Origin of the sequence: Raineyella fluvialis (genome assembly GCF_009646095.1) — a bacterium.
Lineage (GTDB): Bacteria > Actinomycetota > Actinomycetes > Propionibacteriales > Propionibacteriaceae > Raineyella > Raineyella fluvialis.
On record NZ_CP045725.1, the window covers coordinates 1,592,036 to 1,822,721 of the forward strand.

Annotated in this window: 183 protein-coding genes, 2 tRNA genes, 13 pseudogenes and 3 riboswitches (2 of these 201 cut by a window edge); of the genes and pseudogenes, 100 read left to right on the forward strand and 98 right to left on the reverse strand. The window is 70.4% G+C overall.

The features are described from left to right. The 4 genes and pseudogenes from Rai3103_RS07310 to Rai3103_RS19020 form a co-directional block, all read right to left on the reverse strand. Positions 1-830 carry the 5' portion of a transglutaminase family protein gene (locus tag Rai3103_RS07310; protein WP_153572040.1) on the reverse strand. 28 nt of this gene lie to the left of the window's left edge, so only the first 830 of its 858 coding nucleotides appear in the window; the start codon lies at positions 828-830; its stop codon lies beyond the left edge, outside the window. Positions 831-862: 32 nt separating this feature from the next. Continuing rightward, positions 863-1,822, reverse strand: a complete 960-nt coding sequence (locus Rai3103_RS07315; protein WP_153572041.1) for an alpha-E domain-containing protein — start codon at positions 1,820-1,822, stop codon at positions 863-865. Beyond that, positions 1,816-2,142, reverse strand: coding sequence for a hypothetical protein (locus tag Rai3103_RS17695; RefSeq protein ID WP_228489248.1), 327 nt, complete (start codon positions 2,140-2,142; stop codon positions 1,816-1,818). Before Rai3103_RS17695 ends, Rai3103_RS07315 begins: the two co-directional genes overlap by 7 nt. Further along, positions 2,124-3,466 (reverse strand): annotated as a pseudogene (locus tag Rai3103_RS19020) (circularly permuted type 2 ATP-grasp protein). The gene Rai3103_RS17695 and the pseudogene Rai3103_RS19020 overlap by 19 nt, the downstream one beginning before the upstream one ends. Before the next feature lie 235 nt (positions 3,467-3,701). Between Rai3103_RS19020 and lysS the strand changes: the two are divergent. The 3 genes and pseudogenes from lysS to Rai3103_RS07335 all read left to right on the forward strand — a co-directional run bounded on the left by lysS (position 3,702) and on the right by Rai3103_RS07335 (position 7,353). Beyond that, positions 3,702-5,166: pseudogene (gene lysS / locus Rai3103_RS07325) on the forward strand (lysine--tRNA ligase). A gap of 156 nt (positions 5,167-5,322) precedes the next feature. Further along, entirely contained in the window at positions 5,323-6,426 is a 1,104-nt protein-coding gene (locus tag Rai3103_RS07330) for a glutamate--cysteine ligase (protein ID WP_153572042.1), read from the forward strand. Continuing rightward, a pseudogene (locus tag Rai3103_RS07335) lies at positions 6,404-7,353 on the forward strand (ROK family protein). The gene Rai3103_RS07330 and the pseudogene Rai3103_RS07335 overlap by 23 nt, the downstream one beginning before the upstream one ends. Here the strand turns inward: Rai3103_RS07335 and Rai3103_RS07340 are convergent. Then, a complete protein-coding gene (locus tag Rai3103_RS07340) occupies positions 7,328-7,648 on the reverse strand; it encodes a cell division protein CrgA (protein WP_228489249.1) in 321 nt (106 codons plus the stop codon). The pseudogene Rai3103_RS07335 and the gene Rai3103_RS07340 sit on opposite strands and share 26 nt — an antisense overlap. 160 nt (positions 7,649-7,808) lie before the next feature. Here Rai3103_RS07340 and Rai3103_RS07345 point away from each other — a divergent pair, with 160 nt between their 5' ends. Next, positions 7,809-8,669: a DUF881 domain-containing protein gene (locus tag Rai3103_RS07345; RefSeq protein ID WP_228489250.1), complete on the forward strand. Its 861-nt coding sequence runs from the start codon at positions 7,809-7,811 to the stop codon at positions 8,667-8,669. A gap of 1 nt (position 8,670) precedes the next feature. Here the strand turns inward: Rai3103_RS07345 and Rai3103_RS07350 are convergent, their stop codons facing one another. From Rai3103_RS07350 to Rai3103_RS07380, 8 genes and pseudogenes are all read right to left on the reverse strand, one after another. Further along, positions 8,671-9,330 (reverse strand): aminodeoxychorismate/anthranilate synthase component II, encoded by a 660-nt coding sequence (locus Rai3103_RS07350; protein WP_153572044.1) that lies wholly within the window; start codon positions 9,328-9,330, stop codon positions 8,671-8,673. After that, complete coding sequence (gene pknB, locus Rai3103_RS07355) at positions 9,327-11,135, reverse strand: Stk1 family PASTA domain-containing Ser/Thr kinase (protein WP_239022405.1); 1,809 nt, start codon at positions 11,133-11,135, stop codon at positions 9,327-9,329. Before pknB ends, Rai3103_RS07350 begins: the two co-directional genes overlap by 4 nt. 85 nt (positions 11,136-11,220) lie before the next feature. Further along, the gene (locus Rai3103_RS18220; RefSeq protein WP_338420096.1) at positions 11,221-12,045 is read right to left on the reverse strand and encodes a penicillin-binding transpeptidase domain-containing protein; all 825 of its coding nucleotides are present in this window, start codon (positions 12,043-12,045) and stop codon (positions 11,221-11,223) included. Then, on the reverse strand, positions 12,042-12,659 hold the full coding sequence (locus Rai3103_RS18225; RefSeq protein WP_239022406.1) for a penicillin-binding transpeptidase domain-containing protein: 618 nt from the start codon (positions 12,657-12,659) through the stop codon (positions 12,042-12,044). The genes Rai3103_RS18220 and Rai3103_RS18225 overlap by 4 nt, the downstream gene beginning before the upstream one ends. Further along, positions 12,656-14,044 (reverse strand): FtsW/RodA/SpoVE family cell cycle protein, encoded by a 1,389-nt coding sequence (locus tag Rai3103_RS07365; protein WP_153572045.1) that lies wholly within the window; start codon positions 14,042-14,044, stop codon positions 12,656-12,658. The genes Rai3103_RS18225 and Rai3103_RS07365 overlap by 4 nt, the downstream gene beginning before the upstream one ends. Positions 14,045-15,071: 1,027 nt before the next feature. Then, positions 15,072-15,644 (reverse strand): annotated as a pseudogene (locus Rai3103_RS07370) (PP2C family protein-serine/threonine phosphatase); the annotation flags it as partial. 2 nt (positions 15,645-15,646) lie between these two features. Beyond that, the gene (locus tag Rai3103_RS07375; protein ID WP_153572046.1) at positions 15,647-16,168 is read right to left on the reverse strand and encodes an FHA domain-containing protein FhaB/FipA; all 522 of its coding nucleotides are present in this window, start codon (positions 16,166-16,168) and stop codon (positions 15,647-15,649) included. Then, positions 16,168-16,905, reverse strand: coding sequence for an FhaA domain-containing protein (locus Rai3103_RS07380; protein ID WP_153572047.1), 738 nt, complete (start codon positions 16,903-16,905; stop codon positions 16,168-16,170). The genes Rai3103_RS07375 and Rai3103_RS07380 overlap by 1 nt, the downstream gene beginning before the upstream one ends. A 588-nt stretch (positions 16,906-17,493) precedes the next feature. Here Rai3103_RS07380 and Rai3103_RS07385 point away from each other — a divergent pair. The 10 genes from Rai3103_RS07385 to Rai3103_RS07430 all read left to right on the forward strand — a co-directional run bounded on the left by Rai3103_RS07385 (position 17,494) and on the right by Rai3103_RS07430 (position 27,884). Continuing rightward, positions 17,494-17,576: transfer RNA gene (locus Rai3103_RS07385), tRNA-Leu, on the forward strand. 152 nt (positions 17,577-17,728) lie between these two features. Continuing rightward, positions 17,729-18,250 carry a DUF2127 domain-containing protein gene (locus Rai3103_RS07390; RefSeq protein ID WP_153572048.1) on the forward strand — a complete coding sequence of 174 codons (522 nt, stop codon included), beginning with the start codon at positions 17,729-17,731 and terminating at the stop codon, positions 18,248-18,250. A 183-nt stretch (positions 18,251-18,433) separates the two neighbouring features. Then, positions 18,434-19,018 (forward strand): NADPH-dependent FMN reductase, encoded by a 585-nt coding sequence (locus Rai3103_RS07395; protein WP_153572049.1) that lies wholly within the window; start codon positions 18,434-18,436, stop codon positions 19,016-19,018. 139 nt (positions 19,019-19,157) lie between these two features. Further along, positions 19,158-21,179, forward strand: a complete 2,022-nt coding sequence (locus Rai3103_RS07400) for a hypothetical protein (protein ID WP_153572050.1) — start codon at positions 19,158-19,160, stop codon at positions 21,177-21,179. Positions 21,180-21,288: 109 nt separating this feature from the next. Beyond that, positions 21,289-21,600: a putative quinol monooxygenase gene (locus Rai3103_RS07405; protein ID WP_153572051.1), complete on the forward strand. Its 312-nt coding sequence runs from the start codon at positions 21,289-21,291 to the stop codon at positions 21,598-21,600. 195 nt (positions 21,601-21,795) lie between these two features. After that, positions 21,796-23,562: a dihydroxyacetone kinase family protein gene (locus tag Rai3103_RS07410; protein ID WP_153572052.1), complete on the forward strand. Its 1,767-nt coding sequence runs from the start codon at positions 21,796-21,798 to the stop codon at positions 23,560-23,562. Next, entirely contained in the window at positions 23,562-24,341 is a 780-nt protein-coding gene (locus Rai3103_RS07415; RefSeq protein ID WP_153572053.1) for a triose-phosphate isomerase family protein, read from the forward strand. The genes Rai3103_RS07410 and Rai3103_RS07415 overlap by 1 nt, the downstream gene beginning before the upstream one ends. Positions 24,342-24,418: 77 nt before the next feature. Continuing rightward, the gene (locus Rai3103_RS07420; RefSeq protein ID WP_153572054.1) at positions 24,419-25,402 is read left to right on the forward strand and encodes a sugar phosphate isomerase/epimerase family protein; all 984 of its coding nucleotides are present in this window, start codon (positions 24,419-24,421) and stop codon (positions 25,400-25,402) included. A gap of 86 nt (positions 25,403-25,488) precedes the next feature. After that, positions 25,489-26,475: a 3-hydroxyacyl-CoA dehydrogenase family protein gene (locus Rai3103_RS07425; RefSeq protein ID WP_153572055.1), complete on the forward strand. Its 987-nt coding sequence runs from the start codon at positions 25,489-25,491 to the stop codon at positions 26,473-26,475. Positions 26,476-26,528: 53 nt separating this feature from the next. Next, positions 26,529-27,884, forward strand: a complete 1,356-nt coding sequence (locus tag Rai3103_RS07430) for an MFS transporter (protein ID WP_228489251.1) — start codon at positions 26,529-26,531, stop codon at positions 27,882-27,884. Between the two features lie 105 nt (positions 27,885-27,989). On the opposite strand, the gene Rai3103_RS07435 is transcribed toward Rai3103_RS07430, so the two are convergent. The 12 genes and pseudogenes from Rai3103_RS07435 to idi all read right to left on the reverse strand — a co-directional run. Next, a complete protein-coding gene (locus tag Rai3103_RS07435) occupies positions 27,990-28,733 on the reverse strand; it encodes a GntR family transcriptional regulator (protein WP_153572056.1) in 744 nt (247 codons plus the stop codon). 233 nt (positions 28,734-28,966) lie between these two features. Further along, positions 28,967-29,584 (reverse strand): trypsin-like serine protease, encoded by a 618-nt coding sequence (locus Rai3103_RS07440; RefSeq protein WP_228489252.1) that lies wholly within the window; start codon positions 29,582-29,584, stop codon positions 28,967-28,969. 134 nt (positions 29,585-29,718) lie between these two features. Further along, positions 29,719-31,242, reverse strand: a complete 1,524-nt coding sequence (locus tag Rai3103_RS07445) for an FAD-dependent oxidoreductase (RefSeq protein ID WP_153572057.1) — start codon at positions 31,240-31,242, stop codon at positions 29,719-29,721. Then, complete coding sequence (locus tag Rai3103_RS07450) at positions 31,239-31,550, reverse strand: lycopene cyclase domain-containing protein (RefSeq protein WP_153572058.1); 312 nt, start codon at positions 31,548-31,550, stop codon at positions 31,239-31,241. The genes Rai3103_RS07445 and Rai3103_RS07450 overlap by 4 nt, the downstream gene beginning before the upstream one ends. Beyond that, on the reverse strand, positions 31,543-31,899 hold the full coding sequence (locus Rai3103_RS07455; protein WP_153572059.1) for a lycopene cyclase domain-containing protein: 357 nt from the start codon (positions 31,897-31,899) through the stop codon (positions 31,543-31,545). Before Rai3103_RS07455 ends, Rai3103_RS07450 begins: the two co-directional genes overlap by 8 nt. Continuing rightward, positions 31,892-32,863, reverse strand: coding sequence for a DUF5914 domain-containing protein (locus tag Rai3103_RS07460; protein ID WP_228489253.1), 972 nt, complete (start codon positions 32,861-32,863; stop codon positions 31,892-31,894). Before Rai3103_RS07460 ends, Rai3103_RS07455 begins: the two co-directional genes overlap by 8 nt. An 8-nt stretch (positions 32,864-32,871) precedes the next feature. Next, the gene (locus Rai3103_RS07465; protein WP_153572061.1) at positions 32,872-33,807 is read right to left on the reverse strand and encodes a phytoene/squalene synthase family protein; all 936 of its coding nucleotides are present in this window, start codon (positions 33,805-33,807) and stop codon (positions 32,872-32,874) included. Next, complete coding sequence (locus tag Rai3103_RS17700; RefSeq protein WP_228489254.1) at positions 33,804-34,238, reverse strand: FAD-dependent oxidoreductase; 435 nt, start codon at positions 34,236-34,238, stop codon at positions 33,804-33,806. The genes Rai3103_RS07465 and Rai3103_RS17700 overlap by 4 nt, the downstream gene beginning before the upstream one ends. Before the next feature lie 230 nt (positions 34,239-34,468). Next, positions 34,469-34,609, reverse strand: a pseudogene (locus tag Rai3103_RS18465) (FAD-dependent oxidoreductase); the annotation flags it as partial. 116 nt (positions 34,610-34,725) lie between these two features. Beyond that, positions 34,726-35,327 (reverse strand): annotated as a pseudogene (locus Rai3103_RS18730) (FAD-dependent oxidoreductase); the annotation flags it as partial. Continuing rightward, positions 35,305-36,297: a polyprenyl synthetase family protein gene (locus Rai3103_RS07475; protein ID WP_422396040.1), complete on the reverse strand. Its 993-nt coding sequence runs from the start codon at positions 36,295-36,297 to the stop codon at positions 35,305-35,307. The gene Rai3103_RS07475 and the pseudogene Rai3103_RS18730, both read right to left, overlap by 23 nt. Positions 36,298-36,417: 120 nt before the next feature. Further along, positions 36,418-36,977, reverse strand: a pseudogene (gene idi, locus Rai3103_RS19025) (isopentenyl-diphosphate Delta-isomerase); the annotation flags it as partial. Positions 36,978-37,109: 132 nt separating this feature from the next. Here idi and Rai3103_RS07480 point away from each other — a divergent pair. Beyond that, positions 37,110-37,967 (forward strand): MerR family transcriptional regulator, encoded by an 858-nt coding sequence (locus Rai3103_RS07480; protein ID WP_194793323.1) that lies wholly within the window; start codon positions 37,110-37,112, stop codon positions 37,965-37,967. Between the two features lie 9 nt (positions 37,968-37,976). Here Rai3103_RS07480 and Rai3103_RS07485 read toward each other — a convergent pair whose 3' ends face one another. Continuing rightward, positions 37,977-38,471, reverse strand: a complete 495-nt coding sequence (locus Rai3103_RS07485; protein WP_153572063.1) for a MarR family winged helix-turn-helix transcriptional regulator — start codon at positions 38,469-38,471, stop codon at positions 37,977-37,979. 141 nt (positions 38,472-38,612) lie between these two features. On the opposite strand from Rai3103_RS07485, the gene rpmG reads away from it, so the two are divergent. After that, a complete protein-coding gene (rpmG, locus tag Rai3103_RS07490) occupies positions 38,613-38,780 on the forward strand; it encodes a 50S ribosomal protein L33 (protein ID WP_153572064.1) in 168 nt (55 codons plus the stop codon). 30 nt (positions 38,781-38,810) lie between these two features. Here rpmG and Rai3103_RS07495 read toward each other — a convergent pair. After that, positions 38,811-39,597, reverse strand: a pseudogene (locus tag Rai3103_RS07495) (HAD-IIA family hydrolase). Between the two features lie 171 nt (positions 39,598-39,768). Here Rai3103_RS07495 and Rai3103_RS07500 point away from each other — a divergent pair. Then, a pseudogene (locus tag Rai3103_RS07500) lies at positions 39,769-41,522 on the forward strand (pyruvate dehydrogenase). 4 nt (positions 41,523-41,526) lie between these two features. On the opposite strand, the gene Rai3103_RS07505 reads toward Rai3103_RS07500, so the two are convergent. The 7 genes and pseudogenes from Rai3103_RS07505 to Rai3103_RS07535 all read right to left on the reverse strand — a co-directional run bounded on the left by Rai3103_RS07505 (position 41,527) and on the right by Rai3103_RS07535 (position 51,049). Further along, the gene (locus tag Rai3103_RS07505) at positions 41,527-42,219 is read right to left on the reverse strand and encodes a hypothetical protein (RefSeq protein WP_153572065.1); all 693 of its coding nucleotides are present in this window, start codon (positions 42,217-42,219) and stop codon (positions 41,527-41,529) included. A 14-nt stretch (positions 42,220-42,233) separates the two neighbouring features. After that, positions 42,234-44,177: a M15 family metallopeptidase gene (locus Rai3103_RS07510; protein ID WP_153572066.1), complete on the reverse strand. Its 1,944-nt coding sequence runs from the start codon at positions 44,175-44,177 to the stop codon at positions 42,234-42,236. Between the two features lie 114 nt (positions 44,178-44,291). Then, on the reverse strand, positions 44,292-45,029 hold the full coding sequence (locus Rai3103_RS07515) for a cobalt-precorrin-6A reductase (protein WP_153572067.1): 738 nt from the start codon (positions 45,027-45,029) through the stop codon (positions 44,292-44,294). 28 nt (positions 45,030-45,057) lie between these two features. After that, positions 45,058-45,819, reverse strand: a pseudogene (cobA, locus tag Rai3103_RS07520) (uroporphyrinogen-III C-methyltransferase); the annotation flags it as partial. 208 nt (positions 45,820-46,027) lie between these two features. Beyond that, positions 46,028-48,358, reverse strand: coding sequence for a bifunctional hydrogenobyrinic acid a,c-diamide synthase/histidinol phosphate aminotransferase CobBC (locus tag Rai3103_RS07525; RefSeq protein WP_422396024.1), 2,331 nt, complete (start codon positions 48,356-48,358; stop codon positions 46,028-46,030). Beyond that, positions 48,352-48,963, reverse strand: a complete 612-nt coding sequence (cobO, locus tag Rai3103_RS07530; protein WP_153572068.1) for a cob(I)yrinic acid a,c-diamide adenosyltransferase — start codon at positions 48,961-48,963, stop codon at positions 48,352-48,354. Before cobO ends, Rai3103_RS07525 begins: the two co-directional genes overlap by 7 nt. A gap of 1 nt (position 48,964) precedes the next feature. Continuing rightward, complete coding sequence (locus tag Rai3103_RS07535) at positions 48,965-51,049, reverse strand: putative cobaltochelatase (RefSeq protein ID WP_153572069.1); 2,085 nt, start codon at positions 51,047-51,049, stop codon at positions 48,965-48,967. A gap of 55 nt (positions 51,050-51,104) precedes the next feature. Further along, positions 51,105-51,218, reverse strand: a riboswitch (cobalamin riboswitch). Between the two features lie 224 nt (positions 51,219-51,442). Between Rai3103_RS07535 and Rai3103_RS07540 the strand changes: the two genes are divergently transcribed. The 7 genes from Rai3103_RS07540 to meaB all read left to right on the forward strand — a co-directional run bounded on the left by Rai3103_RS07540 (position 51,443) and on the right by meaB (position 60,714). Further along, entirely contained in the window at positions 51,443-52,843 is a 1,401-nt protein-coding gene (locus Rai3103_RS07540; protein ID WP_228489257.1) for an HNH endonuclease, read from the forward strand. Positions 52,844-52,852: 9 nt separating this feature from the next. Continuing rightward, positions 52,853-54,064 (forward strand): precorrin-6y C5,15-methyltransferase (decarboxylating) subunit CbiE, encoded by a 1,212-nt coding sequence (cbiE, locus tag Rai3103_RS07545; RefSeq protein WP_153572070.1) that lies wholly within the window; start codon positions 52,853-52,855, stop codon positions 54,062-54,064. Further along, positions 54,061-54,801, forward strand: a complete 741-nt coding sequence (cobM, locus tag Rai3103_RS07550; protein ID WP_153572071.1) for a precorrin-4 C(11)-methyltransferase — start codon at positions 54,061-54,063, stop codon at positions 54,799-54,801. Before cbiE ends, cobM begins: the two co-directional genes overlap by 4 nt. 34 nt (positions 54,802-54,835) lie before the next feature. Then, positions 54,836-55,061: riboswitch (cobalamin riboswitch) on the forward strand. A gap of 95 nt (positions 55,062-55,156) precedes the next feature. Beyond that, positions 55,157-55,594, forward strand: coding sequence for a hypothetical protein (locus Rai3103_RS07555; protein WP_153572072.1), 438 nt, complete (start codon positions 55,157-55,159; stop codon positions 55,592-55,594). Then, on the forward strand, positions 55,591-57,501 hold the full coding sequence (gene mutA / locus Rai3103_RS07560; protein ID WP_153572073.1) for a methylmalonyl-CoA mutase small subunit: 1,911 nt from the start codon (positions 55,591-55,593) through the stop codon (positions 57,499-57,501). The genes Rai3103_RS07555 and mutA overlap by 4 nt, the downstream gene beginning before the upstream one ends. Beyond that, the gene (scpA, locus tag Rai3103_RS07565; protein ID WP_153572074.1) at positions 57,498-59,714 is read left to right on the forward strand and encodes a methylmalonyl-CoA mutase; all 2,217 of its coding nucleotides are present in this window, start codon (positions 57,498-57,500) and stop codon (positions 59,712-59,714) included. Before mutA ends, scpA begins: the two co-directional genes overlap by 4 nt. After that, a complete protein-coding gene (meaB, locus tag Rai3103_RS07570) occupies positions 59,698-60,714 on the forward strand; it encodes a methylmalonyl Co-A mutase-associated GTPase MeaB (RefSeq protein ID WP_153572075.1) in 1,017 nt (338 codons plus the stop codon). Before scpA ends, meaB begins: the two co-directional genes overlap by 17 nt. A gap of 12 nt (positions 60,715-60,726) precedes the next feature. Here meaB and Rai3103_RS07575 read toward each other — a convergent pair whose 3' ends face one another. The 12 genes from Rai3103_RS07575 to Rai3103_RS07630 all read right to left on the reverse strand — a co-directional run bounded on the left by Rai3103_RS07575 (position 60,727) and on the right by Rai3103_RS07630 (position 70,810). Then, complete coding sequence (locus Rai3103_RS07575; RefSeq protein WP_153572076.1) at positions 60,727-61,530, reverse strand: energy-coupling factor ABC transporter ATP-binding protein; 804 nt, start codon at positions 61,528-61,530, stop codon at positions 60,727-60,729. Further along, the gene (gene cbiQ / locus Rai3103_RS07580) at positions 61,527-62,306 is read right to left on the reverse strand and encodes a cobalt ECF transporter T component CbiQ (protein ID WP_153572077.1); all 780 of its coding nucleotides are present in this window, start codon (positions 62,304-62,306) and stop codon (positions 61,527-61,529) included. The genes Rai3103_RS07575 and cbiQ overlap by 4 nt, the downstream gene beginning before the upstream one ends. A gap of 6 nt (positions 62,307-62,312) precedes the next feature. Beyond that, positions 62,313-62,678, reverse strand: a complete 366-nt coding sequence (locus Rai3103_RS07585) for an energy-coupling factor ABC transporter substrate-binding protein (protein WP_153572078.1) — start codon at positions 62,676-62,678, stop codon at positions 62,313-62,315. Further along, positions 62,671-63,366 carry an energy-coupling factor ABC transporter permease gene (locus Rai3103_RS07590; protein ID WP_153573661.1) on the reverse strand — a complete coding sequence of 232 codons (696 nt, stop codon included), beginning with the start codon at positions 63,364-63,366 and terminating at the stop codon, positions 62,671-62,673. The genes Rai3103_RS07585 and Rai3103_RS07590 overlap by 8 nt, the downstream gene beginning before the upstream one ends. 30 nt (positions 63,367-63,396) lie before the next feature. Continuing rightward, positions 63,397-63,496: riboswitch (cobalamin riboswitch) on the reverse strand. A gap of 26 nt (positions 63,497-63,522) precedes the next feature. Next, positions 63,523-64,449 carry a YbaK/EbsC family protein gene (locus tag Rai3103_RS07595; RefSeq protein ID WP_153572079.1) on the reverse strand — a complete coding sequence of 309 codons (927 nt, stop codon included), beginning with the start codon at positions 64,447-64,449 and terminating at the stop codon, positions 63,523-63,525. 3 nt (positions 64,450-64,452) lie between these two features. Continuing rightward, a complete protein-coding gene (locus Rai3103_RS07600) occupies positions 64,453-65,289 on the reverse strand; it encodes an alpha/beta fold hydrolase (protein ID WP_153572080.1) in 837 nt (278 codons plus the stop codon). A 30-nt stretch (positions 65,290-65,319) separates the two neighbouring features. Next, positions 65,320-66,534: an NAD(P)/FAD-dependent oxidoreductase gene (locus Rai3103_RS07605; RefSeq protein WP_153572081.1), complete on the reverse strand. Its 1,215-nt coding sequence runs from the start codon at positions 66,532-66,534 to the stop codon at positions 65,320-65,322. Further along, entirely contained in the window at positions 66,534-66,902 is a 369-nt protein-coding gene (locus tag Rai3103_RS07610; protein WP_153572082.1) for a non-heme iron oxygenase ferredoxin subunit, read from the reverse strand. Before Rai3103_RS07610 ends, Rai3103_RS07605 begins: the two co-directional genes overlap by 1 nt. Before the next feature lie 40 nt (positions 66,903-66,942). Beyond that, positions 66,943-67,674, reverse strand: a complete 732-nt coding sequence (locus tag Rai3103_RS07615) for an antibiotic biosynthesis monooxygenase (protein ID WP_153572083.1) — start codon at positions 67,672-67,674, stop codon at positions 66,943-66,945. A gap of 2 nt (positions 67,675-67,676) precedes the next feature. After that, positions 67,677-68,729 (reverse strand): VOC family protein, encoded by a 1,053-nt coding sequence (locus Rai3103_RS07620; RefSeq protein ID WP_153572084.1) that lies wholly within the window; start codon positions 68,727-68,729, stop codon positions 67,677-67,679. 28 nt (positions 68,730-68,757) lie between these two features. Beyond that, entirely contained in the window at positions 68,758-69,405 is a 648-nt protein-coding gene (locus Rai3103_RS07625) for an aromatic-ring-hydroxylating dioxygenase subunit beta (protein WP_153572085.1), read from the reverse strand. A gap of 49 nt (positions 69,406-69,454) precedes the next feature. Beyond that, the gene (locus Rai3103_RS07630; RefSeq protein ID WP_153572086.1) at positions 69,455-70,810 is read right to left on the reverse strand and encodes an aromatic ring-hydroxylating oxygenase subunit alpha; all 1,356 of its coding nucleotides are present in this window, start codon (positions 70,808-70,810) and stop codon (positions 69,455-69,457) included. Between the two features lie 218 nt (positions 70,811-71,028). Here Rai3103_RS07630 and Rai3103_RS07635 point away from each other — a divergent pair, with 218 nt between their 5' ends. From Rai3103_RS07635 to Rai3103_RS07645, 3 genes are all read left to right on the forward strand, one after another. Then, on the forward strand, positions 71,029-71,733 hold the full coding sequence (locus Rai3103_RS07635) for a TetR/AcrR family transcriptional regulator (protein ID WP_194793324.1): 705 nt from the start codon (positions 71,029-71,031) through the stop codon (positions 71,731-71,733). Between the two features lie 112 nt (positions 71,734-71,845). Further along, the gene (locus tag Rai3103_RS07640) at positions 71,846-72,799 is read left to right on the forward strand and encodes a 3-carboxyethylcatechol 2,3-dioxygenase (RefSeq protein ID WP_153572088.1); all 954 of its coding nucleotides are present in this window, start codon (positions 71,846-71,848) and stop codon (positions 72,797-72,799) included. Between the two features lies 1 nt (position 72,800). Then, positions 72,801-73,610: an SDR family NAD(P)-dependent oxidoreductase gene (locus tag Rai3103_RS07645; RefSeq protein WP_153572089.1), complete on the forward strand. Its 810-nt coding sequence runs from the start codon at positions 72,801-72,803 to the stop codon at positions 73,608-73,610. On the opposite strand, the gene Rai3103_RS07650 is transcribed toward Rai3103_RS07645, so the two are convergent. The 6 genes from Rai3103_RS07650 to Rai3103_RS07675 all read right to left on the reverse strand — a co-directional run bounded on the left by Rai3103_RS07650 (position 73,607) and on the right by Rai3103_RS07675 (position 79,213). After that, entirely contained in the window at positions 73,607-73,930 is a 324-nt protein-coding gene (locus tag Rai3103_RS07650; protein WP_153572090.1) for an alpha/beta fold hydrolase, read from the reverse strand. The two genes, Rai3103_RS07645 and Rai3103_RS07650, sit on opposite strands and share 4 nt — an antisense overlap. Continuing rightward, positions 73,927-74,382 (reverse strand): alpha/beta fold hydrolase, encoded by a 456-nt coding sequence (locus Rai3103_RS07655; RefSeq protein WP_153572091.1) that lies wholly within the window; start codon positions 74,380-74,382, stop codon positions 73,927-73,929. Before Rai3103_RS07655 ends, Rai3103_RS07650 begins: the two co-directional genes overlap by 4 nt. A gap of 243 nt (positions 74,383-74,625) precedes the next feature. Continuing rightward, the gene (cobJ, locus tag Rai3103_RS07660; RefSeq protein ID WP_153572092.1) at positions 74,626-76,194 is read right to left on the reverse strand and encodes a precorrin-3B C(17)-methyltransferase; all 1,569 of its coding nucleotides are present in this window, start codon (positions 76,192-76,194) and stop codon (positions 74,626-74,628) included. Further along, complete coding sequence (locus Rai3103_RS07665) at positions 76,191-77,375, reverse strand: cobalamin biosynthesis protein CobG (RefSeq protein ID WP_194793325.1); 1,185 nt, start codon at positions 77,373-77,375, stop codon at positions 76,191-76,193. The genes cobJ and Rai3103_RS07665 overlap by 4 nt, the downstream gene beginning before the upstream one ends. A 66-nt stretch (positions 77,376-77,441) precedes the next feature. Then, entirely contained in the window at positions 77,442-78,107 is a 666-nt protein-coding gene (locus tag Rai3103_RS07670) for a precorrin-8X methylmutase (RefSeq protein ID WP_228489258.1), read from the reverse strand. Further along, the gene (locus Rai3103_RS07675) at positions 78,104-79,213 is read right to left on the reverse strand and encodes a hypothetical protein (RefSeq protein WP_153572094.1); all 1,110 of its coding nucleotides are present in this window, start codon (positions 79,211-79,213) and stop codon (positions 78,104-78,106) included. Before Rai3103_RS07675 ends, Rai3103_RS07670 begins: the two co-directional genes overlap by 4 nt. Positions 79,214-79,376: 163 nt before the next feature. Between Rai3103_RS07675 and Rai3103_RS18235 the strand changes: the two genes are divergently transcribed. Together Rai3103_RS18235 and cobN are read left to right on the forward strand one after the other, a co-directional pair. Beyond that, positions 79,377-80,855, forward strand: coding sequence for a cobaltochelatase subunit CobN (locus Rai3103_RS18235; RefSeq protein ID WP_239022409.1), 1,479 nt, complete (start codon positions 79,377-79,379; stop codon positions 80,853-80,855). Next, positions 80,852-83,059 (forward strand): cobaltochelatase subunit CobN, encoded by a 2,208-nt coding sequence (gene cobN, locus Rai3103_RS18240; protein ID WP_239022441.1) that lies wholly within the window; start codon positions 80,852-80,854, stop codon positions 83,057-83,059. Before Rai3103_RS18235 ends, cobN begins: the two co-directional genes overlap by 4 nt. A gap of 272 nt (positions 83,060-83,331) precedes the next feature. On the opposite strand, the gene Rai3103_RS18480 is transcribed toward cobN, so the two are convergent. Together Rai3103_RS18480 and Rai3103_RS07685 are read right to left on the reverse strand one after the other, a co-directional pair. Next, positions 83,332-83,598 carry a threonine/serine exporter family protein gene (locus tag Rai3103_RS18480; RefSeq protein WP_277873009.1) on the reverse strand — a complete coding sequence of 89 codons (267 nt, stop codon included), beginning with the start codon at positions 83,596-83,598 and terminating at the stop codon, positions 83,332-83,334. Next, complete coding sequence (locus Rai3103_RS07685) at positions 83,580-84,683, reverse strand: threonine/serine exporter family protein (protein WP_277873010.1); 1,104 nt, start codon at positions 84,681-84,683, stop codon at positions 83,580-83,582. Before Rai3103_RS07685 ends, Rai3103_RS18480 begins: the two co-directional genes overlap by 19 nt. A gap of 202 nt (positions 84,684-84,885) precedes the next feature. Between Rai3103_RS07685 and Rai3103_RS07690 the strand changes: the two genes are divergently transcribed. Further along, the gene (locus Rai3103_RS07690; protein ID WP_153572095.1) at positions 84,886-85,695 is read left to right on the forward strand and encodes an OST-HTH/LOTUS domain-containing protein; all 810 of its coding nucleotides are present in this window, start codon (positions 84,886-84,888) and stop codon (positions 85,693-85,695) included. A 63-nt stretch (positions 85,696-85,758) separates the two neighbouring features. Here the strand turns inward: Rai3103_RS07690 and cobF are convergent, their stop codons facing one another. The 4 genes from cobF to hemG all read right to left on the reverse strand — a co-directional run bounded on the left by cobF (position 85,759) and on the right by hemG (position 90,288). Next, positions 85,759-86,529 carry a precorrin-6A synthase (deacetylating) gene (gene cobF / locus Rai3103_RS07695; protein WP_153572096.1) on the reverse strand — a complete coding sequence of 257 codons (771 nt, stop codon included), beginning with the start codon at positions 86,527-86,529 and terminating at the stop codon, positions 85,759-85,761. 40 nt (positions 86,530-86,569) lie between these two features. Continuing rightward, positions 86,570-87,205, reverse strand: coding sequence for an alpha/beta hydrolase (locus tag Rai3103_RS07700; protein ID WP_153572097.1), 636 nt, complete (start codon positions 87,203-87,205; stop codon positions 86,570-86,572). Positions 87,206-87,289: 84 nt separating this feature from the next. Next, on the reverse strand, positions 87,290-88,771 hold the full coding sequence (locus tag Rai3103_RS07705; protein ID WP_153572098.1) for a cobyric acid synthase: 1,482 nt from the start codon (positions 88,769-88,771) through the stop codon (positions 87,290-87,292). Then, positions 88,771-90,288, reverse strand: coding sequence for a protoporphyrinogen oxidase (hemG, locus tag Rai3103_RS07710; RefSeq protein WP_153572099.1), 1,518 nt, complete (start codon positions 90,286-90,288; stop codon positions 88,771-88,773). Before hemG ends, Rai3103_RS07705 begins: the two co-directional genes overlap by 1 nt. Positions 90,289-90,582: 294 nt before the next feature. On the opposite strand from hemG, the gene Rai3103_RS07715 reads away from it, so the two are divergent. The 3 genes from Rai3103_RS07715 to Rai3103_RS07725 all read left to right on the forward strand — a co-directional run bounded on the left by Rai3103_RS07715 (position 90,583) and on the right by Rai3103_RS07725 (position 94,227). Beyond that, positions 90,583-91,767, forward strand: a complete 1,185-nt coding sequence (locus Rai3103_RS07715; protein WP_153572100.1) for a thiamine pyrophosphate-dependent dehydrogenase E1 component subunit alpha — start codon at positions 90,583-90,585, stop codon at positions 91,765-91,767. 71 nt (positions 91,768-91,838) lie between these two features. Next, positions 91,839-92,798, forward strand: a complete 960-nt coding sequence (locus Rai3103_RS07720; RefSeq protein WP_228489316.1) for an alpha-ketoacid dehydrogenase subunit beta — start codon at positions 91,839-91,841, stop codon at positions 92,796-92,798. A 19-nt stretch (positions 92,799-92,817) separates the two neighbouring features. Beyond that, positions 92,818-94,227 (forward strand): dihydrolipoamide acetyltransferase family protein, encoded by a 1,410-nt coding sequence (locus tag Rai3103_RS07725; RefSeq protein WP_153572102.1) that lies wholly within the window; start codon positions 92,818-92,820, stop codon positions 94,225-94,227. A 431-nt stretch (positions 94,228-94,658) separates the two neighbouring features. Here the strand turns inward: Rai3103_RS07725 and Rai3103_RS07730 are convergent, their stop codons facing one another. From Rai3103_RS07730 to Rai3103_RS07745, 4 genes are all read right to left on the reverse strand, one after another. After that, positions 94,659-95,753: a DUF4282 domain-containing protein gene (locus tag Rai3103_RS07730; RefSeq protein ID WP_153572103.1), complete on the reverse strand. Its 1,095-nt coding sequence runs from the start codon at positions 95,751-95,753 to the stop codon at positions 94,659-94,661. Between the two features lie 245 nt (positions 95,754-95,998). Next, entirely contained in the window at positions 95,999-97,018 is a 1,020-nt protein-coding gene (locus Rai3103_RS07735; protein ID WP_153572104.1) for a hypothetical protein, read from the reverse strand. Next, positions 97,015-97,518, reverse strand: coding sequence for a hypothetical protein (locus Rai3103_RS07740; RefSeq protein ID WP_153572105.1), 504 nt, complete (start codon positions 97,516-97,518; stop codon positions 97,015-97,017). Before Rai3103_RS07740 ends, Rai3103_RS07735 begins: the two co-directional genes overlap by 4 nt. 11 nt (positions 97,519-97,529) lie before the next feature. After that, positions 97,530-98,396, reverse strand: coding sequence for a glycosyltransferase family 2 protein (locus Rai3103_RS07745; RefSeq protein WP_153572106.1), 867 nt, complete (start codon positions 98,394-98,396; stop codon positions 97,530-97,532). Between the two features lie 258 nt (positions 98,397-98,654). Here Rai3103_RS07745 and Rai3103_RS07750 point away from each other — a divergent pair, with 258 nt between their 5' ends. From Rai3103_RS07750 to Rai3103_RS07775, 6 genes are all read left to right on the forward strand, one after another. After that, on the forward strand, positions 98,655-99,968 hold the full coding sequence (locus Rai3103_RS07750; RefSeq protein WP_194793326.1) for a hypothetical protein: 1,314 nt from the start codon (positions 98,655-98,657) through the stop codon (positions 99,966-99,968). Between the two features lie 132 nt (positions 99,969-100,100). Beyond that, the gene (locus Rai3103_RS07755; protein ID WP_153572108.1) at positions 100,101-101,153 is read left to right on the forward strand and encodes a glycosyltransferase family 2 protein; all 1,053 of its coding nucleotides are present in this window, start codon (positions 100,101-100,103) and stop codon (positions 101,151-101,153) included. Between the two features lie 32 nt (positions 101,154-101,185). Beyond that, a complete protein-coding gene (locus tag Rai3103_RS07760) occupies positions 101,186-101,695 on the forward strand; it encodes a GtrA family protein (protein ID WP_153572109.1) in 510 nt (169 codons plus the stop codon). Between the two features lie 91 nt (positions 101,696-101,786). Continuing rightward, positions 101,787-102,356 (forward strand): hypothetical protein, encoded by a 570-nt coding sequence (locus Rai3103_RS07765; protein ID WP_153572110.1) that lies wholly within the window; start codon positions 101,787-101,789, stop codon positions 102,354-102,356. 132 nt (positions 102,357-102,488) lie between these two features. Next, positions 102,489-103,490, forward strand: coding sequence for a glycosyltransferase family 2 protein (locus Rai3103_RS07770; protein WP_153572111.1), 1,002 nt, complete (start codon positions 102,489-102,491; stop codon positions 103,488-103,490). A gap of 1 nt (position 103,491) precedes the next feature. Further along, the gene (locus tag Rai3103_RS07775; RefSeq protein WP_153572112.1) at positions 103,492-103,920 is read left to right on the forward strand and encodes a GtrA family protein; all 429 of its coding nucleotides are present in this window, start codon (positions 103,492-103,494) and stop codon (positions 103,918-103,920) included. Here the strand turns inward: Rai3103_RS07775 and Rai3103_RS07780 are convergent. Then, positions 103,841-106,339: a YfhO family protein gene (locus Rai3103_RS07780; protein ID WP_153572113.1), complete on the reverse strand. Its 2,499-nt coding sequence runs from the start codon at positions 106,337-106,339 to the stop codon at positions 103,841-103,843. The two genes, Rai3103_RS07775 and Rai3103_RS07780, sit on opposite strands and share 80 nt — an antisense overlap. 224 nt (positions 106,340-106,563) lie before the next feature. Between Rai3103_RS07780 and Rai3103_RS07785 the strand changes: the two genes are divergently transcribed. Next, positions 106,564-107,571 (forward strand): type IV toxin-antitoxin system AbiEi family antitoxin domain-containing protein, encoded by a 1,008-nt coding sequence (locus Rai3103_RS07785; RefSeq protein ID WP_153572114.1) that lies wholly within the window; start codon positions 106,564-106,566, stop codon positions 107,569-107,571. After that, complete coding sequence (locus Rai3103_RS07790; protein ID WP_153572115.1) at positions 107,568-107,819, forward strand: hypothetical protein; 252 nt, start codon at positions 107,568-107,570, stop codon at positions 107,817-107,819. The genes Rai3103_RS07785 and Rai3103_RS07790 overlap by 4 nt, the downstream gene beginning before the upstream one ends. Positions 107,820-108,337: 518 nt before the next feature. Here Rai3103_RS07790 and Rai3103_RS07795 read toward each other — a convergent pair. Then, a complete protein-coding gene (locus tag Rai3103_RS07795) occupies positions 108,338-109,606 on the reverse strand; it encodes an IS256 family transposase (RefSeq protein ID WP_153572116.1) in 1,269 nt (422 codons plus the stop codon). Between the two features lie 433 nt (positions 109,607-110,039). Further along, positions 110,040-112,439 (reverse strand): YfhO family protein, encoded by a 2,400-nt coding sequence (locus Rai3103_RS07800; RefSeq protein ID WP_153572117.1) that lies wholly within the window; start codon positions 112,437-112,439, stop codon positions 110,040-110,042. Between the two features lie 117 nt (positions 112,440-112,556). Here Rai3103_RS07800 and Rai3103_RS07805 point away from each other — a divergent pair, with 117 nt between their 5' ends. Then, complete coding sequence (locus tag Rai3103_RS07805; protein WP_194793327.1) at positions 112,557-115,214, forward strand: YfhO family protein; 2,658 nt, start codon at positions 112,557-112,559, stop codon at positions 115,212-115,214. A 3-nt stretch (positions 115,215-115,217) separates the two neighbouring features. Continuing rightward, positions 115,218-116,207, forward strand: a complete 990-nt coding sequence (locus Rai3103_RS07810) for a PIG-L family deacetylase (protein ID WP_153572119.1) — start codon at positions 115,218-115,220, stop codon at positions 116,205-116,207. Between the two features lie 30 nt (positions 116,208-116,237). On the opposite strand, the gene Rai3103_RS07815 is transcribed toward Rai3103_RS07810, so the two are convergent. The 6 genes from Rai3103_RS07815 to Rai3103_RS07840 all read right to left on the reverse strand — a co-directional run bounded on the left by Rai3103_RS07815 (position 116,238) and on the right by Rai3103_RS07840 (position 124,378). Further along, on the reverse strand, positions 116,238-117,044 hold the full coding sequence (locus tag Rai3103_RS07815) for an SDR family NAD(P)-dependent oxidoreductase (RefSeq protein ID WP_153572120.1): 807 nt from the start codon (positions 117,042-117,044) through the stop codon (positions 116,238-116,240). Further along, the gene (locus Rai3103_RS07820; protein ID WP_153572121.1) at positions 117,037-118,275 is read right to left on the reverse strand and encodes an ANL family adenylate-forming protein; all 1,239 of its coding nucleotides are present in this window, start codon (positions 118,273-118,275) and stop codon (positions 117,037-117,039) included. Before Rai3103_RS07820 ends, Rai3103_RS07815 begins: the two co-directional genes overlap by 8 nt. Further along, positions 118,275-120,113: a polyprenol phosphomannose-dependent alpha 1,6 mannosyltransferase MptB gene (gene mptB / locus Rai3103_RS07825; RefSeq protein ID WP_479685350.1), complete on the reverse strand. Its 1,839-nt coding sequence runs from the start codon at positions 120,111-120,113 to the stop codon at positions 118,275-118,277. Before mptB (Rai3103_RS07825) ends, Rai3103_RS07820 begins: the two co-directional genes overlap by 1 nt. Before the next feature lie 141 nt (positions 120,114-120,254). Beyond that, a complete protein-coding gene (gene mptB / locus Rai3103_RS07830; protein ID WP_153572123.1) occupies positions 120,255-121,856 on the reverse strand; it encodes a polyprenol phosphomannose-dependent alpha 1,6 mannosyltransferase MptB in 1,602 nt (533 codons plus the stop codon). A gap of 49 nt (positions 121,857-121,905) precedes the next feature. Beyond that, positions 121,906-123,567 carry a hypothetical protein gene (locus Rai3103_RS07835; protein WP_153572124.1) on the reverse strand — a complete coding sequence of 554 codons (1,662 nt, stop codon included), beginning with the start codon at positions 123,565-123,567 and terminating at the stop codon, positions 121,906-121,908. Beyond that, positions 123,479-124,378, reverse strand: a complete 900-nt coding sequence (locus tag Rai3103_RS07840) for a hypothetical protein (protein ID WP_194793328.1) — start codon at positions 124,376-124,378, stop codon at positions 123,479-123,481. The genes Rai3103_RS07835 and Rai3103_RS07840 overlap by 89 nt, the downstream gene beginning before the upstream one ends. Before the next feature lie 104 nt (positions 124,379-124,482). Between Rai3103_RS07840 and Rai3103_RS07845 the strand changes: the two genes are divergently transcribed. From Rai3103_RS07845 to Rai3103_RS07865, 5 genes are all read left to right on the forward strand, one after another. Next, positions 124,483-126,312 (forward strand): glycosyltransferase family 2 protein, encoded by a 1,830-nt coding sequence (locus Rai3103_RS07845; protein ID WP_194793329.1) that lies wholly within the window; start codon positions 124,483-124,485, stop codon positions 126,310-126,312. Between the two features lie 88 nt (positions 126,313-126,400). Then, positions 126,401-126,946, forward strand: coding sequence for a GNAT family N-acetyltransferase (locus tag Rai3103_RS07850; protein ID WP_228489259.1), 546 nt, complete (start codon positions 126,401-126,403; stop codon positions 126,944-126,946). Positions 126,947-126,948: 2 nt separating this feature from the next. After that, the gene (gene pseI, locus Rai3103_RS07855; RefSeq protein WP_153572126.1) at positions 126,949-128,001 is read left to right on the forward strand and encodes a pseudaminic acid synthase; all 1,053 of its coding nucleotides are present in this window, start codon (positions 126,949-126,951) and stop codon (positions 127,999-128,001) included. Between the two features lie 29 nt (positions 128,002-128,030). After that, complete coding sequence (locus Rai3103_RS17710; RefSeq protein WP_228489260.1) at positions 128,031-129,341, forward strand: glycosyltransferase; 1,311 nt, start codon at positions 128,031-128,033, stop codon at positions 129,339-129,341. 334 nt (positions 129,342-129,675) lie between these two features. Further along, entirely contained in the window at positions 129,676-130,014 is a 339-nt protein-coding gene (locus Rai3103_RS07865) for a hypothetical protein (RefSeq protein ID WP_194793330.1), read from the forward strand. A 181-nt stretch (positions 130,015-130,195) separates the two neighbouring features. On the opposite strand, the gene Rai3103_RS07870 is transcribed toward Rai3103_RS07865, so the two are convergent. Then, positions 130,196-130,543, reverse strand: a complete 348-nt coding sequence (locus Rai3103_RS07870) for a hypothetical protein (RefSeq protein WP_153572128.1) — start codon at positions 130,541-130,543, stop codon at positions 130,196-130,198. A 215-nt stretch (positions 130,544-130,758) separates the two neighbouring features. After that, positions 130,759-131,091, reverse strand: coding sequence for a hypothetical protein (locus tag Rai3103_RS07875; RefSeq protein WP_153572129.1), 333 nt, complete (start codon positions 131,089-131,091; stop codon positions 130,759-130,761). Between the two features lie 778 nt (positions 131,092-131,869). Between Rai3103_RS07875 and Rai3103_RS07880 the strand changes: the two are divergent. From Rai3103_RS07880 to Rai3103_RS07895, 4 genes and pseudogenes are all read left to right on the forward strand, one after another. Further along, positions 131,870-132,517 (forward strand): annotated as a pseudogene (locus Rai3103_RS07880) (transposase family protein); the annotation flags it as partial. Positions 132,518-132,692: 175 nt separating this feature from the next. Continuing rightward, a complete protein-coding gene (gene istA, locus Rai3103_RS07885) occupies positions 132,693-134,054 on the forward strand; it encodes an IS21 family transposase (protein ID WP_153570853.1) in 1,362 nt (453 codons plus the stop codon). Beyond that, positions 134,051-134,821: an IS21-like element helper ATPase IstB gene (gene istB, locus Rai3103_RS07890; RefSeq protein WP_194793193.1), complete on the forward strand. Its 771-nt coding sequence runs from the start codon at positions 134,051-134,053 to the stop codon at positions 134,819-134,821. Before istA ends, istB begins: the two co-directional genes overlap by 4 nt. 63 nt (positions 134,822-134,884) lie before the next feature. After that, positions 134,885-135,556: pseudogene (locus tag Rai3103_RS07895) on the forward strand (ISL3 family transposase); the annotation flags it as partial. Here Rai3103_RS07895 and Rai3103_RS07900 read toward each other — a convergent pair. The 3 genes from Rai3103_RS07900 to Rai3103_RS07910 all read right to left on the reverse strand — a co-directional run bounded on the left by Rai3103_RS07900 (position 135,528) and on the right by Rai3103_RS07910 (position 144,703). Beyond that, complete coding sequence (locus Rai3103_RS07900) at positions 135,528-136,343, reverse strand: RHS repeat-associated core domain-containing protein (RefSeq protein ID WP_338420085.1); 816 nt, start codon at positions 136,341-136,343, stop codon at positions 135,528-135,530. The pseudogene Rai3103_RS07895 and the gene Rai3103_RS07900 overlap by 29 nt on opposite strands. A 68-nt stretch (positions 136,344-136,411) precedes the next feature. Then, the gene (locus Rai3103_RS07905) at positions 136,412-136,855 is read right to left on the reverse strand and encodes a hypothetical protein (protein WP_153572132.1); all 444 of its coding nucleotides are present in this window, start codon (positions 136,853-136,855) and stop codon (positions 136,412-136,414) included. Positions 136,856-137,932: 1,077 nt separating this feature from the next. Further along, a complete protein-coding gene (locus tag Rai3103_RS07910) occupies positions 137,933-144,703 on the reverse strand; it encodes a PA14 domain-containing protein (protein ID WP_153572133.1) in 6,771 nt (2,256 codons plus the stop codon). A gap of 202 nt (positions 144,704-144,905) precedes the next feature. On the opposite strand from Rai3103_RS07910, the gene Rai3103_RS07915 reads away from it, so the two are divergent. From Rai3103_RS07915 to Rai3103_RS07940, 6 genes are all read left to right on the forward strand, one after another. Next, entirely contained in the window at positions 144,906-146,219 is a 1,314-nt protein-coding gene (locus Rai3103_RS07915) for an ISL3 family transposase (protein ID WP_153573528.1), read from the forward strand. Between the two features lie 679 nt (positions 146,220-146,898). After that, positions 146,899-147,405: a PA14 domain-containing protein gene (locus Rai3103_RS07920; RefSeq protein WP_153572134.1), complete on the forward strand. Its 507-nt coding sequence runs from the start codon at positions 146,899-146,901 to the stop codon at positions 147,403-147,405. 331 nt (positions 147,406-147,736) lie between these two features. After that, a complete protein-coding gene (locus Rai3103_RS07925; RefSeq protein ID WP_153572135.1) occupies positions 147,737-149,734 on the forward strand; it encodes an RHS repeat-associated core domain-containing protein in 1,998 nt (665 codons plus the stop codon). 387 nt (positions 149,735-150,121) lie between these two features. Continuing rightward, complete coding sequence (locus Rai3103_RS07930; protein WP_194793332.1) at positions 150,122-151,306, forward strand: RHS repeat-associated core domain-containing protein; 1,185 nt, start codon at positions 150,122-150,124, stop codon at positions 151,304-151,306. 411 nt (positions 151,307-151,717) lie between these two features. Further along, a complete protein-coding gene (locus Rai3103_RS07935; protein WP_153572137.1) occupies positions 151,718-153,319 on the forward strand; it encodes a hypothetical protein in 1,602 nt (533 codons plus the stop codon). Positions 153,320-153,721: 402 nt separating this feature from the next. Next, positions 153,722-154,417, forward strand: coding sequence for an SPFH domain-containing protein (locus tag Rai3103_RS07940; RefSeq protein WP_153572138.1), 696 nt, complete (start codon positions 153,722-153,724; stop codon positions 154,415-154,417). Positions 154,418-154,488: 71 nt separating this feature from the next. Here Rai3103_RS07940 and Rai3103_RS07945 read toward each other — a convergent pair whose 3' ends face one another. The 4 genes from Rai3103_RS07945 to pseB form a co-directional block, all read right to left on the reverse strand. After that, positions 154,489-155,304: a hypothetical protein gene (locus Rai3103_RS07945; protein ID WP_153572139.1), complete on the reverse strand. Its 816-nt coding sequence runs from the start codon at positions 155,302-155,304 to the stop codon at positions 154,489-154,491. Between the two features lie 145 nt (positions 155,305-155,449). Further along, complete coding sequence (locus Rai3103_RS07950; protein ID WP_153572140.1) at positions 155,450-157,117, reverse strand: glycosyltransferase family 39 protein; 1,668 nt, start codon at positions 157,115-157,117, stop codon at positions 155,450-155,452. Between the two features lie 270 nt (positions 157,118-157,387). After that, on the reverse strand, positions 157,388-158,515 hold the full coding sequence (gene pseC, locus Rai3103_RS07955) for a UDP-4-amino-4,6-dideoxy-N-acetyl-beta-L-altrosamine transaminase (protein WP_153572141.1): 1,128 nt from the start codon (positions 158,513-158,515) through the stop codon (positions 157,388-157,390). Between the two features lie 4 nt (positions 158,516-158,519). Then, on the reverse strand, positions 158,520-159,503 hold the full coding sequence (pseB, locus tag Rai3103_RS07960) for a UDP-N-acetylglucosamine 4,6-dehydratase (inverting) (protein ID WP_153572142.1): 984 nt from the start codon (positions 159,501-159,503) through the stop codon (positions 158,520-158,522). Between the two features lie 1,474 nt (positions 159,504-160,977). Between pseB and Rai3103_RS07965 the strand changes: the two genes are divergently transcribed. The 4 genes from Rai3103_RS07965 to Rai3103_RS07980 all read left to right on the forward strand — a co-directional run bounded on the left by Rai3103_RS07965 (position 160,978) and on the right by Rai3103_RS07980 (position 168,506). After that, entirely contained in the window at positions 160,978-162,609 is a 1,632-nt protein-coding gene (locus tag Rai3103_RS07965; RefSeq protein ID WP_228489262.1) for an aldo/keto reductase, read from the forward strand. A gap of 4 nt (positions 162,610-162,613) precedes the next feature. Then, on the forward strand, positions 162,614-163,918 hold the full coding sequence (locus tag Rai3103_RS07970; protein WP_153572143.1) for a glycoside hydrolase family 76 protein: 1,305 nt from the start codon (positions 162,614-162,616) through the stop codon (positions 163,916-163,918). Positions 163,919-164,175: 257 nt separating this feature from the next. Beyond that, positions 164,176-166,113, forward strand: a complete 1,938-nt coding sequence (locus Rai3103_RS07975; protein ID WP_228489317.1) for a cytochrome c oxidase assembly protein — start codon at positions 164,176-164,178, stop codon at positions 166,111-166,113. After that, entirely contained in the window at positions 166,110-168,506 is a 2,397-nt protein-coding gene (locus tag Rai3103_RS07980; RefSeq protein ID WP_153572145.1) for a heavy metal translocating P-type ATPase, read from the forward strand. The genes Rai3103_RS07975 and Rai3103_RS07980 overlap by 4 nt, the downstream gene beginning before the upstream one ends. Before the next feature lie 36 nt (positions 168,507-168,542). On the opposite strand, the gene Rai3103_RS07985 is transcribed toward Rai3103_RS07980, so the two are convergent. Then, positions 168,543-169,052: a hypothetical protein gene (locus Rai3103_RS07985; RefSeq protein WP_153572146.1), complete on the reverse strand. Its 510-nt coding sequence runs from the start codon at positions 169,050-169,052 to the stop codon at positions 168,543-168,545. A gap of 208 nt (positions 169,053-169,260) precedes the next feature. Here Rai3103_RS07985 and Rai3103_RS07990 point away from each other — a divergent pair, with 208 nt between their 5' ends. Together Rai3103_RS07990 and Rai3103_RS07995 are read left to right on the forward strand one after the other, a co-directional pair. Beyond that, entirely contained in the window at positions 169,261-171,819 is a 2,559-nt protein-coding gene (locus tag Rai3103_RS07990; protein ID WP_153572147.1) for a DEAD/DEAH box helicase, read from the forward strand. A gap of 142 nt (positions 171,820-171,961) precedes the next feature. Next, a complete protein-coding gene (locus Rai3103_RS07995; protein ID WP_153572148.1) occupies positions 171,962-172,795 on the forward strand; it encodes a VldE C-terminal domain-containing protein in 834 nt (277 codons plus the stop codon). A gap of 303 nt (positions 172,796-173,098) precedes the next feature. Here Rai3103_RS07995 and Rai3103_RS08000 read toward each other — a convergent pair whose 3' ends face one another. From Rai3103_RS08000 to Rai3103_RS08020, 5 genes are all read right to left on the reverse strand, one after another. Further along, the gene (locus Rai3103_RS08000; protein WP_153572149.1) at positions 173,099-173,479 is read right to left on the reverse strand and encodes an FKBP-type peptidyl-prolyl cis-trans isomerase; all 381 of its coding nucleotides are present in this window, start codon (positions 173,477-173,479) and stop codon (positions 173,099-173,101) included. Beyond that, positions 173,476-174,213 carry a M50 family metallopeptidase gene (locus Rai3103_RS08005; protein ID WP_153572150.1) on the reverse strand — a complete coding sequence of 246 codons (738 nt, stop codon included), beginning with the start codon at positions 174,211-174,213 and terminating at the stop codon, positions 173,476-173,478. The genes Rai3103_RS08000 and Rai3103_RS08005 overlap by 4 nt, the downstream gene beginning before the upstream one ends. A 60-nt stretch (positions 174,214-174,273) precedes the next feature. Then, positions 174,274-175,248, reverse strand: coding sequence for a type IV toxin-antitoxin system AbiEi family antitoxin domain-containing protein (locus Rai3103_RS08010; protein ID WP_153572151.1), 975 nt, complete (start codon positions 175,246-175,248; stop codon positions 174,274-174,276). 603 nt (positions 175,249-175,851) lie between these two features. Further along, positions 175,852-177,378, reverse strand: coding sequence for a deoxyguanosinetriphosphate triphosphohydrolase family protein (locus Rai3103_RS08015; RefSeq protein WP_153572152.1), 1,527 nt, complete (start codon positions 177,376-177,378; stop codon positions 175,852-175,854). A gap of 41 nt (positions 177,379-177,419) precedes the next feature. Then, positions 177,420-178,340 carry a D-hexose-6-phosphate mutarotase gene (locus Rai3103_RS08020; RefSeq protein WP_153572153.1) on the reverse strand — a complete coding sequence of 307 codons (921 nt, stop codon included), beginning with the start codon at positions 178,338-178,340 and terminating at the stop codon, positions 177,420-177,422. Between the two features lie 110 nt (positions 178,341-178,450). Here Rai3103_RS08020 and pgi point away from each other — a divergent pair, with 110 nt between their 5' ends. From pgi to Rai3103_RS08095, 15 genes and pseudogenes are all read left to right on the forward strand, one after another. Continuing rightward, positions 178,451-180,118, forward strand: coding sequence for a glucose-6-phosphate isomerase (gene pgi, locus Rai3103_RS08025; protein ID WP_153572154.1), 1,668 nt, complete (start codon positions 178,451-178,453; stop codon positions 180,116-180,118). Positions 180,119-180,300: 182 nt separating this feature from the next. After that, positions 180,301-181,299: an aldo/keto reductase gene (locus tag Rai3103_RS08030; protein WP_153572155.1), complete on the forward strand. Its 999-nt coding sequence runs from the start codon at positions 180,301-180,303 to the stop codon at positions 181,297-181,299. A gap of 109 nt (positions 181,300-181,408) precedes the next feature. Further along, entirely contained in the window at positions 181,409-182,149 is a 741-nt protein-coding gene (locus tag Rai3103_RS08035) for a TetR/AcrR family transcriptional regulator (protein ID WP_153572156.1), read from the forward strand. Beyond that, the gene (locus Rai3103_RS08040; RefSeq protein ID WP_153572157.1) at positions 182,146-183,312 is read left to right on the forward strand and encodes an efflux RND transporter periplasmic adaptor subunit; all 1,167 of its coding nucleotides are present in this window, start codon (positions 182,146-182,148) and stop codon (positions 183,310-183,312) included. The genes Rai3103_RS08035 and Rai3103_RS08040 overlap by 4 nt, the downstream gene beginning before the upstream one ends. After that, positions 183,299-184,132: an ABC transporter ATP-binding protein gene (locus Rai3103_RS08045; protein ID WP_153572158.1), complete on the forward strand. Its 834-nt coding sequence runs from the start codon at positions 183,299-183,301 to the stop codon at positions 184,130-184,132. Before Rai3103_RS08040 ends, Rai3103_RS08045 begins: the two co-directional genes overlap by 14 nt. Further along, complete coding sequence (locus tag Rai3103_RS08050) at positions 184,129-186,666, forward strand: ABC transporter permease (protein WP_153572159.1); 2,538 nt, start codon at positions 184,129-184,131, stop codon at positions 186,664-186,666. Before Rai3103_RS08045 ends, Rai3103_RS08050 begins: the two co-directional genes overlap by 4 nt. A 126-nt stretch (positions 186,667-186,792) precedes the next feature. Continuing rightward, on the forward strand, positions 186,793-188,226 hold the full coding sequence (locus Rai3103_RS08055) for a uracil-xanthine permease family protein (RefSeq protein WP_228489263.1): 1,434 nt from the start codon (positions 186,793-186,795) through the stop codon (positions 188,224-188,226). Positions 188,227-188,329: 103 nt separating this feature from the next. Next, complete coding sequence (locus tag Rai3103_RS08060; RefSeq protein WP_153572161.1) at positions 188,330-188,857, forward strand: SanA/YdcF family protein; 528 nt, start codon at positions 188,330-188,332, stop codon at positions 188,855-188,857. Between the two features lie 59 nt (positions 188,858-188,916). Continuing rightward, positions 188,917-189,522, forward strand: a complete 606-nt coding sequence (locus Rai3103_RS08065) for a type II toxin-antitoxin system PemK/MazF family toxin (protein WP_153572162.1) — start codon at positions 188,917-188,919, stop codon at positions 189,520-189,522. 65 nt (positions 189,523-189,587) lie between these two features. Further along, complete coding sequence (locus tag Rai3103_RS08070) at positions 189,588-190,247, forward strand: DUF1707 SHOCT-like domain-containing protein (protein ID WP_194793333.1); 660 nt, start codon at positions 189,588-189,590, stop codon at positions 190,245-190,247. Next, positions 190,234-190,752, forward strand: coding sequence for a PH domain-containing protein (locus Rai3103_RS08075; RefSeq protein ID WP_153572164.1), 519 nt, complete (start codon positions 190,234-190,236; stop codon positions 190,750-190,752). The genes Rai3103_RS08070 and Rai3103_RS08075 overlap by 14 nt, the downstream gene beginning before the upstream one ends. Beyond that, a complete protein-coding gene (locus Rai3103_RS08080; RefSeq protein WP_153572165.1) occupies positions 190,749-192,203 on the forward strand; it encodes a PH domain-containing protein in 1,455 nt (484 codons plus the stop codon). The genes Rai3103_RS08075 and Rai3103_RS08080 overlap by 4 nt, the downstream gene beginning before the upstream one ends. A 9-nt stretch (positions 192,204-192,212) precedes the next feature. Continuing rightward, the gene (ppgK, locus tag Rai3103_RS08085) at positions 192,213-193,172 is read left to right on the forward strand and encodes a polyphosphate--glucose phosphotransferase (protein ID WP_153572166.1); all 960 of its coding nucleotides are present in this window, start codon (positions 192,213-192,215) and stop codon (positions 193,170-193,172) included. Between the two features lie 566 nt (positions 193,173-193,738). Continuing rightward, positions 193,739-194,719, forward strand: coding sequence for a type IV toxin-antitoxin system AbiEi family antitoxin domain-containing protein (locus tag Rai3103_RS08090; protein WP_153572167.1), 981 nt, complete (start codon positions 193,739-193,741; stop codon positions 194,717-194,719). Positions 194,720-194,869: 150 nt separating this feature from the next. Beyond that, a pseudogene (locus Rai3103_RS08095) lies at positions 194,870-196,137 on the forward strand (IS256 family transposase). Positions 196,138-196,536: 399 nt separating this feature from the next. On the opposite strand, the gene argS reads toward Rai3103_RS08095, so the two are convergent. Then, positions 196,537-198,177 (reverse strand): arginine--tRNA ligase, encoded by a 1,641-nt coding sequence (argS, locus tag Rai3103_RS08100; RefSeq protein ID WP_153572168.1) that lies wholly within the window; start codon positions 198,175-198,177, stop codon positions 196,537-196,539. A gap of 167 nt (positions 198,178-198,344) precedes the next feature. On the opposite strand from argS, the gene Rai3103_RS08105 reads away from it, so the two are divergent. The 4 genes from Rai3103_RS08105 to Rai3103_RS08120 are packed head-to-tail and all read left to right on the forward strand — an operon-like array spanning position 198,345 to position 201,588. After that, on the forward strand, positions 198,345-199,160 hold the full coding sequence (locus tag Rai3103_RS08105; protein WP_153572169.1) for an aldo/keto reductase: 816 nt from the start codon (positions 198,345-198,347) through the stop codon (positions 199,158-199,160). After that, a complete protein-coding gene (locus Rai3103_RS08110; RefSeq protein WP_194793334.1) occupies positions 199,157-199,822 on the forward strand; it encodes an IMPACT family protein in 666 nt (221 codons plus the stop codon). The genes Rai3103_RS08105 and Rai3103_RS08110 overlap by 4 nt, the downstream gene beginning before the upstream one ends. Positions 199,823-199,855: 33 nt before the next feature. Further along, positions 199,856-200,707, forward strand: a complete 852-nt coding sequence (gene surE, locus Rai3103_RS08115; RefSeq protein WP_153572170.1) for a 5'/3'-nucleotidase SurE — start codon at positions 199,856-199,858, stop codon at positions 200,705-200,707. Continuing rightward, positions 200,704-201,588, forward strand: coding sequence for an inositol monophosphatase family protein (locus Rai3103_RS08120; protein ID WP_228489264.1), 885 nt, complete (start codon positions 200,704-200,706; stop codon positions 201,586-201,588). Before surE ends, Rai3103_RS08120 begins: the two co-directional genes overlap by 4 nt. A 16-nt stretch (positions 201,589-201,604) precedes the next feature. On the opposite strand, the gene Rai3103_RS08125 is transcribed toward Rai3103_RS08120, so the two are convergent. Continuing rightward, entirely contained in the window at positions 201,605-204,406 is a 2,802-nt protein-coding gene (locus Rai3103_RS08125) for a heavy metal translocating P-type ATPase (RefSeq protein WP_153572171.1), read from the reverse strand. 118 nt (positions 204,407-204,524) lie between these two features. Between Rai3103_RS08125 and Rai3103_RS08130 the strand changes: the two genes are divergently transcribed. From Rai3103_RS08130 to Rai3103_RS08160, 7 genes are all read left to right on the forward strand, one after another. Beyond that, complete coding sequence (locus Rai3103_RS08130; RefSeq protein WP_228489265.1) at positions 204,525-204,821, forward strand: glutaredoxin family protein; 297 nt, start codon at positions 204,525-204,527, stop codon at positions 204,819-204,821. A gap of 1 nt (position 204,822) precedes the next feature. After that, positions 204,823-205,767 (forward strand): cytochrome c biogenesis CcdA family protein, encoded by a 945-nt coding sequence (locus Rai3103_RS08135; RefSeq protein WP_153572173.1) that lies wholly within the window; start codon positions 204,823-204,825, stop codon positions 205,765-205,767. A gap of 28 nt (positions 205,768-205,795) precedes the next feature. Then, the gene (locus tag Rai3103_RS08140; RefSeq protein WP_153572174.1) at positions 205,796-206,431 is read left to right on the forward strand and encodes a peroxiredoxin family protein; all 636 of its coding nucleotides are present in this window, start codon (positions 205,796-205,798) and stop codon (positions 206,429-206,431) included. A 104-nt stretch (positions 206,432-206,535) separates the two neighbouring features. Continuing rightward, positions 206,536-206,898 (forward strand): cupin domain-containing protein, encoded by a 363-nt coding sequence (locus Rai3103_RS08145; RefSeq protein WP_153572175.1) that lies wholly within the window; start codon positions 206,536-206,538, stop codon positions 206,896-206,898. A gap of 134 nt (positions 206,899-207,032) precedes the next feature. Then, a tRNA-Gly gene (locus Rai3103_RS08150) sits at positions 207,033-207,106 on the forward strand. Between the two features lie 188 nt (positions 207,107-207,294). Then, entirely contained in the window at positions 207,295-207,822 is a 528-nt protein-coding gene (locus tag Rai3103_RS08155; RefSeq protein WP_153572176.1) for a MarR family winged helix-turn-helix transcriptional regulator, read from the forward strand. Positions 207,823-207,944: 122 nt separating this feature from the next. Next, complete coding sequence (locus Rai3103_RS08160; protein ID WP_422396041.1) at positions 207,945-209,210, forward strand: MFS transporter; 1,266 nt, start codon at positions 207,945-207,947, stop codon at positions 209,208-209,210. 149 nt (positions 209,211-209,359) lie between these two features. On the opposite strand, the gene Rai3103_RS08165 is transcribed toward Rai3103_RS08160, so the two are convergent. Together Rai3103_RS08165 and Rai3103_RS08170 are read right to left on the reverse strand one after the other, a co-directional pair. After that, positions 209,360-211,132, reverse strand: coding sequence for an ABC transporter ATP-binding protein (locus Rai3103_RS08165; RefSeq protein WP_153572178.1), 1,773 nt, complete (start codon positions 211,130-211,132; stop codon positions 209,360-209,362). A gap of 95 nt (positions 211,133-211,227) precedes the next feature. Next, on the reverse strand, positions 211,228-212,394 hold the full coding sequence (locus tag Rai3103_RS08170) for an MFS transporter (protein WP_153572179.1): 1,167 nt from the start codon (positions 212,392-212,394) through the stop codon (positions 211,228-211,230). A gap of 53 nt (positions 212,395-212,447) precedes the next feature. Between Rai3103_RS08170 and Rai3103_RS08175 the strand changes: the two genes are divergently transcribed. Both Rai3103_RS08175 and Rai3103_RS08180 read left to right on the forward strand, forming a co-directional pair. Then, positions 212,448-213,548, forward strand: a complete 1,101-nt coding sequence (locus Rai3103_RS08175) for a Gfo/Idh/MocA family protein (protein ID WP_153572180.1) — start codon at positions 212,448-212,450, stop codon at positions 213,546-213,548. A 163-nt stretch (positions 213,549-213,711) separates the two neighbouring features. Then, positions 213,712-214,614 (forward strand): AEC family transporter, encoded by a 903-nt coding sequence (locus Rai3103_RS08180; protein ID WP_228489266.1) that lies wholly within the window; start codon positions 213,712-213,714, stop codon positions 214,612-214,614. 4 nt (positions 214,615-214,618) lie between these two features. On the opposite strand, the gene Rai3103_RS08185 is transcribed toward Rai3103_RS08180, so the two are convergent. The 5 genes from Rai3103_RS08185 to Rai3103_RS08205 all read right to left on the reverse strand — a co-directional run bounded on the left by Rai3103_RS08185 (position 214,619) and on the right by Rai3103_RS08205 (position 219,928). After that, the gene (locus tag Rai3103_RS08185; protein ID WP_153572181.1) at positions 214,619-216,229 is read right to left on the reverse strand and encodes a glycosyltransferase family 2 protein; all 1,611 of its coding nucleotides are present in this window, start codon (positions 216,227-216,229) and stop codon (positions 214,619-214,621) included. Continuing rightward, complete coding sequence (locus Rai3103_RS08190) at positions 216,202-216,873, reverse strand: glycosyltransferase family protein (RefSeq protein WP_153572182.1); 672 nt, start codon at positions 216,871-216,873, stop codon at positions 216,202-216,204. Before Rai3103_RS08190 ends, Rai3103_RS08185 begins: the two co-directional genes overlap by 28 nt. A gap of 97 nt (positions 216,874-216,970) precedes the next feature. Then, a complete protein-coding gene (locus tag Rai3103_RS08195; RefSeq protein ID WP_153572183.1) occupies positions 216,971-218,437 on the reverse strand; it encodes a carboxyl transferase domain-containing protein in 1,467 nt (488 codons plus the stop codon). A gap of 25 nt (positions 218,438-218,462) precedes the next feature. Continuing rightward, positions 218,463-218,960, reverse strand: a complete 498-nt coding sequence (locus tag Rai3103_RS08200; RefSeq protein WP_277873011.1) for an HNH endonuclease signature motif containing protein — start codon at positions 218,958-218,960, stop codon at positions 218,463-218,465. After that, positions 218,951-219,928, reverse strand: coding sequence for a DUF222 domain-containing protein (locus tag Rai3103_RS08205; protein WP_153572185.1), 978 nt, complete (start codon positions 219,926-219,928; stop codon positions 218,951-218,953). Before Rai3103_RS08205 ends, Rai3103_RS08200 begins: the two co-directional genes overlap by 10 nt. Before the next feature lie 210 nt (positions 219,929-220,138). Between Rai3103_RS08205 and modA the strand changes: the two genes are divergently transcribed. The 3 genes from modA to Rai3103_RS08220 are packed head-to-tail and all read left to right on the forward strand — an operon-like array spanning position 220,139 to position 223,027. After that, positions 220,139-220,999: a molybdate ABC transporter substrate-binding protein gene (modA, locus tag Rai3103_RS08210; protein WP_153572186.1), complete on the forward strand. Its 861-nt coding sequence runs from the start codon at positions 220,139-220,141 to the stop codon at positions 220,997-220,999. Positions 221,000-221,019: 20 nt separating this feature from the next. Further along, on the forward strand, positions 221,020-221,862 hold the full coding sequence (locus Rai3103_RS08215; RefSeq protein ID WP_338420087.1) for an ABC transporter permease: 843 nt from the start codon (positions 221,020-221,022) through the stop codon (positions 221,860-221,862). Next, positions 221,855-223,027, forward strand: coding sequence for a sulfate/molybdate ABC transporter ATP-binding protein (locus Rai3103_RS08220; RefSeq protein WP_153572187.1), 1,173 nt, complete (start codon positions 221,855-221,857; stop codon positions 223,025-223,027). The genes Rai3103_RS08215 and Rai3103_RS08220 overlap by 8 nt, the downstream gene beginning before the upstream one ends. Positions 223,028-223,081: 54 nt before the next feature. Here the strand turns inward: Rai3103_RS08220 and Rai3103_RS08225 are convergent, their stop codons facing one another. Genes Rai3103_RS08225 through Rai3103_RS08235 form a run of 3 tightly spaced genes read right to left on the reverse strand, consistent with a single transcriptional unit; the run spans position 223,082 to position 226,177 of the window. Next, positions 223,082-223,963 carry an FAD:protein FMN transferase gene (locus Rai3103_RS08225; RefSeq protein WP_153572188.1) on the reverse strand — a complete coding sequence of 294 codons (882 nt, stop codon included), beginning with the start codon at positions 223,961-223,963 and terminating at the stop codon, positions 223,082-223,084. Beyond that, positions 223,963-224,631 (reverse strand): FMN-binding protein, encoded by a 669-nt coding sequence (locus Rai3103_RS08230; protein ID WP_153572189.1) that lies wholly within the window; start codon positions 224,629-224,631, stop codon positions 223,963-223,965. The genes Rai3103_RS08225 and Rai3103_RS08230 overlap by 1 nt, the downstream gene beginning before the upstream one ends. A gap of 1 nt (position 224,632) precedes the next feature. Continuing rightward, on the reverse strand, positions 224,633-226,177 hold the full coding sequence (locus Rai3103_RS08235) for a ferredoxin reductase family protein (protein ID WP_153572190.1): 1,545 nt from the start codon (positions 226,175-226,177) through the stop codon (positions 224,633-224,635). 224 nt (positions 226,178-226,401) lie between these two features. On the opposite strand from Rai3103_RS08235, the gene Rai3103_RS08240 reads away from it, so the two are divergent. The 5 genes from Rai3103_RS08240 to Rai3103_RS08260 form a co-directional block, all read left to right on the forward strand. Further along, positions 226,402-227,907, forward strand: a complete 1,506-nt coding sequence (locus tag Rai3103_RS08240) for a serine/threonine-protein kinase (RefSeq protein WP_153572191.1) — start codon at positions 226,402-226,404, stop codon at positions 227,905-227,907. Beyond that, positions 227,904-228,059, forward strand: a complete 156-nt coding sequence (locus Rai3103_RS08245) for a hypothetical protein (protein WP_153572192.1) — start codon at positions 227,904-227,906, stop codon at positions 228,057-228,059. Before Rai3103_RS08240 ends, Rai3103_RS08245 begins: the two co-directional genes overlap by 4 nt. Then, complete coding sequence (locus Rai3103_RS08250; protein WP_153572193.1) at positions 228,059-229,081, forward strand: hypothetical protein; 1,023 nt, start codon at positions 228,059-228,061, stop codon at positions 229,079-229,081. Before Rai3103_RS08245 ends, Rai3103_RS08250 begins: the two co-directional genes overlap by 1 nt. Next, entirely contained in the window at positions 229,021-229,209 is a 189-nt protein-coding gene (locus tag Rai3103_RS08255; RefSeq protein ID WP_153572194.1) for a hypothetical protein, read from the forward strand. The genes Rai3103_RS08250 and Rai3103_RS08255 overlap by 61 nt, the downstream gene beginning before the upstream one ends. A 93-nt stretch (positions 229,210-229,302) precedes the next feature. After that, a protein-coding gene (locus Rai3103_RS08260) for a hypothetical protein (RefSeq protein WP_153572195.1) crosses the window boundary here: on the forward strand, positions 229,303-230,686 show its 5' portion. It continues 200 nt past the right edge of the window; the window shows 1,384 of its 1,584 coding nt (coding positions 1-1,384); its start codon is at positions 229,303-229,305; the stop codon falls past the right edge of the window.

Below are 230,686 nucleotides of genomic sequence, written 5' to 3' on the forward strand. Positions count from 1 at the left end.
ACGAACATCTCGGAGTCTCCGCCCGCGTACGTTCCGCGTAGTGGGGACACGTCGGAGTAGTCGCGGCCGTGCCCGATCCGGACGTACGCCTCGTTCACCCGGTGCATCGCGGTGGGATCGTACGCCTGCCAGGAGCCGCACCAGAACTCCAGCCAGGAGTGCGACTCACCCTCGACCGCGTCGCCGCGGATCGCGTCCGGGCCGGCAGGGTGCAGGTAGCCGGACACGTACCGGGCCGGGATGCCGAGCTGGCGCAACGCCCCGCAGGTGACGTGGCTGAAGTCCTGGCAGACGCCGCGGCCGCCCTCCCAGGCCTCGGCGGCCGTCGAGGTCACCCCGGTCGCCCCGACCTCGTACGCCAGGTGGTCGTGGACCAGGTCGCAGACGTCGAGCGCCGCGAGCCGCGGCGGCCGGTCGGTGAGGCCGGCGGCGAGTTCGGCGAGTTCCTCGTGCGGGGTGGTCCGCTCGGAGTTGACGAGGTACTCGCTCATCGCGTCGAGGACGTCGCCGCCCCGGAGCTCGGCCCAGGACAGGTCGCTCGCCGGCACCCGTCGCTGCACGTCCCAGTCGTCCTGGAGCGGACGTGTCTCGATCAGGGCCCGCGACTCGATCTCGAGCCGGTCGTGCGGCTCGTGCACCTCGAAGCAGGTGACGGGCGTGCCCCAGTAGTCGGTGTACGTGGTGCGCCAGGCCGCCGGGGTGATCATCAGCCGGGAGGTCCAGACCACCTGCGAGGGGCTGGAGACCGGCGTCATCCGTGCCTCGTTGTAGGAGGCCCGGACCGGGGACGCGTAGCGGAACCCCGTGACGTGGTCGATGCTCAGCCGCATGTCAGCGTGCCTCCTCGTGTGTGCCGGGCATGTCAGGGGGTCTCCTCGGTCGTCCAGGCCTGTTCGGCCGCGGCGGCGAAGTAGGCCTGCGAGATCGCCGTGGTGACCCGCTGGCAGGTCCGCTGGACCTCGGCCATCCGGCCGGCCAGGTCGTCGACCAACTCGTCCGCCGGCAGGTAGGCGAGCTCGTGGGTGAGCCGGCCGAGCTCGTAGCGCGCCTCGCCCGGCAGCCCGACCCCGCTCGACTGCCCGTCGATCGCGGCGAGCGCGTCACTGGCCCGGGTCAGCCCGTGCATCACCGACCGCGGGAAGTTGCTCTCCTGGACCAGGAACTCCATCGCCTGGGTGGAGGCCCGCCAGCCGCGGTAGCTGCGCAGGAAGGCGTCATGGGCGTCGCAGCCGCGCAACGCGGCCGACCACGGCACCGCCCCGTGGGCGAAGGTCGTCGCGGTGACGAGCCGGGCGGTCATGTCCGCCAGCTCGAGGCTGCGGCCCAGCTGGAGGAACTGCCAGCCCTCGTCGCGGACCATCGACCCGCGCGCCAGCCCGTAGAACAGGGCCGACCGCTCCCGGGCCCAGTCCAGGTAGCTGTGCTGGGACCGGATCGCCCGCGGCGTCACCCGGGGCAGTGCCTGCCACGTGGTGTTGACCACCTCCCAGACCCCGGACGGGATCACCTCGCGGGCCCGCCGGGCGTTGTCGCGGGTCTGCTCCCAGCTGTAGGCGATGGACGAGGGCTGGTGGCGGTCGTAGGCGAGCAGGCCGACGAGGGCACTGTGGGCGAGCTGCGGGTCGGCCTCGTCCAGCAGCGGTTCGTACGTCGCCGCCGGCACCCCGAGCAAGGTCAGCAGGTTGCTGCACGCCGTGTGGGTCGGCACGCCGGGCTCCTCGACGAACAGCCGCAGCTGCACCTGGACGAGCCGTGCGGTGTCCTCGGCCCGCTCGACGTGGCGCCCGATCCAGAACAGCGACTGGGCGATCCGGCTCAGCATCGGTCATCCCCTTCCGGGCGCCGCGCCCCGGCCGCCTGTTGCTGTTGTTCCTGCTGGGTCTTGCGGGGCGGCACCGGGTCCGGGGGACGCTGGGTCGGGGCCGGGAGCTGCGCCAGGTCCTCGATCTCGGTCGTCTCCGCGTGCGGGACCTCTCCCACCTCAGCGGCCACCGTCTCGTCGTCGGGTGCGCCGATGACCGGCACTGGGACCTCCGGGCGCCGGGCGGACACCCAGGTGTCCTTGGAGCCGCCGCCCTGCGAGGAGTTGACGATCATCTCCCCCTCCGGCAACGCCACCCGGGTCAGGCCGCCGGGAAGCACCCAGACGTCGTCGCCGTCGTGCACCGCGAACGGGCGCAGGTCGACGTGCCGGGGGCCAGGGTGTCCTCGAGGAAGGTCGGCACCGTCGACAGCTGGACCAGCGGCTGCGCGATCCAGCCGCGCGGATCCTCCTCGACCTTGCGCCGCAGCTCGGCGATCTGCTCGGCGGTGGCGACCGGCCCGATCACGATGCCCTTGCCGCCCGACCCGTCGACGGGCTTGACGACCAGCTCCTCGAGTCGGTCCATCACCTCCTCGCGAGCCGCCTGCTCGGCGAGGCGCCAGGTGTCGACGTTGGCCAGGACGGGATCCTCGTTGAGGAAGTAGCGGATCAGCTCCGGCACGTAGGTGTAGACGAGCTTGTCGTCGGCGACGCCGTTGCCCAGCGCATTGCACAGTGTCACCCCGCCGGCCCGGACGGCGTTGACGATGCCGGGGATGCCGAGCAGCGAGTCACGGCGGAAGTGCACCGGGTCGATGAAGTCGTCGTCGATGCGCCGGTAGATGACGTGCACCTGCCGCAGCCCGCGGGTGGTGCGCATGTAGACCTTGCCGCGGCGGCACTCCAGGTCGGAGCCCTCGACGAGCTCGACGCCCATCGTGCGGGCCAGCAGGGTGTGCTCGAAGTAGGCGGAGTTGTAGACGCCGGGGGTGAGCACGACGACGGTCGGGTCCTCGACGCCCTCGGGGCGGCGGCGCGCAGCGCGTGCAGCAGGTGACCCGCGTAGTCGGCGACCGGCCGGACCCGCTCCTCGGCCATGATCTCGGGGAGCACCGAGGCCATCGCCGTACGGTTCGTCATCACGTACGACACCCCCGACGGCACCCGGACGTTGTCCTCCAGCACCCGCATGTCGCCGGCGGGCGTGCGGATGAGGTCGATCCCGGCCACCTGGACGCGGGCCCCGTTGGCGGGGTTCATCCCGTGCAGCACCCGGTGGAAGTGCTTCGAGGTGGTGATCAACGAGCGGGGGACGACGCCGTCGGAGACCGCTCGCTGGTCGTTGTACGCGTCGTGCAGGAACGCCTCGAGGGCCCGGACCCGCTGGCGGACGCCGCGCTCGATGATGTCCCAGTCGGCGGCGGTGATGATCCGCGGGATGGCGTCCAGCGGGAACGGCCGTTCGACGCCGCCGACGTCGAAGGTGACCCCGGCGGCCAGGTAGCCGTTGGAGAGGGACTCGGCGATGGCCTTCAGATCCGCGGGGGCCATCCGGTCCAGCATGCCCGCGAGCCGTCCGTACGGTTCCCGTACGTCCCCCGCCGGGTCCACCATCTCGTCGAACGCGGCGCCCGGACGGTAGTGGGCCAACATGTCTGCCATACCCGGCACCCTACGACACGCTCGGAGCCGGTCCGCGCCGCGCAAAGCCCCGTTCACAGCCCCGTAACACGGCTGACTCGCGGTGTTCCGGATCGTGCTGCGATGGTGGTCGGGATCGGCCTCCGGGGCCGGCCGATAACATGTCCCGGTGAGTACTGAGCAGAATCCGCCCGCCGAGCAGTCGACCGCCCAGCTTCCCGACGCCGAGGCCTTCCAGCACGAGGTGTCCGAGCAGATGCAGGTGCGCCTCGAGAAGCGCGCGCGGCTGCTCGAGGAGGGCCGTCCCCCTATCCGGTCTGGCTGGAACGTACGCACACCCTCGACCAGGTCCGCGAGGGCTGGGATCGCCTCGAGACCGGTGAGGAGACCCAGGACCTCGTCGGTGTGGGCGGACGCGTGGTCTTCCTGCGCAACACCGGCAAGCTCTGCTTCGCGACGCTGCAGGGGGCTTCACCGAGGAGCATGACGCCCCGCGCCTCCAGGTGATGCTGTCCAAGGCCGAGGTGGGCGACGAGTCCCTCGCCGCCTGGAAGGCCGACGTCGACCTGGGTGACTGGGTGTTCGTCCACGGCCGCGTGATCCGGTCGAAGCGGGGCGAGCTCTCGGTGATGGCCGACAGCTGGCAGATGGCCTCCAAGTCCCTGCGCCCGATGCCGACCCTGCACCACGAACTCTCCGAGGAGTCCCGGGTCCGGCAGCGCTACGCCGACCTGGTCGTCCGCCCCGAGGCGCAGAACGTGCTGCGTACGCGCTCCGCGATCACCCGGTCGATCCGCGAGACCCTGCACGGCGACGGTTATCTCGAGGTCGAGACGCCGACCCTGCAGTTGGTGCACGGCGGGGCGACGGCCCGTCCGTTCACCACCCACCTCAACGCCTTCGACATCTCGATGAGCCTGCGGATCGCGCTCGAGCTCTACCTCAAGCGGGTGATGGTCGGCGGCGCCGAGAAGGTGTACGAGATGGGCCGTGTCTTCCGCAACGAAGGCATCGACTCCTCGCACTCCGCGGAGTTCACCATGCTCGAGGCCTACCAGGCCTGGGGCGACCAGACGACCATCGCCGCCCTGATCAAGCAGATCATCCTCGATGCCGCCGACGTCGTCGGCAGCCGCCAGATCGAGACCGAGCACGGCGTCATCGATCTCGACGGGGAGTGGAAGTGGCTGGGCGTCTACCCGGGCCTCTCGGACCGGGTGGGTGACGAGATCACCCCGGACACCCCGCTCGATCGGCTGCGCTCCATCGCCGAGTTGTTCGAGGTCGACTACGACGCCCTCTGGTCGCCGGAGAAGATGGTCGTCGAACTGTTCGGCGAGCTGGTCGAGCCGCACCTGCTGCAGCCGACCTTCGTCTGCGACTACCCGCCGGTGGCGCAGCCGCTGGCCCGTCCCCACCGCTCCGAGCCGAACAAGATCGAGGCCTGGGACCTCATCATCGGCGGCATGGAGCGCGGCACCGGCTTCTCCGAGCTGATCGACCCGGTCATCCAGCGCGAGCGGCTCACCGCCCAGTCGTTGGCCCGCGCCGCCGGCGACGTCGAGGCGATGCAGCTCGACGATGATTTCCTGCGGGCGCTGGAGTTCGGCGCGCCGCCGATGGGTGGACTCGGGCTCGGCGTCGACCGCCTGGTGATGCTCTTCACCGGGGTCGGCATCCGCGAGACCATTCTCTTCCCGCTGCTGAAGCCGCAGGGCTGAGGTCTCGCGGGGCCCGCCACATCAGGCGCCCGCGACGCTTCATCCTGGGAGCACCTCCGGCCTAGCATGGAGGTGCTCCCCAGATGAAGGGTGCGCGGCGACACTCCCCGTCGCCATCAGCCTGCGTCGCGGGACGAGCGGCGGACGGGAGGCATCGTGCGACGTTACGGCGTGGAGGAAGAGCTGCTGGTCGTCGACGCCGAGACGTTAGAGCCGTTGCCGTCCGGGGGACGCGCCGCGGACGACCGCGGCGAGGGGAGCGCGAGCGAAACGCAGTTGACGGCGGAGTTGCAGCAGGAGCAGATCGAGGCCGTCTCCCCGCCGATGAGCACCCTGTCGGAACAATGGGCCGCGATCAGGAGGGGCCGGGCCCTGGCCCAGGAGGCGGCCGCCCGCTTCGGCGGCGTCGTGGTGGCCCTGCCCCTCGCGCCCGCCCGGGTCACCCCGCACCTCGTCGCCCATCCCCGCTACCAGCGGATGCTCGAGCAGTTCGGTCCCACCGCGGCCGAGCAGCTCACCAACGGCTTCCACGTCCACGTCGAGATCGGTTCGCGGGCCGAAGGTGTCGGAGTGCTGGATCGCATCCGCGTCTGGCTGCCGGCCGTGTTGGCCCTCAGCGCCAATTCCCCGTTCTCCGGCGGTGCCGACACGGGGTACGCCTCCTACCGCTACCAGGCCTGGTCCAGATGGCCGACCGCGGGCCCGACCGACCTGTTCGGCTCTCCTGACGGGTACGACCGGCATCGGGCGGCATTGCTCGCCACGAAGGTGCCGCTGGATGCCGGCATGCTCTACTTCGACGCGCGACTGGCGGAGAAGTATTCCACCGTCGAGGTCAGGGTGGCGGACGTCAACCTGGACGCGGAGCACGCCGCCGTGATCGCCAGCCTGATCCGGGCGTTGGTGGAGACCGGTGCGCGGGCCTGGCGCAACGGGGACCCCGCCCCGGACGTCCCCGCCTCGGAGCTGTCCGTGTGGAACTGGCGGGCCAGCCGCTCCGGCATCGAGGACCAGTTGGTGGATCCTCGCAGTGGCACCCCTGTCCCGGCCGCGGAGGTGATCGGTCAGTTCCTCGAGCTCGTCCGTCCCGCGCTCGCCGACGACGAGGAGCGGATGGCGGTGGAGACCGTCGTCGACGACATCCTGCACACCGGGGGAGGGGCCCGCCGGCAGCGCCGGGCGTACGAGGCCCACCATCGGCTCCGCGACGTCGTCGCCTGCGCCGTGGACGCGACCCATGCGCCGGCCCGGCGCCGATAATCGAGGAGGGGCAGTGCGGTCCAGTGCTCTGTACGGGGGGATCGAGGCGGGCGGGACGAAGTTCGTCTGCTGTGTGGGCACCGCGCCCCACGACCTGCGTGCCGAGATCCGGATCCCGACCACCACGCCCGAGGAGACCCTCGGCCGGGCGGTGGCGTTCTTCCGGGACCACGCCGGTCCCGGCGGCCTCGACGCGGTCGGCGTCGCCTGCTTCGGCCCGGTCGATCTCGACCGGGCCTCTGCGACGTACGGTCACATCACCACCACGCCGAAGCCGGGCTGGGCGGGCACCGACGTGGTCGGAACCCTGCAGGCGGCGCTCGGCGTGCCGATCGGCTTCGACACCGACGTCAACGGCGCGGCGCTCGGGGAGGCCCGGTGGGGTGCCGGGAAGGGACACGACCCGTTCGTCTACCTCACCGTGGGAACGGGTGTCGGGGCGGGGCGATCGTCAACGGCGCGCCGCTGCACGGGCTGGTGCACCCCGAGATGGGCCATGTCCGGGTGCCGCACGACGTTGGGCGCGATCCGTTCCCGGGGGTCTGCCCCTTCCACGGTGACTGCCTCGAGGGGCTGGCGTCGGGGCCGGCGATGGCACGACGCTGGGGCGTCCCGGCCGAGGAGCTGCCGGCCGGCCATCCGGCGTGGGAGCTGGAGGCGTCCTACCTCGCCGAACTGGCGGCGCAGTTGGTCTGCACCCTGTCACCGCACCGGATCGTGCTCGGCGGCGGAGTGATGGCGGGCCCGGGCCTCTTCCCGCTGCTGCGCCGGGAGACGGCGCGGCTGCTCGCCGGCTACATCGCGTCCCCGGCCGTCGGCAAGGAGATCGACAGCTACCTGGTGCCGCCGGGCCTGGGGGACAATGCGGGTCGCCTCGGCGCCCTGGCGCTGGCTCAGGCGGTCACTTCCACTGCGTCGCCACGATGAACGACGACGCGATCAGCCCCATGCCGACGGCCAGGTTCCAGTTGCCCATCGCGGCCATGAACGGGATCAGGTAGCCGGCGACGTAGAAGACGACGATCCACACGACGCCCAGCAGCAGCAGGGTCACCATCGTCGGCACCACCCAGGGTGCGGTGCCCGGGGCCGCGGTCCGGCGGCGGGTGGACTCGGTCTGCTCCGTGCTGGTGGCAGTCTCCGTGTCGTGACGCCGGGCCGCCTTGCCGCGATCACCCTTATGGTGATCGGAGACGGACTTGCGCTGCTTGGACTCGGCCACGACCACTCCTCGGACGGCATTCATGTTGGCTATGCCGGTAGCCTAGTCGACGGCGCGCACCGGCCCGACCGGCGAACGGTCCGGCACCGGACCGGCGGTTCCGCCGACGCAGCGACTCACGGATCCAGGGATTCATGGCTACACCGACAGGAGGCACAGGGTGACGCAACCGACGCTGCTGGCCACCCTGCGCGCCGGGGCCCGCCGTTTCCGGACGATCCTGTGGCTGCGGCGCGGCGCCGGGAGGCCTCGACGCACGGTCCGGACGGCCCTCGCCGGAGCGGCGACGGTGGTCATCTGCGTGGTGGCCGGTTACCTGATCGGCACCAGTTCGGTGCTCGCCCGCGGCACCGACCTGCGTGGCGGACGCAACACCGACCTCATCTCGCTGGTGCGGACCGGCTCCCAGCGCAATGCGATGCTCGCCCGCGACGTCTCGTCGACGCGGGCCGAGGTCGACCGGCTCGCCGGTCAGACCGGTACCGGCATCGATCCCGCCCTGCTCTCCGCCGCCGCCGAGCAGGCCCAGACGGTGGCGATGACCGGGCCGGGGGTGAGCGTGGTGCTCGACGACGCGCCGATGTCGGTCGCCCCGGCAGGCCTCGATCCCGATCTCCTCGTGGTGCACCAGCAGGACATCCAGGCTGTCGTCAACGCGCTGTGGGAGGGCGGCGCCGAGGGGATGACGATCCAGGGCCAGCGGGTGATCTCGACGACCGGCATCAAATGCGTCGGCAACACCGTGGTGCTGCAGGGGATCCCGTACGCCCCGCCGTACCGGATCCAGGCGATCGGTGACCCGGCGATCCTCGAGGCGACGCTGTCGTCCTCCCAGTACGTGCGCAACTACCAGGACTACGTCGCCGCCTATGGTCTGGGCTGGCTGGAGCATCGAGAGGACGCCCTGCACCTGCCCGCCTACACCGGTGGCATCGGGCTGACGTACGCCAAGTCGCTGGCCGCGTCCTCGAGCGGAGCGCCGTCGAGCGGAGCTGCGTCGGGCAGCGCCTCGCCGCGCTGACTCAGGCCAGTTCGACGAGCGGAGTGAGACCGGCGGCCCGCTCGGGGGCGCCGGTGTCGCCGCAGAGCACCAGCCAGTTGGCGAAGATCCGGTAGCCGCCCTCGCTGAGCACCGATTCGGGATGGAACTGGGTCCCCTCCACGGCCAGCTCGCGGTGCCGCAGGGCCATCACCACCCCGTCCTCGGTGGTCGCGGTGACCTCGAGGACGTCCGGGACGGTCTCCGGCAGCACGGCCAGCGAGTGGTAGCGGGTCGCGGTGAACGGATCCGGTAGCCCGGCGAGGCAGCCGACGCCGCTGTGGTGGATCGGTGAGGTCTTCCCGTGGCGCAGTTCGGGGGCCCGGTCGACCGTCGCCCCGTACGCCTCACCGATCGCCTGCATGCCCAGGCAGACCCCGAAGATCGGCGTCCGCCCGGCCTGCTCGTGGATGATCGGGATGCAACGTCCCGCCCCGGCCGGCGTGCCGGGCCCCGGGGAGAGCAGGATCCCGTCGAAGGGGTCCGCCCATCCCGGGGCGTCGAAGCGCGGGTCGTCGTTGCGCCACACCGTCACCGTCGCCCCGATCCGGGCGAGGTACTGGACGATGTTGTAGACGAACGAGTCGTAGTTGTCGACGACGAGGACACGGACGCCGGTGTCGGCTGCGTGGGGATCAGTCATTTTGTTTCTTTCAACCATTGCCCTTGTTGCCGTCCCCCTTGCCCTGGGACGACGGCGATGACGACGGCGTGGGCGAGGCCGAGGTCGGGGTGGGCGTGCTGGACGGCTGGGGGCGGCCTTGGCCAGGACGACGGTGATCGACGCGTCGCGCGACACCTTCGACCCGGCGGAGGGCTCTGGGAGATCACCGTGCCGACGATCGCGTTCGAGTTCTGCTCGGTGAAGGTCACGTTGGTCAGTCCGAGCCCGGCCGCATCACTCATCACGGCCTGACGGTTGAACCCGGACCAGTCGGGCATGCTGACCTTTCCCGACGCGTACGTCACCGTGATCTGGGTCGTCGGTACCACCTTCGTGCCGGAGCCGGGATCGAGGCTGAGCACCTCACCGCCCGGCCGTGACGAGTCTGCGGCGACGGTGGTGACGTTCGTGAAGCCGGCCGACTTCAGCTGGGCCTGGACCTTCGTCAGCTGCTGGCCGACGAGGCCGTCCGGGATCGCCGTGGTCGACGGCCCCCCGTTGACCGTCAGCGTGACGGTGCCGCCCTGGTCGACGCGGCTGCCGCCGGTCGGGTCCTGGGCGGTGACCGTGCCGACCGTCGCTCCGGCGGGCCCCTCGGTGACGTTGACCTTCGGGGTCAGCCCCTGCGCCTTGACCAGTTCCTCGGCGACGACCTGGGTCTTGCCCCGGACGTCGGGGACCGTCTGCTTCGGGGTCAGGCCACCGTTGGCGGCCCAGAGGCCACCACCGGCCAGCAGCGCCACGAGCAGCACGGACAGGACGATCCACACCGTCCGGCGCCGCTTGCGGGCCGACTCCTCCGCCTCGGCCGCTTCCGGGTCGACCAGGGCCCGCTGCGGGCTGGTCGCCAGGGCACCCTCGTCGGCCGAGGGCACCGCCCCCATCGCGCGGGTCGGCAGGGTGGCGTCGACCGGGGCCATCGCGGCGACCGAGGTGGCGGTCATCGCCGCCGTCGCCGCCGTGGCGATCCCCGCGACACCCGCCAGGGCGAGCGGATGCTGACCGGCGAGGATGCGGGCGATGTCGTCGTAGAACTCCCGGGCGGTCTGGTAGCGCCGGTCGGGGTCCTTCTCGAGGGCCTTCAGGACGAGCGCGTCGATGTCCGGGCTGAGCGTCGGCACGATGGTCGACGGGGCGGACGCGTGCTCGCGGACGTGCTGGTAGGCGACGGAGACCGGCGACTCGCCGATGAACGGGGGTCGTCCGGTCAGCAGCTCGAACAGCAGGCAGCCGGTCGAGTAGAGGTCGGACCGGAAGCCCACCTTCTCACCGCGGGCCTGCTCGGGGGAGAGGTACTGGGCGGTGCCGATCACGGCCGCCGTCTGCGTCATCGTCGCCTGGGTGTCGGCGACCGCGCGGGCGATGCCGAAGTCCATCACCTTCACCTGGCCGCCGGCCTCGGTCAGCATGACGTTGCCGGGCTTGATGTCGCGGTGCACGATCCCGGCCCGGTGCGAGTAGCCGAGCGCGTCGAGCACCCCCTGAGTGATCTCCAGCGCCCGCTCCGAGCTGAACGCGTCGCCGCTGTTCATCAGCTGCCGCAGCGTACGACCCTCGACGAGCTCCATCACGATGTACGGGACGACCTGACCCGAGACCGGGTCGCGCTCCTCGTCGGTGTCGTAGACGGAGACGATGTTGGGGTGGTTGAGGCCGGCGGCGGAGTGCGCCTCCCGGCGGAAGCGGGCCTGGAAGGTCGGGTCGGAGGCGAGGTCGACGCGCAGGCGCTTGATCGCCACGTCGCGCTGCAGGCGCAGGTCGCGGGCCCGGTTGACCTCGGCCATGCCGCCGCGGCCCAGGGCGGGGCCGAGCTGGTAGCGGCCCCGAGGATCGTGGGTTGGGTGTCCATTGTCTGTTGACCTTCCGGGCTCACAGGAGTGCCTGGATCACGCTCTTGGCGATCGGCGCGGCAACGACGTTGCCACCGACCTCCGATCGCGGGACGTTGGCGGATTCGACGAAAACGGCGACGGCGATCTTGCGGTTGTTCTTCTCGGCGAACGACGTGAACCAGGCGTACGGCGGCTTGTCAGCTGTCGTCTGCGCGGTGCCCGTCTTGCCACCGACGGTGACCCCGTTGATCTGCGCGTTGGTCCCCGTGCCGCTGTTGACGACGTTGACCATCATGCCCTGCAACTTCTGGGCGTTGGCGGCACTCATGGCCTGGGAGAGCTCCTTGGGTTTCGTGGTGGTGATGGTGGTCAGGTCGGGGGCGCGCACGGTCTGCACCACATAGGGCGTCATCACCTTGCCGTTGTTCGCGATGCCGGCGGCGACCATGGCCATGTGCAGCGGATTGGACGCCACATCGTACTGGCCGATGCCGGACAGGCCGGTCTGGGCCGCGTCGAGCTTGGCCGGGAAGCGGGCCGCGACGCCGTTGACGTCGGTCAGCTGGAAGTCCCAGCCGAACTTCTGCGCCTGCTGCCGCAGCGTGTCGGACCCGAGCTTGATCGCGACGTTGGCGAAAGCCGTGTTGCAGGACAGCTGCAGGGCCCGATCCAGGCTCTGCTGGCCGTCTCCGCACTGGGTCTCGTTCGGCAACTGCGTCTTGGTGCCGGGCAGGGTCAGCTTGGCCGGGGTGTCGACCATGGTGTTCGGCTGGAAGCCGCCGCTCTCCAGCGCGGCCGCCGCGGTGACCAGCTTGAAGGTCGAGCCGGGCGGGTAGATCTCACCGGCGGCCCGGTTCGTCAGCGGCTGGTCGGGGTCCTGGAGGAGGGATCCGTACGCGTCCCCGCGCCCTTGATGTCCGTGCCGGACAACGACGTCGGATCGTACGAGGGGCTGCTGACCATCGCCAGCACGGCGCCGGTCTGGGCGTCGAGGGCGACGACCGCGCCCTGCTGGTGACCGAGGGCCTGGGCGGCGGCCTGCTGGGCCTTCGGGTCGATCGTCGTCTCGACGGTGGCCCCCTGCGGGGAGCGGCCGGTGAGGATGTCGACCAGGCGCCGGACGAACAGCGAGTTCGAGGTGCCGGCCAGTTCGCCGTTGTAGGCCCGCTCCAGGGCCGTGGTGCCCCGGTCGTACGAGAAGTAGCCGGTGATCGGGGCGTAGAGCTCGCCCTGCGGGTAGGACCGCTGGTAGCCGAACTGGCTGCCCTGCGGTGCCGGGTTGGAGACGGCCAGGGTGGTCTTCCCGGCGACGATGCTGCCGCGGTGCCCGCCGAACTGCTCGTCGCGGACGCGGCGGTTCTGCGGGTTCGCGTTGAGCGAGTCCTGCTGGACGATCACGATCTGCGAGACGTTCAGCAGCAGGGCGGCGAAGAGCACCATGGCGAGCACGGCGATGCGGCGGATCGGGGTGTTCACGGGCGTGCCTCCATCGGGGGCAGCCCGATCAGCTGGGTGCTGTCGTCGGCCATGGACAGCTCGGTGGCGGTGATCACCGGCCGGCGGACCTGGTGGGAGATCACCAGCAGCAGCCCGACGATCATCCAGTTGACCACCATCGAGGAGCCGCCGTGCGTCATCAAGGGCGTGGTGAGGCCGGTCATCGGGGTGAGCCGGGTGACGCCGCCGATGATCAGGAACACCTGCAGGGCGAACACGAAGGACAGCCCGGTGGCGAGCAGCTTGGAGAAGTCGTCCCTGGCGGCCAGGGCCGTCCGCAGGCCGCGGAAGGCGAACAGGGCGTAGACCATGATGATGGCCATCAGCCCGGTGATCCCCAGTTCCTCACCGATCGCGGCGGCGATGAAGTCCGACTTGGCCAGCGGGGTCAGGCCGGGCCGGCCCAGCCCCCAGCCGCGGCCGAGCAGGCCACCCCAGGCGTAGCCGAACTGCGCGCTGATGATCTGCAGGTTCTGGTCGTAGTGCTGGAACGGGTGCAGCCAGGCATCGATGCGGACCTGGACGTGGTGGAAGATCTGCGCCGCGAGGACGGCGCCGACGGCGAAGGACAGGCCGCCGAGGACGAGCCAGGCGGGTCGCTCGGTGGAGACGTAGAGCATCACGACGAACAGGCCGAAGAACAGCATCGACATGCCCAGGTCCTTCTGGGTGACCAGGACGACCATCGCGATGGCGAGCATCACCCCGAGGGGCCCCAGGTCGCGCGGGCGGGGGAAGGCGATGCCGAGGAACCGGCGTCCGGCCACGGCCAGCGCGTCGCGCTTGTCGACCAGGTAGGAGGCGAAGGCGATCGTCAGGATGAACTTCGCCGCCTCCGCCGGCTGGAAGGAGAAGCCGAAGAGGCGGATCCAGACCTGCGAGCCGTTGATCTCGACGCCGATGCCCGGCACCAGCGGGAGCAGCATCAGGACCAGGCCGGTGAGGAAGAGCGTGTACGTGTAGCCCTGCAGCGGGCGGTGGTCGCGGAGGATGACGATGATGCCCACCGCCAGGGCCATCCCCAGCCCGGTCCAGATCAGCTGCGTCAGCACGTCGTGGCGGGGTGGATCCGGGATCAGGTCGATCCGGTGGATCATCGCCAGCCCCATCCCGTTCAGCAGTAGCGCACACGGCAGCAGCAGCGGGTCGGCGTACGGCGCCCGCCAGCGGACGGCGACGTGCAGGCCCAGGCCGAGTCCGACCCAGACCATCGCGACCGAGGCCATCTCCGGCGGTAGCGTGCCGTTGAGGTTGAGGTGGGTCAGGGCGTAGCCGGACAGCCCGATGAACTGGGCGAGGAGGATCATCGCCAGTTCGACGTTGCGCCGCCTGCGGTAGACGACGACATCCGTGGTGGTGGCCATCAGCACTCCCCGTAGTCGGGGACGACCGGGGTCGGCGTCGGCTCCGGGGTCGGCTGGGGGCCGCGCCCGGGGAGGCGGCGCGCGCCTTCGCCTCGTCGGCCGCCTTCTGCTTCGCCTGTTCCTCGGCGAGACGGGTCGCCTCGGCGGCGGCAGCGTCGGCCTTGGCCCGGACCGTACGGCAGTAGGAGGCGTTCTGGGAGAGCTCGGAGACGCTGGCGTGGGCGGCCGGCAACGAGGAGACGGTGATGGAGTCGTGCACCTGCTGCTGGTAGCGCGGGGAGAGGTCGGCGATGGTGACGTCAGCGGTCTCCAGCATCCTGTTCAGGTGCCAGGAGCCGACGTTGGCGTCGAAGCCCCGGTAGATCGCGACCTTGCCGTTGTCCGCCCCGACGAAGTAGCTGTTGTGCCAGACCGCCCAGGTGCCGATGACCGCGCCGGTCCCCAGCACGATGGCGACCAGCAAGGAGATGAGCGTGACCATCGCCCGGCGGCGCGGCGGCGGGTCCTCGCGCGGCGCGTAGCGGGCATCCTCGTCGAGGGTCATCGCCCGCGGTGCCGCAGTGCGGCGGGAGACGATGACCGGGGTCGGATCGATGTCGTGGCGCACCGGCAGTTCCCGCACCTGGGCCTGGGCCTGGCTGGCGAGCTCCGCCGGGACCGGACGGCCCTCCGCGTCGACCAGCACCGGAGCGGCGAACTGGGCCGGATCCAGCGGGATCTCCTGCGTACGCTCCGAGACCGGGGGGATGACCCGGGTGGCGGCCGCGCCGACGGTGAGGGGTGCGGTGGTCAGGGTGAGGGCCGTGGCATCGGCGCCCTGGGCAGTCGTGGCACCGGTGACCTGGGCCGCTGTCGCCTCCGGGCCCTCGTCCACGACGTCGGCGAGGATGATGGTGATGTTGTCGGAGCCGCCGGCCGCGTGGGCGGCGGCGATCAACTGCTCGAGCGCCTGCGTACGGTCCGGCGTGGCGACCATCCGGGCCAGGTCCTCGTCGTCGACCAGCCCGCACAGGCCGTCGGAGCACAGCAGCAGCCGATCACCGGCCGCGGCATCGACGAGGCCGATGTCCGGGTCGTTGTTCGGGGCGCCGTTGAGCACCCGGAGCAGCAGCGAGCGGTGCGGGTGGGTGGCCGCCTGCTCGGGGGTCAGCCGACCCTCGTCGACCAGGGACTGCACCCAGGAATGGTCGTGCGTGACGCGGACGAAGGAACCGCCGCGCTGCCGATACATGCGGGAGTCACCGATGTGGACGACGGCCAGGTCCTGCCCGTCGAAGGCCGCCGCGGTGACGGTGGTGCCCATGCCGTCGAGGGCGGGGTTGTCGGCAGCCAGGTCGGCGATGAGTTCGTTGGCGTCGTGGACGCGCTGGGCGACGCGACTGAGCAACTCCTCACCGGTGAGCTGCTGTGCCCCGGAGAGTTCCTCGTCGAGGGCGCGCAGCCGGGTGACCGCGACGCTGGAGGCGAGGTCGCCCGCGGCGGCGCCACCCATCCCGTCGGCGACCAGGAGGAGATGGCTGGAGGCGTAGCCGGAGTCCTGATTGTTCTTGCGGACCAGACCGATCTCGGAGTGTGCCGTGTAGCGGAGGGACAACCCCATGCTCACGGCTCCAGCTTCAGGATCGTCCGCCCGATCCTGATCTCGTCGGCCGGCCCGATGATCGTCGCACTGGAGATCCGGCGGCCGTTCACGAACGTGCCGTTGGTCGAACCGAGGTCCTCGAGGTAGAGCCCGGCTTCCCCATTGACGACCCGGGCGTGGCGGGTCGAGACGTAGTCGTCGTCGAGGACGATCGCGCATTCGGGGGATCGGCCGATCATCACGTACGTACCGGACTGGTCGACCTCCGCGGCCATCCCGAGGTGGGGGCCGTTGGTGACGACGATGCGGCTCGGCGTGCTGGGGGTGGGAGCCGGCGGTGGTGTGGCGGGGGCGGCCGGGCGCCCGGCGTTGAGCCACGCGGGGCCGCCGACGCGGTCCGCTTCGGAGACCCGGGGCAGGTCGGCGGCGGGGACCTTACGGCCGAAGAGGTCCGTACGGATGACGTTCGCCGCGAGGAGGACGAAGATCCAGAGGAGTGCGAGGTAGCCGATCTTGAGTGCGGTGAGAAGGATGTCCGACATCACTGATCCGTGCTGGGGGCGTGGATCAGCATCCGGGTCGACCCGATCTCGATCCGGGACCCCTCGGTGAGGATCGCCTGGGTGACCCGCTGCCCGTTGACGATGATGCCGTTGGTGGAGCCCAGGTCGACGATCGTCACCTGCTGGTCGTCGCCGACGCCGGACACCTTGATCTCGGCGTGCTGGCGGGAGATGCCGGGGTCGTTGATGCGCAGATCGGCACTGGTGCCGCGGCCGATGATGAAGCCGGGCGGGGTGAGGGGATGGCGCATCCCGTTGACCTCGAGGACCAGCCGGGTGCGGTGCAGCGGGGCGGCGGCGGGCTGGCCGCCGTACGAGCCACCTGGGCCCTGGGTGGCCTCGGCGCCCGCGACGGCCTGGGAGATGACGGTGAACCGGCCGGTGGGCAGCGCGGTGTCCAGCTCGTAGGTGATGGAGATGGGGCCGTTGAAGATGTAGCCCTGGCTCGAGGCGTGCTGTTTGAGCTCAGGCACGATCTCGCGACTCAACGTCTTGCCGTACGGGGTGAGTCGCTCGTAGTCGTGCTGGGACAGGAAGACGGTGAACTCGTTGGGCACCAGGCGCCGGTCACGGGAGACGACCTTGGCCTCCGCATCGAGCTCCCGCTGCAGGCGGGCGGCGATCTCCACGGGCTGCACGTCTCCCTTGAACGCCCGCGCGAAGGCACCACTGACGGCGCCCTCCAGCTTCCTTTCGAAGCGGTCGAAGACTCCCACCTTCAGTTCCTTCCGGCCGATGGCACACGGATACCCCAGCACCGATCTTAGGCGTCACAGCGTGCAGGGCTGGTACCACGGGCCCGGGGTGGGCCCATGGCGGGGGTTTTGCTGGGGTCGGAAGGGGGTAGCCGGGGCGGTGTGTCGTGGCGCTTGGCCGGCTGTGGGGGTGGCGCCTGGCCGGGTGTGGGGTGGCGCCGCGGCGTCGTGGCGGGGCACGTGCCGGCGTGGGGATGTGGCGGGTGTCGGCGTTCGGCGACGTTTCTGAAAGGTGCTGACTGAAGGCTTGGTGGCCGATGACTCTCAGCCTGGCCGATGACTCTCAGCCTGGCCGATCTTGCAAGGTCGGCGGGCGTGAGAATCGTCGCACTGCCTGAGAATCGTCGGTCATCTGGTCGCGCGTCGGCGCACTGCCTGGGAACGGCCGCTCGCGCGTGGCAGGTGGTCGAGTCATGAGCGAAGGACGTTTTCAGAGCGGGGGTCACGTGGTTGTCCGACGGCGCCCAGTACCGATTTGACTGTCCTCGCCGCCGATGTGCTATCTTTTTCCGGTTGCTACGGGCAGGGAGACCTGCACGGATCACTCTTGCGCGAGTGGCGGAACGGCAGACGCGCTGGCTTCAGGTGCCAGTGTCCCTTGGGACGTGGAGGTTCAAATCCTCTCTCGCGCACCCTGTGATGTCTCGGGACATCGTGGACGGGTGAACCTCCTGCGTGGAGGTTCACCCGTTTTTGCTGTCACGACCCTTCACACTGTTCCCTCTGCCCAACTCCACTCCGTCGGGGGTGTCGTCCGGCAAGGCCCTGCGGGCAGGATGGGCCTATGGATCGACAAGATTCGACCAGTACGACTCCGGCGACCGCCTCGACGACACCGCACCGCGGACTGTTGGACCGGACGTTCTTCGTCAGCCTGATCCTCAAGGGGCTGGACGGTGCTGTCGAGCTCCTGGGGGGCGTGGTGCTCCTGCTCGTGACTCCGAGCCAGATCCAGAGAGCCGTCGCCGCCGTGACGCGCGGCGAGCTGGCCCAGGACCCGAACGACCTGGTCGCCAACCTGCTGGTCCGCTACGCGAGCCAGCTCAACGTTTCGTTGACGCACTTCGGCGCCTGGTACCTCCTCGTCCACGGCGTCGTGAAGGTCCTCCTCGTCGGCGCGGTCCTGCGGAACCGCCTGTGGGCCTATCCGTGGCTGATCGGTTTCCTGGTCGCCTTCATCGGTTACCAGGGCTACGAGCTCGTCGTGCATTACACGCTGGGGCTGCTTCTGCTGACGCTGTTCGACGTGTTCATCGTGTACCTGACCGTTCGCGAGTACCGCCGCCGCAAGGCGCACGGCCGGTAGGGCCTACGGAACCGCGCTGGTGACGGCCGCTGGGCACTCTGGGCCCGCGTATCCGGTGATCGGGGCGGCTTCGGACCGTGCGTCGAGTCTGGCGTGTCTCACGTCACGGCACGGGGAACGACGCTGGTCGGTTCTCGGGTGCAAGATGGTAGAAGTTTCAACCACCCATAAGGAGACATCTTCGTGAGCACCTCGATCATGGTCATTGTCGGCAGCACCCGTAAGGTCCGTAACGGCCGTGGCCTCGCCGATGCGATCTCCATCATCCTGTCCGAGGACCCTGAGGTCACGATCGACCTGGCCGACCTGGCCGAGATCTCCCTCACCCCGGAGGACGAGCCGATGCCTCCGATGATGGGCCAGTACCAGCTGCCCACCACCCGCGCCTGGTCGCAGCGGGTCGTCTCCGCCGATGCCGTCGTGCTCGTCACCCCGGAGTACAACGGTGGCTACCCCGGCACTGTGAAGATCGCTGTGGATGCCATCGCCAAGGAGTGGGCCGCCAAGCCCATGGCCATCGCGTCGTACGGCTTCTACGGCGGCGTACGCGCCCACCGCCAGCTCTCCGAGATCATGGGCAACCTGCAGGCCGACCTCGTCGAGGTCGAGCAGGGCCTGAACCTCCAGTTCGGCCAGGAGGACCTCAACGAGCAGGGCCGTCTGGTCGATCCGGCCGCCGTCGTCGAGCGTCACCGCGAGGCCGTCGTCGCTGTCCGCGAGGCCCTGGTCGCGCGTGCCGGCGCGGAGTCGGTCCCGGCCAACGACTGACCCCTGGGTGTGATGGTGCCACCCGGTGAAGATCGCCTCCCGCCTCCGCGGTGAGACGTTCGGCGCCGGGTGGCACTGCTCTGTCTCCATCGGCCGACAAGGCCTCGCGCTCCGCCGCCTTGCACGCGACACTAGGGTCATGGCGGGCGGGGTCGGGGTGCGGGCCGAGGCGGACTGGGTGTCGCTGCTGCTCGAGCGCGCCGGCACGGGGGACACTCTACGACTGCCGGCGTTCGGCACCGGGGGAGACCCGGATGCCGCCCTGGCCGACGCGTGGCCGGTGGAGTGCCTCCTGCCGGCCGACCAGCTGCGAACGGCACTGATCGCTCTGGTGCGTACGAAGGATGCGCAGGACCCTCGGGGCCTGCGCATCGTCGGTGCCGACATCCTCGGCCGCCTCGATCTCGACCATCTGGACCTTCCGCTGCCGTTCAGACTCGACCACTGCCGGCTGCGGGCGGGGGTCACGGCGGTGAACGCGACCTTGGCCGACCTCAGTCTCAGGGGATCGGTGTTCACGACGGCCCCGAGCCCCGGGTGGGCACCGCCTGCGGTCGACCTGCGAGGTGCCTCGATCACCGGCGAACTCGGCATGACCGGTGCGGTGGTGACCGGCCGGGGCGAGGATGCGCTGGTGCTGGACGGGGCGACGATCGGTGGTGCGGCGTTCCTCGACCGCGGGTTCTGCGCCGTGGGTCAGGTGCGGGCCCATGGCGCGACCGTTCGTGGCCAACTGAACATGACGGGTGCGGCGTTGACGGCCCTTGGTGGGGACGCCTTGGTGCTCGATCGGGCGAGCATCGGTGGTGGGGTGTTCCTCGACCGCGGGTTCCGCGCCACGGGGACCGTACGGGCACATGGCATGACAAGCTCCGGCGAGCTGAACATGACGGGTGCGGCGTTGACGGCCCTGGGTGGGGATGCCCTGGTGCTCGATCGGGCGAGCATCGGTGGTGGGGTGTTCCTCGACCGGGGGTTCCGGACCAAGGGCAGGGTCCGTGCCCACGGCGCGATGATCGCCGGCCAACTCAACATGAGCGGCGCGACTCTGGCCGGTGCGGGTGATGCGCTGGTGTTGGACGGGGCCACGATCGGCAGTGGGGTGTTCCTCGATGCCGGGTTCCGGGCGTCCGGTCAGGTCCGCCTCCACACGACCACGATCGCCGGCCAACTGAACATGAGCGGCGCGACCCTGACCGGCGGCGGGCGCGACGCGCTGGTGCTGGACCGGGTGAGTATCGGCGGCGGAGTGTTCCTCGACGCCGGTTTCCGGGCGACCGGTCAGGTGCGCGCAATCGGGGCGAAGATCACCGGTCAGTTGGCGCTGACCGGCGCAACCCTGACCCGACCGGGCGGGACCGCTCTAAACCTGCAGGGTGCCGAGGTGAACGAGTTGTGGCTGCGGGGGCTGAGTGGCGTGAGCGGCGCCGTGGACCTGAACGCGTGCGACATCGGTGAGCTGGTGCTCGACCCGGGGGGAGGACTGCTGCCCGGTGGGGGCCTGATCGCGGATGGCTGGCAGGTCCGATCGCTTAGCGGGGAGATCGCCGGCCGGGCGGACCTGGCTCAGAAGTGGCTGGACACCCGGCCTGGGCACGTTGCGTACTCACCGCAACCGGCCCGGGTGTTGGCCGCTGTGTACGAGGAAGCGGGGCAGCCCGACCAGGCCCGGCGACTGCGCTACACCGCGGCTCGCAAGCTCACCGCGCAGGCGCCCTGGTGGGCCAAGCCGGGGCTGTGGGCCTACGGGCTCCTCGTCGGGCACGGCTACTACCCCCTGCTCACCCTGCCGTGGTTGCTGGCCGCGCTGGCGCTGACCTTCGGCGTGGCGACGACCCAGCGAGCGGCCTTCATTCCGACCGATCCGGGTAAAGCCACCGCGGCCGTTGCCGCGGTCGATGCGAGCAGCCCGGAGGCTCCATCGCCGGCTCCGGTCGTGGTGACCGGTGCCATGGACTGCACCACTCTCGGCACCTATCCGTGCTTCGATCCCGGCTCCATCGCCCTGCAGACCGTCGTCCCGCCCGCGGCAGCGATCGAGACGACGGCATGGCGGCCGACGGGCTGGGTCGTCGTCGCGCTGACCGTCGCGAAGTCCGCCGGTTGGATCCTCTCCGTGCTGTTCCTCGCCGGGATCACCGGCCTCCTGCGCCGGACCTAGACGTCCTGGCACCTCGAGGTGGCTGCTCCGTACGCACCTCCCCGGTACGCCCGTCCTCGATCCGACTGGGACACTGGGAAGACCAGGACAGTGCAGACCAGGAGCAGACATGAGTGTCGTCGTCACCGCCGTTTTCTACCCCCTTCCCGGCCGCAGGCATGACCTTGCGGCCGCGATGCGCGCGGGGATCGAAGCCGTCCATGGTGAGGAGGGCTGCGAGCTCTACGCCATCCATGACGCGGAGGACGGCACCATCACCATGATCGAGAAGTGGGCCAGTGCCGAGGCGCTCGATGCGCACGCGAAGGGCGAAGCCATCGCCGTGCTCAACCGCGACGTCGAGGGCCTGCTGGCTCAGCCCACGCTCGTCACCCGGATGATGCCGATCCCCATGGGGACCGATGAGCAGGGACGGCTCTGACGGGCTGACAGCCCGATATACGACGTCGAGGCGGGGTGGGATCAGCTGATCCCACCCCGCCTCCTCGCTGTCGGGTGCGGTTCGGATACGCCGAAGCAGATGTGCTCGCCATCTCATTGCTCGCTCATCGTAGATCCTATAGGATCTCGGATATTCCCAGACAGGGAAGAGCGTCCTCAACGACGAGGAGTGGCGATGGCGTTCCTGGATCATGACCCTGAGACCTTTGCTGCGGCCGCGACCGCAGGATTCGTGGCTGCCCACGGCGACCTGGTGCGCCAGGTCCCCGGCGGCGTCGTCCGTACGACGCGCAGCGAAGCGGACGAGGTGGCACTCGTCATCGGGGGTGGCTCGGGCCACTTCCCGGCCTTCGGAGGGCTGGTGGGCCCCGGACTCGCGCACGGCGCGGTGCTGGGCAACATCTTCGCCTCGCCCAGTGCGCACCAAGTGGCCGATGTCGCGCGGATCGCCGAGCAGGGCCGGGGGGTACTGCTCAGCTACGGCAACTACGCCGGCGACGTGCTCCAGTTCAACGCCGCGGCCGACCGGCTGCGGCAGAGCGGGATCCCTGTGCGGTCGGTGGCGGTCACCGACGACATCTACTCCGCTCCGGCCGAGGAGGCGCACAAGCGTCGCGGCATCGCCGGGGACCTGGTGGTCTTCAAGGTGGCGGGCGCGGCTGCCGCGGCCGGGGACGACCTCGATGCCGTCGCCCGGGTCGCCGAGGCCGCCAACGCGGCCACCCGCTCCCTCGGCGTCGCCTTCAGCGGCTGCACCCTCCCTGGTGCCGATCAGCCGCTCTTCCGCGTCCCGCAGGGGCGGATGGCGGTCGGCCTCGGCATCCACGGCGAACCCGGCATCGACGAGGTCGACGTGCCGACAGCCCGCGGGCTGGCCGAACTGCTGGTCGACAGGCTCCTCGGCGAGGTCCCCGGGGGAGGCGACCCTCGGGGCCGCCGCGTGGTGGTGATCCTCAACGGTCTGGGGTCCTTCAAGTACGAGGAGATGTACGTCGTCCACGACGAGGTGCGCCGCGTACTGGCAGCGCGCGGGATCGAGATCGCCGACGCGAAGGTCGGGGAGTTCTGCACGAGCTTCGAGATGAGTGGTATGTCGCTCACCCTCTTCTGGCCGGACGAGGAGCTGGAGTCACTCTGGCGTGCACCGGCGCGATCCGCCGCGTACGTCCAGGACGGGACGCCGGTCGCCCAACACGCAGTCGACCTGTCCGAGCAGCGCCTCGCCGCCCTCGATGAGCACGTCTCCCTGCCGGTCGCGGCGGAGGAATCCCGGGCGTACGTCCCGCTGGTGCAGTCGGCGCTGGCGGAGCTGAGCCGCACCGTCGACAGCCATGTCGACGAGCTGGGGCGGATCGACGCGATCGCCGGCGACGGGGACCACGGCCTGGGCATGCAGCGGGGCGCGCATGCCGCTCTGGCGGCGGCACGCTCGGCCGACGGGAACGCGGCAGGAGCGGGCACCGTCCTGCGGCTGGCGGCCGATGCCTGGGCCGACGAGGCCGGCGGTACCTCGGGGGCGCTGTGGGGCCTGATCCTGCGCTCCCTCGCCGACGCCGTCGGCGACGCGTCCGCTCCCAGCGCCGAGGCGGTCCGACGGGGCGTCCGCGATGCCTGCGACCAGGTGATGACCCAGGGCGGGGCACGCGAGGGGGACAAGACCATGGTCGACGCGCTGGCGCCGTTCGCGAACGCGCTCGAAGGCGCTGCCGCCCTGCCTCTCGCGGAGGCCTGGCGGGAGGCCGCCGACGCCGCGCGGGCCAGCGCCGAGGCGACGGCCGCGATGCTGCCGCGACTCGGCCGGGCCCGGACACACGGGGCGAAGTCCCTGGGCACCCCGGATCCCGGCGCGGTCTCCTTCGCGCTGATCGTCAACGCGCTGGCCGACCTGTTCGCCGCCTCGTTGCCGGTGCCGGCGGTGTCCGACGCGATCGTGACGGCCTGATGAGCACCGTCCGCTCCCACGTCGTGCTCGGCACCAGCCTGAAGATGTACTTCAGCCACGCCCGCACCCTGGCCTGGGCCAAGGACGTGGCCGCGATCCTCGCCGCGGCACCGGCCGTCGCGGACGGACGGGTCGAGTTCTTCGTCGCCCCTTCCTTCCCGGCGCTGCCGGAGGCGGTCCGGATCCTCGCCCCGCATCCGGTCGCCGCCCAGGACGTCGCGGCCGCCGAGACGGGCGCCTTCACCGGTGAGGTCAGCGCGGGCGAGTTGGCGGAGATCGGCGTACGCCTCGTCGAGATCGGTCACGCCGAACGGCGGCGGCTGTTCCGGGAGACCGATGCCGAGATCGCCGCGAAGTGCGCGGTGGTGCTGGGGCAAGGGATGACGCCGGTGCTGTGCGTCGGCGAGCCGGAGGCGGGTGACCCGTCCACCGCGGCCGACGTCGTGGTCGACCAGGTCGACGCCGCGTTGTCCGCCGCGCTGCCCGCGACCACGCCGCGCCGGGTGATCGTGGCGTACGAACCGCACTGGGCGATCGGAGCCGCCGAGCCGGCACCGGCCGCGTACGTCCAGGAGACCTGCGGGATCGCCCGGGAGCGACTGCTGCAGCGCTACCCCGGTCTGACGCTGCTCTACGGAGGCAGCGCGGGGCCCGGGACGTTGACCGCGCTCGGCGATGCGGTCGACGGACTGTTCCTCGGGCGGTTCGTCCACGATCCGCGCAACCTCGCCGCCGTGATCGACGAGGCCTCCGCGCTGCTCGACTGCTTCACCCACTGATCGCCCCGACCTGTCCCGGTACGACCGGAGACCCTCGGTGGCCATCGCCACACACGAACGACAAGAAAGAAGGACACATGTACACGCCAGAGAACTGGCCGATCGCCTGCAAGATGAACTTCGGCCCCCGGGCCGAGGACGGCTCGCCGATCGCCACCGCTCCCGTCCGCGTCTGGGAGGACCAGCTCGCCCAGGTCGCTGGTGTCGGGTTCACCGAGATCGACCCGATGGACGACTGGATCCCGATCGCGGAACTCTCCCCGCAGCGGTTCGAGGAGTTCCGCGGCGCCCTGGACCGGTTCGGCCTCCACGTCGCCGCCATCTCCATCGGGCGCAACAGTGTCGTCGACGTCGAGCACGGCGAACGGAACGTGGCCACGATCCACGCGACCATCGATCGAGCAGCCGATCTCGGTGCGGAGATCGTGAACGTCGGCTTCCAGCAGGCGCTCACCCCGCCGCAGAAGGAGGCCCTGTGGTTCTGGTTGGCGGAGGGCCACCACGACGATCCCGCGCTGCGCCCCCTGGCCATCGAGCGGGTCCGGGAGCTGTGCGACCACGCGCAGCGCCGCGGTCTGCAGATGAGCCTGGAGATGTACGAGGACGGCTTCCTGGGCACCCCGGAGGACGCGCTCGCCTTCCTGCGCGACGTCGACCACCCGGCGCTCGGCATCAATCCCGACATCGGTAACCTGATCCGGCTGCACCGGCCGATGCCCACGTACGACGTCATGTACGACCAGGTGCTGCCGTACTCCAACTACTGGCACATCAAGAACTACCTGCGCGATGAGGACCCGGCCACCGGCGCGTATTTCTCGGCCCCCGTGCCCCTCGAGTACGGCGTGATCGACTACCGGACGATCATCCGGCGAGCGTTGCGCGTCGGGTACTCCGGCCCGTTCATGACCGAGCACTACGGCAGCGACTGGCTCGGCGTCGGGGCCACCAACGCGCGCTACATCCGCGAGGTCCTGCTGCAGGCTCGCAGCCTCATCGAGGCGCGCGGCACGACGTCGCAGGAGGCGCCTGACCTGTCGTTGAGCGCGGCCCAGGCCTAGATCCTCGCCAGCGCGAACAAGAGCCCGGCACGGACGGGCGTACTCACCTTTTCACAGCACCTATTACCCAAATCATGGAGGATCTGATGACTCAGGAGATCAGGCGGACCACTGTCGTGGGCGCCGGCTACATGGGCGGCGGCATCGCCCAATCACTCGCCATCGCGGGGTTCGACGTCACGATCGCCGACGTCGACGCGTCGGCCGCCGAGCGCGCGTACGCCCGGCTCATCGCCGAGGCACACGAGTTCGAGGACCAGGGCCTGTACAAGCCCGGGTCGGCGGCCCTCTGCGAGGCCAACATCCGCTGGGCGACGTCCATCGAGGAAGCCGTCGCCGACGCGGACTTCATCGAGGAGGCCGTCTTCGAGCGCGTGGACATCAAGAAGGCGGTGCTGGAGCGGATCTCCCGGGCCGCGCGGCCCGACGCGATCATCGGCACCAACACGTCGACGATCCCGGTGCACGTGCTGGTCCCGGCCGTGGCCGGCCCCGAGCGGTTCCTCACCGTCCACTTCTCGAACCCCGCCCCGTTCATCCCCGGTGTCGAACTGGTCGCCGGAGAGGCCACCCGGCCCGAGGTCATCGCCACGGTGAAGGACATCCTGCAGCGCTGCGGTCGCCAAGGCGCCCAGGTCGCCGACACGCCGGGGATGGTGCTGAACCGGCTGCAGTACGTCCTGCTCAAGGAGGCGTGCTCGATCGTCGAGGAGGGCATCGCCACCCCGGAGGACGTCGACACGATCGTACGGACCACGTTCGGCTTCCGACTCGGGTTCTTCGGCCCGTTCGCGATCGCCGACCAGGCCGGTCTGGACGTCTACGCCAACTGCTTCACGACCTTCGAGGACGCCTTCGGGGAGCGGCTCGCCACCCCGGCGGTGCTCACCGACGCCGTCAGCGCCAACCGCCTCGGCATCAAGAACGGGCGGGGACTCACCGGCGACTTCGACGACGACACCAAGGCCGCCCTCATCGCGTACCGCAACAGGGCGTACTCCCGGATGCTCGACCTGGTCCAGGAGATGGGTCCGGCCCCGGCCGGCACCAAGGCCACCGTCAGCGTCGACTGAGGTCGACAACACCCAACTCACCCACTCGCCACGCAAGGCTTTGGAGGATCAACGTGGATTCATCAAACGTGGTTATCGACGAGAACAAACTGATCGGGCGAATCACCCGGCGGATCGTGCCGTTCGTCATGGTGCTGTACACCGTGGCGTACGTCGACCGGTCGGTCATCGGATTCGCGAAGCTCCAGATGGGGGCGGATGTCCACCTCTCCGACGGAGCGTACGGCCTGGGAGCGGGCCTCTTCTTCCTCGGCTACTTCCTCTTCGAGGTGCCGTCGAACTTCGTCCTGCCGCGCGTGGGGGCGCGCAAGTGGTTCACCCGGATCCTCGTCACCTGGGGCCTGGTCACCATGGCGACGGCGCTCACCCGCAACCCGGCGAGCTTCTACTCGCTGCGCTTCCTGCTCGGCGTCGCCGAGGCCGGGTTCTACCCGGGCATCCTCTACTACCTGACGCAGTGGTACCCGCAGCGGCATCGGACCCGCGCCACCGGGACGTTCGTGCTCGCGGCACCGTTGGCGTTCCTGATCATGGGTCCACTGGCGGGCTGGATGCTCGGGTTGGACTGGTTCGGGCTGCGGGGCTGGCACTGGATGTTCCTGCTCTGCGGCGGGGTCGCCGTCCTGGCTGGTATCCCGACGATGTTCTGGCTGAAGGACACGCCGCGCGACGCGCCGTGGATCAGCCCTGCCGAGGCCCAGTGGATCGAGGACGAACTGGCTCGTGACAAGGTCGAGCTCGGTCAGGTCGAGCACCACAACCCCTTCGCGGCGCTGGGGTCGAAGTACGTGTGGGGATTCGCGTTGCTGTTCTTCCCCTCGACCGTCGGGGTCTACGGGCTCAGCTTCTGGGTGCCCTCGGTGGTGAAGGAATTCACCAAGAGCAACATGGCGGTCGGTTGGCTGTCCACCATTCCGTACGTGTTCGGATTCATCGGGATCCTGCTGACCTCGCGCTGGGCCAGCCGGTTCAAGGAGAACTGGTACCCGCTGGCGGCCATCTTCGCCGTCGCCGCCGTGGGGATCGGACTGGCCGGGGCCGTGCGTTCGCCGGGGCTGGAGTTGGCCGCGATGTCGCTGGCAGCCTTCTGCCTCTACTCCATCGCCGGCGTCTTCTGGCCGCTGCCCTCCCGCTACCTGGTGGGGGCGACCGCGGCGATCGGCATCGCCTTCGTCAACTCGTTCGGCAACATCGGCGGCTTCGTCGGTCCGTACGCGGTGGGCGCGATCTCGGACGCCACCGGGACTCCCCGCAACGGCATGTACTTCCTCGCCGTCGTGCTCGCACTGGGAGCTGTCGGCACGCTGGTGCTGAAGGCGATGTGGGGTGGCAAGAACCCGGTGACCTCCATGGTCGGGGCCGGCACGGCCGGCTCCCCCCAGCAGGAGGACAGCCCGGTGGGTCAGTGACCGGGACTCTCCGGGTGCGGGCAACCCCGCAGCGATGACGCAAGCGGCCGGGGCGGCGGATGACGAGGGTGTCATCCGCCGCCCCGGCCGTACGTCGTCCTCGGCTCAGTCGGTCGGGTGCGGCCGCCACAACCCTGGCGGTGTCCCGTCCTCGCTGACGGTGTAGCGGACCCGCTCGAGGTGGAAGCGCATCGCTGCCACCGCCCCGGCGGTGTCGCCTCGGCGGACAGCCTCCAGGATGGCGTGGTGCTCGGGCACGGCCACGCTGACGTCGGAGACGCCGATACCGACGGTCTGGCGCATTCTGTGCATCCGGAACGAGAGGGAATCGACGGCCTGGGCGAGGTAGCGATTGCCGCAGTGGTTCAGGATCGCCTCGTGGAAGGACCAGTCGTCCTCGAAATAGCGGCGGACGTATTCGTGCACGTTTTCGTGGCCGGGCTCGAGCAATTCCTGCGCCGATCGCTCATGACGTGAGAATGCGGCTTCCAGATCGGGAAGGACTTCATCGGCGTGGCGCATGGACCGCTCGATCGCGCCGCTCTCCAGGACCAGTCGGGCGTCCGCCAGTTCATACATCTGCGCTTGCGACATGGGCGGTGAGACCCGATAGCCGCGACGTACGCTACGGCGGACGAGACCGGTCGGCTCCAGCCGGGCCAACGCCTCACGGACGGGCGTCGGGGAAACCCCGAGGGATTGTGCGAGACCGTCGATGGAAAGTGGTGTGTCGGGTTCGAGGGTGCCCCAGGTGAGCATGTCCAACAAGGCGTCGTAGACGTCGTCGGGAAGCGCCTTCGCCTTAATGCGGCCGAGCGGATGCGCGGCGCTTTCCTCCGATTCCTTCACGGCTTGAGTTTAGCCGACCAGGGCCTGATCACCGGCGGGCACCGGTGTGAGGTGGTGCGGGACGAGGGCCCGCTCACGGCGTGGGACTCGCCTCCACCGACGCGATCCAGCCGAGCAGGTCAGCGCGGTCGAGGCGTTGGGCTCCGGTGGTGCCGGCGCAGGTCGGGTTGCGCATGAAGGAGGTGGTCCCGGCGATGACGTTGCTGTCGCCGAGGAAGTTCGGCCCCCCGGAGTCACCGAAGCAGGTCCCCCGCTGGAGGCGTTGGCCGAGAGGAGCATCGACCCGTTGGTGACGTACGACAGTCCCGAGTCGATCTGGACCAGATGGGGATGGGCAACCATCCGGACCACCGCCTGCTGGTCCTTCCGGGCCGCGGCGTCCGGGTAGGCCGCCTGAAGGCCGTAGCCGACGGCGGTGAACGCGGTGCTCGCCCGGGGTGGAGCGTGTCGAGTTGCCCGGCCGCGGGCAGTCGGCCGTAGGTCGTCAGCGGCATCGGTCGGTCGAGGACGACGACACCGACGTCATCGGTGGAGGGGGTGGCGGGATCGAAGGACGGGTAGGTCCGAGGCGTGCCGTGCACGTCGCTGAGGCCGCCGACGGTCGGGGTGAACCACAGATCGACCCGGGCCGCCGGACTCTGCGTGCAATGACCGGCGGTGAGGAAGACCCGGTCGGAGATGAGCGTGCCGCTGCACCTCCACAGGTAGCCGCCGTCGGCGTCAAAGGCGGCCATCAGGCCCACCTCCGGGTGGCCGCTGCCATCTGCTGTGCCTGCGGTGATCGCGTTGGCCCGCGGAGCCCCCGCCACGACCAGGAGACCGACGACCAATGCCACGATGAGTGTTCGCATGACTGCCACCTCGCTCTCGAGCTGCAGTCAGACTAGACGGGGCGCCGAGATCGTGGCCAGCGAAGTGCCGGCTCAGGAATCCTGCTCCGGGTCGTCGGCACCTGGCGCGGCCGGCAACCGGAGAAGGCGCCCCCTCATGCCGCCACATGACTGAGCAACCCCGTCATCGGCACCGTCCAGATGTCCTGACCCGCCGCGCCCCGGCGTTCCAGCAGGGCGTTCGCGGCCAGGAAACCGGTGGTCGCGGCCCGTTCCATCAGGGCGACGGGCAGCTCGCAGCGCACCCAGTCGCCGGCGAGCACCAGTCGGGGATCCGGAGTCGTGACCGAAGGGCGCTCCGACCAGGGCTGCGGACCGATCAGGGTGCAGTCGTCGCGGACCAGGACCTCGCGGTGCACCACCTGCGCTGCGGTGGTCTCCGGGAAGACGCGGTGCAGCTCCTCGACCAGTCGCTCGACGACCCTGTCGGCCGCCGCACCATCCGTGGTGACCTCGAGCGGGCAGGCGTACGCGTGGAGTTCGACGACCGAGCCGCCGTGCTCGTGCGCCCAGGTCGCCGCGCCGGTCTCGAACCGCTCCAGCACCGACACGTTGTCCAACGGTCCGTAGCCGGAGGTGCCGAGGAAGGCCGGACGATCCGCGGCAACCGAGCGGTCCAGCCAGAGGCGTACGACCACGAACGGGGGTGCGTTGTGGGTGGCCGCGACCTGCTGCTGCCAGTCGGCCATCCCTGGGCCTGTTCCCGCCAGGCCGGCGACGAGGCCACGCGCCGACCGCGGATCCGCGGCGAGGACCACCGCATCCGCGACCAGGTCCTCCGACCCGGCCCGTACGGTCACCCCGTCCGGCGCCAGGTCGAGGCCGGCCACTGTGGCACCCGTCCGCACCTCGACGCCGAGCCCGGCCAGGTGGCGGCCGAGCGGCGCCCACAGGGCGGTGTCGTAGTCGTCGTCGGGGACGTCGAACAGCAGGCCCTCGGCCGATCCCATGAAGTAGGTGTGGAACATGGCCACCAGCTCACCGGCGCTGAACTCGGTCGGATCGGCGAAGAACGACCGGGCGAACACCTCCAGGGCCAGGTCGCGGGCGGCCTGCGGGAACCGTAGCCGGTCGAGGAAGGCCGCGGCCGACTCCCCGTCGTAGCGGTCGTACGTTCCGGGGAACCTCACACGCAGCAGTTCGAGCGCTGCCGGGACGTTGACCCGGGCGAGGGACCGCAGGGTGAAGGTCGGGCTGCGGCGGACGAACTCCAGCACGCTCCACGGTGGCGTCCGGGGCAGGTCGGTGAAGGAGTCTCGCAGACCGTCGGGTCGTTGCAGCGGGTAGTCCTCGATCGGGACGAGCCGGCCCAGAGCGGGATCGGCGCGCCGGATCAGCCCGCGCAGGTTGTAGTACTGGCGGAAGAAGGCGTGGAAGCCGCGGCTCATCGTCCGCCCGTCGCCCAGCGGCCACGCCGCGACCCGCCCGCCCAGCCGATCAGCGGCCTCGAGCAGCGTGACCCGGGCGCCGCGCTCGGCCAGCGCGGTCGCGGCGGCCAGACCGGCGATGCCACCGCCGACGACGGCCACGTGCAGGTCACCGTCGATCCGCGGCGCCCCCGAGGGGCCGGGATGGCAGACGGCGCGCCGGTCCCGGCCGGGCAGTCCGTCGCTTCTCATCGCTCCTCCTGACGGCCCAGGCGGTGCCAGAGCAGCACCGTGAGGGTGACCATGGCGAAGCCGAAGCCGAAGTCCTCGATCGGGATGTCCCAGGGGAACCTCACGCCCAGGTACCGGCCCGGAGCGTACGCGACGATCGGCGCGGACAGCTTGGTCAGCCAACCGTCCACCAGCACCTGGAAACCGAAGACGATCGCGATCGAGACCCAGTACTGGGCGGTGCGGAAGATGCCGGTCCGCAGCCAGAACAGCTCGGCGGCCACCACCAGCACGACGGCCGCTACGGTGAAGAGGGTGTACTCAGGCATCGATCCGGCTCCTCTCGCGACGCGCCGCGGCCCGTCGGGCCAGGCTGAGGACCGTGCCGACGGCCTCGTACGTCAGCAGCCCGCAGATCGGGACCACGACGAAGAAGACGAGTTCCTCCAGCGGGACCGGGCCGAGCAGGATCCCGGTGGTGAAGCGGCGGCTGTAGCTCCAGTGACCGCGCAGGATGCCGATCACGTCCCAGACCGTGAACAGCGCCACGGTCGGCAGCAACGCCGCCAGCAGCCGCAGCGGGCGGCGGTAGACCCGGGCCCGCAAGGCGAACTCCAGAGGGAGGGTGACGAGCAGGCACGCGGCCATCAGGAGCAGGTACTGCCAGTGGTCAGTCAACGCTCGTCCTCTCGACCAGCCCGGCGCGGAGCGCGTAGGTGCGTTCGGCGTAGTCGAGGTCGTCGCGCCACAGGGCGTACGCCGTCCGCCGGATGAGGGGCACGATGCCGCCTCGCAGCAGCCGGGCCACCGCGAACCCGGGGCGGTCCGAGTAGGCGATGGTGGCCTCGGTCATCACCGTCCGCGGCCGCCCTCGTTCGTCCTCCCCCTGGGGGGTGGCATGCGTCTCGACGACCGATCCGGCGCCTTCGCCCTCGAGGATGCACATCGTGATCGTCCGGGCGTCGGGGGTGGTGAACTCGGCGCGGACCGGCACGCCCCAGGTCCGGTTCACCCGGAAGGCGACGTCGAGCACCAGCCGGTCGGGCGAGCTGGCCTCCTCGTCGACGCTCAGGTGGCTGAAGGCGTACGGGTGGAACCAGGCGCCGTGCCACGGATCCAGCCGGTTCGCGATGATGTCGCGCGGCTCGCAGACAGCGGTCCGGGTGACCACGGCTGCGATCGAGGCCTGCTGCGGCGGTCGCGGGGGGAGGACGGGCGCGTCCGCCGGCGTCTCGCCGGGCATCGGCAGGCGGACCCAGACCAGCACCCCGTCGTCGTACGCCGGGTACTCCCGCCACGATGACGGGCCCTCCGAGGGCAGCGCCATGCCGTGCCAGCGGCAGAGCAGGTCGGTGCCGTGGGACACGCAGCCGTGCAGCGGCGCGCCCAGATGCGGACAGGCGCCCGGCCCGGCGTGGAGACGGCCCTCCGTGTCCCGCCACAGCACCACCTCGCGCCCGGCGATCATCCGGAGCACCGACGTCGTCCGTACGTCGGCCGTCGCTCCCGCCACGCACCAGCCCCCGGGATCGCGTCGGGAGGATGCCGCCAGAGCGCGCTCGATGCGGGCCGGTCGGGCGTCGCGCCAGGTCGACCGGAGCGCCTCGGGGCCGGGTTGGGGCAGGCGGGTGAGACCCGTCACCGAGCGCCTCATCCGGTCACCCCCTCGGGGATCCTGGCCGGCCGGATGCGGACCGGCGGCGCATCCCAGCGCGGCGGCCCGAGGACCAGGCTGCGCAGCGCCACGCCCAGCTTCTCCCGGCCGGGAACGCGGATCCGGCCGGAGAAGACGTCGTAGTCGGCCTCTTCGATCCGGTCCAGGATGCGACTGTAGAGGACGAGGGCGGTGCCGACGCAGCGCCGCGACGCCGGCGGGAGCAGGGGAAGTCCCCGGGCCGCCTCCGTGTAGAGGACACGGTTGCGGGCGATCTGCTCAGCCAGGAACGCCCGCCACTGCGGGGTCACCCGCCGTTCCCAGGGGTCGGCGCCGTGCCGGGCGAGGTCGTCGGCCGGCAGGTAGACCCGTCCCCGGTCGAGGTCCTCCGCCACGTCACGCAGGAAGTTCGTCAGCTGGAAGGCGAGACCCAGAGCCCGGGCCGGGACCTTCGCGGCCGGCGACAACGGCTCCAGGACGGGCAGCATCATCTCGCCGACCACCGCGGCCGACCCCTCCATGTAGCCGTCGCGCAACTCCGACCAACTCGCCCAGGTCGTCCGGGTCAGGTCGAGCGCCATCGCGTCGAAGAAGCGGTCGAAGCACTCGGGGTCCGTACGGCGTCGGCGCAGGCTGTCGACCACTGCGGCCATCACCGGTTCGTCCGAGTAGCCTCGGGCCAGCGCGGACCGGAAGTGCTCGCGGAAGGCGGCCAACCGCTCGGCAGGCCCGCCCTCGGCCGGCACCGCGAGGTCGACCCGGTCGGGCTCGTCGACGATGTCGTCGGCCAGGCGGCACAGGGCGTACACGGCGTACACGTCGCGGCGTTGCGCAGCCGGCAGCAGCCGGGCACCCCAGTAGTACGTGGTGCCGTACTGGCGCGTCAGCTCGGCGCAGCGCCGATAGCCGAGGCGGAGCAGCGGGGTCGTCATCGGACCAGCTCCGCGACGCGTCGGGCGGCCAGCTTGCCCGAGATCAGCACCATCGGGATGCCCACCCCGGGCGTCGTCCCGGAGCCGGCGAACACCAGTCCGGGCACCCGGCGGTCGACGTTGCGGGGCCGGAACGGTCCGGTCTGCGCGAAGGTGTGCGCCAGCGCGAACGGTGTCCCCGCGGCCAGCCCCTGCGCCGCCCAGTCCGCCGGGGTGACGAGCTCCTCGGTGACGATGTCCTGGCTGTACCCGGCGGCGCCGAGGAAGGCGTGGAGTCGCTCGCGCAGCCGGGGGCCCTCGACCGACCAGTCGAGGCGGCCGACCTGCAGGTTGGGTACCGGCTCCAGCACGTACAGGGTCTGGTGGCCGGGTGGTGCCGCCGCCGGGTCGTGCATCGAGGGGGCCGCGACGAAACGCGACGGGTCCCGCATCGGACGCCCCCGATCGAGCAGATCGACGAAGGCGTCGTCCCACGCCTCGCCGAAGTGGATGTTGTGGTGCCCCGCGCCGTCGGGGAGCTGCTCGCCACGCAGGCCCAGGTGCCAGACGAGCGCCGACGGCGAGTAGGACCCGTTCCGGGCGACCCGGGGGCGGGGACGTCCGGCAGCAACCGGTCGTACGCCACCGGCAGGTCGGCCGTGACGACGACGGCGTCGGCGCGCACCACCTCACCGTCGGCGAGTCGTACGCCCGAGGCGGCGCCGGACGACGTGCGTTCGACCCGCTCGACCGGCGTCGAGTAGCGGATGGTGACACCCGCGTCGGTGGCGGCCTGCGCCATCGCCCGGGGCACGGCATGCATGCCTCCGTCGGGGAACCACACCCCTCGATCGAGTCCATGTAGGTGATCACCGCGTACAGGGACAGCGCCCGGGCGGGGGACAGGCCGGCGTACATCGACTGGAAGCTGAACACCCGCTGGAGCCGCTCGTCCTGGAAGCGACGGGCGATCTCCGGCCCCAGCCGGCCGAAGGCACGCAGCCGCAGCAGGTCGAGGGCTGCCCTGGGCGAGCGGAGCAGACCGAGGGGCGAGTCGAAGTTGGCGTCGATGAAGTGCGGCGTCTCGACGGCCGCCAGCCGCTCCAGCCAGTCGACGAACCGGTCGAACGCGTGCGCGTCGCGGCTGCCGCACTGCTGGCGGATCTCCTCGCGCATCTTCTCCCGCCCGGGCCTGACCAGCAGGCGTGAGCCGTCGGCGAAGAAGGTGTGGTAGGCCGGATCCAGCAACTGCAGGGCTACGTAGTCGGCCATCCGCGCGCCGACGGCGGCGAACGCCTCCTCGAGCAGCCCCACCATGGTGAAGACGACCGGCCCGGTGTCGAAGCGGAACCCGTCCCGGCTCAGGGTCCCGTTGCGGCCCCCGGGACGTCGAGGGCCTCCAGGACCGTGACCCGATGCCCGGCACCGGCGAGGTGGAGCGCCGCGCTGAGGCCCGACAGGCCGGCACCGACCACCACGACGTCGGACGCCTTCGACGACCGGCGGTCGATCGGGGTCTCACCCCGCACGGAGACGGACATCAGGCCTCCCGCCAGGCGATTGCCCGAGCGGTCTGGCGGATGCCGTCCGCCCCTCGGGAGCCAGGGACGACGTCGCGAGGCAGGCGTCCGTGGCCGCGTACTCGAGGGTGATCAGCTCCTCGACGGCATCGGCCACGCCGGCCTCCCGCATCGCCGCGGCGAGCACCGGGACGTCGTCGGGTGAGAAGGCGGGGGTGCCGAGACGGTCGAGCATCGTCGCCGCCTCACCCGTGAGGGCCCTGCGGGCCAGCGTCAGCAGGACTGTCGCCTTCGCCTCGAGCAGGTCGTCCCCGGCGGGCTTGCCCGTCCGTGCCGGGTCTCCCCAGACACCCAGGAAGTCGTCGCGCAGCGCGAAGGCGCGCCCGATGTGCTCACCGCAGCGGATCAGGGTGGCCACCGTCTCGGCGGAGGCGCCTGCCGCCAGCCCACCGAGCTCGAGCGGGCGCTCGACCGAGTAGCGCCCCGACTTGAGCCGGGCCACGTGCTCGGCGTGGCGCAGGTCCCGCCGCCCGGCCGCCGCGCCGGTGAGGTCGGCCCGCTGGCCGGCCACCAGTTCGACACACAGCCGGTACCAGACCTGGCGCAGCTCAGGGGACAGGTCGTCGGCGAGGCGGTCGGCGAGGGTGTGCGCCAGATCGCCCAGGAGTACGGCGATGTTGCGGCCGAACACCTCGCCGTCACCGCGTCCGGAGGCCTCCTCGTGCCAGCGGGTCGCCTCGACGTGCGCCGAGGGCCGTCCGCGCCGGGAGACGGACTCGTCCATCACGTCGTCGTGGATCAGGGCGAAGAGGTGCAGCGCCTCCAGGGCGGCCGCGGCGCGGACGAGGTCGTCGTAGCCCGTCGATCCCGGGACGCCGCCAGCGGCCACGAACCCCCAGTAGCTGAGGGTGACCCGCAGTCGCTTGCCCCTGCCGACGAGCAGGTCGGCGAGCCAGGCCGGCAGGTCTTGGGGCAGCACGTCGACGCCCATGCCGGCGGTGTAGCCCTCCCACTCGGCCGCCAGCTCGTCGAGCCGGTCGCGGAGCAGCGCGTCCACGTCCTGGCAGGCCGTGGTGGCGTCCGGTCGGTGCGACTCCCCGGGCCACGAGGCCGGCAGTACGCGTACGAGCTGGGGCACCTGGAGGGCGGCCCACGGGCTGTACGTGTGCGGGGCCGCGGTGATGGCCTCGACGAAGCGGTCCCAGGGCACCCAGGTCCACTCGGCGACCTCCGCCGGGTCGGGCCGGGGCTCGTCGTCGATCACGAAGGCACCGAACACCGGGCAGATCTCGTTCTCGACGATCCCCGAGGAGTCGGTCGCGCGGTAGCGGAAGTCGGGGAGCAGGGAGAACACGGGGCCGACGGTGATGCCGAGCTCCTCGCGGATGCGTCGGCGGGCAGCCTCCTCGATCGGCTCCCCGGGACGCGGGTGGCCGCAACAGGAGTTCGTCCACACCCCGGGCCAGGTCGCCTTGCCCAATGCGCGCCGGGTGAGCAGGACCTCGCCCGGGCGTTGAACAAATAGGTCGAGAAAGCGAGGTGCAACTGGGTATCAGTGGTGTGCACCGACAGCCGATCGGCAGATCCGATCGCCGTCCCGGCCGCGTCGAGGAGCACCACCTCGTCGTCGCCCCCACCTGCGGGGCTGGGCATTGCGTACTGTGCCGACATGTTCTGTCCAATGTTTGTCCAACGTTGTGTCCAACGTTAGGCTGCTGACTTCCCCGACGTCAAGGGCGACAATGTCCAAGGTTTGTGGAATCCTTGTCGGGAGGCTGGCCGACCCGGACGGAGGAGCGTGACGTGTACACCGTGAAGCAGGTGGCGTCCCGTACGGGTGTCCGCGAGACGACGCTGCGGGCGTGGGAGCGGCGCTACGGTCTGGTGCACCCCGTACGGTCCGACGGCGGCTACCGCCTCTATGACGACGCCCAGGTCGACCTGTTGCGGCGGATGGCGGCCCTGGTGGACAGCGGTGTCCCGGCTGCCATGGCAGCGGAGTCACTGCTGGCGGCGGACCCGGGAGGCAGGAGTCCGGCAGTGCTGGACGAGGGGCCCGATCTCGTTGCCGCCGCCGCAGACCTGAATCCCCGCCGGCTGGGAGCGGTGCTCGACGACGCGTTCGCCCGGCGTCCGTACGAGGAGGTGGTCGACGACTGGTTGGCCCCCCAATTGGCCCGGCTGGGTGAGGCCTGGGCGGCGGGCCTGGTGTCAGTGGCGCAGGAGCATTTCGTCAGTGTCGGAGTGCTCGGCAAGCTCGCCTCCCTGTATGCGGCGACCATCCCGGCGCACTCCGGCGCGCCGATCCTGGTCGGGCTGCCGGAAGGGGGGCGGCACGAGCTGATGATCTTCGCCTTCGCCGTCTGCCTGCGGCTTCGCGGCGCCGACGTGGTCTACCTGGGGGCGGATGTCCCGGTGGCCGAGTGGGAACTAGCGGTGCGGACCCTGCTGCCGAGGGTGGTCGTGCTGGGTGTGCACGGTGCCGGTGACGTCGCCCCGGCGCGGGCGGTGGTGCAGCGGCTGGCCGGGCTGCAGCCCCCGGTGACGGTGATGGCCGGAGGGTCACGGCGTGACGAGGTCCAGGGCGCCCAGGCCATGGATGATCGGATCGGTGCGGCGGCCGACCAACTCCTGGTCAGGCTGCGCGCCGGCGCCGTGTGAGTCGTCGCCTCACCGATCAGCGGGCCGCTCGTGCTGGGGGTCGATGGCCTGCAGCAGGTGCTCGGCGATCGCCGTGAGTTCGGCCACCTGCGTGTCGGAGAGGTTGTCGAAGACGTACGTCCGCACGGCCTCGACGTGACCGGGGGCGGTCCGCACGATGAGGTCCCAGCCCTCCTCCGTCAGGGTCGCCCGAGTGGCCCGGCGGTCATCCGGGTCGGGGGAGCGGACCACGAGCCCGCGCTGCTCGAGCTTCGAGACCACCTGGGAGAGACGGGACAGGGACCCCTCGGCGAACGCCGCGAGATCGCTCATCCGCCGGGTACGGTCAGGGGCCTCCGAGAGGCCGGCCATCACCATGTACTCGAAGAACCGCAGCCCGGCATCCCGGCGCAGTTGGCCGTCCAGGGCCGTCGGCAGCCGCAGGATGACGCCCCCGAGGGCCAGCCAGGCGCGGCGCTCCGCCGCATTCAGCCACCGGGGTTCGTTCGTCTGCTCGTGCTCCATGGTTCTTATCGTACGCCAAGCCGTTCAAAGTTGAACTAACGAATGGCGCTGACTGAACCTGGGAATGATTGTCAACACGGCGGCGTTGTGGGCACGGGTCCGGCGTCCGCGTCGGCCCCAGCGACAGGAAGGACGACCGAGATGGCCAAGAAGAACGATCTGCGCCCGCTGGTGCGGCTGCGGTCCAGCGCGGGGACAGGCTTCACGTACGTGACACGCAAGTCGCGGCGCAACACGCCGGACCGGCTGGTGCTGAAGAAGTTCGACCCGGTGGCGCGCAAGCATGTGGAGTTCCGCGAAGCGCGCTGACCTGCGCGTGGCTGCCGGTGGGGCGGCCGCTCAGACGAGCTGCCCCACCAGCGGCACCACATCCGCGATCGAGTTGAACACCTTGCTCGGCCGGAAGGGGAACCGCTGGATGTCCTCGCGTCGGGTGATGCCGGACAGGACCAGGATGGTGCGCATCCCGCCCTCCAGTCCCGAGACCACGTCGGTGTCCATCCGGTCGCCGATCATGACCGTGCTCTCGGAGTGGGCCCCGATGGCGTTGAGGCCCGATCGCATCATGTACGGGTTGGGCTTGCCGCAGTAGTAGGGCTCGATGCCGGTCGCCTTGGTGATCAGGGCGGCGACCGCGCCGGTGGCCGGCAGGATCCCCTCGGGCGAGGGGCCGGTGGGGTCCGGGTTGGTGGCGATGAATTTCGCCCCGCCCAGGATCAGGTTGATCGCCTTGGTGATGGCCGGGAGTGACCAGGCGCGGGTCTCGCCGAGGACCACGTACTCCGCCTCCGTGTCGGAGAGGATCATCCCCGACTCGTGCAGGGCGGTGGTGAGGCCGGCTTCGCCCAGCACGTAGACCGTCGCCCCCGGTGACTGGTCCTCGAGGAAGGCAGCGGTCGACAGGGCCGAGGTCCAAATGTTCTCCTCCGGCAGGTCGATGCCGCTGCGGAAGAGCCGGGCGCGCAGATCGCGGGGGTGAAGATCGAGTTGTTCGTGAGCACGAGGAAGCGACGCTCGGCCTTCTGCAGGGCGGCGATGAACTCCGCCGCCCCGGGATGGCCCGGTTCTCGTGGACGAGGACGCCGTCCATGTCCGTCAGCCAGCTGTGGACGGGGGTGTCGTGCATCGGGATCTCCTCGGGGCCGTCATGCTGTCATCGGCAGTATTCCAGCCGCCCCCTCGGGATCGTCCGAGGGGTGGTCCGCCGCCCGGGCAGGGCATATCGTACAAGTATCAACTGTTTACGTACTGTTCAACTTCTTTCTGGAGGCCCCACAAGGACCTCGGGAGGTGCACTGTGAAGCTCGCCGAACAACTCGTCGCCCAGCTCCAGCAGGCCGGTGTCCGACGCATCTACGGGATCGTCGGGGACTCGCTCAACCCCATCGTCGACGCCGTCCGCCGCTCCGGCGGCTCGGCCAACGGGGGGATCGACTGGATCCACGTACGTCATGAGGAGGCGGCCGCGTTCGCCGCCGCCGCGGACGCCCAACTGACCGGGGAACTGGCTGTCTGTGCCGGGTCCTGTGGCCCGGGCAACCTCCACCTGATCAACGGCCTGTACGACGCGAACCGCTCCGGCGCGCCGGTGCTCGCCATCGCCTCCCACATCCCCAGCCAGGAGATCGGCACCGGCTACTTCCAGGAGACTCACCCGGACCGCCTCTTCACCGAGTGCTCGGTCTTCAACGAGATGGTCACCGATCCCACCGTCTTCCCCCGGCTGGTCGATTCCGCCATGCACCATGCCCTGGCCGACCACGGCGTCGCGGTGCTGACCATCCCCGGTGACGTGGCCGACCGCGAGGCCACCGCCCCACCCCCGCCTGGCATGACGTACGGTCTGCGAGCCTGACGCCCGATCCGCAGGCCGTCCAGGACCTCGCCGACATGATCAACGCTGCCGACAAGGTCGCCATCTTCGCCGGCGCCGGAGTCCAGGGGGCCCATGACGAGGTGATCGCCCTCGCCGACACGATCGGTGCGCCGATCGGCCACTCGCTGCGCGGCAAGGACTTCATCCAGTACGACAACCCGTTCGACGTCGGGATGACCGGCCTGCTCGGCTACGGCGCCGCCGCCGCCGGGATGGAGGGGGCCGACCTGATCCTGCTGCTCGGCACGGACTTCCCGTACGACCAGTTCCTGCCGGACACCCGGACCGCGCAGGTCGACCGCAACGCCGCCACGATGGGCCGGCGGACGGACGTCGACCTCGCCGTCCAGGGCGACATGGTGCCCACCCTCGAGGCGCTGATGCCGCTGCTGAAGCACAAGAGCCGGCGCGGCTTCCTCAAGGAGATGCTGAAGAAGCACGAGAAGCTGATGACCTCCACGGTCGGCGCGTACGTGCACAAGCCGCAGCGCAAGCGTCCGATCCACCCCGAATACGTGGCGAACCTCCTCGACAAGGTCGCCGCCGACGACGCGATCTTCACCGCCGACACCGGCATGTGCAACGTGTGGACGGCCCGCTACATCAACCCGAACGGCAAGCGCCGGCTGATCGGCTCCTTCCTGCACGGATCGATGGCGAACGCCCTGCCGCACGCGCTGGGGGCGCAGTTCGCGTTCCCCGGGCGGCAGGTGATCTCCGTCTCCGGGGACGGCGGCCTGGGCATGCTGATGAGCGAGTTGGTCACCGCGCAGATGTACCAACTGCCGATCACGGTGGTGGTCTTCAACAACTCCACCCTCGGCATGGTGAAGCTGGAGATGCTCGTCAACGGCCTGCCCGGTCACGGCACCGACGTGCCGCAGGTGAGCTACGCGAAGGTCGCCGAGGCGCTGGGCTTCCATGCGGTTGCGGTGGCGGAGCCCAAGGAGGTGGAGTCCGCGCTGACCGCGGCGCTGGCGCACCGTGGTCCGTCGCTGGTCGAGGTGGTCACCGATCCGGACGCCCTGTCCCTGCCGCCGGCCGTCACCGGTGAGCAACTGATCGGCTTCGCCACTGCGATGAGCAAGACCGTGCTCAACGGCGGTGCCGGTGAGGTCGTGTCGATGGCCCGGTCGAACATGCGTAACATCCCGCGGAGCTGGAAGCTGCGCTGAGCGGTCAGCGGCCCGCCAGCGAGCGGGCCGCAGCCGTGGCCTCCGGGACAGCCGCGCGCCCACCGTCCTGGACGATCACCAGGACGACGTGGGTGGCGTGGACGCCGATGCCCTCGGTCCAGGTGGTTCCCTGCGTGGTCCGGCGGCCGGCATACCAGCCGTCGCCGCTCCCCAGCTGCTTCGTCGTGGTGGCGCCGCCGGTGCACGAGGCCAGGATCCGCTGGTAGCCGGTGGCGTAGTCGGTCGCCGTGGCGGTGGAACCGAAGGAGAGCACCAGGCCGTTGCCGGGACGTCCGGCACCGTCCAGGTAGGAGCCCATCAGGGCGGCGTCGGGCCGACTCGTCAGCGCTCCGCTGTTGGCGGGGCACATCGGTAGTGCCTCGACGGCGGCCTGCTGGGCCGCGACCTCGTGCACCCAGGTGCCGTTGGGGACGAACTCCTCTTCGGCCGGGGGCCGCTCCTTCGCGCTGAATCCGAGGTAGGACGCCGGCAGCGAGGCGGCGGACAGGTCGCCGGCGGTCGAGGGCGCCGGGGTGGTCGGGCGCGGCTGGGCCGAGGGCCTGGCCGGCACCGAGACGAGCCCCTCGGCTCCGGTGCTCGTCCCTCCCGCCGGTTGCGCGGGGGTGCAGCCTGCGGTCACCAGGGCCGACAGCGCCAGCCCGAGGGCGGCGGTGGGCAGTGAACGGCGCATCGTCATCGACGTCTCGCCGCTCAGTACTGGATGTGCTGGTAGTCGCGACCCGGATTCCACCGGCCTCCCCAGAACCAGCCCTTGCTCTCCAGCGAGGAGACGACCGTCGAGTCGGTCCGCAGGACGGCGGGGTGGGTCACCGGCCGGTCGAGGACGGCGCCCAAGATGTACGCGGAGCCGTTGCTGGGCCACCACACGCCGTTGTCGTCGCGATAGGGGTTCTCGACAGTGTTCATGTCGACGGCGGTCCCGTACGAATGGGGGCTGACGGCGTAGGGGTTGCCGACGACGCTGCGGCAGTTGAAGCCGGAGGTGTTGTCCGCCGCCATCTGCGTCGGGTCGTCCCCGCCGAAGGCGTTGGGGTTGGTGATCTGGTGGAACTCGTAGTCGGCGCCGTACGCCTTACTGAAGGCGGTGATCACGTCGTTGACGAGGTAGTCGCGGATGATGATCTGACCCCGCTGCATCGCGCCGTTGAAGTCGCGGTAGTCGAGGTCGATCGTCCGGAGGCTGGATGGCGGCACGGGGCAGCCCGCGCGGTAGGTGGAGGAGACGTCGGCGTCCGTCGCCACGCGGACGGACGGGTGGAGGTCCCAGGAGATCGACGTGCCCCCGGTCAGCGTCCAGGAGATCGCGCCATGCTGGAAGGCGCTCCGACAGTTGGCGAACGAGGAACAGATCTCATCGGTGGTGGGATAACCCAGCCGGCCGTTCTCCCAGTTGTTGTGGGTCCAGGTTTCGCGGATGGAGCCGCGGACGAAGTGTGCGTCGGTGGCGGGGCTCCAGTAGATCTCGCCGCCTTGGTAGTGCTGGCCGCAGCCGTTCTGGGTGAGGCCGCAGAACTCGTCGGAGGTGGGGTAGCCGAGGAAGCCGTTCTCCCAGTTGTTGTGGGTCCAGGTTTCGCGGATGGAGCCGCGGACGAAGTGGGCGCCGGTGGCGGGGCTCCAGTAGATCTCGCCGCCTTGGTAGTGCTGGCCGCAGCCGTTCTGGGTGAGGCCGCAGAACTCGTCGGAGGTGGGGTAGCCGAGGAAGCCGTTCTCCCAGTTGTTGTGGGTCCAGGTTTCGCGGATGGAGCCGCGGACGAAGTGGGCGCCGGTGGCGGGGCTCCAGTAGATCTCGCCGCCTTGGTAGTGCTGGCCGCAGCCGTTCTGGGTCAGGCCGCAGAACTCGTCGGAGGTGGGGTAGCCGAGGAAGCCGTTCTCCCAGTTGTTGTGGGTCCAGGTTTCGCGGATGGAGCCGCGGACGAAGTGTGCACCGCTGGCCGGGCTCCAGTAGATCTCACCGCCTTGGTAGTGCTGGCCGCAGCCGTTCTGGGCCAGGCCACAGAACTGGTCAGAGGTCGGGTAGCCGAGGAACCCGGCCTGTGCTCCATTGGCCGCCCACTTCGCCAGGATGTCGTCGCGAACGACGTGAGCGCCGGTGGCCGGGCTCCAGTAGACGTCCGCGCCTTGGTAGTGCTGCCCGCAGCCGCTCTGGGCCAGGCCGCAGAACTCGTCGGAGGTGGGGTAGCCGAGGAAGCCGTTCTCCCAGTTGTTGTGGGTCCAGACCTCACGGATGGAGCCGCGGACGAAGTGGGCGCCGGTGGCGGGGCTCCAGTAGATCTCACCGCCTTGGTAGTGCTGGCCGCAGCCGCTCTGCGTCAAGCCGCAGAAGACCTGACTGGTCGCCGGACCGAGGGCCCCCTGCAACTCCGCCGCCTTTGCGGCGATGGCCGATTCCCCGGTGGACAGGGTCGGTGTCGACGAGGTGGTGGCCAGTGCGGGTGCCGGTTCTGGTGCCGGTGCCAGGGTGGTCGGCTGGAGGACGGCCGTGTCGGTGGGCGTGGGATTGGTGGTCCCGGTGGCGGTAGGTGAGGCGCTCGGCGTCGGCGTGGGCGTGGGCGCGGCCTGCGCCGGTTTCGGGACCAGACCGAACACGACCAGGACCACCACCACGAGAACGCTCGTGGACGCGCTGCGAGCCATCAGAATCCCCCCAAGTCGGCCCCGATGATGGGATGGGCCGACAGCGCTCAGGCTAGCCTTCGAGGGACCTTGCGCCGGTCCGCTGGGACGGATCCTTCGCAGGTGTGGGCCATCTCACGCCTGGCCGAGCATCCAGGCGGCCGCGTCCTCCGGCGTCTCCACCTGGGGGACGCCGGCCGGTGCCGGCGGCCGCCGGACGATCACCACCGGGATGCCGAGGTCGGCGGCGGCGTCGAGCTTGGCCTCGGTGAGGGAGCCCCCGGAGTTCTTCGTGGTGAGGACATCGATCCTGCGGCCGCGCATCAGCGCGGTCTCGGAGGCCCGATCGTACGGTCCGCGCTCGATCAGCACCTCCCAGTTGTCGGGCACCCACCAGTCGGCCGGCTCCACCAGGCGGACCAGGACGTAGCGGTCGGTCCAGGCCGCGTAGCTGCGCAGCGACTTGCGCCCGGTGGTGACGAACGTTCGGGCCCCGAGCTCCTCGGCCACCTGGACCGCCTCGGCGGTGGAGTCCACCCAGTGCCACGTGTCGGCGTCGGGGCGGACCTCCCACCCGGGACGCTGCAGCCGCAGCAGCGGGATCCCGGTCGTGGCGTGGGCCGCGGCGGCGTTCGCGCTGATCTGCGTGGCGAACGGGTGCGTCGCGTCGACCACGGCGGTGATGCCGTGCTCGCGCTCGTACGCCACCAGCCCGTCGACACCGCCGAAGCCGCCGATCCGGACCTCACCGGCGGGAAGAGCGGGCGTCGTCACCCGCCCGGCGAGCGACGAGATGACAGAGTGACCCTGGTCGACCAGTTGGATGGCCAGGGTGCGGGCCTCCCGGGTGCCACCCAGGATCAGCACGGTCATCGCACCAGCCCCGGTCGGCCAGGTCGTTCGTGCCAGGGAGTTCGTCGCCGGCCACTGCACCGATCACCGTGACGGCGGGCGACCCGACGGAAGCCTCCGCGACGGCGTCCGGCAGCTCGCCCAGGGTGGAGCGGACGACCCGCTGGCTGGCCAGCCCGGCATCGGCGATCGTCGCGGCGGGTGTGGTCGGGTCCATCCCGTCGGCAAGGAGGCGGGCGCAGATCCGCCGCAACGTGTGGACACCCATCAGGATCACCAGCGTGGTGCCGGTGTGCGCGAGGGAGGCCCAGTCGAGCGTGGAGCGCGGGTCGTCCGGCGCAACATGCCCGGAGACGACGGTGAATCCCTGGGTGAGGCCGCGGTGGGTCACCGGGATTCCGACGAGCTCGGGGGCGGCGATCGAGGAGGTGACGCCGGGCACGACCGACACGGGGATGCCGGCGGCCGTCAGCGCGATGACCTCCTCGCCACCACGGCCGAAGACGTACGGGTCGCCGCCCTTGAACCGGACGACGTGCTTGCCGAGTCGTGCCTGGGCGACGAGGACCTCGTTGATGGTGTCCTGGGAGGTCTGTTCGCCGCGCGGGATCTTGGCCACGTCGATGACTTCGGCGTGGGGCGGGATCTCCGCCAGGCACTCCTGCGGGGCCAACCGGTCGGTGACGACGACGTCCGCTTCGCGCAGGGCCCGCAGGCCAGCGACGGTGATCAGGCCCGGATCGCCCGGACCACCGCCGACCAGAGTGACCCGGCCCCTGCCGGGGGTGGCAGGAGCCGGATCAGCCGGCACCGGGCGAGGGGCGATGACCAGGTCGTACGACCCCTCGGGTGCGATGTCATGGGTGATCAGGCCGCGCTGGACCAGGTCCTTCAACGCGGTCGGCAACTCCTCGGCCGCGACGGTGACCTCGGCCCCGTCGCGGAGCAACGCCGCGATGTGGGCGGCCATGGTGGCGTCCAGCCCGGTGATCAGCACCTGGCGGCCGGCGACATCGATCTCAAACACGCGCGGCCTCCACGAGGGCATCGGTGACGGAAGGTTCCCGGACGGCGATCCGGATCCAGTGGGGGCCCAGTCCCGGGAACGTGTCGCCGCGGCGGACGGCGAAGCCGCGCACCCGCAGCCGTGCCCGGGTCCCGGGATCATGGCTGTCGGCCAGGACGAACGGGCCGGCGGCCGGGGTGACGACGTCCCATCCCAGAGTGGTGAGGGACTCGATCAGGTGGTCGCGGTCACGCGTGGTGCGGACGACGGCGAGCTGGGCCTCGACCCTGGCGCGGTCGGTCGTGCAGGCGACCATCGCCGCCAGTGCCGGGCTGGACACCGACCATGGCGGCTGCTGGGCGGCAAGCCGGGCGATGAGCCGTGGGTCACCGACCACGTAGCCGGCGCGCAGCCCGGCCAGGCCCCAGGTCTTGGTCAGCGAGCGGACCACCAGCAGGTGGTCCATCTCGGCGTGGATCTGGCTCTCGTGCTCACCGGGGACAGCGTCCATGAACGCCTCGTCGATGACCACGATGCGGCCGGGTCCAGCGAGGTCCCGGAGGGCCTCGCCGTCGTGGAGGACGCTGGTCGGGTTGGTCGGATTGCCGATCATCAGCAGATCGGTCGGCGGCAGCGCGTCGACGTCGAGGGTGAACGGCGGGGCCAGGACGTGGCGGTGGGGCGTCCGTCCGGCGGCCAGCAGCGCGGCCTCGGGCTCGGTGAACTGCGGGTGCACGACGACCGGCCGGTCCCCGGGGATCGCCCGGGCGATGAGGGTGAACGCCTCCGCGCCGCCCGAGGTGGGCAGCACCATCTCCGGCGTCACGCCGTGGAAGGCGGCGATCGCCGCGCGCGCCGCGGTCGCGTCGGGGTAGGCGCCCAGCCCGGGAAGGGTCGCCATGATCGCCTCGGTCATCCAGGCCGGCGGCCCGGGGAGGCGTACGTTCACCGCGAGGTCGACCAGGCCCTCGCCCACCTCGGTGTCGCCGTGGTGCTTGAGGTCGGGACGGCTGGACGCGTACGCGTGGGTGGCGTCGCAGAACTCCTGGGCCAGCTCCGGAGCGCCGGCCCAGTGCACGTGCAGGTAGGAGGCGTGGACGTTCGGGGCCATCGTCGGCTCCGCCGGGGTGGTCGTCGTCCGGTGGAACTCGTGGCCGCGGGTCCCGTCGGCGTCGCGGTAACCGAGCACCAGCGTGGGGCCCATCGCGGCGGTGGCGTCGACCGCGCCGACCATCGGGTGGCCGTCGACCTCGCGGCACAGGTAGAGCAGGCCGGCGCACTCGCCGACGGTCGGGGTGCCCGCGTCGATCGCCTCGCGGATGGAGGCGATCATCGAGGCGTTGGCCGACAGTTCCTCGGCATGGACCTCAGGGAAGCCGCCGCCCAGGTAGATCCCCGCGGTGTCCGGCGGCAGGGCCGGATCGCGCAGCGGATCGAACTCCACCGGCTCGCAGCCGGCCGCCTCCATCAGTTCGGTCGTCTCGGCGTAGCGGAAGGTGAAGGCGCGTCCACCGGCGATCGCGATCCGCGGGCGTGTGGTGGTCTCGGCCACCGGCGGGTGCACCTCCGCGGCGGGATCCCACGGCCGGGCGGACAGTCGTGGGGCGGTCATCGCGATCTTCACCACCCGGGCGAGGTCGACGTTGTCCGCGATCCGCTGGGCGAGGGCGTCGAGAGCCTGCCGCGATTCGTCCCGCTCCGCCGCGGGGACCAGTCCGAGGTGCCGGGAAGGGACATGGATGGCCTCGTCACGGGGCAGGACACCGAGCACCGGGATGCCGAGCCGGCGCAGGGCCCGCTTGACCTCGTCGGCGTGCCGGGGCGAACCGGCCTTGTTGAGGATGATGCCCTCGACCTTGACCCCCTCCTCGAACGCGGCCACCCCGCCGACGGTCGCGGCGATGGTGCGGGAGGCGTGCGAGATGTCGACGGTGAGGATGACGGGGGACTCGGTGAGTTCGACGACGTGGGCGGTCGAGGCGAAGCCCTCGGTCTCCGCCTTGCCGTCGAAGAGCCCCATCACCCCTTCGATGATCGCGATCCGCGCGGGGTTGGGCTGCTGGGCGGTGGTGTGGAGAGCGCCGTGAAGGAGCAGGGGGACGATGCGCTCCTCGCCCTGCATCCACGGATCGAGGTTGCGACCGGGGCGCCCGGTGGCCAGCGCGTGGTAACCGGGATCGATGTAGTCGGGCCCCACCTTGAAGGCGGCGACGTCCAGCCCGTACGGCGCCCTCGACAAGGCGGCCATCAACCCGGTGGCTACGGTGGTCTTGCCCTGGCCCGAGGCCGGTGCCCCGATGACCACACGTGCCAGCGGCGTGGAGGGCCTCTCCTCGGTCACCACTCGATCCCCTTCTGGCCCTTCTGGCCGGCGTCGAAGGGGTGCTTGATCTTGGTCATCTCGGTGACGAGGTCGGCGATCTCGAGCACTTCGGGGGCGCAGTCGCGGCCGGTGATGATGACGTGCTGGGTGCCCGGGCGATCCCGCAGGGTCTCGGCGACGTCGACCGGGTCTATCCAGCCCCACTTCATCGGGTAGGTGAACTCGTCGAGCACGTACAGCGTGTGCTGTTCGTCGGCGAGGCGCCGCTTGATCTCCGCCCAGCCCTCCTGGGCGGCGACGGCGTGGTCCTCATCGGACCCTTCCTTGCGGGACCAGGACCAGCCCGACCCCATCTTGTGCCACTCGATCGGACCGCCCTGGCCCGTCTCGGCGTGGACGGCGGCGAGGGCCTCGAGGGCGGTCTGCTCGCCGATGCGCCACTTCGCGGATTTCACGAACTGGAAGACGCCGATGTCCCAGCCCTGGTTCCAGCCGCGCAGGGCCAACCCGAACGCTGCAGTCGACTTCCCCTTGCCTGGGCCGGTGTGCACGATCACCAGCGGCCGGTTGCGGCGCTGCTTGGTGGTGAGCCCGTCGTCGGGCACGGTCAGCGGCTTCCCTTGCATGTCAGGCGGCCTTTCGTCGGGGATCGGTGCTGAGACGGTCCTTCACGGTGTCCACGATGGTACGGCCGGCCGCTGACACTTCGTCACGGCCGATCTCCCCCAGTCCGACCAGGTCGGCACCCATCGTCGCGGCCAGGCCGGCGGCGAGGCCGAGGCGAAAACGTCCCGTCTCGCAGTCGACGACGACGGCATCGTACGAGGCCAGGTGGCCGGCGACCCGGGTGGCGCGGGGGAGCGCCTCCGCGCCGGCGGTGGCGCGACCGTCGGTGACGACCACCAGCAGGGGGCGGCGGCGCGGGTCGCGGATCCTCTCCCGGCGCAGCACCTCGGCGGCCATCGCCAGACCCTCCGCCAGCGGCGTACGGCCCCCGGCGGGCAGCTCGTCCAGCCGGCGCGCGGCGGTGTCGACCGACGACGTGGGCGGCAGGGCGAGCGTCGCCTCGGCGCCGCGGAAGGTGATCAGGCCGATCTTGTCGCGGCGCTGGTAGGCGTCGAGGAGGAGGCTGAGGACGGCGGTCTTCACCGCCTCCATCCGGCGCCGGGCCGCCATCGAGCCGGAGGCGTCGACGACCAGCAGGACGAGGTTGGACTCCCGGCCCTCACTGACGGTGCGTCGCAGGTCACCGGCGGCCAGCCGGAGCTTGCCGGTGGAGCGTCCGCGGGCGGCCTGGTATGGCGCCGCGGCGCGGATCGTCGCCGGCAGGTGCAGGGTCCGGCCCTCGAGGCCGGCCCCGACCGTACGACCCTGGGTGGTGATCGCCCGGGACCGCCGGCCGGCGTCGCCGGTGCCAACCCCGCGTGCCTCCAGCCGGCGGGTGCGATAAGGCTTTCCCGCCGCGGCGAGCGCCAGACGGGGCGCCGTCCCGGTGTCGATGGCGTCGGTGTCGGCGTCGTCGGCGTCAGTACGATCCTGATGGCCGGGTTCCGGTGTCTCCTGCGGGCCACTCGGCTGCCCTTGGCCCTCCTGCTCGTCGCGCCCGCTGGGATCGTCGGGGGAGGCCGGCGGCTGCGGGTGGTCGGGATCCTTCGGATCGTCCGGGGTAGGGGTCGGATCCGGGTCGGGCTGGTCCGGATCGTCGTCCAGGTCGTTGAGTAGGCGCTCCAGCAGGTCCTCGTCCAGGCCCGGCGCGTCGAACGGGTTGCGGCGGCGGCGGTGCGGCAGGGCCAGGCGGGCGGCGGCGCGCAGATCGTCCTTGACGACGCGGTCGCGGCCGTTCCAGGCGGCGTGGGCCGCGGCAGCGCGGGCGGTGACGATGTCGGCCCGCATCCCGTCGACCTCGAAGGCGGCGCAGATCTCGGCGATCTTGAGCAGGGCCCGCTCCCCGAGGACGACCCCGTCGAGGAGCTCGCGGGCCTCGGCCAGGCGGGTCCGGGTGGCTTCCTGGGCCTCGTCGTAGCGGGCTGCGAAGCCGTCCGGGTCCAGGTCGTAGGCCAGGCGGCGGCGGACGACCTCGGCGCGCAGCGCCGGGTTCCGGGGCGCGGCGACCTCGACGGTCAGCCCGAACCGGTCGAGCAACTGGGGACGGAGCTCGCCCTCCTCGGGGTTCATCGTGCCGACGAGGACGATCCGGGCGGCGTGGGAGATCGAGACCCCGTCGCGTTCCACGGTGTTGCGGCCCATCGCGGCGGCGTCGAGGAGCAGGTCGACGAGGTGGTCGTGCAGCAGGTTGACCTCGTCGACGTAGAGCAGGCCGCGGTTGGCGTCGGCCAGCAGGCCCGGCTCGTAGCGGACGCGGCCGGCGCCGAGGGCCTGTTCGAGGTCCAGCGAGCCGATCACGCGGTCCTCGGTGGCGCCGACCGGCAGTTCGACCAGGCGGGCGGGGCGGGTCGTGGTGACGTCGGTGACGTCGTGCGGCCCATCGGGGCAGGCGTTGTCGATGGCCGCAGGGTCGCAGCCGAAGCGGCAGCCGGCGACCACCTGCTGCGCCGGGAGCAGTTCCGCCAGCGCCCGCACCGTGGTCGACTTCGCGGTGCCCTTCTCGCCGCGGACCAGCACCCCGCCGATCGCGGGCGAGATGGTGGTCAGGACCAGAGCCAGCCGCATGTCGTCGGAGCCGACGACGGCGGAGAAGGGGTAGTGGCGCATGGAGCCTCCCTGCGGGTGCCGCGCCCGCGTGGTCGATGGTCGGGCGTACGCGGAGGCGTACGGCTCGGCACGCGGCGATGCCCTGACTCGGACTGGCGACCAGACCTCACAGTGGCGGGACCGTTCCGGACTCTCACCGGATTGCTCGCCGGGTGCGGGTCGATCCTACCGGTGGGCGGGGGTGGGGCAGTCGTTGTGTCAGGGCGTCGTCGGTGCCGGGGTTGAGGTCCGGAGCAGCTCGATCCGGTGCGCGTCGCCGCCTCGCCGACCCGTCGAGTGTAACCCGGGTCATATCGGGTCACCGGTGTAGGCGGGGTCGGTCGGGGTGCGGGGTGATGTCAGAGCTGAGTTCTAGCGTGGGGGCTGTCGGGAGGATCTGCTCGAGGGGGAGCGATGACGGTGACCATGACAGCGCCTGCGCAGGCGTGGGTGGAGACGGATTGGCCGGACCCACCGGCCTGGGTGGCGGCCGAATGGCCGCAGGATGTGTTCGCGGTGCCCGGGCCGCAGCGTGCGGCCGACGTCGACCTGCCGGACGTACGGCAATGGATCCGCTGGCTCGGGACGCAGGAGGTGTTCGACGTCGGGGATCTGCGGCTCGAGGAGGCGTCGGCCCGCTGCATCGAGCTGATCACGGCCCTGGAGAAGCTGAAGGCCGCCACGGCGGCTGCCCAGGCGAGGGTGTCCGAACGGTTCGACCTGCTGCAGCGGCAGCTGCAGACCGACGCAGGGGTGCCGGCGCGCCGGTTGGGTGAGGGGGTGGGCGCGCAGGTGGCGCTCGCCCGGGGCGAATCGCCGGTCAAGGGTGGCCGATTCCTGGGTGCGGCGCAGGCCTGGGTGCGCGAGATGCCGCGGACGCTCGAGGCGCTCGCCGAGGGTCGGCTCAATGAGTGGCGGGCGACGCTGGCGGTGCGGGAGACGGCCTGTCTGGCGATCGAGGACCGTCGGGCGGTGGACGAGGACTTCGGGAAGCTTCTGGCTGCCCGCAAGACCATGGGGGACCGGACGATCACGGCGGAACTGCGCCGGATGGTCTACGAGCGCGACGCCGAGGCCTACATCCGGCGGATCGAGGCGGCGGTGAAGGGACGCCGGGTGACGAGCCGGCCCGCGCTGGACGGCATGGCGTACGTGACGGGGCTGCTGCCGCTGCAGCAGGCTGTCGGGGTGTACGCGGCGCTCTCGCAGGCGGCTGATTCCGCACGCGCCGCCGGCGACGAGCGGGGGCGCGGCCAGCTGATGGCCGACACCCTCGTCGAGCGGGTGACGGGTCGACCGGCGGACCGGCCCTGCGACGTCCACCTCGACATCGTGATCACCGACCACTCCCTGTTCGCGGAGGACGACACGGCGGCGGAGATCGGCGATGTCGGGCCGGTGCCCGCGGGCTGGGTGCGGCGGATGCTGGGCACGATCGAGGATCCCGACGTACGCGTGCAGGTCCGGCGGCTCTTCCGGGGACCGGGGGCCACCCTGATGGCGACGAAGACGGCTGGCCGGTTCTTCACCCGGGGGCTGCAGCATCTGATCCGGGTCCGGGACCAGCACTGTCGTACCCCGTGGTGCGACGCCCCGATCAGGCACGCCGACCATGTCGTGGACCACGCGTCGGGCGGGCCGACCGACCTGGACAACGGCCAGGGCTTGTGCGAGCGCTGCAACCACACGAAGCAACTGGCCGGCTGGGCCGCCAGCGTGGACCCCGGACCCGAGCACCGGGTCCGGTGGGAGACGCCGACCGGGCACACGTACGACTCACTGCCGCCGCTCGGGCCGGGGGAGGGCCGCCACTAGGGTGTACCCGTGATCGAGGTCGTGGGAGTGCGGGCCGACGGGCCGGATGAGGCCGCCCGCCGGATGTTGGCCGACGCCGAGGTGGTGCTCGGCGGTGAACGTCATCTGGCGATGGCGCGCGCCCTCGGCGTCCAGGCCGAACTCGTCCCGTGGCCCTCGCCGATGCGTCCGGGCCTGCCCGCTCTGATGGAGTCGGTGGCCGGCCGCCGGGTGGTGGTGCTCGCCTCGGGTGATCCGATGGTGTCCGGCATCGGCTCGACCCTGGTCAGGCTGCTCGGACCGGAGGCCGTCCGCATCCGGCCGGCCGCGTCCTCACTGGCTCTGGCACGCGCCGAGATGCGCTGGCCCGAGGAGACCTGCGACTTCGTCAGCCTGGTGGGTCGTGACATCGATCGGCTGCGCCGTCACCTCGCTCCAGGCAATCGGGTGATCGCACTGTCCGGCGGACGGGGGACGCCCGCCGAGGTCGCCGCGCTGCTGCGGGAGGCCGGCTTCGGAGCGACCCGGATGACCGTGCTGTCGGACCTGGGGTCCGAGGCCCAGGCCCGTTTCGACGGCACCGCCGCGGAGTGGCCGTACGACACGGTCCCGCCGCTGAATGTGCTGTGCCTCGACGTGGCCATGGCGGACGGCGCGCGCCCGGCCGGCCTGTCGTTGGCCCCCGGTCTTCCCGACGAGGACTTCGAGAACGACGGCCAGCTCACCAAGCGCGACATCAGGGCCTCGGCGCTGGCGCATCTGCGGCCCTGCCCCGGCGAGCTCCTCTGGGACGTCGGCGCCGGTGCCGGCTCCGTCGGCATCGAGTGGGCCCGCCTGGACCGGCGCAATCGCGTGGTCAGCATCGAGCGTGACCACGAGCGGGCCGCCAGGATCCGTCGCAACGCGGACCGTCTCGGGGTGCCCGAGCTGCGGGTCGTCGAGGGCGACGCGGCGACCGCGATCGATGACCTGCCCACGCCCGACGCGGTGTTCCTCGGCGGCGGTGCGACCGCCGAAGTGATCGCCGCGTGCTGGGAGGCGCTGCGTCCCGGCGGCCGGATCGTGGTCCACACCGTCACCCTGGAGACCGAACGGGCCATCATCGATGCCTGGCAGCGCCATGGCGGCGACCTCACCAGGCTGTCGATCGAGTCGGGCCAGCCGATCGGGCGGTTCACCGGCTGGAAGCCGGCCCGGCCCGTGGTCCAATGGGCAGCCCAGAAGAACCAGGAGAACGCGTGACCGTCCACTTCATCGGAGCCGGCCCCGGAGCCGCCGACCTGCTGACCTTCCGTGGGGCCGCCCTGATGGGTGCCTCACCGGTCTGCCTGTACGCCGGCACGTACGTCACCGAGGAGATGCTGGCGCATTGCCCCGACGGCGTGGAACTGGTCGACACGGCCGTGGTGAACCTTGATGAGCAGGTCGCCATCATGAAGCGCGCCGCCGACGAGGGCCGTGACGTGGCTCGCCTCTGCTCGGGCGACCCGTCGATCTACTCCGCGATCGCCGAGCAGACCCGTCGACTGGACGCCGAGGGCATCGAGTGGGACGTCACCCCCGGCGTCCCGGCCTATGCCGCGGCCGCCGCGCTGGTGGGCAAGGAGTTGTCCGTGCCCGAGGTCGCCCAGACGGTCATCCTCACCCGCGCCCAGCGGGACTCGACGAAAATGCCGCCGGAGGAGTCGCTCAAGGAACTCGCGAAGACCCACGCCACCCTGGTGCTGCACCTGGCGATCCGGTTCGTCCGCCAGATCCAGGAGACCCTCATCCCGGAGTACGGCGCCGACTGCCCGGTCGTCGTCGTGTCCCGGGCCGAGCAGCCGGACGAGCTGATCCTCCGCGGCACCCTCGCGGACTTCGCCGACGCCGTGGAGGAGCACGACCTGCGCCAGGCCGCCATCATCATCGTCGGCTGGGCCCTGGACAGCGAGGATTTCCCGGACTCCCACCTCTACCGCACGCGGCATTCCCGCTGACCCGCAGCCCGCCTCCGCGCGCGGAACACGACCCGGTAGGGTGCTGCTCGCTGGTTCGGACGGTGGAGTGATCCGCCGCCCGTCGCAAGAGGGAACCCGGTGTGAATCCGGGACTGTCCCGCAGCGGTAATGGGGAACGACACCACCACACGAGCACTGGGCCGACGGGTCTGGGAAGCGGTGGTCGAGGAACCCGGCAGGAGCAGCAATCTGCTGGAAGGCCCCTGAGTCCGAAGACCTGCCAGCACGCGGGCGCCACCTGGCGCCGGCGTGACAGTGCCTCGGGATCGGGGTGTGTGTCGCTGGCTGCGGCACGTTTCACGGTCCTCGAGGTGCACGAGTCCGAGGAGCCATCATGGAAGCCCTGTCCGTCCACCGTTCGTACGCCCACTACCGGGGCGCCGACATCGCCACCGTCATCCCCAGCCTCCTTGACTGGGACGACACCGGTTACCTCCGCAGCCTGGATCCGTCCGCCCTCCACGATCGCCTCCATCTCGTCACGGCCGCCCGGGACGGGCTCCTGGTGGGATACCTCGTGGTCGATGCCGCCGGCGGGCTGATGCGGATCGTCGACGAGCACCTCGTCGTCGGCGCCGACCCGAGCGGGGAGCTCGCTCGGGATCTGACCGAGTTCGGCGTGGACGTCGCCGCGAGTCCGTGGGGTGACGTGGAGGTCGCCCGTACGAGCGTGGCGGTACCGCACCTGTTGCGGGACGGCTGGCATCCGCTTGCTGATGGCGCTCGGCGCCCAGGACCCACCATCACCATGAGTGGAGCAGGAGCCGCATGACAACACCGACAACCCAGTCAACGCGAGACATCCCCCCGGACGTCGGCACCGAGGAGCCACCGGGATTCATCCTCGCCGGTGACTTCCCGACGCCGACCGAGGCGGACTGGCGGGCAGCCGCCGGCAAGGTGCTCAACCGCAAGCGACCGCCCGAGCGGCAGCTGACCCCCGACGAGGCCGTCGGGCGACTGCGCCGCGCGACGGTCGACGACGTCACGATCGATCCCCTCTACACGCGTGAGGGGGTCACCGAGGACCTGGGCTACCCCGGGGTGATGCCTTTCGTTCGTGGCACGACGGTGCGCCGTGGGCAGATGGACGCCTGGGACGTCCGCGCCCTCCACGAGGATCCCGAGGTGGCCTTCACCCGCAAGGCCGTCCTGACCGACCTCGAGCGGGGCGTCACCAGCCTGTGGCTGCGCCTCGACCCCGACGCGATCGCCCCCGGCGACCTCGGTGAGGTGCTGGCCGACGTACTGCTCGACCTGGCCAAGGTCGAGGTCTCCAGCCGGACCGACCAGGTCGCCGCCGCCGAGGCGCTCCTCTCGCTGGTGGAGGCCAGCGGCAAGGACCGCGCCGCGCTGTCGGTCAACCTCGGCCTCGACCCGATCGGCTTCGCCGCCGACCAAGGCGTGGCGGCCGATCTCAGCGGCATGGCGCCGTGGGTCGCCCGGCTCGAGGGCTACACCCAGTCGCGTCCGTTCGTCGTCGACGCCACCCTCTGGCACAACGCCGGTGCCGGTGACGTCCACGAGGTCGCCTGGGCGCTGGCGACGGGCCTGGAGTATGTCCGGGCCCTCGTCGAGCAGGGTCTCCCGCTCGACGACGCCTTCGACGCGATGATCTTCCGGGTGACCGCGAGTTGTGACGAGTTCGCCACCATCGCGCGGCTGCGGGCGCTGCGCCGCTGCTGGGCGCGGATCGGTGAGGTGCTCGGGGTCGCCGAGGATCGTCGCGGTGCCCGCCAGCACGCGGTCACCTCCTGGCGGGAACTGACCCGCGACGACCCGTACGTGAACATGCTGCGCGGCACGATCAGCACCTTCTCGGCCGCCGTGGGTGGCGCCGAGGCGATCACCACCCTGCCGTTCGACACCGCGCGCGGCCTGCCCGGCGAGTTGAGCCGGCGCGTGGCGCGCAACACCCAGATCGTGCTCGCCGAGGAGTCCAACATCGGCCGGGTCAACGATCCCGCCGGCGGGACCTGGTACATCGAGTCGCTCACCGACGAGATCGCCGACGCCGCCTGGAGCGCGTTCCAGGAGGTCGAGGCGGCGGGCGGCATGGTCGCCGCCCTGGCCGACGGGCTGCCCACTCGCATCCTGGCCGACCTCAACGAGAAGCGCCGGCACCTGCTCGCCACCCGGCAGCGGCCGCTGACCGGCGTCTCGGAGTTCCCGAACACGTCGGAGCCGGCACTCGACGTCCGTCCACGCCCCGAGGCCCCGGCCGGCAACGGTCTGGTGCGCCACCGCGATGCCGAGGTCTTCGAGGCCCTGCGCGACCGCACCGGCGACTCGGGTCAGGCGGTGTTCCTGGCGTGCCTGGGGTCCCGCCGCGACTTCGGCGGCCGGGAGGGCTTCGCCTCGAACCTCTTCCACATCGCCGGACTGGCCACCCCCTCCTGCGAGGGTGGCAGCACCGACGAGGTCGTCGCCGCCTGGCGCGCCACCGGCACCCCGGTGGCGGTGCTCTGCTCCTCCGCAACGGTCTACGCGGAGCAGGGTCTCGAGGTCGCTGCCGCCCTTAAGGAGGCCGGTGCCCGCACCCTGCTCCTGGCCGGATCCCTGAAGGAACTCGGTGACCCGGCGCGCGCCTCGGCCCTCATCGACGGGACGATCGCCCTCGGTGTCGACGTCGTCGAGGTCCTCACCACCACGCTCGACACGCTAGGAGTCGCCCGATGAGCGCAATGCCGCGATTCGACTCGATACCCCTCGGCGGCCGCGACGTCCCCGCTGACGCCCGCGCCCGTTTCGAGGCCCTGCTGGCCGCCGGCCCCACCGAGGAGTGGGAGACGCCGGAGCAGATCCCGGTGCAGCACGTCTACGGACCCGAGGCGTACGAGGGGCTGGACTTCCTCGACACCCGTCCGGGCATCCCGCCGTACCTGCGGGGTCCGTACGCCACGATGTACACCAACCAGCCGTGGACGATCCGGCAGTATGCCGGCTTCTCCACCGCCGAGGAGTCCAACGCCTTCTACCGGCGCAACCTGGCCGCGGGCCAGAAGGGCCTCTCGATCGCGTTCGACCTGGCCACGCACCGCGGCTACGACTCGGACCACCCGCGCGTCGCCGGTGACGTCGGGATGGCAGGTGTGGCGGTGGACTCCATCCTCGACATGCGCCAACTGTTCGACGGCATCCCGCTGGACCGGATGAGCGTGTCGATGACGATGAACGGTGCGGTGCTGCCCGTCCTGGCGCTGTACGTGGTGGCGGCCGAGGAGCAGGGGGTGAAGCCGGAACAGCTCGCGGGGACCATCCAGAACGACATCCTCAAGGAGTTCATGGTCCGCAACACCTACATCTACCCGCCGGCCCCCAGCATGCGGATCATCTCGGACATCTTCGCCTTCACCAGCGCGAACATGCCCAAGTTCAACTCGATCTCCATCTCGGGCTACCACATGCAGGAGGCCGGGGCGACGGCCGACATCGAGATGGCCTACACCCTGGCCGACGGTGTCGACTACATCCGCGCCGGTGAGTCCGTCGGGCTGAAGGTCGACCAGTTCGCCCCCCGCCTGTCGTTCTTCTGGGCGATCGGGATGAACTTCTTCATGGAGGTCGCCAAGATGCGGGCCGCGCGCCTGCTCTGGGCCCGCCTCGTGCGGCAGTTCGACCCGAAGAACCCGAAGTCGATGAGCCTGCGGACGCACTCGCAGACCTCGGGGTGGTCGCTGACCGCCCAGGACGTCCACAACAACGTCATCCGGACGTGCGTCGAGGCGATGGCGGCGACCCAGGGGCACACCCAGTCGCTGCACACCAACGCCCTCGACGAGGCCATCGCCCTGCCGACGGACTTCAGCGCCCGGATCGCCCGCAACACCCAGCTGTTCCTGCAGCAGGAGTCGGGCACCTGCCGGGTCGTGGACCCGTGGGGAGGATCGGCGTACGTCGAGAAGCTCACCCACGACCTGGCCCGCCGGGCGTGGACGCTGATCGACGAGGTCGAGCAGGCCGGCGGCATGACCAAGGCCATCGAGGCCGGCATCCCCAAGATGCGCATCGAGGAGGCGGCCGCCCGCACCCAGGCGCGGATCGACTCCGGCCGCCAGCCGGTGATCGGCGTCAACACCTACCAGCTCGATCACGAGGCGCCTCTCGAGGTGCTGAAGATCGACAACAAGCAGGTGCGTGCCGCCCAGATCGCCAAGCTGGAGCAGCTGCGCGCCGGCCGTGACGAGGCCGCCTGCCAGGCGGCCCTGGAGCGGCTCACCTGGGCCGCGGCCAATCCCGACCCGACCGATCCCGAGCGCAACCTGCTCAAGCTGGGCATCGACGCGGCCCGGGCCCAGGCCTCGGTCGGTGAGATGTCGATGGCCCTGGAGCAGGTCTTCGGTCGCTACACCGCCCAGATCCGTACGATCAGCGGTGTGTACTCCAAGGAAGCCGCCGGATCCCCGGCGATGGGCACGGCCCGGGAGATGGTCGAGGCCTTCATCGAGGCGGAGGGCCGACGGCCGCGCATCATGGTCGCCAAGATGGGCCAGGACGGCCACGACCGAGGGCAGAAGGTGATCGCCACGGCCTATGCCGACCTCGGCTTCGACGTGGACGTCGGCCCGCTCTTCCAGACCCCCGAGGAGGCGGCCCGCCAGGCCGTCGAAGCCGATGTGCACGTCATCGGCGTCTCCTCGCTGGCCGCCGGCCACCTGACCCTGGTGCCGGCGCTCCGCGAGGAGCTCGAGCGGCTGGGACGGCCCGACATCATGATCGTCGTCGGCGGGGTGATCCCCGAGCAGGACTTCGAGGAGCTCCGCGCCGCCGGCGCTTCGGCGATCTACCCGCCGGGCACGATCATCCCGGAGGCCGCGGTGGACCTGCTGACCGAGCTGCGCGCCCGGCTCGAGGCGACGGAGGACCGGCCGGTCGATGCCCAGACCGATTGATGTGATGGCCCTCGCCGACGGTGTTCGGCGAGGGTCGCCCTCCGCGGTGCCGCGGGCCATCACCCTGGTGGAGTCCCAGCATCCCGCCCACCGCACCGCGGCCCGTCGGCTGCTCACCGAGATCGCCCCGCTGACGGGGCGGTCGGTGCGGGTGGGGATCTCCGGCGTGCCGGGGGCGGGGAAGTCCACCTTCATCGACGCCATGGGAACCCGGCTGATCGAGCGCGGGCACCGGGTCGCGGTCCTGGCGGTCGATCCGTCCAGCACCAGGACCGGCGGGTCCGTCCTGGGGGACCGCACCCGGATGGCGCGGCTCACCGCGTCCGATCGGGCGTACGTCCGGCCGTCCCCCTCCGGGGGGCATCTGGGCGGGGTGGCCCGGGCCACCCGCGAGGCGATGATGGTCGTCGAGGCGGCCGGTTACGACATCGTCATCGTGGAGACGGTCGGGGTCGGCCAGTCCGAGGTGGCGGTGGCCGGCATGGTCGACACCTTCCTCCTGATCGCGCTCACCGGTGCCGGGGACCAGCTGCAGGGCATCAAGCGCGGCATCCTCGAGCTTGCCGACCTGATCGCCGTCAACAAGGCCGACGGGGACAACGTGACCGAGGCCCGGGTCACCGCCCGGGAGTTGTCGATCGCGATGAAGCTGATCTCGTCCGATCCCGACTCCCGCCGCTCACCCGTGCTCACCTGCAGCGCGTACACCGGCGACGGTCTGGACGAGGTGTGGCAGGAGGTCCTGGCGCACCGCCAGTGGGTCGAGGAGACCGTCGGTCTCGACGCCTTCCGGTCGGCCCAGCAGGTCGACTGGATGTGGGCGCAGGTCGAGTCGGCCCTGCTGGGGGCCGTCCACGCGGACCCCACCGTCCGCGAGGAATCGACGGCCGTCGCTGCGGCCGTGCGCGCCGGCGAGCTGTCGGCCCTGGAGGCCTCGGGAAGGATCCTGGCGGCGTACGCCCGGGCCGTCCCGCGGCTGGACTGGGCCGCGGACGACTGACCCGTCGGGGGCTCAGGGCCTCGCCAGCAGTCTGGTGACGTCCTCGAGCCCCCGCGGCCGCTCCGCCCAGCCGAGGCGGGCGGCCAGCTCCAGCGGCCAGGGCGTGCGCAGGTGGGCGGCCGCGACCAGCACCGGGTCGCCCAGCAGGTCCGCGACGGGACCCTGCCGGGTACGTCCGCCGGTGACGACGACGGCCGACGTGCCCCAGGCGAGCGCCAGATCGACGTCGTGGGTCGCCATGGTGACCGTCGTCCCGTGCGCCTCCAGCCGCGCGATCGCGGTGAGCATGTCCTCGACGCCGTCAGGGTCGAGACCCGCCGTCGGCTCGTCGAGCAGCAGGTGGGACGGTCGCATCGCGACGGCCCCGGCGACCGCCACCCGCTTCTTCTCTCCGTACGAGAGCTGGTGGGTGGCCCGCTCGCTCAGGTGCGAGACCCCGAGCAGGTCGAGGGCCTCGACGACCCGGTCGCGCGCCTCGTCCTCGGACAGCCCGAGGTTGAGCGGCCCGAACGACACGTCCTGCGTCACGTCGGCGCTGAACAGCTGGTCGTCGGGATCCTGCAGCACCAGTTGCACGCGGCGGCGATGGTCGCTCAGTCCGTGCCGGCTGTGCTGCAGCGGGACACCGTCGATCGACACCACCCCTCCGGTCGGCACGATGGCACCCGACAGACAGCCCAGCAGCGTCGTCTTGCCCGACCCGTTGGCGCCCAGCAGGACCGTACGCTCACCGGCCGTCAGGCTCACCGACACCTCGTCCAACACCGTGCCTCGGGACGGATAGCCAGCGGAGAGGCCTTCAGCCTGCAGGGTCATGCCAGTACTCCGAATCCGTGGGTGCCGAGGGCGGCGAGCACCAGCAGCCACGCGCAGGTGGCGGCCAGGAACGCCGGGGTGTGGGGTCGTACGTGGCGCAGGGTCCGCAGGTCGTCGGTGTAGCCGCGTCCGGCGAGCCCGCGCTCCAGCCGGCGGGACCGTTCCCAGGCGCGGACCAGCACCCCGGCCGCGAGCGCGCCGAACGAACGCAGGGATCGCCGCAGGCCGACGTAGCCCAGCCGGGCCGCCTGGGCGCTGCGGATCGTCACGGCCGACTCCCACAGCACGAAGAGCAGCCGGTACATCAGCGCGGCGATGTCCATCGCCGGCCCCGGGATGCCGACGCGCCGCCCGGCGTCGACGAGGTCGACCATCGGCGTGGAGACGGCGAGCAGGACAACGGCGCACGCGCCCGCCACGCTGCGGCCCAGGACCGTCGCGGCGCGCGCCACGGACTCCGCCGTGATCGCCAGCGGCCCCCACGCCCACCAGATCGTCGACCCGGGATGCACCGGGCCGACCTCCAGCGCGATGGAGAGCACGCCCGTGACCACAAAGGCCAGCGGCAGGGTCAGCGCCGCGAGCCAGAGCCGCCACCCGACCCTGGCGAACCGGATCGCCGCCACGCTCAGCCCCAGCACCACCAAGGGCGTGACCGGCCAGGCCGGCACCACCAGGTCCAGCAGGAGTGTCCCGGCGACGAGGAACGTCTTGTCCGCGACGGCGATCCGCCGCCAGGGGCTGCCCCAGGCCGCGGCGTCGAGTGAGAAGGCCACCGGTGCTCAGCCCTCGCGGGACTCGGCGGCGGGCCCGGCGGCGGACTCGGCGTCAGGCCGCCCCTCGCGCAGCCGCCGGATCTCCCGCCGCGACTGCAGCCGGCCGATCGCCCAGCCCAGGACCGCTCCGCCCAACGCCGCCTGGGCGGCGAACAGCCCGGACTCGATCTCCGCGCTGCCGACCCGGAAGACCGGCTGGAACCAGGGCGTCACGCCGTTGCCGGCCAGGGCGGTGACGGCCGCGGAGTCGGTCCCGCCGAACTGGGCCCCTGGTGCCATCGCCCGGGCGATGGTGAACGTAGCCACCAGCAGCACGACGATCACCCCGACCAGGGTCCAGGTCACCCATGCCCGCTGCCGTCGCTCAGGCACGGACGCCGCCCTCGGCCTCGGCGGGCTGCGCCGGGTGGGGCATGATGCCCAGGCCGGCGAGTTCGGGACCGGCGATGGAGCGCAGGACCCGGAAGAGGACGACGCCGACCAGCCCCTCGATCACCGCCAGCGGGATCTGGGTGAGCGCGAAGATGGTGGCGAACTTCGCGAAGGCCGCGCCGAACGTCGGGTCGGGGTAGGCCAGCGCCAACTGGCCCGAGGTGACGACGTACGTGGCCAGGTCGGCGAGCGCCATCGCCACGAACACCTGGACCTCCAGCGGTGTCCGCAGCCGGCGGAGCACGACGTACGCCGCGTAGCCGACCCAGGGACCGGCGATGGCCATCGAGAAGACGTTCGCGCCCAGCGTGGTCAACCCGCCGTGGGCGAGCAGCAGCGCCTGGAAGACCAGCACCACCGTGCCGAGGAAGGCCATCACGGGTGGCCGGAAGAGGATCGCCCCGGCCCCGGTGCCCGTGGGATGCGACGAGGAGCCGGTGACCGAGGGCATCTTCAGCGCCGAGAGGATGAAGGTGAAGGCGCCGGCGGCGGCCAGCAGCACCCGGTTCTCCGGGTGTTCGCGGACCTGCCGGACGGTGGCACGGACCCCCTGCACGACGAACGGTGCGGAGGCGACGGCCCAGCCGACGCAGTGGGAAACGGGGAGGAACCCCTCAGCGATGTGCACCATGTGTCCTTCCGGGATGACGCGTCCCGATCGTGGCCTGCCCTCGGGATGAGTTCCTGACTTGACTCACAGTGGCGCGACCGCGCCGGATTTCCACCGGCTTCCTCGAGTCCCGAGTGTTGTGGACCACATAGTAACCCGCTGACGCGGCGTCGCTCACTCCGGGTCGGTGACGTCGATGACCGTCGCTCCGAGGACCGCCACCAGGTCCTCGGCCGCCAGCACGAAGGCGGTCCCGTGGTCCCCACCGCCGATCGACACCTCGCGGCCGGGCGGGTCGACGAGCGTACGGTCCGCGTAGACAGGCCAGGCGTGGGTGGCGCCGAACGGGGTGATGGTGCCCCGCTCGTAGCCGGTGACCTCCCGGGCCTCCTCGGCACCGGGCATGGTCAGCCGGTTCACACCGAGCGCGGCGCGCACCTTCTTCCAGGAGACCTTGCGGCCGCCCGGGACGAGCAGGAAGAAGTAGTCCTCCGCCGCCCGGCGCACCACCAGGGTCTTGGTCAGGTCCGAGGGCGGCACGCCGATCGCGGCAGCATGCTCCTCGAGGCTGGTGCTCGGCAGGTGCGTCCGGACGCGATGCGACGCGCCGGTCCGCTCGAGGGCGGCGAGGGCGCGGTCGGCGCCGGGCAGCGGGGGTTCGGTCACGGTCCCAGCATGCCCGGCCGGCGTCCCCGGGTGAAGCCAGACCTCGTCACCGCGCAGTTCCACCCGGTGCGTACGGGCGGACACGGTTGCCGGCAGGGACAACGCCTCCCCGGTGACCAGGGAGAAGCGGGCCTCGTGCACCGGGCACTCGACCCAGCCGTCCTCGATCCAGCCGTCGGCGAGCGAGGCGTACCGGTGGGTGCAGGCGTCGTCGAGGGCGTAGAGGCGACCCGCGCTGCGGAAGACGGCGATGTCGGCGCCGGTGCCGTTGACGCCGCCGGGGACGACGATCGCCGCGCCGTCCGCGAGGTCACCGACGGTGCCGACGCGCAGCGGCGGCAGCGGAACGGCGGGTGGCGGACCGTTGTCGGGACGCGACGACGCCCGGCGCAGCCATCGCCGCAGCGATGACCCGCGCCGGGCGCCCCGTGTCATGACTCAGTTGTTGGTGATGAACTCGTCGACGAGGCGGTTGAACTCGGCGGCGTGCTCGATCTGCAGCCAGTGGCCGCACCGGTTGATCAGCACCAGGCGGCTGTTCGGGATCAGCGAGACGAGGCGCAGGCTGTGCTCGAAGTGCACCACCCGGTCGTCGCGACCGTGGAAGAGCAGCGCCGGCGCCTGGATCGTACGGACCTTGGCCTGGTCCAGCTCGACCACGGCACGGTTGCCGATGGCGTCGAGGAAGTTCTTGTTGTGCTCCGGCTGCGCGGCGACCATGTCGGCGCGGCCCTGAATCAGGTCGTCCGTGGCGAAGGAGTTGTCGAACGTCATGACGTTGACCAGTTCCTTCATCACCGCGAAGGACGGCTCGCGGTAGCCGCGCTGCAGGATCTTGATGCCCTCGCTCAGCCCGCCGGGGCCGAAGAGCGTGGTCGAGCCGGAGGACGACCCCATGGTGATCAGCCGGTTGACCCGCTCGGGGTACTCGTAGCCGAAGCGGATCGTCGAGCCGCCGCCCATCGAGTTGCCGATCAGGGTGGCCTTCTCGAGGCCGAGCTCGTCCATCAGGTCGGCGACGGCCTTGGGGTGGTTGCGCTCCTGCCAGGTGACGGGATCCGACTCGCCCCAGCCGGGCATGTCCGCGGCGATGACGTGGTACTTCTCGGCGAAGGCCGGGATGTTGTTCGAGAAGTTGGTCCAGCCGGTCGCGCCGGGGCCTGAGCCGTGCAGCAGGATCAGGGCCTCACCGTCGGCCGGTCCGGCCTCGTTGAGGTGGATCCGCCCGGAGGCGGTGTCCACGAACCGGCTGGTGTTCTCGTACGTCAACTCCATGGAAATGTCCTCTTCTTCGTGGCAAAGGGCTCAGCGGGCGAGCTTCTTGAGCTCGATCGCCGGGTCGGCGAGCTTGATCGGGTCGACCACCAGGCCGCGGTCGATGATCCGGCGAGCGGCGCGGACGGCCGTGCCGCCGTCCAGAGTGGCGGCGCCGATCATCCGGCCGTCGGCTTCCATCCGGAAGGCCGCGACCGGCACGCCGTCGACGTAGCGGACGATCGGGGTCCCGTTGACCAGGTCGCCCACCGCCTCGACATGCACACCGTAACGATCCGACCACATCCAGGCAGCCCCGTGTTCCGGAAGCGGCTTGCCGACGATCGCGGCGGCGACGTTCTGACCGCCGTGCATGGCCGACTCCCAGTGCTCGTGGCGGCGCAGCACGGTGCCGTCGGCCCGGCGGATCCGGGCCACGTCCCCGGCCGCGTAGACGCCCGGGTTGGTGGTGCGGTGGGCCTCGTCGACCAGGATCCCCTGGTCGGTCGCCAGCCCGGCGGTCTCGGCGAGGTGCGTCTCGGGGACGATGCCGACCGCGACGAGCACCGCGTCGGCGACGACACTGCTGCCGTCGTTGAGGGTGATCGTGTACTCGGCACCCGACTGCCTGATGGCCGTGGTCATCGCGCACCGGACGTCGACGCCGTGGGCGGCGTGCATCGCGTGCAGCCGGACGGCCAGTTCCGCGCCGGTGAGCGGGACCAGCGGCACCGGCACCGGGTCGATCAGCGAGACGGTCGCCCCGTCCTTGACGGCGGTGCTGGCCACCTCGGCGCCGATCAGACCGGCGCCGATGATGGCGAGACGTACGCCGGGCTTCAGCAGGCCCCGCAGCGTGTCGGCGTCGGCCTTGGTGCGCAGTTGCAGCAGACCGGGCAGGTCGCCGCCGGGGATCGGGAGCCGTCGTGCCCGCCCGCCGAGCGTCAGCACGGTGGTGCCGGCGCGGAACGTCGACCCGCCGGCCAGCTCCAGCACGCCCTCGTCGGGGCGCAGCGCGGTGACGCGGTCGGTGACCAGTTCCACGGCATTGTCGGAGTACCACGAGTCGGGGACGAAGGAGAGCTTCTCCAGCGGCATCGAGCCGTCGAGGTACTCCTTGCTCAGCGGCGGCCGGTCGTACGGCACGCCCTCCGGATCGATGATCGTGACCCGGCCGTCGTATCCATGCTTGCGCAGCTCCTGGGCGGTGGTGAAACCGGCCAGGCCGCCGCCGACGATGGCGACGCCGTCGTCCCCGGCCGGCATCAGGCCGTCACCTGCGTGACGGCGCCCTCGACGGGCACACCCGGGTGGAGCCAGATCTCGTCACCGCGGAGCTCGACCTTGTGCGTCCGGGCCGGAATGCTCGCCGGCAGGCAGAGCGCGGCGCCGGTGCACAGGGAGAAGCGGGCCGAGTGGATCGGGCACTCGACCTCCTCGCCCTCGATCCAGCCGTCGGCCAGCGAGGCCTCCTCGTGGGTGCAGGTGTCGTCGATGGCGTAGTACTTGCCGTCGGAGAAGAAGACGGCGATGTCACGGCCGGTGCCGTTGGTGGCGCCGTCGACGACGATCGCCTCCTCGTCCTCGATGTCTCCGACGTCGGCGACCTTGATCGGCTCGAGCTTCTCGCTCATGGTGGGAGTCCTTCCTGTACGTGGGGTGGGGTGCGCCGGCTCAGCTGGCCGGCCACGCCACCGTCGTGGCGTAAGCGTACGAGTCGGCCGGTAGCCACCGCTCGTAGTGGTGCCGGAACTGCTGCCGGCGGTAGAACTCGCGCGTCTGCGGTCCGCGCTGCGGGGTGGCGGGGATCCGCAGCGGGTCGCCGCGGAAGGTCGCGGTGGACAGTCGTAGCGCCCAGTGCCGGTCGTAGACGACCTGGTCGGCCCACACCTCGACGAGGAGCAGGTGACCGGGCAGCTCGGTGTTCTCACACCAGTGGTAGCTGACGCAGCCCTCCTCCCGGCGGGTCTCGGCGACCTCGGCGGTGATCCGGTCGTACATCGCCGGGCTGGCCTGGACCGCGTTCTGGATCACCACGCGCACCTCGCCCGTCGCGGGCCAGCGGATGGCGCGATGCGACTCGCCGAGTCGCTCCGGCTCCCAGACACCCTCGCGCAGCGCGTAGATCTCGCGGCGGTAGAACTCGGTCCCCACCGACCCGTCCGCCGCCGCGCCGGTGACCAGACCGGTCAGCACCGGATAGTCGCCGGCCAGCGCGCGACGCCAGAACGCGTCGTACGCCTCCTCGGTCTCCCACAGCATGGTGAGGACGTGGAAGGAGCTCTCGTCGAGGCTGCCGTACAACTCGGCGCTGGCGCAGCCCGGGGCCTTGCGCAGCAGCGTGGTCTCCTCGCGCAGTGGTGCGGGATCGGCCAGGTCATGGAACTCGTGCAGGACGCGGAGCATCGTCAGTCCTCCTCGACGCGGGTGCGGAAGTCGACCACCCAGTCGGGGGCCATGTACCTATCCTCCGCCGGGAAGCGCCGGTGCACCCCCTCGATGAGGAATCCGCCGAGCCGGTCGAAGGTGTCGAAGTAGGCGTACTCCGACGCCCCGCCGCGTAGGTCGGAACCCATGCACAGCGGTGCGCCGAGTGCGGTCATCGCCTCGACGGTCTGCGCCCAGTCGGCGGAGTCCGTGGTGAGGTAGGGGAACAGGTGGTGGATCCCCGGTCCGCGCTGGTCGGTGAACTCCCGGTTGTAGTGCGCCGGACCGTACGTGCACTGGATGATCTCGAAGCCGAAGTCCCCGGTGGAGCCCTGCGCGGTGAAGTAGCCGTGCTGCACCGGGCGCAGGTCGCGGTAGTACGGATTGTCGAGGCGGCCGTGCTCGGTCTGCCAGGTCTTCACGGCGAACGACTCGATGCCGAGGATCGCCCGGTACTGCTCGAGCGTCGCCAGGGTGTCGTCGACGACCACGCCGAAGTGGAAGACCTGCTGCATCGGCAGCGGTGTGCGGCCGCCGCGCAGGGCTTCGCCGTCGAGCGTACGGACCTCGCCCGTCGCAGCGTACGGGGCCGGCAGTACCTCGAGCAGGTAGCCGCCCAGGGCCTCGCGGGTGTCCCAGAAGGTGCGGCGGACGTCCCCGTCGACCACGTGGGTGTGGGCCGCCCGGATCCCCAGTGCCCCGAAGTGCGAGGCGATGGACGCCTCGTCGGCGCCCTCGGCGCGGACGGTGAGGTAGGCGATGCCCTCGCCCCGGGAGAGGAGGAAGTGGGAGAACGGCGTCTCGCCACCGGTCGGTTGGACCAGTTCGAACGGGACGTTCCCGCCGGCCCGCCCGAAGGCGGTGCGGTAGGTGCCGGCGCTGCGCCGCCCGTACGAGACCATCGCCGACAGGCGGTCGTCGGTGCAGTCGTTCGTCGTCCACTCGGTGGTGTCGAGGTAGGTGGCGTGCTGCTCGATCGCCTGGTCCAGGTCGCGGACCACGACGCCGATCTTCTCGAGGGTCGTGATGTTCACGGCTCTCCTCTCCCGGGGAAGGGGTGGGTCAGTAGAACAGGCTGAGGTTCTTGTTGAGGATCATCGACATGTCGAAGAGGATCCGGCGCTCCTTGATCGCGTACCCCCACACGGAGGAGGGGTCACGGACGATCCGGTCGATCCGCTCACCGGTGATCGAGTCCTGGGAGCGCTGCCCGTTGGAGCGGTAGTCGTAGAAGTTCGACTTCACGACGTACTCGTCGGCGGCGATGCCCTTGGTCACCCGGATGTTGGCGATGATGTGGCGGGACCGCGACGGCGGCTCCTCGCCCCAGGCCTGGTTCGTCAGCAGCCGGTCGACGCGCTGCTTGAGCTGGACCGTGTTCTCCTCGAAGTAGGCGGAGGTCCGATAGTCGGCGATGCGCTGGGAGCGCTCACGGGACAGCCGGTCCTCCTGGGTGGGTGCCCAGTACATGGCGTCGTCGGTGAAGAAGTCGAGCCAGGCCCCCCAGTTCCAGTCGTCGAGGACCTGCACCTCCTCGTAGAGGAACCGGGTGATCGCCCGCTCGACGGCCGGGTCGACCTCGGCGAGCAGGGCGGTCAGCTTGTCGGTCGTCGCGCTCACCGGGAGGGCGGCGGCCGCCGGGTCGCCGAAGGGGATGGCGGTGCTGTTGGTGGAGTCAGTGCTGTTGGTGGAGTCAATGGTCACGGTCATGGGTCACACCTCGTCGTGCGTCGGGTCTGGTCGTGTCGTACGGTGCGGCTCAGGCCTCGGCGGCGACGGTGTCGCCGGCCGACAGGCCGAGGCGGTGCTGGGCGCGCTTCTCCATGAGTTCCTCCCAGGAGTCGGAGGTCATCATGTCGAGGTAGTTCGCGTACATGTTGATCGCGGCGTTGTCGGAGAAGACGTGGGCGGACGAGCCACCCGGGTAGCAGCCCTCGTCCCACTGGATCGGGGCGCCGACCATCTGGTAGAGGTAGCCGGTGTCGCGGGCGACGCGGCCCTTGAGCACGTGCTGCATCTCTTCCCAGTTCAGCGCGTCGTCGGCCTCGAACATGCCGCCGGGGGTGAAGGTCCGCAGCACGTCGCGGCGGATGGAGTCCTTGATCTCCTCCGGGGCGTCCTTCGGCACGAAGGTCCAGGCCCAGACCTCCATCTCGTGCGGGCCACGCGGGTGGGTGACGCGGATGGTGTAGTTGCCCAGCACCATGAAGGTCGGCCAGATGTTCAGGTGGCCGCGGACCTCGCGGTTGTCGCCCAGTCGGCGGGCGATCATCTCGGCGATCTCGGGCTGGGCCTCGTACTTCTGCATCGCCTGGCCGGTGTTGGGGACCTCGGCGCCCTTCTCGCCGTACCAGGCGCCGCCGTGGCCGTAGTCGGAGAAGAACTGGCGCCCGACCGGGTTGGTGCCGCGCTTGGTGCGGTCGGCGGCGTCGGAACCCTTGTTCAGCACGGTGGCGGCGGAGACGTGGGTGATCTCGGAGTGCTGCATGTCCGACGTGGGCTGCTCGGCCATGAACTTCCAGTTGTTCGGCAGCACCCAGCGGTGGAAGGCCACCTGCTCCATGCCGCCGTCCCAGCGGTCGATGTAGCCGTCGAGGTAGTACTTCGCCGAGCCGAGGTAGTCCTCGAAGTCGGGGGCGTCCTCGTCCCAGGTGCCGAACCAGAAGCCCTTGTAGTACTGGATCCGCGGGACCTTGACGGCGCTGAAGTTGCCGCGCTCGAAGGTCTCCGGGTAGGCGGTGTCCTGCCGCGGCACCTGGATCAGGTCGCCGGCCAGGTCGTACGCCCAGCCGTGGAAGGTGCAGGTGAAGGCCTTGGCGGTGCCCTTGTCGACCCGGCAGATGCGCATGCCACGGTGGCGGCACTGGTTGAGGAACGCCCGGACCGACCCGTCCTTCTGGCGGACGACCATCACCGGGTCCTCGCCGATGTAGGTCTGCAGGAAGTCGCCCTTCTTCGGGATCATCGAGTCGTGGGCGAGCATCACCCAGGCGCGCTTCCAGACCTTCTCCAGCTCCTGCTCGTAGATCTCCTCGTCGGTGAAGATCCGGCCGTTCAGACGGCCATTGTCGATGTCGATGAGGTCGGTGATGTCGAGTGACGTGTTGTCGGCCATGGAAACTCCCTTGTCAACGGACCGGCGGTCGGGCTCCGTGACGGTTCGGCCGATGAGGCCGAGGGGCGTCCGGCACTGGAGCCTTCGGTTCTGGGATCTGCAGGGTGAGGTCTGGTGTGACCTCTACTTGAGTGAGCACTCAAGTCTGTGGTGAGGATCACGCTAGAGGCCGGTGGCCTAGGATCGACAGAGACCGTTCCATCAGGAAGGACACGCGTGTGCCCAGAACCGCCGACGATGCGCCCACCCGCCAGCGGATCCTCGATGCGGCCCGCCGCATCTCCGCCGAACGGGGATACAAGGGCACGACGCTGGCGATGATCCAGAAGGAGGCCAAGGTCCACCCCGGCTCCTTCTACTGGCACTTCGAGGACAAGGACTCGCTCTTCGCCGCGCTGGTGCGCTATGCGTACCAGGAGTCGCAGCCGATGGTCGACCGCCTCGGCCCCGGGGACGCGGCCAACCCGGTCAAGGTCGTCCTCGACGCCATCGTCCAGAACCCTGCCCGGCACGGACTGTGGCGGTTCAACGTCCAGTTGATGCTCGACCCGGACATGCAGGACTCGAAGACCGCCGAGGAGATCCGGACGCTGCGCGTCATCACCCAGCGCTCACTGACCGGTGCCTGGCTGGACCTCGTCCCGCCGCGGGTGCTGGCGGAGATGCCGGACCTGCCGGTACGGATGGCTGACTTCTCCCTCGCGGTGGTCGAGGGCTGCATCCTGTCCCGGGTAGCCGGGACCCAGCGCGACGAGGAGTTCATCACCGCGGTCGCCACCGCCGTGATGGCCCGGATGGTGACCCTCGCCTGCGAGGAGGTGGGCGAGCCGGTGCCCGGCTTCTTCCTCGAACGGGCGGCCGGCATCGAGACGATCGTCCTGGGCCGGCCTGCCGGGGTTGACCTCACCCGCCCGGCCACCTAGCCTCCTGATCACCCGTTCACCGGCCGGAGGGCGTCCGACCGTGATGGGATGAGTGAGCACGGGTCCGTTCGTCACCGCGTCGTGTCCCCCCGTTCTCGAGGAACCCATCATCATGTCGCTCGCCCTCATCGCGATGTCCCACAGCCCCCTGCTGCACACCGCCGAACTACCGCCCGCTCCCGAGGTCCGTGCCCGGGTCGACGGCGCCTTCGAGGCCATCCACGCCTTCGCCGCGGAGTACGACCCGACGCTGGTCGTCGTCTTCGCGCCGGACCACTACAACGGCTTCTTCTACGACCTGATGCCCCCGTTCTGCGTCGGCCTGGCCGCCGAGGCGATCGGCGACTACGGCACCGAGGCGGGCCCGCTGTCCGTCGACGAGGCGTACGCCCTTGCCGTCGTCCGGCACGCCCAGCAGGCCGACATCGACATGACCCTGTCGCGGCGGATGGAGGTCGACCACGGTGCCGTGCAGCCCCTGGAGACGCTGTTCGGCGGGCTGGACGCCAAGCCGGTCGTGCCGGTCTTCGTCAACGGGGTCGCCGCGCCGTTCGTCCCGATGCGGCGGATCCGGGCGATGGGGCAGGCGGTCGGTGACTACCTGGCCTCCCTCGACGAGCGGGTGCTGGTGATCGCGTCGGGTGGCCTGTCGCACGACCCGCCGGTCCCGCAGTGGGACACGGCGTCCGCCGGCGTCCGCGAGGGCCTGATCGACGGCCGCCATCCCTCGCCCGAGGCGCGCGAGGCGCGCCAGCGCCGGGTGATCGAGGGTGCCGCGGCGTTCGCCCGGGGAGAGGCCCCCATCCGCGACCTCAACCCGGACTGGGACCGCGCCTTCATGGCCGACTGTGCCGCCGGCGACCCGGCCCGCTTCGACGCGTACGAGGCCGAGCAGATGACCGAGGACGCCGGGCACTCCTCGCACGAGGTGCGCACCTGGGTCGCCGCGTTCAGCGCGCTGGCGGCGGCCGGGGCGTACGAGACGACGCTCGAGTACTACGAGGCGATCCCCGAGTACATCGCCGGCTTCGGCGTGATGGCCGCCCGTACCGCTGGGGAGCGCTGACATGGGGTGGCTCGAAGGACAGGTCGCGGTCCTCACCGGGGGCGGTTCGGGTCTCGGCCGGGCGCTGGTGGACACCCTCCTGGAGGAGGGCGCCAGGGTCGTCGTGCTGGAGTACTCGACCGACAAGTGCCGGGCCCTGGAGGAGCAGTGCGACCCGGAGCGGGTCGCCGTCGTGCAGGGCGACGCCGGATCGTACGCCTCGAACCGCGCGGCCGTCGACCTGGCGGTCTCCCGGTGGGGCAAGCTGGACAGCTTCATCGCCAACGCGGGGCTGTGGGACTTCAGCCGGCGCCTCGACGACATGACGCCGGAGGAGGTGGAGCGCGGCTTCGACGAGCTCTACCGGCTCAACGTCAAGGGTCCGCTGCTGGGAGCCAAGGCCGCCCTGGAGGCGTTGCGGGCGACTCGTGGCTCGTTCATCATCACGCTGTCCAACGCCGCCCTCTACCCGGGCGGCGGCGGTGCCCTCTACATCTCGAGCAAGCACGCCGGTGCCGGGCTGGTCAAGCAGTTGGCGTACGAGTTGGCGCCCGACGTACGGGTCAACGGGGTGGCGCCGGCGGGCATGGTCAGTGACCTGCGGGGGCCGGCGGCGATGGGGTTGGCCGACACCTCGGTGAGCGGCTTCGACATGGCCGGGATGGTGGCGAAGAAGTCCGCCCTGCGGCGCTGCCCCGAGGCGGTCGACTACACCGGGGCGTACGTGCTGCTGGCCTCCCGGAAGTACGGCATCACCACCTCCGGGTCGATCCTGGACGTGGCCAACGCGAAGGGGCTCATCGGCCGGGTGGTCGACGACCTGCTGGGCTAGGGTGATGGTTTGGCCGGTAGGGCAAGGGAAGCATTGCTGATGCCGGAGGGGTGACGACCTGCCGTACTGAGGGGGCGACGGGTCACGGGGGACGGCGCCTCGGTGAGGAACATCTCGACCAGCGCCCGGAACCGGTCCACCTGCTCGATCTGCACCCAGTGGCCGGCGTGAGGGAACATGTGCAGCTGTGCGTTGGGGAGGTGCTGGGCCAGGCACAGCGCCTGCTCCCGGGCGGCCGGCCGGTCCTCGCGGCCGTGGACGACGAGCACTTCGTGGGTGATCGACCGCAGTTGCCGCGGGGAGAAGAGTGGGGGCGTCATTCCCTTCGGTCGGTCGGTGACGACCTCGCAGGTCGGTTCCGGCGGGTTCGCCTCCGCGGCGCCCGGCACCAGGACCGCACGGTCGAGCTGCTCGGGACCTCCATCAGCAGGCGGAGGGCGATCAGCGCCCCCAGGCCACTCGCCACCACGTGGACCGGGGACCGTCCCAATTGCTCGAGCAGCCCCAGCACCAGCGGCAACCGCAACTCCACTGTCGCCAGGACGCCCAGCGGGGCCAGGAGCCTGTCACGTTCCGAGGACTCCGGTCGCTCCGGCGCCACGTGGTGCCAATCCGGCATCGAGGAGATCTGCGCGCTCCAGTTGGAGAGGGCGGAGTCGCCCTGGCGGCCGCCGTGCAGCCAGAGGATGGTCGTACGGTCGGGGTCTCCGCTCTCGTAGACCCGCAGTTGGTGGCCGGAGGCCGTGGTCTCCCTGGCCTCGATCGTGGTCATGCCTGGCTGGTCTCGGGAAGGGATGTGACGTGGGCGAGCTCCTGGATCACGGCTCTGCTCCTCTCGAACGGCACTGGAGGATACCGACTGGGGGAAGGGCCGGCCAATGCGGAGGGGGTGGTCGTGATCGTCGGATGCAGCGTCGGACGATCATTCCACCGGATCTTTTGAGATTAATCACGGCTAAAGACTGCGGTCAACGTGAATAGCCTGTGAGTCGGTAGCCCCGCCTCAGAGCCCGGCTCAGTCCTCGACGAACCGCGGTGTCCAGACCTGGCCGCCGGGGGTCACCCGGGTGGAGCGGGCGCCGATCATCACCAGGCACTTCATGTCGACCTCGGCCGGGTCCCAGTCGCCGAGCGTGGTGACCTGCAGGGACTCCTCGGCGCGGCCGACGTCGCGGCCGACCACCACGACGGTCTCGGGACCCCGCTCCTCGAGCAGGATGTCGCGGGCGGCGAACAGTTGCTCGGGACGGGCTTTCGACCGGGGGTTGTAGAGCGACAGCACCAGATCGGCGCGGCAGATGTGGCGGATCCGGTCCTCGATCACCGACCAGGGCTTGAGCCGGTCCGACAGCGACATGATCGCGAAGTCGGCGCCCATCGGCGCGCCGGCCCGTGCCGCCACCGCCTGGGCGGCCGTCACCCCGGGCAACACCCTGATCGGGACGTCGGCGTACGCCGGGTCCTCGGCCGCCTCGAACACGGCCGCGGCCATCCCGAAGACACCGGCGTCACCACCGGAGACCACCGCCACCCGCTCACCGCACCGGGCCAGGTCCAGCGCGAACCGAGCCCGGTCCACCTCGACCGTGTTGCCCGAGGCATGCCGCTGCAGCCCTTCGCGCTGCGGCACCCGGTTGACGTACGGGGCGTAGCCGACGATGTGGTCGACCGTGGCGAGCGCCCCGGAGGCCTCCGGCGTCAGCCAGTGGTCAGGGCCGGGCCCCAGCCCGACGACCAGCACCTCGGCGTGACCCGCGCCCTGCTCGGCGGTCTGCGTCGGCTGCGGGGTCGCGGTGGCGGAGGCGGCTCGTACGGCACTGCGCTCGGCACGTCCGGCGGCATCGGCACGGGTGTCGGGCCCCGGCACGAGCACCATCGACATGTACGGCACCGTGTCCGGGTCGACGTCGGCGACGCGGCGGACCACCTGGTCGGTGCCGCTGGCGTGCTCGACGTACCAGGCGCCGTCCAGCCGGCCGGCCTGGCGCAGCGCCTCGACCACCCCGGGAAACGTCCGGCCCAGCTTCATGATCACCGCGGCTTGGGTGTCGGCCAGCCGGCGGGCCAGTTCCGGCACCGGCAGGGTGCCCGGGAGCACGGTCAGCACGTCCTCGTGGCGGGCCAGCCCCGTGCCCATCGCGGTCGTCGCCGCGGCGAGGGCCGGCACGCCCGGCACCACCTCGCACGCGAACCGGTCGGCGAGCCGGTCGTGCAGGTACATGTACGAGCCGTAGAACAGCGGGTCGCCCTCGGCCAGCACGACGACATCGCGCCCCGCCGCGAGATGGGCCGCGAGCCGCTCGGCGCACTCGTCGTAGAACGCCGCGATCTCGCCGTAATAGCCCAGCGGGTGGAGCGACTCGGCCGTGGTCACCGGGTAGCGCAGCAACTCCTCGATGACGCCCGCGGGGACCAGGTCGTCGGCGATCCGGCGGGCGATCGACTCGCCCTTCGGGCCGGAGTGGTAGGCGATCACGTCGGCGTCGGCGATCAGCCGGGCGGCCTTGCGGGTGATCAGTTCCGGGTCACCCGGGCCGACGCCGACACCCCAGAGGTGCCCGGTCGCCGGTCCCGCAGCCGTCATCGGCTGCTCTCCACGTCGCCCTCGTCCTGACCCATCAGTCGTCTCTCCTCGATCGTGTCGATGACCGTCACCACGTGCTGGGGTGCCACCACGTCCACGTACGGTCCGCGGGGTGCACCGCAGCGGTGCTCGCACCCGGAGATGTGCACGTCCTCGGTGAGGATCACCTCACCGTTCGTCGCGGCATCCACCAGGCGCTCGGCCATGGCCAGGGTATCCACCTCGGTGCGGACACACCCGATCGCGCCGGTGCAGGCGCTGACGTGGGCCCACGGCTCGGCCGGGTCGATGGCGTAGCCGACGCCACGGAAGGCGGCCATGTCGTACGCCCCTCCCTCGACCAGGAGCTGGCGCCACGGCGTGATGGTGATCTCGCCGCGGGGCAGCACGTCGACCATTTCCGGGGTGAGCAGGCCGAGCGGGACACCCGCGAGCAGGTCCTCGCCGACCGGGCCGACATGGGGGCGGTGGCCGCGGGTGATGGCGCGCGACGAGCCGGCACCGAGCTGCACCGACAGCTTCGCGCCGAATTTCGACCGCGAGCGGAAGCCGAGCTGGTACGGATGGAGCGGCGGCGGATCCTCGCGCAGTCGCAGCCGGCTGAACTCCTGGGCCAGCCAGATCATCGTCTCGACCGCCTGGCGGGCCAGCACGTCCCAGGCTTCGCCGGTGCTGGTCGCGATGATCCCGGCCGAGGGGGTGACGGCCTGGTAGAGCAGGTCCCAGCGCTCGGCGGCGATGTCGCCCCGGCCGTCGTCGAAGGCCCAGACGAAGCTGCCGGGCAGGTCCTCCAGCTGTGGCTCGGCCTGGATCGCCGCGTCGAGCTCGTCGACCATCGGCCGAAGGTCGGGCCGCGACGAGGACGGCAGCGGGGAGCAGAGGATCGTCCGGACCCGCTCGTGGCTGCGGGGGATGATGCCGGTGGCGATGAACGCGTTGATCGCGCTCGCGGGGATCGCCCCGTACGGGTCGAGGGTCATCGAGCGTAGCTGGATGTTGCCGCGGATCGTCAGCTGGAGCAGACCGTCGGAGTACTCGGCCGAGATCTCGGACAGCTGGCGCAGGACCTGGGACGTGATGTGCCCGCCGGGGATCCGGAGGCGGACGAGGCCTCCGTCCCTGGCGCGGAAGGGTCGCGTCAGACCGGGCGAACCATCGGTCGACGCGTCGGATTGGGGCACATTGGCGATCCTAGACGGCCGACCCTTACCGGAGAACACTCGACCGGCGCAGTCTCGACCGCGTGTTCAGATCTCCTGCTCGCGGGAGAGGGCGTTGATCGCCGACGAGGCGAGGGCGGAACCGCCCCGGCGTCCGTGCACGACCAACCATTCCAGACCGTACGGGTTCTGCGCCAGCGCGACCTTCGACTCGGGTGATCCGACGAAGCCCACCGGGATGCCGAGCACCGCCGCGGGCCGTGGCCCGCCGGCGGCGACGATCTCGAGCAGCTGGAACAGGGCGGTCGGGGCGTTGCCCACGGCCACCACCGCCCCTTCGAGCCGGTCCCACAGGGACACCGCGGCGGCACTGCGGGTGGTCTGCCAGGCCTGGGCGATCTCCGGGACGCGGGGGTCCTGCAGGGCGCAGATCACGTCGTTGTCCGCCGGCAGTCGCCGCCGGGTGATCCCGGCCGCGATCATCGTCGCGTCGGTGTAGATCGGGGCGCCGCCGCGCAGGGCCGTGCGTGCGGCGTCCACCAGACCCGGCGAGAAGGCGATCTGCTCGGCCAGCGACGGGTCGCCGGCGGCGTGGATCATCCGCACCGCGACGGTCGCCTGGGCCTCGGTGAAGTGGGACAGGTCGGCCTCGGCCCGGATCATCCCGAAGGACTTCTGGTAGATCGAGGTGCCGTCGGTGTCGTAGTCGTAGAGCTGCGGCGGTCGTGCCGGGATCGTCACGCCGTCCCTCACGCCCGCAGTTCGGCCACGGCGGCGGCGAGGTCAGCCGGAGCCAGCAGGTCGACGTGCTCGCCGTGCGGCTCCCCGCAGCGACGGTCACAGCCGGACACGTGCACCGGACGGCGGACCAGGGACGGGTCCTGCCGAGCGGCGTCGACGAGCTGCTCGGCCATGGCGACGGTGTCGATGGCGGACTTCGCGCAGTTCGGCAGGCCGGTGCAGGCGCTGATCGAGGCCCACGGGTCGCTCGGGTCGACGACGTAGCCGGCGGCCGCGTACGTCGCGGCATCCTTCGCCCCACCGGGGATGAGCACCTGGCGCCACGGCGTCAGGGTGACGTCGACGAGCGTGGGCAGGGCGCGGATCATGTCGCCGGTGAACAGGCCCAGTGGGACGCCGGCCAGCAGATCGGCGCCGTACGTCCCGACTGCCGGCGGAGTGGAGACGGTGATCGGCTGGTCGGTGCTGTCGGGGATGTCATCGCCCAGCTTGTAGGCGAGTTCGCGCGCGTGCCAGACCGGCAGCTCGGTCTCGGTCCGGGCCATCTGGACGTTCTGGGCGAGGGCCAGCATCACCGACGGGGCGTCGGCGCGGGAGACCTCCCAGGCGCGTCCGTTGTCGAGGGCGACGATCCCGTGGTCCTCGTCGATCGCCTGGTAGCAGACGTCCCACGGCTCACCGGCCACGTCGCCGCTGCCGTTGTCGAAGGCCCACATGAAGCGGCCGGTCAGCTCCTCCAGCAGCGGGATCTCCTGGAGCTCCTCGTCCAGCTCGGCGACCATCGGCTGCAGGTCGATGTCGCCCATCGGGGAGCAGAGCACGTTGCGGACAAGTTCATGGGTCGGCGGGATGAGGCCGGTCGCCCGGACCGCGTCAGCGATCTCGCAGGGGACGGAGCAGTCCTCCTCGAGCGGCAGGCCGCGGACCTGGAGGTTGGTCCGGGTGGTGACCTGGACACGTCCGTCGCCCCAGCGCTCGGCGATGCCCAGCAGGTGGCGCAGAACGTCGGTGGGGAGTCGGCCGCCGGGCTTGCGCACCCGCACGATGGCTCCGTCGCTGGCCCGGAACGGTCGGGTGAGACCCGGGCAGCGGTCGATCAGGGGGCGGGACTCACTCATGAGCACATATCCTACGTGCGCCGTAGACGGATTCGTGCCATCGGTGTTCTGCTGCGGAACGGTGACGTGTTCCCGTGGCTAGGCTGGCCGACAGTGCCGCGGATCACATCCTCGGCCGCCGTGTTCCAGCCGACCCGCGCGGCCGCCCGCGCCGAGGAGCCCCGTGACGACGATCGCCCTGCTGTCCACGTCCGACACCGACCTGCTGTCCGCCCGCGCCAGCGGCGCCGACTGGGTCTGGGCCAACCCGACCCGGGTCGACGAGGCCGCGGTGACGGCGCTGGTGGCCGGCGCTGACCTGGTGGTCTTCCGCTTCCTGGGGGGTCCGCAGGAGTTGCCCGACACCTACGCCGCCGCGCGGGCCGCCGGCCGGCCGATGGTCGTCCTCGGCGGGGAGCAGCGCCCCGACGCGGCACTCATGGCGCTGTCGACCGTGCCCACCGGAGTCGCCGCCCAGGCGCACGTCTACCTGGCCCAGGGTGGCGCGGAGAACCTCCGCCAGGTCCACGGCTTCCTCTCCGACACCGTGCTGCTGACCGGTGAGGGCTTCGCGCCGCCGGCCGAACAGCCGTTCTGGGGCGTGCTGCGGGACGTGTCGGTCGATGTCCAGGGCCGGCCCCGCGTCGGCATCCTCTTCTACCGGGCCCAATGGTCGGCCGGGAACGTCGCGTACGCCGAGGACCTCGCCGACGCCGTCGACGCGGCCGGGGGAGTCGGGGTGCCGATCTTCGCTGCCTCGCTGCGGGAGGCCCCCGCCGACCTGCTCGACCACCTGGGGACGTACGACGCCCTGGTCACCACCGTGCTCGCCGCCGGCGGCAGCCGGGCCGCCACGGCGCAGGCCGGCGGGGACGACGAGGCCTGGGACGTCGATGCCCTGGCCCGCCTCGACGTGCCGATCCTGCAGGGCCTCTGCCTGACCTGGAGCCGCGAGTCATGGGAGGCCTCCGACGAGGGGATGACCCCGCTCGACGTCGCCACCCAGGTCGCGGTGCCCGAGTTCGACGGCCGGATCATCACCGTCGCCTTCTCCTTCAAGGAGAACGACGCCGACGGCCTGCCGCACTACGTCACCGACCCGGAGCGGACCCGCCGGGTCGCCGAGCTCGCCGTCAACCACGCCCGGCTGCGCCACATCCCGGTGGCCGAGCGCCGGATCGCCGTCGTCCTGTCGGCCTATCCGACCAAGCACGCGCGGATCGGCAACGCCGTCGGCCTGGACACCCCGGTGTCGCTGATCCGGCTGTTGCGCCAGATGCGGGCGGCGGGCTACGACCTCGGCACGCCGGGTGAGATCCCCGGCACGGAGGCGTACGACGCCCTGCTGGCGCGGGTCGGGGAGGTGCCCGAGGGGGAGACCGAGGACACCACCCGCGGCAACGCCCTGATCCACGCGATCATCGAGGCGGGCGGCCAGGACGAGGAATGGCTGACCGCCGAGCAGCTCTCCGGCCAGCCGGTCCGGATTGCCGCGGCGCGCTACCGGGAGTGGTTCGCGCGTTTTCCGGAGGGTCTGCGGGAGGCGGTCACCGGTGCCTGGGGCCGGCGCCGGGGAACGTCTTCGTCGACCCGACCAGCCCCGGCACCGGCGACCCCGATGGTGAGATCGTCGCCGCCGCCCTGCGCGCCGGCAACCTGGTGATCCTCGTCCAGCCGCCCCGCGGCTTCGGAGAGAACCCGATCGCCATCTACCACGACCCGGACCTGCCGCCGACGCACCAGTACCTCGCCACCTACCGGTGGCTGGCCGAGGAGTTCCGCGCCGACGCGATCGTCCACCTCGGCAAGCACGGCAACCTGGAGTGGCTGCCCGGCAAGAACCTGGCCCTCTCCCCGGCCGACGGTCCCGACGCCGCGCTCGGCTCGCTGCCGGTGGTCTACCCGTTCCTGGTCAACGACCCGGGCGAGGGCACCCAGGCCAAGCGCCGCGCGCACGCGACGATCGTCGACCACCTCATCCCGCCGATGGCCCGCGCCGAGACGTACGGCGACATCGCCCGCCTGGAGCAGCTCCTCGACGAGTACGGCAACGTCTCGGCGATGGACCCGGCGAAGGCCCCCGCCCTGCAGGCCGAGATCTGGACGCTGATCCGGGCGGCCCGGATGGACGCCGAGCTGGGCCTGGACGACCGGCCCGAGGGGGACGCGTTCGACGACTTCGTCATGCACGTCGACGGCTGGCTCTGCGAGATCAAGGACGTCCAGATCCGCGACGGCCTGCACATCCTCGGCCGGGTGCCGGAGGGCGAGGAGCTCGTCAACCTCGTGCTGGCCGTGCTGCGGGCCGGCCAGGTCTTCGGCGGCGCGGTGAACGCCGTGCCCGGGCTGCGCCGCGCGCTGGGCCTGGCCGACGACGCACCGCTGGCCGACGTGGACCGGGTCGAAGGCATTGCGCATGCGTTGGTCGCCGGCCTCGCCACGCGGGACTGGGACGCCGGGGCGGTCGAGGAGGTCATCTCCTCCGTCGGGGGAGACCTCGCCGAGGCCCCCGGCGCCGACCGCGCCGCCGTCGCTGCTTCTCTGCGGTTCGCTTGCGAAGAGGTGGTGCCCCGGCTACGCGGCACCGGCCGCGAGATCGACGCCGTGCTGCACGCCCTCGACGGCGGCTACACCCCGGCGGGCCCCTCCGGCTCTCCGCTGCGCGGCCTGGTGAACGTGCTGCCGACCGGCCGCAACTTCTACTCGGTCGATCCGAAGGCGATCCCGTCCCGGCTGGCGTACGAGACGGGGTCGGCGATGGCCGAATCGGTCCTCGCCCGCTACCTCGAGGAGACCGGCGCCTACCCGCAGTCGGTCGGCCTGTCGGTGTGGGGCACGTCGGCGATGCGGACCTCGGGCGACGACATCGCCGAGGTGCTGGCGCTGATGGGCGTCGTGCCGCGATGGGATGAGGCCTCCCGCCGGATCGTCGGGCTCGACACCGTGCCGCTCGCCGAGCTCGGCCGGCCCCGTGTCGACGTGACCGTACGGATCTCCGGCTTCTTCCGCGACGCCTTCCCGCACGTCATCGCCATGCTCGACGACGCCGTGCGGCTCGTCGCCGAACTGGACGAGGCCGACGAGGACAACTACGTCCGCGCCCACACCAGGGCCGATCGGCAGGCCCACGGCGACGAGCGCCGCGCCACCACGCGGATCTTCGGCTCGAAGCCCGGATCGTACGGTGCCGGCATCCTGCCGCTGATCGAAGCGGGCGACTGGCGTACGGACGCCGACCTGGCCGAGGTCTACACCACCTGGGGCGGCTACGCGTACGGGCGTGACATGGACGGCCGCCCCGCGCGCGAGGACATGGAGACCAACTACCGGCGCATCCAGGTCGCCGCGAAGAACGTCGACACCCGCGAGCACGACATCGCCGACTCCGACGACTACTTCCAGTACCACGGCGGGATGGTCGCGACCGTACGGGCGCTGACCGGCGCGGACCCCAAGGCGTACGTGGGGGACTCGACGGTGCCCGATGCGGTGCGCACCCGCTCGCTGGCCGAGGAGACCGCCCGGGTCTTCCGGTCCCGGGTGGTGAACCCGCGCTGGATCGCCGCCATGCAGCGCCACGGCTACAAGGGGGCGTTCGAACTGGCCGCGACGGTCGACTACCTGTTCGGCTTCGACGCCACCGCCGGCGTCGTCGACGACTGGATGTACGAGAAGCTCGCCGAGTCGTACGTCCTGGACGAGGACACCCAGCAGTTCATGCGCCACGCCAATCCGTGGGCGCTGAACGGCATCATCGAGAAGCTGCACGAGGCGGCCGACCGTGGGCTGTGGGAGGAGCCGGATCCGGAGCTGATGGCCCGGATGCAGCAGGTCTACCTCGACGTGGAGGGTGATCTGGAGGAGTGAGCCCGGCTCGCGCCCGTCGTCGGTGTCGGGTGGTCTGCTGCGGACGGTGGGTCTGAGTTGCCGCGGACCTTATGCGTTCCCGCGGACGGTAGGGCTGACTTCCCGCGGACCTTAGGCCACTCTCGCGGACCTCAGGGTATCCGCGGGAACACTCCAACGTCCGCGGGAACGAGGGGGTTGGCGGTAACGAGGGGGTTGGCGGTAACGAGGGGGTTGGCGGTAACGAGGGGGTTGGCGGTAACGAGGGGGTTGGCGGGAACGAGGGGGTCGGGTCAGGCGCCGTGCCGGTGCCTCAGGATCCGGCCGACGAGACGCCAGGTCGACGGGGGATCGGCGCGGGTGAACGCCCATTCCGGGTCTGTCAGCATGCGCGCACCGGACAGCCCGGCCACCATCGCGATGACGACGAGGACGGTGGACACACCGTTCTGCATGGCCTGGAGGACGTCGGCCTGGTCGAAGTAGATCAGGGTCCGCAGCGCCGCGGAGCCGGGGATCGACACGAGCACCGTCGGGACCGTCATGATGATCTTCTCCATCGAGAACAGTCGACCCGCCCCGCGCAGAGCAGCCCCATCAGGAAGCAGCCGACGAAGGTCGCCACGTGCGGCCGCACCCCGGCCTGCAGCATCAGCAGCCGCGGGGTGTTGCCGATGATCGCGATCACCCCGGAGGCCAGCGCCATCCGCCACGGCGAGTTGAACATCGTCGCCCAGCCGAAGACCGCGAAGAAGCTTGCCGCCAGCAATGCCGTCCACACCGCTATCGGATCTCCGGCCAGGGGAGGGACGGCAGCAGGGGAGACGCCGCTGAGCGTGGCCACTCCCCACACCCCGATGGCCATCGCCAGCAGCACCATGAACGCGTACATCAACCGGGGGATGCCGGTCAACAGGTCGATCCGGGTCAGGTCGAGCCCCGCCGTGACCAGCGGGAAACCCGGGATCAAGAAGATCGCCGCACACACCAGCCCCGCCGCCATCCGGGGGCTGGTGCCGCCGAGGGCGAGGTTGAGCAGTTGGGTGAGGCCGACGTAGAGGCCGGTCGCCGTCGCCGCGGACATCAGCACGACCGCCAGGTGGTTCAGTTGCAGGCCGCTGAGCGTACGGTGCAGCCAGTACGCGAACGCCGACGCGGGTAGTACGGCGAGCACCTCCCGCCATCCGCCGTTGCTGAGGACGGTGACCGAGGCACAGGCCAGCGCGACGAGCAGCACCAGGCCCCAGGGCGAGTAGAGCCGGGGCGTCCGCTCGATCTCGTCGAGCATGGCGTTCACCTCGCTGACGCGCGCCCGCCGGGGCAGGTCGCGGACCAGCCGCTGCATCATGGCGATCCGGTGAGCGTTGACGCCGGGCGCGTTGATCTCAGCGACCTGGGTGCGGAAGATGCTGCGCCGCTGCACCGTCAGGACGATGTCGGTGTAGGTCACCTGCGCCCGGATCCGGCCGATGCCGACGCTGCGCGCGACGGCCTGCATCACCTCGCGCACCCGCAGGCCGGAGGTCCCGGCGACGAGCATCAGGATCCCGGCACGCAGCACCACGTCGGAGCGGCGGATCAGGTGCCGCGGCTCCAGGGCGTCCTCGTTCTCGTGCTCGTCGAAGGCCGGTTCGTCGTCATCCACGCGTCAACGGTAGGGCCAAGCGCTTGCCCATCGGCAAGCAGGCAGCTGGGACATCGGTCGATGGGAGTCACACCTTGTCAGGCCTCGAAACGGGCCCTCTCCCTCATAGGGTGGCGCTGTGTCCCCGTCTCCCACAGCAAGTCAGCTTGACGACCCGGTAGGCTCCCTTCGAGGGGACGTGTACCAGAAGCTCGGCCGATGCATGGTCCGCCTGCAGCAATACGAACTGCTGCTCAAGGACCTCGTTGCGCGTCAACACGTGGAAGGTCCCGCGGAGGCACTCCTGGACATTGCCGAGGGCCGCTCCCAGGCCGTCGCCCAGAAGACACTGGGACAGATCGTTGGTGTGTTCACCGACACGGTCTTCCATGACCCTGACGAAGATATTGCTCGTTTCAACGATCGGGTGGGGGAGGATGAGCCCGCATGGATCGGGATCGGTTTCAACCTGGGGCTGCCCGACGACCACGAGCAGGCGGTGCGCGATGAGTTGACTGCTCTGGTGGCACTGCGCAATGACCTCGTCCACGGCTTCGTGGCGCAGTATGACCTCTGGGCCGAGGACGGCTGCAACGCTGCCGCTGAGTATCTGGATGCCGCGTACGGCACGATCGACCGGCATTTCCGGGAGCTCCGTCAGTGGCACACCAGCATGATGGAGTCGGTGGGGTTGTTGCGGGCTCTTCTGGCTCAGCCGGAGATCAGGGAGCATTTCTGGCCTGACAGCCTCCCTGACGGTGCCGGCGTCGTCAGGGAAGCCTCGACCATCGCAGACCTTCTTCGCCAAGCCGAGGCAGAACTCGCCGAGGACGGGTGGACCCGGCTCGACCAGGCAATAGATCTCATCCGATCCCGGCAGTCCGACCACACGCCGCGCCGCTACGGCTGTTCCACTTGGCGTCAGGTGCTCCACGAACTGCGTCCCCTTTTCGCCGTGCGGCGGGAGGCGGGAGATGCTTCGACCCCCGGCCGGACCTGGTATCGCTCCCAGGGGTCGGTTCCCCAGGGGTGAGCCCCCTTCACCCCGAAGTCCAGTCAGCCTGGGCCCCCAGAGTTGCCTCAGTCCGGGCGGAACTCAGGGACGCAGCAGGTAGGTGTCCATCACCCAGCCGTGCTCCTCGCGCAGCCGGCCGCGCAGTTCCACCAGGTCGTCGATCACGTCGGCGAGCCGTCCGCTGCGCAGTACCTCGTGCGGGCCGCCGAGGTAGGCGCCCCAGTAGATCGTCAGGTCGGGGTAGCGCTCGACCAGTTCGCGGCAGGTGAGGTAACCGTCGAGCATGACGACGACATCGCCGAGGTCGGGCACGTACTCCTCGACCAGCCGCCGGCCGGTGGTGATGTGGATCGAGGTGCCGATCCGGTTCAGCGGAATGGCATGCCGGGCCGCCAGCAACTGCGGGGCACTGATCCCCGGGATCACCCGCACCTCGAAGGGGCCGCACTCCGCACGCAGCCGGTCGACGATGCGCAGCGTGGAGTCGTAGAAGGCCGGGTCGCCCCACACGAGGAACCCGATCTGCGCATCGGCGGGTAGGTCGTCGATGATTTCGGCGTACGCGCGGACCCGTGCTCCGTGCCAGTCTCTTACCCCTGCCCCGTACGCCGAGGTGTCGCGCTCAGCATCGGGACCGCGTTGCGGATCGGGCACCTCGACGAACCGGTAGGGGTGGGTGTCGCCGATGAAGTGCTCGCACAGTGCGCGCCGGGCCTCGACCAGGTCGTGCTTGACCTCGCCCTTGTCGGCGACGAGGAAGACGTCGACCGTACGGAGGGCCTCCGCGGCCTCGTACGTGACGAGACCCGGATCGCCGGTGCCGATGCCGATCACCCAGACTGTGCTGACCATGCGGGCCATCCTGCCACTCGCGCCGGCGCCGGCCGGCGGCTCAGTCCTCGGCGGTCACCTGCTCGAGGAAGGCCTGGATGTCGCGGGCCTCGTCCATGCTGATCCCGTGGCCCATGCCCGGGTAGGCGTGCGCCGCGAGCGCGGCACCGGATTCCTCGGCGAGCCAGCGGTGGCTGCGGCCCATCAGGTCGGCCGGGATGACCGGATCCGCGGGGTCGTTGCCCCAGAAGACCGGCATCCCGGACAGCAGGTCCTCGGTCGCCTCGAGCCCCGCGTCCCACGGCAGAGTGCCGGAGAGCAGGACCGCCCCGGCGAAGCGGTCGGCGGCGCTGAACAACAGTCCGCCGGCCATCGCGGTGCCGCCCGAGAAGCCGAGGAGTACGACGCGGCTGTGCTGTTCCTCGACGGTGCCGAGCCAGTCCAGCAGAGCTGCGGTGGTCTCCTTGATCGAGGATTCCAGGGGGCGGCCGATGCCGCGGTTCTCGAACCAGGTCCAGCCGCCGCCCACCGGGATCGGACCCCGCGGGGCGACCAGGGTCGCCGACGGCGGCAGCAGCTCGGCGAGGCCGAGCATCGACGACTCGTCACTGCCCCGACCGTGCAGCGCGACGACGAGGGTCGTGCCGGTGCGCTCCTCCTCCGGGCGGGACCAGGCGGCGGTGGTGATGCTGGACATGGCGACTCCTCGGGAAATACTGCAATGTTGAACCAATGGTTGTTCAACTATCTCTCGGGTGTCGGAGCCTGTCCAGAGGTCGTGTCAGCCGACGCGGCTCAGGGCCAGGTCCAGCAGGGCCGGCGTGTGCTCCTCGACAGCGTCCGCCAGGGTGTCGATCATCGCCTCGCGCCGGGCGTCGAAGCCGGGGGCGGCGGGGTCCGGGCGCCAGGCAGCGCCGGAGAGGGCGGCCACCTCGGTGAGGAAGGCCTCGCGGAACGCGTCGTCCTCCATGGTCCCGTGCCACATGGTGCCGAACACCGCCCCGGCGCGCGCCCCGTCGAGGAACCGCTCGGCGTCATCGTCGACGTCGGCCACGCCGTGGTGGATCTCGTAGCCCGTGACGGCGTGCCCCCGCCAGGTCCCAGTGGGGCGTCCGAGGGACTTCTCGGCGTGGAACAGCGTGTGCACCGGCAGCAGCCCCAGACCCTCGATGAGAGCCGTAGTGCCGGGAGCGCCGCTCGCCTCCACCCCGTCGGGGTCGGCGATGGTGCGCCCCAGTGCCTGGTAGCCCCCGCAGATCCCCAGGATCGGCCGGTCCGCGGCGGCGCGGTCCGCCAGCACGTCGGCGATGCCGGTGGCGCGCAGCCAGGACAGGTCGCCGAGGGTGGACCGGCTGCCCGGAACCAGGACCAGGTCGGCCGCGGCGAGCAGGTCCGGGCGCGTGGTCACCGTCAGGTCGACACCCGGTTCAGCCGCCAGGGCGTCGATGTCGGTGGCGTTGGAGACGCGCGGCAGCCGGACGACGGCGATCGACAGCCGCGGGCCCGCATCGCGTACGGTCGGGGCGGGCGTGCCCACCCGCAGGGTGTCCTCGCTGTCCAGCCAGACCCCGTCCAACCAGGGAACGACCCCGAGACACGGCAGACCGGTGCGCTGCGTCAGCGTCTCCAGGCCGGGGCGCAGCACCTCGACGTCGCCGCGGAACTTGTTCACCAGGTAGCCGGCCAGCAGCGTACGGTCGGCCTCCTCGAGCAGGCCCCAGGTGCCGAACACCGCCGCCAGCATGCCGCCCCGGTCGATGTCCCCGACTAGGGCGACCGGCAGTCCGAAGTGGCGGGCCAGGCCCATGTTGACGTAGTCGCCGGCGCGCAGGTTGATCTCGGCCGGTGATCCGGCGCCCTCGCAGACCACGAGGTCGTACGCCTCGTCCAGGGCCTCGTACGCCGCCCGGGAGGCCTCGATCAGCGGACCGCGGCCGTGGGCGTACTCGCCGGCCTCGAGGGTGCCGTACGGCAGCCCCCGCAGCACCACGTGGGAGCGGCGGTCACTCGAGGGCTTGAGCAGCACCGGATTCATGTCGACTGTCGGGGTGACGCGGGCGGCGCGGGCCTGCAGCCACTGGGCCCGGCCGATCTCGCCGGCGTGGCCGTCGGGGTCGGCGACGACCATCGAATTGTTCGACATGTTCTGCGCCTTGTACGGCGCAACCCGGATGCCCCGGCGGGCGACGGCACGGCACAACCCGGTGACCAGCAGCGACTTCCCCGCGTCCGACGAGGTCCCGGCGACGAGCAGCCCCGCCATCAGTGGCTGGGGGTGGCCAGCGAGGTGGCGATCGTGGCGGCCGCCGCCTGCCCGGAGCGGACCACCGACGCCATGCCCATCCCGTCCACGCCGCCGCCGGCAAGGGCCAACCCCGGCAGCTTGGCGGCGAGCTCCGCCCGTAGCGCGGCGACGCGGGTCGGATGGCCCACCTCGCACTGCGGCATCGAGGGCCAGCGGACGATCCGCGAGTCCAGCACGTCGGCGCGGACCCCGGTGGTGCGGTGCAGGTCGTCGAGCAGTGTCGCGGTCAACTCCTGGTCGTCGAGGTCGTCCACCACGTGGCGGCCGACCCGACCGGCGGAGATCCGTACGAGGAACGCGTTGTCGTCGCGACCGTCGGTGGTCCGCCGCAGGTGCGGCCACTTGGTGCTGAGGAAGGTCGCCGCCTTCATCGTCCACGGGGCATCGGACGGGAGCAGGATCCCGTTCGTGTCCCGCGTCGCCCGCAACGGGAAACGGTCCTTGGCGTGCCGGAAGACCTGGTCGGCCTTCAGTGCCACCAGCAGGTTGACCACCGAGGCGAAGCGCTGTTCCCGCAGCGCCTCCGCAGTCCCGGTCAGCGGGGAGAGCAGGGCGGCCGTCACGGGGCTCGGCGTGGCCAGCACGACGGCGTCCGTCTCGTAGCCGCCCTCCGAGGTGCGGACCTGCCAGCGACCCTGTGCCGGGACGATCTGGCGGACGTCGACCCCGTACGCGATCCTGCCGCCATGGCCCTCGATGTCGGAGGCCAGCGCCTCGACGAAGGTCTGCAGGCCGGCGGTCCAGGTGATGAACGTGGGGCCGCTGGTCGTCGGTCGCGGCGCCTGCCGGCGGATCAGTGAGGTGCGGCGCTCGGCGGCGCTGACCAGTTGCGGCGCGTTGCCGCGCAGCGACAGCCGGTAGACGTCACCGCTGTGCAGGCTGCCGAGCAGCGGGTCGACGAAGCGGCGGACGACCTCGTGGCCGAACCGTCCGGCCAGGAAGTCCCCGACGCTGATGTCCTGGTCGGGGGCCAGCGGCGGGAGGAGACGGGCCATGGCCGGCTCCAGGCCAGCGCGCGCCAACCCTGGCAGGGACAGCATGCCCGACCTGAGCACGGGACGGATCCGGGTCGGCCCGGCGGGCCCGAGCCCGGCGGGCATCTGCTGCGCACCCCGTGGGTGGCCGAGCAGGGTATGACCGTGATGGGAACCGACCGGCTGGGAGCCGAGCGGGCCGTCCCACAGGCCGAGCTCGCGGACGAGGGCGGAGAGGTGCGGTGGCGCGACGTAGATCGCCTCGGCCCCCACGTCGACGAGCCGGTCGGCGAAGTCGACCGTCCGGACCTGGCCGCCGACGCGGTCGGAGGATTCGATCACGGTGACCCGTGCGCCCGCCCGTGCGAGGTCCCGTGCGGCCACCAGTCCGGCGACCCCGCCACCGATGACGATGACGTGCCCCGACGTGCGGCGGCCGCCCCGGTGCGCGGAGGTCGCCGCGGACGGCTCGGACACGGGTTCGGACATGGAGGTCTCCATGTGTGCAGGCTACCGGTCGGTGGCGCGGGACGCCGGACAGGTCGCCATCGCGGAGCGCGGGTGTCGAGGCCGATGTGCCGGACGGCAAACCGGCGTGGGTGCCACGATGGAGGGTAGACGTGATCCGGATCACGGAACGCGGGTGCCGGTGATTGTGGGGATCCCCCAACCAGGGATCGTGACTTTCTGTGGCACCCCCTCCCTGATCCGCTACCTACGGTCCCGTAAGGTCAGCCTCAGGACAGGCTACGGAACCGTAGGTTACGCGGCCACAGAACGCTCGAAGGAGGCCTCATGGCAGTCCACACCCCTGCCCGACAAGGGCGGACGAATCCGCCCGGGGTATCGGGGCCGGCCGTCGCGGCCGCCACCGAGATCCGTACGGCCAGCTTGCTGGGCGCCGACGGCGTACGCCTCACCGACCCCGACCTGTCGTACGGCGGGACGGACGAGGACATCGCCGGGCTGCTCCGCGACCTGGTGCTGACCCGCCGGTTGGACACCGAGGGCACCGCCCTGCAGCGCCAGGGCCAGCTCGGCCTGTGGCCGCCGACGCTGGGCCAGGAGGCCGTCGGGGCCGGGGCGATGCGGGCGATGAAACCCGCCGACATGTGCTTCCCGTCCTACCGGGAACACGGGGCCGCCTTGGTCCGCGGCGTCGATCCGGTCGACATGATGTCGCTGTGGCGCGGTGTCGACATGGGCGGCTGGGACCCCATCGCGACCCGCTTCAACCGGTACTCGATCGTCATCGGTTCGCATCCGCTGCACGCCGTCGGCTGGGCGATGGCGCTGCAGGCGGAGGGGGCGACCGGCACCGGCGGCCCCGACGACGGTGCGGTGCTGGCCTTCTTCGGCGACGGCGCCAGCGCCCAGGGCGACGTGAACGAGTCGTTCGTCTGGGCGGCGAGCTACCAGGCGCCGGTCGTCTTCATCGTGACGAACAACCAGTGGGCCATCTCGGTGCCCACCAGCCGTCAGACCATCGTCCCGCTGGCCCGCCGCGGCGAGGGCTTCGGCATCCCGGGGATGCGGGTCGACGGCAACGACGTGCTGGCCGTGCAGGCGGCCACCGAGGCGGCTCTCGACCGGGCCCGCTCGGGCCAGGGTCCGCAGCTGATCGAGATGTTCACCTACCGGCTGGGCGCGCACACGACGTCGGACGACCCGACGAAGTACCGCTCGCATGCCGAGGAGGACCGCTGGCGGGCGAAGGATCCGATCGAACGGGTGCGCACCTATCTGCTCCGCGCAGGGGCCATCGATGACGCCTGGCTGCAGGCCCTGCAGACCGAGGCCGACGACTTCGCCGCCGACCTGAGGGCCCGCACCATCGCCCTCGATCCGCCGGACTACGCGGACTGGTTCGACCTGATGTACGCCGAGCAGACCGCCGAGTTGGCCGACCAGCAGCACGCCTACCGTACGTACGCCGCCTCGTTCGAGGACCACGCCGAGGACCAGGAGGGCCGTCGATGAGCGCCGCCCGCGCCACCCAGGACAAGCGCGTCCGCCGCGCCCCGGTGATCACCGAGCCGACCACCCTCACGATGGGCAAGGCGCTGACGGCCGGTCTGCGCGCGGCGATGGCCGCGGACGAGAAGGTGCTGGTCGCCGGTGAGGATGTCGGGGCGCTGGGGGGCGTCTTCCGGATCACCGAGGGCCTGCTCGACGAGTTCGGGACCGAACGGGTCCGCGACACCCCGTTGGGGGAGTCCGGCATCATCGGCACCGCGATCGGCATGGCGATGCGGGGCTGGCGGCCGGTGCTGGAGATCCAGTTTGACGGGTTCGTCTTTCCGGGCTTCAGCCAGATCACCACCCAGCTCGCGCACATCCACTCCCGCACCGGCGGGCGGGTGCCGATGCCGGTGGTCGTCCGGATCCCGTTCGAGGGCGGCATCGGCGCGATAGAGCACCACTCGGAGTCGATCGAGAGCTACTTCATCCACACTCCGGGCCTCAAGGTGGTCAGCCCCTCCAGCCCGCAGGACGCGTACTGGATGATCCAGCAGGCCGTCGCCGCGAACGATCCGGTGATCTTCCTCGAGCCCAAGCGGCTCTACCACCAGAAGGGCGAGGTCGACCCGACCGCGCCGCCGCGGGGGCTCTTCGAGTCGGCCGTGCTGCGGCCGGGCACCGACGTCACCCTGGTGTCGTACGGGGGGACGGTGCCGACCTGCCTGGAGGCCGCCAAGGCCGCCGGCGCGGAGGGCACCAGCCTCGAGGTGATCGACCTGCGCAGCCTCTCGCCGCTCGACCTCGCGCCGGTGGAGGCGTCGGTGCGCAAGACCGGCCGCCTGGTCGTGGTGCACGAGGCGCCGCAGACCCTGGGCCCCGGTGCGGAGGTCGCCGCCCGCATCCAGGAGCACTGCTTCTGGTCGTTGGAGGCGCCCGTGCTGCGGGTCACCGGCTACGACGTGCTGTACCCGCCGAGCAAGGTGGAGCGCCACCACATCCCGGACCTGGACCGCATCCTCGACGCCGTCGACCGATCCCTCGACTACTGACCGCGGAAGGACACACCCCATGAAGCGTTTCCCACTCCCGGATCCGGGTGAGGGTCTCACCGAGGCCGAAATCGTCACCTGGCTGGTCGCCGTCGGCGACGAGGTGAAGGTCAACGACCCGATCGTGGAGATCGAGACGAGCAAGTCGCTGGTCGAACTCCCCAGCCCCTGGGCCGGCCGGGTCGTCGAACTGCTCTCCCAGCCGGGTGAGGTCGTCGAGGTCGGCACCGAGATCATCGTGATCGATGACGGCGAGGCGGACTCGGACGAAGGGTCCGGGCCCAGCGCGGGCGCGGGTGCGGGCGCGGGTGCGGCCGAGCCGGCGGCACCCGAGACGTCCGCTGCGGAGGGGGCCACCCCGGAGGCGCTTGCTCCGGCCCCCGCCACCGATGCTGCCGGCGCCGAGGCCCCCGCAGCCGCGTCGTCCTATCTGGTCGGCTACGGGCCTGAGGCCGCCGCGACCGCTCGTCGCCCGCGCAAGCCGGGCGCCGCGATGGCCAAGCCCCCGGTCCGCAAGTACGCGCGGGACCGCGGCGTACGCCTCCGTGAGGTCCCCGGCACGGGCCCTGGTGGGACCGTCACGTACGCCGACGTGGACGCCTGGCTGGCCGGTGCCGGTCGGCCCGTCGACCAGGGCACCCGGACGGAGCCGCCGGTCCCGCCGGTCGCCGAGGTCAGCGGGTCGGAGCACGAGGAGTACCTCGCCGGGCCCCCCAAGCTGTCGTACGGGCGGGTGCCGGTGCGCGGGATCCGCAAGGCGACCGCCGCGGCCGTGACGAAGTCCCTGTTCACGGCACCGCACGTCACCGAGTGGCTGACCTGTGACGTGACGGCGACGATGGATCTGGTGGAGCGGCTGAAGGATGCCCGTGAGTTCCGCGACGTGCGGGTCTCGCCGATGCTGATGGTCGCCAAGGCCGCCTGCCTGGCGCTGCGGACCAACCCGGAGCTCAACGCCCGCTGGGACGAGGCCGCGCAGGAGATCGTCTACTACGGCGACGTCAACCTCGGGGTGGCCGCCGCGACCCCGCGCGGGCTGCTGGTGCCCAACATCAAGGGCGCCGACCAGATGGGCCTCCTCGAGCTGGCCCGGCACTTCGGCGAACTGACGCGAACGGCCCGGGACGGGCGGACGACCCCGGCGGAACTGCGCGGGGGGACGTTCACCATCACCAACGTCGGCGTGTTCGGCGTCGACGCCGGCACCCCGATCCTCAACAACGGCGAGTCCGGCATCCTCTGCCTCGGTGCGATCTCGCGGCGTCCTTGGGTGGTCGGCCATGGCTCGGAGGAACGGATCGAACCGCGCTGGGTGACCACCCTGGCGGTGTCCTTCGACCATCGACTCGTCGACGGGGAGGGCGGATCGAAGTTCCTCGCCGACGTCGCGCGGCTGCTGGCCGATCCGGCGCTGGCGCTGCTCTTCTGACGGCCGCCTGCGCCTGCCGTCCAAGGTCGCATGTCGCCCGGGTCCCCTGCCGAGGGGCCCGGGCGACCAGCGTTCAGGGGCGCCGTTGAGGTTTCGTACGGCTCTGGCCGCGCGGACGAGCGGGCGGGATCAGCAGTCGGCCCAGGTCCCGATCGGGAAGTATGTTCTCGAATTTCGATTTCACCCGGGGGATGACAACCTCACCTGTCCGCTGCGCACCCCCCGCCGGACGGATGTACGCAACGGCGCGGCTCAGCACCTCCCCGAGACGGCATCGAAGGCCGCCGACACCCCCGTGGTGTCACCCCGCGGGTGAAATGCGAATTGGATAGCAGACATCAGTTTCGGGACACCCGAACGGTGACCCGTGACGACGTGCGGGCCCGACCAGGCGCGAGACCGAGGTACGTCCCTCAGGCCGAGGTACCTCCTCAGGCCGAGGTGGTCGGCCTGTCGTTATCGGACCGGCCTGCGTCGGTTCGCCCTGCGTCCGCGTCGGCCGACTCGTCGTTCTCGGTGCCTTCCGCACGGTCGCGCGTCGTCCCGACCTGCTCGCGGATCGCCCGGGTGTCGTCGCCCAGCCGGACCATGGCGAGGGCGACCTCGATCCCGACCCGGACCGCGAGGATCCAGGCAGCCAGCACCACGGCGCCCCAGATCAGCGCGGACAGGCCCGCGGCGCCACCGATGGAGAAGCCGTCGATGATGGCCCCCAGCCAGTAGAGGACGCCGGCGACGACGAGGAGGACATACAGGGGCTTGGCCACCAAGGGCGCGGCGGGCTCGGCGAAGGTCAGGTCGCGCAGAGCCGCGATGATCCCCTCGCCCGGGGACCTCGGCGCGGCCGGCGGCACCGGGCGGAGGCCGGGCACGGGGGAGGAGGGGTGCCCGGAGGTGTCGGTGAGGGGGTCCGCGCCCACCGGCTGACCCGGTTGGCCGTACGACTGGGGGTACGACCGGCCGTAGGCGTCGCCCGATCCGGGCTGGCCGAAGGCGGCCCCACCGTACGGCTCTGCTTGGTAACCCTGTCCCTGGTAACCCTGTCCCTGGTACGGCTGCCCCTGGTGGGCCTCACCCTGACGCTCGCCCGGGTAGGACTGGCCCCGTTCCCACGGTGCGCCGTAGCCGCCGTGAGCCTGGGGTGCCGAGGAACCTGAATGCGGCGAGGGCTGGGGGTGCGGAGAAGGCTGCGCGTACGGGCCGGACTGCGCATACCGGGCGGGTGGGGCGTAGGGGTCTGCCGGGGCGTAGGGGTCTGCCGGGGCGTAGGGGCCGGCCGGGGCGTACGGCTGGTCGGATGACCCGGAGGTGTCCGGCGCGGACGCGTGCCCGGTGGGCCGGCTGGAGGGGATGCCCTCCCGGTTCTCTCCGCCGAGGCCGATGCCCTCGGCCCAGACATGCGTCGACTCCTCGGCCCCCGCGGTGTTGGCGTCCTGGGCGGAGGGCTGGGACCGGGAGGGGCGGTAGCGGCGGTCGCCGCTGCGCGGGTCGTACGGTCCGGGCTGGTTCGGGGCCTGGGTCATCATGCGGTCCTATCAAGAACGCCGCGGCCCCGGAACCGCCGGAGGCGGCCGGGACAGCGACGTGGCTGTCCTGTCGATGTCGCCGGCCCGGGATGCACGGTGTCGGTCCGGGCTCCGGTCCGGCTGCCCCCGACTCTAGGTGCATCTCTCCAGCCCCGACAGGGCGGTGCGGCAGGTGGTACGTCGCTGTGAATCAGCCGATCCCTGTGGGCGGGCTGGGGAGGATGCGCTGCCCCGTCAGTGCCCCGTCAGTGCCCCAGCAGTGTTCCCAACTGCTCCGCGTCCACGGTCATCGGCACGAACTGGGCCAGCAGCGAGCGCTGGTCAGGTCCGAGTTCGCGGTCCAGATGGGCGATCCGGGGGTGCCGGACCCGGACTGCGGTGGTGCCGTAGAGGGCGGCGAGGTTGAGCAGAGCCGTGCTGGTGGCGCCCAGGGCGACCCGGGCCGACACCACGTCCGGGTCCATCTCGGCCGGCCCGTTCCCGTACGCCACCGGGAGGTCCTGGTAGAGGTCGTCGGGGTCGGCGGGATGTGGCCGGATGACGAAGTCGAGGCCCGCCGCGGTCACCGCGGCGCCGACGGTCCGCAGGTGCGCCCGATAGTCAGCGGCCGGCCACAGCCCCATCGCCACCCACGGCTGGGCCAGGTAGACCGCACGATCCGCCCGCGGGTCGGGCGCCGGCACCCGCCGGCGGAACTCGTCGGCGACCAGCTCGTTCACCCGCCACGCCCCTGCCTCGCGCAGGTAGAGCGCCCAGCGCTCGTCGGTGAGCCGAGCGACGGCGGTTGACACGGCTGCGGCGCGGACGGTCGGCCAGACCCGGCCCCCACCCTGGCGCACCCAGGCGTCGCGACGTGTCCGCCAGGTGCCGTACGTCCCGAGGCCCTCGTCCACGACGACGACCCGTGGCCGGTGCTGCGGCTGGTGGGCCACCATCCGGGCCCACGGCTTGATGCCCGGCGCCCCGACGGCCAGGTAGACCCAGTCGACGCCACGTTCCGGGGCGAGGGCCCGGGGGTCGGGGTCGGTGACCACGGTGAGCCGGGGATCCTCGGGCAGGAAGGACGCGATGTCGGCGTCGGAGACCGTCGTCCGGCCGAGGAACCCCCCGGTGCCCAGGCTGCGGACGACGATCTCGCCGCGGCGGGTCGCGAGCAGGTGGCGCACGTACGAGGCGATGTGGACGAGATGGGTGCGGTTGCGCACCCCGGACAGGGTGACGGCGACGGGCCGGTCGGTCATCGGCGTCTCCTGGGGGTGGCTCACCCGGTCAGGCTACCGGGCGAGGGTGGGCCAGCCGTGCCCGTGCTCACCCGGATCGTGCGGCCGTCGGGTGCCGTGCGGTCCAGGGTGTGGACCCGCAGAGGGGTGCCGGCGGCGGGGTCGGCCGGCAGGCCGTGGAGGTCGATCCACAGCAGGATCGGGGTGTCGGTGAGCTTCGCGCAGACCTCGGCCCTCGTCCAGCGGGTCCAGAAGTCCTGGTCGCCGAACCGTCGCGTCAGGGCGGCCGGGAGCGGGCGGTCGGCGTACTCGGCATCGATCGCATACCGGTCGATGCCGGTGAGGTCGGCGGGCAACCACGACAGGACGGTGTCGTCGGGCAGGTGGGTCCGCGCCGGGGAGCCGTACGCCGGCCGGTGCCCACCCTGGGGCCCGCGCGGACGGTCCGGGTGCTCGATGGTGACGAGAATCTCAGCTGGGTCGGGAGGAAGGCCGCCCTTGGGTGAACCGTGCTCGGCGGGTGCCGGAACCGGACTGCTGGCCATCGCCGGTGCGATCAGATGATCGGCGGACGGCCCAGCGCGGTCATCCGGGCCACGGTCCGCCAGGAGATCGGGTGCCGGGGGCCCGGATCGGTCGTCCAGCCCTCGCGCAGGCCCTCGAACCAGATCCCCAGCGCCTCCCGGTCATGCACCCGCGCCACCGTGATCAGCACCCAGATGGCGACGTACTTCCAGTCGAGCGGGTGGGGGAGGTTGCGGCGGGCGACCCACACCCGGTTGCGGGCGTTCATCCGGTAGAACACCGCATGCCGGCTGGCCGGCAGGGCCGGGTGATGGACGACGATGCCGGGGGCGTAGGTGATCCGCCAGCCGGCGTCGAGCAGCCGCATCGCCAGGTCGATGCCCTCGTGCCCGTAGAAGAAGTGCCCCGGCCAGCCGCCGACCTGCTCGAAGGCGGTCCGTCGCTCCAGGTGCACGCCCTCCCAGAACACCACGGTGTCGCCGCCCCGTTCGGCGCTCCGGGCGTCCAGCCGGGGTACCCAGCGACGCGGTCCCGGCTTGCCGTCGGGATCGGTCGGCCGCGGCTGGACGATCGCGAGGTGCGGATCGGACTCCATCACCGCGACCATCCGGGCCAGCGTGTCGGGCTCCGGCAGCCACGCGTCGTCGTCGTAGAAGAGGATGTAGTCGCCGTGGGACAGCCGGGCGCCGACGTTGCGGCCCTCCGGAATGCCGAGGTTGTCCGGCTCGTGGTGGGTCCGGACCCCGTCGGGCAGCCCGGTCGGCTCCCACGCGTTGCCGACCACCAGCACGTCGAGATCCACCCCGGTCTGCGCCAGCAGCGTCTCGAGGGCCTTGGCGAGTTCGACGGGGCGGGTGCCCTGGGACAGCACGACGGCGGCGACGGTGGGGAGCGGCATGGGGACCTCCGGTGGGACGGCTCTGGGATGAGGCTATCGGAGCCGTACGACACCCGAGGGGCTCCGGGCCAGAGCCCCGAGGCGCCCCGGGCCGGCCGCACCCGAGCTGCAGTCCCTGCCTCGCGACCAACGAGCCCTGCGTTCGCCGCCGCGCCCGGTCGCCGGTTAGGGTTTCGGAGGCACGGCGGTGACGGCAGACGGACCGCGCCCGGACCTGGGACGGGGCCGCAACGACTCGAGCGGACAGGAAGTGACGACATGACCGGCGATCGGGCGTCCACTCGGCAGGGGCGGTGGTCGGTCCTCGGCGTGTTCCTCGGGCTCGCCGTCATCGGCGCCCTGACGATCGTGCCGAAGGTGATGGGCTGGAACGACGGCACCCGGATGGCCACCATCCAGGCCCTGGTGCAGCACCACACCCTGTCGATCGAGCCCACCAGCTTCGCCTCCGTGAACGACAAGGTGTTCATCGGCGGTCACTTCTACTCCGACAAGCTCGCGACGCCACAGTTGCTCGGGGCCGCGGTCTACTGGCCGATCTGGCATCTCGGGATCCGGCTCGCGCCGGACTGGAACCTCGCCTACTACCTGGTCACCCTCTTCACGGTGAAACTGTTCTGGCTGCTCGGTCTGGTCGCCTTCTACGGGTCGCTGGCCTTCACCCGGCTCGACCGGGTCCGTCGGCTGTGGCTGACGGTGGCGCTCGGCATCGGCACCCTGGTGCTGTCCTGGTCGGCGACGTTCAACAACCACTCGCTGGCCGCCTCCTGGGTGGCGATCGCCTTCTGGTTCCTGCTCCGGGCTCGGAACAAGGGGCGGGTGCTGCCCAACCTCTTCCTGAGCGGGCTGTTCTTCGGGCTGGCCGGCAGCTCGGACGTGCCGACGATGGCCTTTCCCGCGGCGTTCGGCCTCTACGTCCTGCTCGACCGGCGGCTGCGTCGCGGCACCTGGGCGTACGTCGTCGCCCTGCTCATCGCCGTCGCGCCCGCCCTGGCGGTCAACTACGCGATCTCCGGCAGCCTCGTCCCGGTGCAGATCGTCCCGCGCTACTTCGACTTCCCTGGATCGCCCTGGAACGCCGAGCACCTCACCGGCACCGGGGTGAACAGTGGGTCCTTCCTCGGCCGCTACACCACGGGCATGCTGGTCGGGATGCGAGGGTTCCTCGTCTACAACCCGCTGAGCCTGCTGGCGCTGCCGCTGATGGTCCGCGAGTTCGTCCGCCGCCGCCGGTTCGCCTCCGAGGCGCTGGTGATCTTCCTGATGTCGGTGGTCATCGTCGGCTACTACTGCCTCGCGTCGAACAACTACGGCGGCGACGCGTACAGCATCCGCTGGTTCGTGACGATGCTGCCGTTGTGGATGTTCTTCCTCTACCCGCTGCTGGAGGGCAAGGGCGCCTGGCGCTGGGTCGTCCTCGGCGCGTTCCTCGCCGTCTCGGTGCCGATCGCCGTGATCGGGGCGTGGAACCCGTGGAGCCGCGCCGACGTCAACCCGGTGCCGCTGCTGTCGAACCTCAAGATGGCCCCGGACCTGGCGCGATCCCTCTGGGCGGCGATCACGCACTCCTGAGTGCCCGCGCTGGGCCTCTCCCGTTCCTGTGCAGAGCAACAGGAACCACTCACCCACGGCACGTAGCCGTCACAAGAACCGGGCCGAGTCTGGACACATGTCCGCAGACGAGGCAGGGAAAAGGTGACGCAGATGGACCAGAGCGCAGTCGACCAGCAGCGCAGGGCCCCGGACGCCCTGGTCTCGTACGTGTTCCCGATCTACAACGAAGAGGGCAACATCGGCGTCCTCTACCGGGAGATGCAGCAGGTCGTCCGTGACCTGGGGCACCGGGTCGAGTTCGTCTTCGTCAACGACGGCAGCACTGACGCCTCCCTCGACATCCTGCTGGCCATCGCCGCGCACGACGCCCGAGTCCGGGTGATCGACTTCGCCCGCAACTACGGCCACCAGATCGCGGTCACCGCGGGCATCGACGCCGCGGTCGGCGACGCCGTGGTCATCATGGACGCCGACCTGCAGGACCCGCCCGAGGTCAGCGCCGAGCTGGTCCGGGAGTGGGAGAACGGCTGGGACGTCGTCTACGCCCAGCGCCGCAGCCGGCGCGACACCGCGTTCAAGCGGATCACCGCCGCGCTGTACTACCGCCTCCTCGCCGGGCTGTCGGAGATCGACATCCCTCGCGACACCGGAGACTTCCGGCTGATCGACGCGAAGGTGGCGGGCCAGTTGCGCCGCTACGGCGAGCACGACAGGTTCCTGCGCGGCATGGTCGCCGAGATCGGCTACCGCCAGAAGGCGGTCCTCTTCGACCGGCACGAGCGCCACGCCGGGACCACCGGCTACCCGCTGCGGACGATGATCCGGTTCGCCGCGGACGGCATCATGGGCTTCTCCAGCAAGCCTCTGCAGCTCATCTCCCGGATCGGCACCTCGATGGCGATCCTCGCCCTGGTCGGCATCGTCTACGCCCTCGTCCGCCGGATCGTCTACCCCGATGCCGTAGTCTCCGGGTGGACGTTCACCATCATCGCGGTGCTCTTCGTCGGCGGCGTCCAGACCCTGATGACCGGCATCATCGGGTCGTACGTCGGCCGGATCTACACCGAGGCCAAGGGCCGGCCGCTGTACGGCGTGCGGGCCCAGTACGGCGTGCCGACCCGCGCGATCGCCCCGACCGGGTTCGAGGTCACCCCGCCGGGCTTCGACGCGGCGCCGATCCGCTCCGAGACCGCCGATCGATGAGCGTGCGGGGCAGCCGTCCGGGGGCGTGGGCGATGAGCATCCGGGGCCCCATCGCCCGCATCCGACCGCTGCTGACGTTCTGCCTGGTCGGGCTGGTGAACACCGTGGTGTCGTACGCCGTCTACCTGGGACTGCGACTCGTGGTGCCCTACCTCGCCGCGTACGTGCTCGGCTGGCTGGTCGGGGTCGGCGTCTCGTTCCTGCTGAACTGCCGGTTCACCTACCGGGTGGCGCCGACCTGGCGTGGCCTGGTGCTCTTCCCGCTCTCGAGCCTGCCCAACATCGTGCTGTCATCGGCCGGCGTGGTGCTGATGGTCGAGGTGCTCGGCTGGGACCAGCGGGTCGCGCCCCTGGTCGCCACCGTGCTCGCCGTCCCGGTCGGCTACCTGATCGCCCGCACGATCCTGGTCCGCCCGGTGCGCCCGGCCGGGCAGGAGCCGACGCTGGGGGAGCGGGCCGGGCACGAGCCGGCCGCGGGGCCGAACGTGGGCGACACATCCGACGCACGGCGACCCATTGCGTACAAGGTTTGTCCAAGGTAGGCTCCCCTTATCTCGCCGACGGGGGCGCCCCCTTGGCGGCCACCTGCCATCCCTTCACCAGGGGATCGCACCAAGAAGGGAGTACCACCCCATGCGCACGTCCATGTTCCGGTTGGCGCTGGTCGCCGCCGCCTCCGCACTCGCCCTGACCGCCACCGTCGGCCAGGCTCAGGCCTCGAACATCGCCCCCCACGGGGCTGCTCGCGGTGTCACCCGCGTCACGCTCGACACCGGCACGGTGGGGGCCGTCGTGGGGCTGGGTCTCACCCCGGCTGCGGTCGCCCCCGGCGTGCTGGGCGGCAGCCCCCTGCAGGCCGCGTTCCCGATTGTGGGAAACATGAAGGGCGGCATCGTCAAGCACACGGGCGGCCTGAGCCTGACCAAGGGTGGGACGGTGCTGACCCTGACGAACTACTCCATCAACGAGAACACCGGACGGCTGACGGCTGAAGCCGCCGTCAACGGCACTGAGGTGGGCCGCATCCCCCTGTTTCACCTCGACAACGTCCACACCAACGTGGCCGGCTGCGCAGTAACAGCCGACCTGGACCTCAGCCCCGAGGCCTCGGCCGCTGTCCACGACGTCTTCGGTCTCGACATCGCGCCCCAGGCGCTGGCCGGAGCCCACTTCGGTAACGCCTGCGTCGCGCCCCGCACCTAGCCAGGTCACGCTCGTCGAGGGCGGGTCGTGGACAGGCGTCCGACCCGCCCTCGACTGCGCTCCGCAGGGGCTAGGCGCCAAGCCGAATTGGCAGCGGACGCCCGGCGGTGGCAGCCACGTTATAGTGCCGCCATGGTTTATCCTCCGGCCACACCTGCGCGGCGGTGCCGCTCGCTGAGCGTGGTCGTCCCCTGCTACAACGAGGAGGCCAATCTCGAGGAGCTGCATCGCCGGCTGTCGGCGACGCTCCCCGAGGTGGCCGACAGCTGGCAGATCGTGTTGGTCAACGACGGCAGCGCCGACCGCACCGAGGAGATCGCCCTGGGGCTGGCCAGGCGGGACCCGTTCGTGCAGTTCCTGTCCCTCTCCCGGAATTTCGGCAAGGAGGCGGCGATGCTCGCCGGCCTCGAACATGCCCGCGGGGACGCCGTCGTCATCATGGACGGCGATCTGCAGCACCCTGTCGAGATGATCCCGGCCCTGGTGAGTCGTCATCTCGACGGCTTCGACCAGGTGATCGCCCGCCGCGACCGCAAGGACGACCCCAAGCTGCGTACGGCGCTGTCGCGGGCGTTCTACCGGGTCTTCAACACCTTGATCGACGTCCCGCTCAACGACGGGTCGGGCGACTTCCGCTTGCTCAGCCGCCGGGCCGTCGACGCGCTGATCGCCATGCGAGAGACGAACCGCTTCTCCAAGGGCCTGTTCAGCTGGATCGGGTTCCCGAGCGCGATGATCGAGTACGAGAACGTGCAGCGCGACGCCGGCCAGAGCAGTTGGACGATGCACAAGCTGTTCGAGTACGCGCTCGACGGCATCCTGTCGTTCAACACCAAGCCGCTGCGGGTGGCGATCTGGATCGGGCTGTGGATGGTCGGCCTGATGCTGGCGTACGTGGTCTGGCTGATCATCGGCGTGGCCGTGTTCGGCGTGCAGGCCCCGGGCTACGTGACGACGATCGCCGCGCTGGTGGCCCTCAGTGGCATGCAGTTGATCGTCCTGGGGGTGATCGGGGAGTACGTCGGCCGGATCTACTCCGAGGTCAAGCGCCGCCCCGCCTACCTGCTGCGGATCGACTCGGCCCAGGACCTGCCGCCCGCCTCCGGCGTCCCCGGTCCGGCCGGGCAGGGCTGACGTGGGGTTCCTGCGGACCTGGACGACACGGCTGTGGCCGCTGGTGAAGTTCTCCCTCGTCGGCGTCGTCAACACCGGCGTGTACTACGGCGTCTACCTGCTGCTCTACCGCTTCATGCCGTACGTGGCGGCGCACCTGATCGGCTGGACCGTGTCGGTGATCGGCTCCTACCTGCTGAACTGCTGGTTCACCTACCGGGTGCGGCCGACCTGGCTGAAGCTGCTCGTCTACCCGCTGTCCAGCCTGCCCAACGTCATCTTCACCACCTTCGGAGTGGTGCTGCTGATCGAGGTGCTCAAGGTCAGCAAGGAGCTCGCCCCGCTGATCGCCGGCCTGATGGCCGTCCCGTTCAGCTACCTGTTGGCGAAGCTCCTGCTGGTGGGACGCGGTGACCGCGACGGATCCGGAGCACCTGCACAACGACGGTGAGGGCCACCGCCACCGCGGTGATGACGAGCCCCGGCAGCAGGCCCCTGGGGTGGTAGGAGCAGGTCAGTCGGCTGGCATCCCGGACCGGGACGGTGAGCATGCCCGCCCGGGCGGTGACCGCGACGGGGCCGTCGTCGGTGCGGCAGGCCCAGCCGGGCAGGGCGGTCGTGAGGATGACCGCATCGCCGGTCTGCGGTGCCGGCCAGGCGATGCTGACCTGCTCCTGGCCGAAATGTACGTCGGCGCCCTGGCCCCGCGAGGTGGTCACCATCCGGTCGAGCGCCTGCGGATCCAGGCAGCCGACATCGCCGGGACGGACCCTCAGGCCGTCGCCGCGCAGGGTGAAGGCGACATGTCCGTCCGCGGGGACGGGGCCGAGGGTGTGCACCTGGGGGACGTCCCAGGAGGAGGTGCGGCCCTGCCAGGTGATCGACCCACGCCGCTCGGGTGCGTACGCGGGGGTGACGACCTGGAGGATGCTGCCCGGCCGGCAGTCCGCGGCGACGTCCACCTCGGCCGGCCCGTGCGTGACCAGCGGGCCGTCCTGGGTCACCCTTCCGGTGGCCCGTTCGGTGAGCCGCAGAGCAGGAGCGGAGTAGAGCGGGAGGCCGGCGAGCCGGTCCCGGGTGGCCCACACTGTGCCCGGGGGCACCCCGTCCGCCGCCGTGACCGCCGGGAGGACGGTGACCGGGGCGTTGACCCGGTCACCCGTACGGGAGTGGACGCCCAGGAGCGCCCCGGCTGCGGGGTCGTCGTCCGCCAGCGCGACGCGCCGCCGGTAGTAGCGCAGGCCCAGCGCCGACAGCGCGTCGGCAGTGGTCTGCGGCAGCGTGCTGGAGTAGTAGTCGACCCCGTCATAGCCGAGCAGGAGCGGGTCATTGTCCGAGCCGTGCGAGGGGACCCGGGCCCGCTCACCGCGCGGGACGATCGGCACCAGCCCGTGGCGGACGTCGAGCGCACCGGCGCTGACCGTGTTCGGGCCGCCGTGGATCTTGGCGTTCTCGCGGTAGAGGGCGGCGGCCGTGAACCCGCTCTCGCCCAGGATCGTGACGATCATCAGCACCGGGAGCCATCGCGGCCGTCCGGCGGCGGTGGCGGCCAGCAGGACCAGGCTGACGGCGGTGAGGGCGAGGGTGGCCACCGGCAGCAGGCGTTGGCCGGCGACGAGGGCGGCCAGCGCCGCGACGACGGCCACCCCGCCGAGCGCCGGCCACCGCTCGGGGAGCCCGGCGCCGAGTCCGAGCCACGCGCTGATCGCCAGGATCCCGGCGATGACGAAGGCCTCCCGGTAGTCGCTGCCGTTCGGGGCGGCGAAGCTGTGCCAGAGGAGCTGGGTGGCGGGGAGCTGCACACTCACCACGGCGGCCACCGGCAGCACCACCAGGATGATCCGGACGCGGGCGGCCAGTCGCCGGTTCCATGGGGCGGCCGCCACCAGGACGAGGGTGCCGAGGCCGATGAAGAGCCCGGGTGAGCCCGAGTAGACCTTGCCGGGGAACAGTTGGGCCAGGGCCTCCCACCAGGTCACCTGGTAGAGGTGGGTCGCGGGTACGCGTGCGGCTGACCGGACCTCGTCGAGCACCGGCAGGACCAGCCAGGCGACCATGGCGATCCCCAGCGCGAACCCGAGGATCACCCGCGTCAGGGCGAGGGCCGACTCCCGTAGACCCGCCCGGTCCACCGCGAGCAGGGCCAGCAGCACCAGGCCGGTGCCCAGGGTGGCCATCACGGCCGTGTAGTAGTTCGCCGTCCAGAACAGCGCGACGAGCAGTACCGACCAGGCGAAATGCCGTCGCCTGACCAGCTGAACCGCCGCCCACAGCAGCACCGGGAAAGCCACCAGGCCATCCAGCCAGGAGAGGACGACGATCCCGTCCCCGGTCAACCAGCCGCTACCGGCGTACGCGGCCCCCAGCGCCACCGCGATCACCCGAGGGGCCGATCGGTGCAGCGACAGCAGCAGCCAGGTCATCGCCGCGGCGGCCGAGCCGATCTGCAGCAGGGCGATGGTCTGCGCCGCGAGGGTGAGCTGGTCCTCCGGGAAGAGCACCAGCAGGAGGTTGCCGGGACTGGCCGCGTAGGTCGCGAAGTCGCCCAGGTACGGCAGACCCAACGCGCTGTGCCAGTTGAAGAGCAACGAGTCCGGACCGCCGGGATGCAGCAACAGGTCCCGCAGGTAGGCCTTCTGCGGGAGCAGTTGGTGGTGGGCGTCGTTCACCGCCCACGGACGATCCCCGAACGGGAAGACGCCGGTCAGCCACATGCCGGTGAGGTGGGCCGCCATCGCCGCGACGGCCGCGAGCACGGCGGGGAGCAGCGCCTGGCGTACGCCGACAGTGTCCGCGGCGAACGGCGACGCCACGGCACGAACGCGCACCGACGCGACCGTCCCGGGACTATCTGTCGCGGCGCTGGACATGCCGTGATGCTAAGCCACGACAGCAGGACGTCGGTGCCGGTGTCCGCCACAGCGATCCAGAAAGCCTGCCCGCCTGGCCGCTTGGCGCGCTGCCTCGGAGGGGGCACGAGTGTCAGTGCCATCGGGTGCTGCGATTGTATCTATATGTGACACAATTACATATGGTCTCCCCAAGGTGTGCGGAAGCTAGCTTCATATGTATCGATAACTGATACACTTGCAGCATGGCGTCAAGTCCTGGTGTGACTGCTCGGGCGGTGAACATCGCTGCGGGCCAATGGGGCCTGCTCACGACCGCCCAGGGTGAGAAGGTGGGTGTCACTCGCCTGAAGCTGTCCCGTCTGGCCGCCGCAGGCTTTCTTGAGCAGGTCGACCGCGGTGTGTATGCGGTCGCCGGATCCGACGACCCTCACCGCACGCTCCGGGCGGCCTGGCTCACCCTCGACCCTACCCGCACGGCCGAGGAACGCCTCGCCGACCTCACCAGGGCCGGTGTCGTTTCCCACACCTCCGCCGCCGGGCTGCGCAGTCTCGGCGACCTGCTCGACGACCGACCCGAATTCAGTCTGCCGTACCGCAAACAGACGCGCCGGAACATCCGTCTCCATCGGGCCGCTCTCGCTGCCGACGAGGTGCAGCTCGTCGAGGGCCTCCCCACAACCACGGTCGAGCGTACGGTCGCCGACCTGCTGCGTGACGGCCAGGACCCCGACCTCGTCGCCCAGATCGTCGGACAAGCGACTGGCCGCGGCTTGGTCGATCGTGACGTCCTGGCCGGCCACCTCGATCCCCTTGCGAAGGCGCACGGCGAGCCCGATGGGACCGGGTACGTGGATCACCTGCTGGAAGTGGCAGGGCTCGGACTGGCCGACCAAGTCGATTACCTCGCCAAGACCGAGGCCGGGCGCGTGCTCTGGGAGTCGGCCCAGGCCACCCTGTTGCGGGAGATCACCGAATCGGCAAGAGTCGCACTCGGGAAGGAGCTCATACTCCAGCTCTCCGAGGTTGTGAAGGCTTTCCCAGCCTCCGCCATTCCCCTGCCGACTGAGGTGATCTCCCCGGCGGTGTGGGAGCACGTCCAGCAGGCGGCTGCGGCCGTTCTTGCTCCAGGCGCCGCTGCCTTCGCGCCGGCCGGGCAGCGCCGGGTGGCCGCGCCCACTCGGCCCACACCGCCGGCGGCAACCGTCGAGGAACATGACCAGGACCAGGCTGACCAGCAGGAGCAGCGATGACCAGCAGCGGGTACGACACTGCACAACAGCTGTGGCAGGCCGTCGGCGACAGCGCCAAGGGACTGAAGGTGAAGACCGGGAAGGACCCCTCGGCCGCCATTCGCGAGTTTGTGATGTCTCGCTTCCTGGCCAGCAGTCAGGGGCGAATGGGCACACCGCGGACTGCCGGGCCCACCGTCCTTCACGCCACCGCCGCAGTGGGCACCGCGCTACCCCCAGCAAGCGAGGAAGACCCCCGCGTGTGGTGACGTCATGCGGTACGACACCGCCGTCGCCCTGGTCAACACTTTGCTCTCACCAGTCCTCGACGGCACCGCCGCTGGTCACCAATGGCACCCCGAGGCCAGATCCTGGACCCCGCTCTGACGGGCAGTAGTCAGCGGACGGGCTTGGCACCCAGAACCATCTGAGCCTGCCCGGCGTGACTACTTTGAAATCATGAGTTGGCTCCTCGATAGGCACCCGGTCGACCATCCTCGAATCCAGGATGCACTGCAGGCAATCGGGAGAGCGACGTATGTGGCAAGCCGGACCAGCTGCAGGAGTGGTTTGAACGCTCGCAGGAGGAGTTTCGCGGCGCTCTTGAGCAGATTCGAGTGCACGTGAACGGGCTCACGCCTGGGTGCGCCCTGGTCGGTTCCTGGCTGTTTCAACTCCTGGGGCAGGAGGATGACCAGTCCTTTCCTCAGCAGGTCTTCGATGCCTACTCGACGGTCAAGTCCCTTTGTGTGGTGTAACCGTGTTGTCTCCTGGGGTGGGGTGTTGGTCAGGCAGTCAGGAAGAGCTCGGGGTGGGCGGGTTCTGCGTGGTCGTGGAGGATGTGGGCGAGTTTGCGCATGGAGACCTCGGAGAAGTAGCGGCGTTCGCCGTATTGCCATTCCTCGTGTTGTTCCTGGAGGACGGCGCCGATCAGGCGGGTGACGGAGTCGCGGTCGGGGAAGATCTGGACGACGTCGGCGCGGCGTTTGATCTCGCGGTTCAGCCGCTCGATCGGGTTGTTCGACCAGACCTTCTGCCAGTGCTCACGGGGCAGTGACGCGAACGCGGTCAGGTCTGCCTCGGCGTCCTGGAGCATGCCGGTGATCTCGGGGAACGAGGAGCGCAGACTGTCGGTGACCTGCTGGTACTGGCCGATCACGGTCTCGGGGGTGGTCTGGGCGAAGATCGTCGAGATCAGCGCGTTGATCGGCTTGGACCGGGCCGATCCGAGTTTCTGGGTGACGTTGCGGGCGAAGTGGACCCGGCAGCGCTGCCAGCCGGCTCCGGGCAGGATCGCCTTCACCGCGGCTTTGAGGCCGGCGTGGGCGTCGCTGGTGACCAGCGCGACACCCAGCGGGTCGGTGTCGGTGGCGACCTTCAGGCCGCGGTCACGCAGGCCACGGAGGAACTCGGTCCAGAAGTCGGTGGTCTCGGCGTCGCCGAGGGCCATGCCGAGGATCTCGCGGCGTCCCTCGCCACTGACACCGGTCGCGACGACGAGGGCCTGGGAGACGACCCGGCCCCGGACGCGGACGTCGAGGTAGGTCGCGTCGAGGAACAGGTAGGGAAACCAGGTGTGGTCGATGCGCCTGTGCAGGAACTCGCCGACGGTCTCGTCGATCTCGGCGCAGATCCGCGAGACCGTGGAGCGGGAGATGCCGGTGTCGTTGCCGAGGGCGCGGACGAGCTGGTCGACCTTGCGGGTGGAGACGCCCTCGATCCAGGCCTGGCAGATCACCGCGTAGAGGGCCTTGTCGACCCGCCGGCGGGGGTTCAGCAGGGCAGGGAAGAACGACCCCTCACGCAGTTTCGGGATCGCGAGGTCGACCTCCCCGGCCGGGGTCTGGAGGGACTTGGGGCGGGTACCGTTGCGACGCGTGGTCCGGGCCGGGGTGCGTTCGTAGCGGCCGGCGCCGATCTTGACGGTCGCTTCGGCGTCGATCAGGTCCTGCAGCCCGGCCTGCAGCATCCGGCGGAACACGTCCGAATGGGCCAGGTCGGGATCGGTGAGGACTTCTGAGATCAGGCTTGTCAGGGCAGACTGGTGGCGGGTCATCGTGGGATCACTTCTTTGCTTCTTGGCGGAAACATCAGGTCTCCCACGATGGCCCTCCTACGTCGTCAGCAACGACAAGGACACCGCGGGAAGTGACACCACGCTATGGGACACATCCTACTCGACCATGCTGAGCTCGTGGATCCTGGCTCCCGTTTGGGATCTACTCCCGCGACTCGAGGGAGAACCCACCATCCCCGCCCGCGATGGCGCGGTCCGCTAGCCAGTATGACGCGCAGGAAGAGCACCCCCGAGCGGCTCGGTCACCACTGGGTGAGTGGTAGCGCCGCGCCGGGTCACTCGGGTGGTCAACTCGGTCGCCCCTCGCGAGGGTTCCGGCGTCTGCGGAAAAGTTGCAGCGCGACTGTCAGGATGAGCGCAGCGGCCGCGACGACCGAACCTGGCAGCAGGCCGGCGGTGCGGTAGGAGCAGGTCAGCTGGGTGGCCCCCGGACCGGGACGGTGAGCATGCCCGCTCGCTCGGCGACCGGGACGGGTCCCGCGTCGGTGCGGCAGGCCCAGCCGGGCAGGGCGGTGGTGAGGATCACCGCGTCGCCGGTCTGCGGTGCCGGCCAGCTGACGCTGACCCGCTCCTTGCCGAAACGTACGTCGGCGCCCTGGCTCCGGGAGGTGGTCACCATCCGGTCGAGGGCCGCCGGGTCCAGGCAGCCGACGTCGCCGGGGCGTACGTCCAGACCGGTGCCGCGGATCGTCAGCGTCACAGCGCCGTCGGCCGGCACCGAGCCGAGCGTGTGCACGACGGGATCACCCCAGCCGACCGTACGGTCCTGCCAGCTGATCGACCCGTGGGCGCGCCGATCATCGGGGTGGGTGACCATCTGGAGGGTGCTGCCCGCGGGGCAGCGCCCGGAGAGCTCGACCGTCGCCGGGCCCGCAGCGGTGATGCCCTGATCGATCGCCACGCGGCCGTTGCTTGGGTCGGTGAACCGCAGCGACGGGACGGTGTAGAGCCGGATGCCGGCGAGCAGGTCGCGGGTCGCCCAGACGGTGCCCGCGGCGGCCGGGTCGGAGGCGACCGGGCCGCTCGGCAGGACGGTGGCGAGCGCCGCGACCCGGTCATCGGCCCGGCCGTGGATGCCCAGCAGCGCCGGCACCGCGGGGTCGTCGCCGGCGAGGCTGATCCGTCGCCGCCCGTACGGCAGGCCCAGGCCGGACAGCGCGTCGGTGGTGACCCGCGGCACGGTGCTGGAGTAGTAGTCGATGCCGTTGTAGCCGAGCAGCAGCGGGTCGTTGTCGGTGCTGCGGGGGGCCCGGGTGCGTTCGCCGTCCGGTACCGGCGGCACCTCGGCCAGCCGGGCCGCATAGACGCTCGCGCTGAGAGTGGTCGGCGCGCCGTGGAACCTCGCCTTGTCCCGGTAGGTCGCGCCCGCCGTGTAGGTGCTTTCGATCAGGACCGTGCCCACCATCACCAGGGCCAGTAGGCGCGGGGAGGGGGAGGGCCGCGCAGCCGCGGGGGACGTCTCCGCGTGGGAGCCGGGAACGGCGCAGACCAAGGCGATCAGGACCAGGTCGGCGCCGCTGAAGAGCAGCGTGACGATCGACAGCTCGCCGGACAGCACGGCGCCCAGGGCGGCCACCGTCAGCACGCCACCGAGCAGCGGCCACCGGCCGGGGAGCCCCGTGGCCAGGCCCACCCACGCGGTGATCGCCAAAATGCCGGCGATGACGAAGGCCTCCCGGTAGGCGCTGCCGTTGGGCACCGCGAAGCTGTGCCAGGCCAGCTGCGTCGCCGGGATCTGCATGCTGACCACCGACGCGACCGGCAGGATCACCAGTGTCAGCCGGGCGCGGACGGGCAGCCGGCGGTTCCAGGGGGCCGCGGCGACGAGGATCAGGGCGCCGAGGCCGACGAACAGCCCCGCGGACCCCAGCGACCAGTTGCCCGGGAAGAGCCGCGCCAGCGTGGTCGCCCAGGAGACCTGGTAGAGCGACGTCTCGGGGCCCGGAGCGGCGGACCGGACCGCGTCGAGGACCGGCAGCACGAGCCAGCTGATCATCGCGATGCCCAGCGCGAACCCCCCGATCACGCGGCCGAGAGCGACGGCGGCGTCGCGTACGGTCGGCCGGTCGACGACAAGCAGAGCCACCACGACCAGGCCGACGCCGAGGGTGGCCATCACCGCGGTGTAGTAGTTCGCCATCCAGAAGAGCGCGACGAGCAGCACGGCCGGGATCAGTCGGCGCCGGCGGATCAGCTGGACGGCGGCCCACAGCAGCACCGGGAAGGCCACCAGGCCGTCCATCCAGGACAGCACCACGATCGCGTCGCCGGTCACCCAGCCGCAGCCGGCGTACGCGGCGCCCAGCGCGGCGGCCACACCCCAGGGAGCGGCCCGGTGCAGCGACAGCAGCACCAGCGCCATCACCGCCGCGGCGGTGGCGATCTGGACCAGCGTGATGACCTGCACCCCGAGGGTCAGCCGGTCGCGCGGGACGAACACCAGCAGCAGGTTGAACGGACTGGCGGCGTACGTGGCGAAGTCGCCGAGATAGGGCACGCCGAGGCCGCTGTGCCAGTTGAAGAGCAACGAGTTCGGGCCGCCCGGATGCAGCAGGAGCTCGCGGACGTACGCCTTCTGAGGGAGCAGTTGGTTGTAGGCGTCGTTGACGGCCCAGGGTCGCTTCCCGAAGGGGTGCACGCTCGCCAGCCACATCCCGGTGACCTGGGCGACGACGGCCACCAGCGCCGCGGTCAGCGAGGCGAGGACCCGGTCGCGACGACCCCCCGCGGCGACCGGCCCGAGCAGCACGGAGACGTCGGCCGGCAGCGGGTGGGAGGCGACCGGGGTCGGCGCCGCTGCGGGGATGGCCATGGGGTGGATGGTAAAGCAGCGTGGATGGTGAAGCACACCGCAGCTAGACTGCGCGCGGCGTCTCCGGGGGAGACGACCGGCAGAGTCGAGGGTGCCGCGGCGCCCGGAGGAGGCCAGATGCCCCAGGGGCGCACACCCGTACGCTTCCCGGTGAGCGCTGCGCGCGGCCGCCGTTGGCGGGAGGCTGTCACCGGTACCCCTGGAGCGGCCGCCCTCGCCGCGCTGCTGTCCGTCACCGTGATGGTGGTGCAGGCGGTGGTCCGCGGCGAGTACCCGTTCGGTGACCTGCCCCGCGGGTTCGACGACTACTTCGCCCAGTTCGTCCCCTACCACGCCATGTTCCAGCGGCTGCTGCACGGCGATCCCGGCATCGATGCGCAGTTCAACTGGTTCGTCGGGCTGGGCCAGCCGTTCCTGCCCGACTATGCCGTCTACCTCGGCGGACCGTGGACGCTGCTGATCGGCCTGTTCCCGGTGACCCGGGTCGAACTCGGCATGGTCGTGGTGACCCTGCTCAAGGTCGCGATGGTGGCCGCGTCGATGGTGGTGTACCTGCGGATCGCCCACGGCGCCGGACACCCGGTGCTCGCCGCCGTCGTCGGGACCGCGTACGCCACCAGCGGGTTCATTCTCGAGGAGGGCCTGTACGACCCGATGTGGCTCGAGGGGGTCGCGGCCTTCCCGCTGATCGCCCTGGTCGGCCACTGGTGCCGGACCGGCCGCCACGCGGTGCCCAGCGTGCTGCTCATCGCCCTGCTCTACTGGTCGAACTTCTACAGCGCCATCATGGCCACCATCGGCGCCGTCTACCTGACCCTGGTGATGGCCCTGGTGGACCGGCTGCCGCCGCGCCGACTCGGCGAGCAGCTCGGGCGCCTCGCCGTGCGCGGCTTGCTCGGCGTCGGGCTGACGCTGCCACTGGTGCTGCCCGGAGTGCTGGCGGGGACCCAGGCTCCGCCGCTCGACATGACGTACGGGCCCCGCAACGTGCCGCTGTGGCGCTACCTCTCGAAGCTCTTCAGCCTCACCGAGCTCCTCGACTTCAGCCCCGGCCTGGCGATCGGCACCCTCCTGCTCATCGCCGCGCTGGCCTTCTTCGCCCACCGACGGATCCCCCTGCGGGAACGGCTCACCCTCGGCCTCGGCCTGGTCGTCATGTTCGCCACGATGTCGTGGGACGTCACCCGGCTGGTCTGGTTCGGGTTCACCGAGCCGCACGGGTCCTTCTTCCGCAATGCCTTCGTGGTCAGCGGCTTCCTCCTGGTGCTGGCCTGGCGGTTCCTGCTGCGGCCACCTCCCGGCCTGCTCGCCACCGTCCTCGGCGGTGGCGCGGTGCTGGCGGTGCTCGGCTGGCTGACGCTCATCCACCACCGCGGACCGCACCACGCCTGGTCCACGCCGCTCACCGTGGTGATGGTGCTGGCGGCCGTGGCCGGCGTCGCCGTGATGGCGATCCGGCCCGGCACCCGGCGCGTGGTCGGCCCGATCCTGGTCTCCCTCCTGGTCCTGGAGTTGGGGCTGAACGCCGTCGTGGTCGAGCAGTTGCGGGCCTCGGTGCGCCAGCCGATGGGACGCTGGTACGCCGACGCCGACCGCGACCTCGCGCTGGTCCGGGAGCACCGGGCGAGCGGCCAGGGCTGGCCGCCCTACCGGCTGGACGACGCCGCGTACTGGTACGGCAACCAGTCCGGCCTGCTGGGTGAGCCGGGCGTGCGGTACTACTCGTCCACCTTCACCGCGCAGTCGGCCCGGGTGTTCGCCGACCTCGGCGTCCCTTCACTCGCCAACGGCCGGTTGATGGGCCCGACCGTCGAGGACGCGCCCCTCTTCGCCCTGCTCGGCGTCTCGGCCCGGCTGGAACATCCCGAGCCGGGGCGGTCCCGGGTGAGCACCTACCGGTCGTTCCCGCTGGTCCGCGTCGCGCCCCCGGCGCGGCCGTCGGTCACCGGGGTCGCCTCGGTGTTCGCCCATCGCGACGGACTGTGGGACGAGCAGGTCTACACGGCGCCGGTGTGGGCGACCCGGCCGGCCACGGACGGCGCCGTGGTGCCCGCCGGCAACCAGACCCGGCTGGCCGGCACCTGCCCCGCCGGAGGAGTGCTCCAGGCCGACCTGCGGCCGGCGGGCGGTGCGGTGACACTGCGGACCTCGGGGTCCACCTCGGGTGGCCAGCGCGTCGACACGCCCGCCCCCGATGAGCGGCCGGCGCCGGTCACCGTGGCACTGCCCGCGACGGGAGCCTTCGATCTGGCGTACGTGGCCGACAACCGGGCGCCCCAGCCGCTGGCGCTGGACCGGTTCGCCTGCTTCGACGCCGCCCGCGCGGCCGGCTTCGTCGACGCGGCACAGCGCGATTCCCCCGGCCTGCTGGTGCATGGTCGCCACCTCGAGGCGACCTGGCCGCACCCGGTGTCGGGTGACGTGATCGTGTCGACGACCGCGGTCGACGGCTGGTCCTGCGACGTCGACGGGCAGCCTGCTCGGATCATCCCCGCGAGGGCCTGCTCAGCCTGCCCGTGCAGGGAGCCAGCCGCCTCTCCTGCCGCTACTCGACGCCCGTGCTCGCGCCGGCGACCGCCGCGGCGCTCGTCTGCCTGGCGGCCGTCGTGGCGCTCGGCCTCATCCGGCGCCGTACGGTCAGCAGGTGGCGCGACCGGAGCTGAGCACCGGCCCGGGCCACCGCGGTCCGGCCCTCCGGAGCTCCGCGCAGGGCATGCGATACTGGCCGCCGGGGCCCGCCGCAGGCCCTTCCCCCCGCACGATTCCGAAGGATGATCCATGCTCCAGCGCCGGCAGCCGGCTCCGTCCGATCGCTCGCCGGCCCGGGCGACGCGCCGACGGTCCCTGCTCGTGGCCGGCGCCCTGACGCTGCTCCTCACCGCCTGCGGCTCGGTCCTCGGCTCGGCGCCCCGGGCGACACCCTCCGCGGCGGGCGGCTGCACCGGCGGCTCGCTGCAAGTCGTGGCGCACCAGGACGACGACCTGTTCTTCATGAGCCCGGACCTGCTCCACGATCTCGGCATCCAGCGCGAGCGGTGCATCCGTACGGTCTTCCTCACCGCCGGGGACGCGGGCTACGGGCAGGACTACTGGAGCGCCCGCGAGCGGGGGATGGAGGCCGCGTACGCCGAGGCTGCCAAGGTCCCGGACACCTGGGAGTCGAGCTCCTTCACCGCCTCCGGCCACCAGGTGCTGGTCCGTACCCTGGTGCCGCGGCGGACCGTCTCCCTGGTCTTCCTTCGCCTCCCTGACGGGATGCCCGGCGGGGAGGGCAGCGACCAGCAGCACCACCAGAGCCTGCCGAAGCTCCTCGACGGCAGGATCCCTGACATGACAGCCGTCGACGGCTCCGCGACGTACACCGCGGCCGGGCTTCGGGACGAACTCGTGGCCCTGATGGACGACGCCCGCCCCGCCCTGATCCGCACCACTGATTTCGTCCACCCGATCGGCGACGGCGACCACGGCGACCACCACGCCGCCGCCTACCTGACCCGGGACGCCAGTCGGCGGGCGGACGTCGAGCACCGGATCCTCAGCTACCAGGGCTACCCGGTCAAGGACAAGCCGAAGAACGTCGGCGCCGACGACCTCGCCCTGAAGACGGCCGTCTACGACACGTACCAGGGCTTCGCGCTGCCGTCGGAGCCGATGTGGCGGCCGGCGTGGCTCTACCGCCAGTACGTCGTCGCCGACACGCAGGTGCCTGCCGCCACTGCACCGGCCTCGGTGGACACGTCGCCGTATCGCCCCGGCCCCGGGGAATGAGGCCGGGACCGGCGCGGGCGACCAGGGGGATCAGATCGAGCTGCCGCCGTCCACGGTGATCACCTGACCGTTGAGGTTGGTGTCGTCGAAGAGCAGCATCCGGGTGATCGGCACGATGTTGTCCGGCTCGACGAGCCGCCCGGACGGCGTACGCCGGGTGATGGCGCCCAGTTGCTCCGAGCCGAGCACCGAGCTCATCTCCGAGGCGAAGAAGCCGGGGGCCACCGAGTTCACCAGGACCCGGCCGTGCATCTCCCGGGCCAGGGTGCGCATCGCCGCGTCGAGACCGCCCTTGGCGGCGGCGTACGCGGCCAGACCGGCATAGCCGCGCTGTGCGCCCACCGAGGTGATCATCACGATCCGCCCCCGGCCGTTGCGGCGGATCATCCCGCGCAGCACCGCCCGGGTGAGCACCAGCGGGGCGGTGAGGTCGGTGCCGATGATCCGGGCGATGTCGGCCGGCGACGTCTGCATCAGCATCGAGTCCTGACCGACAGCGGCATTGTTGACCAGCCCGTCGATCCTGCCCAGCTTCGCGGTCGCCTGCTTGACGAAGGCGGTCACCGCGTCGACGTCGGTGATGTCGACCGGCGCGACGTACGTACGGTCGGGGAAGGCGTCGGCGAGCACCTGCAGCTCCGGGGTGATCGTCCGGGCGAACGCGGCGACCTTGGCGCCGGAGTCCAGCACCATCCGCACCAGGGCCAGGCCGAGGCCGCGGGAGCCTCCGGAGACCAGGACCACGGCGGCCGGCGGGACGGGACCGGCGGATCCCTCAGAGGCGCCCGAGCCCTCAGGGCCGGGGGCATCGGCGGGGGCGTTGACGGGCTCAGACATCGGACTTCAGGCTCTCCTTGATCGGGATCTGGGGCAGGATCCTCAGCCGGCGCGGGACGGCGTACTCGGGCAGCCGGGCGGCGCACCAGGTGGCCAGGTCCTCGGTCGAGGCGTCGGCACCGGGCGCGAGGACGACCTCCGCGGTCACCATCTGCCCGACGATCGGGGCCCGGCGGCCCTTCACCGCCGCCCAGGCGACCGCCGGATGGTCGAGGAGCACGGTACGTACCACGGCGGCGGAGGCCTTGGACCCGCCGACGTTGATCTCGTCCGACGCCAGCCGGCCGATGATGAGCACCCGGCCGTCGCGGATCTCCACCCGGTCCCCGGTACGCAGATCGGGGTCCATCCCCTCGGCCCGGAACGGGGAACGGATCACGAGTTCGTCGTCGACGACGCTGAGGCGGGGGCGGCTCTCGGTGTCACGGTCGAGCCATTCCACCGGGAACCCGGCCCGGCCGTCGTGGACGGCGATCGCCGCGCCGGCCTCGGAGGAGGCGTAGATCCACGAGATCCGGGCCTCGGGGTAGACGGTGTGCAGCCGATCGAGGACGGCCTGGTCCACCGGCTCACCGCCGAGGGTGATCTGTTCCAGCGGCAGCCGCGCCATGGTGTCCCCGGCGCGGACCAGAGCCTGGCGCCAGAAGGTCGGTGTCCCGGAGACGGCGGTGACGCCGTGCTCGAGGGCCAACTGCGGCCAGTCCTCGAGCTGGTCGGGCTCGACGAAGACGAGGTCGTTGCCGGGATGGGCGAGGGACAGGGTGACCAGCTGCCACCACGCGTACGCCCCCGGGGTGTAGGGGCACAGCCAGGTGCGGGCGGGCTGGTCGCCCTTGACGGTGGTGAGTGAGTCGAGGGTGTGGGCGACCCGCTTCGGCCGCCCGGTGGAGCCCGAGGTGAGCAGCCAGATCCGGCCGGAGTGGGCGGCCCGTTCGACCGCGGCGGGCAGCAACGCGACCTCGGCGCCCTCGGCCCGGGCGATGGCGAGCCCGGCGGACTCCAGGTCGGTGATCAGGCTGTCGTCGGCCCGGGTCAGGGAGGCGACCAGGGTCTCCCGGTCGGTGGTGGCGTGGGTCCAGACGGCGCGGACGGCCTCGGCGTGGTCGTGGACGAAGACCGCGGCAGCCGGCGGCAGCGGATAGCCGTCGAGGTCCGCCCAGCTGCCGGTGAAGCCGCGGGAGACGATCCGGTTCGTGGCGCCGGCGACCGTCCGCGAGGCCCCGGTGGCCATCAGGCGTCCTGCAACTGCTCGATGAAGTCCAGGACGTCGGAGACCGTCGTGATCGATCGCAGGCCCGGGGCGTCGAAGTTGAGCTCGGTGCCCAACTCGTCCTCGACCGACAGGGCCAACTCGGAGAAGTCGAGGGACCGGAACCCGATCGCGTCCAGGGCGGCGGTGTCATCGGCGGGCAGCGTCTTGCCCTGGTTCGCGAGCACCTCGGCCATCATGGTGCGGATCTGGTCGCGGCTGAGTCGGCTCATGCTCTCGGCTTCCTGGGGGTCGGACGGATGACGCGCCCACTCTACCGAGCGGACCGGGCCCTGGGGTCCGGCGGCGAGCGACCGGGCCAGGGCTGGATGGCGCCGGGTGTAGAGGAGCGTGGCCGCCGCCAGGGCCAGCGCCATCGCAAGGCTGCCGTACAGCTGGAAGTCCGTCTCCTCGATCACCAACTGGACGAAGGCCACGGCGACGACGAAGGCGATCCGGCGACGGACGCCGTCGGGGCTGAGCCGCTCGAGACCGAACATGACCGGGATCGGGATGAGGTACCACGGCCAGAGGGTCGGGGAGGCGAGCGCGAACGCGAGAGGCCCGACCCAGGCCAGGGTGGGCCAGCCGTGCGGCGCGAGGCGGGCGATCATGACGATGAGTCCGAGCGCGACCACCGGGACGAGGACCCTGGCCACCGGTCCGTTCGCCGCGCCTTCCGGGAGCGGATGGCCGTGCAGACGGGACAGGAAGCCGGCCACATCCCCAAGGAGCGCGGTGGGGGAAAGGCTGAGGACACTCCCGGGGACTCTCAGCGCGTGGATCCAGCCGCTCCCCAGGCCCGCGGCGGCGGTCATGGCGAGGAACGTCGCCACGAGGCTCACGGCGGCGACCCCGGCGCGGGCGGCGATCCGGCCCCACAGCCGGACGCCGCCTCGCGCGGCCTCGACGGCGGGGACGGAGGCGAGGACCAAGGCCGGCAGCACGAGGACCGCGGGCTGCTTCACGGCCGTGGCCACCGCCACCACCGCGGTGCCGGTGACCAGGCCATAGCGGGTCCGCGCCAGCATCAGGCCCACCAGGACGAGCGTGGTCATCAGGACCTCGTGGTGCAGACCGGCTATGCCGGCGAGGATCGTCAGCGGGTTGAGATACCACCAGAGAGCCGTACGGACGTCACGGCCGATGTCAGCCGCGAGGCGTGCCAGCGCCCAGCCACCGATCAGCAGGACGATCAGGTCCAGCACGTGCAGTGCGACGATCGACCCGTACGGGTGCTCCTGCCCCACCCAGACCGCCAGTTGGGACCAGCGCAGGGACAGCGGGGGATACACGGTCGTGGTGCCGACCCAGGTGGGGTCGACGTACGCCGCGAGCGGGCCACCGTCGGTGCCGAGGCCGACCCGGTAGGGGTTCATTCCATGGGCCAGCTGCCACCCCTGGTCCAGGTAGGCGTGGGCGTCGGTGCTGCCGAATGGCAGCCCGACGACCAGCGGGAGGCTCCAGGCGACCGCGGTGAGCAGGCTCTGTCGCAGGGCGGAGTGCGCCGGTTCCCCCCGACGGGGGCGCGCCTGGATCCAGGCCAGCGTCAGCAGGAGACCACCCGACAGCATCAGGGCGATGTCGAGGCCACGGCCCAGCCACTCCTGGACGAGCCGGATGGCCAGGGGCAGGTGGTAGCCCTGGGTCCCGGCTGTACGCACCGTGCTGACGGCCAGGGTCACGGTGGCGAGGGTTCCCGCCAGGACCCACCGTCGCCGGTGCGCGGAGCCGCCCGCGCTCCGTCGTGCCCGCGGGTCATCGGGTGTCAAGGGCCGGCCGGCTCCCGGTTCTTCGGGGAGGACGGGAGGAACCCGCATCGGTGTGGTCACAGCCACTGTGGACGCGCCCTCCTGTGCCGGGTCGTGATCGGCCCGGTCGTGATCGACCTGCTCATTCGTGCTCCTCGGGACATCCCGTCATGGACCCGAGGTGTCCGGTCGGACCCTCGGTTGCGGGGCCTACGTCTGCGCGCGGAGCTCCCCGGGGTCGGGATCTGCCAGCCGGGCGGGGCCGGGGGAGCGATCGGCCAGCGAGCGGGCGATGCCGGGGTGCAGCCGGGAGAAGTACAGCCACGAGGCGGCCAGGATGAGCGCGGCGGCGAGGGTGCCGTACTTCTGGAAGCCGGTGTACTCGATCACCACTTGGGCGAAGGAGATGCCCAGGACGAAGGCGATCCGGCGCCGCACGTCGTCGTAGTCCAGGCGCTCCAGGCCGAACATCACCGGAATGGGGATGAGGTACCACGGCCACAGGGTGGGGGAGGCCAGCCCGAACGCCAGCGTGCCCACCCATGCGAGGGTCGGCCAGCGATGCGGCGTGAGCCGGACGATCTCGACGATGAACCAGACGGCCACGATCGGCGCCACCACCATGCCCACGGGACCGGTGACGGTATCGGAGAGGAGCTTGGTGCCCGTCGCGTGGCGGAAGAAGAACCCGACCACCTGCGCGATGATCGCGGTGGGCGAGAGGGTGAAGCTCATCCCCGGCACTCTCAGGGCCGAGAGCCAGCCGAAGCCCAGTCCTGATGCCCAGGTGATGAGGACGAAGGTCGCCGCGACACTGACGGCCGACACGAGGGCGCGCCAGGCGATGTCGAGCCAGGCCCGTGCGCGGGGACCCAGGGCGATCGACGCGGGTAGCGTGGCCACGACGAGCGCCGGAAGGACGACCACCGCCGGTTGCTTCACCGCCGCCGCGAAGCCGATGGCGATGCTGCCTGTCACCAGTCCGAACCTCGTCCGCGCCAGCATCAGGCCCAGCATGATGAACGCGGTCATCAGGAGCTCGTTGTGGAGACCCGCTACGCCGGAGAGGATCATCAGCGGGTTGAAGTACCACCAGAGGGCCTTGCCCACGTCACGGCCCATGCCGGCCGCGAGCCGCTTCGTGGCCCAGGCGCCTGTCATGAGGGCGGCCAGGTCGAGGAGGTGCAGCACGACCAGCGACCAGTACGGGTGGGAGCCGCCGATGAGCACGGCCAGTTGGGCGAAGCGCAGGCCCAGCGGGGGATAGATGGTCGTCGTCCCTACCCAGACCGCGGAGACGTGGTCCGCGAAGGGGCCGCCGCCGATGCTGAGACCGGTGACGTAGGGGCTCATGCCGTGGCTCAGCTGCCACCCCTGGTCCAGGTAGGCGTACCCGTCCAGACTGGCGAAGGGCAGCGAGAAGACGAGGGGGAGCGACCAGATGCAGGCGGTGATCAGCGCCTGCCGCAGTGGCCGGTCGGCGGGATGGTGCGGGCGGGGCCGGATCTGGATCCAGGCCAGGGCCAGCAGGATCCCTCCGGAGACCATGAACGCGACGCCGACGCCGCGGTTCATCCAGTCGCGGATGAAGCCGAAGATCAACGGCAGGTTGTACTCCCGACTCTCCTTGGGCATCAGCGCGCTGAGCGCCAGCCCCAGGGTGGCGAGGAAGCCGACCATGGTGCCCGGGCGCTGGACTGTGGGACCGAGCCTCGCGACGAGCTGGCCGAAACGGCCGTTCGGAACGGCCCTGGCGTCGGTGTCGGGGGTCTCAGGACCTCCGGCGGGCACCGTCGTGTGGGGTGACGTCATGCAAGGTCCTTCCGCATCGTGTCCGCTGGGTAGTGGTCGGTGGGGGTGGTCACTGCGCCTCGTTCCTCCGGATCAGGCCACGGGCCTCGCGTCGCAGCCGGCGGCCGACGCGGCCCCCGAACTTCTCGAGACGGTACGTCAGGTACTGCCGCTCGTCCCAGTGGAACCGCGACCAGGCGCCGCGCAACTGTTCGCGTTGGCGAGTGATCACCGCCATCATCTCCTGACGGGTCATCGGACGGGCTGTCGCCGTCCCGCGCGCCGGATCGGGCCAGTAGCGGTCGACATCCGCGGGAGCGGGGACCCCGGCCATCGCGGTCAGGGCCCGGAAGACGGTGTGCGGGTGCATCGAACTCGGCCACGGCGTCCGCAGGCCGGCGGCACGCCAGGTGGCCAGCAGGTCGGCCAGCGCAGTCCAGATGGCCTCCTGCAGTGGTGCCGGGGCGGTGGCAGGCTCCAGGGGGATCGGTACGCAGTCCTCGTCGGCGCCCACCATCAGGGTGGCGAAGCGTGCGTCGGCGTACGGCGCGGGGAGCACCCCGCCGACAGCCCGGCCCTCCAGCCAGGCGCGCCACCCGGCCAGCAGGTGCCGGATCCGCGGGGTGTCGGAGTCGGTGGTCGCCTCCGCCAAGTCGAACATCAGGGTCCGGCCGAGCGCGGGCACCGCGATCGGGGGAGGGGATCCTCCGCGGGCTGGGCATCCAGGAGGGCCCCTGGACGCGTCCGTCGGCCCCGGGCACCCAGCGGACCGTACGACCGTCGGCGCGCGCCTGCAGCAGGGCGGGGGCTCCTCCGCCTCCACCCCGGGGCTCCAGACCAGCACCCACCCGGCGCAGACATCGGGCCACCGGTCGGCCATCGTCACCGCACGCCGCTCCAGCAGCCCGGGAGCCGGCGGCCGGTCACCGACCGGTCGTCCGACCAGGGCCGCGAGCAGGTCGCGCAGGGCGCGCGGTGCCTCGTCGAGCCGGGTCGCCGCCGTGTGTGGGGTGCGCCAGTCCGGGAAGACCTGGTGGACGGCCGCCGCCGGCGCGATCCGTACGGTGGCGGCGAAGTCCGCGACCTGTCGCGGCGTCCGGGGACGGGTCGCGTCCCAGGTCATCAGCGGGGACCAGTTGCCGTCGTCGTCGCGGGAGACGTCCGCGATCGGGGCGCTCACCCGGTGCAACCCGAGGTCGTTCTCGATGCCCAGCGCCAGGGTGCCGCCCTCGGCCACGCAGGCCGCGAGGTCCGCGGCGAGGGCCCGCCAGGTGCGTGGCTCCTCCTCCAGCGAGTGCAGCCTGGTCACGTCATCGAGGGCGAGGACCAGATCGTACGGTCCGTGGGCCGACGCGCCCTCGCGTGGGGTGCCGCCGTGAGAGCGGGCCGCGGCGAGGCTGCCGCAGAGCACCGTGGCGTCGGGCAGTGCCGTGCCGATCGTGGTCGCGTCGGGGATGGCCCGGACCAGGACGGTGAGCTCTCCGACCGCGGCGGCGACGCGGGCCAGCAGGGCAGGGTCGTGGGGACCGGCGACGAGGCAGCGGCGGGGCGCCTCGGGCAGGGCGGTGAGCAGCCGGTCGACCATGCCGTGCAGCAACGGGGAGGCGGCGCCCGGCCCCGTCAGCGCTCCGCCGTGGGGCCCGTCACTCGCCGCCAGGTCGCGCCAGTTCTGCATGGCGCCGGGCAGGAGGGTGACGTTGTCGGGATAGGTCAGTTCGACGATGCGAGCCATGGTTCCTGCCATCCCAGCACGTAGCGCAGTTCTTCGGGGACATCACGTGATCGGCGCCGAGCTCGCGGTGGGTCATCGCTCGCGCCTGTTCGAGGTCGAGGTGCGCACCGAAGAGTCCGGGGTGGGTCGCCTCGAGCAGCCCGGTGCCGTCGAAGCCGGCCTTCGCCCCGACGAACTCCATCGGGTCCCCGTACACGGCCGGCTCGCAGCCCGCCGCGACGCCGTAGAGCACCGCGGTGGTCAGCCGGTTGGAGGCGACACGCCGGTGGCGGCGCAGCTCGCCCAACTGACGGAAGAGGAAGAAACGGTCGGTGCCCTGCCACATCCGCCCGCGGTGCCCATGGGTGATGACCCGGAAGCCGGCGTCCTCGTACAGTCCACGGATGTGGGGATCCTCGTACTCGACGAAGTACAGGCACATCGTCACCGGCCCCTCCTCCGTGTCGCGGATCTCGTCGATGAGCGCCTGGTGGCTGCCCTGCACCGACTCGTAGTCACGGGTGCCGTGGAACGGATACCAGATGGTGCCCTCGCGCTCCTCCCGCGGATCCTCGAGCATCGCCATGAGATAGAGGTACGGCGCGCCGATCACCACGTAATTGCGCCAGCCGATGGCCTCGCCGCGGCGCCGGCAGACATCGGACCAGGCGAACTTGGCCATGCTCCAGTCGGTGTTGTGGTAGCCGAAGCCGTGGACGAACGTCCAGCCGTGCTGGACGATGCCGCGGATCGGGGGAGGGCTCTCCGGATCCAGGCCGGCGTACTCGGCGAGAATGTGCGCGTGACCGTACCAATGGTTGGTTTGGTCCACGCCCTACGACCTCCGAGTGATGACAGACTTCCGCGCCGATGTTATCAGCGCTGGGCACCGGCCCTTCCCCACTACGATGCAGGCAACCGCTGCGAGGAGGTCCCGTGAGCCCACTGGTGAGCGCCGTCGTGCCCTTCTGTGGGGTGGAGTCGTACATCGGGGCGTGCCTCGAGTCGATCCGCGCCCAGACCCTGGCCGACTTCGAGGTGATCCTCGTCGATGACGGCTCGGAGGACCGTTCCGCCGAGATCGCCGCCGAGGTCTGCGCGGCCGACCCCCGCTTCCGGGTCGTCACCCAGCAGCGCCGGGGACCTGGCCCGGCACGCAACCGGGGGATCGCCGAGGCCGACGGCCACTACCTCATGTTCGTCGACAGCGACGACCTGCTGGCGCCCCGCGCCTTCGAGCAGTTGACGAGCAGCCTCGAGGAGTCCGGGTCCGACTTCGCCGGCGCGCACGTCTGGCGGCTCGGCCTGCAGCGCGGTCTGGAGACCTCATGGGCGCATCGGGAACCGTTCGCCGAACGCCTGCGGCGCACCGGCATCCGTGAAGTGCCGCTGCTGATGCGCGACCGGATGGTGTGGAACAAGATGTGGCGGCGCACGTTCTGGGACGAGCGCGGCTACGTCTTCCCGGAGATGCTCTTCGAGGACTTCCCGATCGCCCTGCGGGCGCACCTCGAGGCCGACGCGGTCGACCTGTTGCCCGATCCCGTCTACGTCTGGCGGGAGCGGCCCAGCCGCGACTCCATCTCGCAACAGGGCGGCCAGGTCGCCAACGTCCGCGACCGGGTCGCGGCGGCCCTGGCGGTGCTCGACACCGTCGACGCGCTCGGCGGCGACGAACTGCGCGAACTGGTCCACAGCCACCTCGTCGACGTCGACGTCCGCGAGGTGATGGGCTCCCTGCTCGACGCGGCCCCGGCCGACCTGGCCGCCATCGAGACCCTCGCCGCCGACCTGGGCGACCGGATCGACCCCGGGCGCGTCGCCCTGGCAGTCCCGGACCTGCGGGTGGCGTACGAGGCGCTGCGCACTCGCGACCTCGACCGCGTCCGTGGCATTGCCCGCTACCGCCGGGGCGAGCGCACCCCCGAGGTCCTCGCCGCGGCCGGTCGGACACCGAGGCCACTGCCCGTCCGGGCGGTCCGCAAGGGGATCGGTGTCGCGGGCCGGGCCGTCCCCACCCGACCGCGCCAGGCGCGGCTGGCCGACCTCACCGTCCTGCCGGGCGCCTTCCACTACCGGCTGACCGTGCCGCTGGCGAAGCCCCTGGCGATGATCGCCTCGGCGCGGGTGAGCATCGGGCCCGTACGGCCGAGAGTGAAGGCATCGCCGTTGCCGGGTGGCGTTCAGCTCGACGTCACCGTCGACACCGCCGACCTCGCCCGGCTGGAGCACACCACGCCCCTGCACGTCACGGTCCAGGCCGCCCCGCTGCTGTGGGACGGCGGCGTCGCGGTCGCTCCCGAGGACCTGCACGGCGCCCGCCGCGCCGGCTACTGGCTGCAGGCGGTCGCGCCGGAGGGTGTGCTGGCGTTCCGGCGGATCCGGCGGATCCCGGTCGTCGACCGCCTCGACCTCGTTGACGGCGTGGTCCGGCTACACACCGACGGGCTCTCGGGGACCATCGTGGTCGAGCGCCCCTGGCCGACGCCGGCGGTCGAGGTGCCGATCGTCGACGGCATCGCGTTCGTCACCGTCAGCGGACTGCTCGCCGGCGACCCACCCGACGACCCGGTCGGCCGTACGGCGCTGCGGCGGGTGCTCTTCCGGCGCGACTCGACCGTCGCGGCCGAGCCGATGGTGCTCTCGGGCCCGGGGATCGCGGCCGTGGCCGAGGGCCGCCGGGTCCGCCTGGGCCGGGACACCGAGGGCCGCCTGGTGCTCAGCCATGAACCCTACGGGGCGACGGAACCCCCGGCCGCGAGCTGACCCGTCGTCGCGAGCCGAGTCGCCGCCCGCGCCGCCGCGCTACGGTAGGGCGTCGAGCCTGCCCGCTCGAGCCTGCCAGGAGGTCATCATGCTGCGTCCCGCCACCGACGAGGACCGCGAGCGCGTCCGGGTGTGGCGTAACCACCCCGCCGTCCGTGCCGTCTCGCTGACCCGGCACGAGATCGGACCCGACGAGCACGCCGCCTGGTGGGCGCGGGTGCAGGGCGACCCGACCCGTGCGGTGCTGATCTATGAACGCGGCGGGATCCCCGCCGGGGTCGTCTCGCTATGGGACATCGACCGCGAGGCCTCCGCGCTGTGGTGGGGCTACTACCTGGACAACGAGGGCCTCACCGCGCGTGGCGAACTCCTGCCCGCCTGGATCCAGATCCAGCGCGACGCGGTGAAGTACGTCGACGCCATGGGCATCGCCACGATGGACGCCGAGGTGCTCGACGTCAACGAGGGCGTCCGCTCGTTCAACACCCGCCAGGGTTTCGCGGACGTGGAGACGTACGAACGCGACATCGACGGCAGCCCCACCCTGGTCCACCACGTCCGCCGCACCCGGCAGCCCGCATCCAGCCCCATCGCGTCCAGCCAGCCCGCATCCGCCCAGCCCGAGGAGAAGTGACCATGCTCGACGAGATCCGCATCGGCGGTACCCTGATCGGCCCCGGGCACGAGCCGTTCATCATCGCCGAGATGTCCGGCAACCACGACGGCTCGCTGGACAAGGCTCTGGCCATCGTCGACATGGCCGCCGACGCTGGCGCTCACGCGATCAAGCTGCAGACCTACACCGCCGACACCATCACCCTCGACGTCGACAGCCCGGACTTCCGGCTGAAGGACGACCACGAACTGTGGGGCGGCCGGCGCCTCTACGACCTGTACGAGGAGGCGCACACCCCCTGGGAGTGGCACCAGCCGATCTTCGACCGGGCCGCCGAGCGGGGACTGCTCGCCTTCTCCAGCCCGTTCGACCCGACCGCTGTCGAGTTCCTCGAGTCGCTCGGAGTGCCGGCGTACAAGATCGCCTCCTCCGAGATCGTCGACCTGCCGCTGGTCCGCCGAGCGGCGGTGTGCGGCAAGCCGATCATCATCTCCACCGGGATGGCCTCGCTCGGCGAGATCAACGCCGCCGTGGAGGCCGCCCGCTCGGTCGGCAACGAGCAGATCATCGTGCTGTCGTGCACCACCTCCTACCCGGCCGACCCCCGGGACTCGAACCTGCGCGGCATCCCGGTGATGCGCGACGCGTTCGGGACGATGATCGGGCTGTCCGACCACACCCTCGGCATCGGGGCGGCCGTCGCCTCCGTCGCGCTCGGCGCGGTGCTGGTCGAGAAGCACGTCACGACCGACCGCGCCTCCGGCGGGGTGGACTCGGCCTTCTCCCTGGAGGGGCCGGAGCTCGCCGCCCTGGTCCGGGAGACCCGGACCGCCTGGCAGGCGATGGGTGAGCCGGTGATCGGCGCCCGCGACGCCGAGGCCGAGGGCCTGCGCTTCCGCCGCTCGCTCTACGTCACCCGCGACGTCAAGGCCGGGGAGCCTGTCGGCCCGGACAACGTACGCTCCGTCCGGCCTGCGCTCGGCCTGGCGCCCGACCTGTACTCCGTCGTCGAGGGGCGTACGTTCCGCCGCGATGTCGCCCGGGGCACCGCGCTGTCCTGGGACCTGATCTGAGGCCGGATCACGAGGACGAGGACGCCGCCGTGTCCGAGCAACCCCTGCTGAGCGTTGTCGTGCCCTTCTACAACGTCCAGGACTACATCGGCCCTTGCCTGGAGTCGTTGCGGGTGCAGACGCTGACCGACCTCGAGGTGATCCTCGTCGACGACGGCTCCCGCGACGGGTCGCTCGCGGTGGCCGAGGCGTACGTGGCGCGTGACCCGCGCTTCCGGCTCGTCCGTCAGGACAACGCCGGCCTGGGCCCCGCCCGCAACACCGGGACCGCCCACGCCACCGGCCGCTACCTGACCTTCGTCGACAGCGACGACCTCGTCGCCCCGCGGGCCTACTCACGGCTCGTCGGCTCGCTGGAGCAGACCGGCTCGGACTTCGCCGCCGGCAACGCGTACCGGTTCAGCGCGGCCCGGGGGGTGTACCAGTCCTGGACGCATGAGATCCCGTTCGCCACCACCCGGCTCGCGACCACCATCGACGCGTTCCCCGAGCTGATGCGCGATCGGATGGTGTGGAACAAGGTCTACCGGCGCAGCTTCTGGGACACCGAGGGGTTCGCGTTCCCCGCGATCCGCTACGAGGACTACCCGGTCACCCTGCCCGCGTACCTGCGGGCCCGGTCGGTGGACGTCCTCGCCGACCACGTCTACTACTGGCGCGACCGCGAATCCGGCGACTCCATCACCCAACAGACGTTCCGGCTCGACAACGTCCGTGACCGGGTGGCCTCGGCCCTGCTGGTGCTCGACGGGCTGGATCGTACGGGGAACCACGACGAGGTCCGCCGGCGTGTCCACGCCTACCTCGTCGACGTCGACCTGGTGGCGCTCGCCGAGGCGCTCCTCGCCGCACCGGCCGTCGACCAGTCCGCACTGAAGGACCTCGCCACCACGCTGGCCGACCGCCTCGACCCCGCCGCCGACCGGCGCGCGGCCCCGCTCGCCGCCCAGCTGCACCGGTCGCTACGGGCCCGCGACTGGGCCATGGTCAGGGCTCTGGCGCACCGCCGGGCCGGTGCCGGGGTCCCTACGCTCCTGGGTGACGTCGTGGCGATGATGCCCCAAGGGGTGGGCCGGTTGCCGGCGCTCGCCCGGGCCGTGGCCCCGCGCACCCGGCCGCAGCACCCGCTGCGCCGCCGGCTGCGCTCAACTCTGGTCGCTGCGGAATGGCAGGGGGACACCCTCCACCTCACCGTCGACTCCCGGCTGCGGGGGCGCTGGGCCGCCCGGGCCACCCCCGGGCGACGCTCGGATCCGGGGCCACCGCATCCGGGTCCGCCGGATCCGGATCGACGACCCGAGGACCGAAGGCCGGGATCCTCGAAATCTCCGCGCGGGTGACGTCGCGCGCGGACGGATTGCGGTGGACTATCGACGTCCCGCCCGCGGTGCTGGACCGGATCGGTGATCTCCCGACGTCTGGCGACCGGGCTGAGGGCCGTGCGCGGCTGGTCCTGCGGTTGCGGGCGGGAATCTTCCGGTGGGCGGGTGGTGTCCGCTTCGACCCGTCGGTGCTGCCCGCCGCCCATCGGTGCGTTGCTGGTGATCTGGTGGGGCTGGGGAGCGCCAGCCCTGAGGCCTCGACAGGGACCAGCGGCCGGGACCTGGCGGTGATCTCCTGGGCGGCCCGCGCGGCGTCCCCCACCCGACCTCCGCTCTCCCCGTCGTCACTGGGGTGTCCGTGGAGGGCGGCGACCTCGTGCTCCGGCTGGCCGAGGCGCTCCCTGCCGATGCGAGGCTCGTCGTCGCGCGTCCAGACCCCACCCCGGATCTGACCTCCGAGCCGACCGGCCGGGCCGTGCGCTTCAACGCCTGCGCGCTTGTCGCGGGCGACCCGCCGGACGACCCGGTGACCGGTGTCGCCGAGCGGGCGGTGGTGATGCTCCGCCCGGACCGTCGCGCTGTCCCGGTGCTGCTGGCCGGGGATGGCGCCACGGTCGTGGTGGGGGAGCGGCTGGTCGACTTCGCGGTGGGGTGGAACGGCTGCCTCGTGGTGCGGCAGAGCAGCCGATGAGTTGGGCGGGCTCGGGAGTCCGACTGAACTGAGGACGAGGCCGTCATGCCTGACTCTGATCCGACATGGCCGTAGGTGGTGCGGTTAGCAGCGTCGTGCGGGGTGGCGGCCGGTTGGGGACCGCCGCGGGCAGACCTCGCCGAAAGGCTTGGTCACGCCCTTGAGATGACGCCTCAGCCCTTCACCCGACGAGATCGGTGATCACTGAGACCACCATGAAGCCCAACATGACTACGACGGTCAGCGCCATCAGGTAGTACGGCAGCATGGCCATGGAATACCAGACACCCTCCCCGGAGCGAATGCCGGCCCGGCGTACGCAGGCGGTGAGGTAGGGGCGGCTGAGGAAGTGGAAGATGCTGATCTTGCCGGGATCCCCACCATCCTGGGTGGTCGCCTTCCAGCGGCTGAGATAGCCGAGCCGACGAGACAGGTAGTAGCACCCGAACACGATGCCGTAACCCAGTACCACGATGCCGTAGGTGATGTTGATCGCGAAGTACAACCACAAGCACGCCAGCGCCCCCATGACGGCACCATGACGAGTACCAATGGCAAAATACGCCGCGGTTCAGCAGCGCCAAGCGACTCCGCCGACTCGGGAGAACTCATCCCAAACCTTCGAAACGTGCTATTATACCCTGCTCTGGGTCGATGGATTTCGTACCCGGGAGTGCCCTGAAGAACTTCCCAACGGACCCGCACAAATTGTCAGAAGCGGGGATCTTTGAAACGCGTATTTACTCACTCATAGAGGCTTGGCGACAAATCGAGGTCATCGAGAACTTCGAGGGGCACTCCCACCCACTCAGCCGCCTCCCTTGCCTGCCGCGATGAGATCTTCTTGAAGAAGTCGTCAAAGATCCTAAATGTCCACTTGTGAATCGTATTTCGCGCAAACTTCATCAACTCAATTTCGCTGACCGTGTCCTGGATCAGAAGAACGCCTTCTCTGCCAGAATAATCTTCCACAATGCGGTGCTCAAGGTGTGACGATTGCATGCGGCGACGTAGAATTATTCGGAAATCCCTGTCCCTCAATTTATCAAGATGTATACGGGCCGCCATTCGATCCACGTCCTACCTCCATCACTCTCCTGGCGCGGCGCACGCCGGGCATGTACGCCCACCAAAAACTCCCCACCTTCACCTACTTCGGATATTCGGCGTTCTCCTCGAACGGAACATTAGCCCATTCGGCAATTTCTCTTGCGTATCGCTGGCTGCGAGAGTTCGGATTCTCGACGTTCCATGTGGTGAGACAGTCGGGATCGCGCTTCTTGCCGTCTGCTGTGATGATGAGTATATTCCTGGCTGGCAGAAATAGTGCAGTCGCAACCATTACGGACAGCACCCTCCGAATCTCCCCTCTCGGAATGGTCCGAAACCAAGAGTATCGCATCAACGTGTCGCCGAGCACGACCGTATTCCCCCCACCACAAGTATGTAACTGGCTAACGCGAAGAGTACTAGAATCGTCCCACCCAGCCATGACCCGCTCAATATCGCCCACAGTCCAAGGGCAGCCGGCGGATATATGAGAATTCCTAGAAGGACAGGGAATACGACTGTTATCAAGTATCTTCTTCCATTCCAACTGAATTCCATTGATTGCTCCCTGAGTTACCGTTTGCGCCTATTATATCAATTCCCGTACACCGCAACTTGCGGATCCGGCGGTGGCGGTCACCACGTATGGGATATTGCGTGGCCAGCCGCGGTTAAGAGGCTCTTCGCAGTTGAGGGTGTAGGTGCGCACTGAACTGGGGCCGACTCTGGGACATGGGCGTGAAGAAGGGCCCTGGGTTGGAAGATGGAGGTTCTCTACGCCGTCATCGCCAAGCCCAAGGCCCGTATGTCCCAGCCTACGTCACCCCTGTCCACTCCTTGCCTGGACGAGTTCTGCCGCCTCGATCGTCTCGGCCTGACGGTGGTCGGCCAGCAGGTCGCTCCCGACCACACCGTTCTGGTCTGCCACGTCGTCGCGCCCGGTGACGTGTGTCCCGCGTGCGGGCAACGCGGGACTGCCCGCGACATGGTGACCCGCCGACTGGCGCATGTCCCGTTCGGCTGGTGGCCGACGATCCTGCACGTGCGGGTGCGCCGCTACCGGTGCTCGCAGTGCCGCAAGGTGTGGCGCCAGGACCTGCGGCCGGCCGCCTCGGCGCGGGCGAAGCTGTCGCGTGACGCGGTGACGTGGGCCTTGCGCGCGTTGGTGATCGATCGGATGTCGGTCGCCCGGATCGCCCAGGCGCTGGGCGTGGCGTGGAACACCGCGAACAAGGCCGTCCTCGCCGCAGGCCGCCAGCTGTTGATCGCCGACCCTGCCCGTCTGGGCGGGGTGGAGGTGATCGGGGTCGATGAGCACGTGTGGCGCCACACCCGCCACGGCGAGCGCTACGTCACGGTGATCATCGACCTGACCCCGATCCGTGACCACACGGGCCCGGCGCGCCTCCTCGACATGGTCGAGGGACGTTCGAAGAAGGTGTTCAAGGCCTGGTGTCGGCGTACGACCTCATGTGTCGTGGTGGGTACGACCTGATGTGTAGGTCGGTTCCGGCGAGTTAACCCCTTGCTCGCCCGTGTGTGGGTGGGCCACCCTTCGATTCGTCAACCGCCAAGAAGACGAGACCGAAGGGTGGCTTACCCCCATGATCCTGGATGAGGAGTCCTGGATGAACATCCGCCGTTTCCGCGTCCTGCACCAGGCAGGCGCGACGTATGCCGAGATCGCCCGTGAGTGCGGGTGTGACTGGCGCACCGTCCGTAAGTACCTGACGGCCGACGCTCTGGTCGGCCCTCCGAAGGCCCCGCCGAGGGCGGGGACCCAGCCGGCGCTGATCACCCCGTTCGTCTCGGTGGTCGAGGGCTGGCTGCGCGCCGATATCGGGTTGAAGGCCAGCGTGATCCATGAACGACTGGTCGCGCAGTACGGCTTCACCGGCCACTACCAGCGGGTGAAGATGTTCGTCGCGACGGCCCGGCCCCGGATCAGCGCCGAACTGGACGCCGACGACGAGAACCGGCTGACCGGCCTGCACCGTCGCTTCGAGACCCAGCCCGGGGTGCAGGCCCAGGTCGACTGGGGCGATGAGGGCGATCTGCTCGCCCATGTCGGGATCGGACACGTGTACTCCTTCCACATGGTCCTGGCACATTCCCGCGACCCGTTCTGCCTGTTCACGACCAGCACCGACCTGGCCACGTTCTGGGAGGCCCACCGCGCCGCGTTCGACCACTTCGGCGGGGTCCCGGCCCAGATCGTCTACGACCGCACCAAGACCGTGATCAAACGCCACGTCGCCCCCAGGGCGCCGGTCCCGCTCCATCCCGAGGCCGCGGCGTTCGCCGATCATTACGGCTTCGACATTGATGTCCTGGCCGCCTACCGGCCCACCGGCAAGGGCAAGATCGAACGCCAGGTCGACATCGTGCGCGACCACGTCGTCGCCGGGCGCCGGTTCGACTCCCTGGCCGAGCTCCAGACCGCTTTCACCGACTGGCTCGCGATCCGCCGCGCCCAGGTCCACCGCACCCACGGTGAAGTCATCGCCGTGCGCGCCGAGGCCGACCGCGCCGCCCTCGCGCCGATCCCGCCACACCCGTATCTGGTCTGTGAGTCCCACCTGCGCCGCGTCGGCAAGGACGCCCTGGTCTCCTTCGAAGCCAGCTTCTACTCGGTGCCCGCCGCCCGGATCCGGCCCGGCCAACGCGTCGCCGTCCGGGCCGGCGCCGACACCCTCACCATCCACACCCTGACCCCCGACCCCGACGGCACAACCCTGCTCACCACCCACACCCGCGCCACCCGCCGCGGGCAGTGGGTCATCGACCCGGCCCACTGGGACGGACTGCCCGACGGCCACACCCGCGCGACCGTCATCGAACTCCCCACCCGACCCGCCGCCGCGAGCGTCGACGGCGCGGGGACGGGCCCGCTCGCAGCCGTGGTCGCTCATCACCGTGCCGATGTTGCCGTGGCCCGCCGTGACCTGGCCGCCTACCAAGCCCTCGCCGCCGGACGGGGACGGGCGTGAGCAGCCTGACCGTCGACCGGATCCGCGCCAACGCGACCCGGCTGGGCCTGACCCACCTCACCGACACGATCACCGAACTCACCGACCGGGCCGAGACCGCCCAGATGGGCTACCTGGACTTCCTCGACCTGCTGCTGGAAGAGGAAGCCGGGATGCGCGAGGCCCGCCGGTTCACCAACGCACTGAAACTGTCCGGCCTGCCCCACCACAAACGCCTCGACGAGTTCGACTACGCATTCCAGCCCGACCTCGAGCCCCGCAAGATACGAGACCTCGCGACCCTGGAGTTCGTCCGCGCGAAGTCGAACATCGCCCTCCTCGGCCCGCCCGGGGTCGGGAAGACGATGCTCGCCGTCGGCCTGGCCGTCGCCGCCTGCCAGGCCGGGTTCTCGATCTACTTCACCACCCTCGACGACCTCGTCCGCCGGCTACGGACCGCGGAGACGACAGGCCGGTTCAACCGCCAACTCCAGACCTACCTCCGACCCTCCGTCCTCGTCGTTGACGAGGTCGGCTACCTCCCCTTGGACCGCGACGAGGCGAACATGCTGTTCCAACTCGTCTCCCGCCGCTACGAACGCGGCTCCCTGATCATCACCAGCAACAAATCCTTCGTCGAATGGGGCAGCGTGCTGGGCGACGAAGTCCTCGCCACCGCCATCCTCGACCGCCTCCTGCACCACTGCGACGTCATCACCATCAACGGCCCCAGCTACCGACTCAAAGACCACCACGCCCTCGTCAACGACCCCGACCACCTGACATGATGACCACGCCGGAACCGACACGTCAGCCCGTACTCAACACGACACGTCAGGCAGTACCCCGACACCTGGCTCGCCGACCAGACCGCAGCGTTCCGCGCCCGGGTGGAGGTCGTCGCGATGGACGGGTTCACTGGCTTCAAGACCGCCGCTGTCGAGGAACTGCCCGACGCGGCGGAGGTGATGGACCCCTTCCACGTCGTCGCCCTCGCCGGAGACAAGCTCGACCAGACCAGACAGCGGATCCAGCAGGCCACCCGCGGGCATCGGGGCCGGTCGGGTGACCCGCTCTACGGCATCCGCCGGGCGTTGCGGACCAGCGCCGGCCTGCTCACCGACAGGCAGATTGCCCGGATCGGAGCGGTGTTCGCCGACGACGCCCACGTCGCCGTCGAGGCCACCTGGGGCGTCTACCAGCGGGTGATCGAGGCCTACCGACAGCCGTCACGGGCCGACGGCAAGCAGATGATGACAGCGCTGATCGCCTCGATCTCCCACGGGGTCCCGAAGGCGTTGGGTGAGGTGATCACGCTGGGACGGACACTGAAACGCCGCCGCACCGACATCTTGGCCTACTTCGACCATCCCGGCACCTCGAACGGGCCGACGGAGGCGATCAACGGCCGACTGGAACACCTACGCGGCACCGCCCTCGGCTTCCGGAACCTTGTCCACTACCGGCTACGAGCACTGCTCGACACCGGGGGCTTCAGACCCCGACTCCACTCTCTTTTGTGAAGAGCCGGTTAAGAAAGTAGGCTGGATGGTGACGAAGGTACCTAACAGTGGTTCTCGGATTTAGTTTGCGAGCCCGAACCTTCGCGAAAGATTTCCATGCGTCTGTGCCTAGTCCACGATTCCCCATTCCTCTCCAGGCATTACTCCTGAACTGGCCGGAGCGTGCGACGGCGCCGAGACCGAAGGATGCGGCGGTCCAGATAGTGTCCGCGGCCATCGCACGGCCGCTGCGTCGTATGGCCTGTCCCCACGTGCCGCCTTGCTGGTGGGCTGCTGCCACGGTCGTCACAGTTCGGACACCCCAGGCCACCGCCGTGACTGCTGCACACGTAATGAGTCCTCCGACGATACAACCCACTGTCTGGGCAACCCCCAGCGCTGGAGTGACCCACCCCTGATTCTTCACCAGCCAATTCAGTATTCCGGTTCCCTCGAGATCAAATTCGTTCACCGGGTCGTTGGCGTAGGCGTAGTTGTTGTCGGTGCCGCCTTCTTTCGGGTCGATGGAGAGGAATCGTCCCAGGGTGGCGATGTAGAGGCGGCCACCCATCCGGGGCATGCCCCCGGCGATCGGGCTGGTGTCGGTGTCGGTCATCTTCTGGTGCTGGCCGACGTAGCCGTAGGTCGTCCCGTCGGCCGTGTTGCGCGGCGTGCCTGTCACACCCTGCGCGCCGGCGGGTTGGGTGATCGGGGTGGGCAGGACTTCCCCGAGGGGCCGGTCGTGAACCCACTGATCGGGGCCCCGACGGCGATCGGAGCGCCACGGATCCAACTCACGAGAAGCCACACTGCTGCGCTGACACTCGCTCAGGACTCGGTCGCCGAAAGATCCTCACACAGCCAGACCGCCAAGCGTCAGTCATCTTCAGAGGGATTTGGCAAAGCCCTCGCGGGAGCCTGTGCCGGAGCCCCAAACCTCAGCCGTGTCATCGCCGAATCGAACGCGAGTACCAGCACTGCAAGTCCGAAGAGGATTGTCACAAAGGGCGCAATCCACCACCTCCAGGGCGCACGATAGGCGACGCCATCTCGGCCTTCGTTGGGCGAGTACCACGCAGCCACTTCATCACCGACATCCTCGCCGGCCTCGTTGCCCAAAATTATCCTCGTCTTGACATACTTCACCCCCCTAAAGTCGCCCGAAACCGTGCAGACTTTCGTTGAGCAGTTGACCGTGGTAACAGTGAAGGTCCCCCACTCGCCAACCTCGCCGGCTTTTATCTGCACGCCCGCAGCAACGAATGCGGCGACACCTAGGGTGAGAAGAATGATCACGCCAACAGCTCGAAGGATTCGCACGATTCGAATATAGAAGACACGGAAGCTAACCATTTTCCCATCATCTCCGGCGTCTGTAATATCGTCGGGTGTTCAAAACGACCGCCTTTTGCTCAGTGAAGATTATGTAAAAGACAAGCGCTAAGGTAAGGAATCCACCTATGAGGAGCCATACGCGATCCAGCGCCGCACTGATGCTCAGCGTAAGCAGTGGGTAAATATTGAATCCCCAAACGACCGGTATGGGACGCATCCTGTCAATTGTCAGACAATGTCAATCCTTGAGCACCCGTCTCTACCCACTCGAACAGATTCGGCGATAAATCGGGGCCATCAATTACTTGGATCGACACCCTCGACTCATTCAGCCACTTCCTTTATCTAGCGCATCGAACGTGAATTCCGACGACGACGCTGATAGGCCACGCATCCAAAGGTTTAAGCAATGCGAAACTACCGTCATCGAGACAGACGTGCCCGATGTAGCGCTTGAGAAGAATCTCCGCAGCCCGATATGGGCCGAGTTTCACTTTTCGAATTATTGAATCGAGAAACTCGGCGAAACCAGGCCGTGAGCAACCGTTCTGTACAGGCCATAGCAATTTCTTAGTCAACCTCTGGCCACAGCTCCGGATCGTCGATAATTTCTAAAGGAACCCCCGCCCACGCAGCAACCTCCCTAATATGCCGCATAGGGCGAGAATTAAGACGGCGACGCTGATAAGGCCACGCGGCAATGTCGAGATGAATGAAACTCCCATCGTCGAGAAGAAGGTACCCATTGTACCCCTTAAGAGCGAGCTCTGTGACAATCTCACACGCCAATAGGACTTTCCGGATTCGCACTCTCGGGACACGTCGAAACCAGTACCTCCGTAGATTCACTTCACCCAAGACAATTGATACCGATCCAAAGTAGAAGAAATATAGCGTAATCGTAGCCGTGAGCAACAGGACGCCGGGCAGCCAAGCCCTATTAATCAAGGCGTATGCACTGAGTGCGGCCACCGGATAGATAAAGATCCCCCAAATCACCGGAATCGGGAGCGTGCCCAAGATCCTCGCCCCATGAATCGAAAAGTTCACTCTCTTGACCTCCTATCGGCGAATCCAGCCACGAATCCTCCGCCGCCAGCTGGAATAGAGCTTTGAAACAGATCCTCCATTGTTGTGCCAGTTGCCGTACCCCCAAGCAAGCGACCCTGCGCTGGTGTACGCGGTGACAATTGCTCCACCGTACCACCGCCCACTGGTCAATTTGCGAAACTCGGGCGTTTGCCTCCGTTTCTTGGTAAGGAAGCGGGACGGCTTTCCGAATTGTGCGTAGCGTGCGGCAACGCCGAGGCCAAAGGATGCGGCGGTCCAGATAGTGTCGGCGGCGATCGTTCGTCCGCTCCGTCGTATGGCCTGTCCCCACGTGCCGCCTTGCTGGTGGGCCGCTGCGACGGTCGTGACAGTTCGGACAGTCCACGCCACCGCCGTGACTGCCGCACAAGTAATAATTCCGCCCACGATACAGCCCACTGTTGTGGCGATCCCCAGCCCCAGTGAGATCGCCGTTCGATTCTTCACCAGAAAGTCCAGTATCCCGGTTCCGTCGAGATCAAATTCGTTCACCGGGTCGTTGGCGTAGGCGTAGTTGTTGTCGGTGCCGCCTTCTTTGGGGTCGATGGAGAGGAATCTTCCCAAGGTGGCGATGTAGAGGCGGGCTCCCATCTGGGTGATACCGCCGGTGATGGGGCTGGTGTCGGTGTCGGTGAGTTTCTCGTGTTGGCCGACGTAGCCGTAGCTGGTGCCGGCGGCGGTGTTGCGCGGCGTGGCTGTCACACCCTGCGCGCCGGTGGGTTGGGTGATGGGTGTGGGCAGGACCTCGCCGAAGGGGCCGGTCATGAACGCGCTGATCAGGGCGCCGAGGGCGTTGATGGTGGCGAAGACGTCACCGTGGAGGTTCGGCAGACTGTACGTAGTCGCACCGGCCCCGGTCGCGCCGGTGTCGATCGTGACCAGGACATCACCGGGCAGGGTGAGGTATTTCTGCGTGACCGCCCCCGTCGCGTCGGTGAGGAAATCGGGGGTGTCGCCGGCGCCGGTGAAGCCGTATTTGACGAGGCTGGTCGTGGCGCCGTTCTGTCGGTGTTCGCGGGCGATGATGCGGTTCTGCGCGTCACGGGTGAACACCGTTTCCGTAGTGCCGGACGTGATGGCGGTGTTGCGGTCTCCGGCGTCATAGCCGAACCCGGTCCGGTGGCTCGTATCACCCAGACCGGTGGTGTTCCCGTGGCTGTCGTACTGCGCGTCGGTGAGGGTCGGGTCACTGCTCGACACGAGTTGGTCGGCGTTGTTGTAGCAGTATGTCGTCGCCTGCCCGTTCACGCTCAGGAGGGTCCGGTTGCCGTCCTTCCCCGCGTCATACCCGGGCGTGGCCGGGCAGCTGGCGTCTTGGGCGCCGAAGCCGTAGGCGAACGTGTTGGTGCCGATGGTCGCGCCGGTCAACCGGCCGGCCTTGTCATACGTGTAGGACTTCGCGGCGTCGAGCTCGGTACCGGTCCTGATGTCGCCACTCGTGTAACGGGTCACCTGGTCACTGAGTGTTTGGCCACCCGCCAACGTCCAGGTGTTCCCGTTCTCCCGGCCCAGGCTGTCGCGGGTGATACCGGACAGGCTCAGCCCGGCCGGGTAGCCGACCTTCTGGATCCGGCTGAACTCGTCATAGGTCACGCTAGCCATCGTCGCCGTGTCGAGCTTCTGGGTGGTCAACCTGTCGAAGGAGTCGTACTCGAAGGTCTCGCTGCCGACCGGGCTGGTACGGCTCGTCAACTTCCCGAACGTGTCGAACGTGTTCGTGGTGACCTTACCCATCGCGTCCGTGTACATGATGGTGCGGCCCAGCAGGTCGTTCTCCACCGTGATCGTGCCCGCCTCATCGGTCGTCGCGATGACCAGAGGATTCCCACCGACCGCGTAATCGTTGGTGATCGTACGCCCCGCCAGCGTCTGACCGTTCTCGCTGCGAGAGGGAACGACGATGGTGGTAACCCGACCCCGCGCGTCGTACTGCGTGCACGTCCACGCGTCGTTGTTGTACCTGGTCGCGACGACGTCGCCGGACTCGTTGTAGACCGTCTCGCTCGTGCGCCCGGTCGGCTCGGTCTTCCCCTTCGGCTGTCCGGCCTGGTGGAAGGCCTCGACCGTCGGCGTGCACGGATTGTCGGCGGTGTCGGTACCGGCGTAGTGGCGGTAGGTCGTCTTCGCCCCGCCGGGGAGCGTCTTCGACGTCTGGCGCAGGAAACCCGTGCCCGGGGCCTCGTAGCTGGCCTGGGCGGTGTAATTCAGACCGGCCGGATCCAGGGTCGTACTGGCGACCTGTCCGTAGGCCGGATTGGCGTACTGCGTCGAGCTCGTGACGTTGCCCGCCTGGACGTCGTAGGCGGTCGCGCTGGTGGTCAGGCTGTAGCCGGGCTTGATGTACTGCGCGACATCAGCCGTCTCCGTCCCCCCGGCCGGCGTCATATAGAGGGTGAAATCCGCGGTCGACCCGCCGAGGTGGTAGTAGTCGATCGACAGCCGGTGCGGCACCCCCACCGTGGTGGTGTTGTTGAGTGTGAAGGTCGGGTGGCTGCGTGAGGGGCCGTCGGTCCAGTCATCGATGACCACGGTGTCATTGATACTGACCCGCACCCCGCCGTCGGACACGACCCGGACACCCCAGTTCCCGCTGGTCGGCAGATACAGCTTGCCGATCATCCGCACACCCCAATAGTCCGAGCCCGACGCGACCGGTGACGACGTCCAACTCTTCGCCACCCGGGTGCTGCCCTCGACCAGGTTCGTCGTGTTCAGCAGCGGCGAGCCCTTCAACGACGTCAACCCCCCACCCGCACTCGACGTCCAGTTCGCGGTATTCGTCGCCCACAGGACACCGCCGGTGGAGGTGACCGTGGTGTTGCCGTCGTTGCCGACGATCACCCGGGAGGAGGATCCGCCCATGGTGTTCGTGGCCCACACCGCCGATCCGCCGTTGTAGAGGACGAGATTGCCGTCCGGCTGCATGGTGAGACGATCCGAGGCGACGCCGTTCTTGCCGTTGGCCCAGATGGGACCGCTGGGGCCGTACAGGACGACGTTGCCGTCGGGCTGGTAGGTGAACCGGAAACGGCCGTCGGTCGACCACCGCTCCTGCCCGCGCGTCAGCGTCTCCCCGTTCGAGATCACGGAGCTTTCTCGCTGCGCGATGGCCATGTAGGAGACGGCGGGCCCGTTGATCCCTTCGTCGTAGCCGGTCTTCGTGTGCGGCACATTGGGTGCCTGTGCCGCAACCGGCGTGCGGTCGGTACCGAACCACGTCGCCGGGGCGGGGCCGTAACTGTCGGTCGGCCGGTCTTCACCGTCATAGATGGTGGTGCTCTTCAGGCCCGTCGCGTCGGTCGCGGACAGTTGTAGATCCTTGACCGGATCCCAGTCGGTCGTGTTCGTCTTCCCGGTGAGGTCGGTCTCGCTCGTGGTACGAAGGAGCGAATCGTACGCGATGCGCTTGCTGAACCCGTTCGGCTCGGATGCACCCGTCACGTGCATCTCAGCCTTTCCAGGAGAATAGGTCAGGGTGTGCTCAAGCCGGGAGTCAGTCGCCTGACCTGCGGGTGCTTTGACCGATGTGATGCGGCCCAGGCTGTCATAGGACAGTTCGGAGGTGACTGTGGCGTCGTTGGCCCGCACCCCGGCCGCGATCGCGTCGGCCGCCACGCCATCGCGGATCGTGGTGATGCGGCCGACCGCGTCATACGCATAGTCGGTGATCTGGCCGCCAGGCGCGACGATCCGGACCAGATTGCCATTGGTGTCGTAGTACAGGTTGGTGACGTCGCCATCGCTGGTCTTGAAGGCGCACAGGTCACCGACCGGCGCGTCCGCGAAGCTTGACACCAGGCCGAGCAGGCTGGACGGGTTGTTAGTCCCGTTCTTGTCACAGATGTTGTTCTCTTCGTTGATCCCCTTGTAGTACACCGTGGCAAAACGGGCACTCGTCACACCATCTTCGATACGCACGAGCCGAGACGGATCACCCGCATAGGTGTATTTCAGCGCCGCCGGCTGCCGGTCATCGGCAGGCGAGGTCAGGGAGGTCAGCTTCCCGGTGGCATCGAACAGGTAGGTCCGCCCATCGGTGTCGATGAAGGTGTAGGTGCTGTCGCCGTTCTTCGTCAGATTGCCATCTTCGTTGACCGGCGGCTTGTAGGCACCACCCGTGTAGGTGTATTCGTGCGTGCTTCCGGTGGAGTCCTCCAGGACGATCGAGTTGTACGACGCCCGGAGCCGCTCATAGCCGACGTTCCCGTCGACATCGAGCCCGAGCTTCCACTGATCCGGCAGAACATTCGCCCCGGGCGTCAACCACGTCGCAGGAATCTCCTGGTTGGAGAAACCGTTCCCTTGGATCCGCAGATCCATCGCCGCCGTGCCACTGTGTTCATACCAGTCAATCTGGATCGGCACTGCCGTGTTCGCGGGAAGGGTGACACTGTTCCCCCAGAAGGTACCCGCCTGGTCGGTCCACCGGTCCAGCACCGTCTGCCACGACCCGCTGTTCACCTTGATCCGGATCCCGTCGTCGGCCAACGCGCCGAGCGTGTAGGCCCCTGTCGTGGGCACAGTGATGTAGCCCGTCCAGCGGGCCATGAAGTTGTCGGCCTGCAGCCCCTGAGCGGCACTGCCGACGTCGAAGTTCTGGTTCATCATCGTGTCCTGGCGCGCCAGCATCAGGCGAGACGCGTCACCGGCAGCGGCGTCGAGGTCGTGGGCGTTCGCGTTGTCGGTGTAGTAGCGCCCCATCAGACCGTAGGACCGTGACTGGTTCGACACGTCGGTGTAGAGCCAGTCCTGCGGCACGACCTGCTCACTCACCGCGCCCTTGACGTACAGACGCGCCGTGGCGCCTCCCGTGGCCTCCAGGAACTCGACACGGATCGGGACGACCTGCCCCGCGGTCAGACTGACCTGGCTGCCGTACTGGACACCACCGGCAGTGAACGGACTGTTGTAGACCTCGGCATTGCTCACCCAGATGCGCATCGCGTCGTCGTTGTTGCCACCGAATTGATAGCTTCCCGTCTGGGGAGCGACGAACTGGCCCGTCCACCTGGCATAGAACCAGTCGGATTGAATGTTGCTGGCCGGGGACCCCTCGCCCCACTCGAAATCAACATTCTGGTCACGCCGCGACAACGTCGGCGACGACGACGGGGCGCCGCTGGCGAAACTGTAGTTGGCGGCAACGTTCCAGTAGTCGCCGATCAGCCCCTTCTTCGCCCGGTTCGGTGTGTCGTAGGCCAGACTCAGCCCGATGTCACCGCCCAACGCGCTCATGGAGTGAGTGGCCGCCGACAGGGTCGCATTCCCCGTCGCCAGATCGGTCCCGACCGGACCGATCGTGTCATAGCTCTGCGTGCTGTCCTTGCCCGTACGCAGATCAACCTTGAACCGGTGGACCGCGCCCTCGGTCAGTTGACTCGTCGCCGTGACGTCACGGGTATAGACACGCCAGTAATACGTCGTGCCGTCCTGAAGAACCCCGTCCGGCACCGACCAGGTGAAACTCGCCCCCCAGTCGGAGTTGATGACCGCCCCGCTCTTCCCGTCGGTGTTCGTCGCCACGCTGAAGCGATACTGCACAGCACCATCCGGATCCGTCACCGGCGAGACCTTCAACGTCGGCTGGGTGTCGACGACGACCTGCCCGTCCGCCGGCGCGACAACCGTCGCCTCAGGAGTCGGCGAATCGTAGTTGATGGTGGCTACGATGCTCTGATACGGCTTGTACGTCGTATAGGAGCCCTCCTCCCCCCAGAAGCTCCAGATCGCACCCCAGTCGTTGTTGTCGATCGTCTGCTGTAACCCGCCGGTGAAGTCGATGTCAAAATCTGTCGCCTGGCCACTGGACGCACCGACCTGCGTACCCTGACACGAGTAGCCCCAGCAGTTGGCGTGTCCCATGGTGATCCAACGGCCATTCGTGTCACCGCCGATACCGGCCTTGAAGTAGCCATGCATGGTGGCGTTGAGAATCTTCTTGCCGGCCAGGTCGGTGTACGGGAACTGAATGTAGGAGCGCCAACTCTTCCAGCCATTGTCGTACAAGGTTCCGATATTCGCATAACAATTGCTACGATCGCACCTGTAGCCATCGGACTTGAACATTCGATAACTCGTCATGTCCTTCCCGAGGCTCGGATCAATCCGCATCGGGAAAGACGTGACCGGCTGGGCCTTCACCCAATCACCGTCCACTGCAACAGTGATACCATCGGCTTGCGCGGTCGGCCTCTGCGCGACACGGGATTCACTGAGCACGCCACGATCCTGCAGACTCAGCGTGAGAGCACTGAAACTGTACTCCTCCGGCAGCCCCTCGACCGTCAACTCCCCCTGTCGGGACGGATGATCGATCACCCTACCGCCAGTGACCGAGAAAGTCAGTGTCGGCTGAACATCGGGGCTCTTCAGGATGAAGATCTCTTTGACCGATTCGCCGCGCAACTCGTACTCGAGGTCAACATTCGGCCACGCGTCTTTGTAGACGACACTATTGGCGCCCTGCTGGACCGGCTTCACATCCTGTGCCCCGACAGGTCGCATCACGATCGACTTACCGGCAACATTGATCGTGACGCCCTCAGAAAGCGGTCTGATATCGGCATCCATCATGCCCGCCCTGCCCGTGAACTGCTCAGGGGCGGGCGCCTGTGGCTCCGTACCGGTTATCCTCTGCCACAGTGTCGGGTCCGGCGCCGGCTGCGCGACGGGGACAAGAGTGTTGTCGATTTCCTTCCAGACTGTCCCGTCCAAATAGTTGCGTTGATCGACCGAATACTCCAACGTCTTCGTGCCGTCATTGTTGACATACGTCGACGTGAAAGCTGTGCGCTTGTCGAGCTCCTCGGACCTATGGCGGCTCTTCGCAGTTGAGGGTGTAGGTGCGCACTGAACTGGGGCCGACTCTGGGACATGGGCGTGAAGAAGGGCCCTGGGTTGGAAGATGGAGGTTCTCTACGCCGTCATCGCCAAGCCCAAGGCCCGTATGTCCCAGCCTACGTCACCCCTGTCCACTCCTTGCCTGGACGAGTTCTGCCGCCTCGATCGTCTCGGCCTGACGGTGGTCGGCCAGCAGGTCGCTCCCGACCACACCGTTCTGGTCTGCCACGTCGTCGCGCCCGGTGACGTGTGTCCCGCGTGCGGGCAACGCGGGACTGCCCGCGACATGGTGACCCGCCGACTGGCGCATGTCCCGTTCGGCTGGTGGCCGACGATCCTGCACGTGCGGGTGCGCCGCTACCGGTGCTCGCAGTGCCGCAAGGTGTGGCGCCAGGACCTGCGGCCGGCCGCCTCGGCGCGGGCGAAGCTGTCGCGTGACGCGGTGACGTGGGCCTTGCGCGCGTTGGTGATCGATCGGATGTCGGTCGCCCGGATCGCCCAGGCGCTGGGCGTGGCGTGGAACACCGCGAACAAGGCCGTCCTCGCCGCAGGCCGCCAGCTGTTGATCGCCGACCCTGCCCGTCTGGGCGGGGTGGAGGTGATCGGGGTCGATGAGCACGTGTGGCGCCACACCCGCCACGGCGAGCGCTACGTCACGGTGATCATCGACCTGACCCCGATCCGTGACCACACGGGCCCGGCGCGCCTCCTCGACATGGTCGAGGGACGTTCGAAGAAGGTGTTCAAGGCCTGGCTCGCCGACCAGACCGCAGCGTTCCGCGCCCGGGTGGAGGTCGTCGCGATGGACGGGTTCACTGGCTTCAAGACCGCCGCTGTCGAGGAACTGCCCGACGCGGCGGAGGTGATGGACCCCTTCCACGTCGTCGCCCTCGCCGGAGACAAGCTCGACCAGACCAGACAGCGGATCCAGCAGGCCACCCGCGGGCATCGGGGCCGGTCGGGTGACCCGCTCTACGGCATCCGCCGGGCGTTGCGGACCAGCGCCGGCCTGCTCACCGACAGGCAGATTGCCCGGATCGGAGCGGTGTTCGCCGACGACGCCCACGTCGCCGTCGAGGCCACCTGGGGCGTCTACCAGCGGGTGATCGAGGCCTACCGACAGCCGTCACGGGCCGACGGCAAGCAGATGATGACAGCGCTGATCGCCTCGATCTCCCACGGGGTCCCGAAGGCGTTGGGTGAGGTGATCACGCTGGGACGGACACTGAAACGCCGCCGCACCGACATCTTGGCCTACTTCGACCATCCCGGCACCTCGAACGGGCCGACGGAGGCGATCAACGGCCGACTGGAACACCTACGCGGCACCGCCCTCGGCTTCCGGAACCTTGTCCACTACCGGCTACGAGCACTGCTCGACACCGGGGGCTTCAGACCCCGACTCCACTCTCTTTTGTGAAGAGCCCCTATGGCCCTTCGGGTTCGCGATCGTCGGCTGAGGGGACACGCCAGCCTGCTGCGTAACAACGGTCCGCTGTTGCACCTCGGCCGACGTGAGGGGAGCAAGCTTGTAGTTCGTGTCGAAAGTCTTCGCCGGGGTAGGCGGCGCCGCAAGCGCTTTCATACCTGGCTGAACAAAGTTGAACGACAAACTCAAGACAAGGACCAGGAGAACGAGCCGGGTCACATGCCCCGGCAGTTCCTCTTCTCCCACCGTCCCCTCGACGAGCCCGTCCCCATCGCATGCCCCCTCCACATAGATCCCCGGGCCCCCGGTGTCATGGAGGAAAGCTATCGGCCCACATCGGGCAGCTCCGCCGGGAATTCAACTCGGTAAGCGTGAGATGTGTCTCATCACAGCTTTCATCCCCACGAATCCGACGCACCTCGGTCGATCAGCGTCGCGGTGGCCGGCCGCTCGCCCACCGCGACGCGGGTACCCTTCCCTGCCGGCAACACCCGTACGACATACCGGCCGAGGGTGTCCCGATTCTCGCCGCGACCGAGCGAGGCCACAGCACGCCAGGGATTGACCTCGCGATAGCGCAGGTCTGGGGTGAGGCCGAGATGAGACGGACCTCACGCTCGTACCCCGGGACCGAGCGGCGCTGAACGATACAGCCCGATAGCTTTCCTCCATGGCTCCGGGGGAGGGTTCGGTTGGCCCCAGGACCCATGGTCAGGAGGGGTGGTCGACAAATGGGCGCTTCGGTCACCGCCCCAATGGTGTGAAGTCGGCGACCGACACCGCGAGTTGGACGTCGTCGCCGGTCGTGTCGGGGTCTGACTATTGGGGTGTGCGGATGATCGGCAAGTTGTATTTGCCGACCAGTGGGAGCTGGGGTGTCCGGGTCGTGTCCGACGGCGGCGTGCGGGTGAGTATCGATGACACGGTGGTCATCGATGACTGGACCGACGGCCCGTCGCGTAGTCACCCGGCGTATTCGTTGAACAACACCACCACCGCGGGCGTGCCGCATCGGCTGTCGATCGACTATTACCACCTTGGTGGTGCGACCGCGGATTTCACTCTCTTTATGACGCCTGCCGGGGGACGGAGACGGCTGATGTCGCGCAGTACATCAAGCCCGGCTATGGTCTCGCGACCAGTGCCACCGCCTACGATGCGCAGGCGGGCAACGTGACCGCCACGACGCAGTACGCCAATCCCGCGTATGGGCAGGTGAGTAGTACGACGCTGGACCCGACGGGTCTGAATTACACCGGCCAGGCCGGCTACGAGGCGCCGGGAACGGGTTTCCTGCGCCAGACGTCGAAGACGCTGCCCGGTGGGGCGGCGACGAGCTACCGTCACTACGCCGGTACCGACACGGCTGACAACCCGTGCACGACGACGGTCGAGGCCTTCCACCAGGCGGGGCGGGCGAAGGGGAAGACGGAGCCGACCGGGCGCACGTCGGAGACGGTCTACAACGAGTCCGGTGACGTCGTCGCGACCAGGTACAACAACGACGCGTGGACGTGCACCCAGTACGACGCGCGGGGCGGGTTACCACTACCGTCGTTCCCTCTCGCAGCGAGAACGGTCAGACGCTGGCGGGGCGTACGATCACCAACGACTACGCCGTCAATGGGAATCCGTTGGTCATCGCGACGAGCGATGAGGCGGGCACGATCACCGTGGAGAACGACCTGCTGGGCCGCACCATCAAGTACACGGACGCGATGGGTAAGGTCACCACGAACACGTTCGACACCTACGGCAAACTGACCAGCCGCACCAGTCCACTGGGGGTCGAGACGTTCGAGTACGACTCCTTCGACAGGTTGACCACCCAGAAGCTCGACACCGCGACGATGGCGAGCGTGACCTATGACGAGTTCAGCCGGATCCAGAAGGTCGACTACCCGGCCGGGCTGAGCCTGTCCGGTATCACCCGCGACACGCTGGGCCGGGAGAACGGGAACACCTACACGCTGGCCGGTGGCCAAACCCTGGCCGACCAGGTGACCCGCTATACGAGCGGTGACATCAAGAACGGCACCGAGCTCAGCGCCGCGAAGTCCTACACGTATGACAAGGCCGGCCGGCTGACCGGCGCGACGATCGGCGGCAACACGTTCGCCTACGGCTTCGGCGCCCAGGACGCCAGCTGCCCGGTCACGCCGGGGTATGACGCGGGGAAGGAGGGTAATCGGACCAGCCTGAGCGTGAACGGGCAGGCGACGACCTACTGCTACAACAACGCCGACCAACTCGTGTCGAGCAGTGACCCGACCCTCACCGACGCGCAGTACGACAGCCACGGGAACACCACCGGTCTGGGTGATGCGACGCACCGGACCGGGTTCGGCTACGACGCCGGAGACCGCAACACCGCCATCACGTCGGGCACGACCCAGACGCTGTTCACCCGTGACGCGCAGAACCGCATCATCGCCCGGGAACACCGCCAGAACGGTGCCACGACCAGCCTCGTCAAATACGGCTTCACCGGCGCCGGCGACACTCCCGACTTCCTCACCGACGCCGCCGGCACGGTCACGCAGAAATACCTCACCCTGCCCGGCGATGTCCTGGCCACGATAGACACCGGCGCGACCGGTGCCGACGCCGCCACCTACAGTCTGCCGAACCTCCACGGTGACGTGTTCGCCACCATCAACGCCCTCGGCGCCCTGATCAGCGCGTTCATGACCGGCCCCTTCGGCGAAGTCCTCCCCACCCCGATCACCCAACCCACCGGCGCGCAGGGTGTGACAGCTACACCGCGCAACACGGCCGACGGGACGACCTACGGCTACGTCGGCCAGCACGAGAAGATGACCGACACCGACACCAGCCCGATCGCTGGGGGCATCACCCAAATGGGCGCCCGTCTCTACATCGCCGCACTGGGACGCTTCCTCTCCATCGACCCCCAAGAAGGCGGCACCGACAACAACTATGCCTACGCCAACGATCCGGTTAACCAATACGATCTCGACGGAAACTTCAGTTGGGGGAGCGCCTGGAACGCCACCAAGAACTTCGTCAAAGACAACTGGCAAGGGATCCTGGTGGGTGTTGCGGTTGGCGCAGTTTGTGGAGCAACCATGGGGATCGGTTGCGCAGTCGTCGCTGGTGCATTATTTGGGGCGGCTCTTGGCGGAGCTGTCTATGCCGTGAGCGTGCGGGGCAAAGTTACTTCGGGTGGGATGCTTCGGGCTATGACTGGTGGGGCAGTCAGTGGCGCCTTTACCCGATTTGGAATTGGAAGGGTCGGGGGCAGTCTCAGCCGCGCCGTAAACAGGAGATTCACTAAACATGCTCTGGAAAGGGTGTCCGAAAGGGGCGGTTCAAGGGTGCATGCCTTAATTGCTCGACGTTTTGGGAGATATGAGGGCTTGAGGGTTGACGATAAGCGAAGGTGGTCATACGTACGCTCCACGCCGTATACAACTGTCGCAATAAATAGCCAAAACAAGATAATCACCTATGTGAGGAAGACGAAGAAGTGGTGGAGACTGTAGGTAGCTGCGTAAAGATGGTGTCTGAAATCCTTTACAACGGGATATTGGGTGAGACTTGTCCGGAGTATCCCCGTGACGAGTATGACAGTGAGGCTCGCCTGCTTGTAGATGAGGTGCTCCGCCGAAGCGTTGCAGGCAGAGTTTCCACAATGGATATATCCGATATATTGGCCTCCATTTTCACGGATAGCTTCGCTGTGAAATATGAGGCCTATGAATTCGAGGATCTGGCGCGGTTGATCCATTTGGCTTTACATGCATGTACTTGACGCCGCCGTGGCGTGCGGACGCGGATTTCACCTTGTACATGACTCCGGCTGGGGGGGACGGAGACGGCTGATGTCGCGCAATAGCACCCTTTCGGGTGGCCAAACACTCAGTGACCAGGTGACCCGTTACACCAGCGGTGACATCAAGAGCGGCACCGAGCTCGGGGTCGCGAAGGCGTACACGTATGACAAGGCGGGCCGGTTGACCGGCGCCACGATCGGCACCAACACGTTCGCCTACGGCTTCGGCGCCCAGGACGCCAGTTGCCCGGTCACGCCCGGGTATGACGCGGGGAAGGATGGTAACCGGACGAGCCTGAGCGTGAACGGGCAGGCGACGACGTACTGCTACAACAACGCCGACCAACTGATCACCGCCAGTGATCCGACCCTCACCGACGCGCAGTACGACGCCCACGGGAACACCACCGGTCTGGGTGATGCGAGCCACCGGACCGGGTTCGGTTACGACGCCGGAGACCGCAACACCGCCATCACGTCCGGCACTACGGAAACGGTGTTCACCCGTGACGCGCAGAACCGCATCATCGCCCGCGAACACCGACAGAACGGCGCCACGACCAGCCTCGTCAAATACGGCTTCACCGGCGCCGGCGACACCCCCGATTTCCTCACCGACGCGACGGGGGCGGTCACGCAGAAATACCTCACCCTGCCCGGTGATGTCCTGGTCACGATCGACACCGGCGCGACCGGGGCCGGTGCGACTACGTACAGTCTGCCGAACCTCCACGGTGACGTCTTCGCCACCATCAACGCCCTCGGCGCCCTGATCAGCGCGTTCATGACCGGCCCCTTCGGCGAGGTCCTGCCCACACCCATCACCCAACCCACCGGCGCGCAGGGTGTGACAGCCACGCCGCGCAACACGGCCGACGGGACGACCTACGGCTACGTCGGCCAGCACGAGAAGATGACCGACACCGACACCAGCCCGATCGCTGGGGGCATCACCCAAATGGGCGCCCGTCTCTACATCGCCGCACTGGGACGCTTCCTCTCCATCGACCCCAAAGAAGGCGGCACCGACAACAACTACGCCTACCCCAACGACCCGGTGAACGATTCTGACCTCACCGGCGAATTTGCTGCTCCCTTGGCTGCTGCACCTGCCCTCCTCGGTGCCGGACCCATCGGGTGCGGTGCTCATCGTGCTCGCGCTTGCCACAGTTGCCTACGCTGGATACTTGATCTACCAGTTCTCCTCAGCGAGGTCGAATGCGGGAACGGCAATGTCGGGAGCACAACGCTCCTCAGGAGTCGTACAGGATTCCCGGAGTAAGTCGAGAGTCGAGCCGAGAGTAGTCCCCCGTCCCCAGCGGACTTCTTACCGATCCAACAAGTCCTACATCGTCTACGAAATCAATTACGGTGGCAGGCATAACAGGCGAACGTATAAGTATGGAATTTCCTCCGCAGTTGGTCTCTCTCGCCCAAATATGCAATTGTCGAGTGTGCAAGGGTGACTGGCGGCGCTTGCAAGGTTAACACCTTGCATCGCAATGTTCGGGGCTACTATAACGCCCGAGTTTTGGAATATGGATACATTTCACGCTATCGTGCGAAGTGGGGGCACTGCCCTATCGGTCAACGATTTAGTTGCAAGTGAACGGAGTTTGCGGTGGTTAGATATTCCGACCTGGCCTTCATGATCAGTGTCTCGTACGGGTTTGTAGCAGGCGAGGCGGGAGAAGTGCCGGAATTTGAGGATGATATTCATGAGGTGGCGTTGCGGAAAGAGTTTTGTGACGCCTTGCGTGGGGTCGGTGAAAGGAATCCCAAGATATCCTTGATGTTGGACGATATCTGGAATCAGCCGATTGTGGTCCGGTGGGATCGAGATTTCAAGACCTGGCGTGCGGAGATTGGCGCCTTGGCGGCGACGCCGCAGTCGTTGACTGTGGCGGAGTGTCGGGCGTGGTTCTGGCGGCTGGTGTCCGAGGCGTTGGCGGCGTTGGGGCGGCGGGTGGAGCGGGAGATTCCTTCGTTGTGGGACATGGCTCCGGAGGCGGTGAGGGCTGTGGAGGACTTTCCCTTGCGGCATGTGCAGCTTGCGCCGGCGTGGGGTGGTGCCGCGACGGGCAAGCGGGTTGCTGCGGCGGTTGCGCGGTGGCGTCGGCTTGCGGGGCCGGTGGTGAGCCGGCTCGATGAGGCGGTGCGGGCGGATGCTGTCCAGGCGCGGGTCCGGCAGCCGGAGGCCTATATCTGGCCGATTTTGGCTGGCCGGTCGCTGCCGGAGGACCTGCGGGGCGTGTCGAGCGTGTTGCCGGTGAGGGTGTCGCCAAGGCTGGTCGAGGTGTCGGAGGCGGAGGCGTTCGCGTCGGTGTGTGCGGACCTGCAGGCGTGGTGGCGGGCGGTGTGCACGGTCCCGGCGGATCCGCTGGACGCGTCGATCCTGGTGTCAGAGTACTCGTGGGTGTCAGGGCTGCATCGGGAGACCGGGACGCGGCCGGTGAGGCTGCGGGTGCGGGAGTCCTGGGAGGGGGTGTTCGGCCGGCTGGAGGAGGAGACCGCCTCCGGGGTGCGGGGCAGTGAGGAGGAACTCCTGGTCATGCCGGCCTGGGTCTATGCCCGGGAGGAGTATGGCGACTGGGATATCCGGCGGGACGGGTCGGTGGAGATCAGTGCCCTGGACCCGTTCAGGTTCGGGGGTGGGGCACGTCGGTTGGTGGTGCCGGCATCGGACACCGACCGCGCGCGAGGGCCGGTGCGACGCGCGCCTCGCGGCGGGGTGGATCAGGGAGTTGGCGTGGCAAATGGAAAGGACGATGGGGGTGGCGAGGTGGCGTACGACATGACCGACGAGGACTTCCCCGATGGCGAGGATGCGGAGTCGGCGGCGTGGGCGCACCCGGCCTTCCGGGCGCATTTCGCTGATTCGGTCTATGAGGATCCGGAGGGCGAGTTCGCGCCGTTCGGGACCGATGAGGGTGCTGATCTGTTGGCGGAGTGGTCGGAGCGGGTCGAGGAACTCACCGACGACATGACGGTGGCGGACCTGTTGGCCGAGAGCGGCTTCGAGGGGGTGCTCGAGGATCTTGACCTGCCCGACAGTGGGGCGGCGGTGCCGGAGCCGGGTGGGCCGATCGATGCGGCGACGATCGTGGTGGGGGCAGCGTTCACACTGCTTCGCCTGAGCGGACGGATCGATACCGACGGTCGGGCCGCCGCGCTGCGCGGGCTGGCGGTGCTGGAGGCGGCCTACGGTGAGGTGCCGGAGCTGGCGCGCCAGCGGATCGACCTGGAGACCTGGCACATCCCCGGTCAGCGCGGCGATGAGGACGAAGGGCAGTGATCCTTCGGTCGATGAACACCCGCGCCGACTCGGGACCTTGCCCGTCGGCGGGTAGCAGCGCTGGTGAGCAGCCCCGGCGGATGCCGAGGAGCGGATCCAGCGTCCGTCGGGACCTGGACTGTCGGGTTCTGTAGTGTTGGGCGAGCGGACGAGGGGTTCAGGGGCGTGGGCGGGTCTTCCCGCCCAGTTCTCCGTGTTGTCCCCTCGTCGAGGGGTTGCCCTCCATTCGAAGTGGAGCCTGCCTGTTCGTGTCGTGGCTGCCTTCGGGCGCTTTGCTGGAGGCCTGCAGCCGGTCAAGGAACGGTCGACCGGCTCCGCCGCCAGGGATGGCCGGGACGCGGGCAGGCAGGTGGACAGGGACAGCCGCATCGCAGGGATGCGTGGGATCGGAGTCGGGGCAGGATGAGGGAGTTCACGGCCGGGCTGTTCACCCGGCGGGTGACCGTTGATCCGTGGGAGCGGGCGGTGACGCACCGTGACGGTGTGATCGGCGAGGAGCTCGGCCCGGGACGCTACCGGCTGCCGCGACGCACCAGGGCGATGATCCTCGACCTTCGTTCACGCCAACTGGTGGTGAACGCTCAGGAGATCCTGACGGCCGACGCCGTCAGCGTTCGGGTCAGCGCTGTCGCGGAGGTAAGCGTCTCCGACGCGAGCGTTGCGGTGACCGAGTCCCCCGACTGCGACGCGGTGCTGTACCAGGCGATCCAGATGGCGTTGCGGGAGGCGATCACCACGCGCACACTGGCCGAGGTCCTCGCCGATCGTGCCGCGATCTCGTTGACACTACTCACCCCGGCGCAGTCCGCCGCCACGCGTGTCGGACTGGACGTGTCAATGGTGGCCGTACGTGACCTGACGGTGAACCAGGATGCCCGCGCGGTGCTGGCGGAGGTGGCCCTGGAGGCGCAACGGTCCAAGGCCGTCCTGGAACGGGCGCGCTCCGAGGTCGCTGCGACACGTGCCATGGCGAACGCTGCCCGGATCCTGGCCGACAACCCGGCCCTGCTCCAGCTTCGGATGGCCCAGTCCCCCGGTGCCACCGTCGTGGTCAACACCGGGATCGCGCAGCCGGTGAACGCCGTGAAGGCCAACTGACAGGCGCATCGGGCCGCTCCGGCTGGTGAGCGGGGTTCGTCTGCGCTCGAGCAGCCGTCTTCACCGACTGTTCAGGAATGGTGGGATGCGACCGTGAGGTCCGATCCCTGGAGGGGCGTACCAGATCCTGGCGCCTCTTGCGTCGCCCCACAGTCGGGACCCAAGGGCGGGGACTGCGCCAGCTCGTTCAGTTGCTGGGCACGTTCCCTGAGTCGTCGGTCACGTTCGGCGACCTCCGGGCCGAACGTGACAAGGAGTTGTTCGTACTGAGGGTCACCACGGTCCGAGTCCCCTGGTTGGGTGCTGGTATCGGTTGTTGCGGGATCATGACCTTTGGACGGCGGGAGATCCCAGTACTGGAGCCATTTCGGGACAGTGGGTCGACCGTGTCGGTCATCTCGAGGGACCCCTTCGGCGTACGGCCAACAATTCGGCTCATAGGGCCGCCGATAGGAGATGTCGAGGGGAACTCCGGCCCACAGTGATATGTCCATCGAGTGCCGCAGGACGCGCGATTCCGGATCTCTTGCGGCCCGCGGTGAGCCGTGCAGGCTGTCGATCATGACGTCGTGGCCGTCGTCGATCTGGATGAACGCATGGAACCACCGGGAGCGGGCGCCCGCGAGTTCGGCGACCGTGACCTTCCGCACCCTCTCACGCTCGACCGTATGGAAAATGGCGTACCGCACATGGTCCTCCGCCAGAACCACCGAGGCATTCGCGATCGACACCAGGATGCAGGAGGCGCTGAAGACCGCGATGGGAAGGAAGATCAGGCCGATCCCAGCGGTCGCCGCGATACCGAACGAGAGATAGAGGGTGAACAACAGGGTCGTCCAGAACGGAACGACGAGGAGGACCCTCCTGCCCCTCCAGGTGAACTCCATCCCCGACCTTCCCGCTCGAGCACATGTTGCGGGGTCCGTAGCAGACCCCGTGGGACAGATCGTAGGAGCGGCCGGTCGCGCCGTGTGGTGATTCGGGTGTTCGGCACGTGGGTGTTCCAAGAGTGGGCGGGTCCGGCGGGAGGCCCTACGACCGCTGGAACAGCACGAGGATGCCGTCGGACGCCGTGCGGTGCAGCACCTCATGGAAGCCGGCGGCCTCGAGCGCGGCCCGATCCTCGTCCGGGATGCGGAAGCCGACGTACCAGACCCGGTCGGTGCCGGCGAGTTCGGTCGTTGCGGCGGAGACCGGGACGATCGTGTCCCACAGTTGGTCGGTCTCGCGGTACTCCCGGATCGTGTTGATCTGGCGCAATCCGGCCATGGCCGTCGGCTGCGTGTGCACCAGGCCCAGGGTCATCGGGTCGTCGACGGCCAGGCCATCGCCGGGCTGCTTGTGCTCGGCGATGTAGTGGCCGAAGTCCGCCCAGGACGCCGACTTCGCGCCCACCCAGTGGTAGCTGCGCCAGGCCCGGGAGGTCGCCCCGCCCCATGCCAGCAGGAGCACCACGGCCACGGCCAGAGCAGCTCCGCGGCGGCTCCGCAGCCGGAAGGTCGGGTCAGCCGCTGGGTGGCCAGTCGCATCGGCCGTGGCCGGGCGCGTGCCACGGGACCGGACCCGCGTGGTCCCATGGGCGACCAGCCCGGCCGCGGCACTGATCGCGGTCGCGATGAGCAGGGCGACGGCGGGGTCGGACATGGCGAGGTAGCGGGCGACGTACATCGGCGCGGTCACGTACGACCCGAGGACCAGCAGCAGCGTGGGCAGGACCAGCCAGCCCGTCACCAGCACCGCCTGGCCCAGCGCGTCGCGGTCCCAGCCGCCCCCGGAGCCGGTCCCGCCGGTCGCCATCGTTCCGTCCCCGCTCGGAGGGCGGACCCTGCCGGCCCGCCGGGTCTCCACGGCGAGCGTGGCCAGGCCACCCAGCAGGAGGACCCAGGCAAGCGCGTTCGTGATCAGTGACAGGGGCATCCAGTTGGCGGCGAAGAACTGGTAGGTGAACGGCGCTTTCAGGTCCGGCGCCTGGATCCAGGACACCTGGCTGCTCTGCGCCCGCCCGACCAGCACCAGAGGGATCGCCGCCGCACCCGCCACGACCGTGCCCCCCGCCCAGCGGAGCCGGGCCCGCCGGGTCATCGGCAGCGCCGCGACCACGAACGGCAGCACCACGAAGCACAGCACGGCGAACAGGAACACGTACGCCGTCAGCACCACCAATAGCGTGTAGCCGACCCACCAGCCCCAGGTGTCCCGGCGGGCCGCGGCGAGGAAGACCAGCAGCGTGGCGACGACCAGGGCGGTCATCAGGGCGTACGACCGGGCCTCGGTGCTGGTCCACATCACCCGCGGAATGACGGTGAACGCCAGCCCGGCCATCACTCCGGTCGGCAGGTCGCGCACTTCGCGGCCGAGGAGCACCAACAACCCGGCGGTGACGCCCACGGAGACCACGGACACGTACCTGTCAGCCGTCACGGTCGCACCGAACACCAGTTGCCAGTAGTGCATCAGTAGGTAGTAGACCGCGTGCACGGCGTCGACGTGGCGGACCACCGTGAAGATCTCGGCCGGCGGGCGCCCGGCCGTCATCAGCGTCGCGGCCTCGTCCCGCCACGGGATCGGCCTGCCGACGCGGAACGCCGAGAACAGCCCGGACACCAGGGCAACGGCCAGGGCGCTCCACACGGCGGCGCGGCGGGAGTCAAGCGGCACCGCGATGCGCGGGGAATCGCGGGATGTCATCGGCCGAGGCATGGCCCGATCCTCTCAGGTGCTGATGTACTGATGCGGGGAGCGTACGTCGCTGGACCGACCCGCAGGGTCGAGCCGCAGGGTCGAGCCGATCGTCGAGGGCGGACCGTCCCGGGTGCCTGTTGGTGGCGTTGTATAGGGCAAACCTATGACCGTTTTATGGGTAACCGTCTCCCCGTGGGCAGGACCCCGTGGGGCAGGACCCCGTGGGGCAGGACCCCGTCGGCCAGGATCAGGACAGCCAGGATCAGGACGGCCAGGATCAGGACGGGCTCAGGCCCCGAGGATCTCTCGCAGTGTCCCGATCACCCGGTCCTGCTCGGCGAACGACAGGGCCGCGAACGTCGGCAGCGAGATCTCCTCGCGGTAGAACTGCTCCGCGTTCGGGCACATCCCCTGTCGATACCCGAGGTCCTCGAAGACCGGATGCCAGTAGACGGGGATGTAGTTCACCTGGACCCCGATGCCGGCCTCGCGCAGCTTCTCGAAGACCTCCCGGCGGCGTCCTCCGAGGACGCGCACCGGGTAGAGGTGCCAGGTCGGGTCGGCCCAGGGCCGTACGGTCGGCAGGCGCAGCTCGTCGACGTCGGCGAGCGCCTCCTGGTAGCGCGCGAACAGCGCCGCCCGCCGGGCCTTGAAGTCATCCAGCTTGCCCAGTTGGCTCAGCCCCAGCGCCGCGTGGACGTCGGAGAGGCGGTAGTTCAGGCCGATCGCCGGCACCTCGTACCACCAGGCGCCCTCGTCGGGGTGCCGGTAGGTCGAGCGGTCCCGGGAGACCCCTATCGTGTGGAACTCATTGGCCCGCACCGCCAGCGCGTCGTCATCGGTGAGGACGGCGCCACCCTCGGCGGTGGTCATGTTCTTGGTCGGGAAGAACGAGTAGGTAGTGAGATCGGCGAGCGACCCGATCGGACGGCCCTTGTACGTCGACCCGATGGAGTGGGCCGCGTCCTCGACGGTGAGCGCGCCGATCCGGTGCGCGATGGCACTCAGTCGGTCCATGTCCACCGGTTGGCCGGCGTAGTCGACCCCGGCGATCACCTTCGTCCGCGACGAGACGACGGCGTCGACCGCCTCGGGGTCGAGGTTGCCGGTGTCCTCCTCGATGTCGGCGAAGACCACGGTCGCGCCGTGGTGCATCGCCCCGGAGGCGGTCGCGACGTACGTCATCGGGGTGGTGATCACCTCGTCGCCCGGCCCCACCCCGGCGGCGGCGTACGCGATGTGCAGCGCGGCGGTGCCGGAGGTGCAGCTGATCGCGTGCTTCGCCCCGCCGCGAGCGGCGATGGCGTGCTCGAAGTCACGGACCCACGGGCCCGTGGTCAGCCAGTCGGAGGTGAGGACCTCGGCGACCGCCGCGACGTCCGCCTCGTCGATCCACTGGCGCCCGTACGGCAGCATCGAGTCAGTCCTCCGGCAGCATCGCGCGGATCTCGTCCACGCTGTACCAGAGGTCGTTGGTGCCCGAGTCGAGGCGGAAGCCCTCCGGCACCGGCACCCCGTCGGCCGGCGGCTGGTAACCCCAGCTGGCCAGGTCCGGCTGCATCACGTAGCGCTCGTCGCCCAGCCGCAGCACCCGACGCCCCTCGTCGACGGAGATCATCTCCTCGTGCAGCTTCTCGCCGGGCCGCAGGCCGACATGCTCGAGCGTGGCACCGGGGACGATGGCCTCGGCCAGGTCGGTCAGCTTCATCGAGGGGATGCGCGGCACGTAGAGCTCGCCGCCGCTCATCAGTTCGAAGCTGTTGAGGACGAAGTCGACGGCCTGCGGCAGGGTGATCCAGAACCGGGTCATCCGCTCGTCGGTGATCGGCAGCGGCTTGCCCTCGGCGCCGAGCTGGCGCCACTTCGGGATGACCGAGCCGCGGGAGGCCATCACGTTGCCGTAGCGGACCACGGCGAAGCGGGTCGGGTAGGCGGCGGCGTAGTGGTTGCCGTTGATGAAGAGCTTGTCGGCGGCCAGCTTGGTGGCGCCGTAGAGGTTGATCGGCGAGGAGGCCTTGTCGGTGGAGAGGGCCACGACCTTCTTCACCCCGGCGTCGATCGACGCCTCGATGACGTTCTGCGACCCGATCACATTGGTCTTCACGAACTCGTACGGGTTGTACTCGGCGGTGTCGACCTGCTTGTAGGCCGCGGCGTGGACGACGTGGTCGACGCCGTGCATCGCCCGGTTGAGGCGCGGCAGGTCGCGGATGTCGCCGAGGAACCAACGCAGCCGCTTGTCGTCGTTGAAGAGCTGGCGGCACTCGTACTGCTTCAGCTCGTCGCGGGAGTAGACGACGATGCGCTTCGGGTCCACGTCGTTCAGCAGCTTGGTGATGAACGCCTTGCCGAACGAGCCGGTGCCACCGGTGATCAGGATGGACGAACCCGAAAGAATGCTCACGAAAGCTCCGCAGATGGTGGAGCGCCGGGCGCTCCGGGCTGATCCTGCGCGCCGTACGTAGCACGCGCGACAGCAGGTGACTGGCGTGCCTCAGGCTAACACCCGGGGCGCCGGGCGGCATGTTCCGTCGCGTCGGCGGACCCGCGGGCCCGTCCAGGCCAGCCCCGGCGGCCCTGGATCTGGGCGTTTGTCCAAGTCAGCCCCGCATTGAGCGGCGATATTGGCTGATGGTGCAGCAAAAACAAGCCGGCCCGCGCGCTTGGGGGGTGCGCACGGGCCGACTCGGTAAAGCTACAGCCACCCTCCGGTCGGTGCAACAGTGCTTGTCAGCGTGATGTTGCTCACTCGTAGGGGCGGCTCGGGGGCTGGTTAGGGTGACCCCATGACGAACGGTGCCCCAGGGTCGGCCTGCGCTGCGATGGCGACCCCCGGATGGGGGTCGGGCACGTGCTACGCCAACTCGCCCTCGCTGAGGAGTTCCTCGGCCGCGGGGTCGAAGTCACGCTCCTCGGCCGGGTGGCGGGATCCCCTCTGGTCGACCGGCTGCTGAGCAGTCACGGCCTGGCGATGACGCCCGTCGGTGAGGGGGCCGCGGAGCTGCTCGGCGAGGTCCGGCGGCGCCGCCTGGACGTGGTCGTGCTCGACGGCTACCACCTGCCCACCGATGTCGGCACCACTCTCCGGGCGGCTGGGATCCCCGTGGTGGCGGTCGTCGACGGCAGCTTCGGGCTGCACCAGGATGCCGACCTCTACGTCGACCAGAACTACGGCGCCACCCGCCCCGCCGGCGTCCCGGCCGACCGTGGATTCCTCGCCGGCATCGCGTACGCGTTGCTGCGCGACGTCGTCCGCTCGCGCCGGGGGGAGGCCGATCGGCGGGGGACCGCGACGTCGCCACGCCTGCTGGCGGTCTTCGGCGGCACCGACGCGTACGACGCGGCCCGGGTCGTCGTGCCGCTGCTGGCCGGCACCGAAGTGCCGATGGAGATCGTCGCGGTGGCCGCCCGTGCGGAGGTCGCCGCGGCGCTGGAGGCGCTTCCGCTCGCCGCCGGACAGCGGATCGAGGTGGTCCCGCCGGTGGAGGACCTGCCCGGACTGGCCGCCGGCTGCGACGGGGTGGTGAGTGCCGCGGGCACGTCGATCTGGGAGTTCTTCTGCCTCGGCCTGCCGACGGCGCTCGTCGCGGTCACCGCCAACCAGATGGTCGGCTACGACGAGGTCCTCGACGCCGGCCTGATCGCCCCCGTCGGCCTGCTCGGCGACCTGCGCGACCTCCCGACGGCCCGCGAGACGGCGTCCGTCACGCTGCGCCGGTTCGCGGCGGACCCGGCGTGGCGGGCCGAGCTCGGCGCGCGGGGGCGGCCCTCGTCGACGGTGACGGCCGGGTGCGGGTGGCCGATGCCGTCCTCGGTCTGCTCGGCTGAGGGTCACACCCCTGCCGTATCGTGGCGGGCACGCCGTCCAGGAGGTCCGTGTGCGCACCCGTGTCGTCATCCAGTCCCGCCTCAACTCCTCCCGGTTGCCGGGCAAGGCGATGATGATGATCGGCGGGATGCCCTTGATCGAGCTCGTCGCCCGCCGCGCCTCCCGCGGCGGCCACGAGGTCGTCGTGGCGACCAGCCGCGAGGAGTACGACCAGCGGATCACCGACCACCTGACCGCGCAGGGCATCCCCGTGCTCCGCGGCCCCCTCGATGACGTCCTCGCCCGCTTCCTCGCCGCGACCGCCGACCTCGACGACACCGATCGGGTGGTCCGGCTCACCGGTGACAACCCGGTCGTCGACGCCGACCTGGTCGACGAGCTCATCGCCGCCGTCGAGGCCTCCGCCTGGTCGTACGGCCGAATCGACCTGGCCCGGGTGCCCGAGGGGCTGGGGGTCGAGGTCTTCACCGCGGCGGATCTGCGCGAGGCGGCCGCGAAGGCCACCACGGCGTACGACCATGAGCATGTCACCCCGTGGATCCGCCGCCACCTCGGCGAGCTGCCGTACGCCCCCGAGGACGTCGACTTCGACATCGTCACCTACCGCTGCACGGTCGACTCGCTGGCCGACTACGTCCGCGTCGCCGGGCTCTTCGACCGGCACGACGACGCGGTGGGGGTCTCCTGGCGAGAGCTCGTCGCCGGCATCGCCCGTGAGGTGGAGATCAGCGGCCCGGCGCTGCCCCGGGTCGCGCGGGACGGGCTGACGCTGTCCCGGTTGCTGCTCGGCGCCTCACCGCTGGGCCGCGACACCGGCGCGATCGAGCGTCACCGCCCCGACGCCGCGGAGGCCCGCTCGATCCTCTCGGCCGCGGTCGCCCGCGGCGTCACCCACGTCGTCACGGGCCGCGACGACGGCGACTCCGAGGCGGCGGTGCGGGTCGCGTACGATCCGGCGCTGCGCCAACGGGTGGGCGTCATCACCACGCTCCACGCTCTGGACGGCGTGCCCGAGGACGCCCTGACGTACGCCGTCGAGGCGTCCCTCGAGCGGTCCTTCGCCGAACTCGGTCGGCGCCGGGCCGACGGGGTGCTGTTCGCCTCGCCGGACGACGCCCTCGCCGGCGACGGAGCCGCCTGGGCCCGGTTGCAGGCCTTCCGGGAGGAGGGGGTGGTGGGACGCGCCGGCGTGATGCTCTCCGATCCCGCCGACCTCGGCCGGATCGCGGACCTGCCCGGCCTCGGCCTGCTCGCCGTCCCGTTGTCGGTGGTCGATCGGCGCGCCGTCGGGTTCGCCGCCGATCTCGCCGGACTCGCCGCGGCCGGCGTCGTCCTCACCGTGCACGGCGTGTTCGGCCAGGGGGTCCTCACCACCACCGGCCCGCTGAGCGCCGAAGGGATCGGCGCGGACGTCGCAGCCGAGGCGATCGCGCTGCGCGCCGCCGTCGCCGCTGCCGCGCCGGTGCTCGGCCGGAGCGACCCGGTCGACCTCTGCCTGGCGTACGCCGCCGCCCACCCCTGGGTCACCGCCGTCACCGTCGGGGTCGAGACCGCTGATCAGCTGGTCCGCGTGATGGAGCAGGCTGATGCCCCGGCCCTCTCCGACGAGGAGGTGGCGCGGCTGGAGGAGCTGATCCCCGCTGCCGGCCCGGCCCTCTGCGACCGGCTCACCCGGGCCTGACCCCATGAACGCCGCGACGTCGGGCGCACCCGTCCCGGACTGGGCCGCCCGCGCGGCCGCCGCGGAACGCTCCGTCGCGGGCCGCCACCTGCACAGGCCCTGGCTGACGCCGTGGGCGCGGCTGGCCTGGACGGCCCACCCGCCGACGCTGTCGGTGCGGTCCTTCGTCACGTTCCACTACTGGTGGCAGGCGCAGGTGCTCGACTGCCTCCTCGACGCCCAGGTGCGTGCCCCCACGCCGGAGCGGCGCCGGATGATCGCTCGCTGGCCGGCGGTGATGGCGCTGCACAACGGTGCCGGGTGGCTCAACCAGTACTACGACGACAATGCCTGGCTGGGGCTCGCCCTGGACCGGATGCAGCGCGAGCTCGGCATCGTCGTCCCCGCCCGGTGGGGGCTCGCTGACCTGCCGGGCGTACGCCGGGTCGTCGCCGGGCGGGCCCTGGGTCGGCCTGGCGGTCGCGAGCCGGGCCGCCGGGCGCTGGCGGTGGACCGGATCGTCGCCCGGCTGGAGGACGGCTGGGCCGAGCAGCCGCTCGGCGGCGGCATCCCGTGGCGGCTCGGTGATGCCTTCCGCAACACCCCCGCCAACGGGCCGATGACCATCCTGTTGGCGCGCCGCGGCCGACTGGATCGGGCCCGCGACGCCCTGGAATGGATGCGTGCCCGTTACCCCGATCCGGCCACCGGTCTGATGGTCGACGGCATCCGCCCCGACCCGTCCGGGGCCACGCCCTGGCTCGTCGATCGCGCCTTCTACACGTACAACCAGGGGGTGGTGCTGGGGGCGGAGGTGGCCGTGCTGCGCGCCGCCCTCGACCGCGGGCTCGCCGGTGCGGCGGACATCGTCGACACCGCGTCCCGGGTGCTTCGCCTGGTGGAGGCGATCGAGCGGTGGATGGCCGACGGGCACGTCCTGGTCGGCTACCAGGGGCAGGCCGAGCGGGGCGGTGACGAGGGCCTGTTCCGCGGCATCCTGGCCCGCTACCTCACCCTGGTCGCGACCGATCTCCCGGGGCAGGGCGACCCTGCCCGAGCCGCCCGCCGACTCGCCGCGACCCTGGTGCGGACGACGGCCGACGCCTGCTGGGAGCACCGAGCCCAGGACGGGCAGCAGGTCTGGTTCGGGCCCGATGCACGGGTCCCGGCGCGCGTCCCCCGGCGATCCGACGCGGTGGTTGCCGGTGCCTCGGCGGCCGGAGTGGAGTCCGCGGCGGTGCCCGAACGCGACCTGTCCGTGCAGGTCGGGGCATGGATGCTGCTCGAGGCCGCCGCGCGCTGTCCGCGGGAGGATCCCACCCCCGCGTGATGTGACCTGGGTCGCTCCCGCCCCGCCCTGCGGCACGGGGACCCCTGGGCCGGTCGCGGAGGATCGCGGGTGTCGGTACCCCGGGGTAGCCTGTTCGGAGTTCGACCAGAAAGAGAAACCGTGTCCGAATCCCGTCCCACCCCACCCCGAACGCCCCGCGGACCCTCGACGCCGCGCCCGCGGCCGCCTCGGGTCCGGTCACGAGGGCGATCCTCGGGATCACGGTCCTGGCCGGGATCGTCGGGATCTGGCTGGTGATGCGCCACCTGGCCGGCCAGCCGCCGCTTCCGGCCCGCCCCGAGACCGATCCGTTCACCGGGTACGTGTCCGGCCTGGGCGATCTGGCCGCCCGCCTCGCGGCGCTGGCCACCCTCGGGGGAGCGATGGCGATCATCGGTTTCACCCCGGTCGCGGGCACCTATCGGCTCACCCCCGTCGGCGACCGGCTGCGCCGCTGGGTCGGTCGTGCCGCGCAGCTGTGGTTCTGGGCCGCCCTGATACAGACCGCCGCCAGCGCCGCGTACGTCAACGGGGTGCCGCTCGGGTATGCGCTGACGCCGGGGAGTTGGTGGGACTTCATCACCAGCACCACCGCGGCCCTGGCGTGGTTCGTCTCGATGCTGGTCGCCCTCTGTATCGTCATCGTGGCCTACACCTCCCGCTCGTACGCCGCGTACCTGCTGGTCTTCCTGGCCGGCACCTTGGCCACCACCTTCGTCACCGCGACCGGCAACGTGTCCGTCGGCCAGAACCACGACTGGGCCACGGATTCGGCGATCTGGCTGTCGCTGGCCTGGGCGCCGCTCGGTGCCGCCGCCGTCGCCGTGCTGCTGCGGGCCAACGACCTGACGGCACCCGATTCCCCGACCACCGCGGTGAACCGGCTGCGCCGTTATCAGAAGGCCGTGCCACTGCTGCTGCTCATCACCGTCGCCGGTCACGGCGTCGTCGCCTGGCAGCAGCTCGCCGGCCACCCGATCACCGCCAGCGCCTACGGCTTCGCGACGATCGGCCTCTTCGCCACCCTCGCCCTGCTCGCCGTCAGCTGGCTGTGGCGCTGGCTCAGTGGCGAGGCCGACCCGGCCCGCACCACGCCGGGCCGTGCCGCCCGATCGGCCCTCCGGGACGTGCTCATCGCCATCGCGTACGTCACGTTGCGGGCGGCCGAGAACCACCTGCCCCCGCCGCGGTTCCTGATCCCGCAGTCCATCCAGGTCAACTACCTCGGCTACCAGGTCGACCTCCCGTCGACCGCCGCCCGGATCGCCGCCCTCGGCCGGCCCAACCTGCTGTGGATCGGTCTCGCCGTCGCCGCTCTCGGGACGTACTTCTGGGGCGTCCACCGGGTCCGGGCCCGGGGTGGCCATTGGCCGGTCGTCCGGTCGCTCTTCTGGGCCCTGGGTTGGGTGCTGGTGCTCTATCTCGCCACCGCAGGCTTGTGGGAGTACTCCACCGTCCAATACTCGTGGCACATGCTCGTGCACATGACCGTGAACATGCTCGTCCCGGTCCTCTGCCTCCTCGGCGGCCCGGTCTCGCTGGTCCAGGCCGCCGGTCACCCGCGCCCCAAGGGCCAGCTGCTGGGGCCACGCGAGGTCTCGATCGCCCTGCACGACTACCGGCCCTTGCGCCGCGCCCTGAACCCGCTGGTGGTCTGGGTGCTCTACGCCAGCTCGCTGTTCCTCGTCTACCTGACCCCGCTCTTCCCGTGGCTGATGCGCTATCACTGGGCGCACCAGTTGATGCTGCTGTGGTTCATGGTGACCGGCTACCTGTTCTTCGACATGGTCGCCGGCGTCGACAAGTGGACGAACCTGCCCCACATGGGCCGCCTCGCCCTGGTCATCGGCGTGATGCCCTTCCATGCGCTGTTCGCCGTGTTCATCCTGCAGGCCTCGCAGTTGATCGGCGAGACGTTCTACCGGACCATCGCCGTCCCGTGGATCCCCGACCTGATGACCGACCAGGTCGTCGCCGGACAGATCACCTGGATCGTCGGTGAGGTGCCACTGCTGATCGTCATCCTTGCGCTGAGCATCCAGTGGTTCCAGGCCGACACCCGCGACGCCAAGCGGCTCGACCGGGCCCAGGACACCGGTCTCGACGACTCCTTCGACGCGTACAACGAGATGCTCGCCCAGCTCGCCCAGCGTGACCAGGAACGTCGCCTCGACGAGAGGAAGCTGCGGCGATGAGCACGGACACCACCGGGACCACCGGCACCAACGACATCGAGACCACCGCCGCCACGTCGGCGTCGTCCACGCTGCTGTCGTACGGAGGGCTGGACCAGCGCGTCGAACTGGACATCTCCGGGATGACGTGCGCCGCCTGCGCGAACCGGATCGAGCGCAAGCTCAACAAGATGGAGGGCGTCCGCGCCACCGTCAACTACGCGACCGAGCGTGCGGTCGTCACCGGGCTAGGACCCGACCGGGGGGCGGCTGACGCGATCGCCACGGTGGAGAAGGCCGGCTACGGCGCCACCGAGGTCGCCGAGGGCCAGGAGACGGCCGGCGCGGACGCCCGGGTGCGGATGCTGCGCAACCGGCTGATCGTCGCGGCCTTCCTCACCGTGCCGCTCGGCGACGTGGCCATCGTCCTCGCCCTGACCCCGCACATGCGCTTCCCCGGCTGGCAGTGGCTGCTCGTGCTGCTCTCCCTGCCGGTCGTCTTCTGGGCGGCGCTGCCCTTCCACAAGGCCGCCTGGCGCAACCTGCGCCACGGCTCGACCAGCATGGACACGCTGGTCTCCCTCGGTGTCCTCTCCGCCTTCTCCTGGTCGGTCATCTCGATCCTGCTCGGCGCGCCGGATCGCTCCGGCTACTGGCTGGGCTACGGCATCACCCCGACCGGGGCCGACTCGCTCTACCTCGAGGTCGCCTCGGCGGTGACCACGTTCCTGCTCGCCGGGCGCTACTTCGAGGCCCGATCGAAGCGGTCGGCGCGGTCCGTGCTGAGCGCGCTGGGTGACCTGGCGCCCACCACGGTGCGCGTCATCCGCGAGGGGCGCGAGGTCGTCGTCCCGCTCGCCGAACTCCGGGTGGGGGAACGGTTCCTCGTCCGCCCCGGTGAGCGGATCGCCACCGACGGCGCGGTCGTCGTCGGCAACTCGGCCGTCGACACCTCGATGATGACCGGCGAGCCGATCCCCGAGCAGGTGGGCGAGGGTGACCGCGTGCTCGGCGGCACCATCAACACCACCGGAGCCCTGATCGTCGAGGCCCGCCAGATCGGCGCCCACACGCAGATGGCCCAGATGGCGGCCACCGCCGACCAGGCACAGGCCCGCAAGGCGCGGGTGCAGACGCTGGTCGACAAGGTCGTGGCGGTCTTCGTCCCCACCGTGATCGGCATCGCCCTGGTCACCCTCGGCGCCTGGTTCCTCGCCGGTGCGGGGCCGCGGACGGCCTTCAGCGCCGCGCTGTCCGTGCTGATCATCGCCTGCCCCTGCGCCCTCGGCCTGGCCACCCCGACCGCGCTGATGGTCGGCGTCGGCCGCGGCGGCCAGCTCGGCATCCTGATCAAGGGTCCCGACGCCCTCGAGGCCAGTGGCGTCATCGACACGGTGGTGCTGGACAAGACCGGCACGCTGACCACCGGACGGATGGCGCTGGAGCGTACGGTCCTCGCCGCGGACGGCCCGGTCGCGGACGCCGCCGAGCTGCTGGCGCTGGCCGCCGCCGTGGAGCGGCATTCCGAACATCCGATCGCCCGCGCGATCACCGAGGCCGCTCACGCTGCTGAGGTCGCCGAGGGCGAGACGGCGCACGCCGCTGGGCTGGCCGGGCCGGAGGGCCGGGTCGACCTCGCCGGCGCGATCACCGAGGCCGGAGCGCTCCCCGGACAGGGGGTTCGGGCCCGGCTGGAGCGCGACGGCGTGGTCTCCGAGATCCTCATCGGCACCCCGGCTCTGATGGCCGCGGAGGGAACGGTGCTGCCCGCCGACATCGCGAAGGCCCTCGAGGCCGCCACCGCCGACGGCCGCACCGGTGTCGTCCTCGCGCTCGACGGCCGGGTCGCCGGCGCGTTCGTCGTCAGCGACCGGATCAAGGAATCCGCCGCGGGTGCGGTGGCGCGGTTGAAGGCGATGGGGCTGCGTACGGTCCTCCTCACCGGCGACCACGAGGTGGCCGCGCGCGCGGTCGGGGAGAGCGTCGGCGTCGACGAGGTCATCGCGGAGGTGCTGCCGACCGACAAGGCGGCCACCATCGAACGACTGCAGGCGGAGGGCCGCCGGGTGGCGATGGTCGGGGACGGCATCAACGATGCCGCGGCCCTGGCGACGGCGAACCTGGGCCTGGCGGTGGTCACCGGCACCGACGTGGCGATGAAGTCGGCCGACATCATCCTGGTCCGCAAGAGCCTCGACGTCGTCCCCGACTCGATCGCGCTGTCCCGGCGTACGTTGCGGACGATCCGCGGCAACCTGGTCTGGGCCTTCGCCTACAACGTCGCGGCGATCCCGCTCGCGGCCGCCGGGCTGCTCAATCCGCTGATCTCGGGCATCGCGATGTCGCTGTCATCGGTCTTCGTGGTGTCGAACTCGATGCGGTTGCGCCGCTTCGAATCGGGCGCACGTCGCTGAGCCCTTAGGCGGGGAAGACGACGACGCTGCGCCCGGTCAGCGCCGGCGCAGGACCAGGAAGCCGCCCGTGCCGAGCGCGAGCACCCCGATGACGCCGAGGACCCACCAGGTACCTCCGGTGCCAGCCAGGGCCGAGGTGTGCCCGTCGGCGGCGATCGCGTCGACGTCGGTGGCCGCGAAGCCGGGCGGAAGCGTCGGTGAGGCGGACGGAGAGGCCGGCGCAGGCGTCGGCGTGGCGCTCTCGGACGGAGAACCCGACTGGGCCGGCAGCGTGATCACCGGCAGGGGCGAGGGGGAGGTCGAGGCCGCGGGACTCGGCGACGCGCTGGTCACCGTAGCGGTCGTCGCCGGGGCGGTCTGGCTGCTCGGCGCCGCAGGGGGAGCGGGGGGAGCCGGGGGGACGTAGTTCGCGGAGTTCGGATTGTCACGCGAGGGGTTGCCGGAACCGGGGCCGGCAACCGCCGGTACCGCCGCGCCGACCGTGCCGAGCGTCACTACGCCGAGGGCTACCGCCGCCGCGCCGAGCCGCCGCAGGGCCTGTCCCATCGCTCTCCTCCGTCGTTCCAGTCAGTGCGTCACGTATCACGTCAATGAGGACCGGGTCATTGTGTCACGGTTCGGCAACGTCTCCCGCCCACGCGGTCCCCGGGCCGAGACGATGGACGGACTCAGGGCGTTCCGACCACTGTCCTGCCCGAGGTCCGCCGAGCAACCGACAGCACCGTTCCGTCCGGAACCTGAGAGGATGCTGCTGATGATGCTCACCGACGTGATCCCCGCCACTCCTGACCCCGACGCCCTCTACGAGGCCTTCTCGGGGTGGGTCGAGGGTCGCGGAATCACGCTCTACCCCCACCAGGACGAGGCGGCGATCGAGCTCTTCTCCGGCAACAATGTGATCCTCGCCACACCGACCGGCTCGGGCAAGACGCTGGTCGCCACGGCCGCGCAGTTCGCCGCCCTCGCCCAGGACGGGGTGAGCTTCTACACCGCGCCGATCAAGGCACTGGTGTCGGAGAAGTTCTTCGCGTTGTGCGAGATCTTCGGCGCTGAGAACGTCGGCATGCTCACCGGGGACGCCTCGGTCAACCCCGACGCCCCGATCATCGCCTGCACCGCGGAGGTGCTGGCCAACATCGCGCTGCGGGAGGGTCGGTGGGCCGACATCTCCCAGGTGGTGATGGACGAGTTCCACTTCTACGCCGAGCCCGATCGGGGGTGGGCCTGGCAGGTGCCGCTGCTCTGCCTGCCGCAGGCGCAGTTCCTGTTGATGTCGGCCACGCTGGGCGACGTCTCGTTCTTCGCCAAGGACCTGACCGAGCGCACCGGGCATCCCACCGCCGTGGTCGACGACGCCGAGCGTCCGGTGCCGTTGTCGTACTCCTGGTCGCTCGACCCCATGCACGAGCTGCTCGAGGAACTCGTGACCACCCACCAGGCCCCCGCGTACGTCGTGCACTTCACCCAGAAGTCTGCGCTGGAGACCGCGCAGGCGCTGCTGTCGGCCAAGCTCACCTCACGCGAGGAGAAGGACCGGATCGCCGAGGAGATCGGCGCATTCCGCTTCCATACCGGCTTCGGCCGCACGCTGTCCAAGCTGGTCCGCTCCGGCATCGGCGTGCACCACGCCGGGATGCTGCCGCGCTACCGCCGGCTGGTCGAACAGCTCGCCCAGGCCGGCCTGCTCAAGGTCATCTGCGGCACCGACACGCTCGGTGTGGGGATCAACGTGCCGATCCGTACGGTCGTCTTCACCGGACTGACGAAGTTCGACGGGACCCGGCACCGGCTGCTCAAGGCGCGGGAGTTCCACCAGATCGCCGGGCGTGCGGGGCGCGCGGGCTTCGACACCTCGGGGCGCGTCATCTGCCAGGCGCCGGAGCACGTGATCGAGAACGAGCGGGCGCTGGCCAAGGCCGGCGATGACCCGAAGAAACGGCGCCGCGTGGTCCGCAAGAAGGCTCCGGAGGGCTTCGTCTCGTGGACCGAGGAGACCTTCGACCGGCTGAAGGGCGCTGAACCGGAGGCTCTCGTCTCGCGGATGCGGGTGAACGAGGCGATGATCCTCAATGTCGTCGCCCGACGCGGCGACCCGTTCGCGAACATGCGTGACCTGCTGCTGGGCTGCCACGAGGACGAGCGCAGCAAGCGCCGGTTGGTCCGCCGGGCGCTCCGGCTGGCCCGCGGGCTGCTCGAGTCGGGCGTGCTCGTCCGGCTGCCGGCGGCGGACCAGACGGGTCGGATCTACGAGATCGCCCCCGAACTGCAGGACGACTTCGCGCTGAACCAGCCGCTGGCGCCGTTCGCGCTGGCGGCCTTGGACCTGCTCGACCCCGAGTCGCCGACGTACGTGCTGGACGTGGTGTCGATCATCGAGGCGATCCTCGACGACCCGTTCCCGGTGCTGTTCGAGCAGCAGCACAAGGCCCGCGGCCAGGCGATCGCCGAGATGAAGGCTGACGGCATCGAGTACGACGAGCGGATGCGGCTGGTCGAGGAGATCACCTGGCCCCAGCCGCTGGCCGACCTGCTGGAGCCTGCGCTGACGGTCTTCGCGCACACCCACCCGTGGGTGTCGGCCGATCAGCTCTCGCCGAAGGCCGTGGTCCGCGACATGTACGAGCGGGGCCAGACCTTCACCGAGTTCGTCAGCCACTACGGGGTGGCGCGCAGCGAGGGACTCGTCCTGCGTTACCTCTCGGATGCCTACCGTACGTTGCGCCAGACCGTGCCCGAGTCCCGCCGCACCGAGGAGTTCGACGACCTGCTGGAGTGGCTGGGGGAGACGGTGCGCCAGACCGATTCGTCACTGCTGGACGAGTGGGAGGCGCTGACCGACCCGGAGGCGGTGGCCGAGGCGGCCGCGCGGGTCGCCGCGGGACAGCAGCTCGCGCCGACCCGGCCGATCACCGGCAACGCCCGGGCGTTCCGCGTGATGGTCCGCAACGCGCTCTTCCAGCGGGTCCGGCTGGCGGCCGACGACCGGTTCGGGCAGCTGGCCGCGCTGGATGCGTACGCCGCCGGCCTGCTCGGCGGTGGTGTGCGTCCGCCACTGGACGAGGCGGCCTGGGAGGACGCCCTCGGCGACTACTGGGACGACCACGAGACCCTCGGGGACGGCCCCGCCGCCCGTGGGCCGAGTCTGCTGCTGGTGGAGGAGAAACCGAAGCAGGGGGTCTGGGAGGTCCGCCAGATCATCGACGACCCGGCGGGGGACCACGACTGGTCGATCCTGGCCACCGTGCACCTGCAGGCCAGCGACGAGGCCGGCGAGCCGGTGGTGCTGGTGGAGTCGTTCGCACGGATGGGGTGAGGCTCGGCACTCGTCCGCCGCGCCCAGGTTGTCCACAGGTTTTCCACAGGTTGTCCGCTCTGCGTGACCCGATTGTGATGATCGGCCGGGTGTCCCCTAGGATCCAATCGGACCTCCCGTCACCCCCACCGGAAGGGTCATCGTGAACCAGGCACGCCGCGCCGCACCGCAGTCCCCGAGGTCGAGCCTCCGCGACATCGCGGTCTCCCTCCGCGGGCCGCGAGGTGGCGAGCGCCCGAGCCGTGCACTGATCGACCCGGACGAGCCCCAGGGCATCGGCGCCCGGGCGACCCGCCTGCTGGTGCCGGGCGTGGCAGCCTCGGTCGTGGCGGTCGGCACCGTCGGGGTGGTTCTGGGGTCCCAGCGGACCGCCGGGCTGGAGGCGGTACCGGCGGCGGCGATCCCCCAGGACATCGCCCTGCGCAACACCTCGGGAGCCAGCCGCTCCGAACAGCGCCTGCTCGCCCCCTCGGAGACCCCCAGCGCCACCGCGATGGCGTCGGCGACCCCGTCGGCAACACCGTCTGCCTCCTCGACGCCGAGCCCCACGCCGTCCGCGACCAAGGCCTCGACGCCGAAGGCCTCGTCGCTGAAGTCGTCGGCCTCGCCGCAGCCGTCCGGATCCGTGGCGAACTGCCCCAAGCCGAGTGGGTGGCTCGGGGCCAACGCCCAGCGGGTCTACGAGGTGAGCTGCCAGGTCTTCTCGTACGTCACCGCGTACGGAGGATCCCGCGACGGTGATCCGGGACCGCACGGGACCGGGCACGCCCTGGACATCATGATCGGGGACTCCACCCGCGGCTGGGACATCGCGAACTACATGCGGGCCCACGCCTCCAGCCTCGGGATCACCGAGGTCATCTACCAGCAGAAGATCTGGACCACCCAGCGCTCCTCAGAGGGTTGGCGGCCGATGGAGGACCGCGGATCGCCCACGGCGAACCACATGGACCACGTCCACGTCACCGTCTCCTGAGGCACCCCTCAGGGGCACGGGCCCCGACGCATCTGGCGTCCTTGGCGCCGCTGCGGCGCGGCACAAGTGACACAGACGCCGTCGTTCCAGTTACCCGCCGAGTGCCGACGCCCGGCATCTGCCCAGAAGCCCGGCGGCTGTGGCGGGGAGCGGGGCCACACCAGCAGAACACCCCGAGGATGACGGTTCCCGGCGGCGGCGCGCCGTGTGGGACCGCCGGTTGACGGCCCGATGCGCCACTCGCCGGGAACGATGTCCCCGGGGTGTGATTGGCGGAGGAGGATCACCCCTCCGGGAGTCGTGTCAGCGCTGTCCGCGGACGTTCACCAGGTCGCAGACGAAGATCAGGGTCTCACCGGGAGCGATGACGCCGCCGGCGCCACGGTCGCCGTAGGCCAGGTGCGAGGGGATGACCAGCTTGCGGCGGCCACCGACCTTCATGCCCTGGACGCCCTGGTCCCAGCCCTGGATCACCTGGCCGACACCGAGCTGGAACGCCAGCGGGGTGCCGCGGCGGTAGGAGGAGTCGAATTCCTCGCCGGAGGAGTACGCGACCCCTACGTAGTGGACGTCGACGACGTCGCCGGCCTTGGCCTCGGTACCCTCGCCGACGATCTCGTCGACGATCTGCAGCTCGGTGGGAGCCGGGCCCTCGGGCGGGTCGATCTCGGGGATATCAGTCATGCCGTCGAGCCTAGCGGCAGGAGCGGCGTGACCAACCCCGTGGCACCGAGAAGCATCCAGCCACCGAGCAGGAGCCCCGCCAGCGCCACGAGCATGAAGAGGCCGGTCCACAGCGCTGCGGGGACGTGGGTGAGCCGGGCCAGTTGGGCCGGGTCGGAGCCACGGTCACGCGTACCGGCGAGCTCCAGCGTCGGGCGTACGGCCCCCAGGAGCAGCACCCAGCAGAGCAGGTAGGCCAGCCAGCTCTGGAGGGCGACGGGCAGATACCAGGTGGCGAGCCCGAGTGCGCCGCCGACCACGAGGATCACCAGGAGCCCGTAGAGGTTACGGATCGCCAGCAGCATCAGCGCAAGGACCAGCAGGAACACCCACAGCAGGCCGGAAGCGTGACCGGTCCCCAGGATCGCCGCGGCGCCGACGCCGACGACGGCCGGGGCGGTGTAGCCGGCGCTCAGTGTGGCCACCATGCCGGGACCGCCTGCCCGTCCGCGAGTGACCGTCACCCCGGAGGTGTCGGCGTTGAGCCGGATGCCCTCGAGCCGGCGTCCGCAGAGCCCGCCGACGACGGCGTGCCCGGCCTCGTGGGTGATCGTCACCAGCATCCGGGTCGTACGCCATAGGGGTCGGAGTCCCACGAGCAGGATCGCCGCGAGGCCCAGACCGAGCACCACGGACGGGCCGGGCAGGGGCTGGGCGATCAGGGCGCGGTGCAGGATCGCGGACAGGATGTACACGTGCCCAGTCTGGCGCTGTCGGCAAGGTCGGGGCCGGCGATGAGATCGTCGGTCTCGGCCTCAACGGCCTCTGCCGCGATCCAATGCGCGTCGGATCCGGGTCGCCAGCGCGTGGGGATCCTCGAGATCGGCCCACGTCCACCGCACGACTTCCAGACCAAGCCCCCGCAGTCTGTCCTCACGAAGCTTCTCTCGGTACACCACGGCGCCCGGATCCTTGCTCGGTGCCCCAGCGCCCTGGTACTTCAGCCGTCCGTCGAACTCTCCCGCGGTGTGGTGCTCCGGCCAGCCCAGATCGCATCTCGCGACGAAGTTGCCCCGTGGGTCGCGGACCTCCCATTGCAGTTCCGGGGTGGGAAGCCCTTCGTGGGCTAGGAGGACCCGGCTGATCGACTCGCCACCGCTCTCGGCCCTCGGATCGGCGAAGGCCAGGACCACTCTCGCCTTCGCGATCCCGTGCCGCCCGGCGTCCTTGGCGATGATCCTGGTCATCTCGTCCCGGATCGCAGCCCCTCGTGTGCGGAGCACATGGTCGGCCAGCGCTACGGCTTCCGGCTTCGGCCCGGTGCGGGCCACGTCGACGACCGTACGGGCGGGCGTGGTCACCCGCAGGCCGTCGACCAATTGCCACTGGCCGCTGGGGACCGGGGCGGTATGAGTCACCAGCCTCTGCCGAATGCTGCCACCCCTGTCGCCCCTCGTGACATGGATGGCGTCGTCACCCAGCAGGCCCCACGGGACGTCGAGCCCCAGCCAGACCGCCGCGGACACATGACTGATCACGGTGTCCGGCTTCAGCAGCGGGCGGGCCGCCTGGATCATCGACCGGTGCCTGGCGACCGGGTCCTTCACTCCGGGCACGACGTACGCGCCACGGCGCAGACGATCCAACTTCCCGGCTCGGTAGCGTGCCGACAGGTCGCGGGGATCGAGGCCCAGGAGCTTGGCGTCGTTCACCGTGATGAGGTCGCCGGGCGGATGGTTCTCACCCAGAATGTGCAGGGCTTGGGGCGGATCGGTCGGAGTGGGCCTCATGGCTCCATCGAAGGCCTTGACTGCGCCGGACGGTAGCTCGGCAACGACATGGACAACACCTCGGGTGAACAGGACAACACCAGAGCCGGCTCGAGCTGCGTTACCCGCCCACACGGATACGTCCGAGGTGGCGTGGGTGGGCGCACGAAGGCCACAGGCCGGAGCCGCGGGTCTTGTCGCGGATGCTCCTGCGGGGGTGCTGGGTCCCCGCGGACGTTCATGTGCTCCCGCTGCCGTCCCGAGGTCCGCGAGGTACTTGAGGGTCCGCGGGGTGCTCGAGAGTCCGCGAGGTGCTCGAGGGTCCGCGGGTGTCGGAGCGCCTACAAGGTTGCCCTGCCGAGTCGGGCACGCGTCCCAGGTGCCCAGGCCGGAGCCGCGGGTCTTGTTGCGGACGTTGTGATGGCAGCCAAGCTCCCCGCGGACGTTCATGTGCTCCCGCTGCCGTCCTGAGGTCCGCGAGGTACTTGAGGGTCCGCGGGCTGCTGGAGCATCCGCGGGGTGCTCGAGGGTCGGCGCGATGCCGACAGGTCAGCAGGATGCAGTGTCCGCGCGGCGCTGGACGGTCCGCGGCGCGCTGGCGGACACCGCCCGCCCCGCAGCACCTCAGACCGACCCGCCACCCCACAGCAGGCCCGACCCACCGCGCAGCCGCGCCGCAGTCGCCTCGGCCTGGTGGTCCGTCATGGCCGCGACGAAGTCGATGATGCCGCGGCCGCGCCCCATCCGCAGCACGTCCTCGCGTGAGGTCATCCCGTCGAGCCAGCCCGGGTGGCGCCGGGCCACCCGCCGGTAGCCCTCGGTGGCGGTCTCGACCAGGTCGAGCAAGCGACGAGGGGCCCGGGTGGCGTCGAGCCGGTCGCCCAGCCAGTCGTCGAACGCCTCGACGATCTGCCGGATGACGTTCGCCTGCCCGCGCTGCATCAGGGCCAGGTCGGGGCGGTGCAGGACGAAGTACTGGTGGATGAACTTCAACACCTGCACCTCGTGCCAGGCCCCCGCCGACAGTTCGACGGACGACCCCCGCACCGGCGGGTCATCGACGAGGCGGACGGACGCGACCAGGTCGTCGATCCACGTCGAGGTGAAGCCGGACAGGGACCGATCGGCAGCCATCGAGCCGTCGTACGGGATCGCCAGCACCCCTTCGACGAACTCCTTGCCGACCCGTAGCACCGCTTCCAGATAGGCGTCGTCGTCGAAGATCCAGGCGTCCCGAGCCGCCAGCCGCCGCCGGAGCCCTTCGAGCCCGATCCCGGGAGCCCGGGTCAGCGCGGCCAGCCGCTCGTCGGGGAGCAGGGTGAGTTCGTCGCGCTGCTGCGCCCAGGTGCGGAACTCACTCGACACGGCCGAGAACTGCAGCACCCCGGCCCGGTGGAAGTCGTCCAGGTCGTGCAGGGAGTAGGCGACGTCGTCGGCCAGGTCCATCACGGCGCAGTCGAGGGTCTGCAGGTCGGGCCGGAGGTCCGGGAACGCCTTCCGGACCGCGATCAGCTCGTCCAGGTCGGGCACGTACGCGTTGAACTTGTACGAGCCGCCGCTGGCGTCCGGACGGGCGCCGCGGGGCTGCCGCGCCCAGGTCCGCGGATGGGGGTCGGGCCAGTGGTGCCGGCCCCAGGGGTACTTGAGGACCGAGGCGCGAACGGCAGTGGTCAGGTTGAGGCCCTCGTCACCGGGTCCGTGCGTCTCGAGTTCGGTGAGCACCCGGAAGGTCTGGGCGTTGCCCTCGAATCCGTCGTTCAGGCCGAACCGGGTTCGGGCCTGGCGGTCCAGTTCCTGCTCGCCGAGGTGGCCGAACGGCGGATGGCCCAGATCGTGGGCGCCGGCCCCGGCCTGGGCGACGACGTGGTTGAGGCCGCCGAGGGCCTCGATCCGCTCCGGTGCCGCGCCCTCCTCGAGGCGTACGGCGATCGCCCGGGCCACCGCGGTGACCTTGATCGTGTGGGTCAGCCGGTTGTGGACGATCCCGCCGGTGGTGCCGGCCGAGACCACCTGGGTGACCTCGGCGAGCCGGGAGAAGGAGGGGGAGAAGCGGATCCGCTCCAGGTCGACCCGGTACTCCGAGTTGGTCCCGGCGGCCAACGGCCGGGCGACCCCGTCCTCGGTGCGGGCCCGATCCGTACGCGTCGACATGGCCTCACTCTAATGGGAGGGCTCGCCGTCCCCCCTCACACTCAGGCCAGGCTGCGCCTCACGCCGCTCCGTTGCGTACGATCCACGGCGATCCGCTGGTGGATGGTGTGCGACTGGCCGGGGGACAGCGTGACGGCGCCCGCGCCGACGTTCGCCGCCTCGACGCAGAGCATCTCCTGCCACTCGTCGTTGCCGAAATCGCCCATCTTGGCCGACTTGCTGACGAAGGGGTTCCAGATGACCGTCTGCCCGGAGCCGCGCTTGTTGATCCCGAGGGTGCGCTTGAGCGTCGGGTCCTTGACCACCACGTCGCCCGCGTGCTGGTAGATGCGGTCGGTCTCCCCGACGATCACCACGGTGCCCCGCTGGTCGAACTCCCCGTTGATCACCTTGTCGTGGTAGCCGCAACCGTCCAACCCGTCGATGGTGATCCGGCGGGCGTCACCGACGTGCAGGTAGGTGTGCAGTGCCTCCTCGAAGGTGAACGGGGTACTGCGGTTGCCGTACGCCTCGACGCGCAGGTCGATGTCGAGCACCTGACCCACGGTGTAGGTGATGTCGGCGGCCCAGTCCCGGTCGAAGTCCTCCAGGCCGGCCAGGTCCACGTCGTGCCCGTCCAGGTGCAGGCGGAGCCGGATGCTGTCGGCGACCGGGGTCGCCTCCACCAGCGCCCAGCGGGTCAGCCGTGCGACACCATGCGGCGGGTAGTGCTGCCCGTCCGTCCCGGAGCCGAACCAGGGGAAGCAGATCGGTACGCCGCCTCGGATCGCCGCCCCGTCCTCGAAGCGCGACATCCCGCTCAGCCAGATGACCGGCTCCTGCCCGGTCGGCTGCCAGCCCGTGAGGTGACCCCCGTGCAGGTACACCTCCGCGGTGCATGAGCCGATGGCCACCCGCACCACCGGCTGGCCACCCTCGCCCTGCTCGAGCGTGACACCGTCGGGAAGCTCAGAGTTCTCCATGCCGCCACGGTAGCGGGTCGTACGGTCGTCGCGGCGCGGTATCGCGGGCGATCCCCCGTGGGGTGCGCCCCGGGCGGACGCGTGCGGACCTGCGGCCCTAGTCTTGCCTCATGCAGTCTCCCGTTGATGCCACCACCACCGAGGCCTGGGGGCGGCTGAGCTCCCTCGCCCAGGACTACCGACCGAACATGCGTACGTGGTTCGCCGAGGACCCGGGACGTACCGAGCGCCTCTCCTTCACCGCCGGGGACCTCTTCGTCGACATGTCGAAGAACTGGCTGGACGACACCATCGTGTCCAGCCTCGTCGACCTCGCCGACCAGGTGCACCTCACCGACCGGATCGACGCGATGTTCCGCGGCGACCGGATCAACGTCACCGAGGACCGCTCGGTGCTGCACACGGCGCTGCGCAAGCCCGCGGGCCAGTCGTTGATCCTCGACGGCAAGGACGTCGTGGCCGACGTCCAGGGTGAGCTCGACAAGATCTACGCCTTCGCCCGGAAGATCCGTTCCGGCGAGTGGCGCGGCATCACCGGCAAGACGATCCGGACCATCGTCAACATCGGCATCGGCGGTTCCGACCTCGGCCCGGTGATGGCGTACGAGGCGCTCAAGCCGTACGGCCAGCTCGGCCTGGAATGCCGCTTCATCTCCAACATCGACCCGACCGACGCGGCCGAGAAGACCTTCCTGCTCGACCCGGAGACCACGCTGGTCATTGTCGCCTCGAAGACGTTCACCACGCTGGAGACCATCACCAACGCCCGCATCGTCCGCAACTGGCTGCTCTCCACGCTGAAGGACCGCGGCGCGATCGCCGACGGTCAGGAGAACGAGGCCGTCGCCAAGCACTTCGTCGCCGTCTCGACCGCCCTGGAGAAGGTCGCCGCCTTCGGCATCGACCCGGCGAACGCGTTCGGGTTCTGGGAGTGGGTCGGTGGCCGCTACTCGGTCGACTCCGCGGTGGGCACGGCGCTGGCCGTCTACATCGGCCCGGACAACTTCGAGGCGTTCCTCGCCGGCTTCCACGCGATGGACGAGCATTTCCGTACGACGCCGCTCGAGCGCAACGTGCCCGCGCTGATGGGTCTGCTGAACATCTGGTACACGAACTTCCACGGCGCCCAGTCGCACGCCGTGCTGCCGTACGCCCAGTACCTGCACCGCTTCCCGGCGTACCTGCAGCAGCTGACGATGGAGTCGAACGGCAAGCGCGTCCGCTGGGACGGCACCCCGGTGACCTCCGACACCGGCGAGATCTTCTGGGGCGAGCCCGGCACCAACGGCCAGCACGCGTTCTACCAGCTGATCCACCAGGGCACCCGGCTCGTCCCGGCCGACTTCATCGCGGTCGCCAACCCGGCCAACCCGACCCGGGACGCCGAGAACGACGTGCACGAGTTGTTCCTCGGCAACTTCTTCGCGCAGACCAAGGCGCTGGCGTTCGGCAAGACGGCCGACGAGGTGCGGGCCGAGGGCACGCGTGAGGAGATCGTCTCCGCGCGGGTGTTCCCGGGCAACCGGCCGACCACCTCGATCATGGCGCCGGAGCTGTCCCCGTCCGTGCTGGGCCAGCTGATCGCCCTGTACGAGCACATCACCTTCACCGAGGGCATCGTCTGGGGCATCGACTCCTTCGACCAGTGGGGTGTCGAACTCGGCAAGCAGATGGCCAAGGAGCTGACCCCCGCGGTGGCCGGCAACGAAGCCGCGATCGAGGCCCAGGACCCGTCGACCAAGGCGCTGATCCGCTACTACCGCTCGCAGCGGGTCTGACAGGAGCGGGTCTCCTAGCTCGAGCCCTCCGATCCCTCCGCCCCACCCTGACCGTCCGCTGTCGGGGTGGGGCGGAACCGTTCCGGGGCACCTGCCGAGGCCACTGCCGGACGAACCCATCCGTACGATTCGTGGGGCGCGGGTCTTGACGCGGGGTGCCCCGATGGCGGTTGGCTGGAGTCATGACTGAGCTGACCAGGACCCTCGGCACCGCCTCGCCCCTCACCGTCTCCTCGATGGGGCTGGGTTGCATGGGCATGTCCGAGTTCTACGGTGCCCCCGACGAGGCCGCCGGACTCGCGACCATCCATCGCGCCCTCGACCTCGGCATCACCTTCCTCGACACCGCGGACATGTACGGCCCCTTCACCAATGAGAAACTCGTCGGCCGGGCGATCGCCGGGCGCCGCGACGAGGTGCAGCTCGCGACGAAGTTCGGCAACGTCCGCGGCCCGAACGGGGAACGGCTCGGCATCGACGGCAGCCCGGACTACGTACGCAGCGCCTGCGACGCCTCCCTGCAGCGTCTCGGCGTGGACCATATCGACCTCTACTACCAGCACCGCGTCGACCCGAAGGTCCCGATCGAGGAGACCGTCGGAGCGATGGCCGATCTGGTCACGGCCGGCAAGGTCCGCCACCTCGGACTGTCCGAGGCGTCGGCGGCGACGATCCGCCGGGCCCATGCCGTCCACCCGATCACCGCCCTGGAAACCGAGTACTCGCTCTTCACCCGCGACCTCGAGGACGAGATCCTGCCGACGATCCGTGAGCTGGGTATCGGTCTGGTGCCGTACTCCCCGCTGGGCCGTGGCATCCTCACCGGCCGGCTCACCGCCGAGTCCGTCGCCCAGGAGCGCGACTCCCGCAACACCCGCTACTTCCCGCGCTTCCAGGGCGACGCACTCGAGGCCAACCTGCGCCTGGTGGACCGTGTGAAGGAGGTGGCCGACGCCAAGGGGGTGACGCCCGGCCAGATCGCCCTCGCCTGGGTGCTCGCCCAGGGTGACGACGTCGTCCCGATCCCGGGGACCAAGCGGGTGGCCTACCTCGAGGAGAACGCGGCCGCCAGGGACATCGCGCTGACCGCCGACGAGGTCGCCGCGCTGACCGACGCCGTGCCGCGCGAGGCCGTCGTCGGCCCCCGCTACGGCGACATGAGCAGCATCGACAACGGCTGACAGCTTCCCTTGATCGCCCCCGACGGCCCACAGGTCGTCGGGGGCGATGTCACGTCTGTCACGTTCTCCACCGATTGACTGACGGTCAGTCAGTTGTACGCTTGACGGTGTGGGACGGGTCTCGAAGGCACCCGAGGAGCGCCGCGACGAACTCCTCGACACGGCACTGCGGCTCTGCACGACCGTGGGGTACGACGCGCTGTCGATCGATCAGCTGACCCGCGAGGCGGGTGTCGCGAAGGGCACGTTCTACTACTACTTCGGCTCGAAGCAGGACATGCTCGGCGCCCTGGTCCAGCGCTTCGTGGACGGCCTGTTCGCCAGCCTCGAAGCCGGCGCGCAGGATCTGACCGGGACCGGGGCCGACCGGTTCGGGGCCCTCCTCGGCCAGGCCACGGCGTGGAAGACCGAGCGCGTCGAGGACGCGATGGCGTTCATCCCGCTGCTCTACAAGCCGGAGAACGTCGAGTTGCGCCACCGCCTCTTCGACCTGTGGCACGACCGGACCAGGGACCTCTTCCGGCCTCTGGTCGCGTTGGGATCCTCCGACGGGACGTTCATGGTCGCCGAGGTGGACGCCACCACCGACCTCGTGCTGTCCCTCTGGCTGGATGCCTCGACCCGGATCTTCGAGGATGCGATCGCCGCCGGATCATCCGATGGGTTCGCGGACCACATCGTCCGCGGCATGACCGCCCTGACCACGGCGGCGGAACGCATCCTCGGGGCGCGCGAGGGCACCTTCGCGATCCCCCTCGACCACGCGATGGTGCGTGGCCTGCACCCACTCTTCATGGCTGCCCTCGCTCCGGGGACGGCCTCCACCCCATCGACCGGGAGGGCCCGATGACGGGCAGCACCACAGCACAGCAGGCTCCGCGGCGGACGCGACGGAGGAGGCGTCTGATCGCCGGCGTCGTCGTCGCCGTCGTGGTCCTCGCCCTGGTCGCCGGCTACGTCATGTCGCAGCGCGGCGCCAGGACCACGGTCACCACCGCCACGGCGAGCACGCAGCGGCTCTCGGTCACGGTCAGCGCGTCCGGGACGGTGGAGGCGGCCAGCCTGGTCCCGGTGTACTCGCCGATCGCCGGCACCCTCGCGAGCGTACGGGTCAGCGACGGCCAGGTCGTCAAGGCCGGCGACGAGCTCGCCACCCTCGACACGGCCGCGCTGTCGACAGCCGTCGCGCAGGCCCAGGCACAGGTCGCCGCGGCTGAGGCCCAAGCGGGATCCGCCTCCGCGCAGCTCGCCCTCGCCCGAGCCATGCCGCATGACACCGACGCCCAGACCCGGACGCGCGATGCCGCCATCCAGGCGGCCAACGCCGCCCATGACGCCGCGGTCGCCGCCCGCTCGGCCGCCTCGGCCGGGCTGCGAGCGGCCCGCGACAACGCGGCGAAGGCCTCGATCACCGCCCCCGTCGGCGGGACCGTCACCCTCAACGTGCTCGCGGCCACCCGTACGGACGGGACGGGCCCGAAGGCCGCGGCCGGGGCGTCCGTCGGTCCCACCGTGCCGCTGTTCACCATCGCCGACCTGGGACACCCCGTCTTCGCGGCGCAGGTCGACGAGGCGGACATCGCCCACGTGGCGGTCGGGCAGCAGTCCACGGTCACCCTGGACGCCTATCCCGGTCGTACGTTCCCCGGCGCGGTGTCCGAGGTCGCCACGACCTCGGTCAGTACGAAGACCGGTGGTGTCGCCTACATCGTCAAGATCCCCCTCGCCGCCGGCGACGCCGTGCTCCGACTCGGGATGAGCGGTGACGCCTCGCTCGCCACCCAGGACATCCCTGATGCCCTAGTGGTCCCGCTGCAGGCGGTGCAGGCCGACGGTGCCCAGCGCTGGGTGTACAAGGTGACGGACGGCACGGCACACCGGACCCCGGTCACCGTCGGCGCCTCGTCCGCCACCCAGGCCCAGATCACCAGCGGCCTCGCCGCCGGCGACGTCGTGGCGACCAGCCAGTTGAGCGCCCTCAAGGACGGGGCGAGCGTCGATGTGGGGAAGTAGCCGCCGCCGGGCCTCCGTGGCCGACGTGCCCGCCCCCGCCGTCGCGGCGGAGGCGACCTCCGCCCCCGCCGTCGCGGCCGAGGGGGCGGGCGCCCCGATCGTCCGGACCGTCGCGCTGACCAAGACGTACGGATCGGCTGAGAGTGAGGTCCGGGCCCTGGACGCCGTCGACCTCAGCGTCGCGCCCGGGGAGTTCGTCGCGGTGATGGGTCCGTCGGGCTGCGGCAAGTCGACCCTGCTCAACATGGTCGGTGGCCTCGACACCCCGACCTCGGGCGAGGTCTTCGTGGATGGGGCCGAGCTGACCACGTTGCCCGACGACCGGCTGACCGAGCTGCGCCGGCGCCGGATCGGGTTCGTCTTCCAGTTCTTCAACCTCATCCCGGTGCTGGACGCCGTGGAGAACGCCGCCCTACCGCTGACCCTGGACGGCGATGCCGGGGCCGAGGACGCCGCCGTCGAGTGGCTCACCCGCGTCGGTCTGGCCGACCGGTTGCACAACCGGCCCGACCAACTGTCAGGCGGCCAGCAGCAGCGGGTCGCCGTCGCCCGGGCGCTGTCCACCGATCCCGCGCTCGTGCTCGCCGACGAGCCCACCGGCAACCTGGACTCGCGGTCGGCCACCGAGATCGCCGAGCTGCTCCGCCAGGTCGCCGCCGCGTGGCACCGCTCGGTGCTGATGGTGACCCACGATCCGCGGATTGCCTCGTACGCCCAGCGGCTCGTCCTGATGCAGGACGGGCACATCGTCGACGACCTGCCCCTCGACGGGTCCCGCGAGGCGCCGCTGCGCGCCATGGAAAGGGCCGGACTGCTATGAGCACCACCGTCACGTGGACCCTCGCGTGGCGCTACCTGCGCGGGCGCGGCCTCCGCTCCGCGCTGACCACGCTGGCGGTCGCGCTGAGTGTGATGCTGATCTTCGGCCTGGGCGGCGTGGTGCCGACCCTGGTCGACGCCTTCACCCGCTCCTTGCTGTCGGCGTCGGGGAAGATCGATCTCACCGTCACCCAGACGCTGGCCCAGCCGTTCGCCCCCTCCGTCGTCGACAAGGTCGGCCGCGTTCCGGGGATCGCCCTGGCCACCGGCGAGGTCGAACAGTCCGCGCCGCTGCCCGTCCGCCGGGACATCCCGACCGGCCAGCAGGTCAGCTCCGTGACCGTCGTCGGCATCGATCCCGCCGTCTCCGGGCGCATCCGTGACCTCGGGCTGGCCTCCGGTCGTGCGCTGACCACCACCGACGGTGATGTCGCCGTGCTCTCCGCCGACCTCGCCGGCCGGCTGGGCCTCGGCCTGGGGAGTCCCCTCGTGCTCCCTTCCCCGGTGGGGTCGACCCGCTTCACCGTCGTCGGTCTGCTCACGGCGGCCACGGTCCCGGGGCAGGAGACCGTCTACGTGCCGATCGGCGCGGCGCAGACCCTCTTCGGCCTGGGCGCGAAGATCACCACCGTCCAGGCCTCTCTGCAACCCGACGCCAACAGGTCCGCGGTCGAGGACGCGGTCCGTACGGCCGTGGGGCCGGACTACACCGTCGGTGGCCTCTCGTCGAACTCCTCCCTGCTCGCCTCCATCCAGGTGAGCCGGTACGCGTTCACCCTGTTCGGGCTGTTCGCCCTTGCCACCGCCGGATTCATCATCCTCAACAGCTTCCGGACGGTGGTCGCCGAACGGCGCCGTGACATCGGCATGCTGCGCGCGATCGGCGCCCGGCGTCGCACGATCACGGGCATCCTGCTGGTCGAGTCGCTGCTCCAGGGGGTGCTGGGCACCCTCCTCGGGATGGTTCTCGGCTACCTGATGGCGGCGGGCCTGTTCGCCGTGATGGCGCCGATGGTCGAGTCGGTGGTCCACCTGCGGATCGGCCCGGTCCGCTTCGAGCCGGCGACGTACGCCGAGGCCATCGTCCTCGGGATCGGCCTCACCGTGCTCGCCGCGATCATCCCCGCGCGCGCCGCCGGCAAGGTCACCCCGATGGAGGCCCTGCGGCCCCAGACCGAGGAGGTGTACCGGCGCGGGGCAGGAGTCCGCGGGTGGATCGGCGTCGGCGTCCTCGTCGTGTCGCTCTTCTGCCTGGTCACCCGTGACGCGTCGCTGGTCGGGCTGGGCTCCGTCCTGTTCCTCGTCGGGTTGGCGCTGGTCATCCCGGCGGTCGTCCATCCGCTGGCCCGGGCCGCCGGGAGCGCGGTGGAGTTGGCGTACGCCCGGGAGGGGGCGATCGCCCGGTCCAACCTGCAGCGCAATCCCGGCCGGTCGGCCAACACCGTGTCGGCGGTCATGCTCGGACTGGCCTCGATCGTGGCGATGGTGACCGTCGTCCAGTCGATCTTCGCCGGCTTCACCGGCTACATCGACCGCTCCCTGTCGGCGGACTACCTGGTCATCCCCAACTCCATCGTCCTGGGACAGGGCAACGTCGCCGCCGGACCCAAGTTGGCCGCCGACATCGCCCACACCGCCGGCATCGGGCCGGTGTCGACGCTGCGGCTCGCCCGCGCGAAGCTGAACGGCCACGATGTCCAGGTCATCGGCATCGATCCCGCCACCTACCCCGAGGTCGCGAACTTCGAGTGGACGGCCGGCAGCACCGATGCCGCCCTGGCCCAGCTCGGCTCGGGACGCTGGTTGATCTCCAACGGCATCTTCGCCGGGCAGAGCGGGCTGACCTCCGGGCAGGCCGTCACCCTCGACACGCCCAACGGGCCCCGGGTCTACTACGTCGCCGGTGTCGGCAATGACTACCTCAATGCGAAACTGGCCACTATCTACGTCAGCCAGGACCAGTTGGCCCGCGACTTCGACGTCACCGACGACCTGCTGGTGATGGCCAACCGCAAGCCGTCCGCCGACCCCGCGACGGTCACCGCCGCCGTGCAGCGGATCGTCGACGGGTACCCGGGCTTCAAACTCTACGAATCGGCGCAGTGGCGCGATCTGCAACTGTCCATCTTCAACCAGACGTACGTCATCTTCTACGGGCTGATCGCCGCCCTGGCGGTCCCGTCGCTGTTGGCGCTGCTCAACACCCTGGCCATCTCGGTGCTGGCCCGCACCCGCGAACTGGGGATGCTGCGTGCCGTCGGGGCGACCCGTCGCCAGATCAAGCGGATGGTCGTGGCCGAGTCGCTGCTGCTCTCGGTGATCGGCACCGTCTTCGGCGTCGCCGCCGGCCTGTGGCTGGGCTACGCGCTGGTCGAGGCGATGCGGATGATCGGCTGGCCGATGCCGTGGACGTTCCCGTGGGGCGGGGTGCTGCTCACCGTCGTGGTCGGCATCGTGTTCGGCGTACTGGCCGCCCTCATCCCGGCACGCTCGGCCGCCCGGCTCGACGTCGTCGCCGCCCTGCACCACGAGTGAGCGCTCGGCGGTGGGCGCACGGCGGTGAAGGGATGGCGGTGAGCGGTTGGCGGGGTGATCTCTCGCCCGGCCGGGGTCTACCATTGTCCGCGGCGTACGCCAGGTATGCCCCGGATCGGAGGGACCGTGGCCAACACCACCAGGACACCGCAACCCCAAACCCCACAGCAGCGCCGGCCCCGGCGTAGCTTCCTGGGCTGGACCGTGCACGGCGACGGATACCACATCGTCCCCGGCGACGTCGTCAAGCCGTCCGAGCGGCTGGCCTGGCCGGCCACCATCGGCATCGGCATGCAGCACGTGGTCGCCATGTTCGGTGCCACCTTCCTGGTGCCGCTGATCACGGGCTTCCCGCCGTCGACGACGCTGTTCTTCTCCGCCATCGGCACGCTGCTCTTCCTGCTGATCACCCGCGGCCGGGTGCCCAGCTACCTCGGCTCGAGCTTCGCCCTGATCGCCCCGATCACCGCCGCCACCGCCTCCCACGGGATGGGTTCGGCGCTGGGCGGCGTGATGGCCGTCGGTGCCCTGCTGGCCCTGGTGGGTGTCATCGTCCACTTCGCCGGCGCGCACTGGATCAACCGGGTGATGCCGCCGACGGTCACCGGCGCCATCGTCGCCCTGATCGGCTTCAACCTGGCGCCCGCGGCCTGGGGCAACGTGCAGAAGGCACCGGTCACCTCGGTGGTGACGATCGTCGCGATCATCCTCGTCACCGTCTTCTTCCGCGGGATGCTCGGGCGCCTGTCCATCCTCGTCGGCGTGATCCTCGGCTACGTCACCGCCGTGCTTCGGGGCGAGGTCGACTTCTCCGCCATCGGCAAGGCCGCCTGGCTCGGCCTGCCGACCTTCCACGCCCCGACCTGGGAGCCGTCGGTGCTGGCGATGTTCCTGCCGGTGGTCGTGGTCCTCATCGCCGAGAACATCGGCCACGTGAAGTCGGTCGCCGCGATGACCGGTGATGACCTCGACGACGTCACCGGCCGGGCCCTCCTGGCGGACGGCCTGTCGACGCTGCTCGCCGGCACCGGAGGTGGCTCCGGCACCACGACGTACGCCGAGAACATCGGCGTGATGGCCGCCACCCGCGTCTACTCGACCGCGGCGTACATGGTCGCCGGCACGTTCGCCCTGCTGCTGTCGCTGGTGCCGAAGTTCGGCGCGCTGATCGCGACGATCCCGGCCGGGGTGCTGGGCGGTGCGGCGACGGTGCTGTACGGCATGATCGGCATGCTCGGCGTGCGGATCTGGGTGCAGAACCGCGTCGACTTCTCCGACCCGGTCAACCTCAACACCGCCGCCGTGGCCCTGATCGCCGGCATCGCCAACTACACCTGGACCCTCGGCGGCCAGGTCGTCGACGGCAAGCAGGTCGGCGGCGTGGTGTTCAACGGCATCGCGCTCGGGGCCTTCGGCGCCATCGCCATCTACCACGTGATGCGGGGGATCGCCCGCTGGCGCGGGACCAGCCTCGAGTCCGCCTCGCCGGCCTCCGCGCCGGCCGGGGCCGAACTGCATCCGGGCGAGCTGCGGCGGACCCCGGAGGACGATCCTGAGTAGTCGGTCGCGGCGCATCGGTCGGGCGGCCGCCGCCACCGGACTCGGGATCGGTGCCGCCCTCCTGCTCGGCCTGGCGGGGCTGGCAGGGTTGGGCGCCTGGACGGTGATCGGGACGCGGTCCCGTCGTCGTACGCCGGCCGATGTTCCGGCGACCGAATGGGGCCTCGTCCTGGGCGCCGAGATGTACCCGAACGGGACTCCGTCGCCGTCCCTACGGGCCCGCCTCGACCTGGCCCTCGCGTTGTTCCGCGCCGGGAAGGTCCGCCGGCTGATCGTCTCCGGCGACGAGGCGTCGAACGCCGAGGTCAGCCAGATGGCGCGCTACCTGGTCGAGCGGGGCATCCCGGAGGACCGCATCGTCCTCGACGAGGACGGCGTCGACACGTACGCCTCCTGCCGTCGGGCCCGCCAGACGCCCGGACTGACGCGGGTGACGATGATCAGCCAGGATTACCACCTGCCCCGTACGCTCACCATCTGCCGCACCATCGGGCTCGACGCGTACGGCGTGGGCGACGCGAGCGTGCGCCGCACCGCGCCGGCGTCGTGGCGGCGGTCCGTACGCCGCGAGCTGGCCGCCAACGTGAAGATGCTGGCCGACCTGGCGCGGCACCGCTACCGGGCGGCCTGACCCGGCCGATTGCTCCGGCCCGGTCCCGGGGAGCGCTCCGGCTGGGTAGCGTGGGGCGCATGGACGATCGACGGCAGGGCCTTGGGCGCGCGGTCCGGCGCTTGGCCGAGGACCTTGTCCGCACGGCCCTCCGGGTGACGCCGCCGTCGCGGCCGGCCGACCGCGGCCGCCCGGACACTCCCGTGCCGCGACCGGCACCGCAGGCCCCGCCCCGGCCCCGGTCCGGCGCTCAGCGGGGCACCGGCACCGGCACCGGCACTCCCGTCTATCCCGGCGACTTCACCGGCCGCCCGGTGATCACCTACCGTCCGCGGGAGGACGGGCGTCCTGACCCTGGTGAGGTGGTGTGGACTTGGGTCCCGTTCGAGGAGGACGCCACCCGGGGCAAGGATCGGCCGGTGCTGCTGATCGGCGCCGACGGGCCCTGGCTGCTGGGGCTGCAGCTGACGTCGAAGGACCACGATCGCGACGCCGCCCAGGAGGCTTCTGTCGGCCGGTACTGGCTGGACATCGGCGCCGGTCCCTGGGACCACGAGGGGCGCCCGAGCGAGGTGCGGCTCAACCGCATCATCCGGATCGATCCCGACACCGTGCGCCGCACCGCCGCCCGCCTCGACGAACGGCGTTTCCATGCGGTCGCCGAGGGGGTCCTGGCCCACTGCTGACGGCTCCGCTGGTGGCCTCGGTGACCACCCCGATGCCCGCCCCCGAGGCCTCGTACGCTGGACCCATGACCGCAGGCATGCCCGACCACTTCCGCGCCTCCGACGTCGACCGGGCCCGGGTCACCGACCTGCTGGACGCGGCGTACGCCGACGGGCGGTTGACCCTGGAGGAGCACCGCGACCGGGTCAGCAGGGCCCTCGCGGCGCGGACGTTCGCCGACTTCGGGCCGCTCACCGCCGACCTCGGCGGGGCACCCTTCCCGCCGGGCGGAGCGGTCGTGCCGGTCGTCCCCGGGCCGGGTGCCGACGCCATGGTGCCCGCCGACGGTACGGCCTACCGGGGTGTCGGGGTGCCGGTCGACCCGTCCACGCAGAGCCCGCGCGACCTGGTGGTCGCGGTGTTCAGCGGGGCCGAGCGCGCCGGGGTGCACCGCGTCCCGAAGGGCACGACGGCGGTGGCGATCTTCGGCGGGACCACGATCGACCTGCGGCAGGCGGTGTTCGAGTCCCGCACCATCACCATCGACGTCGTCGCGATGTTCGGCGGGGTGGACGTGGTGGTGCCCGACGGCGTACGGGTCATCAACAAGGTCTTCCCGATCTTCGGCGGGGCCTCCTCGAAGGCCCGCTGCGCCGATCCCGACGCACCGACCGTCATCCTGCGGGGCCTCGCCGCCTTCGGCGGGGTCTCCGCGACCCTGAAGCGTGACGATGAGCAGGACTGAGGTGTCGGCGTCGACGGCGGACCTCTTCGCCGGTCCTGGTGTCGCCTGGCGAGGGATCGATCGACGCTGGCGGACGCTGTCCTGGCTCGCGTCCGCCCTGCTGGCCGTCGTCGTGGGCGTCCCGGCGGCCGTCGCGGTGTGGCTCCTCCTCGGGGAGCCCGCCCTGGCTGCGCTGCCGGTGGGGGTCGCGGCGGTGGCGTGGCTGTGGAACGCCGTGCTCGTGCATCGGCGCTGGCCCCGCTGGGGCTACGCCGAGACGGCCGACGAACTGTGGGTGCGCCGTGGGGTGATGTTCCGGGCCCTCACTGTGGTGCCGTACGGTCGCCTCCAGGTGATCGATGTGAACGCGGGCCCGCTGGAGCGGCTGTTCGGGCTCGCCACCGTCACCCTGGTGACCGCGTCGGCCCAGACCGACGCCCGCATCCCCGGCTTGCCGGCGGCCGAGGCCGCACGGCTGCGGGACACCCTGACCGCGCACAGTGATCCGCGAAGGTCCGGCCTGTGACGGACCTCGCCGACCCCGCAACGGAGGGGCCATCGCCCAGCCCGCACCTCGAACGTCCGCATCCCCTCACGCCCCTCGTCCGCGGCTGGATCGTGCTGGTGGCCGGCGTGTACGCGTACGTCCGCGACACCCTGGAGAACACTGGCCGTCCGCGCGGCGGACTGCCGCCCGGATGGGTAACCGGCGGGATCGTGCTCGCCATCGCCCTCGTCGCCGCACTGGCCGGGTGGGCGTCCTGGTGGTTCACCCGTTTCGTCATCGACGATCACGAGGTCCGTGTCGAGACCGGCTGGTTACGCCGTCGGTCGCGGCGGGTGGCGTTCGAACGGATCCAGTCGGTGGACGTGGACCAACCCTTCGTGGCCCGGCTCGTCGGGCTGGCCGAGTTGCGCATCGAGGCCGGCGCCGGCGAGGCCGCCACCCGGTTGCGCTATCTGTCGCGCGGCCGGGCGTACGACCTGCGGGACTACCTGCTGCGACGCGCGGTGGGGGAGCGCGCCACTGTTGCTGACGCCGGCCTGGCGCCGCGCCCCGGCCTCCTCGTGGACGCCTCGGTGGCCGATGAGCTGCTGCTGACGATGGAGCCGGCCCGGATCATCGGCGCGTTCCTGCTGTCGAGCGAACTGTGGTGGTCCGTCGCGATCAGCGCGGGAGTGATCGCGGCCGGCTGGATCGCCGGTGCCGGCGCCTTCTCCTTGGCAGCCGCTCTGCCGCTGCTGCTCGGCTTCGTCTCGATGGTGACGCGGCGCCTCAACCACCAGTTCAACTTCCAGCTGCTGCGGACCCCGTCGGGTGGGCTGCGGGTGACGTCCGGGATGACCCGGCTGGTCAGCCAGACGCTGCCGTTGGACCGCATCCAGGGCGTCCGGATCAGGCAGCCGTTGTTGTGGCGGATCCCCGGGTGGTGGTCGGTCGACATCGACATGGTCGGCCTGTCGACCGGACACTCCGAGGAGGAGCGTGACCGCCGGGAATCGACCGTCCTGCCCGCGGGGACCGGCGCGGAGTTGGCGTTCATCCTCCGCCAGGTCCTGCCCGGCATCGACCTGGGGGCGGTCCCCCTGCACCGGGTGCCACGCCGCGTCCGGCTGCTGCGCTGGGTCGACGCCCACACGTTGCGGTGGGGCGCGACTCCGGAGGTGACCATCGCCGACCATGGGGTGTTCGTCCGGCGCGGGGCGATCGTGCCGCTCTCGAAGTTCCAATCCGTCCGGCTCAGCCAGGGCCCGCTGCAGCGTTGGTTGGGGGTCGCCAGCGTCCACGTCGACACCACCCCGGGACCCGTTCACCTGGTCGCCCGTCATCTGCCCGCGGCCGAGGCGCGGTCGTACGCCCGTACGCTCCTCGCCTGGGGGGCACAGGCGCGGGGGCTCCTGGCGTCCTTGCCGGGGTCGGTGGAACATCAGCCGACGCGGCTCCCAGCTCCTGACACGGGGCCGCGTCCCTCGTAGGCTCAGCACATGACTGCGCGACCAGTGCTCGGCATCGACATCGGTGGGTCGGGGATCAAGGGTGCCCCGGTCGACCTGGAGCTCGGCGACTTCGCCGCTGACCGGCTGAGGATCCCCACGCCGAAGAAGTCCACCCCGAAGAAGGTCGGAGCTGCCGTCGCGGAGATCGTGTCCTCCTTCGCTGACGTCATCGGCGACGGTCCGGTAGGGATCACCATCCCCGCAGTCGTCACCCACGGTGTGACCCGCAGCGCCGCGAACATCGACAAGTCCTGGATCGACTTCGAGGCGGAGAAGATGTTCGAGGACCTGCTGGGCCGGCGGGTGGTGGTCTTCAACGACGCCGACGCCGCGGGTCTGGCGGAGGCGCACTTCGGGGCCGCGAAGGACCACCCCGGTCTCGTCCTGCTGACGACCCTGGGCACTGGCATCGGCACCGCGTTGATCCACCATGGCGTGCTCATCCCGAACAGCGAGTTCGGGCACCTGGAGATCGACGGTCATGACGCGGAGACCCAGGCCTCGTCGGGGGTCAAGGACCGCCTCGGCCTGTCGTACAAGGAGTGGATCCCGCGGATCCAGCGGTACTTCGAGGTCCTCGAGGCGCTGCTGTGGCCCGACCTCATCGTCGTCGGTGGCGGAATCAGTCGGGACTCGGACAAGTTCCTGCCGAAGCTGAACCTCAAGACCGCGATCGTTCCCGCCCAGATGCGCAACCGGGCCGGCATCATCGGCGCGGCCTGGATGGCCGGGCACCGCGAGGACCACGTGGTCGGCGAACTGACCGTCGACGTCGCCACCGAGCGGGCCCTGCGGCACGCGGCGGAGCGTACGGCCGCCCACCACGCGGACACCGACGATTCCGACCGCATCCTGGTGTCCGGCGACGGTGGCCCCTCCGAGATCGAGATCGAGGGTGACTACTCCGAGGATGAGCCGAAGGAGTGGGAGACCGCCGGCGAGGAGTGACGGGGCCGGGCGTCGGCCAGTTGGCCCGCGGGTGCCCGACGGCGCGCCCACCTGGCCCCGCCCGTCAGCCGCCGCGCTACGCCCACCCGCCCCTCAGCCGCCGCGCTACGCCCACCCGCCCCTCAGCCGCCGCGCGATTCGGTAGCTGATGCGGTGTCATTTAGGTGCCGCGCGTCGGCGGGCCGCAGCTGAATGGGGGCGCGGCGGTCTTATGCAACCGCGGCGGCTATGGCCCTACCCCAGGGGCGGGCCTGTTCGGTCGCGTTGGCGTTGTCGTGATCCCTTGCGGGCCCGGCCGTCCCTTTACCGGCCTTCCTCTGCCCGGTCCCGTTCCTCGCTCAGCCGCCGCGCGATTCGGTAGGCGCTGCGGTGTCATTCAGGTGCCGCGCGTCGGCAGGCCGCAGCTGAATGGGGGCGCGGCGGTCTTACGCAACCGCGGCGGCTAAGTCACCCCTGTGTTGTCCTACGGGTGGTGTCGCACGGCCAGTGTTGTCCGTACGGCCCTGGGTGTTGTCCGTAGCGTTGCCACACTGCCGGACCGCGACTCCAGCCGATTCGATGGAGGCATGGAGCGACCCGAATTCAGCCTGCCTCTGGTCCGCACTCGGCAGAGCATTCTCGACGCAGGACTCGACGACAACCACATCCGGCGTGCGCTGGCCAGCGGTGAGATGGTCAGGATCCGCCGTGGCTGCTACACGGACCGAGTGCAGGTCGGGGAGAAGACGAACCAGCCGAAGGGAAAGGAGGCGGAGCAGGCGTCGATCGGCGTCGGCGCCCGGGTCGCGGCGGTCGCCGCACGGTGGGGTGAGGAGGCCGTCTTCAGCCATGCCACCGCCGCGGAACTGTGGGGTCTCCCATTCCTAGGAGACCCGCCGGGAACAACCCACGTCACGGTGCCGCGCGTGGCCCATGGAGCCCGCCGGGCGACGGTTCACCAGCATCCGGGCCTACTGCTGCCCGAGGAGATCGTGGCGCTCAACGGGATCCGGGTCACGACCCTGCCGCGCACGCTGGTCGACGTGGCCCGGACGGAGGGATTCCGAGCAGGTGTCGTGATGGCGGACCACGCCCTCCGCGAGACCCGCGACCGGGCGGGTCTGCGCCGGGGAATGCTGGCGTCGATCACCCGGCTGAAGGGTGCGGTCGGCATTGGGGAGGCACGCCGGATGCTGTCCTTTGCTGTGGGGGAGGCCGAGAGCCCTGGCGAAACGCTGTGTCGGGTCATCTTCAGCGAGCAACTCGTCCCTGCTCCGCAACTCCAGTACCGGCTGGTTCTCGGCACCCGCGACGGGGGACCACGGGAGTACCGCACCGACTTCGCCTGGGAGCGCCAGAAGGTCGTTGGGGAGTTCGACGGCAAGATGAAGTACGAGCGCTACGCGCGCCGCGGAGAGACGCCCGGGGACGTGGTGTTCCGGGAGAAGCGACGCGAGGAGGTTATACGGGCAGCGGGATGGACAGTGGTGCGCTGGATCTGGCGCGACCTCGACAGGCCCCGGGAGCTGGGGCAGCAACTGCGCGAGCTTCTGGCCGCCAGGGGCTGAGGCGCTGTGAACCCTGTCTGCCTTTCGGTGCCGGATGTGTCCCATAGCGTGGTGTCACTTCCCGCGGTGTCCTTGTCGTTGCTGACGACGTAGGAGGGCCATCGTGGGAGACCTGATGTTTCCGCCAAGAAGCAAAGAAGTGATCCCACGATGACCCGCCACCAGTCTGCCCTGACAAGCCTGATCTCAGAAGTCCTCACCGATCCCGACCTGGCCCATTCGGACGTGTTCCGCCGGATGCTGCAGGCCGGGCTGCAGGACCTGATCGACGCCGAAGCGACCGTCAAGATCGGCGCCGGCCGCTACGAACGCACCCCGGCCCGGACCACGCGTCGCAACGGTACCCGCCCCAAGTCCCTCCAGACCCCGGCCGGGGAGGTCGACCTCGCGATCCCGAAACTGCGTGAGGGGTCGTTCTTCCCTGCCCTGCTGAACCCCCGCCGGCGGGTCGACAAGGCCCTCTACGCGGTGATCTGCCAGGCCTGGATCGAGGGCGTCTCCACCCGCAAGGTCGACCAGCTCGTCCGCGCCCTCGGCAACGACACCGGCATCTCCCGCTCCACGGTCTCGCGGATCTGCGCCGAGATCGACGAGACCGTCGGCGAGTTCCTGCACAGGCGCATCGACCACACCTGGTTTCCCTACCTGTTCCTCGACGCGACCTACCTCGACGTCCGCGTCCGGGGCCGGGTCGTCTCCCAGGCCCTCGTCGTCGCGACCGGTGTCAGTGGCGAGGGACGCCGCGAGATCCTCGGCATGGCCCTCGGCGACGCCGAGACCACCGACTTCTGGACCGAGTTCCTCCGTGGCCTGCGTGACCGCGGCCTGAAGGTCGCCACCGACACCGACCCGCTGGGTGTCGCGCTGGTCACCAGCGACGCCCACGCCGGCCTCAAAGCCGCGGTGAAGGCGATCCTGCCCGGAGCCGGCTGGCAGCGCTGCCGGGTCCACTTCGCCCGCAACGTCACCCAGAAACTCGGATCGGCCCGGTCCAAGCCGATCAACGCGCTGATCTCGACGATCTTCGCCCAGACCACCCCGAGACCGTGATCGGCCAGTACCAGCAGGTCACCGACAGTCTGCGCTCCTCGTTCCCCGAGATCACCGGCATGCTCCAGGACGCCGAGGCAGACCTGACCGCGTTCGCGTCACTGCCCCGTGAGCACTGGCAGAAGGTCTGGTCGAACAACCCGATCGAGCGGCTGAACCGCGAGATCAAACGCCGCGCCGACGTCGTCCAGATCTTCCCCGACCGCGACTCCGTCACCCGCCTGATCGGCGCCGTCCTCCAGGAACAACACGAGGAATGGCAATACGGCGAACGCCGCTACTTCTCCGAGGTCTCCATGCGCAAACTCGCCCACATCCTCCACGACCACGCAGAACCCGCCCACCCCGAGCTCTTCCTGACTGCCTGACCAACACCCCACCCCAGGAGACAACACGGTTACACCACACAAAGGGACTTGACCTCGGTGCCAGGTGCCAGGTGCCAGGTGCCAGGTGCCAGGTGCCAGGTGCCAGGTGCCAGGTGCCAGGTGCCCGGTGTCAGGTGCCGCTGCCCGGTGCCCGGTGCTCACCTGGGCCCGGCAGCCGCCGCGCAATTCGGCTGCCGCTGCCGTCCCATTTCGATGCCGCGCGTCGGCAGGCCGCAGCTGAATGGGACCGCGGCGCGTGCCCACAACTGCGGCGGCTGTAAGGGCGGCCCCGGCCTCAACTGCGGCGGGTGCCCACAAATGCGCGGCCGCCCACAAACGCGGCGACTGCCACATTCCGGGCATCGGCGGCCCGCGTTGACGGGAAGCCCCCGCCAGGTCTCACATCCGCTCGAGCGCCTCGATCCCCAGCATCCCCAGGCCGGCGGCCAGCACCGTACGAACGGCTCGGCACAGCCCCAGCCGCGAGTCCCGCACCGCGCCCTCCGACTTGAGGATGGGGCACTGCTGGTAGAAGGCTGAGTAGTGCTGGGCGAGCTCGTAGAGGTAGGTGCAGAGTTTGTGCGGCTGCAGGGTTGTGGCCACCTCGACCACCGCCTCGCCGAAGTGCGACAAGGCCAGTGCCAGCGCCTGTTCGGTCGGCTCGTCGAGCACGGTCACCGCGGTGTCGAGGGCCAGGCCTTTGGCGGCGGCCTCGCGCATCACCGCGCAGGTCCGGGCGTGCGCGTACTGCAGGTACGGCCCGGTGTCGCCGGTCGTCTGGACCATCCGCTCGGCGTCGAAGACGTAGTCCTTGTTCAGCCCGTTGGACAGGTCCGCGTACTTGATCGCAGCCAGGGCGATCGGCGGCGCGGCGATCTCCTCCGCGGCGTCCAGCAGCGACGAGAGGGTGACGGCCGACCCGTCGCGGGTCTTGAACGGCTTCCCGTCCGACCCCAGCACCATCCCGAAGCCGATGTGCTCCGCTGACACGTCCTCCGGGAGCCATCCCGCCTGCCGCGCGACGGCGAACACCATCGCGAAGTGCTGCGCCTGCCGGGCGTCGGTGACGTACACGATCCGCTCCGCGCCGAGGTTGTCGACACGATGCCGGATGGCCGCCAGGTCGGTGGCGTCGTAGCCGAAGCCGCCGTCGCGCTTCTGCACGATCATCGGGGCGTCGAAGCCGCCCACCCACACCACCAGGGCGCCGTCGTCCTCCACGGCCAGCCCCATCACCTGCAGGTCCTCGACGACCTTCACCAGCGCCTGGTTGTAGGTCGACTCCCCGGCCAGGTCCTCGTCGGTGAGGAGGATGTTCATCCGGTCGTACGTCGCGTTGAAGCCGGCCAGGGACACGTCGATCAACTGGTGCCAGATCATCCGCGTCTGCTCGTCGCCGGCCTGCAGGGCCACGACCCGACGCCGCGCGCGGTCGGCGAACTCCTCGTCCGACTTGAAGTGCGCGGCGGCCCGCTTGTAGAGGGCCTCGGCACCGGCCAGGTCGAGGGTGGCGGCGTCGATGCCCTCCTCGAGGATCTGTTCGACCAACTGGCCGAACTGGGTGCCCCAGTCGCCGATGTGGTTCTGCCGGATGACCTCCGACCCGGTCGCGCTCAGCACGCGGGAGAAGCAGTCACCGATGATCGTGGAGCGCAGGTGCCCGACGTGCATCTGCTTGGCGACGTTCGGCGAGGAATAGTCGATGACCGTACGCCGCGGGTTCGGGTCCTGCGGCACCCCGTGGTGCGGGTCGGCCATCAGGTCGTTCGTGGCCGAGGCCAGCACCGAGTTCTTCAGCCGGATGTTGATGAAGCCGGGCCCGGCGATCTCCAACGGCTCGCACAGGTCGTCGATCGCGATCTCCGCGACGATCCGCTGCGCGATGTCACGCGGCTTCGCGCCCTCCTGTTTGGCCAGCCGCATCGCCACGTTGCACTGGAAGTGGCCGAACTGGGGCTTGGTGGCCGGTCGCAGCTCCGGGTCGACACCGCCGGTGACCGCCGCGAACCGTTCACTCAACTGGGCAACAAGGGAGGACATGGCGGCTATTCTCCCACGCGCGCCCGAGGGGCCCGACCACGCGACCGGTCATCCCGACCACACCGACCCGTCCCCGCCGGACAGGTGGTCCGTCGCGGCAGTACGGTGGCAGTCCGCCCATCCTCGACCGGGACGCCGTCCCGGTGCCCGCCGGACAGGAGAAACGCATGACGCTCATCCCCTCGGTCGCCCTCCGCGACGGCACCACCATCCCCCAGCTCGGCTTCGGCACGTGGCGGGTCGGCGACGACGAGGCACAGGCCGCGGTGGAGACGGCACTCGAGGTCGGCTACCGCCATATCGACACCGCCGCCCTCTACGCGAACGAGGCCGGCATCGGCCGGGCCCTCGCGACCGCCGGGATCCCGCGGGAGGACCTCTACCTCACCACCAAGGTCTGGAACGACCGCCAGCTCGAGGCCCGCGCCTCGCTGGAGGAGAGCCTCACCAAGCTCGGCACCGACCACGCCGACCTGTTCCTGATCCACTGGCCGCACCCCGAGGCCGACGCGTACGTCCAGTGCTGGCGCGATCTCATCGCCCTGCGCGAGGAGGGCCTCACCACCTCGATCGGCGTCTGCAACTTCAACGCCCCGCACCTGCAGCGCCTCCTCATCGAGGTCGGCGAGATCCCGGTGGTCAACCAGATCGAGCTGCACCCGTCGTTCACCCAGAAGGACCTCGAAGCCCTCGACCGGGAGCACGGCATCGTCACCGAGGCCTGGGCGCCGATCGGCCGTGCCGCCGACCTGGATGCCTCGGGCGTGCGGACCGTGGCCGACCGGGTGGACCGTACGCCGGCCCAGGTCGTCCTCCGCTGGCACCTGCAGCAGGGCCGGGTGGTGTTCCCGAAGTCCGTGCACCCCGAGCGCATCCGGGAGAACTTCGGCGTCACCGACTTCGAGCTCGACGAGCACGACCTGGCGCTCATCGACGCGGTCGATGCGGGCAACCGGCTGGGTCCCGACCCCGACCTGATGTGACGCAACGCCGGACCATCCCCCGCGGTCCCGACGTCACCTCCGAACTGGAGATCAAGCGGTCGCGGTTCATCACCTGGTTGCGCCGGGTCGATGATGAGGCGGCGGCCCGGGCGCTGCTGGCCGAGGCCCGCGACGCCTACCCCGACGCGCGGCACCACTGCAGCGCCTGGGTGATCGCGGTCCCCGACGCGCAGCCGCTGTGGCACTCCTCCGACGACGGTGAGCCGAGCGGCACCGCCGGGCGCCCGATGCTCGACGTGCTCGTCGGCTCGGGGCTGACCGATGTGGCGGTGGTGGTCGTCCGTTACTTCGGCGGGACGCTGCTGGGGACCGGTGGGCTGGTCCGGGCCTACTCCGACGCGGTCGCGTCCGCCCTGGCGCTCGCCCCGCGGGTGCGGCTGGTCCCCTCGGCGCTGTGGACCGTCCTGTTGCCGCACGCCGAGGCCGGCCGGGTCGAGTCGGAGCTGCGGGCCCGTGGGGTGGTGGTCCACGACGTGGCGTACGTGGCCGAGGGTGTCCGCCTCACCGTGGCAGACAACGACCGCGAGGGCCTGGGCGCCCTCGTCGCCTCGCTGACCCGCGGCGCGGCCGTGCTCGAGCCCGCGGGCCGTACGGTCAGCGAGGTGCCCGAGTTCCTGGGTCCGGGGGACGACGAGGGCTAGGCTGAGCCCAGAACGCCGAGCGCGAGGCCCCGCATGCAGATCCTGATCACCAACGATGACGGAATCGACGCCCCAGGGCTGGCTGCGATGGCGCGAGCGGCCGCGCGCCGCGGGCACGCGGTGCTCGTGGTGGCACCCGACCACCCGTCCTCCGGAGTCAGCGCCGCCCTCGGCATGCGTACGCCCACCGAGTCGATCATCATCCAGGAGGAGCACCCGGAAGGGATGCCCCCCGAAGCACGCTGCCTGGTGGCCGAGGCCACGCCCGCTCAGATGATCTATCTCGCGGTGCAGGGCGAGTACGGCGAGGTCCCCCGGATGGTCCTGGCCGGCATCAACAGCGGGGCGAACACGGGTCGGGCCATCCTCCACTCCGGGACCGTGGGTGCCGCGCTCACCGCGGCCGTGCTGGGGATCCGGGCGATGTCGGTGTCGCTGGCCGGTCCCGACCCGCACCACTGGGACACCGCCGAGGAGATCGCCCTGCGGATGATGGAGTGGCTCGAGTTCCAGGCCAGTGACGGGCGGGTGCTCAACCTCAACATCCCCGACCTCCCGATGGATCAGCTGCGGGGACTGCGCGCCGCACCGTTGGCCTCATTCGGGGAATTGCAGGCCGCCGACATCGCTTTCCCCACGGCCGGCGCCCCGGACCTGCGCCGCGCCGCGGTGACGTACGAACCGGCACTGGCCCGCGACGAACCGGGCAGCGACCACTACCTGCTCGCCCGTGAGTGGGTCACTGCCACGATGGTCCGTAGCCTCACCGACGATTTCGCCGGCGTCGCCCTACCGACGCTCGGCCAGATCGACCCCGGCCACGCCCTGGCCCGCCACACCACGGCGACCCCAGCCCCTACAACCCCTTGGAGCGCCCCGACATGACCATGCCTGATACCAGCCGGCCTGATACCAGCCGGCCGGACACCAGCCGTCCCGAGGCCGGCGTGACCGAGTTGCACCGGCTCGCTCTCACCGTCGCCGAGGAGGGCGCCCGGATGGCCCGGGAGATGCGGGAGGCGGGGGTGGCGATCGCCGACCGCAAGACCTCCATCGCCGACATCGTCACCGAGGCGGACCGGGCGGTCGAGACGGCGATCCGTGACGCCATCGCCCGGGTCCGGCCGCAGGACGGCTTCCTCGGGGAGGAGACCGACGAGGCAGGATCGGCCTCCGGACTCACCTGGGTGGTCGACCCGATCGACGGCACCGTGAACTACGCGTACGGCATCCCGGCGTGGGCGGTGTCGGTGGCGGTTGTCGAGGGCGACCCGGATCCGGCGACCTGGACCGGCCTGGCCGGCGTGGTGGTCAACCCGTCCGGCGGTGAGACCTGGGAGGCCTATCGCGGTGGCGGCGCGCGCCTCAACGGTCGTACGCTGCGGATCGCCAAGGAGACGGAACTGGCCCGGACTTTGGTCGGCACCGGCTTCGGGTACCTGCCGGAGCGACGGATGGCGCAGGCCCGGGTGGTCACGCAACTGTTGGGGACCGTACGGGATATCCGCCGCGCCGGAGCCGCGAGCCTCGACATCTGTTCGGTGGCGGCGCAGCGTCTCGACGCCTATTACGAGATGGGGCTGCACCCGTGGGATCTGGCCGGGGGCACCATCGTCGCCCTCGAGGCCGGCGCCCACGTGAGTGGACTACGGGGCGCCGGCCCGGGCGAGTCGTTCTACCTGGCGTGCAACCCGGTCATCGCCGGGCCGCTGCTGGACCTGCTGATCGCCTCCGGCGCCGAGCCCTTGGCGCTGGCCGAGGACTGACGCGGGCGCCGGGCGCTCAGTGCTGGTGCTGCTCGGCGCCGCCGAGGTACTTCTCCGGATCCTTCTCGAAGGACTTCTGGCAGCCGGGTGAGCAGAACCAGTACATCTCGCCCTTGTACTCGGCCGAGCCTGCGGCGGTCTCGGGATCGATGGTCATGCCACAGACGGGATCGGTGACGGTCATCGTGGGGGTTCCTTCCTTCTCCTGGGGTGGGGTGATGCCGGTTTCGATCGTGCCTGTTTCGATCGTGCCTGTTTCGATCACCGGGGTGACGGCGGGGACCGTCGTGACGGGGACCTCAGGAGCACGGTAGCCCCGCAGGCGGTTGGCGTTGGTGACGACGGACAGCGACGACATCGCCATCGCCGCCGCGGCGATCATCGGGCTGAGCATGATCCCGAAGACCGGGTACAGGACGCCGGCGGCGATCGGGATGCCGATGGCGTTGTAGAGGAACGCGAACCCGAGGTTCTGTCGGATGTTGCGCATCGTCGCCCGTGACAGGTCGATCGCGGTGACCAGACCCGACAGGGCGCCGGAGATCAGGGTGATGTCGGAGGACTCGATGGCGACGTCGGTGCCGGTGCCGATGGCGGATCCGACGTCGGCGCGGGCCAGCGCCGGGGCGTCGTTGATGCCGTCGCCGACCATACCGACGACCTTGCCCTCCTGCTGGAGTCGTTGCACCTCGCCGGCCTTGTGCTGCGGGAGCACCTCGGCGAGGACCCGGGTGATGCCGACCTGGCGGGCGATGGCCGCAGCGGTGGCGCGGTTGTCGCCGGTCATCATGACGACCTCGAGGCCACGGTGATGGAGTGCGGCGATCGCGTCGGCGGCGCCGTCCTTGACCGTGTCCGCCACAGCGACGACGCCGGCCGGCCGGCCGCCGATGGCGACGAGCATCGGGGTCTTGCCCTCCGCCGCCAGCCGCTCGGTGTCGGCGGCCAACGGCGTGGCGTCGATCCCGGCTCCTGCCAGCAGTCGCGCATTGCCGACGAGGACCTCGGTGCCGGCGACCAGGGCGCGGACGCCCTGACCGGTGATCGAGTCGAAGCCGCTGGCCGGTCGAGTGGTCACGCCCCGGTCGTGGGCGCCGGTGACGATGGCGGCGGCGAGCGGGTGTTCGGAGGCCTGCTCGACCGAGGCGACGGTGGCCAGCACCTCCTCCGCTCCGTACGGTCCGACCGGGACCACGTCGGTGAGGGCCGGAGTGCCCCGGGTGATGGTGCCGGTCTTGTCGAGCACGATGGTGTCGAGGCGGTGGGCGGTCTCCAACGCCTCGGCGGACCGGATCAGCACGCCGTACTGGGCGGCCTTCCCGGTGCCGGTGGTGATGGACAGCGGCGTGGCGAGGCCCAGCGCGCACGGGCAGGCGATGATCAGCACCGAGACGGCGGCCACCAGTGCGAACACGACGGTCGGCGGCGGACCGACCAGCAGCCAGACCGCGAAGCTCCAGATGGCGATCAGCACGACGGCCGGCACGAAATAGCTCGAGACCTTGTCCGCGAGGCGCTGGATCGGGGCCTTGGAGCCCTGGGCCTGACGGACCATGGTGATGATCTGCGCCAGCAGGGTGTCCGCGCCGACTTTGGTGGCCCGGTAGCGGAAGCTGCCGGTCTGGTTGATCGTCGCACCGATCACGGTGTCCCCGACATGCTTGGTGACGGGGATGGGTTCGCCGGTGACCATCGACTCGTCGACGGCGGAGGAGCCGTCGACGATCTCGCCGTCGACCGGCAGCTTCTCGCCGGGCCGGACCACCACGGTGTCGCCGACGACGACCTGTTCGATCGGCACTTCCTGCTCGACCCCGGCCCGGACGACGTGGGCGGTGTGGGGTTGCAGGCCGATCAGGGTACGGATGGCCTCACCCGTGCCGGCCTTGGCGCGGGCCTCGAGCAGCCGGCCGAGGAGGATCAGGGTCAGGATGACGCCGACCGCCTCGTAGTACACCTGCTGCAGCCCCGCGGGCAGTGCGCCGGGGACGACGGTGACGACCAGGCTGTAGAGGAACGCGGCCGAGGTGCCCAGCGTGATCAGGGCGTTCATCTCCGCCGAGCGATGGGCCAGGGACAGCCAGCCGGTCCGGTGGATCGGCCAGCCGGTGTAGACCATCACCGGGGCGATCAGGGCCAGCTGCAGCCAGTGGTTCATCAGGACCATCGGCACCCGGGGCGCCCGGAACAGCTCGGCGGCCATCACGGCGAACAGGACCGGGGCGGTCAGGACGGCACCGACGACCACGCGCCGGGTGAGGGAACGAATCTCGGCCGTACGCTCGGTCATCTCGGACTGCTCGGCGGCGGCCGCCGCCTCGGGCGACAGGCCGGAGCCCACGGCACGCGCTCGGGGGCCGCCGCCGGTCGGTGCCGGGGCGAGGGTGGCCGTGGCGGTGCCCCCGCTCGTGGTGCCCCCGCTGGTGGTGTCGGGGCTCGCCCCGTCGTCGAGGACGTCGAGGCGCCCGTGAATCATGTTCATGCCGCAGGCGAAGCCGAACTGCCCGGCCTGTGTCGGGGTGAACTCGACCGCCGTCGTGGCGTACGCCGGCAGGGCCTGGTTGATCCCGAAATCGGGGAAGACGACGTGCGAGGTGCACTCCCCGGCCTCGCGCCGGTCGAACAGGATCCGCACCGGCAGATCCTTGCGGACCCGTACCAGGTCCGGGGCATAGCCGCCCTGGACGCGGACGTCGATGACCTGGACTCCGTCGGTGAGGGCCGCCTCCCGTGACGTACGAGGGCCGAAGAAGAACCACAGGGCCGCCGCGGTCAGGGCGAGAGCGGTGAGGATCGTGATGATGACGAGGACGCTCATCGGGACTCCTTTCCGCGATCAGTATACCCCTGGGGGGTATATCTGCCTTGATCTACCTTGATCGGATCTTCACTGCGTCTGGGGTGAGCCTCGACATTTCCTCGGCATGCTCGGGGGCATGACAAGCAGCAAGCGACTGGCCGCGCCGGACCTGGCCGTGGTGACGATCGTGGAGTCCGAGGCCTGCCATGTCTGCGCTGAGGCGAACACTGTCCTGGCCGACCTTGGCGGCGAGTTCCCCCTTGCCGTCGAACGGATCGACGCGCGCTCGCGGGAGGGCGCGGCCCTGCTCCAGGAACTGCGCGCCGCGATGACACCGCTGGTGCTGCTCGACGGTGCGTACGTCAGTTCCGGGCGGCTGTCGCGCCGGAGGCTGCGCCGGTTGCTCCGCGCCCGCACCCGTGAGGCGGCGTGAGATGGGAGACCTGCTCACCACCGGATCGGTCCTGGCGGCGTTCTTCGCCGGAGGGGTGGCGCTGTTCGCGCCGTGCTGCATCGTCTTCCTGGCGCCCAGCTACCTGGCCGCTGCGGTCAAGAACCGCCGTTGGCGACTGCTGCCGCTGACCTTCGTCTTCGCCGCGGGTCTGGCCCTGGTGATGCTGCCCCTGACCTTGGGGATGGGGCTGCTGTCGGGGGCGATCGCCCACTACCACCGCGTGCTCTACTGGGCCGGCGGCCTGCTGATGATCCTGCTGGCCGTCTGGTCGCTGACCGGCCGGATGTGGTCGCTTCCGTCGATCCTGCGCGCGCCCGACACCCGGCAGGGTGACTCGGCCAGCTTCTTCTCCCTGGGGGTGTTCTCCGGGGTGGCGTCGGCGTGCTGCGCGCCCGTCCTCGCCGGGGTGATGACGCTCTCGGCGCTCTCGGCGAGCCCCGTCGGCGGGCTGGTGCTGGGGTTGGCGTACGTGTTCGGGATGGTCTTCCCGCTCTTCGTGATGGCGCTGTTGTGGGATCGGCTCCGGCTGGGGGAGCGGACGTTCCTGCGGGCCCGGTCCGTGACGATCCGTCTCGGACGGCGCACCTTGCACACGAATGTGGTGAACATCCTGGTGGCGGTCGCATTCGCCGTCATGGGTGGCTTCGTCATCCAGTTGGCCAACAGCGGCACCATGACCACCGGCCCCGGCTTCCAGGTGGCCATCGGCGACGCGATCGCCATGGTCTTCCGGAGGGTCGAGGTCTGGTCCCGGCCGGTGCCGGAGGTCGTCCTTGGCCTCGGCCTGCTTGCCCTCGTGGCGGTGTTCGTCGTCGCCACGCTGCGGGATCGCCGATCCCCCGCCGCTGCCGCCGGGGACCGCTCCGACGTGGTCGCCGATGCCGCGGCGCCGTCGGACCTGCCGACCCGCCCCTCCTGCCACTGATCCCCAGACCCGTACGAAGGCATGAACCATGAGCACCAGGACTCGGACCGCCACCAAGCCGGCACCATCGCAGAGCCGGTCCCAGCAGCGGCTCGCGGAACTCGACCGCACGCAGACCCGCCGGCACCGCCGCCGGCTCATCGCCTGGGGGATCAGCCTCGTCGTCGCCCTCGTGATCGTCACCGCGGGGATCCTCACCAGCCTGCCGACGCGGTCGGACGGCGCACACCAGGCACCGGACTTCACCCTCACCGACACCTCGGGTGTCTCCCATCACCTGGCGGACCTGCGCGGCAGGAACGTACTGCTCTACTTCAGTGAGGGGGCCGGCTGCCAGATCTGCATCGTCCAGATGGGGGAGATCGCGAAGCGCCAAGCCGACTTCGACAAGCAGAACGTGGTCGTGCTGCCCATCGTGATGAACACCCGGGAGCAGATCCTCGCCGATATGGCCGCCAACAAGGTCACCACACCGTTCCTACTCGACGACGGCACGGCGTCGAAGGCTTACGGAACCCTGGGGAAGGGGATGCACGCCGGCCTGCCCGGCCACAGCTTCGTCCTGATCGACACCCAGGGCCAGCAGCGATGGTACGGGGAGTACCCGTCGATGTGGCTGTCCCCTGATGACCTGCTGAAGGAGATCAGTTCCCGGCTCGACTGACGCCTCTGGTGCAGGGGGCTCCGTCTGCCGATGACAACATGGCGGATCACGAGGATGCTAGTGATCGGGGTCACATGACTCCATGCCCCTGAAGGAGGGCCTCCATGTCTGATTTTGAGGTGAAGAACGTCGGGACTCCCGATGAAGTGCGCGAGTTTCCTCTCGGGCGAGGGGACATCGTCAGCATCGGCGGCGGGGAGGTGGCTCTGATCACGTTGCAGCCGGGCTGGCGCTGGTCGGAGCATGTCAAGCCGGTGGCGGGGACCGACCTGTGCCAGGCGCCGCACTTCCAGTACGTCATCACCGGCCACCTGCAAGGGCGGATGGCGGACGGGACCGCGTTCGAGGCCCGCGCCGGTGATGTCGTCGTCCTGTCGCCGGGCCATGACGCGTGGGTGGTCGGCGACGAGCCGGTCACCACGATCGACTGGGGAGGCGCGCACGTCTGGGGCAAGGCCCAGGGGTGACTCCGCCCGCGGCCGGCCGGCTCTCCTGGCCCGACACCTGGGACGAGATTGCCGGGCCGGCTGCCCCAGAAGCGGCCCGGTGAGGGCCGAGATGCGAGTCCTGCTGGAGACTGCTAGGCTGTCCCAGCAGTTGCGCGGATGTAGTTTAATGGTAGAACATCAGCTTCCCAAGCTGAGAACGCGGGTTCGATTCCCGTCATCCGCTCCAGCATTTCTCGACCCCCGGCGGCCTCGTCGGGGGTTTCGTACGTTCGGACGTTCCCGCGGGAACGTTCCGAGGCGTTCCCGCGGGAACTCCCGGTCCTCGTGGCGGGCCGTGTTCCCGCATCGCACTCCTGTATCGGGAGTCGAACTGAGACGTGTAATACATAGATTGGTGATGTATATATGTGACCCATGGCACTCGATCCTCGCGACGTCGCTCTTGACCTGATGGTCACCAGCGCTCGTTTCACCCGCTTCCTGCGGTGGCACTCCGGCGCTCGCGACATGGATGCAAACTGGCGAGCCCTCTCCTGCCTGGAGGAACGTGGGCCGATGCGGGTGGGGGAGTTCGCCCTGCAGGACCGGCTCAGCCAGCCCGCCGCCACCGCCAAACTCAACAGGTTGGCCGCCGCGGGACTTGCCGAACGCCAAGTGGACCCCTCCGACGCCAGGGCCTGCCTCTACGAGCTGACAGACACCGGCCGCGCACACCTGGCCGAGCTGCGGGAGTCCGCCCTCGCCTTCTTCCTCCCGCGCCTGGAGGCGATGGACGAGGCGACCCGAGCCGAACTCTCCGGCGCCCTGCGCACCGTCGAGCGCCTGATGACCGATCCTGCGCCCACCTGCACGCCGGCCGAGGCGCCGGCCGACACGTCCACCGGGACGCGGGCTGGACGCGACGCCAACCAGCCCCACGACGACACTGAAGGAGCACGATGACCGTACGCACCGATCCGACCCCCGCGGGACCGATCACGGCGGGACCGACCCCTGCGGAGCCGAGCAGCGGCCAGCAGGCCCAGGCGCCCGGGATCTTCCGTCAGCCGCGCGCTGTCTGGGCGATGGCCTTCGCCTGTGTCGTCGCCTTCATGGGCATCGGCCTGGTCGACCCGATCCTGCCGGCGATCAGCAGCCAACTGCAGGCCAGCCCCTCCCAGGCGATGTGGCTGTTCACCAGCTACCTGGTGATCACCGGCTTCGCGATGTTCTTCACCAGCGCGGTCTCCAGCCGACTCGGGACGCGGACGACGCTCCTCATCGGCCTGGTCGTGATCGTCGCGTTCGCCGCCGCCGCGGGCGCCTCCGGCAACGTCTGGCAGATCATCGGCTTCCGGGCCGGCTGGGGCCTCGGCAACGCCCTGTTCATCTCCACCGCGCTGGCCGGGATCGTCGGCGCCGCCTCGGGCGGAGTGGACAGCGCGATCATCCTCTACGAGGCGGCGATGGGGCTCGGTCTGGCCACCGGCCCGCTGGTCGGCGGCGCCCTCGGCAGCATCTCCTGGCGCGGCCCCTTCTTCGGCACGGCGGCTCTGATGGCCGTCGGCCTCATCGCCATCGCCGCCCTGCTGCCGCGAGCTCCGAAGCCCGCGCCGGTCCCGCTGTCGGCGACCCTCACCGCCCTGCGTCACCCCGTGTTGATGACCCTCGCGGTGGCCGCCGTCTTCTACAACTACGGGTTCTTCGCCCTGCTCGCGTACAGCCCGTTCCCGCTCGAGACCGCTGGCCGAGCCATCGGTCTGACCATCGGCGCCCAGCAGCTCGGTCTGGTCTTCTTCGGCTGGGGGCTGTGCCTGGCCCTCACGTCCGTGTTCGCCGCGGAACCGCTGGTCACCTGGCTCGGCCGTGGCCCGGTGCTCACCGCGACGCTGCTCCTGCTGGCCGTCGACCTCGGAGTGATGGCACTGCTCGAGGCTCGCTTCTGGGTGCTCGTCGCCGGCATCGTCATCGGCGGCCTGCTGCTCGGCGTGATGAACACCGTGCTCACCCAGTCGGTGATGGAGTCCACCGACCTGCCCCGCTCCGTCGCCTCGTCGACCTACTCCGGCGTCCGGTTCCTCGGCGGCGCACTGTCGGCCGCGGTGGCGGGACCGATCGCGGTGGCCTTCGGCCCGGCCGTACCGTACGTGGTCGCTGCCGTGGCCTTCGTCCTTTCGGCGCTGCTGCTGGTCGTCCGCCGGCACCACCTTGCCGCGATCGACCGGCACGTGACCGCCCAGGACGTCGCGGAGGAGACCGCCGACGAGCGGGCCGTGGTGACCCAGGCCGAGCACCTCGTCGAGGACTCGGACACGGCTGCTGCCGTGACCTCGACCGTCCGGGTGCGCTGACGCGCCACAGGTCGGCGGCCGACCGTAGGACAGGAGGACAACGCCGGTCCGGTCCCTCCGGACCGGACCGGCGTTGCGCATGCTGGTGGGGTGCCTCAGACGTTCCCGCTGGAACGTCCCGCGACGACTATCGGCCGATCGGCCACCGCTCAGGCGATGCCCGCCACGGCCAATGCGTTGCGGTAGAACTCGCTGTCGGCCCGCAGCGCGCTCGGTGTGTCCAGGGCGGTCATCCGGCCGGCCTCGATCACCATGATCCGGTCGCAGATGTCCAGCGTCGACATCCGGTGCGCGATGATCACCACGGTCAGCCGCCCGTGCAGGTCCGCCAGCGTCCGGCGGATCAGGGATTCGCTCACCCCGTCGAGGGCTGAGGTCGGCTCGTCGAGGATCAGCAGTTCGGGCTTGCCGACCAAGGCGCGGGCGATGGACAGCCGCTGGCGCTGACCGCCGGAGAGCTGGCTGCCGCGCTCGCCCAGATGCGTGTCGAACCCGTGGGGGAGCGCCTCGATGTCCGCGAGGATGTTCGCCTGGCGGGCGGCGAAGCGCAGCTCCTCCTCGGTGATGCCCTCACGGAAGAACCGGATGTTCTCCGCCACCGTGCCGGTGAAGAGCCGGGCGTCCTGCGCGACGAAGGCGACCCGGTCGCTCCACCAGTCCCGGTCGATGTCCTCCAGCGGCACGCCGTCGGCCCGCAGTGTTCCCGTCGACGGCGGGCGCAGGCCCAGCAGCAGCTGGGCAAGGGTGGACTTGCCGGCACCCGAGGGGCCGATCACGCCGAGCGCCTCGCCCGGCTCCAGCCGGAAGGTGACGTCGGACAGGGCGGTCCGATCCGGTGTGTACGCGTACGACACGTCGTCCGCCTCGAACGGGACGACCGACGCGGGACGTACGGTGCCGATCGGGGCGGGCCGGTCGGCGTACCCCTTGACGACCTCCTCGACCCATTCGAGGAACGGCAGGAACCCGGCGATGGACGCCGAGGCGTTGGACAGCTGCTGGCCGTAGCTCAGCGAGCGCAGCATCAGCAGCATGACCGCGCCGATGATCGACAGGTTGCGGAAGCCCACCAGGAAGAGCACCCCGACGCCGGCGAGGACGGCCCCGTACGCCAGCGAGGTGTAGATCTGCGGTTGGGCGCCTTGGAGGACCTGGGTGCGGCGCTGCGTGACGGTCGACTCGACGGTGAGTTCGTCGATCCGCCCCTCGAAGGCGCGGCGTGTGCCGTACGTCTGCATCTCCAGGCCGAGCGCGCCGAGCTCGGAGACCGCATTGGCGAAGTCGAGCCCGGCCCGGGCGTTCTTCGCCGATCGGCGGCGGATCGAGCGGCGCATCGGGCTGAGCACGCTGCCGACCAGGGACAGGGCGAAGAGGACGGCCACCGTCGACACCAGATCGACGGCCACGCCGGCGAGGAGGAAGGCGACCAGGCTGAGCGACGCGGTGATCGCGGTGGCCAGCACGGACACCGCTTGGGTGATCCGGCTGACGAAGGAGGTCAGCAGCTCCTGCAACCGTCCGGCCGGATCGGCCTGTTGGACCGACCAGCTGGTGCGCAGGAAGGCATGGGAGAGGCGCTGGCGCTGTTCGGTCGAGACGACCGCGGTCAGGTCCGCGGACAGCTGGACGGCGACCAGGCTGAGGACGACGCGCAGCACGAGACTTCCGGCGGCGGCGATCAGGGCGATGTTGATCGGCAGATACTGCCCGTACGCCGGCCCGACGAGACCCTTGCCGCCGACCAGGGCCATCCCGATCCCGGTGAGCAGGACGATGAACATCGCCTCCAGCATCGCCGCGGCGAGGGATGCCAGGGACAGCAGAGTGATCCGCCCCTTGTGCGGCATCAGCAGCGTTCGCATCACGGCCCAGCCACTGCGGGTGCCTGGCTTGGCGCCCGCCTTCCGGAAGGGCCACTTCATGCCATCACCATCCCCGGGGCGGCGTACGTCCTTCCGGTCTGTACTCGCCTCGGGGAAGCTGGATGGGCACTGGCATTCATGAGGTCGATTCTGCCTCACTGCCCCGGTTCGGCGAATTCTCGCCCGGATCGGGGTGGGCGTCCGACGGCGCGGCCGGCGACCAGCAGCAGGCCCAGAGTGGCGCAGACGGCCATCAGGCTGAACACCAGCGGGATCGAGGTTTTCCACAGCAGGCCGGCGACCGCTGTCATCGCCGCTGTCCCCAGGCCGGTCGCCACCGCGTTCATGGTGCCCTGGACGGCGCCGGTGAGTTGAGGCGGGACGTCGTCGTTGAGGAAGCGGACGAACCCGACCTGCGCGACGGCGAACGTGGCGCCGTGCAGGGGCTGGGACAGCGCCGCCGGCCACAGCGATCCGGTGAACCCGAGCACCAGCCAACGGACGACCGCGGCGCCCAGGGCGATCGCCAGCATGGCTCGTACGGACAGTCGCCGCTCGAAGCGCGGGGCCAGCGAGAGGACCGCGATCTCACCGAGCGGCGCCAGGACGATCAGTGCGCTGACCAGCCCGGGGGAGGCCCCCAGCTCAGCGAACCGGACCGCCCCGAACGTGTAGTACGCCGCATGGGAGGACTGCAGGAACGTCATCACCAGCATCATCACCACCACGTTGCGGCGCCGGAACAGCGTCGACCACTCCCGTCCCGACCCGGCCCGCTGCAGGGCGACCTCCGGGTGCCCGGTGGGGGCCAGCCCGAGCAGGCCGAGCACGAGGCAGGCGCCGGCGAACAGCCAGAGCAGCGCCTCGGTGCCCCACCGTGCCTGGACGGCGCCCGCGGCGAAGGTCCCGATGACGAAGCCGATCGAGCCGATCCGCCGGGTGGGGCCGTATGAGAGCAGCCTGCGCGCCGCGGAGAGGGTGGCCAGCGTCTCCAGGCCGGGCAGCAGGATGGGGTAGGTCAGGCCGAGCGCGACGGAGGCGACCATCACCAGCGCGACCGAGCCGTGGGGCAGGAACATCGCCGCGCCGGCGACCGAGACCCAGGGGAGGATGCGCAGGATCGTGCGAAGTCCGGCATAGCGGTTGGCGATGGGGAAGATCAGCGCGACGGCGATGCTGCGGGCGACCAGGCCGGTGGTGACGGCGAGGCCGGCGGTGGCAGGCGAGATGCCTCGGCCGATCAGGAACACCGCCCAGTAGGAGGTGTAGACGGCCCACGACCCCAGGAACAGGAACATCTGGGTGCCGATCCACGTCTTCACCCGCCCGAGTCTAGGAGGCGGGCTTGTCAGAGCAGGAAGGCAGAATGGTGCCCATGACGCAGCCCACACCTGCCCTTGCCCCTCGAGCCCAGGCCTCAGCGGCGCCCGGCCCTGTGGCCTCGGCGGCGCCCCGGGTCGGCATCGCCGGCTACTCGTCGGCGAGCTGGCTGCACGTCGGGCCGATCGTCGCCGCTGGTGGGGTGGTGTCCGCGGTCGCGACCCGCAACCCGGCCCGGCGGGCCCAGGCCGAGGCGGACACCCCGGGCGTACGGATCGTGGACGACCTGGAGGCGATGCTGCAGCTGCCGGATCTCGACCTGATCGTGCTGAGCACCCCGACCGGCCTGCACCACGACCACGCCCTCCAGGTGATCGCCGCCGGGCTGCCGGTGGTCGTGGAGAAGCCCCTCGGCATCGACGTGGCCGAGGTGCGGGAGGTCGTGGAGGCCGCGGACGACGCTGACGTGCCCCTGACGGTGTTCCTCCAGCGTCGGTGGGATCCCTCCCACCTCGCCGCCCGCCATCTCGTGGAGACCGGGGCACTCGGCGACGTGTGGCGGCTGGAGTACCGCTGGGAGCGCTGGCGTCCCGAGCCGCTGCACCGCTGGCGCGAGGACACCCCCACCGCGATGGGCGGGGGGCAGTTGCTCGACCTCGGGCCGCACATGCTCGATCTGGCCGTGCAGTTGTTCGGGCCCGTCGGGTCGGTGTACGCGGAGCTGAGCTCGCGCCGCCAGGTCTCCGACGACGACACCCACCTGGTGCTCCACCACGTCGGTGGTCAGGTGAGCCACCTCGACATCGGTTCGCTGGTCGCCGCCCCGGGACCCCGCCTGCGGATCGTCGGCAGTGAGGGAACGTACGTCTACGACGACTTCACCGACGACGGCAAGGTGACGCCCATCTATCCCGACCTGGCGGATGCTCCGGGCTCCTGCGGTTGGCTCTACCGCGGGCCCCAGGAGCGTGAACCCGTCGCCGCGGTGCCGGGGGAGTGGGCCGACTTCTATCGGCAGCTGTTCGACGGCCTGAGCGGGCCGGAGCGGAGGGCGGACCTGCCCGTCGCGCCGGCTGACGTGCTCCACCTCGCCGAGATCTTCGACGCCGCCCAGCGCAGCGCCGCCCAGGGGCAAGTGGTGGCTGTCCGGTTGTGAGGCGCTGCGGTCCTGAGGACGTACGCTCCTGAGGACGTACGCTCCTGAGGACGTACGCTCCTGAGGCGTACGGTCCTCTGTCCGCGGGACGGCCCGCGGGTGGGGCGTGCCGCTGGTGCAGGATGGGTGTTCCACTCTCCACCACGCCCCACCGGGAGGTCCCGTGCTCGCCGCTCTGCTCCAGGTCGTCCTGCCGGTGGCGTTGGTGGCGGGGCTCGGGATGGTGCTGGCGCGCAAGTTCGTCCTCGACCCGGACACGATCGGCAAGATCAACCTCTACGGGCTGACGGCGCCGCTGGCGTTCGACTCGCTGATGAAGACCAAGGTGTCACTGACGGAGGGACTGACCCTGGGCGGCGCGCTGCTGCTCGTGTCGGCCCTCGGCGCACTGATCGCCTGGCTGGTGACGCTGCGGGCGCCGCGCGGGACGAAGGCGGGTGTCGTCGGCGCGGTGGTGCTCGGGAACAACGGCAACTTCGGCCTGCCGATCGCCCTGCTCGCCCTTGGTCAGGTCGGCATGGACCAGGCGATGATCCTGTTCGTCGTGTCGCTGGTGGTGATGTTCACGGTGGGGCCGATCCTGATGGGCTCCGGCGGCGGCATCCTCTCCGGCCTGAAGAACTTCGCCAAGCTTCCCGTCACGTGGGGGATGGCGCTGGCCGGACTGCTGCGGCTGCTGAACTGGCAGCTGCCGATCGGCATCTCACGCGGCATCGAGCTCCTCGCCGGCGCGGCGGTGCCGATGGTCCTGCTCGCCCTCGGCGTCCAGCTCACCCAGTCCCAGCGGCTGCAGCTGACCCGCCCGGTGCTCACCGCGGTCGGCCTGCGCGTCGTCGCCTTCCCCCTGCTTGCCGTGGCGGTCGCGGCGCTGTTGCGGATGGATGCGATGGCGACGAGCAGTCTGGTCCTCGCCTGCGCGATGCCGACCGCCGTGAACGCGTTCATGCTGGCCCGGGAGTACGGCTCCGATCCCGAGACCGCCGCGAGTGCGGTCGCGCTGAGCACGCTGCTCAGTGTGGGGTCGCTGACGGTCGTGATCTCGGTGCTGCCGGCGTCCCTGGTGTAGGCCGTCAGAGCGTCGCGCCGGCCGCCTCCGTTGTCGGGTCGGGCGGCAGTGTTGTGGCGTCCTCCGGTTCGCCGGGCTGGGGGTGCGGCCGATTCCTCCGGCGGGATGGCCGGGAGCCAGCCCGACCGGCTCGACCGTATGCCATGAGGTCTGTCGCGGCGCCCTGGACACCGACGAAGACGACCGTCCCCAGAAGCATGAGTGCCCCGCTCAACAGCGCGAACATCATCCCCAGCTGATACCCGAGCAGGTCCGCGCGCCACGCCAGCAGGCCGAGGGCGAGGGTCAGGGCGTACGGCGTGAGGATGAACGCGGGGGGAGCGGCGACCCGATCGGCGATCTTCGGGGTGCGGGCGAACGGGATCTTGCGTCCCGTGGCGGCCTGCTGCACCGACTTCAGGACGCCGACGAGGTTCACCGGCAGCAGGACGAGGTTGAGGGCCTGCACCCAGATCACATCGCCCCACGTGTGGCCGACCCGGCGCAGGTCAGAAGCCTGGACCAGCATGAACGGCACAGCAGTGAGGAACAGCATCGGACTCACCAACGCGCCGACAGCCGGCATCAGGAGCAGCAACAGGGCGGCCAGACAGGTCCAAGCGATCGATCCCAGATAATCCACCCGCAACGCCACCTCGATCGGACGGACCCGCTCCCCTCGGGCCCGGCGTCCCTGCACCACGTCGCGGATCCGCGGCAGGATGATCAGCCCGCCGTTCGCCCATCGGCGTCGCTGCACCACGAGTGAGCCGAAGTCGGGTGGTGTGGCGCTGTAGCTGAGGCGCTCCGGGTAGTTGACCAGGCGCCACCCCCGCGCCGCGAGGTCCATGCTCGACTCGGTGTCCTCGATCACCGTACGGTCCTGGATGTAGCTGCGGATCCGGAAACCGCGCTCGGCGTGCTCAGTGACGATGTCGTCCAGTGCGGGGCGGCGGATGATCGCGTTGGCCCCGACCCAGAACGTCGCGTCGAAGGAGGTCTTGCCCACGTGGTGGAGGTGCTGCAGGTCCGTGGTCGCCCCGGCGACCTGTTCGACCATCGTCGGGGCGCCGGGGATCGAGCAGTAGGGCGTCTGGATCACCGCCACGTCCTCATTCCCCGGCCGCTCGATCTCGTGGACGAGGCGTACGCAATAGTCGCGGATCAGCAGTGAGTCGGCATCGAGGGTGAGGACGTAGTCGGCGTCGGGAACGACAAGGTCGGCCGAGGCCAGGTCGGGTGCCGGCACCAGGACCGCACCCGCCCTGGTGCGGAAGATGCGCCACGCCTGACCCATCAGGGCGAGGTAGGAGTTGAGGTTCATCGCCTTGTTCGCGGCGTGCGACAACGAGGCGTACCGCTTGCGCTCGAACAGCCCGGTCTCGGCCGTGAAGATCCGGACGAGGCGGCGATGACGGTCCAGCATCTCCACGGCGGTGGGGCGTTCGTCGCGCTCCAGCGCCTCGTCCAGCGCCACCGCCTCGGTGACGAGGTCCTCGGCCAGCGCCAGGAACACCTGGTCGACGAGGAAGGCGTCCGAATGGTCGATGAGCTCCTCATCGGCGGCCAGGTCCCTGAGCCACAGCGTCGCACGTTCGTACGTCTCGATCAGTGCCCGGACCTCGTGGGTGGCCACCCCGGGGCCGGGGCGGCCCGGAACGTCTCCAGGGCCTCCGTGCAGAACCGCCGCGGCGCCTCCAACTGCTGAGCGATCTCCGCAGGCAGGCGGCGCGTCTCGTCGAGTTTCGCGAGCGTCGCCGGGTCGGTGGGGAACGGCGGGTCATCGACCAGGAGCACCAGGCGCAGTCGCGGGAACTCCTGCAGCGCCGCCGACCAGAGCGTCGCGCGAACCACGCGGGGTTCCTCGGCGTACGAGGGCACGAGCACCGTCATCGTGTCCGGAGAGAACCGGAAGTGGCGGTCGAGCTCCTCACGGTCAGTGCGCCGGTGGGTCCGCAACCGGTCGAGGGCGGCGGCCCGCCCGATCTGGTACATCACCGAGGAGAAGCACAGTGCGGTCGCGGCGAGCACGATGAGGACAACGGTGACGAGACCCACCGCAGTGAGGTGGCGCCGCGGGACGCGGAGCACCGTGTCGGCGACGAACACCAGCCACAGTGCGACGGTGAGTGCCGGGGCCACCCGGGCCCAGCGCTCCTCCGCGCGCGACGGGACGGCATGGGTGAGGGACGGGTAGACCTCGGCGCAGGCATGGGCCCACGCCGGATTCGGCCGGGGCCGCATGGTGACCGGCCCCAGGGCCTCGGAGACCTCGGACACGCGCACTCCAATCGGGCAAGACAGTCCCAGCGGCGCGCGACAGTGCTCCGGCCGCCGCGCCAGCAGCCGGAGCACAGTCTATGGATCTGTGAGCAACCTATGGGCGCAAACCGGCGCGCCAGTGGTCCTTCGCCGCCGCCACTTCTCGCAATTCCTCGGTGATCGCGTCCACCGCGCGCCGCGCGAACTCCCGCGGCTCGGCCGCCGGGTCCACAGGCTCCGCGACGATGCGATGGATGATCCCGTCCTCGAGCATCTCCTGGGCGCCGACGCGTTGGAGCTCCGACAGTTCGCGGGCGTGTGAACCGTCCTTGTAGACGATCGCACTGGCCCCCTCCGGCGGGAGGGGCGAGAGCCAGGCGCGTTCCATCGCGATCATCCGGTCGGCCGGCATCATCGCGAGGGCGCCGCCACCAGTGCCCTGGCCGAGGATCATCGACACCGACGGCACGGTGGTGCGGGCGAGCCAGGCGAGCGTACGGGAGATCTCCCCGGCCAGAGCGCCCTCCTCGGCCTCCGGCGAGAGGTCGGCCCCGGGCGTGTCGACGATGGTGACGAGCGGCAGGCCGAGCATCTCGGCGAGGCGGATGCCTCGCTGGGCGGCACGCAGGCCGGCCGGTCCCAGCGGCCCACCCGTCATCTGGATGTGGCGATCCTGGCCGACGATCACGCACGGCAGGCCGTCGAGGCGGGCGAGCGCGAGCAGCATGCCCGGTCCGTGCTCGGCACCCGTGCCGGAGAGGGTGAGGACGTCGCTGGCGGCGTACCGGAGCACCTCGCGGATGCCGGGGCGGTCGCTGCGCCGAGTCACCTCGATGGACTCCCAGACCGACCCCTCGCGCGGCGGGAGGGGGCACGGCTGGCCCTTCTCGCGGGGAGCGCCGAGATCGATGGGGGTGAGCACCCGCAGCGCCGTCGCCGCGATGGCCCGCAGTTCCTCCGGCGCGACGATGGCGTCGATGATGCCGTGGTCGACCAGGTTCTCGGCGACCTGGACGCCCTCGGGGAACGGCCGGTCGTTGAGCACCTCGTAGACCCGGGGGCCGAGGAAGCCGAGCATCGCCTCGGGCTCGGCGACGGTGATATGCCCCAGCGAGCCCCACGAGGCGAAAACGCCGCCGGTCGTCGGGTGGCGCTGGTGGACGATGTAGGGCAGGCCGGCGTCCTTGTGGGCGATGATGGCGCGGGAGATCGACACCATCCGTACGAACGCCGGGGTGCCCTCCTGCATCCGCGTCCCACCCGAGGAGGTGGACGCGATCAGGGGCAGCTTCTCGGCCGTCGCCCTTCTTACGGCGGCCTCGATGCGGATCGCCGTGTCCCGACCGATCGAACCGCCGAGGAACCGGAAGTCGCCGATGATGTAGGCCATCGGGCGGCCCTCGATGGTCGCGCGGCCGGTGATGACGGCCTCGTCCATGCCGGACTTCTCACGGGCGACGAGGACTTGGTCGCGGTAGTCCGGTGGATATCCGGACAGGTCGATCGGCTCGTCCCAGGACTCCTGGGAACCCGGATCGACCACAAGGTCGACAAGTTCCTGCGCACGCCATCGTTTCGCCATGGCGGACAGTGTGGCAGAGGCCGGCTCAGGCGGCCGCCGGCAGTTCGATCGCGAACAGTCTCTCGACGCACTCGCGGAGGCTGAAGCCCTCACCTGCTCCGTCGGGGAAGATCCGGTCCGGTTCGGCGGCGGCGGACTGGACCGCCTCGGAGACGATGGCGTCGCTGGCGGCCGGGCCGAGTGGTTGGTCGGCCAGGGCGGGGTCGGGACCGATGGCGCCGATCGCCCGCCCGTCCGGCAAGGTGAAGAGCCACGCCCCGGGCCGTCCGGTGAGCCGTACGCCTCCCTCATGGACGTACGTGTGATGCGCTTGGCAGAGCAGCAGGAGATTGTCGAGGTCTGTGGCGCCGCCATCGGCCCAGAACCGGATGTGGTGCGCCTTGAGCCGGCGGTGCTGGGTGCAGCCCGGGAACTGGCACGACCCGTCCCGCACCCGCAATGCCCGGCGCTGGGACGGCGTGGCGAATCGGCGGGTGCGACCCATGGCGAGAACGTCGCCCTCGTGGTCGATGATCATCCCCACGATGTCGGCGTCACAGGCGAGTCGGGTGGCGCTGGCCGCCTCGATCGGTCCGCCGCGTTCGATCCAGGCCTGTCCGCGGCGGCCGCGGCGGGCTGGGCGACCGGGGCCGGGGACGTTCCCGCGGGAACGTCATCGGAGATCTCTGTGACATCCTCGACGCCGATTCCGGAGCCCGTCGTTGTGGCGGTCCCCCTGCCCGTCTCGTCGGCAGCAACCTCGTGGGGAACTGTCAGCAGTTCGGCACTGACGTGGACGACGACGAGGTGAGGATCGTCGGTGGACGTCCTCGGCACGGTGTCGAGGTAGCCGCGGGCAACGTCGCAGAGCGCCAGGACCGGATCCGCGAAGTGGTGGGACCCGTCGTCGGACTGCTCGGACTCGTCCGGCTCATCGAGTTGGCGGTCGGACGCGGCCTCCACAGCTCCCCGGACCATGGCTGCCTCCTCAGGTAGGAGGGTGACGCTCAGTCGCACCATGCCGTCGTCGGTCTCCCGCCACGAGAGTCGACGACGGGCCAGTTGGGCCAGGTGACTCCCATCCTGGGCGCGGTAGGAGCGTACGGTGCGGGCGAGCTGTGACGCCGTCTGCAGCGACGCCAGCTCGCAGAGCTGTTCCTCGTCGACGCGGCCGGCTAGACGCGTCAGCTCTCGCACCTTCGAGTAGGTGAAGACGCCGTCGGCGAACCGGGCTGCCACCACCGGCATCGAGCGCAGGGCGCGGGCAACGCGGAGATGCTCCCGGGCCGTCCCGGCACTCATCGAGCAGGCCCAGGCGAGCCAGTGCGCGCACGACGTGATCCCCTCGAACCAACCCCATCCCGCACCGGCATCGAACTCCCCGATCAACTCCAGCAGGCGCGCGTCGCACTGTGCCTGTGCCGTCGCCGCCGACTGGATGCCGACGCCGATGCCCTCGGCTGCGGCGCGCGGCATCCGATCGGCATCCAATGCCTCCGACCATTCCCACATGACTCCCCCTATGGGACAAACGTGCGATACCCGACCCTCAAAGGGTGAGCGCCGGGTCTGACATCGTGATGTCCCCTGAAGTCGTCGTCGGCGTGGTGCTGGCGATCGCCAAAACCGGACGGGAGGCGAAGGGCGTACGGAAGGCCCTCAACAGGCCACTGCGGAGACCGTCCGCCTCAGCCCTCGGTGCCCGCCATTAGGGTGAGGGCCATGACCGTTCCACGCGCCGACCGGCCCGCGGTCGGGCCCAGCCGCCACTGGCGCGTCTCCGCCACCGCGCGCCTCCTCGTGACCGCCATCATGGCCATCGTCGGGCTCTCCGCCTGCGGATCGCCGGCCCCGAGCGCCGGGCAGGCGGCGTCAGGGGCCGGGCAGTCATCAACCTCTGCGACGACGCTCACCGTCTTCGCGGCGGCGTCCCTGGCCGGACCGTTCGACCAGATCGCCACCGCCTTCAGCGCGGCGCATCCCGGCGTGACGGTGCGCTACAGCTACGGGGGCTCGTCCGACCTGGTCAGCCAACTGGCCGCCGGGGCGCCCGCCGATGTCCTCGCCACCGCCGACGAACGGACGATGCAGCAGGCCAAGGACCAGGGCCTGGTGCCGCAGTCCACGCTCTTCGCCACCAACCAGCTGGCGATCCTCGTCGCGAAGGGCAACCCGCTGGGCATCGTCGGCGCCCGCGACCTGAGCCACCCTGCACTGAAGCTGGTCACCTGCGCCCCGCAGGTCCCCTGTGGGGCCGCCACCGACCGCACCCTCAAGGCCGCCGGCATCAGCGTCAGCCCGGTCAGTGAGGAGGCCAACGTCACCGACACCGCCGGCAAGGTCACCTCGGGCCAGGCCGACGCCGCGGTCGTCTACACCACCGACGTGGCCAAGGCCGAGGCTGCCGGGAAGGGGACGGGTATCCCGCTGGGCATCGACCAGACGCCGAACCGCTACCCGCTCGGCGTCACGACGTCGGGCGCGAAGGGTTCAGCTGCCGCGGCGGCGCAGGACTACGTGGCGTACGTGACAGGCCCGGACGGCCAGGCGATCCTCGCCAGGGCCGGGTTCGGCAGGCCGTGACGCCGGGCACACGCAAGGCCGTGAGGCAGGCTCGGAGGCAGGCTCGGACGGACCCCGCGGCCCGGAACGGGCAGCGCCATCGGTTCGCGCTGCCCGGCTGGTTGTGGATCCCCGCGACCGCCGGACTGCTGTTCCTGGCGCTGCCCGTGGCGGCCATGGCGCTCGGCACCGACTGGCGTCACTTCGGGATCCTGATCACCTCACCGTCGGCCCTCATCGCGCTGGGTCTGTCGCTGCGCAGCGCCGCCGCGGCGACCGTCCTCAGCCTCGTGTTCGGAGTGCCGCTCGCCGTCGTCCTGGCCCGGGCCGATCTGCCCGGTCACCGGCTGATCCGCTCCCTGGTGATGCTTCCCTTGGTGCTACCGCCCGTCGTCGGCGGTCTCGCCCTGTTGCTGACGTACGGACGCACCGGGCTGCTCGGTCGGTGGTTGGAGATCGCCGGGGTCCACATCGCGTTCACCACCACCGCCGTGGTGCTCGCCCAGACGTTCGTGGCCATGCCGTTCCTGGTCATCTCGCTGGAAGGGGCCCTGCGTTCCGGCACCGAGGCGTACGAACGGGTGGCGGCAACCCTGGGGGCGGGTCCGAGTCTGGTGCTGCGCCGGATCACCCTGCCGCTGGTCGCCCCCGGCCTGGTGTCGGGCCTGGTGCTGGCCTTCGCCCGGGCGCTGGGGGAGTTCGGCGCGACGCTGACGTTCGCCGGGTCGCTGCAGGGCACCACCCGCACTCTGCCGCTGGAGGTCTACCTGCAGCGTGAGGTCGACCCGGCCGCCGCCGTGGCGCTGTCCCTGGTGCTCGTCGCCGTCGGCGCGCTGGTGGTGCTGACAGTCGGGTCGCGCGCGCTGGGGGGTGAGCGTGGCTGACGTCCGTCTCGACCTGCGTCTGGCTGCCCGGCAGCTGGACGTGGCCCTCGACGTGCCCGACGGCCAGGTCGTCGCCGTGCTGGGACCGAACGGCGCCGGGAAGTCCACCCTGCTCGGCCTCCTCGCCGGAACGCTGACACCGACCGCCGGCCGGGTGATGGTCGGTGGGCGCGATGTCACCCGCCTGCCGCCGCACCGCCGCCGGGTCGCGCTGCTCGCCCAACAGCCGCTGCTCTTCCCGCATCTGAGCGTGTTGGAGAACGTCGCCTTCGCCCCCCGTGCGGCGGGCGCCACCCGCACGGAGGCGAGGAGGCTGGCCCGGGAACGGCTCGAGGCCGTGGGGGCGGCGGAGCTGGCGGATCGGCGCCCGGGGCAGCTCTCCGGCGGCCAGGCCCAGCGGGTCGCCATCGCCCGGGCGCTCGCGGCCGACCCTGAGGTGTTGCTGCTGGACGAACCCTTCGCCGCCCTCGACGTGGCCGTCGCCCCGCAGCTGCGCGGCCTGCTGCGGGAGGTGTTGGAGGGGCGTACGGCGCTGGTCGTCACCCACGACCTGGTCGATGTGGTGACGCTCGCCGGCCGCGCGGTGGTGCTCGACGCCGGCCGGGTGGTGGAGGACCGCAGCGTCCGCGCCCTGGTCGAGAGCCCGCACAGCCGGTTCGCCGCCGACCTCGCCGGTCGGGTGCTGCTGGAGGGGACGCTGGCAGGGGAACTGCCGCCGGGGCTGCCGGTCGAGGGGACGGTCCGCTCGGGTGACGCCGTGCTGGTCCGGACCTCGCTGGGGCCGGTGGCGGGCCTGTGGGAGGACGACACCGCCGCCGGACCGGGGGTGCGTGCCTTGGCCCTGGTCGATCCGGCGGCGGTGAGCCTCCATCGTGAGGTCCCGCACGGGAGCCCCCGTAACTGCTGGCCGGTCGAGGTGGAAGGGATGGAACCTCGAGGGGGGCAGCTGCGGGTGGTGGCCCGTGCGCTGACCGAGCGTGTGACTTCTCCGGAGCCTCACGACGGGGGGATCCGCGGCCCGGTGGACGCCCCGGAAGGGGGACAGGGCGTACGCCTGGCCGCGGACATCACCCCTGCGGCGGCCGCCGAACTGGCGGTCGCGCCGGGGCGACGTCTGTGGTTCGTGGTCAAGGCCCAGCAGGTACGGGTGTACCGCGGGCACTGACCGGTGGATGGGGGACCGGTGGATGAGCGGGGGATGAGTCGGGGACCGGCGCGCTCAGCCGGCCTTGGGCAGCCGGTCGCCGACCCAGGAGGTCGACCAGGCCGTGTCGGCGGGGGCCGGATCGACGACGTACGCCCGGCAGCCGCGCTCAGAGGCCGCCCAGATCGCGCCGTCACGCCCGGCGACGATGAGAGCGGTGGACAGGATCTCGGCGAGCCCGGCGTTGAGGGCGACGACCGTCGCGGAGCGCGCGCCGTGGGCGGGGCCGTGGTCATGCGGGTCGACGATGTGGTCGCCGCGTTCGTACGCCCCGGAGGTGGCGATGGCTGCGTCTTCCAGTTCCTCGACCCGGACGACCGCCTCGGCGTCGTCCGGGTGGCGGATGCCGATCCGCCAGGGCTGGTCGGGGGCCGGACGGCCGCGGGTGACGATGTCACCGCCGGCGTTGACGCAGACGTTGTCGAAGCCGCGGTCGACGAGCAGGTCGGCGACGAGCTCGGCCGCCCAGCCTTTGACGTAGCCGGACGGGTCGAACCCGCCAGGCACCGCCCACGGGTCGAACGCCCCGCCGGTGACCTCGCGGCCCCAGCGGCAGGCGGCGATGACCTCCATCAGTGCGGCGTGGTCGGGATCAGCGGCGCTGAGATCCGCCTCGGCCAGGCGCCCCGAGCGCAGGGCGCTGACGAGCGACGTCTCGCGGTAGGTGGAGAACACCTCGTCGACCCAGTGCATCAGGTCGACCGCCTCGTGGATCGCCGTGTCCAGGTCGTCGTCGGACGGCCAGGTGCGGGTGCCCTCGACGAGGTCGATGACGACGACGGTTCCCCACATCTCCTGCAGGTGGGTGTAGCGGCGGGCGTCGGGGCGGTGATGGGTCACCGTGGGGCGGGATTCGGAGCTGTCGGGGCCGGGAGAGATCTCGGAGCTGGGAGACATCACAGACCTGCCTTCTTGATCGCGGACTGGAGGGATGTACGGAAGCCTTGGGTGGTGTAGGTGGCGCCGGAGACGCCGTCGATCGTGGCCGACTGTGCCGCCATCGCCTGTTCGACGAGCAGGGGAGCGGCGTAGCTGTTGATCCGGTACGAGTGGCCGTCGCTCAGCGGGACCTGGGTCCACTGGATCCCGGTGATCTTGGTGCCCGAGACGGTGATGGAGACCTGCATGGGGCCGTACGGCGACTGGTAGGCCGACCCCGAGTAGCTGGTGCCGCTGGCGGCGGTGGTGGGAGCGCCGGAGCTGGAGCCGGTCGAGCCGGTAGACCCGGAGCCGGCCGAGCTGGTCGACCCGGAGCCGGTAGACCCCGACCCGGTCGACCCGGTCGACCCGGAGCGGGTGGAGCCCTGCGGCTGGTCGTCGGAGTCATCGCGAGAAGCGAACCGTTCCGCGCCCTCGCTGTCCTCGTCGTCCCCGAAGCCTCGCCGGAGCGCTTGGCCACCCGACGGGGCGGATCCGGTGCCCGGCAACTGGGTGGCACCGTTGGTGTTGCCGTTGCCGGCTGTGGTCAGCGCGGAGCGGGTGGGGTTGAGGACGAGCACGCCGGCCACTCCGGCGACGGTGGCTCCGGTGACGAGGACGGTGGTGAGCGCGGTCTTCATCGTCATCTCACAGATCGAAGATCTCGTGGTGGATGTTCTCGGTGCGGGCACCGAGGGCCCGGGCCGAGCGGACGACCTGGCGGTTCAGCGAGGCGGGGCCACAGACGTAGACCTGGGCATCGTCGAGGCGTCCGACGGTGGCCCGCAGGTGCTCGGGACTGAGCGGGTAGTCGCGGCGATGGCCGGGCATCAGGTGCACCCGGACACGCGGGCGGGCCTGCAGCTCCCACAGTTCGTCGCGGTGTGGCATCTGGTCCATCGACGCGGCCCGGTAGATGATCTCGAGCGGCGCCTCACCGGCCACCCGATCGGCCAGGGCGGCCACCGGGCCGACACCGACACCGCCGGCGATCAGGACCGTACGACGCGTGCGGTCCTCCGGGTCGGGCGCCACACGACCGGGGGTGACGGCGCCGTAGGGGCCCTCCACCATCACCCGGGTGCCGGCCGGCAGGCTCGCCATCGCGGCGGAGGAGTCGCCCAGCGCCTTGACGGTGAGGCGCATCATGTCGCCGCGGATGGCAGAGATCGAGTACGGGTGCCCCTCGTAGCCCAGCCCGGGGTGCAGGAACCGCCAGTTGAAGAACTGGCCCTCCTGGGCGCCCAGCAGCGGCAGGTCACGACCGCGGACCCAGACGCTGGTGACGCCGGGAGCCTCCTGGGTGACGGCGGCGACCCGCAGGCCGTGCCGCAGCGAGCGGTAGATCGGCACCGCGACGCGGTAGCCGATGATCGCCGCGAAGACCGCCACGTAGAGGCCGACCCACAGCGCCCGGGACCAGCCGGACAGGAACGGGCCACCGGCGGTGATCTGGTGGGCGAAGGCCAGCGCGATGCCGAGGTAGGTGTAGAGGTGGATGGTCCACCAGGTCTCGTGCTTGATGGTGCGGCGGACCCGCTTCCAGGAGGTGTAGCCCGCGGCGATGATCGCGGCGGTGCCGGCCAGCGCGGGCAGGATCCACGGCGTGGTGGTGGTCAGGCTCCACAGCTCGACGAACCAGTTGTGCTTGGCGTCCATGCCGTAGCTCAGCGTCACCAGGATGATGTGCACGAAGACCAGCCACATCGCCCACGGCGCGATCCACTTGTGCCAGGTGGCCAGGTGGTCCTGGCCGATGGCCCGCTCCAGCACGGGCAACCGGGCGATCAGCAGGAGCAGGAGCAGGACCCCGTACGTGCCGATCGAGGCGGCCAGCACGGAGATGACGTAGAGGAGGTTCGACAGCGTCCCGGTGAGCGGCAGCACCGCCTGGATGGTCAGGCCCAGCACCACACCGCCGATGGCGCCGACCGCCACCAGGAACCCGGTGGCCCTGCGGGCGTTGGTGTTGTCCTGGGCGGCCTGGTCCCGTAGCGGCGTACGTCGGGAGACATGGGTGCGGGACGGGGCGACCGGGAGGTCGGGGCGGCCGCGGTCCGAGTGACCCGCCGCGCGGCGGGGGAGTCCGTCCTGGCTGCGGTCGCCCGTGACTGTCGCGGTGGCGGCACGGGCGCCGCGGCCGGTGGTGCCGGGGGCGGTCATCGTGGTCGTACGGTACGTGGGCTCCTGCATGACTCCACAGCACAGCCGAACGCTGTGCCCAATCTGTGTCGGCCCCCTGGGGTTCTTGTGAACCCTCCCGGCGCCTCCCCGACAGGTGCCCGGGGGATCCCTGAACCGACCCCTGTCGGCGTCGTCCGCCGCCGCTCAGCAGGGCCGAGAGGCACCCGCGAACCTACACTGGGCCCACCGCGTGTGCGGGTTCGCGAGCCGAGGAACCGAGGGGAGGCGCCGCCGTGCAGCCGAGGCAGCAGGGCCAGACGACGACCGTCGAGGCCACCGGCGTCCTCTTCGAGCCCCGCTCGGACGATCCCGGCGCCCTCGTCGATGCCGCGGGTCGGCAGCCGGTGATCGACCTGACCCGGCGGCTGCGGCCGGCCTCCACGCCCATCGACGACAAGAAGCTCACCCCGTTCCTCGGCTACTGGGGCCAGTTGCGGCCCGGCCAGAGCCCCGAGGCGTACGTCATCAAGGTCATCCGGATCGCCACCACACCCCACGGCCGCCCCGACGCGGGCACCCCGCTGGTTGGCCCGCAGGCGTCTCGGCTGCTGGCGAATGAGGAGGAGGCGGCGCGCCGCAACGGGCTGCTGCCGGACGACGTGCCGGCCACCGGAGTCGGCGGCGGGTACGCCTGGGTGGTCCGCCGCTACATCCACGGCCTGACCCTGTCCCAGACGCGGACCCAGGGCGGGCTGGAGGGCAACCGTGGCGTCCTGGCCCGGCTGCTGCTGGCGAGGATCGCCGAACTCCACACCCGCACCTACAACGGCCACCCGCTCTTCCACGGCGACATCAAGCCGGCGAACGTCATCGTCCAGGTCGCCGGCCGCGAGATCACCGGCGTGGAACTGATTGACTACGAGTCCGGTGGCGCGACCGGTGACGACGGCCCGGCCTGGCGGCACGCGACGTTCCAGTTCGCCAGCCCCGAACACTTCCTCTCACCGCGGATCGACCAGGCCTCCGACGTGTTCTCCTGGGGCCTGACCGTCCTCGACATGTACGCGCCCAACCGTCACCCGTTCGTCGGGGACCTCGAGGACCTGCGGGAGTACGAGGAGGCGTACGGCACCGGCCGTCCCGCCGACGAGGCCGTGCTGGCGTGCATCGTCGACCCGGTGGTCCGCGAGTGCGTCCGCCTGGCGCTGACCGTACGGTCCGACGAACGCCCCAGCGCCCGGGCGCTCTACAGCCGGCTGACGGCAGGCAGCGCGGCGCGTCCCGCCGGCCCGGTGCAGGCGCCGACGACCACCTTCGAGCTGCCGCGTCGCGACGTGGACGACCCCGACGCGACCGCCTTGCGCAATTACGGCCTCTCGGGCGAGGGGCCGGGCGGGCCGGCCGCAACGTACGTCCCGGGCGGGCCGGCCGCAACGTACGTCCCGGGCGGGCCGGCCGCAACGTCTGCCCCCGGCACCCCGTACGCCCCCGGCGACCCCGCCACGCGGGTCGCCCCGACCCGGGCGGTCCCCGTCCCGCTGGGCGAGGAGGAACCGCCGCCCCCGGTGGAGCGGCCGCGCGCCGGGCTGCCGACCGACACCGCCGATCCCGACTCCGTGCCGGCCCAGCTCGCCGCCTGGTGGCGGCAGGTCTTCACCGTCGAGGGCTACCTCGGTGCGGAGACGTTCGGTCCGGGTCTGTGGGCCGGCTATCTCGCCGCCACGGTGCTGGCCGGCATCGGGGTGGGCGTCCTTGTCGGGGTCGTCCTGTTGGCCCTCGGAAGGGTGCTGGTCCCATGAGCGTGTCCTCCTTCGACGAGGCCGAGCGGCGCCGGCTGGCCCGGCTCGCCCGGCACGAGGCGTCGATGCGGTACCGGCGCCGGACCCGGATCCTGCGCCTGGCCGGACTGGCCGTCGCGGTGCTGGTGCTCGTCCTCGTGGTGGTCCGCTGATGGCGCGCTATCTGTGTCCCCAGTGCGCGGTGCACTACCGGGCGAGCGAGTTCACCACCTACACCGCCCAGAGTGAGCCCTGGTCCCCGCCGCGACGCGACGCCCTGCGTACGCTCGGGCACGGGGTGCGGACCCTGCTCGGGACGACTGGTACCGACCGGGACCGGGAGCGGGCCGAACACCTCGAGATGCTCCGCCTCGGCGTGCACCACCGGTGCCCTCAGGGCCATGTGATGCCGGCGGAGTTCCTCCGGCGCGAGACCCTGCCGATCGGGCTCGTCGGCCCCTCCTCGGTGTCGAAGTCCACCTACCTCGCGGTCCTGCTGCAGCGGATCGTCGGCATGACCGACCTCGCCCCGATGGGCCTCACGTTCACGGTCGAGGAGCGGTCCAAGGCGATCTACCAGCGCGACTACGTCACCCCGCTGGCGATGCGCCGCCCGCCCGAGCAGACGCGGCTGGAGCGGACGGCCCCGCTCGTCGTACGGATGCACCGGGACTGGGCGGCCGAGGACGACGTCAACCTGCTGTTCTTCGACGCGGCGGGGGAGGGCTACCGGGACGCCCGCTCCAGCGCCGAGCTCAACCCTTACCTGTCGGTGATGTCCGGCGCCCTGGTCTTCTGCTCCCCGATCAACCTTGCGTTCGGTCCGGACGGGGCGGACGCCGGGTTCGCGCTGCCCCCGGGATCGAAGGGGCCACCGCGCCCGGCGCGGGCACGGTTGTCGCGTCGCTCCAGTCGGCTCGCGCGGTGGCGGACCAGCGGCGCGACCCCATCCCGACCGGCGTGGTGGTCGCCAAGTGCGACGAACTCGCCCCGTTGGAGGCCCGTCAGGCGCACCCGGGCCAGGCCATCCCGCTCGACGGGCGCTTCTACGGGCACGAGGACGCCTATCTGCGCAGGCAGTCCCGGTGGCCGTACGAGTTGCTCGCCCACCACGGCCAGGCGATCCTCGCCGAGGTGGAGCGCTTCTCCCTGCTCATCCGCTACCACGCGGTGTCGGCGACCGGCTGCCCGGTGAACAACCTCGGCATGTTCGACGCCATCGAACCGGTCCGGGTGCACGAGCCGCTGCTCGGCCTGCTGCACGACATGGGGCTGCTCGCCGGCGCGGCGCCCCTCTTTGCGCAGGAGCGCGCCCATGGCTGAGATCGAGCAGGCGGTGATCGGCTGGGGCCCCACCAGTAACGGTCTGGGCGTCCTGGGCTACTCCACCGGCTGGCCCTCGCTGGACGGGCAGCCGTGGCTCCCGGCGGCGGCGCGGACGTTCCTGCCGCGCGGTTCCGACGCGGAGGTGATGCGCGGTGCCGAACCCCCTGCGGCCTGGAGGCCCGGCCCACCGAGTACGGCACGCTGCTCGTCTCCAAGGTCTACCTCGGGCGGGTGGGGCGCCCGGGCACGTTCAGCGTCCACTGCCTGCTCGACCCCACCGGTCGTCAGGGGGCATCGGACATGCTCGGTCTCGTCCGCGACGGCGTGCTGCTGGCCCGGGAGGAACAGCCGGGGGCCGGCGCGCTCGAAGTGCTCGCCCTACCCGCTCGCCGATCCCGACCGGCGCCCGAGGAGGTGCCCGACGCCCTGCTCGCCCTGCTGCTGGGCCACCTCGCCGACCGTACGCCGCTGCTGCTGCACACCGCGGAGCGCGGCGAGGGGGTGGAGACCCTGTCGGCGCTGGCGCACGCGCTGCCGCGGCGGGTCACGGCAGATCTGTGGTGGTCGACCTTCGTGGCCCAGCCCGATGATCCGCAGGAGGCCGGCGGGCCGGGCGTGGGTCTCGTGGTGGAGCCCTTCTCGATGCTCGGCGCCGAGGAGCTCGAGACCTTCGGTGCGCCCCTGGGTGAGGGGCGCCGTACGGTCGACGTCCCTGCCGGCCCGCGGACAGTCGACCTCGATGCCGGGCCCTTACCCGTCGATGACCGGTCCTGGGCGCTGCTGCGGACCTATCTGGAGCATCCCGAACTCTTTGCCGACTCCCACGGCCTTGAGGAGTTCGTCGCGCGGCTCGAAGGGTTGGTCATCGACCCGAGGCTCCCCCTCGACGATCGCGCCCTCGACCTGCTCGGTGAGGAGGTCGGACCAGCGGTGTTCGCCCGGCTGCTGGCTTCCCCCCAGGCGATGACGCGGTTGGCCGAGGTGGTCCGGGCGCGCCGCCGGCTTCCCTACCGGAACCTGTGGAACGCCGTTCCCGCGCTCACCGACCAGATGTTCGCCTGGTTCGGGCCGGTGGAAGGGGACCCCGAGACCCAGGCCAAGGCCCAGCGGGTGATCTGCACCACGATGGACGCGCGCAACCTCGTTCGGCTCGTCGCCCGTCCCCTGAGCCGCGACACCGCCGAGTACCGGCCCGTCGTCGCCGATCGCAAGCTCGCGTCGGCCCTCGCCGGGATGGGCAGCCCCCTGGAGGCGTACGAATGGCGGGTCCTGACCGAGGAGTGGGGCCCGGTCGTCCACGCCGCGGTGCTGTCCTGGTTGCTGGGGTGGAGCGACGCACCCGCCGATCTCGCCCGGCTCGCCGAAGACCGCCCCGCCTACGTCGCGGGGTTGGAGGCCGTGCTCGCCGCGGCGCGCGCCCAACCGGCGGTTGATCCGGCCGATGTGCGCGCGCGTCTGGCCGGGTGGCGCGGGC

Excerpts from the sequence above, each read along its gene's own strand:
- Rai3103_RS07440 (WP_228489252.1), bottom strand. The coding sequence starts at position 29,584 with ATGCGAACACTCATCGTGGCATTGGTCGTCGGTCTCCTGGTCGTGGCG.
- istA (WP_153570853.1), top strand. The coding sequence starts at position 132,693 with ATGAACATCCGCCGTTTCCGCGTCCTGCACCAGGCAGGCGCGACGTAT.
- Rai3103_RS07365 (WP_153572045.1), bottom strand. The coding sequence starts at position 14,044 with ATGGCCACCACCACGGATGTCGTCGTCTACCGCAGGCGGCGCAACGTC.
- Rai3103_RS07540 (WP_228489257.1), top strand. The coding sequence starts at position 51,443 with ATGACGGTGACCATGACAGCGCCTGCGCAGGCGTGGGTGGAGACGGAT.
- Rai3103_RS07770 (WP_153572111.1), top strand. The coding sequence starts at position 102,489 with ATGGTTTATCCTCCGGCCACACCTGCGCGGCGGTGCCGCTCGCTGAGC.
- Rai3103_RS07575 (WP_153572076.1), bottom strand. The coding sequence starts at position 61,530 with ATGACCCTGCAGGCTGAAGGCCTCTCCGCTGGCTATCCGTCCCGAGGC.
- Rai3103_RS08010 (WP_153572151.1), bottom strand. The coding sequence starts at position 175,248 with ATGAGGCCCACTCCGACCGATCCGCCCCAAGCCCTGCACATTCTGGGT.
- hemG (WP_153572099.1), bottom strand. The coding sequence starts at position 90,288 with ATGGAGACCTCCATGTCCGAACCCGTGTCCGAGCCGTCCGCGGCGACC.
- Rai3103_RS17700 (WP_228489254.1), bottom strand. The coding sequence starts at position 34,238 with ATGCGGGACCCGTCGCGTTTCGTCGCGGCCCCCTCGATGCACGACCCG.
- mptB (WP_479685350.1), bottom strand. The coding sequence starts at position 120,113 with ATGCGGGTTCCTCCCGTCCTCCCCGAAGAACCGGGAGCCGGCCGGCCC.
- Rai3103_RS08090 (WP_153572167.1), top strand. The coding sequence starts at position 193,739 with ATGGAGCGACCCGAATTCAGCCTGCCTCTGGTCCGCACTCGGCAGAGC.
- Rai3103_RS08130 (WP_228489265.1), top strand. The coding sequence starts at position 204,525 with ATGACAAGCAGCAAGCGACTGGCCGCGCCGGACCTGGCCGTGGTGACG.
- Rai3103_RS07630 (WP_153572086.1), bottom strand. The coding sequence starts at position 70,810 with ATGGCCGACAACACGTCACTCGACATCACCGACCTCATCGACATCGAC.
- Rai3103_RS07760 (WP_153572109.1), top strand. The coding sequence starts at position 101,186 with ATGAGCATCCGGGGCCCCATCGCCCGCATCCGACCGCTGCTGACGTTC.
- Rai3103_RS07725 (WP_153572102.1), top strand. The coding sequence starts at position 92,818 with ATGAAGCGTTTCCCACTCCCGGATCCGGGTGAGGGTCTCACCGAGGCC.
- Rai3103_RS07605 (WP_153572081.1), bottom strand. The coding sequence starts at position 66,534 with ATGCCGGCCGGGGACGACGGCGTCGCCATCGTCGGCGGCGGCCTGGCC.
- Rai3103_RS08120 (WP_228489264.1), top strand. The coding sequence starts at position 200,704 with ATGACCATGCCTGATACCAGCCGGCCTGATACCAGCCGGCCGGACACC.
- Rai3103_RS08015 (WP_153572152.1), bottom strand. The coding sequence starts at position 177,378 with ATGTCGACGCGTACGGATCGGGCCCGCACCGAGGACGGGGTCGCCCGG.
- Rai3103_RS08030 (WP_153572155.1), top strand. The coding sequence starts at position 180,301 with ATGACTGAGCTGACCAGGACCCTCGGCACCGCCTCGCCCCTCACCGTC.
- Rai3103_RS07535 (WP_153572069.1), bottom strand. The coding sequence starts at position 51,049 with ATGCGCCACTACCCCTTCTCCGCCGTCGTCGGCTCCGACGACATGCGG.
- Rai3103_RS08000 (WP_153572149.1), bottom strand. The coding sequence starts at position 173,479 with ATGACTGATATCCCCGAGATCGACCCGCCCGAGGGCCCGGCTCCCACC.
- Rai3103_RS07410 (WP_153572052.1), top strand. The coding sequence starts at position 21,796 with ATGGCGTTCCTGGATCATGACCCTGAGACCTTTGCTGCGGCCGCGACC.
- Rai3103_RS07505 (WP_153572065.1), bottom strand. The coding sequence starts at position 42,219 with ATGACGATGCGCCGTTCACTGCCCACCGCCGCCCTCGGGCTGGCGCTG.
- Rai3103_RS08155 (WP_153572176.1), top strand. The coding sequence starts at position 207,295 with ATGGCACTCGATCCTCGCGACGTCGCTCTTGACCTGATGGTCACCAGC.
- Rai3103_RS07445 (WP_153572057.1), bottom strand. The coding sequence starts at position 31,242 with ATGAGAAGCGACGGACTGCCCGGCCGGGACCGGCGCGCCGTCTGCCAT.
- cobO (WP_153572068.1), bottom strand. The coding sequence starts at position 48,963 with ATGCAAGGGAAGCCGCTGACCGTGCCCGACGACGGGCTCACCACCAAG.
- Rai3103_RS07970 (WP_153572143.1), top strand. The coding sequence starts at position 162,614 with ATGAACGCCGCGACGTCGGGCGCACCCGTCCCGGACTGGGCCGCCCGC.
- Rai3103_RS08140 (WP_153572174.1), top strand. The coding sequence starts at position 205,796 with ATGAGCACCAGGACTCGGACCGCCACCAAGCCGGCACCATCGCAGAGC.
- Rai3103_RS08105 (WP_153572169.1), top strand. The coding sequence starts at position 198,345 with ATGACGCTCATCCCCTCGGTCGCCCTCCGCGACGGCACCACCATCCCC.
- scpA (WP_153572074.1), top strand. The coding sequence starts at position 57,498 with ATGAGCGCAATGCCGCGATTCGACTCGATACCCCTCGGCGGCCGCGAC.
- pgi (WP_153572154.1), top strand. The coding sequence starts at position 178,451 with ATGCAGTCTCCCGTTGATGCCACCACCACCGAGGCCTGGGGGCGGCTG.
- Rai3103_RS07975 (WP_228489317.1), top strand. The coding sequence starts at position 164,176 with ATGCGCCACCTGGCCGGCCAGCCGCCGCTTCCGGCCCGCCCCGAGACC.
- Rai3103_RS07475 (WP_422396040.1), bottom strand. The coding sequence starts at position 36,297 with ATGGGCGTCGACGTGCTGCCCCAAGACCTGCCGGCCTGGCTCGCCGAC.
- pseI (WP_153572126.1), top strand. The coding sequence starts at position 126,949 with ATGCTCGACGAGATCCGCATCGGCGGTACCCTGATCGGCCCCGGGCAC.
- Rai3103_RS08070 (WP_194793333.1), top strand. The coding sequence starts at position 189,588 with ATGACCGCAGGCATGCCCGACCACTTCCGCGCCTCCGACGTCGACCGG.
- Rai3103_RS07420 (WP_153572054.1), top strand. The coding sequence starts at position 24,419 with ATGTACACGCCAGAGAACTGGCCGATCGCCTGCAAGATGAACTTCGGC.
- Rai3103_RS07625 (WP_153572085.1), bottom strand. The coding sequence starts at position 69,405 with ATGACCGTGACCATTGACTCCACCAACAGCACTGACTCCACCAACAGC.
- Rai3103_RS07805 (WP_194793327.1), top strand. The coding sequence starts at position 112,557 with ATGCCCCAGGGGCGCACACCCGTACGCTTCCCGGTGAGCGCTGCGCGC.
- pseC (WP_153572141.1), bottom strand. The coding sequence starts at position 158,515 with ATGCTGCCGTACGGGCGCCAGTGGATCGACGAGGCGGACGTCGCGGCG.
- Rai3103_RS07940 (WP_153572138.1), top strand. The coding sequence starts at position 153,722 with ATGAGGGAGTTCACGGCCGGGCTGTTCACCCGGCGGGTGACCGTTGAT.
- Rai3103_RS07510 (WP_153572066.1), bottom strand. The coding sequence starts at position 44,177 with ATGGCTCGCAGCGCGTCCACGAGCGTTCTCGTGGTGGTGGTCCTGGTC.
- Rai3103_RS07810 (WP_153572119.1), top strand. The coding sequence starts at position 115,218 with ATGCTCCAGCGCCGGCAGCCGGCTCCGTCCGATCGCTCGCCGGCCCGG.
- Rai3103_RS07705 (WP_153572098.1), bottom strand. The coding sequence starts at position 88,771 with ATGGCGGGGCTGCTCGTCGCCGGGACCTCGTCGGACGCGGGGAAGTCG.
- pknB (WP_239022405.1), bottom strand. The coding sequence starts at position 11,135 with ATGGCCGAGGTCAACCGGGCCCGCGACCTGCGCCTGCAGCGCGACGTG.
- Rai3103_RS07755 (WP_153572108.1), top strand. The coding sequence starts at position 100,101 with ATGGACCAGAGCGCAGTCGACCAGCAGCGCAGGGCCCCGGACGCCCTG.
- Rai3103_RS07945 (WP_153572139.1), bottom strand. The coding sequence starts at position 155,304 with ATGGAGTTCACCTGGAGGGGCAGGAGGGTCCTCCTCGTCGTTCCGTTC.
- Rai3103_RS07820 (WP_153572121.1), bottom strand. The coding sequence starts at position 118,275 with ATGGCCACCGGGGCCTCGCGGACGGTCGCCGGCGCCACGAACCGGATC.
- Rai3103_RS07915 (WP_153573528.1), top strand. The coding sequence starts at position 144,906 with ATGTCCCAGCCTACGTCACCCCTGTCCACTCCTTGCCTGGACGAGTTC.
- Rai3103_RS07985 (WP_153572146.1), bottom strand. The coding sequence starts at position 169,052 with ATGGGACAGGCCCTGCGGCGGCTCGGCGCGGCGGCGGTAGCCCTCGGC.
- Rai3103_RS07485 (WP_153572063.1), bottom strand. The coding sequence starts at position 38,471 with ATGGAGCACGAGCAGACGAACGAACCCCGGTGGCTGAATGCGGCGGAG.
- Rai3103_RS08235 (WP_153572190.1), bottom strand. The coding sequence starts at position 226,177 with ATGCAGGAGCCCACGTACCGTACGACCACGATGACCGCCCCCGGCACC.
- Rai3103_RS07315 (WP_153572041.1), bottom strand. The coding sequence starts at position 1,822 with ATGCTGAGCCGGATCGCCCAGTCGCTGTTCTGGATCGGGCGCCACGTC.
- Rai3103_RS07595 (WP_153572079.1), bottom strand. The coding sequence starts at position 64,449 with ATGACACGGGGCGCCCGGCGCGGGTCATCGCTGCGGCGATGGCTGCGC.
- Rai3103_RS08075 (WP_153572164.1), top strand. The coding sequence starts at position 190,234 with ATGAGCAGGACTGAGGTGTCGGCGTCGACGGCGGACCTCTTCGCCGGT.
- Rai3103_RS07765 (WP_153572110.1), top strand. The coding sequence starts at position 101,787 with ATGCGCACGTCCATGTTCCGGTTGGCGCTGGTCGCCGCCGCCTCCGCA.
- Rai3103_RS08045 (WP_153572158.1), top strand. The coding sequence starts at position 183,299 with ATGTGGGGAAGTAGCCGCCGCCGGGCCTCCGTGGCCGACGTGCCCGCC.
- Rai3103_RS07645 (WP_153572089.1), top strand. The coding sequence starts at position 72,801 with ATGGGGTGGCTCGAAGGACAGGTCGCGGTCCTCACCGGGGGCGGTTCG.
- Rai3103_RS07650 (WP_153572090.1), bottom strand. The coding sequence starts at position 73,930 with ATGACGCCCCCACTCTTCTCCCCGCGGCAACTGCGGTCGATCACCCAC.
- Rai3103_RS07730 (WP_153572103.1), bottom strand. The coding sequence starts at position 95,753 with ATGATGACCCAGGCCCCGAACCAGCCCGGACCGTACGACCCGCGCAGC.
- Rai3103_RS07815 (WP_153572120.1), bottom strand. The coding sequence starts at position 117,044 with ATGTCTGAGCCCGTCAACGCCCCCGCCGATGCCCCCGGCCCTGAGGGC.
- Rai3103_RS08165 (WP_153572178.1), bottom strand. The coding sequence starts at position 211,132 with ATGAAGTGGCCCTTCCGGAAGGCGGGCGCCAAGCCAGGCACCCGCAGT.
- ppgK (WP_153572166.1), top strand. The coding sequence starts at position 192,213 with ATGACTGCGCGACCAGTGCTCGGCATCGACATCGGTGGGTCGGGGATC.
- rpmG (WP_153572064.1), top strand. The coding sequence starts at position 38,613 with ATGGCCAAGAAGAACGATCTGCGCCCGCTGGTGCGGCTGCGGTCCAGC.
- Rai3103_RS07980 (WP_153572145.1), top strand. The coding sequence starts at position 166,110 with ATGAGCACGGACACCACCGGGACCACCGGCACCAACGACATCGAGACC.
- Rai3103_RS08065 (WP_153572162.1), top strand. The coding sequence starts at position 188,917 with ATGGACGATCGACGGCAGGGCCTTGGGCGCGCGGTCCGGCGCTTGGCC.
- Rai3103_RS07790 (WP_153572115.1), top strand. The coding sequence starts at position 107,568 with ATGACCAGCAGCGGGTACGACACTGCACAACAGCTGTGGCAGGCCGTC.
- Rai3103_RS07795 (WP_153572116.1), bottom strand. The coding sequence starts at position 109,606 with ATGACCCGCCACCAGTCTGCCCTGACAAGCCTGATCTCAGAAGTCCTC.
- Rai3103_RS07390 (WP_153572048.1), top strand. The coding sequence starts at position 17,729 with ATGGATCGACAAGATTCGACCAGTACGACTCCGGCGACCGCCTCGACG.
- Rai3103_RS08020 (WP_153572153.1), bottom strand. The coding sequence starts at position 178,340 with ATGGAGAACTCTGAGCTTCCCGACGGTGTCACGCTCGAGCAGGGCGAG.
- cobJ (WP_153572092.1), bottom strand. The coding sequence starts at position 76,194 with ATGACGGCTGCGGGACCGGCGACCGGGCACCTCTGGGGTGTCGGCGTC.
- Rai3103_RS07800 (WP_153572117.1), bottom strand. The coding sequence starts at position 112,439 with ATGGCCATCCCCGCAGCGGCGCCGACCCCGGTCGCCTCCCACCCGCTG.
- Rai3103_RS07450 (WP_153572058.1), bottom strand. The coding sequence starts at position 31,550 with ATGCCTGAGTACACCCTCTTCACCGTAGCGGCCGTCGTGCTGGTGGTG.
- Rai3103_RS07555 (WP_153572072.1), top strand. The coding sequence starts at position 55,157 with ATGGAAGCCCTGTCCGTCCACCGTTCGTACGCCCACTACCGGGGCGCC.
- Rai3103_RS08135 (WP_153572173.1), top strand. The coding sequence starts at position 204,823 with ATGGGAGACCTGCTCACCACCGGATCGGTCCTGGCGGCGTTCTTCGCC.
- modA (WP_153572186.1), top strand. The coding sequence starts at position 220,139 with ATGACCGTTCCACGCGCCGACCGGCCCGCGGTCGGGCCCAGCCGCCAC.
- Rai3103_RS08125 (WP_153572171.1), bottom strand. The coding sequence starts at position 204,406 with ATGAGCGTCCTCGTCATCATCACGATCCTCACCGCTCTCGCCCTGACC.
- meaB (WP_153572075.1), top strand. The coding sequence starts at position 59,698 with ATGCCCAGACCGATTGATGTGATGGCCCTCGCCGACGGTGTTCGGCGA.
- Rai3103_RS07850 (WP_228489259.1), top strand. The coding sequence starts at position 126,401 with ATGCTGCGTCCCGCCACCGACGAGGACCGCGAGCGCGTCCGGGTGTGG.
- Rai3103_RS08050 (WP_153572159.1), top strand. The coding sequence starts at position 184,129 with ATGAGCACCACCGTCACGTGGACCCTCGCGTGGCGCTACCTGCGCGGG.
- Rai3103_RS08195 (WP_153572183.1), bottom strand. The coding sequence starts at position 218,437 with ATGGCGAAACGATGGCGTGCGCAGGAACTTGTCGACCTTGTGGTCGAT.
- Rai3103_RS07990 (WP_153572147.1), top strand. The coding sequence starts at position 169,261 with ATGATGCTCACCGACGTGATCCCCGCCACTCCTGACCCCGACGCCCTC.
- Rai3103_RS07745 (WP_153572106.1), bottom strand. The coding sequence starts at position 98,396 with ATGCCGCTCCCCACCGTCGCCGCCGTCGTGCTGTCCCAGGGCACCCGC.
- Rai3103_RS08225 (WP_153572188.1), bottom strand. The coding sequence starts at position 223,963 with ATGTCTCCCAGCTCCGAGATCTCTCCCGGCCCCGACAGCTCCGAATCC.
- Rai3103_RS07375 (WP_153572046.1), bottom strand. The coding sequence starts at position 16,168 with ATGTCGGACATCCTTCTCACCGCACTCAAGATCGGCTACCTCGCACTC.
- Rai3103_RS07690 (WP_153572095.1), top strand. The coding sequence starts at position 84,886 with ATGGTCCGCCTGCAGCAATACGAACTGCTGCTCAAGGACCTCGTTGCG.
- surE (WP_153572170.1), top strand. The coding sequence starts at position 199,856 with ATGCAGATCCTGATCACCAACGATGACGGAATCGACGCCCCAGGGCTG.
- Rai3103_RS08230 (WP_153572189.1), bottom strand. The coding sequence starts at position 224,631 with ATGACGATGAAGACCGCGCTCACCACCGTCCTCGTCACCGGAGCCACC.
- Rai3103_RS07950 (WP_153572140.1), bottom strand. The coding sequence starts at position 157,117 with ATGCCTCGGCCGATGACATCCCGCGATTCCCCGCGCATCGCGGTGCCG.
- mptB (WP_153572123.1), bottom strand. The coding sequence starts at position 121,856 with ATGACGTCACCCCACACGACGGTGCCCGCCGGAGGTCCTGAGACCCCC.
- Rai3103_RS07600 (WP_153572080.1), bottom strand. The coding sequence starts at position 65,289 with ATGGAGTTGACGTACGAGAACACCAGCCGGTTCGTGGACACCGCCTCC.
- Rai3103_RS08145 (WP_153572175.1), top strand. The coding sequence starts at position 206,536 with ATGTCTGATTTTGAGGTGAAGAACGTCGGGACTCCCGATGAAGTGCGC.
- Rai3103_RS08040 (WP_153572157.1), top strand. The coding sequence starts at position 182,146 with ATGACGGGCAGCACCACAGCACAGCAGGCTCCGCGGCGGACGCGACGG.
- Rai3103_RS07425 (WP_153572055.1), top strand. The coding sequence starts at position 25,489 with ATGACTCAGGAGATCAGGCGGACCACTGTCGTGGGCGCCGGCTACATG.
- Rai3103_RS07750 (WP_194793326.1), top strand. The coding sequence starts at position 98,655 with ATGACCGGCGATCGGGCGTCCACTCGGCAGGGGCGGTGGTCGGTCCTC.
- Rai3103_RS07835 (WP_153572124.1), bottom strand. The coding sequence starts at position 123,567 with ATGGCTCGCATCGTCGAACTGACCTATCCCGACAACGTCACCCTCCTG.
- Rai3103_RS07785 (WP_153572114.1), top strand. The coding sequence starts at position 106,564 with ATGGCGTCAAGTCCTGGTGTGACTGCTCGGGCGGTGAACATCGCTGCG.
- mutA (WP_153572073.1), top strand. The coding sequence starts at position 55,591 with ATGACAACACCGACAACCCAGTCAACGCGAGACATCCCCCCGGACGTC.
- Rai3103_RS08175 (WP_153572180.1), top strand. The coding sequence starts at position 212,448 with ATGACGCAGCCCACACCTGCCCTTGCCCCTCGAGCCCAGGCCTCAGCG.
- Rai3103_RS07700 (WP_153572097.1), bottom strand. The coding sequence starts at position 87,205 with ATGTCCAGCATCACCACCGCCGCCTGGTCCCGCCCGGAGGAGGAGCGC.
- Rai3103_RS07920 (WP_153572134.1), top strand. The coding sequence starts at position 146,899 with ATGGCTCCGGGGGAGGGTTCGGTTGGCCCCAGGACCCATGGTCAGGAG.
- Rai3103_RS07720 (WP_228489316.1), top strand. The coding sequence starts at position 91,839 with ATGGGCAAGGCGCTGACGGCCGGTCTGCGCGCGGCGATGGCCGCGGAC.
- Rai3103_RS08205 (WP_153572185.1), bottom strand. The coding sequence starts at position 219,928 with ATGTGGGAATGGTCGGAGGCATTGGATGCCGATCGGATGCCGCGCGCC.
- Rai3103_RS07870 (WP_153572128.1), bottom strand. The coding sequence starts at position 130,543 with ATGGGGGCGCTGGCGTGCTTGTGGTTGTACTTCGCGATCAACATCACC.
- Rai3103_RS07465 (WP_153572061.1), bottom strand. The coding sequence starts at position 33,807 with ATGACGACCCCGCTGCTCCGCCTCGGCTATCGGCGCTGCGCCGAGCTG.
- Rai3103_RS07655 (WP_153572091.1), bottom strand. The coding sequence starts at position 74,382 with ATGACCACGATCGAGGCCAGGGAGACCACGGCCTCCGGCCACCAACTG.
- Rai3103_RS07640 (WP_153572088.1), top strand. The coding sequence starts at position 71,846 with ATGTCGCTCGCCCTCATCGCGATGTCCCACAGCCCCCTGCTGCACACC.
- Rai3103_RS07610 (WP_153572082.1), bottom strand. The coding sequence starts at position 66,902 with ATGAGCGAGAAGCTCGAGCCGATCAAGGTCGCCGACGTCGGAGACATC.
- Rai3103_RS07780 (WP_153572113.1), bottom strand. The coding sequence starts at position 106,339 with ATGTCCAGCGCCGCGACAGATAGTCCCGGGACGGTCGCGTCGGTGCGC.
- Rai3103_RS07400 (WP_153572050.1), top strand. The coding sequence starts at position 19,158 with ATGGCGGGCGGGGTCGGGGTGCGGGCCGAGGCGGACTGGGTGTCGCTG.
- Rai3103_RS07715 (WP_153572100.1), top strand. The coding sequence starts at position 90,583 with ATGGCAGTCCACACCCCTGCCCGACAAGGGCGGACGAATCCGCCCGGG.
- Rai3103_RS07740 (WP_153572105.1), bottom strand. The coding sequence starts at position 97,518 with ATGGCCAGCAGTCCGGTTCCGGCACCCGCCGAGCACGGTTCACCCAAG.
- Rai3103_RS07675 (WP_153572094.1), bottom strand. The coding sequence starts at position 79,213 with ATGAGTGAGTCCCGCCCCCTGATCGACCGCTGCCCGGGTCTCACCCGA.
- Rai3103_RS08160 (WP_422396041.1), top strand. The coding sequence starts at position 207,945 with ATGGCCTTCGCCTGTGTCGTCGCCTTCATGGGCATCGGCCTGGTCGAC.
- argS (WP_153572168.1), bottom strand. The coding sequence starts at position 198,177 with ATGTCCTCCCTTGTTGCCCAGTTGAGTGAACGGTTCGCGGCGGTCACC.
- Rai3103_RS07350 (WP_153572044.1), bottom strand. The coding sequence starts at position 9,330 with ATGACTGATCCCCACGCAGCCGACACCGGCGTCCGTGTCCTCGTCGTC.
- Rai3103_RS07405 (WP_153572051.1), top strand. The coding sequence starts at position 21,289 with ATGAGTGTCGTCGTCACCGCCGTTTTCTACCCCCTTCCCGGCCGCAGG.
- cobF (WP_153572096.1), bottom strand. The coding sequence starts at position 86,529 with ATGGTCAGCACAGTCTGGGTGATCGGCATCGGCACCGGCGATCCGGGT.
- Rai3103_RS07615 (WP_153572083.1), bottom strand. The coding sequence starts at position 67,674 with ATGCTCCGCGTCCTGCACGAGTTCCATGACCTGGCCGATCCCGCACCA.
- Rai3103_RS08250 (WP_153572193.1), top strand. The coding sequence starts at position 228,059 with ATGGCGCGCTATCTGTGTCCCCAGTGCGCGGTGCACTACCGGGCGAGC.
- Rai3103_RS07515 (WP_153572067.1), bottom strand. The coding sequence starts at position 45,029 with ATGACCGTGCTGATCCTGGGTGGCACCCGGGAGGCCCGCACCCTGGCC.
- Rai3103_RS18480 (WP_277873009.1), bottom strand. The coding sequence starts at position 83,598 with ATGGAGAAGATCATCATGACGGTCCCGACGGTGCTCGTGTCGATCCCC.
- Rai3103_RS07415 (WP_153572053.1), top strand. The coding sequence starts at position 23,562 with ATGAGCACCGTCCGCTCCCACGTCGTGCTCGGCACCAGCCTGAAGATG.
- Rai3103_RS08245 (WP_153572192.1), top strand. The coding sequence starts at position 227,904 with ATGAGCGTGTCCTCCTTCGACGAGGCCGAGCGGCGCCGGCTGGCCCGG.